The sequence below is a fragment of the Streptomyces sp. Ag82_O1-12 genome, assembly GCF_900182715.1.
Classification (GTDB): Bacteria; Actinomycetota; Actinomycetes; order Streptomycetales; family Streptomycetaceae; genus Streptomyces; species Streptomyces massasporeus.
The window spans coordinates 7,942,911-8,169,155 of the sequence record NZ_FXUW01000001.1; the positions used below are offsets into that span (position 1 = coordinate 7,942,911).

General features: G+C 72.0%; 201 protein-coding genes, 8 pseudogenes and 2 riboswitches (1 of these 211 cut by a window edge). Of the genes and pseudogenes, 97 read left to right on the forward strand and 112 right to left on the reverse strand.

Annotated features, from left to right (window positions below):
* A protein-coding gene (locus QOL88_RS36180) for a hypothetical protein (protein WP_257027987.1) crosses the window boundary here: on the reverse strand, positions 1-1,696 show its 5' portion. Its footprint begins 35 nt before the window's first position; the window shows 1,696 of its 1,731 coding nt (coding positions 1-1,696); the start codon lies at positions 1,694-1,696; its stop codon lies beyond the left edge, outside the window.
* A gap of 661 nt (positions 1,697-2,357) precedes the next feature.
* Between QOL88_RS36180 and QOL88_RS36185 the strand changes: the two genes are divergently transcribed.
* Positions 2,358-2,822, forward strand: coding sequence for a pyridoxamine 5'-phosphate oxidase family protein (locus QOL88_RS36185; RefSeq protein ID WP_097222431.1), 465 nt, complete (start codon positions 2,358-2,360; stop codon positions 2,820-2,822).
* Between the two features lie 79 nt (positions 2,823-2,901).
* On the forward strand, positions 2,902-3,294 hold the full coding sequence (locus tag QOL88_RS36190; protein ID WP_097222432.1) for a VOC family protein: 393 nt from the start codon (positions 2,902-2,904) through the stop codon (positions 3,292-3,294).
* Positions 3,295-3,436: 142 nt separating this feature from the next.
* On the opposite strand, the gene QOL88_RS36195 is transcribed toward QOL88_RS36190, so the two are convergent.
* Both QOL88_RS36195 and QOL88_RS36200 read right to left on the reverse strand, forming a co-directional pair.
* On the reverse strand, positions 3,437-3,733 hold the full coding sequence (locus tag QOL88_RS36195; RefSeq protein ID WP_097222433.1) for a DUF4235 domain-containing protein: 297 nt from the start codon (positions 3,731-3,733) through the stop codon (positions 3,437-3,439).
* A gap of 35 nt (positions 3,734-3,768) precedes the next feature.
* Complete coding sequence (locus QOL88_RS36200; RefSeq protein ID WP_097222434.1) at positions 3,769-4,794, reverse strand: glutathione S-transferase family protein; 1,026 nt, start codon at positions 4,792-4,794, stop codon at positions 3,769-3,771.
* 139 nt (positions 4,795-4,933) lie between these two features.
* Here QOL88_RS36200 and QOL88_RS36205 point away from each other — a divergent pair, with 139 nt between their 5' ends.
* Positions 4,934-5,854: a cation diffusion facilitator family transporter gene (locus tag QOL88_RS36205; RefSeq protein ID WP_097222435.1), complete on the forward strand. Its 921-nt coding sequence runs from the start codon at positions 4,934-4,936 to the stop codon at positions 5,852-5,854.
* Between the two features lie 90 nt (positions 5,855-5,944).
* Here QOL88_RS36205 and QOL88_RS36210 read toward each other — a convergent pair whose 3' ends face one another.
* Positions 5,945-6,394 carry a nitroreductase family deazaflavin-dependent oxidoreductase gene (locus QOL88_RS36210; protein WP_097222436.1) on the reverse strand — a complete coding sequence of 150 codons (450 nt, stop codon included), beginning with the start codon at positions 6,392-6,394 and terminating at the stop codon, positions 5,945-5,947.
* A 104-nt stretch (positions 6,395-6,498) separates the two neighbouring features.
* Positions 6,499-7,131 (reverse strand): LysE family transporter, encoded by a 633-nt coding sequence (locus QOL88_RS36215; protein WP_097222437.1) that lies wholly within the window; start codon positions 7,129-7,131, stop codon positions 6,499-6,501.
* 350 nt (positions 7,132-7,481) lie between these two features.
* Between QOL88_RS36215 and QOL88_RS36220 the strand changes: the two genes are divergently transcribed.
* From QOL88_RS36220 to QOL88_RS36235, 4 genes are all read left to right on the forward strand, one after another.
* Positions 7,482-8,678, forward strand: a complete 1,197-nt coding sequence (locus QOL88_RS36220) for a cytochrome P450 (RefSeq protein WP_097222438.1) — start codon at positions 7,482-7,484, stop codon at positions 8,676-8,678.
* A 14-nt stretch (positions 8,679-8,692) separates the two neighbouring features.
* Entirely contained in the window at positions 8,693-8,890 is a 198-nt protein-coding gene (locus QOL88_RS36225) for a ferredoxin (RefSeq protein WP_097222439.1), read from the forward strand.
* 125 nt (positions 8,891-9,015) lie between these two features.
* The gene (locus QOL88_RS36230; protein ID WP_097222440.1) at positions 9,016-9,552 is read left to right on the forward strand and encodes a flavoprotein; all 537 of its coding nucleotides are present in this window, start codon (positions 9,016-9,018) and stop codon (positions 9,550-9,552) included.
* A 119-nt stretch (positions 9,553-9,671) separates the two neighbouring features.
* Positions 9,672-10,640 carry an aldo/keto reductase gene (locus QOL88_RS36235; RefSeq protein ID WP_097222441.1) on the forward strand — a complete coding sequence of 323 codons (969 nt, stop codon included), beginning with the start codon at positions 9,672-9,674 and terminating at the stop codon, positions 10,638-10,640.
* 17 nt (positions 10,641-10,657) lie between these two features.
* Here QOL88_RS36235 and QOL88_RS36240 read toward each other — a convergent pair whose 3' ends face one another.
* Complete coding sequence (locus tag QOL88_RS36240; RefSeq protein WP_097222442.1) at positions 10,658-11,500, reverse strand: phytanoyl-CoA dioxygenase family protein; 843 nt, start codon at positions 11,498-11,500, stop codon at positions 10,658-10,660.
* Between the two features lie 258 nt (positions 11,501-11,758).
* Here QOL88_RS36240 and QOL88_RS36245 point away from each other — a divergent pair, with 258 nt between their 5' ends.
* Entirely contained in the window at positions 11,759-12,610 is an 852-nt protein-coding gene (locus tag QOL88_RS36245; protein ID WP_257028105.1) for a helix-turn-helix domain-containing protein, read from the forward strand.
* A 374-nt stretch (positions 12,611-12,984) separates the two neighbouring features.
* The gene (locus QOL88_RS36250) at positions 12,985-15,408 is read left to right on the forward strand and encodes a ricin-type beta-trefoil lectin domain protein (protein WP_179879053.1); all 2,424 of its coding nucleotides are present in this window, start codon (positions 12,985-12,987) and stop codon (positions 15,406-15,408) included.
* Between the two features lie 10 nt (positions 15,409-15,418).
* Here QOL88_RS36250 and QOL88_RS36255 read toward each other — a convergent pair whose 3' ends face one another.
* Together QOL88_RS36255 and QOL88_RS36260 are read right to left on the reverse strand one after the other, a co-directional pair.
* Positions 15,419-16,678: an arsenic transporter gene (locus QOL88_RS36255; protein ID WP_179879167.1), complete on the reverse strand. Its 1,260-nt coding sequence runs from the start codon at positions 16,676-16,678 to the stop codon at positions 15,419-15,421.
* 190 nt (positions 16,679-16,868) lie between these two features.
* The gene (locus tag QOL88_RS36260; protein ID WP_097222443.1) at positions 16,869-19,256 is read right to left on the reverse strand and encodes a SpoIIE family protein phosphatase; all 2,388 of its coding nucleotides are present in this window, start codon (positions 19,254-19,256) and stop codon (positions 16,869-16,871) included.
* A gap of 257 nt (positions 19,257-19,513) precedes the next feature.
* On the opposite strand from QOL88_RS36260, the gene QOL88_RS36265 reads away from it, so the two are divergent.
* The 3 genes from QOL88_RS36265 (at position 19,514) to QOL88_RS36275 (ending at position 25,877) form a co-directional block, all read left to right on the forward strand.
* Positions 19,514-22,609, forward strand: coding sequence for a glycoside hydrolase family 2 TIM barrel-domain containing protein (locus QOL88_RS36265; RefSeq protein WP_097222444.1), 3,096 nt, complete (start codon positions 19,514-19,516; stop codon positions 22,607-22,609).
* A gap of 152 nt (positions 22,610-22,761) precedes the next feature.
* Positions 22,762-25,005 (forward strand): glycoside hydrolase family 9 protein, encoded by a 2,244-nt coding sequence (locus tag QOL88_RS36270; RefSeq protein ID WP_097222445.1) that lies wholly within the window; start codon positions 22,762-22,764, stop codon positions 25,003-25,005.
* Between the two features lie 80 nt (positions 25,006-25,085).
* Complete coding sequence (locus QOL88_RS36275; protein WP_097222446.1) at positions 25,086-25,877, forward strand: alpha/beta fold hydrolase; 792 nt, start codon at positions 25,086-25,088, stop codon at positions 25,875-25,877.
* Here the strand turns inward: QOL88_RS36275 and QOL88_RS36280 are convergent.
* Positions 25,868-26,821, reverse strand: coding sequence for a sigma-70 family RNA polymerase sigma factor (locus tag QOL88_RS36280; protein ID WP_097222447.1), 954 nt, complete (start codon positions 26,819-26,821; stop codon positions 25,868-25,870). The two genes, QOL88_RS36275 and QOL88_RS36280, sit on opposite strands and share 10 nt — an antisense overlap.
* A gap of 175 nt (positions 26,822-26,996) precedes the next feature.
* Here QOL88_RS36280 and QOL88_RS36285 point away from each other — a divergent pair, with 175 nt between their 5' ends.
* The 3 genes from QOL88_RS36285 to QOL88_RS36295 all read left to right on the forward strand — a co-directional run bounded on the left by QOL88_RS36285 (position 26,997) and on the right by QOL88_RS36295 (position 29,576).
* On the forward strand, positions 26,997-27,242 hold the full coding sequence (locus QOL88_RS36285) for a hypothetical protein (RefSeq protein WP_030845137.1): 246 nt from the start codon (positions 26,997-26,999) through the stop codon (positions 27,240-27,242).
* A gap of 3 nt (positions 27,243-27,245) precedes the next feature.
* Entirely contained in the window at positions 27,246-27,623 is a 378-nt protein-coding gene (locus tag QOL88_RS36290) for a toxin Doc (protein WP_097222448.1), read from the forward strand.
* A gap of 330 nt (positions 27,624-27,953) precedes the next feature.
* Positions 27,954-29,576 (forward strand): RICIN domain-containing protein, encoded by a 1,623-nt coding sequence (locus tag QOL88_RS36295; protein WP_097222449.1) that lies wholly within the window; start codon positions 27,954-27,956, stop codon positions 29,574-29,576.
* A 59-nt stretch (positions 29,577-29,635) separates the two neighbouring features.
* Here the strand turns inward: QOL88_RS36295 and QOL88_RS36300 are convergent, their stop codons facing one another.
* From QOL88_RS36300 to abmR, 3 genes are all read right to left on the reverse strand, one after another.
* The gene (locus QOL88_RS36300) at positions 29,636-30,805 is read right to left on the reverse strand and encodes a lactate 2-monooxygenase (protein ID WP_097222450.1); all 1,170 of its coding nucleotides are present in this window, start codon (positions 30,803-30,805) and stop codon (positions 29,636-29,638) included.
* A 78-nt stretch (positions 30,806-30,883) separates the two neighbouring features.
* On the reverse strand, positions 30,884-31,579 hold the full coding sequence (locus tag QOL88_RS36305; RefSeq protein WP_097222451.1) for an alpha/beta fold hydrolase: 696 nt from the start codon (positions 31,577-31,579) through the stop codon (positions 30,884-30,886).
* Positions 31,580-31,612: 33 nt separating this feature from the next.
* Positions 31,613-32,167 (reverse strand): ATP-binding transcription factor AbmR, encoded by a 555-nt coding sequence (abmR, locus tag QOL88_RS36310; RefSeq protein WP_097222452.1) that lies wholly within the window; start codon positions 32,165-32,167, stop codon positions 31,613-31,615.
* Positions 32,168-32,493: 326 nt separating this feature from the next.
* Between abmR and QOL88_RS36315 the strand changes: the two genes are divergently transcribed.
* Positions 32,494-32,928 carry a protease inhibitor gene (locus tag QOL88_RS36315; protein WP_097222453.1) on the forward strand — a complete coding sequence of 145 codons (435 nt, stop codon included), beginning with the start codon at positions 32,494-32,496 and terminating at the stop codon, positions 32,926-32,928.
* A 164-nt stretch (positions 32,929-33,092) separates the two neighbouring features.
* On the opposite strand, the gene QOL88_RS36320 is transcribed toward QOL88_RS36315, so the two are convergent.
* From QOL88_RS36320 to QOL88_RS36340, 5 genes are all read right to left on the reverse strand, one after another.
* Positions 33,093-33,299 carry a CDGSH iron-sulfur domain-containing protein gene (locus tag QOL88_RS36320; protein ID WP_030845123.1) on the reverse strand — a complete coding sequence of 69 codons (207 nt, stop codon included), beginning with the start codon at positions 33,297-33,299 and terminating at the stop codon, positions 33,093-33,095.
* On the reverse strand, positions 33,280-33,936 hold the full coding sequence (locus QOL88_RS36325; RefSeq protein WP_257027989.1) for a HemK2/MTQ2 family protein methyltransferase: 657 nt from the start codon (positions 33,934-33,936) through the stop codon (positions 33,280-33,282). The genes QOL88_RS36320 and QOL88_RS36325 overlap by 20 nt, the downstream gene beginning before the upstream one ends.
* Positions 33,937-33,957: 21 nt before the next feature.
* Entirely contained in the window at positions 33,958-34,965 is a 1,008-nt protein-coding gene (locus QOL88_RS36330) for an iron-containing redox enzyme family protein (RefSeq protein WP_097222455.1), read from the reverse strand.
* A 287-nt stretch (positions 34,966-35,252) separates the two neighbouring features.
* Positions 35,253-35,447 carry a hypothetical protein gene (locus QOL88_RS36335; protein ID WP_097222456.1) on the reverse strand — a complete coding sequence of 65 codons (195 nt, stop codon included), beginning with the start codon at positions 35,445-35,447 and terminating at the stop codon, positions 35,253-35,255.
* Between the two features lie 54 nt (positions 35,448-35,501).
* A complete protein-coding gene (locus QOL88_RS36340) occupies positions 35,502-36,509 on the reverse strand; it encodes a Ppx/GppA family phosphatase (protein ID WP_097222457.1) in 1,008 nt (335 codons plus the stop codon).
* Between the two features lie 157 nt (positions 36,510-36,666).
* Here QOL88_RS36340 and QOL88_RS36345 point away from each other — a divergent pair, with 157 nt between their 5' ends.
* Entirely contained in the window at positions 36,667-37,017 is a 351-nt protein-coding gene (locus QOL88_RS36345; RefSeq protein WP_097222458.1) for an ArsR/SmtB family transcription factor, read from the forward strand.
* Positions 37,014-37,541, forward strand: a complete 528-nt coding sequence (locus QOL88_RS36350; RefSeq protein ID WP_097222459.1) for an SRPBCC family protein — start codon at positions 37,014-37,016, stop codon at positions 37,539-37,541. The genes QOL88_RS36345 and QOL88_RS36350 overlap by 4 nt, the downstream gene beginning before the upstream one ends.
* 4 nt (positions 37,542-37,545) lie before the next feature.
* Here the strand turns inward: QOL88_RS36350 and QOL88_RS36355 are convergent, their stop codons facing one another.
* The 4 genes from QOL88_RS36355 to QOL88_RS36370 form a co-directional block, all read right to left on the reverse strand.
* Entirely contained in the window at positions 37,546-40,371 is a 2,826-nt protein-coding gene (locus QOL88_RS36355; protein ID WP_097222460.1) for an NHLP bacteriocin export ABC transporter permease/ATPase subunit, read from the reverse strand.
* A gap of 1 nt (position 40,372) precedes the next feature.
* Entirely contained in the window at positions 40,373-42,598 is a 2,226-nt protein-coding gene (locus tag QOL88_RS36360) for an NHLP family bacteriocin export ABC transporter peptidase/permease/ATPase subunit (protein ID WP_097222461.1), read from the reverse strand.
* Positions 42,595-43,401, reverse strand: coding sequence for a biotin/lipoyl-containing protein (locus QOL88_RS36365; protein ID WP_097222462.1), 807 nt, complete (start codon positions 43,399-43,401; stop codon positions 42,595-42,597). Before QOL88_RS36365 ends, QOL88_RS36360 begins: the two co-directional genes overlap by 4 nt.
* A 137-nt stretch (positions 43,402-43,538) precedes the next feature.
* Positions 43,539-43,754, reverse strand: coding sequence for a type A2 lantipeptide (locus tag QOL88_RS36370; RefSeq protein WP_097222463.1), 216 nt, complete (start codon positions 43,752-43,754; stop codon positions 43,539-43,541).
* 740 nt (positions 43,755-44,494) lie between these two features.
* Between QOL88_RS36370 and QOL88_RS36375 the strand changes: the two genes are divergently transcribed.
* Entirely contained in the window at positions 44,495-45,898 is a 1,404-nt protein-coding gene (locus QOL88_RS36375) for a S1 family peptidase (protein ID WP_097222464.1), read from the forward strand.
* Positions 45,899-46,010: 112 nt separating this feature from the next.
* Here the strand turns inward: QOL88_RS36375 and QOL88_RS36380 are convergent, their stop codons facing one another.
* Entirely contained in the window at positions 46,011-48,167 is a 2,157-nt protein-coding gene (locus QOL88_RS36380; protein WP_097223346.1) for a SpoIIE family protein phosphatase, read from the reverse strand.
* Positions 48,168-48,481: 314 nt separating this feature from the next.
* Here QOL88_RS36380 and QOL88_RS36385 point away from each other — a divergent pair, with 314 nt between their 5' ends.
* Entirely contained in the window at positions 48,482-49,090 is a 609-nt protein-coding gene (locus QOL88_RS36385) for a response regulator transcription factor (protein ID WP_097222465.1), read from the forward strand.
* Between the two features lie 291 nt (positions 49,091-49,381).
* Here the strand turns inward: QOL88_RS36385 and QOL88_RS38700 are convergent.
* From QOL88_RS38700 to lanKC, 4 genes and pseudogenes are all read right to left on the reverse strand, one after another.
* A pseudogene (locus tag QOL88_RS38700) lies at positions 49,382-50,872 on the reverse strand (ATP-binding cassette domain-containing protein); the annotation flags it as partial.
* Positions 50,869-52,812 carry an ABC transporter ATP-binding protein gene (locus tag QOL88_RS36395; protein ID WP_257027990.1) on the reverse strand — a complete coding sequence of 648 codons (1,944 nt, stop codon included), beginning with the start codon at positions 52,810-52,812 and terminating at the stop codon, positions 50,869-50,871. The pseudogene QOL88_RS38700 and the gene QOL88_RS36395, both read right to left, overlap by 4 nt.
* 82 nt (positions 52,813-52,894) lie before the next feature.
* On the reverse strand, positions 52,895-53,011 hold the full coding sequence (locus tag QOL88_RS36400; protein WP_031113019.1) for a SapB/AmfS family lanthipeptide: 117 nt from the start codon (positions 53,009-53,011) through the stop codon (positions 52,895-52,897).
* Positions 53,012-53,095: 84 nt separating this feature from the next.
* The gene (gene lanKC, locus QOL88_RS36405) at positions 53,096-55,690 is read right to left on the reverse strand and encodes a class III lanthionine synthetase LanKC (RefSeq protein ID WP_097222467.1); all 2,595 of its coding nucleotides are present in this window, start codon (positions 55,688-55,690) and stop codon (positions 53,096-53,098) included.
* 185 nt (positions 55,691-55,875) lie between these two features.
* Between lanKC and QOL88_RS36410 the strand changes: the two genes are divergently transcribed.
* Positions 55,876-58,323 carry a SpoIIE family protein phosphatase gene (locus QOL88_RS36410; protein WP_101927794.1) on the forward strand — a complete coding sequence of 816 codons (2,448 nt, stop codon included), beginning with the start codon at positions 55,876-55,878 and terminating at the stop codon, positions 58,321-58,323.
* Between the two features lie 21 nt (positions 58,324-58,344).
* On the opposite strand, the gene QOL88_RS36415 is transcribed toward QOL88_RS36410, so the two are convergent.
* Positions 58,345-59,040 (reverse strand): type 1 glutamine amidotransferase domain-containing protein, encoded by a 696-nt coding sequence (locus QOL88_RS36415; RefSeq protein WP_097222468.1) that lies wholly within the window; start codon positions 59,038-59,040, stop codon positions 58,345-58,347.
* 156 nt (positions 59,041-59,196) lie between these two features.
* On the opposite strand from QOL88_RS36415, the gene QOL88_RS36420 reads away from it, so the two are divergent.
* The 7 genes from QOL88_RS36420 (at position 59,197) to QOL88_RS36450 (ending at position 64,787) form a co-directional block, all read left to right on the forward strand.
* Positions 59,197-60,132, forward strand: a complete 936-nt coding sequence (locus QOL88_RS36420) for a LysR family transcriptional regulator (RefSeq protein WP_179879054.1) — start codon at positions 59,197-59,199, stop codon at positions 60,130-60,132.
* A 73-nt stretch (positions 60,133-60,205) separates the two neighbouring features.
* Positions 60,206-60,625 (forward strand): CBS domain-containing protein, encoded by a 420-nt coding sequence (locus QOL88_RS36425; protein ID WP_097222469.1) that lies wholly within the window; start codon positions 60,206-60,208, stop codon positions 60,623-60,625.
* Positions 60,626-60,790: 165 nt separating this feature from the next.
* Positions 60,791-60,964 carry a hypothetical protein gene (locus QOL88_RS36430; protein WP_097223348.1) on the forward strand — a complete coding sequence of 58 codons (174 nt, stop codon included), beginning with the start codon at positions 60,791-60,793 and terminating at the stop codon, positions 60,962-60,964.
* 104 nt (positions 60,965-61,068) lie between these two features.
* Entirely contained in the window at positions 61,069-62,136 is a 1,068-nt protein-coding gene (locus tag QOL88_RS36435; protein ID WP_097222470.1) for a glucose-1-phosphate thymidylyltransferase, read from the forward strand.
* Positions 62,133-63,113 (forward strand): dTDP-glucose 4,6-dehydratase, encoded by a 981-nt coding sequence (gene rfbB / locus QOL88_RS36440; protein WP_097222471.1) that lies wholly within the window; start codon positions 62,133-62,135, stop codon positions 63,111-63,113. Before QOL88_RS36435 ends, rfbB begins: the two co-directional genes overlap by 4 nt.
* Entirely contained in the window at positions 63,110-63,997 is an 888-nt protein-coding gene (rfbD, locus tag QOL88_RS36445) for a dTDP-4-dehydrorhamnose reductase (protein WP_097222472.1), read from the forward strand. Before rfbB ends, rfbD begins: the two co-directional genes overlap by 4 nt.
* A complete protein-coding gene (locus QOL88_RS36450; protein ID WP_097222473.1) occupies positions 63,984-64,787 on the forward strand; it encodes a class I SAM-dependent methyltransferase in 804 nt (267 codons plus the stop codon). Before rfbD ends, QOL88_RS36450 begins: the two co-directional genes overlap by 14 nt.
* 124 nt (positions 64,788-64,911) lie before the next feature.
* Here QOL88_RS36450 and rfbC read toward each other — a convergent pair whose 3' ends face one another.
* Together rfbC and QOL88_RS36460 are read right to left on the reverse strand one after the other, a co-directional pair.
* Positions 64,912-65,517, reverse strand: a complete 606-nt coding sequence (rfbC, locus tag QOL88_RS36455) for a dTDP-4-dehydrorhamnose 3,5-epimerase (protein ID WP_097222474.1) — start codon at positions 65,515-65,517, stop codon at positions 64,912-64,914.
* Positions 65,518-65,521: 4 nt separating this feature from the next.
* The gene (locus QOL88_RS36460) at positions 65,522-67,462 is read right to left on the reverse strand and encodes a glycosyltransferase family 2 protein (RefSeq protein ID WP_097222475.1); all 1,941 of its coding nucleotides are present in this window, start codon (positions 67,460-67,462) and stop codon (positions 65,522-65,524) included.
* A gap of 209 nt (positions 67,463-67,671) precedes the next feature.
* Here QOL88_RS36460 and QOL88_RS36465 point away from each other — a divergent pair, with 209 nt between their 5' ends.
* Positions 67,672-68,181: a metallophosphoesterase family protein gene (locus tag QOL88_RS36465; RefSeq protein WP_097222476.1), complete on the forward strand. Its 510-nt coding sequence runs from the start codon at positions 67,672-67,674 to the stop codon at positions 68,179-68,181.
* Between the two features lie 33 nt (positions 68,182-68,214).
* Complete coding sequence (locus QOL88_RS36470) at positions 68,215-69,036, forward strand: class I SAM-dependent methyltransferase (RefSeq protein ID WP_097222477.1); 822 nt, start codon at positions 68,215-68,217, stop codon at positions 69,034-69,036.
* Here QOL88_RS36470 and QOL88_RS36475 read toward each other — a convergent pair.
* The 5 genes from QOL88_RS36475 to QOL88_RS36495 form a co-directional block, all read right to left on the reverse strand.
* Positions 69,033-69,635, reverse strand: a complete 603-nt coding sequence (locus tag QOL88_RS36475) for a carboxymuconolactone decarboxylase family protein (protein ID WP_097222478.1) — start codon at positions 69,633-69,635, stop codon at positions 69,033-69,035. The genes QOL88_RS36470 and QOL88_RS36475 overlap by 4 nt on opposite strands.
* A 73-nt stretch (positions 69,636-69,708) precedes the next feature.
* Positions 69,709-70,761 (reverse strand): alcohol dehydrogenase catalytic domain-containing protein, encoded by a 1,053-nt coding sequence (locus tag QOL88_RS36480; RefSeq protein ID WP_097222479.1) that lies wholly within the window; start codon positions 70,759-70,761, stop codon positions 69,709-69,711.
* A 26-nt stretch (positions 70,762-70,787) separates the two neighbouring features.
* Entirely contained in the window at positions 70,788-71,795 is a 1,008-nt protein-coding gene (locus QOL88_RS36485; RefSeq protein ID WP_179879055.1) for an NADP-dependent oxidoreductase, read from the reverse strand.
* A 132-nt stretch (positions 71,796-71,927) separates the two neighbouring features.
* Positions 71,928-72,260 carry a putative quinol monooxygenase gene (locus QOL88_RS36490; RefSeq protein WP_097222480.1) on the reverse strand — a complete coding sequence of 111 codons (333 nt, stop codon included), beginning with the start codon at positions 72,258-72,260 and terminating at the stop codon, positions 71,928-71,930.
* A 114-nt stretch (positions 72,261-72,374) separates the two neighbouring features.
* Positions 72,375-73,481, reverse strand: coding sequence for an XdhC family protein (locus tag QOL88_RS36495; protein WP_097222481.1), 1,107 nt, complete (start codon positions 73,479-73,481; stop codon positions 72,375-72,377).
* A gap of 191 nt (positions 73,482-73,672) precedes the next feature.
* Between QOL88_RS36495 and QOL88_RS36500 the strand changes: the two genes are divergently transcribed.
* From QOL88_RS36500 to narI, 8 genes are all read left to right on the forward strand, one after another.
* On the forward strand, positions 73,673-75,646 hold the full coding sequence (locus tag QOL88_RS36500; protein ID WP_097222482.1) for an elongation factor G: 1,974 nt from the start codon (positions 73,673-73,675) through the stop codon (positions 75,644-75,646).
* 81 nt (positions 75,647-75,727) lie between these two features.
* Positions 75,728-77,587, forward strand: coding sequence for a cellulase family glycosylhydrolase (locus QOL88_RS36505; RefSeq protein ID WP_097223350.1), 1,860 nt, complete (start codon positions 75,728-75,730; stop codon positions 77,585-77,587).
* A 410-nt stretch (positions 77,588-77,997) separates the two neighbouring features.
* Entirely contained in the window at positions 77,998-78,348 is a 351-nt protein-coding gene (locus QOL88_RS36515; protein ID WP_097222483.1) for a YciI family protein, read from the forward strand.
* On the forward strand, positions 78,348-79,580 hold the full coding sequence (locus QOL88_RS36520; RefSeq protein ID WP_097222484.1) for an RNA polymerase sigma factor: 1,233 nt from the start codon (positions 78,348-78,350) through the stop codon (positions 79,578-79,580). Before QOL88_RS36515 ends, QOL88_RS36520 begins: the two co-directional genes overlap by 1 nt.
* A gap of 248 nt (positions 79,581-79,828) precedes the next feature.
* The gene (locus tag QOL88_RS36525; protein ID WP_097222485.1) at positions 79,829-83,491 is read left to right on the forward strand and encodes a nitrate reductase subunit alpha; all 3,663 of its coding nucleotides are present in this window, start codon (positions 79,829-79,831) and stop codon (positions 83,489-83,491) included.
* The gene (gene narH, locus QOL88_RS36530; protein WP_257027991.1) at positions 83,491-85,122 is read left to right on the forward strand and encodes a nitrate reductase subunit beta; all 1,632 of its coding nucleotides are present in this window, start codon (positions 83,491-83,493) and stop codon (positions 85,120-85,122) included. The genes QOL88_RS36525 and narH overlap by 1 nt, the downstream gene beginning before the upstream one ends.
* Positions 85,119-85,736: a nitrate reductase molybdenum cofactor assembly chaperone gene (gene narJ / locus QOL88_RS36535; RefSeq protein ID WP_097222486.1), complete on the forward strand. Its 618-nt coding sequence runs from the start codon at positions 85,119-85,121 to the stop codon at positions 85,734-85,736. The genes narH and narJ overlap by 4 nt, the downstream gene beginning before the upstream one ends.
* Positions 85,733-86,476 carry a respiratory nitrate reductase subunit gamma gene (gene narI, locus QOL88_RS36540; RefSeq protein WP_097222487.1) on the forward strand — a complete coding sequence of 248 codons (744 nt, stop codon included), beginning with the start codon at positions 85,733-85,735 and terminating at the stop codon, positions 86,474-86,476. Before narJ ends, narI begins: the two co-directional genes overlap by 4 nt.
* 334 nt (positions 86,477-86,810) lie before the next feature.
* On the opposite strand, the gene QOL88_RS36550 is transcribed toward narI, so the two are convergent.
* Positions 86,811-88,112 (reverse strand): YncE family protein, encoded by a 1,302-nt coding sequence (locus QOL88_RS36550; RefSeq protein WP_097222488.1) that lies wholly within the window; start codon positions 88,110-88,112, stop codon positions 86,811-86,813.
* Between the two features lie 191 nt (positions 88,113-88,303).
* Between QOL88_RS36550 and QOL88_RS36555 the strand changes: the two genes are divergently transcribed.
* The gene (locus QOL88_RS36555; RefSeq protein ID WP_097222489.1) at positions 88,304-88,963 is read left to right on the forward strand and encodes a TetR/AcrR family transcriptional regulator; all 660 of its coding nucleotides are present in this window, start codon (positions 88,304-88,306) and stop codon (positions 88,961-88,963) included.
* A 217-nt stretch (positions 88,964-89,180) separates the two neighbouring features.
* Here QOL88_RS36555 and QOL88_RS36560 read toward each other — a convergent pair whose 3' ends face one another.
* Complete coding sequence (locus tag QOL88_RS36560; RefSeq protein ID WP_097223352.1) at positions 89,181-89,522, reverse strand: hypothetical protein; 342 nt, start codon at positions 89,520-89,522, stop codon at positions 89,181-89,183.
* A gap of 5 nt (positions 89,523-89,527) precedes the next feature.
* Positions 89,528-91,135 carry an aa3-type cytochrome oxidase subunit I gene (gene ctaD, locus QOL88_RS36565; protein ID WP_097223353.1) on the reverse strand — a complete coding sequence of 536 codons (1,608 nt, stop codon included), beginning with the start codon at positions 91,133-91,135 and terminating at the stop codon, positions 89,528-89,530.
* A gap of 105 nt (positions 91,136-91,240) precedes the next feature.
* On the opposite strand from ctaD, the gene QOL88_RS36570 reads away from it, so the two are divergent.
* The gene (locus tag QOL88_RS36570) at positions 91,241-91,801 is read left to right on the forward strand and encodes an RNA polymerase sigma factor (RefSeq protein ID WP_097222490.1); all 561 of its coding nucleotides are present in this window, start codon (positions 91,241-91,243) and stop codon (positions 91,799-91,801) included.
* A complete protein-coding gene (locus QOL88_RS36575; protein WP_097222491.1) occupies positions 91,794-92,867 on the forward strand; it encodes a CU044_5270 family protein in 1,074 nt (357 codons plus the stop codon). Before QOL88_RS36570 ends, QOL88_RS36575 begins: the two co-directional genes overlap by 8 nt.
* Here the strand turns inward: QOL88_RS36575 and QOL88_RS36580 are convergent, their stop codons facing one another.
* A complete protein-coding gene (locus tag QOL88_RS36580) occupies positions 92,868-93,725 on the reverse strand; it encodes a bifunctional 5,10-methylenetetrahydrofolate dehydrogenase/5,10-methenyltetrahydrofolate cyclohydrolase (protein ID WP_097222492.1) in 858 nt (285 codons plus the stop codon). It lies immediately after the preceding gene.
* A 22-nt stretch (positions 93,726-93,747) separates the two neighbouring features.
* Positions 93,748-93,832, reverse strand: a riboswitch (ZMP/ZTP riboswitch).
* A gap of 29 nt (positions 93,833-93,861) precedes the next feature.
* Positions 93,862-94,224 carry a nuclear transport factor 2 family protein gene (locus QOL88_RS36585; RefSeq protein ID WP_097222493.1) on the reverse strand — a complete coding sequence of 121 codons (363 nt, stop codon included), beginning with the start codon at positions 94,222-94,224 and terminating at the stop codon, positions 93,862-93,864.
* A gap of 173 nt (positions 94,225-94,397) precedes the next feature.
* On the opposite strand from QOL88_RS36585, the gene QOL88_RS36590 reads away from it, so the two are divergent.
* Complete coding sequence (locus tag QOL88_RS36590; RefSeq protein ID WP_097222494.1) at positions 94,398-94,685, forward strand: hypothetical protein; 288 nt, start codon at positions 94,398-94,400, stop codon at positions 94,683-94,685.
* 57 nt (positions 94,686-94,742) lie between these two features.
* On the opposite strand, the gene QOL88_RS36595 is transcribed toward QOL88_RS36590, so the two are convergent.
* Positions 94,743-96,497, reverse strand: a complete 1,755-nt coding sequence (locus tag QOL88_RS36595) for an ABC transporter ATP-binding protein (protein WP_097222495.1) — start codon at positions 96,495-96,497, stop codon at positions 94,743-94,745.
* A gap of 162 nt (positions 96,498-96,659) precedes the next feature.
* Between QOL88_RS36595 and QOL88_RS36600 the strand changes: the two genes are divergently transcribed.
* The 3 genes from QOL88_RS36600 to QOL88_RS36610 all read left to right on the forward strand — a co-directional run bounded on the left by QOL88_RS36600 (position 96,660) and on the right by QOL88_RS36610 (position 99,382).
* Positions 96,660-97,748 (forward strand): S-(hydroxymethyl)mycothiol dehydrogenase, encoded by a 1,089-nt coding sequence (locus tag QOL88_RS36600; protein ID WP_097222496.1) that lies wholly within the window; start codon positions 96,660-96,662, stop codon positions 97,746-97,748.
* Positions 97,748-98,377, forward strand: a complete 630-nt coding sequence (locus QOL88_RS36605; RefSeq protein ID WP_097222497.1) for an MBL fold metallo-hydrolase — start codon at positions 97,748-97,750, stop codon at positions 98,375-98,377. The genes QOL88_RS36600 and QOL88_RS36605 overlap by 1 nt, the downstream gene beginning before the upstream one ends.
* Positions 98,378-98,467: 90 nt before the next feature.
* Positions 98,468-99,382 (forward strand): SDR family oxidoreductase, encoded by a 915-nt coding sequence (locus QOL88_RS36610; RefSeq protein ID WP_097222498.1) that lies wholly within the window; start codon positions 98,468-98,470, stop codon positions 99,380-99,382.
* A gap of 85 nt (positions 99,383-99,467) precedes the next feature.
* Here QOL88_RS36610 and QOL88_RS36615 read toward each other — a convergent pair whose 3' ends face one another.
* The 4 genes from QOL88_RS36615 to QOL88_RS36630 form a co-directional block, all read right to left on the reverse strand.
* The gene (locus QOL88_RS36615) at positions 99,468-100,190 is read right to left on the reverse strand and encodes a TetR/AcrR family transcriptional regulator (protein ID WP_097222499.1); all 723 of its coding nucleotides are present in this window, start codon (positions 100,188-100,190) and stop codon (positions 99,468-99,470) included.
* A gap of 33 nt (positions 100,191-100,223) precedes the next feature.
* On the reverse strand, positions 100,224-100,838 hold the full coding sequence (locus QOL88_RS36620) for a class E sortase (protein WP_179879056.1): 615 nt from the start codon (positions 100,836-100,838) through the stop codon (positions 100,224-100,226).
* 66 nt (positions 100,839-100,904) lie between these two features.
* Positions 100,905-101,078, reverse strand: coding sequence for a hypothetical protein (locus QOL88_RS36625; protein ID WP_179879057.1), 174 nt, complete (start codon positions 101,076-101,078; stop codon positions 100,905-100,907).
* A gap of 58 nt (positions 101,079-101,136) precedes the next feature.
* Positions 101,137-102,186 carry a glycosyltransferase family 2 protein gene (locus QOL88_RS36630; protein ID WP_218892928.1) on the reverse strand — a complete coding sequence of 350 codons (1,050 nt, stop codon included), beginning with the start codon at positions 102,184-102,186 and terminating at the stop codon, positions 101,137-101,139.
* Positions 102,187-102,509: 323 nt separating this feature from the next.
* On the opposite strand from QOL88_RS36630, the gene QOL88_RS36635 reads away from it, so the two are divergent.
* Positions 102,510-103,205, forward strand: a complete 696-nt coding sequence (locus QOL88_RS36635; RefSeq protein WP_097222502.1) for a L,D-transpeptidase family protein — start codon at positions 102,510-102,512, stop codon at positions 103,203-103,205.
* A gap of 34 nt (positions 103,206-103,239) precedes the next feature.
* Here the strand turns inward: QOL88_RS36635 and QOL88_RS36640 are convergent, their stop codons facing one another.
* The 4 genes from QOL88_RS36640 to QOL88_RS36655 are packed head-to-tail and all read right to left on the reverse strand — an operon-like array spanning position 103,240 to position 107,741.
* A complete protein-coding gene (locus QOL88_RS36640; protein WP_097222503.1) occupies positions 103,240-104,439 on the reverse strand; it encodes a Gfo/Idh/MocA family protein in 1,200 nt (399 codons plus the stop codon).
* A 27-nt stretch (positions 104,440-104,466) separates the two neighbouring features.
* The gene (locus QOL88_RS36645; RefSeq protein ID WP_097222504.1) at positions 104,467-105,816 is read right to left on the reverse strand and encodes an ABC transporter substrate-binding protein; all 1,350 of its coding nucleotides are present in this window, start codon (positions 105,814-105,816) and stop codon (positions 104,467-104,469) included.
* A gap of 10 nt (positions 105,817-105,826) precedes the next feature.
* A complete protein-coding gene (locus tag QOL88_RS36650; RefSeq protein WP_097222505.1) occupies positions 105,827-106,759 on the reverse strand; it encodes a carbohydrate ABC transporter permease in 933 nt (310 codons plus the stop codon).
* Positions 106,760-106,775: 16 nt separating this feature from the next.
* Positions 106,776-107,741, reverse strand: a complete 966-nt coding sequence (locus QOL88_RS36655; RefSeq protein ID WP_097222506.1) for a carbohydrate ABC transporter permease — start codon at positions 107,739-107,741, stop codon at positions 106,776-106,778.
* A 171-nt stretch (positions 107,742-107,912) separates the two neighbouring features.
* On the opposite strand from QOL88_RS36655, the gene QOL88_RS36660 reads away from it, so the two are divergent.
* Both QOL88_RS36660 and QOL88_RS36665 read left to right on the forward strand, forming a co-directional pair.
* Complete coding sequence (locus tag QOL88_RS36660; protein ID WP_097222507.1) at positions 107,913-109,073, forward strand: ROK family transcriptional regulator; 1,161 nt, start codon at positions 107,913-107,915, stop codon at positions 109,071-109,073.
* A 151-nt stretch (positions 109,074-109,224) separates the two neighbouring features.
* Positions 109,225-109,410 carry a hypothetical protein gene (locus tag QOL88_RS36665; RefSeq protein WP_097222508.1) on the forward strand — a complete coding sequence of 62 codons (186 nt, stop codon included), beginning with the start codon at positions 109,225-109,227 and terminating at the stop codon, positions 109,408-109,410.
* Positions 109,411-109,674: 264 nt separating this feature from the next.
* On the opposite strand, the gene QOL88_RS36670 is transcribed toward QOL88_RS36665, so the two are convergent.
* Complete coding sequence (locus QOL88_RS36670; protein ID WP_097222509.1) at positions 109,675-111,021, reverse strand: S1 family peptidase; 1,347 nt, start codon at positions 111,019-111,021, stop codon at positions 109,675-109,677.
* A gap of 122 nt (positions 111,022-111,143) precedes the next feature.
* Positions 111,144-112,133 (reverse strand): hypothetical protein, encoded by a 990-nt coding sequence (locus tag QOL88_RS36675; protein WP_097222510.1) that lies wholly within the window; start codon positions 112,131-112,133, stop codon positions 111,144-111,146.
* Between the two features lie 24 nt (positions 112,134-112,157).
* On the opposite strand from QOL88_RS36675, the gene QOL88_RS36680 reads away from it, so the two are divergent.
* The 3 genes from QOL88_RS36680 to QOL88_RS36690 all read left to right on the forward strand — a co-directional run bounded on the left by QOL88_RS36680 (position 112,158) and on the right by QOL88_RS36690 (position 115,149).
* A complete protein-coding gene (locus QOL88_RS36680) occupies positions 112,158-113,336 on the forward strand; it encodes a MalY/PatB family protein (protein WP_097222511.1) in 1,179 nt (392 codons plus the stop codon).
* Between the two features lie 30 nt (positions 113,337-113,366).
* Positions 113,367-113,747: a PPOX class F420-dependent oxidoreductase gene (locus QOL88_RS36685; RefSeq protein ID WP_097222512.1), complete on the forward strand. Its 381-nt coding sequence runs from the start codon at positions 113,367-113,369 to the stop codon at positions 113,745-113,747.
* Between the two features lie 64 nt (positions 113,748-113,811).
* Complete coding sequence (locus QOL88_RS36690; RefSeq protein ID WP_097222513.1) at positions 113,812-115,149, forward strand: Gfo/Idh/MocA family protein; 1,338 nt, start codon at positions 113,812-113,814, stop codon at positions 115,147-115,149.
* Positions 115,150-115,156: 7 nt separating this feature from the next.
* Here QOL88_RS36690 and QOL88_RS36695 read toward each other — a convergent pair whose 3' ends face one another.
* The gene (locus QOL88_RS36695; protein WP_097222514.1) at positions 115,157-115,567 is read right to left on the reverse strand and encodes a Zn-ribbon domain-containing OB-fold protein; all 411 of its coding nucleotides are present in this window, start codon (positions 115,565-115,567) and stop codon (positions 115,157-115,159) included.
* Between the two features lie 152 nt (positions 115,568-115,719).
* A complete protein-coding gene (locus QOL88_RS36700) occupies positions 115,720-116,430 on the reverse strand; it encodes a TetR family transcriptional regulator (RefSeq protein ID WP_097222515.1) in 711 nt (236 codons plus the stop codon).
* A 179-nt stretch (positions 116,431-116,609) separates the two neighbouring features.
* Here QOL88_RS36700 and QOL88_RS36705 point away from each other — a divergent pair, with 179 nt between their 5' ends.
* Together QOL88_RS36705 and QOL88_RS36710 are read left to right on the forward strand one after the other, a co-directional pair.
* Positions 116,610-117,464 (forward strand): peptidoglycan-binding domain-containing protein, encoded by an 855-nt coding sequence (locus QOL88_RS36705; protein ID WP_257027992.1) that lies wholly within the window; start codon positions 116,610-116,612, stop codon positions 117,462-117,464.
* Between the two features lie 9 nt (positions 117,465-117,473).
* Positions 117,474-117,962, forward strand: coding sequence for a flavin reductase family protein (locus QOL88_RS36710; protein ID WP_097223355.1), 489 nt, complete (start codon positions 117,474-117,476; stop codon positions 117,960-117,962).
* A 244-nt stretch (positions 117,963-118,206) separates the two neighbouring features.
* On the opposite strand, the gene QOL88_RS36715 is transcribed toward QOL88_RS36710, so the two are convergent.
* From QOL88_RS36715 to QOL88_RS36730, 4 genes are all read right to left on the reverse strand, one after another.
* The gene (locus QOL88_RS36715) at positions 118,207-120,513 is read right to left on the reverse strand and encodes a SpoIIE family protein phosphatase (protein WP_257028106.1); all 2,307 of its coding nucleotides are present in this window, start codon (positions 120,511-120,513) and stop codon (positions 118,207-118,209) included.
* Between the two features lie 204 nt (positions 120,514-120,717).
* Positions 120,718-121,284 (reverse strand): antibiotic biosynthesis monooxygenase, encoded by a 567-nt coding sequence (locus QOL88_RS36720; protein WP_097222517.1) that lies wholly within the window; start codon positions 121,282-121,284, stop codon positions 120,718-120,720.
* 43 nt (positions 121,285-121,327) lie between these two features.
* The gene (locus tag QOL88_RS36725; RefSeq protein WP_179879058.1) at positions 121,328-121,708 is read right to left on the reverse strand and encodes a hypothetical protein; all 381 of its coding nucleotides are present in this window, start codon (positions 121,706-121,708) and stop codon (positions 121,328-121,330) included.
* A 314-nt stretch (positions 121,709-122,022) separates the two neighbouring features.
* Positions 122,023-122,940 carry a MurR/RpiR family transcriptional regulator gene (locus tag QOL88_RS36730; protein ID WP_179879059.1) on the reverse strand — a complete coding sequence of 306 codons (918 nt, stop codon included), beginning with the start codon at positions 122,938-122,940 and terminating at the stop codon, positions 122,023-122,025.
* Between the two features lie 155 nt (positions 122,941-123,095).
* On the opposite strand from QOL88_RS36730, the gene QOL88_RS36735 reads away from it, so the two are divergent.
* Complete coding sequence (locus tag QOL88_RS36735; protein WP_179879060.1) at positions 123,096-123,257, forward strand: hypothetical protein; 162 nt, start codon at positions 123,096-123,098, stop codon at positions 123,255-123,257.
* Between the two features lie 53 nt (positions 123,258-123,310).
* Positions 123,311-123,712, forward strand: a complete 402-nt coding sequence (locus QOL88_RS36740) for a DUF3662 domain-containing protein (RefSeq protein WP_097222519.1) — start codon at positions 123,311-123,313, stop codon at positions 123,710-123,712.
* A gap of 19 nt (positions 123,713-123,731) precedes the next feature.
* Here QOL88_RS36740 and QOL88_RS36745 read toward each other — a convergent pair.
* The 3 genes and pseudogenes from QOL88_RS36745 to QOL88_RS36755 all read right to left on the reverse strand — a co-directional run.
* Positions 123,732-124,055 (reverse strand): annotated as a pseudogene (locus tag QOL88_RS36745) (phospholipid carrier-dependent glycosyltransferase); the annotation flags it as partial.
* Between the two features lie 116 nt (positions 124,056-124,171).
* The gene (locus QOL88_RS36750; RefSeq protein WP_097222520.1) at positions 124,172-126,091 is read right to left on the reverse strand and encodes a phosphatase PAP2 family protein; all 1,920 of its coding nucleotides are present in this window, start codon (positions 126,089-126,091) and stop codon (positions 124,172-124,174) included.
* Positions 126,092-126,312: 221 nt separating this feature from the next.
* Positions 126,313-127,218, reverse strand: a complete 906-nt coding sequence (locus QOL88_RS36755; RefSeq protein ID WP_097223357.1) for an N-acetylglucosamine kinase — start codon at positions 127,216-127,218, stop codon at positions 126,313-126,315.
* Positions 127,219-127,470: 252 nt separating this feature from the next.
* On the opposite strand from QOL88_RS36755, the gene QOL88_RS36760 reads away from it, so the two are divergent.
* From QOL88_RS36760 to QOL88_RS36780, 5 genes are all read left to right on the forward strand, one after another.
* Entirely contained in the window at positions 127,471-128,592 is a 1,122-nt protein-coding gene (locus QOL88_RS36760) for an ROK family protein (protein WP_097222521.1), read from the forward strand.
* A 275-nt stretch (positions 128,593-128,867) separates the two neighbouring features.
* Complete coding sequence (locus QOL88_RS36765) at positions 128,868-130,190, forward strand: ABC transporter substrate-binding protein (RefSeq protein WP_097223358.1); 1,323 nt, start codon at positions 128,868-128,870, stop codon at positions 130,188-130,190.
* Positions 130,191-130,312: 122 nt separating this feature from the next.
* Positions 130,313-131,224: a carbohydrate ABC transporter permease gene (locus tag QOL88_RS36770; RefSeq protein ID WP_097222522.1), complete on the forward strand. Its 912-nt coding sequence runs from the start codon at positions 130,313-130,315 to the stop codon at positions 131,222-131,224.
* On the forward strand, positions 131,221-132,123 hold the full coding sequence (locus QOL88_RS36775) for a carbohydrate ABC transporter permease (protein ID WP_097222523.1): 903 nt from the start codon (positions 131,221-131,223) through the stop codon (positions 132,121-132,123). Before QOL88_RS36770 ends, QOL88_RS36775 begins: the two co-directional genes overlap by 4 nt.
* A gap of 2 nt (positions 132,124-132,125) precedes the next feature.
* The gene (locus QOL88_RS36780; RefSeq protein WP_097222524.1) at positions 132,126-133,844 is read left to right on the forward strand and encodes a hypothetical protein; all 1,719 of its coding nucleotides are present in this window, start codon (positions 132,126-132,128) and stop codon (positions 133,842-133,844) included.
* Between the two features lie 82 nt (positions 133,845-133,926).
* Here QOL88_RS36780 and QOL88_RS36785 read toward each other — a convergent pair whose 3' ends face one another.
* Positions 133,927-134,628, reverse strand: coding sequence for a maleylpyruvate isomerase family mycothiol-dependent enzyme (locus QOL88_RS36785; RefSeq protein ID WP_097222525.1), 702 nt, complete (start codon positions 134,626-134,628; stop codon positions 133,927-133,929).
* On the reverse strand, positions 134,613-135,149 hold the full coding sequence (locus QOL88_RS36790) for a GNAT family N-acetyltransferase (RefSeq protein WP_097222526.1): 537 nt from the start codon (positions 135,147-135,149) through the stop codon (positions 134,613-134,615). Before QOL88_RS36790 ends, QOL88_RS36785 begins: the two co-directional genes overlap by 16 nt.
* A gap of 75 nt (positions 135,150-135,224) precedes the next feature.
* Here QOL88_RS36790 and QOL88_RS36795 point away from each other — a divergent pair, with 75 nt between their 5' ends.
* Positions 135,225-135,848, forward strand: a complete 624-nt coding sequence (locus QOL88_RS36795; RefSeq protein WP_097222527.1) for a LysE family translocator — start codon at positions 135,225-135,227, stop codon at positions 135,846-135,848.
* 6 nt (positions 135,849-135,854) lie between these two features.
* On the opposite strand, the gene QOL88_RS36800 is transcribed toward QOL88_RS36795, so the two are convergent.
* The gene (locus QOL88_RS36800; RefSeq protein ID WP_097222528.1) at positions 135,855-136,511 is read right to left on the reverse strand and encodes a nucleoside/nucleotide kinase family protein; all 657 of its coding nucleotides are present in this window, start codon (positions 136,509-136,511) and stop codon (positions 135,855-135,857) included.
* Between the two features lie 118 nt (positions 136,512-136,629).
* Here QOL88_RS36800 and QOL88_RS36805 point away from each other — a divergent pair, with 118 nt between their 5' ends.
* The 5 genes and pseudogenes from QOL88_RS36805 (at position 136,630) to nicT (ending at position 143,002) form a co-directional block, all read left to right on the forward strand.
* On the forward strand, positions 136,630-137,367 hold the full coding sequence (locus tag QOL88_RS36805; RefSeq protein WP_097222529.1) for a beta-phosphoglucomutase family hydrolase: 738 nt from the start codon (positions 136,630-136,632) through the stop codon (positions 137,365-137,367).
* Positions 137,364-139,718 carry a glycoside hydrolase family 65 protein gene (locus QOL88_RS36810; protein ID WP_097222530.1) on the forward strand — a complete coding sequence of 785 codons (2,355 nt, stop codon included), beginning with the start codon at positions 137,364-137,366 and terminating at the stop codon, positions 139,716-139,718. Before QOL88_RS36805 ends, QOL88_RS36810 begins: the two co-directional genes overlap by 4 nt.
* A 101-nt stretch (positions 139,719-139,819) precedes the next feature.
* Positions 139,820-141,298 carry a hypothetical protein gene (locus QOL88_RS36815; protein ID WP_097222531.1) on the forward strand — a complete coding sequence of 493 codons (1,479 nt, stop codon included), beginning with the start codon at positions 139,820-139,822 and terminating at the stop codon, positions 141,296-141,298.
* Positions 141,299-141,449: 151 nt separating this feature from the next.
* A pseudogene (locus tag QOL88_RS36820) lies at positions 141,450-141,692 on the forward strand (proteasome subunit beta); the annotation flags it as partial.
* Positions 141,693-141,841: 149 nt separating this feature from the next.
* Complete coding sequence (nicT, locus tag QOL88_RS36825; RefSeq protein WP_097222532.1) at positions 141,842-143,002, forward strand: Nickel transporter NicT; 1,161 nt, start codon at positions 141,842-141,844, stop codon at positions 143,000-143,002.
* On the opposite strand, the gene QOL88_RS36830 is transcribed toward nicT, so the two are convergent.
* From QOL88_RS36830 to QOL88_RS36840, 3 genes are read right to left on the reverse strand one after another with little or no spacing between them, the layout of a single operon-like run.
* On the reverse strand, positions 142,992-143,162 hold the full coding sequence (locus QOL88_RS36830) for a hypothetical protein (RefSeq protein ID WP_179879061.1): 171 nt from the start codon (positions 143,160-143,162) through the stop codon (positions 142,992-142,994). The genes nicT and QOL88_RS36830 overlap by 11 nt on opposite strands.
* Before the next feature lie 35 nt (positions 143,163-143,197).
* A complete protein-coding gene (locus tag QOL88_RS36835) occupies positions 143,198-144,169 on the reverse strand; it encodes a hypothetical protein (protein WP_097222533.1) in 972 nt (323 codons plus the stop codon).
* An 11-nt stretch (positions 144,170-144,180) separates the two neighbouring features.
* Positions 144,181-145,650 (reverse strand): APC family permease, encoded by a 1,470-nt coding sequence (locus QOL88_RS36840; protein WP_097222534.1) that lies wholly within the window; start codon positions 145,648-145,650, stop codon positions 144,181-144,183.
* Positions 145,651-146,055: 405 nt separating this feature from the next.
* On the opposite strand from QOL88_RS36840, the gene QOL88_RS36845 reads away from it, so the two are divergent.
* Positions 146,056-146,547 (forward strand): DUF5709 domain-containing protein, encoded by a 492-nt coding sequence (locus tag QOL88_RS36845; RefSeq protein ID WP_097223359.1) that lies wholly within the window; start codon positions 146,056-146,058, stop codon positions 146,545-146,547.
* Positions 146,548-146,817: 270 nt separating this feature from the next.
* On the opposite strand, the gene QOL88_RS36850 is transcribed toward QOL88_RS36845, so the two are convergent.
* Positions 146,818-147,024 (reverse strand): hypothetical protein, encoded by a 207-nt coding sequence (locus QOL88_RS36850; protein ID WP_097222535.1) that lies wholly within the window; start codon positions 147,022-147,024, stop codon positions 146,818-146,820.
* 219 nt (positions 147,025-147,243) lie between these two features.
* Here QOL88_RS36850 and QOL88_RS36855 point away from each other — a divergent pair, with 219 nt between their 5' ends.
* Complete coding sequence (locus QOL88_RS36855; protein ID WP_078885345.1) at positions 147,244-147,480, forward strand: chaplin; 237 nt, start codon at positions 147,244-147,246, stop codon at positions 147,478-147,480.
* Positions 147,481-147,547: 67 nt separating this feature from the next.
* On the opposite strand, the gene QOL88_RS36860 is transcribed toward QOL88_RS36855, so the two are convergent.
* The gene (locus QOL88_RS36860; RefSeq protein WP_179879062.1) at positions 147,548-148,657 is read right to left on the reverse strand and encodes a PP2C family protein-serine/threonine phosphatase; all 1,110 of its coding nucleotides are present in this window, start codon (positions 148,655-148,657) and stop codon (positions 147,548-147,550) included.
* A 301-nt stretch (positions 148,658-148,958) separates the two neighbouring features.
* On the opposite strand from QOL88_RS36860, the gene QOL88_RS36865 reads away from it, so the two are divergent.
* Entirely contained in the window at positions 148,959-149,852 is an 894-nt protein-coding gene (locus tag QOL88_RS36865; protein WP_097222536.1) for a GNAT family N-acetyltransferase, read from the forward strand.
* A gap of 68 nt (positions 149,853-149,920) precedes the next feature.
* On the opposite strand, the gene QOL88_RS36870 is transcribed toward QOL88_RS36865, so the two are convergent.
* Positions 149,921-150,796: a Gfo/Idh/MocA family protein gene (locus tag QOL88_RS36870; protein ID WP_097222537.1), complete on the reverse strand. Its 876-nt coding sequence runs from the start codon at positions 150,794-150,796 to the stop codon at positions 149,921-149,923.
* Positions 150,797-151,001: 205 nt separating this feature from the next.
* On the opposite strand from QOL88_RS36870, the gene helR reads away from it, so the two are divergent.
* Entirely contained in the window at positions 151,002-153,170 is a 2,169-nt protein-coding gene (gene helR / locus QOL88_RS36875; RefSeq protein WP_097222538.1) for an RNA polymerase recycling motor ATPase HelR, read from the forward strand.
* Positions 153,171-153,192: 22 nt separating this feature from the next.
* Here helR and QOL88_RS36880 read toward each other — a convergent pair whose 3' ends face one another.
* From QOL88_RS36880 to QOL88_RS36895, 4 genes are read right to left on the reverse strand one after another with little or no spacing between them, the layout of a single operon-like run.
* Positions 153,193-154,062 carry a sugar phosphate isomerase/epimerase family protein gene (locus QOL88_RS36880; protein WP_097222539.1) on the reverse strand — a complete coding sequence of 290 codons (870 nt, stop codon included), beginning with the start codon at positions 154,060-154,062 and terminating at the stop codon, positions 153,193-153,195.
* Positions 154,059-155,078, reverse strand: a complete 1,020-nt coding sequence (locus QOL88_RS36885; protein WP_097222540.1) for a Gfo/Idh/MocA family protein — start codon at positions 155,076-155,078, stop codon at positions 154,059-154,061. The genes QOL88_RS36880 and QOL88_RS36885 overlap by 4 nt, the downstream gene beginning before the upstream one ends.
* Before the next feature lie 22 nt (positions 155,079-155,100).
* Positions 155,101-156,534 carry a sugar porter family MFS transporter gene (locus QOL88_RS36890; RefSeq protein WP_097222541.1) on the reverse strand — a complete coding sequence of 478 codons (1,434 nt, stop codon included), beginning with the start codon at positions 156,532-156,534 and terminating at the stop codon, positions 155,101-155,103.
* A 9-nt stretch (positions 156,535-156,543) separates the two neighbouring features.
* Positions 156,544-157,494 (reverse strand): TIM barrel protein, encoded by a 951-nt coding sequence (locus QOL88_RS36895; protein ID WP_097222542.1) that lies wholly within the window; start codon positions 157,492-157,494, stop codon positions 156,544-156,546.
* A 219-nt stretch (positions 157,495-157,713) separates the two neighbouring features.
* On the opposite strand from QOL88_RS36895, the gene QOL88_RS36900 reads away from it, so the two are divergent.
* A complete protein-coding gene (locus QOL88_RS36900; RefSeq protein WP_097222543.1) occupies positions 157,714-158,721 on the forward strand; it encodes a LacI family DNA-binding transcriptional regulator in 1,008 nt (335 codons plus the stop codon).
* 27 nt (positions 158,722-158,748) lie between these two features.
* Here the strand turns inward: QOL88_RS36900 and QOL88_RS36905 are convergent, their stop codons facing one another.
* The gene (locus tag QOL88_RS36905) at positions 158,749-159,753 is read right to left on the reverse strand and encodes a sugar ABC transporter substrate-binding protein (RefSeq protein WP_097222544.1); all 1,005 of its coding nucleotides are present in this window, start codon (positions 159,751-159,753) and stop codon (positions 158,749-158,751) included.
* Between the two features lie 309 nt (positions 159,754-160,062).
* On the reverse strand, positions 160,063-160,473 hold the full coding sequence (locus QOL88_RS36910; RefSeq protein ID WP_097222545.1) for a VOC family protein: 411 nt from the start codon (positions 160,471-160,473) through the stop codon (positions 160,063-160,065).
* Between QOL88_RS36910 and QOL88_RS36915 the strand changes: the two genes are divergently transcribed.
* The gene (locus QOL88_RS36915) at positions 160,472-161,284 is read left to right on the forward strand and encodes an aldo/keto reductase (protein WP_373559331.1); all 813 of its coding nucleotides are present in this window, start codon (positions 160,472-160,474) and stop codon (positions 161,282-161,284) included. The genes QOL88_RS36910 and QOL88_RS36915 overlap by 2 nt on opposite strands.
* A gap of 80 nt (positions 161,285-161,364) precedes the next feature.
* Here the strand turns inward: QOL88_RS36915 and QOL88_RS36920 are convergent, their stop codons facing one another.
* The gene (locus QOL88_RS36920; RefSeq protein WP_257028114.1) at positions 161,365-161,661 is read right to left on the reverse strand and encodes a hypothetical protein; all 297 of its coding nucleotides are present in this window, start codon (positions 161,659-161,661) and stop codon (positions 161,365-161,367) included.
* Between the two features lie 99 nt (positions 161,662-161,760).
* Positions 161,761-161,991: a hypothetical protein gene (locus QOL88_RS36925; protein ID WP_097222546.1), complete on the reverse strand. Its 231-nt coding sequence runs from the start codon at positions 161,989-161,991 to the stop codon at positions 161,761-161,763.
* A 180-nt stretch (positions 161,992-162,171) separates the two neighbouring features.
* Here QOL88_RS36925 and QOL88_RS36930 point away from each other — a divergent pair, with 180 nt between their 5' ends.
* Positions 162,172-163,893 carry a hypothetical protein gene (locus QOL88_RS36930; RefSeq protein ID WP_097222547.1) on the forward strand — a complete coding sequence of 574 codons (1,722 nt, stop codon included), beginning with the start codon at positions 162,172-162,174 and terminating at the stop codon, positions 163,891-163,893.
* A 67-nt stretch (positions 163,894-163,960) separates the two neighbouring features.
* On the opposite strand, the gene QOL88_RS36935 is transcribed toward QOL88_RS36930, so the two are convergent.
* The 6 genes from QOL88_RS36935 to QOL88_RS36960 all read right to left on the reverse strand — a co-directional run bounded on the left by QOL88_RS36935 (position 163,961) and on the right by QOL88_RS36960 (position 174,434).
* Entirely contained in the window at positions 163,961-164,602 is a 642-nt protein-coding gene (locus QOL88_RS36935; RefSeq protein WP_097222548.1) for a cutinase family protein, read from the reverse strand.
* Between the two features lie 150 nt (positions 164,603-164,752).
* Complete coding sequence (locus tag QOL88_RS36940; protein ID WP_097222549.1) at positions 164,753-165,973, reverse strand: PucR family transcriptional regulator; 1,221 nt, start codon at positions 165,971-165,973, stop codon at positions 164,753-164,755.
* 122 nt (positions 165,974-166,095) lie between these two features.
* Positions 166,096-167,043 (reverse strand): alpha/beta hydrolase, encoded by a 948-nt coding sequence (locus QOL88_RS36945; protein ID WP_097222550.1) that lies wholly within the window; start codon positions 167,041-167,043, stop codon positions 166,096-166,098.
* Positions 167,044-167,064: 21 nt separating this feature from the next.
* Positions 167,065-171,033 carry a type I polyketide synthase gene (locus QOL88_RS36950; RefSeq protein ID WP_097222551.1) on the reverse strand — a complete coding sequence of 1,323 codons (3,969 nt, stop codon included), beginning with the start codon at positions 171,031-171,033 and terminating at the stop codon, positions 167,065-167,067.
* The gene (locus tag QOL88_RS36955; protein WP_097222552.1) at positions 171,030-172,781 is read right to left on the reverse strand and encodes a fatty acyl-AMP ligase; all 1,752 of its coding nucleotides are present in this window, start codon (positions 172,779-172,781) and stop codon (positions 171,030-171,032) included. Before QOL88_RS36955 ends, QOL88_RS36950 begins: the two co-directional genes overlap by 4 nt.
* 72 nt (positions 172,782-172,853) lie before the next feature.
* Positions 172,854-174,434, reverse strand: a complete 1,581-nt coding sequence (locus tag QOL88_RS36960) for an acyl-CoA carboxylase subunit beta (protein WP_373559332.1) — start codon at positions 174,432-174,434, stop codon at positions 172,854-172,856.
* Positions 174,435-174,681: 247 nt separating this feature from the next.
* Between QOL88_RS36960 and QOL88_RS36965 the strand changes: the two genes are divergently transcribed.
* The 3 genes and pseudogenes from QOL88_RS36965 (at position 174,682) to QOL88_RS36975 (ending at position 176,424) form a co-directional block, all read left to right on the forward strand.
* Positions 174,682-175,539, forward strand: a complete 858-nt coding sequence (locus QOL88_RS36965) for an aldo/keto reductase (protein WP_097222554.1) — start codon at positions 174,682-174,684, stop codon at positions 175,537-175,539.
* 143 nt (positions 175,540-175,682) lie between these two features.
* Positions 175,683-176,061: pseudogene (locus QOL88_RS36970) on the forward strand (ATP-binding cassette domain-containing protein); the annotation flags it as partial.
* Between the two features lie 111 nt (positions 176,062-176,172).
* Positions 176,173-176,424, forward strand: coding sequence for a DUF5133 domain-containing protein (locus QOL88_RS36975; protein ID WP_097222555.1), 252 nt, complete (start codon positions 176,173-176,175; stop codon positions 176,422-176,424).
* A 48-nt stretch (positions 176,425-176,472) separates the two neighbouring features.
* Here QOL88_RS36975 and QOL88_RS36980 read toward each other — a convergent pair whose 3' ends face one another.
* A complete protein-coding gene (locus QOL88_RS36980) occupies positions 176,473-177,444 on the reverse strand; it encodes a GlxA family transcriptional regulator (protein WP_097223361.1) in 972 nt (323 codons plus the stop codon).
* Positions 177,445-177,630: 186 nt separating this feature from the next.
* On the opposite strand from QOL88_RS36980, the gene QOL88_RS36985 reads away from it, so the two are divergent.
* Both QOL88_RS36985 and QOL88_RS36990 read left to right on the forward strand, forming a co-directional pair.
* Positions 177,631-178,083 (forward strand): hypothetical protein, encoded by a 453-nt coding sequence (locus QOL88_RS36985; protein WP_097222556.1) that lies wholly within the window; start codon positions 177,631-177,633, stop codon positions 178,081-178,083.
* A gap of 141 nt (positions 178,084-178,224) precedes the next feature.
* On the forward strand, positions 178,225-178,428 hold the full coding sequence (locus QOL88_RS36990; protein WP_031111422.1) for a hypothetical protein: 204 nt from the start codon (positions 178,225-178,227) through the stop codon (positions 178,426-178,428).
* Positions 178,429-178,465: 37 nt separating this feature from the next.
* On the opposite strand, the gene tgmB is transcribed toward QOL88_RS36990, so the two are convergent.
* The 3 genes from tgmB to QOL88_RS37005 form a co-directional block, all read right to left on the reverse strand.
* A complete protein-coding gene (gene tgmB / locus QOL88_RS36995; protein WP_097222557.1) occupies positions 178,466-179,449 on the reverse strand; it encodes an ATP-grasp ribosomal peptide maturase in 984 nt (327 codons plus the stop codon).
* Between the two features lie 16 nt (positions 179,450-179,465).
* Positions 179,466-179,657, reverse strand: coding sequence for a putative ATP-grasp-modified RiPP (tgmA, locus tag QOL88_RS37000; RefSeq protein ID WP_033312495.1), 192 nt, complete (start codon positions 179,655-179,657; stop codon positions 179,466-179,468).
* Between the two features lie 119 nt (positions 179,658-179,776).
* Positions 179,777-180,100 (reverse strand): YkvA family protein, encoded by a 324-nt coding sequence (locus QOL88_RS37005; RefSeq protein WP_179879064.1) that lies wholly within the window; start codon positions 180,098-180,100, stop codon positions 179,777-179,779.
* Positions 180,101-180,346: 246 nt separating this feature from the next.
* Here QOL88_RS37005 and QOL88_RS37010 point away from each other — a divergent pair, with 246 nt between their 5' ends.
* Positions 180,347-182,044, forward strand: a complete 1,698-nt coding sequence (locus tag QOL88_RS37010) for a hypothetical protein (protein WP_097222559.1) — start codon at positions 180,347-180,349, stop codon at positions 182,042-182,044.
* Positions 182,045-182,226: 182 nt separating this feature from the next.
* Here the strand turns inward: QOL88_RS37010 and QOL88_RS37015 are convergent.
* Positions 182,227-182,385, reverse strand: a pseudogene (locus QOL88_RS37015) (alpha/beta hydrolase); the annotation flags it as partial.
* Between QOL88_RS37015 and QOL88_RS37020 the strand changes: the two are divergent.
* Positions 182,386-182,772: pseudogene (locus QOL88_RS37020) on the forward strand (helix-turn-helix domain-containing protein); the annotation flags it as partial. It abuts the pseudogene before it with no gap.
* Here the strand turns inward: QOL88_RS37020 and QOL88_RS37025 are convergent.
* The 4 genes from QOL88_RS37025 to QOL88_RS37040 form a co-directional block, all read right to left on the reverse strand.
* On the reverse strand, positions 182,726-184,825 hold the full coding sequence (locus QOL88_RS37025; RefSeq protein ID WP_097222560.1) for a xanthine dehydrogenase family protein molybdopterin-binding subunit: 2,100 nt from the start codon (positions 184,823-184,825) through the stop codon (positions 182,726-182,728). The pseudogene QOL88_RS37020 and the gene QOL88_RS37025 sit on opposite strands and share 47 nt — an antisense overlap.
* Positions 184,822-185,826 carry an FAD binding domain-containing protein gene (locus QOL88_RS37030; RefSeq protein WP_097222561.1) on the reverse strand — a complete coding sequence of 335 codons (1,005 nt, stop codon included), beginning with the start codon at positions 185,824-185,826 and terminating at the stop codon, positions 184,822-184,824. Before QOL88_RS37030 ends, QOL88_RS37025 begins: the two co-directional genes overlap by 4 nt.
* Positions 185,823-186,353, reverse strand: a complete 531-nt coding sequence (locus QOL88_RS37035) for a (2Fe-2S)-binding protein (protein ID WP_097222562.1) — start codon at positions 186,351-186,353, stop codon at positions 185,823-185,825. Before QOL88_RS37035 ends, QOL88_RS37030 begins: the two co-directional genes overlap by 4 nt.
* A gap of 91 nt (positions 186,354-186,444) precedes the next feature.
* Entirely contained in the window at positions 186,445-187,656 is a 1,212-nt protein-coding gene (locus QOL88_RS37040) for a hypothetical protein (protein ID WP_179879065.1), read from the reverse strand.
* A 793-nt stretch (positions 187,657-188,449) separates the two neighbouring features.
* On the opposite strand from QOL88_RS37040, the gene QOL88_RS37045 reads away from it, so the two are divergent.
* Positions 188,450-188,890: an ATP-binding protein gene (locus tag QOL88_RS37045; RefSeq protein WP_097223362.1), complete on the forward strand. Its 441-nt coding sequence runs from the start codon at positions 188,450-188,452 to the stop codon at positions 188,888-188,890.
* Between the two features lie 49 nt (positions 188,891-188,939).
* On the forward strand, positions 188,940-189,302 hold the full coding sequence (locus tag QOL88_RS37050) for a hypothetical protein (RefSeq protein WP_097222564.1): 363 nt from the start codon (positions 188,940-188,942) through the stop codon (positions 189,300-189,302).
* Positions 189,303-189,356: 54 nt separating this feature from the next.
* Here QOL88_RS37050 and ppk2 read toward each other — a convergent pair whose 3' ends face one another.
* The 3 genes from ppk2 to QOL88_RS37065 form a co-directional block, all read right to left on the reverse strand.
* Positions 189,357-190,313, reverse strand: a complete 957-nt coding sequence (gene ppk2 / locus QOL88_RS37055; protein ID WP_179879066.1) for a polyphosphate kinase 2 — start codon at positions 190,311-190,313, stop codon at positions 189,357-189,359.
* A gap of 111 nt (positions 190,314-190,424) precedes the next feature.
* Positions 190,425-191,153 (reverse strand): SDR family NAD(P)-dependent oxidoreductase, encoded by a 729-nt coding sequence (locus tag QOL88_RS37060; RefSeq protein WP_097223363.1) that lies wholly within the window; start codon positions 191,151-191,153, stop codon positions 190,425-190,427.
* Positions 191,154-191,212: 59 nt separating this feature from the next.
* Positions 191,213-191,596 (reverse strand): hypothetical protein, encoded by a 384-nt coding sequence (locus QOL88_RS37065; protein WP_097222566.1) that lies wholly within the window; start codon positions 191,594-191,596, stop codon positions 191,213-191,215.
* Positions 191,597-191,878: 282 nt separating this feature from the next.
* Between QOL88_RS37065 and QOL88_RS37070 the strand changes: the two genes are divergently transcribed.
* Positions 191,879-192,616, forward strand: coding sequence for a dienelactone hydrolase family protein (locus tag QOL88_RS37070; protein ID WP_097222567.1), 738 nt, complete (start codon positions 191,879-191,881; stop codon positions 192,614-192,616).
* A gap of 243 nt (positions 192,617-192,859) precedes the next feature.
* On the opposite strand, the gene QOL88_RS37075 is transcribed toward QOL88_RS37070, so the two are convergent.
* Positions 192,860-194,368: a SulP family inorganic anion transporter gene (locus QOL88_RS37075; RefSeq protein WP_097222568.1), complete on the reverse strand. Its 1,509-nt coding sequence runs from the start codon at positions 194,366-194,368 to the stop codon at positions 192,860-192,862.
* A 396-nt stretch (positions 194,369-194,764) separates the two neighbouring features.
* On the opposite strand from QOL88_RS37075, the gene QOL88_RS37080 reads away from it, so the two are divergent.
* The gene (locus QOL88_RS37080; protein ID WP_097222569.1) at positions 194,765-195,169 is read left to right on the forward strand and encodes a MerR family transcriptional regulator; all 405 of its coding nucleotides are present in this window, start codon (positions 194,765-194,767) and stop codon (positions 195,167-195,169) included.
* A 37-nt stretch (positions 195,170-195,206) separates the two neighbouring features.
* Here the strand turns inward: QOL88_RS37080 and QOL88_RS37085 are convergent, their stop codons facing one another.
* Positions 195,207-196,583 carry a glycoside hydrolase family 43 protein gene (locus QOL88_RS37085; protein WP_097222570.1) on the reverse strand — a complete coding sequence of 459 codons (1,377 nt, stop codon included), beginning with the start codon at positions 196,581-196,583 and terminating at the stop codon, positions 195,207-195,209.
* Positions 196,584-196,652: 69 nt separating this feature from the next.
* Positions 196,653-198,023, reverse strand: coding sequence for a glycoside hydrolase family 43 protein (locus QOL88_RS37090; RefSeq protein WP_097222571.1), 1,371 nt, complete (start codon positions 198,021-198,023; stop codon positions 196,653-196,655).
* 177 nt (positions 198,024-198,200) lie between these two features.
* Positions 198,201-198,346: riboswitch (cobalamin riboswitch) on the forward strand.
* Between the two features lie 37 nt (positions 198,347-198,383).
* Here QOL88_RS37090 and QOL88_RS37095 point away from each other — a divergent pair.
* Both QOL88_RS37095 and QOL88_RS37100 read left to right on the forward strand, forming a co-directional pair.
* Positions 198,384-198,605, forward strand: coding sequence for a CbtB domain-containing protein (locus tag QOL88_RS37095; protein ID WP_097222572.1), 222 nt, complete (start codon positions 198,384-198,386; stop codon positions 198,603-198,605).
* Between the two features lie 20 nt (positions 198,606-198,625).
* Positions 198,626-199,387 (forward strand): CbtA family protein, encoded by a 762-nt coding sequence (locus QOL88_RS37100; RefSeq protein WP_097222573.1) that lies wholly within the window; start codon positions 198,626-198,628, stop codon positions 199,385-199,387.
* 42 nt (positions 199,388-199,429) lie between these two features.
* Here QOL88_RS37100 and QOL88_RS37105 read toward each other — a convergent pair whose 3' ends face one another.
* The 3 genes from QOL88_RS37105 to QOL88_RS37115 all read right to left on the reverse strand — a co-directional run bounded on the left by QOL88_RS37105 (position 199,430) and on the right by QOL88_RS37115 (position 201,527).
* Positions 199,430-200,020, reverse strand: a complete 591-nt coding sequence (locus QOL88_RS37105) for a histidine phosphatase family protein (protein ID WP_097222574.1) — start codon at positions 200,018-200,020, stop codon at positions 199,430-199,432.
* 31 nt (positions 200,021-200,051) lie between these two features.
* Positions 200,052-200,450 carry a hypothetical protein gene (locus QOL88_RS37110; protein WP_179879067.1) on the reverse strand — a complete coding sequence of 133 codons (399 nt, stop codon included), beginning with the start codon at positions 200,448-200,450 and terminating at the stop codon, positions 200,052-200,054.
* A 132-nt stretch (positions 200,451-200,582) separates the two neighbouring features.
* Positions 200,583-201,527, reverse strand: coding sequence for an MIP/aquaporin family protein (locus QOL88_RS37115; RefSeq protein ID WP_097222576.1), 945 nt, complete (start codon positions 201,525-201,527; stop codon positions 200,583-200,585).
* A 288-nt stretch (positions 201,528-201,815) separates the two neighbouring features.
* Here QOL88_RS37115 and QOL88_RS37120 point away from each other — a divergent pair.
* Positions 201,816-202,019 (forward strand): annotated as a pseudogene (locus tag QOL88_RS37120) (GTP cyclohydrolase I); the annotation flags it as partial.
* 133 nt (positions 202,020-202,152) lie between these two features.
* Positions 202,153-202,464 (forward strand): MarR family winged helix-turn-helix transcriptional regulator, encoded by a 312-nt coding sequence (locus QOL88_RS37125; protein ID WP_257027993.1) that lies wholly within the window; start codon positions 202,153-202,155, stop codon positions 202,462-202,464.
* Positions 202,465-202,478: 14 nt separating this feature from the next.
* On the opposite strand, the gene QOL88_RS37130 is transcribed toward QOL88_RS37125, so the two are convergent.
* The 4 genes from QOL88_RS37130 to QOL88_RS37145 all read right to left on the reverse strand — a co-directional run bounded on the left by QOL88_RS37130 (position 202,479) and on the right by QOL88_RS37145 (position 208,687).
* Positions 202,479-203,156, reverse strand: coding sequence for a response regulator (locus QOL88_RS37130; RefSeq protein ID WP_097222578.1), 678 nt, complete (start codon positions 203,154-203,156; stop codon positions 202,479-202,481).
* Positions 203,157-203,178: 22 nt separating this feature from the next.
* Positions 203,179-204,363, reverse strand: coding sequence for a sensor histidine kinase (locus QOL88_RS37135; RefSeq protein WP_257027994.1), 1,185 nt, complete (start codon positions 204,361-204,363; stop codon positions 203,179-203,181).
* A gap of 83 nt (positions 204,364-204,446) precedes the next feature.
* Positions 204,447-206,639: an MMPL family transporter gene (locus QOL88_RS37140; RefSeq protein ID WP_097222580.1), complete on the reverse strand. Its 2,193-nt coding sequence runs from the start codon at positions 206,637-206,639 to the stop codon at positions 204,447-204,449.
* 146 nt (positions 206,640-206,785) lie between these two features.
* Positions 206,786-208,687 carry a rhamnogalacturonan lyase gene (locus tag QOL88_RS37145; protein WP_097222581.1) on the reverse strand — a complete coding sequence of 634 codons (1,902 nt, stop codon included), beginning with the start codon at positions 208,685-208,687 and terminating at the stop codon, positions 206,786-206,788.
* 466 nt (positions 208,688-209,153) lie between these two features.
* Here QOL88_RS37145 and QOL88_RS37150 point away from each other — a divergent pair, with 466 nt between their 5' ends.
* From QOL88_RS37150 to QOL88_RS39055, 4 genes and pseudogenes are all read left to right on the forward strand, one after another.
* On the forward strand, positions 209,154-210,230 hold the full coding sequence (locus QOL88_RS37150) for a rhamnogalacturonan acetylesterase (RefSeq protein ID WP_257027995.1): 1,077 nt from the start codon (positions 209,154-209,156) through the stop codon (positions 210,228-210,230).
* 41 nt (positions 210,231-210,271) lie between these two features.
* On the forward strand, positions 210,272-211,138 hold the full coding sequence (locus QOL88_RS37155) for a GDSL-type esterase/lipase family protein (protein ID WP_097222583.1): 867 nt from the start codon (positions 210,272-210,274) through the stop codon (positions 211,136-211,138).
* A gap of 110 nt (positions 211,139-211,248) precedes the next feature.
* Entirely contained in the window at positions 211,249-211,959 is a 711-nt protein-coding gene (locus QOL88_RS37160; RefSeq protein WP_097222584.1) for a GNAT family N-acetyltransferase, read from the forward strand.
* A 50-nt stretch (positions 211,960-212,009) separates the two neighbouring features.
* Positions 212,010-212,151, forward strand: a pseudogene (locus tag QOL88_RS39055) (AraC family transcriptional regulator); the annotation flags it as partial.
* Between the two features lie 36 nt (positions 212,152-212,187).
* Here the strand turns inward: QOL88_RS39055 and QOL88_RS37165 are convergent.
* A complete protein-coding gene (locus tag QOL88_RS37165) occupies positions 212,188-212,847 on the reverse strand; it encodes a maltokinase N-terminal cap-like domain-containing protein (protein WP_097222585.1) in 660 nt (219 codons plus the stop codon).
* Positions 212,848-213,002: 155 nt separating this feature from the next.
* On the opposite strand from QOL88_RS37165, the gene QOL88_RS37170 reads away from it, so the two are divergent.
* From QOL88_RS37170 to QOL88_RS37180, 3 genes are all read left to right on the forward strand, one after another.
* Positions 213,003-213,623, forward strand: coding sequence for a dihydrofolate reductase family protein (locus QOL88_RS37170; protein ID WP_097222586.1), 621 nt, complete (start codon positions 213,003-213,005; stop codon positions 213,621-213,623).
* Positions 213,624-213,884: 261 nt separating this feature from the next.
* The gene (locus tag QOL88_RS37175; RefSeq protein WP_257027996.1) at positions 213,885-215,225 is read left to right on the forward strand and encodes a radical SAM family protein; all 1,341 of its coding nucleotides are present in this window, start codon (positions 213,885-213,887) and stop codon (positions 215,223-215,225) included.
* Entirely contained in the window at positions 215,222-216,238 is a 1,017-nt protein-coding gene (locus QOL88_RS37180; RefSeq protein ID WP_097222588.1) for an aminotransferase class I/II-fold pyridoxal phosphate-dependent enzyme, read from the forward strand. The genes QOL88_RS37175 and QOL88_RS37180 overlap by 4 nt, the downstream gene beginning before the upstream one ends.
* A gap of 143 nt (positions 216,239-216,381) precedes the next feature.
* Here QOL88_RS37180 and QOL88_RS37185 read toward each other — a convergent pair whose 3' ends face one another.
* The 4 genes from QOL88_RS37185 to QOL88_RS37200 all read right to left on the reverse strand — a co-directional run bounded on the left by QOL88_RS37185 (position 216,382) and on the right by QOL88_RS37200 (position 220,141).
* A complete protein-coding gene (locus QOL88_RS37185) occupies positions 216,382-217,017 on the reverse strand; it encodes an acetoacetate decarboxylase family protein (RefSeq protein WP_143668916.1) in 636 nt (211 codons plus the stop codon).
* A 139-nt stretch (positions 217,018-217,156) separates the two neighbouring features.
* The gene (locus tag QOL88_RS37190) at positions 217,157-219,112 is read right to left on the reverse strand and encodes an SMI1/KNR4 family protein (RefSeq protein ID WP_257027997.1); all 1,956 of its coding nucleotides are present in this window, start codon (positions 219,110-219,112) and stop codon (positions 217,157-217,159) included.
* A 59-nt stretch (positions 219,113-219,171) separates the two neighbouring features.
* Entirely contained in the window at positions 219,172-219,720 is a 549-nt protein-coding gene (locus QOL88_RS37195; protein ID WP_097222590.1) for a GNAT family N-acetyltransferase, read from the reverse strand.
* Positions 219,721-219,772: 52 nt separating this feature from the next.
* Positions 219,773-220,141 (reverse strand): hypothetical protein, encoded by a 369-nt coding sequence (locus tag QOL88_RS37200; protein ID WP_097222591.1) that lies wholly within the window; start codon positions 220,139-220,141, stop codon positions 219,773-219,775.
* A gap of 101 nt (positions 220,142-220,242) precedes the next feature.
* Between QOL88_RS37200 and sigJ the strand changes: the two genes are divergently transcribed.
* Positions 220,243-221,169: an RNA polymerase sigma factor SigJ gene (gene sigJ / locus QOL88_RS37205; RefSeq protein WP_097222592.1), complete on the forward strand. Its 927-nt coding sequence runs from the start codon at positions 220,243-220,245 to the stop codon at positions 221,167-221,169.
* A gap of 72 nt (positions 221,170-221,241) precedes the next feature.
* On the opposite strand, the gene QOL88_RS37210 is transcribed toward sigJ, so the two are convergent.
* Positions 221,242-222,705: an aldehyde dehydrogenase family protein gene (locus QOL88_RS37210; protein WP_097222593.1), complete on the reverse strand. Its 1,464-nt coding sequence runs from the start codon at positions 222,703-222,705 to the stop codon at positions 221,242-221,244.
* Between the two features lie 151 nt (positions 222,706-222,856).
* Here QOL88_RS37210 and QOL88_RS37215 point away from each other — a divergent pair, with 151 nt between their 5' ends.
* Positions 222,857-225,280 (forward strand): SpoIIE family protein phosphatase, encoded by a 2,424-nt coding sequence (locus QOL88_RS37215; protein ID WP_097222594.1) that lies wholly within the window; start codon positions 222,857-222,859, stop codon positions 225,278-225,280.
* Positions 225,281-225,320: 40 nt separating this feature from the next.
* Here the strand turns inward: QOL88_RS37215 and QOL88_RS37220 are convergent, their stop codons facing one another.
* Both QOL88_RS37220 and QOL88_RS37225 read right to left on the reverse strand, forming a co-directional pair.
* Positions 225,321-225,647 carry a nuclear transport factor 2 family protein gene (locus QOL88_RS37220; protein ID WP_107426753.1) on the reverse strand — a complete coding sequence of 109 codons (327 nt, stop codon included), beginning with the start codon at positions 225,645-225,647 and terminating at the stop codon, positions 225,321-225,323.
* Complete coding sequence (locus tag QOL88_RS37225; protein WP_097222595.1) at positions 225,590-226,030, reverse strand: VOC family protein; 441 nt, start codon at positions 226,028-226,030, stop codon at positions 225,590-225,592. The genes QOL88_RS37220 and QOL88_RS37225 overlap by 58 nt, the downstream gene beginning before the upstream one ends.
* Between the last annotated feature and the right edge of the window lie 215 nt (positions 226,031-226,245).

Genomic DNA, 226,245 nt, shown 5'->3' on the forward strand with positions numbered 1-226,245 from the left:
GACGGTATCCCGTGGCGTTCCAGAGGAAATGCGGGTGGGCGCCGCCGAACATGTAGGCGAGCAGTGCGGTGTCTTCCCTCCCGGTCCGAGGGTCGTGCAGGGTGTGGAACCTCTCGGATCCGACTACGCCGGCGTCTTGCTGGACATGACGGGCGCGGTCCTGCGACGGTGCGGCGCTGGACGCCTCCACGGCGGCGATGTAGGTGCGGCGCAGGATCTCCCACGTGTTGTCCGTGTCGCCGTACCAGGGGCCGTGCAGTGCTTCGAAGGCATGGAGCTCTGCGTCGAACAGGGGCCATGTCCGGGGGAACTGGGCTCGGCAGCGTGCGGACAGCTCGGCGGTCCGGGTGCTCAGCGCCGGCGCGGTGGGCCGCGGGGCGATGGTGAGGGTGGTGCCGTGGGTGAGGATGCCGGTGCACGGGTTGGGCTGCAGGTCGCACAGCGGGCACTCCTCGGCCGGGGGGAGGCCCTGGGTGATGCCGTCGAACCACAGGGCGTGGCGGCCCGTGAGCCCCATCCAGACGATGGTGGTGGTCATCAGCCAGGTGTTCCACATCGCGCTGTGGGCCTCGGGCATGCAGCCGTACTTGACGAGGGCTATCGCGCAGGCGGCGTAGAGCGCCTTGGTGTGGGTGGGCATGTCGGCGAGCCAGAAGTTGCTGATCTCGCCGGTGAGGGCGTCGGCTCGGACATCGGCCATGTCGTCGATGACGCGGCACAGCAGCAGGGAGGCGAGGTTCTCCTCCTGCCAGAGTTCGGTGTCGGGGGCGACGTGCCAGAACAGGCAGTCCAGCATCTGCAGGGCTGAGTAGGCGCCCTGGTTGAGCGGGTTGGTCTGGGGGAGCGTGACGCTGCCCGCGTCGTGCTGCTGGAGCCAGTACTCGTCGACGGATCGCTTGTGGGCCGCGAAGAGTCCGGAGACCAGGGCCCGTGCGCTGTTGGTGCTGAAATTCTCGGCCAGACGGCCTTCGACGTGTTGGGTGAGGCGCGTTGTGTCGATGGTGTCGATCACGCGTTTGTATTCGTGGAAGACGAGGATGTCGTCCTCGAAGCGGTGGCGGTGGCCGAGGTCTCGTTCGAGGTCGTTCATCTGCCGGGTCCAGGACCATCCACCGGTCAGGACACTGTCGAGTTCCCGGCGGTGCGGCCAGGTCTTGACGGTGAGGGGACGACCCGCGCTCTGCCGCCAACGGTAGTCGTCCAGCGTGCGCGCGGGGGGCGTGGGCAGCCGACGACACAGAGGGCAGGCGCAGAGGCTTGCCCGCTCCTCCTCGCGCGGCGGGGTGAGCGCCCGGCTCCGCCAGGCCCCTTCCAGCATCGTGCAGGTCAGTCTGCAGACCTCGATGTCGGTGCTGACTTGGGGGAAGGCTGCTTCGATCATGCGCAGGCTGGTGTCGAGGTGCCTCAGCCTGGCGTAGCCCTCCTCGTCGGGCGGGAGGAGCGCGGGCCGCGCCAGATGGAGGGCTCCCTCCACCTCCAGCGTGGTGCTGGAGTGGGGGGAGCCGAATGCGGTCAGCCTCTGCCGAGCGGCGTTCTGGGACCTTCGGTGCTGCTCCGTGCTCCCCTTGATGTGTTTCACCAGGAGGCGGGCCAGGGTGTTCCCCGCCTCCGTGGGGTGGAGCTGGGCGGTTGGCTGCGCCAGGAGCGAGCTGTCGGCGGACGCCTTCGGAACAACACCTGCGACTCGAGATTTCACACCGGTCTCCCAATCATCTGTGGTCCTGGCAACGGAATCGATCGACCGTGGTCGTTGACCGGCCGGGTCCGGGAATCTGCTGTACTTTCCGCGACGGCCTCGTCGGACAGCCGGGCTCACGCGACCGGCTTCGCCTCCTGCTACGAACGGCCGCGGGGGCACGACCGCTGCGACGACGGCACTCCTGCCGCACGGCGAGCACCTGTATCGCCGCCTCAGCTGTGCTGATCAGGAAGCACTCGCGGCCCGTCAGACGTAGCGCGAACGACGGATCCGGGATGCCCTACGTCGCCCGAGGCGTGTGGGTGGCTGACAGGGGTGTCGAAGGGCAGGTCGAACCGGACGTCCTGAGCCATGCGTTTCCTTTCGGGAGACGGAAGGCAGAGCCCCCACCCCTGCGAGCGGAAGGTGCGGTGACCGCCCGCACCTTCGAACTGGTCTTCGCAGTCCGAAAGTTCAACCGAGAAGCGGTACGAGACTGCCCACGGCGTGAATGAGCCATTCCGTGACACGGCCGTGATCTCGGTTACGGCGGAAAGCGCTTGAGCTGCGTACACTCCCTCCTCCCTCGCCAGGCCCCGGCTTGTCCCCGAGCCTCCGGCGTCCCGGGACGCCACACTGGTCCGAGTCCGTCCGACGACTCGTCAGGAGGCCCACCGCGATGACGTCCGCACCCGTACGCAGCGCCGAGCAGCGCAAGAAGGACACCCTGCACCGGCTGGACCACGACGTGGACGCCTGGGTCGCCACGGCCGACGGCGCGTCGGGGACGCCGTACCTCGTCCCGCTGTCCTTCCTGTGGAACGGCTCGTACCTGCTGTTCGCCACCCCCGCCTCCAGCCCCACCGGACGGAACCTGGCCGCCTCCGGCCGGGCCCGGGTGGGCATCGGGCCGACCCGTGACGTCGTCCTCGTCGAGGGCACCGTCGAGACGGTCCAGCCCGGCGAGCTGACCGAGCAGGACGCCGAACTCTTCGCGGCCAAGACCGACTTCGACCCCCGCCGACTCGCCACGCCGTACCTCTACTTCCGAGTCGTGCCGCGGCGGATCCAGGCCTGGCGGGAGGCCGACGAGCTCGACGGGCGCGAACTCATGCGCGACGGACGGTGGTTGAAGACCGACTGAATCCGCCGCTCCGGGATATCCGCAAGGTACGGGTCCGCGGGGCACGACCGCCTCGCGACCGGAATCCTGCGGAGGAGACATGGCACTGGTGAAAGCGGGGGTTCTCGTGCTCGACTGCGCCGAGCCCGAGAAGCTCGCCGCGTTCTACAAGGAACTGCTGGAGGGAGAGGAGTCGGACGCCACCGCCAACCGGGTGGAGATCAGGAGCGCCGACGGCTTCCGGATCGCACTGCGCCGGGACGTCAACGCGACCCCGCCCAGCTGGCCGCGCCCCGAGAACTCCCTCCAGGCCCACCTGGAGTTCGTGGTCGACGACCTCGACGCGGTCGAACGCCGCGTCATCGGCCTCGGCGGCCGCCCCCTGGAGGCCAAGGACCCCTCGGGCCCCCTGGAGGAACGCGGCTACGCCGACCCGGCGGGCCACTCCTTCACCCTGCGCCGCACCGCCCCGACGGCACCCAAGCAGGGCTGAGCCCGGCGTACGCCCGGCGCCGGCAGGCCCTGGCCGTCGCCCCGCGCCCCGAGTCGCGCCCCCCACGAAGACGACCCAGAAGAACGGCCGCACGCACAGCGCGGCCCCGCCCGGAACGGTGCCGGGCGGGGCCGCGTTGCTGTCAGTCCCGGCCGCCCTTCTCGCCGGCCGGCCAGGTTCCGGTCGAACGCTCGATCGCCTTGGCGCCCGCACGGTCCACGGCGCTGCGCACCACCGCGAAGATGGCGCCCTGGACCGCCGCGGCCAGCAGCACTTCACCCCAGCCGCGGTCCTTGTCCAGCGCGTCGGGCGCGTCCTCCTCGTGCCGGATCGCCATCCACGTCTTGCGGAAGGCGAGCCCGGCCAGCCAACCGCCCGACCAGCCGAGCACGAACCCGAGGGGCTGGTACGCGAGGGACATCTTCTTCTTCTTTGCCACGGGGACTCCTTGGTAGCTGAAGGGGGTGACGGTGGTCAGGGGGTGTGGGCCGCCGGGATCCGTTCCTCGGGGCGGACCGGCCCGGGCGGTGTGCCGTCACCGAACGGACGGCCGGCCAGCTCCTCGCGGTGGTGCGGGGTCAACCAGCCGGACAGGTCCGGGCCGAGTGGCACGATGCCGGTCGGGTTGATGCCCGTGTGCACCTGGTGGTAGTGGCGCTTGATGTGGTCGAAGTCGACGGTGTCGCCGAACCCGGGCGTCTGGTAGAGGTCACGGACGTACGCCCACAGCACCTCGTTCTCCGTCAGCTTCCAGCGGTTGCACTTGAAGTGGCCGTGGTAGACCGCGTCGAAGCGCACCAGCGTGGTGAACAGCCGGATGTCCGCCTCGGTGATCGTGTCGCCGACGAGGTACCGCTGCCGTTCCAGCCGGCCCGCGAGCAGCTCCAGCCGGCGGAACACCCCGGCGCAGGCGGCCTCGTACTCCTCCTGCCCGGTGGCGAACCCCGCCTTGTAGACGCCGTTGTTGACGTCCTCGTAGACGCCCGCCATCACCTCGTCGATCTCGTCGCGCAGCTTGTCCGGGTACAGGTCGGGCGCGCCGTCCCGGTGCAGGGCCGTCCACTCGGTCGCGAGGTCGAGGGTGAGCTGCTGGTAGTCGTTGGTCACCAGCCGGCCGCTGGGCACGTCCACGATCGCCGGCACGCTGACCCCGCCGGGGTAGTCGCTCTCGCGCCGGTCGTAGGCCTCGGCGAGGAAGCGGATGCCGAGGACGGGGTCGCGGCCGTCCTCGTCGAGTGTGAAGCGCCAGCTGCGGTCGTCCTGGATCGGGTCGGCGACGGCCAGGGACAGGGCGTCCTCCAGGCCGAGCAGCCGCCGGGAGACCAGTGACCGGCTCGCCCACGGGCAGGCGCGGCTGACGACCAGACGGTAGCGGCCGGCCTCGACCGGCCAGCCGTCCCGCCCGTCCGCGGTGACGCGGTCCGCGAAATGCGCCTTGGACCGTTTGAACGTCCTCCTTCCATAGCCGGTGTTGCCGTCGTCGCCGTCGTCGCGGCTCATGGGGGTGACCTCCTTGCCGTACGTGGACCCTGGTGAACGCGTTCCCCGTTTTCCGCCGACGGCACGGTGTGAGCACCGCCGTCCGGGGCAATCGGCGTGGGTGACTGATGAAGGAAGTGATCGCAGGACACGCGTCACCGTGCTGGTGGCGCTCGCGGCCAATCTGGTGATCGCGGTGGCCAAGGCCATCGGCGGCCTGGCGGCGGGGTCGCCCGCCCTGCTGTCCGAGGCGGCCCACTCGGTGGCCGACAGCCTGAACGAGGTGTTCCTGCTCGCGGCACTGCGCCGCAGCCGCCGCCCCGCCGACCGGCGTCATCCTTTCGGCTACGGCAAGGAGCGGTTCTTCTGGTCCCTCCTCGCGGCCGTCGGGATCTTCGTCATGGGCGGCTGTTTCTCCTTCTTCCAGGGCTTCGAGGCCCTGGCGAGCGGTGCGGAGGAGGAACTCGGAGGCTATGTGGCCGGCCTGATCGTGCTCGGGATCGCCCTCCTCGCGGAGGGCGGTTCGCTGCTGCGGGCGCTCTACCAGGTGCGCAAGCAGGGCGGCGCCGGTGCCGGGATGCGCGACCCGGCCCTGCGTACGGTCGTGGCCGAGGACGGCACCGCGGTGCTAGGCGTCACCCTGGCCATCGTGGGCATGGCGCTGCACATGGTCACCGGCCAGGTGGTCTGGGAGGCGTCCGCCTCGCTCGCGATCGGCGCGCTCCTGGTCTACGTGGCCTTCCGACTGGGCCGCGACGCCCGCGATCAGCTGATCGGCGAGGCGGCCGACCCGGAGTCGAGCGGGCGGATCGAGTCACTGCTGCGGGCCCAGCCGGAGATCGACAGTGTGGAGGCGCTGTTCACGATGAAGACCGGACTGGACACGGCCCTTGTGGCCGCCCGCGTCGACCTCGTGCCCGGCCTGGACAGCGAACGCGTCGAGGAGGTCGCCGTCCGGATCAAGCGGTCCATCGCGCGGACCGTGCCCGAGGCGGACCAGATATTCCTCGACGTGACGGACCGACCCGCCCGCGAGGCAGCGGAAAGCCCCGCCGCGACGGGGGAACGCGGCGGGGCCTGAACCTCGCGTGCCCCCTCGGCGCGGGTTCACACATCCAGGGAGCAAGATTCTTTTTTGCCGGCTGCCCGCACGGGGCAGCCGGCCCCGTGCTCAGCCGCCCTCGGCCGGCTCCAGAACGAACACCGGGATCTCCCGGTCCGTCTTCTTCTGGTAGTCGGCGTACGCCGGGTAGGCCGCGACGGCCCGCTCCCACCAGGCCGCCTTCTCCTCACCCGTGACCTCACGGGCGGTCATGTCCTGCTTCACCGGCCCGTCCTGGAGCTCCACGTGCGGGTCGGCCAGGAGGTTGAAGTACCAGACCGGATGCTTGGGCGACCCGCCGAGCGAAGCCACCACGGCGTAGCGCCCCTCGTGCTCCACCCGCATCACCGGCGTCTTGCGCAGCTTCCCGCTCCGCGCCCCGCGTGAGGTCAGGACGACGACCGGCATCTTCGAGCCCTGGAGCGTCGTCCCCTCCTTCCCGCCGGAGCTCTCGTACAGCTCGACCTGTTCGCGCACCCACTGCGTCGGGCTGGGTTCGTACTCGCCTTCGAGAGGCATGGCATCCGTCCCATCGTCGCGTCCGCGGCTCATCGCCACCCGTCCTCAACACCCATGCCCCCGGGAATCATCCGCACCAGGGCGAATCGGGCCGGAAAACGTCCTCACCCCGGCGCGAGCGCCATCCGCACGGCCAGAGCCGTCATCACGCCGCTCGCGACCAGAGCCGTCGCCAGCCGCCCCCGGTGGCCGGTCAGCGCACGGCCCAGCAGGGCGCCGCTCCCGGCCAGCAGCACCTGCCAGCTCGCGGAGGCGGCGAACGCGGCCAGCACGAACACGCCCTGCTCCAGGCCACCGGCCGGGCCGGTGGCCCGGGAACCGAGCACGAGGGCCGCGAAGTAGACGACGGTGGTGGGGTTCAGCAGAGTGATGCCCAGCAGGCCCAGGTAGGCCCGGGCGGGGCCCGGGGGAGCGGGGGCGGTACGGGTCGCGAGCCGGTGGCCGCGATACTCGCGCAGCGCGGTGACGGCGCCCCATGCCGCCAGGGCCAGCAGCACCAGCACACACACCCAGCGCAGCGGACCGAGCCCCGGCCGCAGCGCGGACGCCACAGCGGTGCCCCCGAGGGTGGCCGCGAGGGCGTAGAGCCCGTCGGCGGTGGCGACGCCGAGCGCGGCGCAGACACCGGTGCGCAGAGTGGTGCGGGCGGTGAGGGAGACGAGGTAGGTCCCGACGGCGCCCACGGGGACGGCGATGCCGTACCCGGCGAGCAGCCCCGCGACGAGCGCGGCCGTCATGAGTGCGGCGGCGTCGGTCCTCCCCGGCGTCCGGACTGCTGCTGTCGGCCCGCGGCGGAAGCGGCGGCGGACAACGGCAGAAGAACGGCGAACGTAGACATGGCCGGATCCTGAGGCCTGCCCGGCCCCGCCGACAACCGGTTTTCGAATCGGCGCCACCGCGCACGCGCCCCGGCAAGGATGGTGAACCCGCAACACGCGCCTACGCCCCCCGGTGTTCGAACGGGAAGGCGGTGTTCCCCGGCCATGTTGCCGGCGTCGGCGATCTGGCCGAACTTCGCGTCGCCCCATAGGTGCCTGGGGCATCTAATGAAGATCGGTACGACGCACTACTCGTCTGCGAGGTCTTCATGACGGACACGACCGCACCCGTCGCCTTCCCTCAGAGCCGGACCTGCCCCTACCACCCGCCCGCCGCCTACGACACGCTGCGCACCGGACGCCCCCTGACCCGCATCACCCTCTTCGACGGACGCGAGGCGTGGCTCGTCAGCGGGCACGCCACCGCCCGCGCGCTGCTGGCCGACCCGCGCCTGTCGTCCAACCGCGACCGGCCCGGCTTCCCCGCCCCCACCAAGCGCTTCGCCGGGATCCGCAACCGCAGAACGGCCCTGCTCGGCGTCGACGACCCCGAGCACCGTGCTCAGCGGCGGATGGTCGTCGGGGACTTCACCCTCAAGCGGGCCGTCGAACTCCGGCCACGGATCCAGCAGATCGTGGACGAACGACTCGACGCGATGATCGCCGCGGGCCCGGTCGCCGACCTGGTCAGCGCCTTCGCGCTGCCGGTGCCGTCCATGGTGATCTGCGCCCTGCTCGGCGTCCCCTACACCGACCACGACTTCTTCGAGACCCAGTCGCGACGGCTGCTGCGCGGCCCCGAGGCCGCCGACGTGATCGACGCCCGCGACCGGCTGGAGACGTACTTCGGCGAGCTGATCGACCGCAAGCAGCAGGACCCCGGCACCGGCCTCCTGGACGACCTGGTCCACCGGCAGCTGCGCGAGGGCGACCTCGACCGCGAGGGCCTGATCGCCATGGCCCTCATCCTGCTGGTCGCGGGCCACGAGACGACCGCCAACATGATCTCGCTCGGCACCTTCACCCTGCTCCAGCATCCCGAGCGGCTCACCGAGCTGCGCGCGGACCCCCGGCTGCTGCCGGCCGCGGTCGAGGAACTGATGCGGATGCTGTCGATCGCGGACGGCATGCTGCGCCTGGCAGTCGAGGACATCGAGGTGGCCGGGACGACGATCCGCAAGGGCGAAGGAGTGGTTTTCGCGACCTCCGTCATCAACCGCGACGAGACGGTCTACCCCGACCCGGACACGCTCGACTGGAGCCGCTCCGCCCGGCACCACGTCGCGTTCGGCTTCGGCATCCACCAGTGCCTCGGCCAGAACCTCGCCCGGGCCGAGCTGGAGATCGCCCTGCACAGCCTCTTCGACCGGCTGCCCACCCTGCGCCTGGCCGCCCCGGCCGAGGAGATCCCCTTCAAGCCCGGCGACACCATCCAGGGGATGCTGGAACTCCCCGTGACCTGGTAAGAGGCTTTCCGCACATGCGCATCGACATCGACCAGGACGTCTGCATCGGCGCGGGCCAGTGCGCCCTGACCGCCCCGGACGTCTTCACCCAGGACGACGACGGCTACAGCACTCTGCTGCCCGGCGCCGAGGACAGCGGCAGCCCGCTGCTGCGGGAGGCGGCCCGCGCCTGCCCGGTCAGCGCCATCAGCGTGTCCGAGACGGTGGGCTGACCCCGGATCTCACCCGGCCTCCAGGAGCCGCCGGGCCGCCTCGCGCGCCTCGGCCGCGGGCTCGGCGTTCCTGGTGACGCCGGCTGTGACCATGGCTGTCCGGGGGAGTCGCTAGGGTTTCCCGGATGACCGAACAGGCCGCCCGCAAGCCCTTCCTCTACGTCGTCGTCTGCGCCGCAGGCATCGCCGCGGACGTCAGCAAGCTGATCACCGCCGCGCAGGAACGCAACTGGGAGGTGGGCGTCATCGCGACACCCGTCGCGATGAACGGCTTCTTCGACACCGCCGCCGTCGAGGCCCAGACGGGCCGGCCCATCCGCTCGGCCTGGCGCGCCCCGGGCGAGCCGCGCCCCTTTCCGGCACCCGACGCCGTGGTCGTCGCGCCCGCCACCTTCAACACCGTCAACAAGTGGGCGGCCGGCATCGCCGACACCCTCGCCCTGGGCACCCTGTGCGAGAGCGCGGGGCTCGGGGTGCCGATCGCCGTCCTGCCGTGCGTGGCCGGCGCGCTGGCCGCCCACCCCGCCTACCGGGACAGCGTCGAACGGCTACGGGGGATGGGCGTGCGGTTCGGCGAGCCGTACACGGGAGACCCGGGGGAGGACGGCGCCCGGCCGCGGTTCGAGTGGGAACGGGGGCTGGAGCTGGTCGGACGCGACTGACGGCCGGACGCCGTCAGTCGTGGTGACGGCCCGTCAGGCGCCCCATCCGGTCGCGACTTCGAGTGCGATCGAACACGTACGCTCCCCGTGGAAACCCTCCGAAGGCAGGAGCAGCATCGATGCAGTACGTGAAGCTCGGTTCGACGGGCCTGGACGTCTCGCGGATCTGTCTGGGGTGCATGACCTACGGTCTGCCCGACCGCGGCACGCACGAGTGGACCCTCGACGAGGAGGCCTCGCGGCCGCTGATCCGGCAGGCGGTCGAAGCGGGGATCACCTTCTTCGACACGGCGAACGTCTACTCCGACGGCACCAGCGAGGAGATCGTCGGCCGGGCCCTGCGCGACTTCGCCCGCCGCGACGAGATCGTCCTCGCGACGAAGGTGCACGGCCGGATGCGCCCCGGACCGAACGGCGGCGGACTGTCCCGCAAGGCGATCATGACCGAGCTCGACCAGAGCCTCACCCGCCTCGGCACCGACTACGTCGACCTCTACCAGATCCATCGTTTCGACCCACAGACCCCGGTCGAGGAGACCATGGAGGCCCTGCACGACGTCGTCAAGGCGGGCAAGGTCCGCTACATCGGGGCGAGTTCGATGTACGCGTGGCAGTTCTCCAAGATGCAGTACACCGCCCGGCTGAACGGCTGGACCCGCTTCGTCTCCATGCAGAACCACTACAACCTGATCTACCGCGAGGAGGAGCGCGAGATGCTGCCCCTGTGCGCGGACCAGGGCGTGGGCGTCCTGCCGTGGAGCCCGCTCGCCCGCGGCAGGCTCACCCGGGACTGGGACACCACCACCGAGCGCAGCGCCACCGACAGCTTCGGCAGCACCCTGTACCAGGAGGGGGACCGCGCCATCGTCGAGGCGGTCACCCGCATCGCCGGGGAGCGGGGCGTCCCCCGCGCGCAGATCGCCCTCGCCTGGCTCCTCCACCAGCCCACGGTGACCGCCCCGATCGTCGGCGCCTCCAAGCCCGGGCACCTGGAGGACGCGGTGGCCGCCGTGGAGATCGAGCTGAGCGAGAAGGAACTGGAGGAACTGCAGCGCCCGTACGGTCCCCACCCCGTCGCCGGGCACTGAACAGGTCACTCGAAGGCTCAGTGCGGACCCTGCGGTTCGAACTCGGTTCCGCAGGGCCCCGCCCCCTCGCTCTCCGCCAGCTCCACCCTCGCCCCGCTCATCGCCAGCGTCCGGTAGAACCGCCCGATCCGCTCCGCCGACCGCCCCACGTAGTGCCCGATGAACGACCGGCGGAACCGCTCGGGCGCCCGGTTCGGCTGTGAGCCGTGCACCAGGCTCCCGTTGAAGAACAGGACGTCCCCCGGCGCCATGTCCACCGGCACCGGCGCCAGCCCCGGCGGCGGCGGAACGTACTCCCGGGCGAAGGAGACGTCCGAGTCGGCCGGCTCCGGGCAGAACACGTCCATGCGGTGCGTGCCCGGTACGACCTCCAGTCCGCCGTTCTCCCGGTCGATCACGTCGCAGGCCACCCAGGCGGCCACACATGTGCCCGGCTCCACCCGCAGATAGAAGTTGTCCTGGTGCAGCGCCTGGCCCCGGGCCCCCGGCGGCTTGAAGTAGAACATGCTCTGCGCGGCCAGCACCTCCTCCCCGAGGAGCGCCTCCAGAACCGTCCGCAGCCGGGCGTCCAGCAGGACCTCGCGTGCGAGGCCGTTGATCTCGTGCGGGTGCATCACCCGCGGCCAGACGTGCAGCGGGTCCGCGCCCGGCCCGTCCTCGGCGCGCGGCTCGAAGTGCCCGGGCACCGGACCGGCCGCCCGCAGCGCCGTGAACTCGCCGCACAGCCGATCGATCTCGTCGGACCCGAAGAGCCCGCGCACCACAGTGAAACCGTCCTCCTCGAACCCTTCCCGGTACCGCCGGAGCCCGGCGGGGTCCAGGATGGAAGCGCCGGCGGCGCTGTTGCCCGTGACTGTCATGAACGCACTCCTCGGTCAGGTGTCCTCGGTTCGAAACGCTAGGCCGCCCGGCCGCGAAGGAGGATGCCTGTGCGTGCTGACGGATTGCCCGACACTGCTGCGCACCCGGACAGCCGGGACGCCGGGGACTCCGGGGACGGCGAGGACACCGGCAGATCCGGGAACACCGGGAACACCGGGGACACCGGGAGCACCGGAGACACCGGGAGCACCGGAAACACCGGGGACGGTGGGGATCCCGCCCCGCCCCCCGGGCTGGTGGTGCTCGGTCACTTCGACCAGCCGCCCGGCTACGGCGTCAACCGGCCGCACGGATCCGCGAGCTGGCTCTTCACCTGGACCATCGCGGGCCGGGGCCGGCTGTGGCTGGGCGGTGCGCGGACCACGGCCGGCGCTGGCGACCTGGTCGTGCTCGCCCCCGGCGTCCCGCACGGTTACGCCGTCGAGCCCGGTGCCCGGCACTGGCAATTCTGGTGGGTGCACTGCCAGGCCCGCCCGTCCTGGGTCACGTGGCTGCGGCCGTACGGCACCGGCGACGGGATGTACGCGGTCACCTCCGCCGCGGCCGGGGTGCGGGGCCGCGTCGGGGCGGCGTTCCGGCGGATGCACGCCGACGCCCGCTGGACCGGCACCGATGCCCCGCCCGCCGCGTCACCCCCGAATCCGCAGGTCGCCGTGGCGCACGGCAGCGCGGCCCGCGAACTGGCCCTGTGCGCGCTGGAGGAAATCGTCCTCCTCACCACCGCCGACGCCCGGCCGGCCGCGCCCCGGCCCGGCCTCGACGCACGGATCCGCCGTGCCCAGGAGCTGATCGACGCCGACCCGGGAGCCCCGCACACCGTCCGCTCGCTCGCCGGGGGCGTCGCGCTGTCACCGTCACGGTTCGCCCATCTGTTCAGCCGTCAGCTGGGCCAGTCGCCCATGCGCGCCCTGCGCGAGGCGCGGCTGCGCCATGCCGCCCGGCTGCTGGAGAGCACCGACCTGCCCGTGGAGCGCGTCGCCGCGGCCTCGGGATTCGTCAGCCCGTTCCACTTCAACCGCGCCTTTCGCGAGCGCTACGGGGAACCGCCCGGGGCGTACCGCACCACGCACGGCGATGTGTCCGGCTGAGCAGTGCCATTGGTTCCGCGGCCCGGCGGGAAAGGCCGGCGCGGAGAACGGGGACGACGGTGTGAGCTGCTGGTCAGGCGGTGTGTCAATGGTTTCCGGGACAGTGCTGGAGGGGGTCGAAAGGGAGCGGCTAAAGGGGGGAGGCGCCAGGGGAATGGCTTTCGCTCACTTGATTGACATTTTGTCAAAAGGTGCTGACCGCGCGCGCAATGGACGAAACCGCTGGATCACTTGTTCCCTGTCGCTGAGCTGTGCAAAGGTGTGCCCTGTCGGCGTGTCCACAACACGCCGTTCTTTCGTATGCGCGAGGCCGCCGGGCCGGCATACCCCTTGGTACGGACTTTATTGCGTATGTCCTTGAGAGGAATGCAGCCTTGAAAGACGCAGGCCCGTCGAATTCCCCGGCCTCGGCCCGCGGGTTCGGCGCGACGGACGAGCAACTGAGCGCGGAGCTCAGAAAGTGGACCGGGGCGACACCGGCGCTTCAGCCCGTCGGCGAACTGCTGGACCGGCACTGGGAGGCGGCCTTCGCCTACGCCCGGCTGTGCACCGACGGCCCGCGCTCCGCGGGAATGCTCACGACTGCGGCTTTCACGCGCCTCTTCGGCGAAACGCTCCGGCAGAACGGCCCGACCTCCGCATGGCGGCCCCACCTGCTCATCACGGTGCGGCGCATCGCGGCCGAGTGGGCCGGCGACCACCGGTGCGACACGCTCCACCCGGACCTGCTCGCCGGGACCGGCGACGGGGACCGGCCCGCCTCCCGGCTGCTGCCCTCGCCGCGCCGGCGTCTGCTGTCCGGGGCCTTCCAGCGGCTGCCCCAGTCCGCGCGCTGTCTGCTGTGGCACGTCGAGGTCGAGGCCGAACCGCTCACCTCCCCGGCCGGGTTGCTCGGCCTGGACGAAGAGGGCGCGCGGGTCGAACTGGGCCGGGCCCGGGACCGGCTGCGCGAGGAGTCCCTCCAGCTGCACCGAGAACTCGCCCCCGACGAGCAGTGCCGGCGCTATCTGCGGCTGCTCGACGTGACGTACCGGCGCGGGGGTCTCGACCTCGACCCGGATCTACGCGCGCATATCGAGGGCTGCGGGCACTGCAGCGCCGCCGCCGACCAGCTCGACCAGTTCAATCACGACCTCGGTGTCGCCCTCTCGGAGGCGGTGCTGGGCTGGGGCGGGCGGGACTACGCGGAGCGCCGGGCGCACGAGGCGGGGGAGAGTGCCGGGGGCGGGCGGCATGCCGGGAAGCCCGAGAGACCCGGGACTGCGGCCGGTGCGGCCGCCGCCGTGATGCCGGCCGGTGCGGCGCGTGAACTGTTCCCGGACCCGGTCGCCCTGGCGCGCGAGGTCTTCCCCGACCCGGTCGATCTGGCGTACGAGATCATTCCGGACCCGGTTCGCCCACCCCGCGGTACGTCCGGGTCGGCACGTGAGCGGCGTGCGGCTGCTCCGGATCCGGTCCGCGCACCCCGCGAGACATTCCCCGGGTGGACGGGCGAGGGGCGCGAGGCCTTCTCAGGCCCGGTCGGCAGGGCTCGTGAGGACTTCCCGGCCGACCCGGTTCGTGCACCGCGCGAGGCGGTCCCCGGTCCGGCACGTGAGGACTTCCCGGGTCCGGTTCACACGGCGCGTGAGGCTTTCCCCGGACCGGTACGTCAGGGGCGTGAGGCCTTCCCGGACCAGGTCGCCCTCGCCGGCGCGGTCGGGGAGTCGTTCACCGATCCGGGCGGCCCGGCGGCCGTGCCGCCGCCCCCTCCGAGGCCCGAGGGCGTGGCCCCGGCCGCGGGCCCCGCCCAGGCTCCGGCCCGCGCGGACGTCTCGGTACCGCCTGCCCCCGCACCCCGGGCCCCTCGCCCCGAAGGCTCCCGGGCCGCCGCACGAAGATCCGCCCAGAAGGCGGCCCGCCGTACCGCCCGGCGGCGCAACCTCACCGCGGGCGTGCTGACCGTCAGCGGTCTGGTCGTCCTGCCGCTGGTCCTGTGGTCCACCGGCAACTCCGGCGACGGCGCGCCGGCCGGTCCCGAGCGGCCCACCGGGGAGGCCCCCGACTCCGAGGCGGGCGAGGCGAGCCGCGACCCGTCCTGGGCCGGCGCGGGCGACGCCGAGAAGGGCGCCCTGCGCGGCCGGCTGCACAACGTCTCCTCGGGCCTGTGCGTGGGCATCGACGGAAAGAAGGCCGTGGAGGGCGCGGAGGCCGAGCTCGCGACCTGCTCGGCTGACGCAGCCCAGCAGTGGACGTACGAGACCGACGGGCTGCTGCGCAACGGCGCCGCTCCCGACCTGTGCCTGGACTCGCGGCTCGGATACTCGGTGCGGCTGGCCCCCTGCACGGGCGCGTCCCGGCCCGACCCGAAGGACATCCGCTACGACTTCACCCTGCAGGGCGCCCTGGTGCCCCGCTCGGACCAGGACCTGGCCCTCACCCCGGCCGCGACCGACGGCTCGGGAGCCCTGGTCCTCAAGGCCCGGGCGGACGACGAGGTCCAGCGCTGGGTGATCGACACCTCCAGGGCGAAACTCCAGATGGAGTCCGTCAACTGGAACGCCGCCGCTCCCGTCCCGCACCCCACGCCCACACCGACCCCCACCCCGTCGAAGACGCCCGAGCCCACCCCGAGGCCCTCCGCGACGTCCCCTGCCCCGCAGCCGACCACGAGCAGCCCGGCCGCCACCGAATCGCCCTGCCACAGCTACGGCTACTACTGCGACCCGGACGGCCGGTACGGCAACCCGGGCTACGGCTACCCCGGCTACGGCTACGGATACGGCGGTTACGGCTACGGCGGAGGCGGCCGCCGCTGACCGGGCCGGTTCAGGCCCCGACGACGGTCAGCGACAGCCACAGGGCCATCACGGCAGGCACCAGCGCCGCCGGTGTGGCGAGCAGCCCGAGCCGGGTGAACTCCCCGAGCCCGACCCGATGGCCGTGCTGCTGCACGATCCGCCGCCACAGCAGGGTCGCCAGTGATCCGGCGTAGGTCAGGTTGGGGCCGATGTTCACCCCGAGCAGCACTGCCAGCACGGGGCCCGGACCGGACCCGGCGGTCAGGGGCAGCAGCACCAGCACCGCGGGCAGGTTGTTGATGAGGTTGGCCAGGACGGCGGCCACCGCGGCCACACCCAGCAGCGTCAGCAGGCCCGACCCGCCGGGCAGCACGCGCCGCAGCGCGTCGGCGAGCCCGTGGTCGACGACCGCGCGCACGACCACGCCGAGCGCGAGCACGAACGCCAGGAAGGCCGGAGCCGCGGACCGCACCACCGTCAGGGGGGTGGCCCGCCGCCGCACCAGTGCCCGCCCGGCCAGCACCAGCGCACCGGCCAGCGCGGCCCACGCCGGCGCGATCCCCACCGCGGAGGCCACCACGAACCCGGCGAGCGTGCAGCCGACGGTGACGAGGGCGAACAGCGGGAGCGGCTCGGGACGCGGCTCGGCGTCGGGGGAGGGGAGGGGCGCCGCGAGTTCGTCGTCGAAGAACCGCCGGAACACCAGGTACTCGGCGGCGATCGCGACCAGCCACGGCAGCGCCATCAGCGCGGCGAAGCGGGTGAAGCTCAGCCCGCTCGCCGTGAAGGCCAGGAGATTGGTCAGGTTGGAGACCGGAAGCAGCAGCGAGGCGGTGTTCGACAGATGGGCGCACGCGTACAGATGCGGCCGTGCCCGCACGCCCATGCGGGTCGCGGTGGCCAGCACCACCGGAGTGAGCAGGACGACGGTGGCGTCCAGACTGAGCACGGCCGTGATGACGGACGCCAGGGCGAACACCGCGGTCAGCAGCCGTGTGGGGCGCCCCGCCGCCCAGCGGGCCATCCACGCCCCGCACGAGGTGAACAGCCCCTCGACGTCGCAGAAGTGGGCGAGCACCAGCACGGCCGCGAGGAAGCCGACGACGGGCCCCAGCCGCTGGATCTCCTCCCAGGCGTGATCCGGGGAGATGACTCCGAGGGCGACGGCGATCCCGGCGGCGGGCACCGCCAGCACGGCTTCCGGCAGGCCCTTCGGGCGGGCGACGGCCCAGACGAGCACGGCGGCCAGCAGCGTCACGGACACGACTTCGGCGAGCGGGGTGTTCAGGGCGGGGTCCTCCGGGGGGCGATCTGGCGGTGCCCGCCCAATGAAACCAGGCGTCGGTAAGAGACCCTCGGCGGCCCCGCGGTCCTGGTCGAGGGCGATGGGGCAGGTGTCGGTAAGAGACCCTCCGCGGCCCCGCGGCCCCGCGGCCCTTGTCCAGGACCATGGGCCGCGGCCGAGTGCCGTCGGTGACTCAGATCTCGTCGTCGAGCAGGGCCAGCTCCGCCCAGATCGTCTTGCCCTCGCCGGTGTGCCTGCTGCCCCACCGCTGGGTGAGCTGGGCGACCAGGAGCAGCCCGCGGCCCCCCTCGTCCCAGGTCTTGGCCCGGCGCAGGTGCGGCGCCGTGTGGTTGGTGTCGGACACCTCACAGATCAGGGTGGCCTCGTCATGGATCAGCCGCAGCCGGATGGGCGGGGCGCCGTAGCGGATGGCGTTGGTGACCAGTTCGCTCACGACCAGCTCGGCGGTGAACGTGGCCTCGATCAGCCCCCAGCGTTCGAGCTGGTCGACGACCTGCTTGCGGATGGGCGCCACCAGCGCCGGGTCGGCGGGGATGTCCCAGGTGGCGACCTGGGCGGACGGCAGGCCGCGGGTGCGGGCCAGCAGCAGGGCCACATCGTCGCTGGAGCCGCCCGGCGGGAGCAGCGTGTGCAGCACGCGGTCGCAGATCTCGTCCAGGGAGTCGGAGGGCGCCGACAGCGCCTCGCGGAGCATCCGGCCGCTCGCGTCGACGTCCCGCTCCCGGCTGACCAGCAACCCGTCCGTGTGGAACGCCAGGATGCTGCCCTCCCGCAGCTCCACCTCGGCGGACTCGAACGGCAGCCCCCCGACGCCCAGCGGCGGCCCCGAAGGCAGGTCGAGCTGCTGCGCGGGGCCGTCCGGCGGCACCAGCAGGGGCAGCGGATGCCCGGCCCGGGCCAGGGTGCAGCGCCGGGAGACCGGGTCGTAGACCGCGTACAGACAGGTCGCGCCCACCTCTCCGGTGCCGTCCTCCCCGCCGGATTCCTCCGACAGCCGGACGACCAGGTCGTCGAGGTGGGTGAGCAGTTCGTCGGGGGCCAGGTCGATGTCGGCGAGGGTGCGGACGGCGGTGCGCAGCCGGCCCATGGTGGCCGAGGCCTGGATGCCGTGGCCGACGACGTCGCCGACGATCATGGCGACCCGCATCCCGGACAGCGGGATCACGTCGAACCAGTCGCCGCCCACGCCGGAGCGGGTGGCCGGCAGATAGCGGGAGGCCGCCTCGACCGCCGCCGTGTGCGGCAGGGTGCGGGGCAGCAGACTGCGCTGCAGGGTGAGCGTCGTCTCGCGCTCGCGGGAGTAGCGGCGCGCGTTGTCGATGCAGACGGCGGCCCGGGCCGTGACCTCCTCGGCCAGCAGCACGTCGTCGACGGTGAACGCCTCGGGGCGCCGGAAGCGGGTGAAGACCGCCACTCCGAGAGTCGTGCCCCGGGCCTGCAGCGGAACGGACATCGTGGAGTGGATGCCGTACTCCTGGATCCGCTGGAAGCGCGCCGGGTCCCAGGCCAGCCAGCGGTCGAGGTCGCCGGAGGAGCCTGAGGCCACGACCGTGTGCCCCGCGACCAGCGAGGCGGACTGCGGGGAGTTCTCCGGGTAGACGTCCACCTGCCCGGGCTTGGCGACGGCCTCGGGACTGCCCTTGTGCACCGACTGGTGGGCGGACCGGCGCAGACTCAGTGGCGGGATGGGCGGTCCGGCGGACTCGCCGCCCTGCTCCTGCGGGTCGAGCAGGTCGACGCTGACGAAGTCGGCGAGCGCCGGGACGCACACGTCCGCCAGCTCCTGGGCGGTACGGGTGACGTCGAGAGTGGTGCCGATGCGCACGCTGGCCTCGTTGACCAGTTGCAACCGCTCGCGCGAGCGGTACTGGTCGGAGAAGTCGTGGGCGGTCACGCACACGCCCCGCACCCGGCCCGCCCCGTCGGTGAGCGGCGCCATCCGGGCCAGCCACGCGTGCGCGCCCCGGTCCTCGCCGGTCGCCTTCATGTACGTCTGCATTTCCTGCCGCCGTCCGGTGCTCAGCACCCGGCGCAGATGCTCCTCGAGCTCGGCGTTCGGCGGCCGGCTGCCGACGTCGGTGGGCCTGAGGCCCAGCATCCGCCCGGCGGGCAGTCCCAGCAGATCGGCCATGGCCTCGTTGACGCCGCGCAGCCGCAGCCGCTCGTCGAAGATCATCGTGGCGCAGGGCGACTGTGTCAGCGCCATACGCACCAGCGGGTCGTCCGCGAGTGCCTGGTCGGCGGCCTCCGGCGGGGACACCGCCAGCCAGTCGATCGCCTCCGCCGCGTCCGGCGGTCGGCGGTGGGCGAGCACCCAGACGGTGACGGGGTGGCCGTCACGATGGCGCAGGGTGACGGTGCCGCTCCAGCGCGAGTCGTCCGGCACGGTCGGCGGGTCCGCGCCGTCGGCCAGCAGGTCGGCGGCGGGACGGCCCACGACCTCGGCGGCCGTGTGGCCCAGCAGACGGCGGGCGCCCTCGCTCCACTCGGTGAGCGTGCCGTCGACGGCGATGACGGCACGGGCGGCCACGCCATCGTCCAACGCCTCGTCCGGACTCATCGTCGCGACTCCATACGGACACTCACAGTGAACAGGGAAGTCAGTTGAGTTCCAGCGTAGTCCGTGGGCGCCCGGCGTGGACCGGTAACCCCGCTGCCGCCTCCCCGGGCCGGGTCGAGGCACAAATCCGGCCGAAGCCGTCCGTGAGGCAGAAGGGAGCTTCCGCACCCTTGACGGCCGTGTGTGACACCTCGACAGAATCTGTTTGTTCACGATCAGTTGTGAGTACTTCTGGGCCCTGATGAGGGAGAGCTGTCATGTCGGTCAGTCGCAGATCGGTCCTGCTCGCCTCCGCCGCCGCACCCGCGGCCGGGACGCTGCTCGGCGCCCCGGAGGCGTGGGCCGCCGAGCAGGCGCGTGGCGCGTCCGGCCGCCGGACCGTCCCACTGCGCGACGGCTGGCGCTTCGCGCTGGTGAACCCGGGTGGCATCACCGACCCGACCGGCGCCTACGCCGACGCCCACCTTCCCGGTTACGACGACTCCGGATGGCGCGAGACCGCCGTTCCGCACGACTGGAGCATCGAGCAGACCCCCACCACCGAGCACGGCACCACCAGCGGCACCGGTTTCCTCCCCGGCGGCCTCGGCTGGTACCGCCTGGCCTTCACCCTGCCGGCCGCCCTCGCCGGCAAGCGTGTCTCGGTGGAGTTCGACGGCGTGTACATGGACTCCACCGTGTACTGCAACGGCAAGGAGGCCGGCCGCCACCCCTACGGCTACACCGGCTTCGCCCTCGACCTCACCGACCTGGTGCACACCGACGGCGCCACCGAGAACGTGATCGCCGTCGAGGTCCGCAACCGGCTCCCCAGCAGCCGCTGGTACTCCGGCAGCGGCATCTACCGCGAGGCCCGCCTGGTGATCACCGAGCAGGTGCACGTGGCCCGCTGGGGCACCCGCGTCACCACGCCCGAGATCTCCGCCGAGCGTGCCGTCGTACGGGTCGGCACCTCCGTCGTCAACGCCTCCGGCGCGGGCGCGGACGTCGAGGTCGTCTCCCGGATCGTCGACGGCACGGGCCGGACGGTCGCCCGCACCTCCTCCACCGCGGCCGTCACCGCCGAGCACACAGAGACCCATGAACTGACGGTACGGCGCCCGGAGTTGTGGGGCTTCGAGACACCGCACCGCTACACCCTGCACACCGAGCTGCGCGTCGGCGGCCGCACCACCGACACCCACCGCACCGTCTTCGGCTTTCGCACCTTCCGCTTCGACCCGGACGAGGGCTTCTTCCTGAACGGCACCCGCCACAAGATCAAGGGCGTCGACCTCCACCACGACCTGGGCGCGCTCGGCGCCGCCGTCAGCGTCGACGCCGTCCGCAGGCAGCTGGAGATCATGCGGTCCATGGGCGTCAACGCCCTGCGCACCTCCCACAACCCGCCCGCACCCGAGGTGATCCAGGTCTGCGAGGAGCTCGGCATCGTCATGCTGGTGGAGGCGTTCGACTGCTGGCGCACCGGCAAGAACCCGTACGACTACGGCCGCTTCTTCGACGAGTGGTGCGAGAAGGACGCCACCGAGATGGTGCTGGCGGCCCGCAACTCACCCGCCGTGCTGAGCTGGTCCATCGGCAACGAGGTCCCCGACTCCACCTCCACCGCCGGCCTTGCCATGGCCGACCGGATCATCGGGGCGATCAGAGCCGCCGACGACACCCGCCCGCTGGTCATCGGCTCCGACAAGTACCGCCGCCTGCCCGCCAAGGGCTCCGCTGCCGACCTGATGCTGGCCAAGCTGGACGGCCTCGGCCTCAACTACAACACCGCCAAGTCGGTCGACCAGCTGCACGCGGCCTACCCGCACCTGTTCCTCTTCGAGTCGGAGTCCTCCTCGGAGACCTCCACCCGCGGCGCCTACCAGGAGCCCGAGCACCTCAACACCGGCGAGAACCACACCCCGGGCAGACGCGCGACCTCCTCCTACGACAACAACCTCGCCTCCTGGACCATGAGCGGCGAGTACGGCCACAAGAAGGACCGGGACCGGAAGTGGTTCGCCGGGCAGTTCCTCTGGTCCGGCATCGACTACATCGGCGAACCCACCCCCTACGACGTCTTCCCGGTCAAGGCGTCCTTCTTCGGCGCGGTCGACACGGCCGGCTTCCCGAAGGACATGTACCACCTCTTCCGGAGCCAGTGGACCAGCGAACCGATGGTCCACCTGCTGCCGATGACCTGGAATCACGACAAGGGCGACACGGTCGAGGTCTGGGCGTACGCGAACGTCGACACCGTCGAGCTGTACCTCAACGGCACGTCCCTGGGCGTACGGCGGTTCGACACCAAGAAGACCGCCGACGGCCGCACCTACCTGGAGACCACCGAGGCGACCGGCGACGACAAGACCTTCACCGACGGCCCCTACCCCGGCAGCTACACCAGCCCGAACGGCAGCGCCGGCAAGCTCCACCTGACCTGGAAGGTGCCCTTCGAACCCGGAGAGCTGAAGGCCGTCGCCCGGCGGGGCGGCAAGGTGGTCGCCACCGACGTGCTGCGCACCGCCGGAGCACCCCACGCGATACGCCTGACCGCCGACCGCCCCTCCCTCGCCGCGGACGGCCGCTCCCTGGTCTTCGTGACCGCCGAGGTCGTCGACCGGCGCGGGGTGGTGGTGCCCGACGCGGAGCACCTGCTGTCCTTCGAGGTGGCGGGCGGCTCCCTCGCGGGGCTCGACAACGGCCGGCAGGAGAGCGCCGAGCGCTACCAGGCGAGCACCCGGACCGCCTTCCACGGCAAGGCCCTCGCCATCGTCCGGTCCGGCACGAAGGCGGGTGCGGTGAGGGTGACCGCCCGCGCCGAGGGGCTGCGCGCGGGCACGGCGACCGTACGGGCCACCCGCGCGCAGGACCGGGCCGAGACGGCCCCGACGGCCTTCGGGCCGGAGCACCCGGCCCCCGTCGACCACCCGCGCGCGGACGCGAGCTACTCCGGCCGTCCGGACACCCTGCCCGCCGCCATGCTCGACGGCGACCCGGCCACCGGCTGGTCCAACGGCTTCTTCAAGCAGGCCACGCCCCTGCTGCCGGCCTTCGACGGGGCGCGGACCGAGGACTGGGTCCGCGTCGACCACGGGCGCACCCGAGGCTACGACCGGGTGGAGGTCTCCTTCACCGTGGACGCCACGCACAGCCTGCCCGCGGCGATCGAGGTGGCGGTCTGGGACGGCCGCGCGTGGCAGACCGCGCGGGACACAGAGATCGGCTGGGCCACCGCCTCCGACGCCCCCACCGTGATCACCTTCAAGGCCCTGCGAGGCTCCCGGATCCGGCTCACCCTGACGAGCCGCCACCCCGGCGAGGCGCGTGGCGCGATCCGCATCAGCCGACTGGACGCCCCGGCAGCCTGAGTCCCGGGCACCACGGTCCGGACGGGTGGTGAACAGCCATTCCCGTCCGGACCGTTGACGGGGCGTCACATCAGCCACAACCATGGCCTGGATCCGCATCTGGGAGCGCTCCCACGCAGAGCGCCGCCCGCACCTCCCGGAGGAGCCCAGACGTGAAACGACGCAGAACCGCCCTGCTGTCCCTGACGGCCCTGCTGGCGACCGCGCTCACCGCGCTGCCGTCCTCGCCGGCCGGGGCCGACGAGGTCGAGCAGGTCAGGAACGGCACCTTCGACACCGCGACCGACCCCTGGTGGACGACCAGCAACGTCACCGCGGGCCTGTCCGACGGCCGGCTCTGTGCCGACGTCCCCGGCGGCACCGCCAACCGCTGGGACGCCGCCGTCGGGCAGAACGACATCACCCTCGTGAAGGGCGAGTCGTACCGCTTCTCGTTCAGCGCGACCGGGACACCCGCCGGGCACGTGGTGCGGGCGATCGTGGGTCTGTCGGTGTCGCCGTACGACACCTACCACGAGGTGACGCCGCAGCTCAGCGTCTCCGGTGACCGCTACTCCTACACCTTCACCTCGCCCGTCGACACCGCGCAGGGCCAGGTCGGCTTCCAGCTCGGCGGCAGCGCGGACGCCTGGCGCTTCTGCATGGACGACGTCTCGCTGCTCGGCGGAGTGGCGCCGGAGCCGTACGAACCCGACACCGGTCCCCGGGTGCGCGTCAATCAGGTCGGCTATCTCCCGGCCGGCCCGAAGAACGCCACCCTGGTCACCGACGCCACGGCCGGGCTGCCCTGGCAGCTGAAGAACTCCGGCGGGACGGTCGTCGCCAAGGGCACGACCCTGCCGCGCGGGGTCGACGCCTCCTCCGGACAGAACGTCCACTCGATCGACTTCGGCGCCTACCGCGCCAAGGGCACGGGTTTCACGCTCGTCGCCGACGGCGAGACCAGCAGGCCCTTCGACATCGGCGCGAGCGCCTACGAACGGCTCCGGCTGGACTCGGCGAAGTACTACTACACGCAGCGCAGCGGCCTCGCGATCCGCGACGACCTGCGGCCCGGCTACGGCCGCCCGGCCGGTCACGTGGGCGTGGCCCCCAACAAGGGCGACACCGCCGTGCCCTGTCAGCCCGGCGTGTGCGACTACACCCTCGACGTCAGCGGCGGCTGGTACGACGCCGGCGACCACGGCAAGTACGTCGTCAACGGCGGCATCTCCACCTGGGAACTGCTGAGCACCTACGAACGCGCCCGCACGGCCCGCACCGGACGGGCGGACAAGCTCGGTGACGGCACACTCGCCATCCCGGAGAGCGGCAACAAGGTGCCCGACATCCTCGACGAGGCCCGCTGGGAGCTGGAGTTCCTACTGAGGATGCAGGTGCCCGACGGCAAGCCGCTGGCCGGCATGGCCCACCACAAGATGCACGACGAGCAGTGGACCGGCCTGCCCCTGCTGCCCAGCGACGACCCGCAGAAGCGTGAGCTGCACCCGCCCTCCACCGCCGCCACTCTCAACCTGGCCGCCACGGCCGCACAGGCCGCCCGCCTGTACCGCTCCTACGACAAGCCGTTCGCCGCCAAGGCACTGGCCGCCGCACGCAAGGCCTGGTCGGCGGCGCTCGCCCACCCCGACCGTCTCGCCTCCGAGAGCGACGGCATCGGCGGCGGCGCCTACGCCGACAGCGACGTCACCGACGACTTCTACTGGGCGGCGGCCGAGCTGTACCTCTCCACCGGGGAGAAGCGGTTCGAGGAGTACGTCCTGAAGTCCCCGGTCCACACGGCCGACCTCTTCAAGCCCGTCGGATTCGACTGGGCCCGCACGGGCGCGGCGGGCCGGCTGGACCTCGCCACGGTGCCGAGCAGGCTGCCGGGCCGGGACAAGGTGCGCCAGTCCGTCGTCAAGGGCGCCGACCGCTACCTGGCCACCCTCAAGGCCCACCCCTACGGCATGCCGTACGCACCGGACGGCAACACCTACGACTGGGGCTCCAGCCACCAGGTCCTCAACAACGCGGTCGTCCTCGCCACCGCGTACGACCTCACCGGCGCCGCCAAGTACCGGGACGGCGCGCTGCAGAGCATGGACTACATCCTGGGCCGCAACGCGCTGAACATCTCCTACGTCACCGGCTACGGCGAGGTCAGCGCGCAGAACCAGCACAGCCGCTGGTACGCCCACCAGCTGGATCCGGCTCAGCCCAGCCCGCCGAAGGGCACCCTCGCGGGCGGGCCGAACTCGAGCATCCAGGACCCCTACGCACAGAGCAAACTGCAGGGCTGTGTCGGCCAGTTCTGCTACATCGACGACATCCAGTCCTGGTCGACCAACGAGCACACGATCAACTGGAACGCCGCCCTGACCCGTATGGCCTCCTTCGTGGCGGACCAGGGGTAGGAACCGGACAGCGCCGCCGCCCGCGTGCCGGGGGAGTCCGCCGACAGGACGCCCCCGGCACGCGCGCGTAGCCTGGTGACATGCCAGCGGTGCGGGTCGACGGCATCGAGGTCGCCTACGACCGGGTGGGCCAGGGCCCGCCCCTCGTGCTCGCGCACGGCGCCACGGCGGACGCCCGGCTGTTCCGCCCCCAGTCCGAGGACCTGGCCGACGAGTTCACCGTCGTCGCCTGGGACGAACCGGGCGCCGGTCGCTCCTCCGACGTACCGCCCTCCTTCACCCTGGCCGACTACGCCCGCTGCCTGGCGGCCGTCGTCGAGGACGTGGATCTGGGACCGGCCCATGTCCTCGGCGCCTCCTGGGGCGGGACCGTCGTGCTGGAGCTCTACCGGCACCACGCCGAGCTCGTGCGGACCCTGCTCCTGGTCGACACCTACGCGGGCTGGAAGGGCTCACTGCCCGCGGCGGAGGTGCGCTCCCGGGCCGAAGGGGCAGAGCGCATGCTCGCGGTCCCGTCCGAGGCGTTCGCGCCGACCATGCCGGGACTGTTCGCCGGGCGGCCCCCCGCCGAAGCCGTCCGGCTGCTGTCCCTGATGTCGGCCGACACCCGCGCCCAGAGCATGCGGACCGAGCTCGCCGTCATGGTCGAGGCCGACCTGCGGGATCTGCTGCCGAAGATCGAGGCGCCGACACTCCTGCTGTGGGGGGAGCTCGACGCCCGCTCACCCGTGGATCCCGTCGCCCACCAGTTCCTCGAAGCGATCCCGCGGGCCACGCTCGTCGTGCTCCCCGGCATCGGGCACCTCAGCAACATCGAGGCACCCGAGCCGTTCAACCGGACCGTCCGGGAGTTCTGCCGCGCTCACTCCTGACCGGCGCCCCACCGGTCGCCCTGCGCCGCGGGCAGGTGGGCGAGCTTGTCGGGGTTGGCGACCACGTAGATGCCGCGCACCCGGTCGCCCTCCGGGGTGAGGTCCAGGACCAGGACCGCGAACGGCGCGTCGCCGTCGAACAGCACCGCCGCCTCGTCGCCGTTGACGCGGCGGTAGCGCCAGACCGGGTGGTCCGGGCCGCCGCGCCCGGCGGTGAGCAGACGGGCCACCTTGTCCCGGCCGTGCACCGGGCGCAGGCTCGCCCGCCGGCGCTTGCCGCCCGCGTCCGTCCACGCCGTGACGTCCGGTGCGAGCACCTCCATCAGCTCGGCGATGTCGCCGCCGAGCGCGGCCCGCACGAACCGCTCGGTCGCCTCCCGCCGCACCCGCGGATGCGCCTCGTACCGCGGCCGCCGCGCGTGCACGTGCTCCCGGGCCCGGTGCGCCAACTGCCGTACGGCGGCGGGGGAGCGGTCGATGATCTCCGCGATCTCGGCATGCGGGTAGCCGAACACCTCACCCAGCACGAACACGGCCCGTTCCAGCGGTGTCAGCGACTCCAGGACCACCAGCATGGCCAGCGACACGGACTCGGAACGCAGGGCCGGGTCCTCGGCGGTCCCGGTGTCCGCGCCGACCAGGGGCTCGGGCAGCCACGGGCCGACGTACGTCTCCCGGCGGCGGCTGATCACGGCGCGGCGGCGCAGTGCGTGGTTGACCGCCACCCGGACGAGATAGGCGCGCGGGTTGTCGACGCCGGACAGGGGGGCGCCCCCGCCGCGTGCCGTCCAGGACAGCCATGTCTCCTGCAGCACGTCCTCGGTGTCGGCGACGCTGCCGAGCATGTTGTAGACCACGCCGAACAGCAGCTCGCGATGGTCGACGAACACCCCGGTCGCCGCGTCGAGCGGGGCGTCGGTGCCGGTTACGGAGATCTCGGTCATGGGTGTGCCTCCCGTGGATGCGCTCATCACTGCGAGCCGGACAGCCCGCCGATTTGTGACATCGCACGGCTCGATGTGACCCACGTCTCAGGCGGCTCTTCTCTCCGGTACCTTTGGGCACCCTCCCTGAGCTGGGGATATTTACCAGTCAGTACCCGAGCGGTACCGTGAAGGCATGCCAGCTCTCAACGTGGAGTTCAGCGACCGCGAACTTGAGGACCTGCGGCAGATCGCCAAGGAGCGCGGTACGTCCATGAAGGCCCTCGTGCGCGAGGCGGCCGCGGCCGACATAGCCCGCCACCGGGCATTGCAGGAGGGTGCGGAGGCCTTCCGCCGGTTCTTCGCCACGCACGCCGACGAGTTCGCCGCCGCGTTCCCCGACGACGAACCGCCCGCCAAGGGCGAAGGGCGGGCTGCCTGACCCATGGCACCCGTGATCCATATCGACGTGCCCTGGCTGCTTCAGCGCCATGAGGAGGTCCTGCCGGACCAGCCCACCGTCAACGACTTCTCCGCGCTGGTCGCCGCCGTCGCCCGGCACCGCGTCGACCCGCCGCGCCTCGGGGTGAACTCCGACCCGGCCTGGCGGGCCGCCGCGCTGCTGCACACCATCACGGTGCTCCGACCGCTGCCCTCGGCCAACGCCCGCTTCGCCTGCGCGACCGCCGTGGCGTACATGTTCGTCAGCGGTGTCGGTATCGACCCGCCCTACGGCGCCCTCGTCGACCTCGCCCGTGACCTGTTGTCCGGCGCCACCGACGTCTACGGCGCGGCGGACCGGTTGCGCTCCTGGCAGATCTGAGGGTCCGGAGCCGGCGCCCGATTCACACAGGCCGCAGGGAAATGTCGAAAACGGGTGCGATCTGCGCGTATCCGTTCCCCGTTTCTGACTTTCTGTCAATGGCGGGGATGTTGTCCGGGCGCCTTGTTGGCCGTGTAGGGGTTGTGCAAGAGTGAAACGCGCGTGCGGGGGGAATGGCCGGGTGTCGCACGTGATTTGCGGACCACGTCCGATTCGCCGTCGGTGAATTCGCACCTCCCGCGCCCCGCCAAAAAGGTACGCACCAACCGGGCCTCCTTTTCGGTGGCAGGACTTCTGTGTGTGTCACATGCGTGGGAAGGAACCATCTCAGTGCCCACCCCCCACCCCCCTCGTCCTCCGTATCCCCCGCCCGGCGGGGATCCCGGGGAATCCGATGAATCACTCGCCGCCCCGCTGAGAGGCAGACCGGAGGGCGAGGTCGCCGCCCATTCCGTCGCGCTGCTGATGGCACGGCACTACCAGCCGGTGCACGACTACGCGGTCATCTGCCTCGCCTCGTCGGCGCAGGTGGCCGCCATGGTGACCGGAACCGCCTTCCACCGGACCCTCAACCGCCTCGCCTTCGGCGAGACCGCCGTCGCGCTGCGGCCCGCCCTTCTGGTGACCGTGCGCGACACGATCCGCGAGTGGTCCGGCGACGATCGAATATCGGCCGTTCTGCCCGCGTTGCAGAAACCGGCCGGAGGACGCGGGCTGCGCGCCGCGACGTCCATGACGCCCGAAAATCGCATCCTCGCGGAGCGGGCATTCCAGGCACTTCCCGCGGCCTCGCGTTGTTTGCTGTGGCATGTCGAGGTCGAGGCAGATCCTTTTAGCGTCCCGGCCGGACTGCTGGGCTTGGACACCGACATCGCGTCGGCGGCCCTCGAACAGGCGCGGGACAAATTCCGTGAAGGCTGCGTACGTGCCCATCGCGAACTCGCGCCGACCCACGATTGCCGGTTCTACAACCGCCTCCTCGACGTCCCGATCCGCCGGGGCGGCGCACTGCTGCCGGACGTCCAGCAGCATCTGGACGAGTGCCGCTACTGCCGGGACGCGGCGGAGCAGCTGAGCCATTTCGAAGGCCCGCTGGGGCCGCTGGTCGCCGAGGCGGTGCTCGGCTGGGGCGCCCGCCGCTACCTCGACTCACGCCCGGGGCGCGCGTCGCACGGTACGCGGGGTGCCCGGGCGGGCCGGCGCGGCGGCGGACGGCGGGGCGGCGGGCGGCACGGGCTGCTGTCCCGGCTCCCCGTGCCCGCCCGGGTGCCGGAGGCGATGCGGTCGTCGCGGGCACTGCTCTCGGGCGTCGGCGCGGTCTCGGCCGGGGTGCTGGCGACGGTGCTGATCATCAGCGCGTCGTCTCACGGCGGCGGCGAGGCCGACCCGGCCGGCTCCAACAGCGCCACCGGCGGCAAGGGCTCCGCATCGGTGACGCCACCTGGCACCGCCGGGCTTCCCATGGCCCAGGGCGTGACCCGGCTGCGCAACACCGGTGCCGACCTGTGCCTCGACATCCGGGACCTGCCGAAGGAGGGCGCGGGCATCAAGCTGGCCCCGTGCTCGACGGTGTGGACCCAGCAGTGGACGTACGAGGACGACGGGCTCCTGCGCAGCGTCGCCGATCCCGGCCTGTGTCTGGACTCCCACAAGGACGCCGGTGTCGTCGTCCTCGGTACCTGCGCCGACGAGGATGCCGAGCGGGGCGACGACGTGCGCTACGACCTCACCGTGCAGGGGGAGTTGCTGCCCCGCTGGGACGAGCAGCTCGCCCTCGCCCCGGCCGACGACGACCCGGGCGCCGACGTCGTCGTCAAGGTCCGCGACCGCTCCTCCGAGGACCAGCGCTGGCAGTCGGAGTCCCTGCCGACGACGGAGGGCTCCCTGTCGATAGAGGAGCAGGACGACCCGGCGGCCCGCCAGGTGACGGACACCGACGGCCCGACCACGTGACGCGGGGCACCGGGGCCTGACCGGGGGTTGCGCGGCCGGCGCGCCGCGCGGCCCGCCCGTCAGGCCGGATGCTCGACGAGGTCGGCCGGGCCGACGGTGTCCGGTGTCGCATGCCCCGAGAGGGCCAGCGTGAGGTCGAGTTCGGCGAGCAGGCAGCGGATGACGTGTTCGACGCCGGACTGCCCGTCGAGGCCGAGGCCGTAGACGTACGGGCGGCCGACGAGGACCGCGCGGGCGCCGAGGGCGAGGGCCTTGACGATGTCGTCGCCGGTGCGGACGCCGCTGTCGAAGAGGACGGTGAGCCGGTCGCCCACCGCCTCCGCCACGCGGGCAAGCGCGTCGGCCGCAGCGACGGCGCCGGCCACCTGCCGGCCGCCGTGGTTGGAGACGACCACGCCGTCCATGCCGGCCTCGGCCGCCAGTCGGGCGTCGTCCGGGTGCAGGACACCCTTGAGGACGATCGGGCCGTCCCAGTTCTCCCGCAGGAACGCCAGGTCCGGCCAGCTCTTGGCCGGGTCGGAGAACATCCCGACGAAGTGCGTCACGGCCGCGTTCGGATCCTCGTGCACCGGCTTGGCCAGACCTGCCTGGAACGCCGGGTCCGAGAAGTAGTTGGCCGTGCCGACCCCGTGCAGGAACGGCAGGTACGCCTGGTCGAGATCGCGCGGCCGCCACGACAGCAGCGGCGTGTCCAGGGTGACCACCAGGGCCGTGAACCCGGCCGCCTTCGCCCGGTTCAGGAAACTGCGGGCCACCTCCGGGTCCTTCGGCCAGTACAGCTGGAACCAGCGCTCGGCGTCACCCATCGCCTCGGCGACCTGCTCCATGGGCGTGCTGGACGCGGACGACAGGATGTACGGCACGCCCTGTGCGGCGGCGGCCCGGGCCGCGGCGGACTCGGCGTCCGGGTGCATGATCGACAGCACGCCGACCGGGGCCAGCGCGAGGGGGGCCGCAAGGGTGCGGCCCAGGACCTCGACGGACAGATCCCGGTCGTGCACGTCGCGCAGCATGCGCGGCACGATCCTGCGGCGCTCCAGGGCCGCCCGGTTGGCGCGGGCCTCACTGCCGTCGCCCGCGCTGCCCGCCACGTACCCGACCGGGCCGGGTCCCAGCCGCTGCTCGGTGAGCTCCTCCAGCCGGGTCAGATCGGTGGGCAGCCGCGGAACGGCACCCGTCATCCCGTTCAGATAGATCTCGTACTGGAAGTCCGCCCAGTGCCTGCCCACGTGCGCCCCGCCTCTCGTCGTCTCCTCGTCGAGACCGTGCCGTGGGCGACGATACCGAGCGGTATGCGCTCCGGTGGATCAGGGGCGGGCCGCCGCCTCCCGCAGCACACGGGCCAGTGCGCTCGGCTGCGAGAACATCGGCCAGTGGCCGGTGTTCAGCTCCACCAGCTCCCAGCTGTCGCTCCCGAGCAGCGCGGCCACCGCCGGCATCGGCTCGTCCCCGTCGAGGAGGCACTTCACATACGTCGCCGGCAGCTCGCCCAGAGGGCGCTCGAGGACGGCCGGTTCGGTGAGCGTGACACCCGGGTGCGGGGTCGCTCCCACGATCCGGGCGATCTGCTCGTCCGTCAGCCCCTGCCCCGCGTAGTCCTCGGGGCCGAGCGGAGGCCAGTACCCGCCCCGCGCGTCGATCGTCCGCCGGACGTGCTCGCTGGGCCAGCCCGACAGGAACGACTCCCCGTCCACGGGCACGTTCGCGTCGACGAACACCACGCGCCGCAGCCGGTCGCCGATCCGCTCGGCGGCCTGCCCGGCCGGGACGCCCGCGTAGCTGTGCCCGACCAGGACGACGTCCCGCAGACCGAGCCGCTCCACCTCCTCCACGATGTCCCGGACATGCGTCTGCTGCCCGGCCGGAAGTGTGTCCCGTCTTTCGGCGAGGCCCGACAGCGTCAGCGCATGGACGTCATGCCCGGCGCCGCGCAGCTCCGCGGCCACCTCGTCCCATGCCCACGCCCCGAGCCATGCCCCCGCCACCAGTACGAAGTCGGTCATGCGGGCAACGTAGCCGAGGGGTCCGACAACGGGTCACTCCTCGTCCGCGTGCGGGGCGGGGTCCGGCTCGGAGTCCGGGCCCTGGGCCCGGACGCGCTGCACGTGTTCCAGGGACTCGCGCAACTCGGCGAGCCAGTCGTCCGTATGACGCTGGACCAGGCGCACGCACCAGGCCAGCGCGTCGCTGCGGCTGCGCGCGACGCCGCCGGCGATCAGGGTGTCGAGCACCTGGCGCTCCGGCTGGCGCAGCCGCGTCATGACCGGCGCGGCCACGTGCGTGAAGAGGGTGCGCCGCCCGCCGCACTCCACGCCCCAGGACACCTTCCGCCCGAACCGGTGCTCGGCATCCCGGGCCACGGCCACGCGGTCCTCGCGGGTGCGCTCCCGGAATTCCTGCACCCGGCTCTCCAGGGCCGCCTCCCGTTCGGTGGCCGGGGCGTCCTCGGCCAGTCTGGGGGCGGGGACGCGGCCGATGACGGTGATCTCCTCGCGGTCGACCGTGATCTCGGTCAGCTCCTCGAAGAGGTCGTCGGGCAGGCGACCGGCGAACCAGCCGCGGAGCTTCTCTCTCTGCTCATTCGTAATCATGTAATGACGATTACGCGGCCAGCCCATGAACACAAGGGGTCGCAAAGCAGTCGGCCGAGAGCGGAATCGGAATGTTTCAGGCCTATTAACGAACGCACGGGAATCGGCCATCTGGCCGCTTCATGACCCCGGAGACCGCGCAGTTACGGGCTTCACCGGCGCGCGTTCCGTAACTTCGCGCCACTGATTCAATACGCAAGGTTACTGAAACCCGTGGGGTCGATGTGTGTTTCCGCGGCGGACTCGGCAGACTCGCGCTCGCCGCTCCGGGCACCGACCGAGCACGGACCGGCACACCCCGTAATCGAAGCGGAAGGATGCACACAATGCGGAACACCGCGCGCTGGGCCATGATCCTCGGCATGACGGCCACCGCCGTCTGCGGACCCCTCACCGGGGCCGCGCTCGCCTCCCCGGGTCAGGCCCCCACCGCGCTCTACGCCCCGTCGGCCCTCGTTCTCACGGTGGGCCACGGCGAGAGCGCGATCGCAGCGACTCCGGAACGCGCGGTCACCCTGACCTGTGCCCCGACGGCGGCCGGCACGCACCCGGCGGCCGGCTCGGCCTGCGCGGAACTGCGCGGCGTCGGCGGGGACTTCGACGCCCTGACCGCGAGAGACGGAGTGATGTGCACCAAGCAGTACGACCCGGTGGTCGTCACCGTGGACGGCGTCTGGCAGGGCAAGCGCGTCTCCTACGAGCGCACCTTCTCCAACGACTGCATGAAGAACGCCTACGGGACGGGAGTCTTCTCCTTCTGAGAGGGCTGGACCCACAGACCGGGATCGCGCTGAATCCGTGAAGCGCAGCGGGCCGTGGCTGGGGAGCCGGGCCGTTGTCACCGGAAGTCGCGATCTCGTGCGAGGGGGCCGGCGGGCGGAGTGGGGCCGCCCGCCGGCCTCTGGGCGTTACCGCGTCCGGGGCCTCACGCCCGGTCGCGGTGGCTCGTGTCGCACCACGGGTAGCGCCGGCTGCGGCGGCAGGTGCACAGGGCGACGCGGAACCGGTCGGAGCTGACGACGGAACCGTCCTCGAGCTCCACTTCCACCGGGCCCTCCATCAGCAGTGGGCCCTTGCGCTGGACGGTGACGCGGCGCGGTGCGGCGGGCCGGTCAGACGGGGAGTTCGGCACGGACGACCACCAGCTCTTCCTTGTCCTCGGCGGCGGGCAGCAGCCCCCGCTCCCGCAGCCAGCGTTCCCGGCCGCGCAGCACGGGCCCGAGCGCGATCCGGCGCCGACGGGTCACCGCGGCCTTCAGGCCGGCCGCGCGCAACTGTCCGACGGTCAGGTCCGGGCCGCTGAGCGCCGACTGGACGAGCAGCAGCACCCCGCCGGGCCGCAGCAGACCGGGCGCCTCCCGGCAGATGCGGTCGACGACCATCCGCCCGTCGCCGCCCGCGTCCCAGGCCCGGGCCGCACCCCGAGGCGGCCTGCGATGACCGTCCGGCGCCGGCACGTACGGCGGGTTGGCCAGGATCAGATCGAACGTTTCTCCGTGTACCGGTTCGAAAAGATTTCCGTGCCGGATGTGGACCGGGAGCCTCGCGAGCCGGGCGTTCAGCCGCGCGGCCCACACGGCGCTCCAGGACACGTCCACGGCGGTCACACGGCTGCCCCGGCGCGCGGCCTCCAGGGCCAGGGCGCCGCTGCCGGTGCCCACGTCGAGGACTTCCGCGCCCGGGGGCAGGTGCTCGTCGTACAGGGCACCGGCCAGCAGCTCGGTGTCCTCCTGCGGGGCGTACACGCCCGGGGGTACCAGTGCAATCACGGACGCCGAGTACCCCGGCAATCAGGAGATATGAGCTGTTTCCCGGTCGAGCGGTGTACACAGGGACGAACGTGACGAACGCCAGTCGGTGAGCAGCCGGGCGCCGAAGCGCTCCTCGACGAACTCGGTGGCGTCGATGCCGAAGGCGACGTCCGGGGCGAGCTGCGGCTCCTGCTCCAGCAGTCCGCCGATGACGTCGCGGCGCACCACCTGCTCGTGGACCGCGTCGGCTTCGACGTGCTCGTCGTAGAAGTGCTCGGCCGCGGGCCCGGCACCCGTGCGGCGCATCGCCTCGGCGAGCCGCCGCGACCCCGGCGACGAGGTGATCTCGACCGTCGCGAAGTGCCCGACCAGGGCGCCCCTGAGGGCCCGGTGCAGGCCGAACAGGGACATCATGTTCACGGTGACCAGGGCCTCGGCGGACGCGGCGTCGAGATAGCGGCCGTAGGCGGTGTCCAGGCCCAGATCCGTCATCAGGTCGGCGAACAGGGCCGCGTGCACGCGTTCCGCCCGGCCGCCGCCCCACTCGTCGAACTCCACCGCGGCCATCCCCGCCTTCGCCCGGCCCCACAGCCGGGGCAGCACCCAGGCGTGCGGATCCGCCTCCTTGAGGTGGTACAGGGAGCGCTGGGCCGCGTACTCGCGCACCTGCCACAGTTCGCCCTCGGCGCGCAGGAAGTGGGTCACGCCGGTGCCCTCGACGGGCTCGACCAGCAGGCCGGCCAGTGCCTCGTCCACGCTCTCGTGGACGTGCGCGTCGGTGCGCAGCGCGGACAGGAAGCGCTCCTCCATGGCCGCGCGGGTGCGCAACAGGTCGGGATCCCACTCACGCTCGGGAGGGACCTCCGCGAAGCCGCGGTAGTGCAGCTCATAGCACAGGTACAGGGCGAGCTGGAGGTCGTCGCCGTACACCTCGGCGCGGGCGACCTCCTCGAGGCGGGGCAGGCGGCCCGCGCCTCGCAGATACGCGTCGACACCCCTGCTCAGCGGGCCGCGCGGGGTCGGCAGTCGTGGTCCTTCGTGCTCCATGCGCGCCGGGTACCCGCCCGGCGACCGGGCACCCCTCGCGTGCCACCATCACGTGATCACTGAGATCACGGGCGGCCTGGAGGACATCGGCCGCACGATCCCCGGCCGGGCGTGGACGTACGGGACCAGGGGCCCAGGCCCGGGCCGGGCTTCCTCGACGCCGGGCAGGGCCGCGACTGGTCCCGCTCGACCGGCCGGACCATGGCGGCGGATCTGCCGGGTGTGGCGCGGGCCCTGGCGGCGCGACCGCCCGGGTCGCCGCCCCCAGTAGCCCGGCCCGGTCCTCCTCAGTCCCCCTCGGACTCCTCCTGCGCACGCGGGTTGGGGGTGATGGCCTCCCCGGCCTCGCCCCGGTGGCGGCGCTGCTCCGCGGAGTCGCGGGTGCGGTTCTCGGCGTCCTCGACCTCGCGCAGCACCTCCTCGAGCGCCGTCTCGGGCGGCTTGCCGTGCTGGTCGTTGCCGTGATCCTTGTGCTGGGACACGGGGCTCTCCTTCCTGTTCCTGTGTTCGGTACGGCCCGTCACGGGCACGGGTGGTCAGCCGGAGGTGGCGGCGATCCGCAGCGGCACCGGGTCGGGAGGAGCGGCCTCCTCGCTGCGGCGGGCGACCTCCCCCCACCAGGAGGGGCCGTCCTCGATGTGGCGCAGCAGCACACCCTCGCGGATCGCCCAGGGGCAGACCGTGACGGCCTTGATGCCGGTCAGCTTCAGCGCGGTGTGCCCGACCACCGCTCCCGCCAGGCTCTGTGCGGCGCGCGGGGCGGAGATGCCGGGCAGGTGCGCGCGTTCGGCCGCGGGCAGGGCGGCCAGCCGGGTGATCGCCTCCCGCAGTTCGGAGCGGTGCATCTGCCGGTCCACGAAGGGGCCGTGGCGTCCGGGTGCGGCGCCGCACAGCCGCCCCAGCTGCTGGAAGGTCCGGGAGGTGGCGACCGCGGTGCGCGGGCCCTCCCAGCGGATCCGCGCCGCGACGTCCCGCAGCTGATGGCGGACCTGGCGGCGCAGCGCCCGCATCCGCTCCGGCGACGGCGGGTCCTCGTCCTCGAAGAACTCGTGCGTCAACCGCCGCGCGCCCAGCGGCAGCGACGCCACGAAGTCGGGCAACCGGCCGCGCCCGAAGGCGACTTCGAGGGTGCCGCCGCCGATGTCGAGCAGGGCGAGCGGACCCGACCGCCAGCCCATCCAACGCCGCGCCCCGAGAAACGTCAGTTCGGCCTCGACCTCTCCCGGCAGGGTGCACAGGTCGACGCCCGTCCGGGCACGGACGGTGCGCAGCACCTCGTGCCGGTTCGGCGCGTTGCGCACCACGGCGGTCGCGAACGCCAGCGGACCGGCCGCACCCCACCGGGCGGCGGTCCTGCTCGCCTCGGCCACCGCGTCGACGAGTTGCCCCACGGCCTGCTCCGGGACGAGTCCCCCCGGTGTGATCTGCTCGGACAGCCTCAGCCGCCACTTGGCGGTGTGCACGGGCAGCGGCACTCCGTCCGCCGCGTCCGCGACCACAAGTCTGACCGCGTTCGATCCCACATCCACCACGCTGATACGCATGGGCGGTGGGTACCCACTTACGGGGCCGGCCAACAGGCCACACGCGCGGCAGCGGCGAGGACGCGCCGCCGTCGGGCCATGAGCGGGGGAGTGGCGGCCCGGCACCGGCTTCCTATATTCCTTGACGCGCATATAACGACCGAGGCATATTGGGGTCATGTCCGACGCCGCCCTCTGGACCGCGCTCGCCGATCCCCACCGGCGGGCCATCGTCGCGCTGCTCCTGGAGCGGCCCCGGTCCGTCGGTGAGATCGTCGAGGCGTGCGGACTGAGCCAGCCGAGCACCTCCAAGCACCTCAAGGTGCTGCGCGAGGCGGGCCTGGTCCGGGTGCGGCAGGACGCGCAACGCCGTGTCCACTCCCTCGACCCCACCCCGATCGCCGCCCTGGACGCCTGGCTCGCCCCCTACCGCGCGCTCTGGAACAAGAGCCTCGACACGCTGGGCCGCCGCCTCGACGAGACGCCGCACGCCCCCGAACCACCCCACCGAAGGACTGATCCGCCATGACCGCCGACCTCACCGGCACCTATCTGACCCTGGACGACGGCCGCCCCGCCGTCCGTTTCAGCCGCGTCTACGCCCACCCCGTGGACCGCGTCTGGCAGTTCGTCACCGACGCGGACGAACTGGAGCGCTGGTTCCCCTCCCGCGCCGAGATCGAACTGCGCCCCGGCGGCACCGTCAGGTTCAGCGGCGACCCGCACATGGAGAACTCCACCGGCCGGGTCCTCACCGTCGACCCGCCCCGGCACCTGGCGTTCGAGTGGGGCGGGGACGAACTCCGCTTCGACCTGGAGGAAACCGGCGAGAAGAGCACCCGCTTCACGCTCACCAACGTCCTCGACGCCCAGGACAGCGCCGCCCGCAACGGCGCCGGCTGGGAGGTGTGCCTGGCCGCCCTGGACGCCAGGGCGCGCGGCGAGGAGACCGCCGGTCCGCACGCCGGGGCCGACGCGCCCTGGAAGGAGCTCTACGCCGCCTACGTCGCGGCGGGGATGCCCTCCGGCGCGCCGGTGCCCGGACTGGACTGACCGCTCACGCCATCTGACGCCGCACCAGCTCGTGCAGCCGGCCTCCGGTGTCGGCGAGCAGCTGGGCCGGCGGTCCCTGCTGGATGACCTTGCCCTCCTCCATCACCACGACCCGGTCGGCGTCCAGCACGGTCGACAGCCGGTGCGCGATGACGATCCGGGTGGCGTTGAGGGCCTTGGTGCTCTCGATGACCGTGCGCTGCGTCTCGTTGTCGAGCGCGCTGGTCGCCTCGTCGAAGAAGAGGATGCGCGGCCGCCGGATGAGCGCCTGGGCGATCATCAGCCGCTGGCGCTGGCCGCCGGAGACGGCTCCGCTGCCCGCGACGATGGTGTGCAGCCCCATCGGCATCCGCTTGATGTCCTCGGCGAGACCGGCCATCTCGGCCGCCGCCATCGCCTCCTCCGGCGTGTACGGCTCGGTGCCGCAGATGACGTCCAGGATCGAACCGGTGAACGGCTGCGCGTTCTGGAGCACCACACCGCACTGGCGGCGCACCGCCGACTGGTCGAGGGCCGCCAGGTCCTGCCCGTCGTAGAGCACGCTGCCCGACACGGGCCGGTCGAAGCCGATCAGCAGCCGCAGCAGCGTCGACTTTCCGCAGCCGCTCGGCCCGACGACCGCGACGAACTCGCCCGGCCGCACATCGAACGACACGTCGTCCAGGACCAGCGGACCGTCGTCCGAGTAGCGGAAGGACACCCGCCGCGCTTCGATCGCCCCGGTCAGCGGACCCGGCCGGGTGCTCGCCGTGCGCACCTCCGGCGTCGCGTCGAGCACCGGCTTGATCTCCTCGAACAGCGGCAGGGCGGCCACCGCCGAGACGAAGGAGCCCGTCAGCTGCGTGACGGAGGTCAGCACCATCGTCACCGAGGTGTTGAAGGTGAGGAACGCCGCCGCCGACATCGACCCCCGGGCCGGGCCGGCCAGCAGCATGAACATCAGCAGCGTGCACAGCGGCAGGTACACCGCGCCCAGCACCGTCGTGAGGTTCTTGATGCGCCCGACCTTTTGCTGGAGCTCCCGGCTGCGCGCGAACTCCGACGCCCACGCGGCGTACGCGTAGTTCTCGGCGGCGGCCACCCGCAGCTTGGGCAGACCCCGCAGCGTCTGGAACGCCTGGTTGTTCAGCTTGTTGGAGAGCACCACGAGACGCCGCTGCCAGCGCACCTGCCACAAACCGAGCCCCAGGAACACGGCGGCGATGACGACGAGCATGCCGATCGCGGCCATCGCCATCGGCACGCTGTACCAGAGCAGCAGCCCCAGGTTCATCGCGCCGACCGTCACCGACTGGGCGACCGTCGGCCCGACCCCCGCCAGCAGCCGGCGGATCGAGCTGATGCCCATGGCCGCACTGGCCAGTTCGCCCGTGGAGCGCTCGGTGAAGAACTTCGTCGGCAGTCTCAGCAGCCGGTCCCACACCGCCGGCTGGAGCGTCGCCTCGATCCGGCCCTCCAGCCGCAGGATCGTGAGGTTCTGCAACAGCATGAAGGCCGCCGCCACCACACTGCTCAGCATCACCGCGAGGCACACCTGCACGATCAGCCCGGTCTGCGCCTTCGGCACGAACTCGCCCAGCACCTTGCCGGTCGCGATGGGCACGAGCGCGCCGATCGCCACCGTCACCAGACCGCTGAGCAGCAGACCCGTCAGGTCGCCGCGCATGCCCTGCACGCAGAACCGCAGCAGCCTCAGCGGACTGAGCCCCCGCTCCGGCAGCGGACGGTAGAACATCACCGCGCGCGGCTCGAACTCCTCGGCGTTGGCCTTCTCGATCGGCGTCTCACGGCCGGTCGACGGATGCACCGCGACATAGCCGCCGCGCCGCCACAGCAGCGCCACCGGCGCACCCGACAGGGCCCGCTGACCGACCAGCGGCCCCACGTTGTCCCGCCACCAGCGGCCGTCGAGCCGTACGGCCCGGGTGCGCACCCGGGAGGCCAGGGCGACCTGCTCGACCGGGTCGAGACGGTCGCCGCCGGTGCCCTTCTGGGTCGGCTCGGTGATACGGATCCCGGCCGCCTGCCCGACCAGCTTGCAGGCCGCGTACGTGGCGTCCGCGTCGGCCGCGGTCGTGCGCTTCGAGGAGCGCTTGCCGATGGAGGCGAGCAGCGTCTGGTCGGCCTGGGCGCGCACCGCCTCACCGGCCTTGATGCCCTCGGCGGTGCGCGTCTCGTGGGTGCGCTCCAGCTGCTCGATCCAGCGGTCCAGCGTGGTCAGCAGCCGGTACTGCTGGTCGACCATGGACTGCCACAGCGCGGGGTCCATCAGCAGGTCGGCCGCGGCCTCCGCGCCGTACAGCGAGCCGTACTGCACGCTGCCCGGCGGCACCTGCATCCAGAACACGTCGTCGTCCGTGGGCGCCGCGGCCCGCTCGGTGGCCATCGGCGCCTGGAAGAGGATCGACAGGCTGCGGCCGACCCCGAGGGCCAGCGCGTACTCCAGCGGACTCGTCGTCGGCGGCACGTACTGCGGGTTGCCGTACTCGTCGTACGACCAGGTCGCCGTGTTGGCGGGCTGGTACAGCTCGCGCAGGCCGATGCGGTGCACCACGCAGTCCCGCAGCGGCCGGGCCACCAGGGTGTGCTGCGGGCCCGGCACCGGGCCGAGCACCAGCGAGCCCGCCTCCAGCCGGCCCAGATGGTGCCAGTGGCCCTGCTGCCCGGCGTCGACCGCGAACAGATCCACGGCGCCGGAGGCGACCAGCCACAGCACCTGCGGGCCCTCGAGGTCGAGGCGGTTGAACCCGGCGCAGTCGATGCGCGAACCCATCTGCCCGAAGGCGCCCAGCACCAGGTCGCCGTCGTGCCCTTCGTGAACGGCCGTCATCTCACCGCTCCCTGACCAGTGCCGCGTACGCGCCGCCGCGGGCCACCAGGTCCTCGTGCCGTCCCCGCTCCACGATCGTGCCGTGCTGCAGGACGACGATCTCGTCGCTGTCGCGCACCGTGCTCAGCCGGTGTGCGATCACCACACAGGCGCAGCCGCGCCGGCGCAGGTTGTCCATCACGACCTGCTCGGTCTCCGCGTCCAGCGCGCTCGTCACCTCGTCGAGCACCAGGATGCTCGGCCGGCGCACCAGCGCCCGGGCGATCTCCAGGCGCTGGCGCTGCCCGCCGGAGAAGTTGCGGCCGTCCTGCTCCACCTTGCTGTGGATGCCGCCCGGGCGGCGCGTGATCACGTCGTACAGGGCGGCGTCGCGCAGCGCGTCCTCCACCGCCTCGTCGGGGATCGACGGGTCCCACAGCGCCACGTTGTCGCGGACGGTGCCCTCGAAGAGGAACACGTCCTGGTCGACGAAGGAGACCGAGGCGGCCAGCGCCCCCCGCGGGATGTCGTCGATGCGCTGCCCGTCGATGCGGATCACGCCCTCCCACGGCGCGTACAGCCCGGAGATCATCCGGGACACCGTGGACTTGCCGCTGCCCGAGCCGCCGACCAGCGCGACCTGCTGCCCCGGTCCGACCGTCAGGTCGAAGCCGGTGAGCAGGGGCTTGTCGAGCGGGCTGTAGCCGAACGTGATGTTCTCCAGTTCGACATGGCCCTGGAGGCGGCGGGTGGACTCGCCGGAGCCGGGGCGGCCGTAGAGCGGGTCGGCCTTGAAGTTCTCCACGTCCTTCAGCCGGGCCACGTCCGCCGCGAAGTCCTGGATGCGGCCGGCGACGCCGTTCAGCCGGGTCAGCGGGGCCGTGAACCGGGTGACCAGGGCCTGGAAGGCGACCAGCAGACCGACCGAGATGTGCCCCTCGACCGCCCGCATGCCGCCGATCCACAGGATCAGCGCGCTGTTGAGGGTGGCGAGCGTCGGCGCGACCACCCCCAGCCAGGCACTCGGCACGCCGAGCCGCTGCTGCTCCTCCAGGGTCGTGGCATGCTGCCCGGCCCACTTGCGGAAGTAGCCGTCCTCGCCGCCGGTCGCCTTCATCGTCTCGATGAGCTGGAGGCCGGTGTAGGCGGTGTTGGTCAGGCGTGCCGTGTCCGCGCGCAGCTTCGCCGTGCGGGTCGCCCGCAGCCGGATGACGACCCGCATGGCGACGATGTTCAGCAGGGCCACGCCGATGCCGACGAACGTCAGCTGCGGGTCGTAGGTGTAGAGCAGCACCGCGTACAGGACGACCACGATCGCGTCCACGCCCGCCGCGGCGAGGTCGCGGGACAGGGTCTCGGACACCGCGTCGTTGGACTGCAGGCGCTGCACCAGGTCGGCCGGGCTGCGCTGGGAGAAGAACGTCACCGGCAGCCGCAGCAGATGCCGCAGGAAGCGGGCGCTGGAGAGCGTGGAGGAGATGATGCGGCCGCGCAGCAGGTTGGCCTGCTGGAGCCAGGTCAGGACCACGGTGAGCAGCACGCACGCCGCCATCGACGTGAACAGCACGCCGAGCAGCGAGGTCTGGTTGCCGATCAGGAACTCGTCGATGTAGGTGCGGCTCAGCGCGGGAACCGCGGCGCCGACCGCCACCAGCAGCAGGCTCGCCAGAACGGCGGCGGGCATCGTGCCCGCCGTGCCGCGCAGCCGGGCGGGCATCGCGCCCAGGACACCGGGCTTGCGGCCGCCCCGGGCGAAGTCCTCGCCGGGTTCCATCACGAGGACGACACCGGTGAAGCTGCCGTCGAAGTCCTCCATGGGGACGAACCGGCGGCCCTTGCCGGGGTCGTTGATGTAGACGCCGCGGCGGCCGAAACGCCGGCCCATGCCGTCGTAGACGACGTAGTGGTTGAACTCCCAGAACAGGATGGCCGGTGACTTCACCTCGGTGAGGGCGGCCAGGTCCATCTGCATGCCCTTGGCCGTCAGACCGTAGGAGCGGGCCGCCTTCAGGAGGTTGCTGGCGCGCGAGCCGTCGCGGGAGACCCCGCAGGCGATGCGCAGTTCCTCCAGCGGGACGTGCTTGCCGTAGTGGCCGAGCACCATGGCCAGGGATGCGGCGCCGCACTCGACGGCTTCCATCTGGAGCACGGTGGGTGTGCGGACGGTCTTGGCCCGGGCCTTGGGCACCTTGCGCTTCGGCGGGGCGGCGCGGCGCCTGCTCCGGGGCTCCTGTGCGGTCGCGCTCATGGCAGCAGCCAGTCGACGGGGTGCTGGTCGGCCAGCCGGATCGAACCGGAGGCCAGCGTCATGGAGGTCAGCTTGAACGGGGGCCCGTCCGCGGACGACCACCGGTAGCCGCTCTTCGTGGCGGAGGACGTGTCCAGCCGGACCGTCACGGCCACCGGCCTGCCCTTCTTCGTGAACTGCTCGCCCAGCTGGCTGTCCCCGAGGAACGCGGCGATCTGCTGCGGGGACTGGGCCGAGCGGTCCACCGACTTCACATGGCCGCGCAGGACGCCGTACTCCTGCGTCGGCACCGACTGCACGGTCAGGTCCACGGCGGCGTCGTCGGGGATCGAGGCGGCGTTCTCGGCGGGGACGTACACGGTCGCGTAGAGCGGGTCCTTCGTGCGGGCGACCTTCTCGACGGCGGCGACGTTCGCGCCGGTCTGGATGATCTGCCCGACGGTCGCGGCGAGCGCGGAGACGCGGCCCGCGTCGAGGGTGCGGACGACCGCGTCGCCCTTGGCCGTGCGGACCTTGAGGACGGGGGAGCCCGCGGGCACCTGCTGGCCCTGCTTGGCCAGCACCGCCGTGACCTGGCCCGCGACGGGGCTCTGCAGGAGGTAGCTGCCCTGCCCGTGCGTGATGATGGCGGGTGCGCTGACGGTGGAGGTCACCGAGCCGGTCACCGCCCACACCGAGGCGGCGGCCATCGCGACCACCGTCACCGAGAGCACGAGCCAGCCCTGCGGCCGGGCGAAGCGCACCGGGAGGTCGAGTTCCTCCGGTGACTGGAGCTTGGCGAGGGCCTGTTGGCGGAACTGCAAGGAACTTCCCTCACCCGTAGAAGAGGTACTCACGGCCGTGGCGAAGGTGTCGGCGACCGTGCAAGAGGTGCATGCGGAACCCGAAGAACCCGGAACCGCCGGCTGCGGTTCCGGGTCTCAACGGCACAAGGGCTCGATCAGAGACCGGCGACCAGGTTGGTGACCGGGGCCGTGTTCAGGCCGGTGGCGCCCTCGACGGTGCCGACGACCGTGTTCACCAGGCCGGAGACCGGAGCGATGCTGTCGACCGTGTCGGTGACGGTGTTCACGGCGTTCACGGCGAGGCCACCGGAGACGGCGTCGAGCTCGGCGTCGGCGATCTCGACGGTCTCAACCTGGGGGGTGGAGTTCATGATGGAACTTCCCTTCATATGGATATCTCACAAGGGGGGAGCGGCCCCCTCTGGGGACAGATGACGGCCGCGACCGCGAGCACCGGGCATCCGTTTCCGAATGCCCTGAGCGGCCCCCGCGGTGCGATGGATCAAAGCACGCTGCGGGTCCGCGCTTCCAATCAACCGCCCTCTCACCAGGGAACTTGCGCCCCAGTGGCACCGATCCGTGCAGGTCTGCGCACCGCTTGGCGGCGAGTTCTTCACATGTCGCACGGCTTCGGCGCATCCGGGCCCTTGCTCGGCGGGGCGGCGAATCCGGCACTCCCGCCCCAAAGGCGTGACCGACGCGGCCAGGGTGTGGATAACCCTCCTTTCGGTGACCGGGTTGAGCATTCGATGTGCAGATTCGCTGAAGCCGGGATTCCACTCCGTGATTGCGACAGACCGTTCCCGACCGGATACGGAGCGTTGCGTTCCGCCAGGCCGGAGCGGCGCCCGTTGCTGAAACGCCGTCATCCGGCCATGGCTCTCCGTCGTCCGCCCGGGTCGGGCCTGCCGGAGCGGGCCATGTGAACAGGGCGGTCGGGACCGAGCGGTCGCCGTGCGGTCGGCGGGAGTTGGCTGATTCCGCGATGCGAACGGATCACTTGCAATCGGAATTGAACGCCCCGTGCGGCCCGTGCGTACCAACAGCCATCCAGGCGCCCCCCAAGCTGCCGAACGGCGGCACCTACTCCGTTCCCCAGGAGGAGAGAAGTTTGAGTCACAAGCGAATTCCGAAGCGCAAGGCCGCGATAGCGGCGGGCAGCGTGGTGGCGCTCGGCGCGGCCGCGATCCTGCTCCCCAACGCCAATGCCTCGCAGGACGGTTCGTCCGGCGACGCGGCGGCCGCGCCGAAGACCCTGAAGGCGGGCGACGCCTCGGATCTCGCCTCGCAGCTCTCCGGGCTCCTCGGTGAGGCGTTCGGCGGCTCCTACTACGACGGCGACAGCCAGCAACTCGTCGTCAACGTCGTACCGGGCGACGACAACAACGTGATCGTGCGGGCGAAGGCGGCCGGCGCGAAGGTCCGCGAGGTGGAGAACAGTTGGTCGGAGCTTCAGGACGGGGCGTCGACGCTCAAGTCCGAGGCGACCATCGCGGGCACCTCGTGGTCGATCGACCCGCGCACCAACAAGCTCCTGGTGACCGCGGACAGCACCGTGACCGGTGCCAAGTGGGACAGACTGGAGAGCACCGTGAAGGAGCTCGGCTCCGACATGGCCACCGTCAAGAAGTCCTCCGGCACCTTCAAGCCGTTCGTCTCCGGAGGCGACGCCATCTTCGCCGGCGGCTCACGCTGCTCCCTCGGGTTCAACGTCACCGCGGGCGACGGCTCCCCGGCCTTCCTGACCGCCGGTCACTGCACCCTCGGCGGCAACGAGTGGTCCGACAGCCAGGGCGGCCAGCCGATCGCCACGGTCGACCAGGCGACCTTCCCCGGCAACGGCGACTTCGCACTCGTGAAGTACGACGACCCGGCGACCGAGGCGCCCAGCGAGGTCAACACCGGCAACCAGACCGTCCCGATCACCGAGGCCGCCGAGGCGACCGTCGGCCAGCAGGTCTTCCGGATGGGCAGCACCACCGGGCTCAACGACGGCCAGGTCCTCGGCCTCGACGCCACGGTGAACTACCCCGAGGGCACGGTCACCGGCCTCATCCAGACCGACGTCTGCGCCGAACCCGGCGACAGCGGCGGATCGCTGTTCACCCAGGACGGTCTCGCCATCGGCCTGACCTCCGGCGGCAGCGGCGACTGCACGGCCGGCGGTGAGACGTTCTTCCAGCCGGTGACCACCGCCCTGGAGGCGGTCGGCGCGACCCTCGGCGCGGGCGGTGCCGCGGGCGGCGGTGCCGGTGCCGGTGACGAGGCCGGTGCGGGCGCGGGCGAGGAAGCCGGTGCGGGCGACGAGGCCGGTGCCGGTGCGGGCGAGGAGGCCGGGGCCGGCGACGAGGCCGGTGCCGGCCAGGGAGCCGGGGCCGGTGAAGAAGCCGGCGCGGGTGCCGATGAGCAGGCCGGTGGTGACGAAGCGGGTGCCGGAGCCGGTGCGGGTGCCGGCGCCGGTCAGGACGCGGGTCAGGGCGTCGAGGACAACTCCGGTCTGACCGAGTCCCGCTGACCCCTCCTCAAGCCGTCGGTAGCCGGTCCGACGCCGCCGGCCCGGTCCCGCCCCCTTCCTGGCGGGACCGGGCCGGCCATCGGCGTGTCCGCGGCGCTGTGCCCGGGGCGGGCTATCCGAGCGCCCTGATCAGCAACAGGGCGATGTCGTCGAGCCGTTCCTCCCCGTCCGTGTGGTGCCGCCCCTGGTGGACGAGGCTGTCGGCCAGTTCGTCCAGCGGCAGGTCCCCGGCGTCGGCCAGGCGCCGGCCCAGATCCGCGAGGGCCTCCTCGAAGTCCGTGCCGGGCGACTCGACCAGCCCGTCGGTGTAGAGGACGAGCAGCGAACCAGGAGGCAGGGCGACCTCCGTCGTCGGATACACCGCCGAGGCGTCGATGCCCAGCAGCGGACCGCCCGCCAGGTCGAGGACGCGCACCTTGCCGTCCGGCCGTCTCAGCAGCGGCGGGGGGTGCCCGGCCCGGGACATCACGGCCCGCCCGTGCTCCGGGTCGAGCCGCAGGTACAGGCAGCTGGCGAAGAGATCGGCCCCCAGGTCGAGCAGCAGCCGGTTGGTGCTGCGCATGACTTCCTCGGGCGCCTGCCCCACGGTCGTGTACGCGCGTACCGCGGTGCGGACCTGCCCCATCAGCCCGGCCGCCGTCACATTGTGGCCCTGGACGTCCCCGATCACCGCCGCCGCGGTCCCCTGGGCGCCGACCAGGTCGTAGAAGTCGCCGCCGATGTCCATGCCCTGAGTGGCCGGCACATAGCGGCCGACCGCCTCGATGCCGGGCAGCGACGGCAGGGAGTGCGGCAGCAGCGCCTCCTGGAGGCCGTGCGCGAGCCGGTGCTTGGCGTCGTAGAGCAGGGCCCGCTCCAGCGCCTGGGCGATCAGGCTGGCCATGCTGGTCATCACCGCCCGCTCCTCCGTCGGGAAGGGGTGGGGCTCGGCGTAGGAGAGCACACAGGTCCCCACCGGACGGCCCTGGGCGATCAACGGCAGGAAGGCCCAGGCCGCGAACCCGTCGGGGGTCGCGAGCCGCGCCGGGTACAGGCGCTCCAGCTGCTCCTGCGACTCGAAGAACGCGGGCACGCCCGTGCGGAGCACCTGGGTGCCGGGTGTCGGCTCGGTCAGGGGCATACCGTCGAACCGTTCCACCACGTGCGGGTCCCGGTACCCGCGATGTCCCAGCACCTGGAGCCGGTTCGCCCGCGAGCCCAGCACGACGAGGGCCTGGCTGCCCACCGCCGGGGCGATCTCGTCCGCGACCAGCTGCACCACGTCCTGCACCCCCACGGCCTCGGTCAGCGCTCCGGCCAGGTCCAGCACCTGCGAGATGGTGACCAGGCGGGACGGCGTCCCGTCGGGCGGCGGTGCCGTGCGATTCATCCGGGACACGGCCCGGGATCTGGTGATGCGGACACTGAGGCCCGTCGTGCTCGGGTACAGCCGGAACGACAGCCATTCACCGGGCGGGCGCAGCGCCACGAAGGAGGTGACGTGCTGGCTCAGCAGCGCGGCCCGGTAACGGTCTTCGTACACCGGGTCGTTGAGCCAGGGCACCGACGCCCACAGCTGGGTGCCGAGCAGCCGGCTGACGGGGACGTTCAGCAGCTCACCCGCCGCAGCGTTGACGAAGCCGACGCGTCCGTGCAGGTCCAGTGAGACCAGTCCGTACGGCAGCCGGCTCACCATCCGGGCCGCCTCGACCGTGCCCAGCGTGCCGGCCATCCCGCCGACCAGGGGGGAGGCGAGCAGATCCGTCTCGGGGTGCGGCGGGATGCTGTGCTCGGCGGCCCGCTCCAGCCGGACCGCCAGCCGGCCGCAGGCCGCGGTCAGGTGCTCGCGTTCGTGGTCGGACATCTGCGCCGGATGCGCTCCCGGCCAGGTCACGAAGACCGCGCCGTACACGGTGGACTCGGTGGCGACCGGCACCGCGGCCAGGGCGAACGGGTAGGGCAGCACCACGGCGATCCGCGGATAGTGGCGGGCCATCTCCTCCTCGCCGCCGATCCACACCAGCCGCCGCTCGCGCGCCGCGTCGGCGACCGGGATCGGGGCGCTCAGGCCCACCCGCTCCCAGGGCGCCGCGAACGCCCGGGGCAGACCGGCCATCACGGCCATCTCCAGCACCGGCTGGTCCGGTGCCATCAGGTACACCGCGCCGGAGTGGGCGTGCACCTCGTCCATCATCGAGGCCAGCGCCAGGGAGAGCAGGGGACGGCCGACCGGCGTCCTGGCGGCGGCCGGCGCCTGCGCGGACGACTGTCCGTCGGACACGCCGACCACCTCCTCGCACGGCCGCGCGACCGGGTCCAGGAACAAATCTCCCCCCTGACGGCCGGTCCCGCACGACGAGCGGTTTCGCCACGGACCCGGTTACCGTCGGTTACACGCGCTTCGGCCCCGGCGGGAGCGCCTGCTTACCCCGACTGCCCCGACCCATGCGCCGGTAGTCGAAGCGTGGCCGGGCGTACGGGCGCTGGGCGTGCGCCCCCGCGCACCCTGATGGCCGGTTCTCCGCGCCCACGCTGGGTCACGGTCACGAACAATGGGGCACGCGCTCAACAGACGAGGGGGCGTAGGTCGAGCGGGGGGTGGCAGTGATTCGGGTGCTTCTGGTGCACGACGAGTGTCTGGTGCGGTCGGTGCTGGCGGAGTGGCTGCGGCGGGAGACCGACCTGGCGGTGCACGACACGTCGTGGCGCGGCGCGCCGGGTGCGGTGCGGTCGGTTCGGCCGGACGTGTGCGCGGCGGACCTGGAGTGCGCGGACTCCTACGGCATCCCACCGCTGGGCGAACTGTGCCGGCCGGGCCCGGATCGCGTGCGCCCCCGATTACTCGTGCTCGCCAGCGCGAACCGGCCGGGCCTGCTGAAGCGGGCGGCCGAGGCGGGGGTGCTCGGCTACGTGGACAAGGAGGGATCCCCGCAGAATCTGCTGCGCGGGATCCGTCGCGTTGCCGAGGGGGAACGTTTCGTCAACGACTCGCTGGGCTTCGGGTTCCTCCAGGCGGCGGAGATGCCGCTGACCCGCAGAGAACTGAGCGTGTTATCCCTCGCGGCCGAGGGAGCCTCCATCGCGGAGATCGCCGGGAGCCTGCACCTGTCCCACGGGACGGTGCGCAACTACATGGCGGCCATCACCCGCAAGACCGGGGCCCGCAACCGCATCGACGCGATACGCATCTCCCAGGGCCAGGGCTGGCTCTGACCCGCGCCGGGCCGGTGCGGGAGTCCAGCTCCCCACGAGGTCCCGGTACAGCGCGGAGGACCGCATCAGCTCCTCATGACCGCCGTACGCCGTGCTCCGGCCGTCCATCACCAGGACCCGGCCGGCGCGGCGGGCCGAGCTGATGCGGTGAGCCACGACCACCAGGGTCCCGCCCGGCCGCGCGGCGAACGCCCGCTCCGCCCGCTCCTCCGTCCCTGGGTCCAGATGGCAGGTCGCCTCGTCCAGCAGGGCGAGCGGGGCGTACGACAGATAGGCCCGGGTCAGTGCGACCAGCTGCCGTTCGCCGGCCGACAGCGTCGCCGGATCGACCCGGGCGTCCAGCCCCCCGAGCCGCTCGGCCAGCGGGGTGAGCCCGACCGCCTCGGCCGCGGCCAGCAACTCCTGCGCGGGCACCGGATCGGGCCGCAGATACGCGAGGTTCTCGGCCAGGGTGCCGCTGAACACGTACGCCTCCTGCGGGATGAGCACCCGCTCGGCGGCGGCCTCCGGACCGGGCACGGGGTGTCCACCGACCCGGATCGTGCCGTGCGAGGGAGTGAGCAGCCCCGCCACGAGCGCGGTGAGCGTGGACTTGCCGGCGCCGCTGGGACCCACGACGGCCAGGTGCGCGCCGGGCGGGAGGGTGAGATCCAGATCCCGGACGACGGGCGCGCTGGCGGGCCCGTAGGCGAACGTGACGGAGGAGAGGGAGAAGGCTGGGGGCGGAGTGCCGTGGTCCGCGTCGGTGCCCGAAGGCCCGGGCCGGCTCTCCGGCGGGCGGGGTGTGCCGGTGTCCGTCCCGGCCAGCCTGCGCAGCACCACCGTCAGGCGGGAGCCGCTCGTGCCCAGGCCGTGGATCAGGTTGCGCAGGGCCGGGAGCAGGGACTGGGTGACGTAGGCGAGGGCGCCGACCAGGGCACCGGCCGTGACGCCGTGGGACAGGAGCCAGGGTCCGGCGGCGAGCAGCAGCACGATCGGCAGCTGGCCGCCGATCGTCAGGGACGCCACGCGCAGCACGCCCCAATGGGCCAGGGCGCGCGCCGCCCGCAGTTCCGCCTCGACCCGTTCCCCGGTGCCGGCGGCGATCTCCGCCTCCGCGCCGGTCGCCGTGATGTCCCGCAGGCCCGGTCCGACGGCGCCGAGATCACCGGCGAGGGCCTCGTCGGCGACCAGGAACGTCTCCTGCCGCCGGGCGAGCGGACGCAGCGTCGCGGCGAACAGCGCCATGCCGACGGCCAGGGGCGGCCCCACGACCAGCAGCAGCGGCGGGGCGAGCGTGAACAGGCCGGCCAGGGCACCGGCGGCGGTGAACACGAAGGAGCGGGAGACCATGACCAGTCCGGCGAAGGTGTCCCGGGCGATCTCCACCTGCTGGGTGAGCCCGGACAGGGAACCCGCGTCACCGGTGCGCACCCCGCGCGTGACCACCCGTTCCACGAGCCGGTCCCGGAGCGGTTCGACCAGCGCGGCGACGGCGGCGTAGACCCGGGCGGTCCCGTACGCGCCGAGCAGGACGCCCAGTCCGGTCACGGCCAGCCAGACCAGTCCGACATCCGCCCGCCCCCGCAGGAACCCCTCGTCCAGGGCGCGGGCTGGCCCGTACCCGATGAGGAAGGTCTGCCCGGTCTCCAGCACGGACCAGGCGGTGAGCCGCAGCAGGACCCGTCGGCGGGCCAGCAGGAAACGCAGGCCCCGGGTGGGGAGGGCGGCTCCCGCCGCGGTCTCGGCGGTCCTGTCCGCGTCCCGCCCGCTCCGTTCGCGGGTACGGATCCGGGCCGTCATGTCAGCGCCCCGCCCCCGGCGTCCGCACCGCTCCGGCCGTTCGTACCCGTCACGTCGCTCTCTCCGCTCGTCCCGTCCCGGGTGTCCGGGACCGGCCGCGAGCCGCCGTCGTCATCCGTGCTGTCGGGGTTCGCGTCCTTTCCGAACACCGCCCCGTCGTCGGCGTCCGTGCCGTCGGGGTCCGCGCCGTCCCCGAACACCGCCCCGTCTTCCGTGTCCGTGCCGTCGGGGCCCGCGCCGTCCCCGAACACCGCCCGGTACTCCGCCAGCCGCCACAACTCCTCGTGTCGCCCCACCGCCCGCACCCGTCCCCCGTCCAACCACGCCACGGCGTCGGCGCACGCGGCCGTCGCGCCGCGGTGGGCGACCAGCAGCCGGGTGGCGCCCGGCCCGTCGCCGAACAGGGCGTCGGTGATGCGGCGTTCCGTCACCGTGTCGAGGCTGGAGAGGGCGTCGTCGAGGATCAGCAGCCGGCCACCGTGCGCGAACGCCCGGGCGAGACCGAGCCGTTGGGTCTCGCCGCCGGAGCGCGGGGCGTCGGCGACGGGTGTGTCGTATCCGTCGGGGAGGCGGCGGACGAAGTCGTCGGCGAGGGCCGTGCGGGCCGCCTCCCGGACCAGGGCGGGGGAGGGGGACGGCAGGCCGAGGCCGATCGCCTGTCGGACCGTGCCGCCGAGGAGGGCGGGGCGGGCGAAGGCGTGACCGACGGCGCCGCGCAGGACGTCGTGCGGCAGCTCGCGCAGCGGCACCCCGTCGAGGAGCACCTCGCCCGCGTCCGGATCGGCCAGCCGTCCGGCGAGCGCGGCCAGCAGCGACTTGCCCACGCCGGACCGGCCCACGACGGCCAGGGTCGTGCCGCCCGGCACGTCGAGATCCACCCCGTCCAGCACGGTGCGTCCGCCGCGCCGGGCCGTCACCCCGCGCAGCTCCAGCCGCCCGGGGCCGTCGGGCAGTCCGCGGGTGCCGTACACGGTGGCGGGCTCGGTGCCGACCTCGCCGAGGCGCCGGGCCGCGGCCCGGGCCCGCGCCAGGCCCGCGAGCCGGCCGACCAGCACACCGACACCCGTCGCGAGCACCGCGTACCGGGAGGCCGCGAGCACCTCGCCGACCGAGAGCCGGTCCCGGGTGAGCAGCACCCCGGCCACGGCGACGACCACGAGTTGCAACAGCGGTGCCACGGCGACCGCCCGGGCCGCGGCCCGCCCCTGCACCCGCCACATACGGTGCCCGGCCCGGGACAGATCGGGCAGCGGCCGCAGCACCCGGGCCGTCTCGCGGCCTTCGGTGCCGGCCGCCCGGACGGTGCGCACGCCCTCGACGGCCTCCGCGAGCGCGGCCGCGATCCGGCCCTGGGCCCGCTGGTAGCGCGACGCGCTCTCGGAGGTGTCACGGGAGACGGCGCGCAGGAGAAGGGCCAGCACGGGGGCCCCGGCGAGGAACACGGCCGCGAGCCACCAGTCGATCAGTCCCAGCGCGACCACCCCGCCGAGGGGCCCGGCGAGCGCGGCCACGAGCGCCGCCCGGGCCGCCGGCGTGGTGCCCGCCTCGGCGGCGTTGCCGACCAGGCGGGCGACGAGGTCACCGGAGCCGAAGCGGTCCGCGGCGCGCGGCCCGACGCCCAGGACGTGCCCGGTCAGCCGGCGCCGCAGCCATGCGGTGGTACGGGCGTCGACGGTGCCGGTGAGGACGGTCTGGACCGCGTCGAGCAGACCGAGCAGCAGCACGAGGCCGGCGCAGCAGAGCACCCAGCGGGTGGCGGGGGCGTGCGCCAGCAGAAGATCGAGGGCCCGGCCCAGCGCGGCCGGCAGCAGCAGCCCGGCACCCGTAGCGGCGATGGACACCAGGCACAGCGCCAGGCAGCGCGCCCCGCTGTACCGGGTGGCCGCGCGCAGCAGGGTGCGCGCGTGTCCGGCCGCCGGGTCGTCGTCGCGCGAGGTCATACGGGCCTTTCCTGGGCCGGGAAGGACCCCGGGCGGCCCCTCCCCGAAGGGAAGGAGCCGCCCGGAGCGAGCAGACCGCAGGTCAGAGACAGAGCAGAACGCTCGCGGCGCTGATGCAGGAGAGCAGGCTCACCGTGCTGTTGCCGCCGCCGTCCGTGCGCTCTTCGGTCTCGATGGTCTGCAGGTCGAGAAGTGCCATGGTGTGTCCTTCCATTGGGTGTCCGTCCGTGGTCATCCGTGGGGACGGGGTGGTGTCACGACTCCGCGGGATCGCGCAGCCGCGTCAGTGGGGCCGCCTGCTCGGCGGCGGGAGGAACGGCAGGTGGGCGTCGCTCGCCGGGTCGAGGGCCGCGCCGAGCGCCAGCAGGCACCCTGCCGTTCCGGTGGCGAGGTCCATGGAGAGCCGCATCATCTGGTGCCCGGGGAAGGCCAGTTGGCCCTGGTAGGCCATCGCGAACCACCCGAGCCCGGCGATCTGCGCCGCCAGCCGGTCCTCGGTCGCGCCCGGCGCGGTCGTGCGGCTGAGGTGCAGGATCATTCCGGCGCGGCCCTGGAAGAGGCCGGGCTGCGCGTAGAACCGTGAGGTCGCGGCGGTGATCACCCCTGAGCGGGCCGTCCCGAACTCCCCGGCCAGGCCGGGGGAGTGGGCCACGAGGTCGTCGAGGACCATGCCGAGGCCCGCGCTGCCGTCGCCGAGGTAGGGCAGCGTCCGCCAGCCCTCGTCGACTTCCAGCGACCCGTTCTCGCGGGTCACGCAGGACGCCAGGTCCCGGCGCAGGGCCACGGCCGCCGCCTCCAGCCAGGCCTCCTCGCCGGTCCACTCGTACTGCCGCAGCATGAGCAGCGCGGGGCCGCTCGCGCCGCGCAGCAGTCCGGCGCGCTGCCGGGACGTGGCCGGCACCGGCTCGGTGAGCCGCTGGACGAGGATCCGCGCGGCCTCGTGGGCCCGCTCGCCCAGCTCCGCCTCGCCGGTCGTACGGGCCAGGTGCCCGAGGACGAGGCCGAGCCCGGCCAGTCCGCCGTGCAGGTCGGACGAGAGGTTCTGCCACCGCTCGGCGAGGATGCCCTCGACCAGGTCCAGAGCCCGCTGCCGGTGCCCGAGCCGGTCGAGGACCAGGGCGACGCCCGCGAGCCCGTCGTACAGCCCGAGCGGGGTACCGACGGGGGCCGGTGCCGTCCGGTCCAGCAGCCAGCGCTCGCCCTCCTCGTACCGTTCGGCGCCGGCCGCGTCCAGCGCGAACAGAACCCCCGCGGCGCCGTGGGCGAGCCCGAGCCCGCCGCCGTCGGAGAACTGCGCGACGTCGCCCGGGAAGAGCCGGTCGTCGCGCTCCGGGGTGGCCGAGGCGAGGATGGCCTTGACCATCGAGTCGCGGCTGTAGGGCCAGTCGCCCGGATCCACCGGCGCGGAGGGAGCGGCCACCGTACGGCCTGACACCTCCCGGGTGATCTCCGTGACCGCCTCGTCGAGGAACTCCCGCGGCACGTCCGGGAACTGCTCCGCGATCACCTCGGCCAGGTGTGCCGCCTTGCCGCGGTCGACCACGAACAGCGTGGTCACCGGCAGGAACAGGGCCAGCCGCAGACAGGCCAGCGCATAGCGGTCGATGTCGGCGCCCCGGCGGTCCGGCGGCGCGAAGAACCCGGGGTGGGCGACGACCTGACGGCCGTTCTCCCCGACCGGGGCCGCGGCCTCGAAGTCGAGGAGGAACACCGTCTCCTCGTCCGGGGCGACCATGATGTTGAAGACGTGCAGGTCGTTGAAGACGATGCCCCGGGCGTGCACCGCCGCCACGGCCTCCTCCACCCTGCGGTGGATGCGCAGCGCCCATGCCGTGTAGGAGGCGACGGCCTGCGCGTCGGGGTCCTGGGTGAGCAGCGGATGCCGCTCCGCGAAGAAGGCGTTGAGCGGACGGCCCTCCAGGAAGTCCATCACCAGGAAGCGGTGCCCACCGAGCTCGAACCAGTCGCGCACCTCCGGGACCACGCCCGTGCCCGCGACCTGCTCCAGCGCCTGCTTCTCCCGCTCCAGCCGGGCGATCGCGTCGGCCCCGTCCGAGGCCAGCCCCGCGTGCGGCCGCCCCTCCTTGAGGACGATCTTGCGCCCGTCGCGGGTGTCGGTGCCCGCGTACACCCCGCCACCGTTGGAGAAGTGCAGCGCCTTCTCGATGCGGTAGGGCAGCTCACCCGTCGTCGTGTCGTTCCGCGCGTCCAGATGCGGCTGGAGGAACGCCGGCAGCGTCACCCACTCGGGCACCTGGAAGGACGGCGCCCGCCGGTCCGGCACCAGCCGTCCCTCGCCGTCGCGCACCGCCGGCACCAGCGAGCCCCGCTCGTCCACGACGAACGCCCGCGCGAAGGCGCCGTAGCGCACGTACAGCGGGCCCTCGCCCCAGCGCAGGTCGGTGAGGACGTACGGCCCCTCGAAACCCTCCAGCAGCGCGCCCAGCTCGCGCAGCACGTGGTGCAGCTGCTCCTCGTCGGCCGGGTAGACGGTGACGAACTTGCCGCTGCCGTCACGCGGCGCGTACTTGGTGTTGCGCAGGTGGAGCAGGTGCGGGCCCGGCACGAACTTGAAGGGGACGCGCCGCTCGACGCAGTAGTCCCACACGATCCGGGCGATCTCCTCGGCGTTCGCCCGGGTCGCCGAGGCGTGGATCTTCCACCCCTGGGCCGGGCCCCGCACCGGTTCGCCGTTCGGGCCGAGCGGCGTCATGGTCTGCCAGTCGCCGATCCGGGCCGACTCCCAGCCCTCCGGCAGCGGCCGGCGGGCCGTCTCGTAGAGGTGGTCGGCCGTCCCCTGGCCGCCCCGCGCAAGCCGGTCCGGCGTCTCGTAGAAATGCCGGTCGGCCAGCGCGTACACCTCGTACCGCTTGTCCATGCGTCCCCCTCCTGACGAGCACTGAGCCTTCCAGTCACCGGCCGGGCACGGACAGTCACGGTTGTCACGAGAACACCGTGCGGAACGCATGCGTCAAGACATGTTCGGATTCTTTCGAGCACCCGCGTCCCCGCTGGTCCACGGAACGCCCACAGGGGCTGCGCAGGTGTCTCATTAGCGCTGTAATGGCCAACGTGGTCAGTCAGGGCGCCCAGGAGAGCGGAACGCGAACGCTGCGTGCCGAAGGTGCCCTCAAGGCGATCGCGGTCGATCACGAGTCGCCCGAACGGTTGCGCCGCGTCCTCGAACAGGCGCTCGTCTTCGCCGGTGCGGCGCTCGCCGCCGTCTACGCGCCCAGCGAGGACGGCGAGCTGCTCTGCCTGATGGAGTCGGCCGGCGTCCCGAGGACGCTGTACGGGCTGCGCGACAGCTACCCGCGCGCCGGACGGTCCCCGGCCGCCGAGGCCCACCGCCTGGGGGAGCCGGTGTCACTGAGCCCGGCGGAACTCGCCGAGCACGCCCAGGCGCGGCGCGTGCCGTCGAGGGACTTCTTCCTGACGGCCCTGCCCGTGCAGGGCGACGCCGGCTGCCTGCTGGCCGTGACCGAACGGCCCGGGGGATTCGGCGCCGACGACCTCCGCTGCCTGGACCTCATCGCGGACGCGGTCGCCTTCACCGTCCCGGCCGCGCCCGCCGAGGCCGGTGAACTGCCGCCGAGCGCCTTCAGCCTCGCCATGGACACCGGCCGCGTCCGGGTCGGCGACGACCTGCTGGACCTGTTCGGCCTGGACCCGGTGGAGTTCGACGGCCGGGTCGAGACACTGCTCGGCCTGACCGTCCCCGAGGACCTGCCGTCGCTGATGTCCGTGGTGGAGGCCGACCACATGTCCATCGGCGACCGGGAACTGGAGTTCCGCGTGCTCCAGCCCACCGGGCCGCCGAAGTGGCTCCGGCTGCGCGGCCGCCTCCTGCCCGGCGGCGAGGGCCACCCGGCCCGCCTCGTGGGCACGGTCGTCGACGTCTCCACACTGCGCTCCGACGTCACCGACGTCGCCCGCGTCCAGCGCCTGGCCGCCGCGCTGGCCACCGCCGTCACCGTCCGCGACGTCGGACGGGCCGTGGTCGCCGCGCTGCGCCGGCCGCTGCGGGCCGACCGGATCGCCCTCGCCGAGCTGGAGAGCGACCGGCTCGTCGTCACCGTCCTCGACCCGCCCGAACCCGAGGCCTGGCCCGAGCTGTGGCGGTCGGAGTGGCGCACCGAGTGGCCCGACGCACCCGTGCGCGCCATGCCCACCCTCGCCGCCGCGCTGCGCGAGGGCCGGGCCCGGATCTGGCCCGCCGGCAGCCCCCTGGAACGCGCCCTGGCCGAGGTCGGCCCCGGCGGCCTCGCCGTCCTGCCGCTGCCCGCCGGGAACCGCATGGCCGGAGCCTGTCTGATCGGCTGGGACACCCCGCACGACTTCGGCACCGACGAACGCGCTCTGCTCACCGCCTGCGCCGGCCTCGCCGGACAGGCCCTGGTGCGGGCGAGGGCCTTCGACGCCGAGCACGAACTCGTCGGCATGCTCCAGCGCCAGCTGCTGCCGCGCAGCCTGCCCCGGCTGCCGGGCGCGGTGGCCGTGGCCCGCTACCTGCCCAGCACGGCGGGGCTCGAACTCGGCGGCGACTGGTACGACGTCATCCCGTTGCCCGACAACCACGTCGCCCTCGTCATCGGCGACGTCCAGGGCCACAGCGCCGGCGCCGCCACCCTCATGGGCCAGATGCGCACCGCCCTGCGCGCCTACGCCGTCGAGGGGCACCCGCCGGACGTGGTGGTCGCGCACGCCAACCGGCTCCTCGTCGACATGGAGAGCGACCTCTTCGCCACCTGCTGCTACGTCGACGTCGACCTGGAGGAGGGCGCCGCCTGGTGTGTGCGCGCCGGGCACCTGCCGCCGGTGCTGCGCTACCCGGACGGCCGGACCGACATCGCGGAGGCGGAGGGCGGCCCGCCCCTCGGGGTGGTCGCCCGGGCCGACTTCCCCATGAGCCCGCTGCGGCTCCCGCCCGGCACCGTCATCGCGCTGGCCACGGACGGTCTCGTCGAGACGCCCGACTCCGACATCGACGAAGGCATGGAGCACCTGGCCGAGCGGCTCGCCGAAGCCGCCCCCACCGACCTGGGGCTCGTCGCCGACGCGCTCCTGGGCAACGCCCCGCGCAGCGACGACGTGGCCCTGCTCCTCCTGCGCTACGACGGCATGGAACTGCGCCCGCTGAGGGAGAGCTGGACGGTCTGGCGGGTGCCGCAGGCCGTCGGGCACGCCCGCCGCTTCGCCCGGCGGACCCTGCGTTCCTGGGGCGTCACCGTGGACTACGACGCCGCGCTCCTCGTCGTCTCCGAACTCGTCACCAACGCCCTGGTCCACACCGACGGCAAGGTCCGGATGGACCTCACCCTCGTCAACAACCGGCTGCGCGTCGCCATCGCCGACGCCTCACCCCGCTCACCGGTCCGACCGACCAGCATCGGCTGGGAGGCCACCGGCGGCCGGGGCATCCTCCTCGTCGAGGCCCTCGCCGCGACCTGGGGCACCCTGCCGGTCAGCGGCGGCAAGCAGGTCTGGGCGGAACTGCTGCTGGGACGCTGACCCGCCCGGCCGTGCTCCCGCTCAGCCCAGCCGCTTCAGCAGTTCCTGTGCCAGCGGGGCCGACGACGCCGGGTTCTGGCCCGTGACCAGATTGCGGTCGGTGACCACGTGCGGGGCCCACGGCTCACCGGCCCGCACGGTCACACCGGCCTCGGTGAGGCGGTCCTGGAGCAGCCACTTCGCGCGGTCGGCGAGGCCGCCCTGGATCTCCTCGGCGTTGGTGAACGCCGCGACCTCGTAGCCGGCGAAGACGTTGGTGCCGTCGGCCCCGACAGCGGCCAGCAGCGCGGCCGGCCCGTGGCAGACGACCCCGAGCGGCCTGCCCGACTCCAGGGCCCGGGCGAGCAGCCGGCCGGAGTCGGCGTTCACGGCGAGGTCCTCCATCGGGCCGTGGCCGCCGGGGTAGAAGACGGCCGCGTAGTCGTCCGGCCGGACGTCCTCGAGACGGACGGGGTGGCGCAGCTCGGTGAAGGACTCCAGCGCCTTGGCGATCCGGTCGGCGTTCTCCTGGCCCCCGTTCACCTCGGCGGCGAGGGAGGCCCGGTCGACGGTGGGCTCGACCCCGCCGGGCGTGGCCACGACGACCTCGTGGCCGGCGGCCCGGAACGCCTCGTACGGGGCGACGGCCTCCTCGGCCCAGAAGCCGGTGGGGTGTGCGGCGCCGTCGGCCAGGGTCCAGGTGTCGGCGCCGGTGACGACGAAGAGGATCTTCGACATGGTGGATGCATCTCCGTGAGGACGGGCCGCGGTCGGACAGCGCGGCGATGACTCGGACGATGACGACCGTAGGCCCCCGGACCGCCGGTTTTCCAATGGCAGAGCCAATGGCAGCCATAGGGATTCCAATGGCGCAGCGCAGTAGGGTCGGATCGTGTGAGGCCCATCGATCCCCTGAGCGCGTCCGGTACGCCCGCGCAGCCCGACCTCAACCTGCTGCGCACCTTCCTGGCCGTCTACCGGTCCGGCTCCTTCACGGCGGCCGCGCAGCTGCTGGGCCTGTCCCAGCCGACCGTCACCACGCAGATCCGCTCCCTGGAGCGGCAGACCCGCCGGGAGCTGTTCGAACGGCTGCCGCGCGGCGTGGCCCCGACCGCCGTGGCCGACGACCTCGCCGCCCGCGTCGCGGCCCCCCTCGACGCGCTCGCGGAGGCCACGGGGCACGGGCCCCGGGAGCGCTCGCGCGCCGAGCCCGTCCACCTGGCCGGGCCCGCCGAGCTGCTGTCCACCCGGGCCCTGCCCGCCCTCGCCCCGCTCGTCACCGAGGGCGTACGGCTGCGCGTGACCATGGGGCTGACCGAGCCCCTGCTCGACGAACTGCGCGCCGGCCGCCACGACCTGGTGATCGCCACCACCCGGCCCCGCGGCCGCACCCTGTCCGCGGTGCCGCTGACCGACGAGGAGTTCGTCCTGGTCGCCGCCCCCGCCTGGGCCGAGCGCGTCGCGCGGCGCCCGGCCGCCGACGGACCCGCCGCGCTGCACGACATCCCGCTGATCACGTACGCCGAGGACCTGCCCATCGTGCGCCGCTACTGGCGGCACGTCTTCGGCCGGCGCCTGAACTGCCGTGCCGCCGTCTCGGTCCCGGACCTGAGGGCCGTCCTCGCGCTGGTCACGGCCGGTGCCGGCTACAGCGTGCTGCCGCGCTACCTGTGCGCCCGGGAACTGGCGTCCGGCGCCCTGGTCCTCCTCGACGCCCCCGAGGACGCGCCGATCAACACCGGCTTCCTCGTCCAGCGGCCGGGCACCTCGGACAACCCGCACGTGACCCTCGTCCGCGACCGTCTGCTGGAGGCCGGCCGCACCTGGTGACGCCACGGGCCGACCGGGTACCCGCCGCGGCGCAGGACGGAGAAACACCACGAGCCGAAGGAAGAGGAACGTCATGGCTCAGCATGTCCGCGACATCATGACCAGCGACCCGGTCACCGTCGAACCGCACACCTCCGTCGCCGAGGTCGCGCGCATCATGCGCGACGAGGACCTCGGAGCCGTACTGGTGACGGACGGCGACCGGCTGCGAGGGGTGGTCACCGACCGTGACATCGTGGTGCGGACGGTCAGCCGGGGCGGCGACCCGGAGCGGATCACCGTCGCCGGCGCGTGCAGCGACGAGCTGGTCACCGTCGGCCCCGACGAGGACCTGGCCCAGGCGGTGGAGCTGATGCGCGAGCACTCCGTGCGCCGCGTCCCGGTCGTCGACCACGGGCATCCCGTGGGCATCGTCTCCCTGGGCGACATGGCCATGGAGCGTGACCCGGAATCGGCGCTCGGTGACATCAGCGCCGCGCGCCCCAACGCCTGACGGGCGCCTTTCGAACGCGTCTTCCGAACACACCCTCCGAACCCCGGGTCGGGCCACCGCAGTTCGGCACCACGACACAGGTGCTCCGGCCCGGGTTTGTTCGGTTTTTCACTGGGGACTCGAACAGCAGTGGAAGCAGAAGGAAGATGATGAGTCGTGGAGTCCATGGACACCAGTGAGAAGCCCGTCGTCCGTCAGCACGAGACCGGCTGGTCGAAGGCACGCCGTCTGCGCGGAAAGGCCGCGCTGCGCACCTGCCTCCCCGCCGTCGAGGACCGGGGCACGCCCGGAGTGACGCACTCCGGGGCGGAGTGGAACATCGTCCGGGGTGAGGACTGATACCTCCCTCGTGGACCGCGCGGTGTCGATCCGAGTAACTCCGCGCATCGACAACTAAAAGAAGTGATGTTCACATCCGCCGGATCACGACTAAGGTGAACCGAATGAAGGCTCTCGTGCTGTCCGGCGGCGCAGGAACAAGACTGAGGCCGATCACGCACACGTCGGCCAAGCAACTGGTGCCCGTAGCCAACAAGGCCGTGCTGTTCTACGGGTTGGAGTCGATCGCCGAGGCCGGCATCACCGACGTCGGCATGATCGTCGGGGAGACCGCCGAGGAGATCGAGGAAGCGGTCGGGGACGGGTCGAAGTTCGGCCTCAAGGTCACCTACATCCCCCAGGAGCGGCCCCTCGGGCTGGCCCACGCGGTGCTGATCGCCCGCGACTACCTCGGTGACGACGACTTCGTGATGTACCTCGGCGACAACTTCATCGTCGGCGGCATCACCGGCCTCGTCGAGGAGTTCCGCGGCAACCGGCCCGACGCCCAGATCCTGCTCACGCGCGTGGCCGACCCGCGCGCCTTCGGTGTCGCCGAACTCGACCCGTCCGGCCAGGTGATCGGCCTGGAGGAGAAGCCCGACCAGCCCAAGAGCGATCTCGCGCTGGTCGGCGTCTACATGTTCACGCCCCTCATCCACGAGGCGGTCCGCGCCATCGAACCCTCCTGGCGCGGCGAACTGGAGATCACCCACGCCATCCAGCACCTGATCGACACCCGCGCCGACGTGCGCTCCACGGTCATCAAGGGCTACTGGAAGGACACCGGCAACGTCGGCGACATGCTCGAGGTGAACCGCACGGTCCTCGAAGCCATGGAGCGCCGCATCGACGGCGACGTGGACGACGCGTCCGAGACCATCGGGCGCGTCGTGCTCGAAGAGGGCGCGCGGATCGTCAACTCCCGTGTCGTCGGACCCGTCGTCATCGGCTCGGGCACCGTCGTCAGCAACTCCTACGTCGGCCCCTTCACCTCCGTCGCCGAGAACTGCCGGATCACCGACAGCGAGCTGGAGTTCTCCATCGTGCTGCGGGACTCCTCGATCCAGGGCGTCGGCCGCATCGAGGCCTCGCTGATCGGCCGGCACGTCGAGGTGACCCCCGCCCCCAGCGTCCCCAGCGCCCACCGCTTCGTCCTCGGAGATCACAGCAAGGTGCAGATCACTTCATGAACCTCCTCGTCACCGGCGCCGCCGGGTTCATCGGCTCCCGCTACGTCCGGGCCCTGCTCGCCTCGGACGCGCCCGACGCGCCCCGCATCACCGTGCTGGACAAGCTCACCTACGCCGGCACCCTCGACAACCTCGAACTGACCCACCCGCGGCTGGAGTTCGTGCAGGGCGACATCTGCGACGCCGAACTGGTCGACAAGCTGATGGCCGACGCGGACCAGGTCGTGCACTTCGCCGCCGAGTCCCACGTCGACCGCTCGATCAGCGGCGCCGCCGACTTCGTCCGCACCAACGTCCTCGGCACCCAGACCCTGCTGGACGCCGCCCTGCGCCACGGCACGGGCCCCTTCGTGCACGTCTCCACCGACGAGGTCTACGGCTCCATCGAGACCGGCTCGTGGCCGGAGGATCACCCGCTCCAGCCGAACTCGCCGTACTCGGCCTCCAAGGCATCCTCCGACCTGCTCGCGCTGGCCTACCACCGCACCCACGGCCTGGACGTGCGCGTCACGCGCTGTTCCAACAACTACGGCCCGCACCAGTTCCCCGAGAAGGTCATCCCGCTGTTCGTCACCAACCTCCTCGACGGCCACACGGTGCCGCTGTACGGCGAGGGCCGCAACATCCGCGACTGGCTGCACGTCGACGACCACTGCCAGGGCGTCGACCTCGCCCGCACCAAGGGCCGGCCCGGCGAGGTCTACAACATCGGCGGCGGCACCGAACTCACCAACAAGGAACTCACCGGCCTGCTCCTGGACGCCTGCGGAGCGGACTGGGACCGGGTGGAGTACGTCGAGGACCGCAAGGGCCACGACCTGCGCTACTCCGTCGACTGCTCCAAGGCCCGCGACGAACTCGGCTACCGCCCCCGCCACGACTTCACCACCGGCCTCGCCGAGACCGTCGCCTGGTACCGCGACAACCGGGCCTGGTGGGAGCCCCTGAAGCAGCGCGTCGCCCAGGAGCGGGCATGAGGTGGCTGATCACCGGCGCGGGCGGCATGCTCGGCCGTGACGTCGTCGAGGAACTCACGCGCCGCGGCGAGACCGTCATGGGCCTCGACCGCGCGGCCCTGGACATCACCAGCCCCCCGGCCGTGGACTCCGCCGTGCGGGAGCACCGCCCCGACGTGGTCGTGAACTGCGCCGCCTACACGGCCGTCGACGACGCCGAGACCGACGAGGCCCGCGCCCTTCAGATCAACGGCGACGGCCCGCGCCTGCTGGCCCGGGCCTGCGCCGCGCACGACGCCCGCCTCATCCACGTCTCCACGGACTACGTCTTCTCGGGTGAGGCCCGCACCACCCCCTACCCGGAGGACCACCCGACCGGCCCGCGCACCGCCTACGGCCGCACCAAGCTGGCCGGGGAGCGGGCCGTACTGGACGAACTCCCCGGGGCGAGCGCGGTGCTGCGCACGGCGTGGCTCTACGGCGTCCACGGCTCCAACTTCGTCCGGACCATGATCGGACTGGAAGCCCGCCGGGACACCCTCGACGTCGTCGACGACCAGCGCGGGCAGCCCACCTGGAGCGCCGACGTCGCCGAGCGGATCGCCGACCTCGGCCCCCGGCTGGGCCCCGAGGCGCACGGCGTCTTCCACGCGACCAACTCCGGCGAGGCCACCTGGTGCGACCTCGCACGCGAGGTGTTCTCCCTCATCGGCGCCGACCCGGACCGGGTGCGCCCCACCAGCAGCGCGGCCTTCCCCCGGCCCGCGCCCCGCCCGGCGTACAGTGCCCTCGCGCACCGCCGTTGGCAGGAGATCGGCCTGCCGCTGCCGCGCGACTGGCGCTCCGCCCTGCACGAAGCACTGCCCCGCATCCGCAAGGAAGGTCTTCCTCGTGAAACGCCATGAGTTCCTCCGGGAACTGCACAAGGTCAGCGCCAATCGCAACTACCTGGAGATCGGCGTCAACGACGGGCGCAGCCTGACGCTGTCCCGCGCCCCCAGCATCGCGATCGACCCCGCCTTCAAGGTGGTCTCGGAGCTGAGGTGCGACGTCCACCTGGTGAAGGCCACCAGCGACGACTTCTTCGCGCGTGACAATCCCCTCCAGCACCTCAAGGGCGGCCGTCACCCGCTGCGCAACCTGCGCCGTGGCCGCAGCCCGATCGGCTACTGGCGCAAGGCGACACTGGACCTGTCGTTCATCGACGGCATGCACCTGTTCGAGTTCGCGCTGCGCGACTTCATGAACGTCGAGAAGTACTCGGACTGGGGCAGTGTGATCGTCCTCGACGACATGCTGCCGCGCAGCGTGGACGAGGCGGCCCGGGACCGGCACACCAACGCCTGGACCGGCGACGTCTACAAGGTCACCGAGGTGCTGGCCCGCTACCGCCCGGACCTGGTCACGGTGCAGGTGGACACCGCCCCGACCGGCCAGCTGGTCGTCTTCGGCGCCGACCCGGACAACCGGGTCCTGCACGACAAGTACGACGAGATCATGGCCGAGTACAAGATCCCCGACCCGCAGAAGGTCCCCGAGGCGATCCTGGAGCGGGCCGGGGCGGTCCGCCCCGAGACCCTCCTGGAAGCCGGCTTCTGGCGTCCCCTCGCCCAGGCCCGCAACCGCGGCCTGCCCCGCTCCATCGGCTGGGAGCCCCTGCGCAAGGCCCTGCAGCAGGTCGGCGTGAGCCGCTGAACGACGGCGCCGGCCACCGCCCTGGGGTGGTGGCCGGCGCCGACGCCCTTCCCGGGCTGCACGGAGCGCGGGCCCGGACGCCGATCGCGTCCGGGCCCGCGGTGTGTCCGAGGTTGGGCCGGGGCTACGCCCCCTGCCCGCTCCGCAGTTCCTCGTAGTACGCCAGACAGGCCTCGTACGAGGGCAGGAGCCCCTGGCGTTCCGCCTCGGCCAGTGTCGGGGCCTGCTCGTCCTTGGGGGAGAGGAGCGGGGTGATGCTCTCGGGCCACTCGATGCCCAGAGCCGGGTCCAAGGGGTGGATGCCGTGCTCACGGCCCGGGGCATAGCCCTCCGAGCACAGATAGACCACCGTCGCGTCGTCCGTGAGGGCCATGAAGGCGTGACCGAGGCCCTCCGCGAGGAACACCGCGTGCCGCGTGTCGTCGTCGAGCCGTACGGCCTCCCACGTCCCGAAGGTGGGGGAGCCCACGCGGATGTCGACCACCACGTCCAGGACGGCACCGCGGACGCACGTGACGTACTTGGCCTGGCTGGGCGGCACGTCGGCGAAGTGCACACCCCGCAGCACGCCCCGCCGCGAGACCGAGCAGTTGGCCTGGGCCAGGGACAGGTCGTGTCCCGTCGCCTCGCGGAACTCCGCACCGCGGTACCACTCGTGGAAGCTGCCCCGGTCGTCCGGGAAGATCTTGGGCTCCAGTACCCAGGCGCCCTCTATCCCCAGTGGTCGCATGCCGTCACCGCCCTCCGGTCCTGATACGGGAATTCACCTTCCGGCGTGCGGTACCGAGCACGCGTCGGGCGCGCCGGGCCAGCCGCAGCGCGACACCGGGCCCCGGCACCGGCGTCACCAGCACGCTTCCGCCCCCGGCCCGCAACGCGAACGGCAGACCGGCGAACCGGGCCTGGTCGGAGCCCGGGTTCGGGCACACGGCCACCCGCCAGACGTCGTCCGAGAGATCCTGGGACAGGACCGCCTCCAGCACCGAGCCCGGCCGGTCCGCGTCGGGGGAGAGGATGCCCGGTGTCTCCAGGATCCGGCGGGAGGAGACGAACCTCAGCCGCACCTCCGCTTCGCCCGGGACGTGCACCGGGAGCAGGACCCGGAACCGGTCGTCGGAGACGGAGACGTCCCCCAGTTGCACGCGGCCCAGCCCGAGCCGCTTGCCGTGCGCGCCGAGCTCCAGGGAGAGATTGCCGTGCGGTGTGGTCCAGTACGGCAGGACCGGGCGGTCGCCGACGATCCCCGCCCGGGGCGTGGGCCGGTCCTCGCGCGGCGCCGGTCCCAGCCGGCACTCCTTGGTCCAGCCGCCCGACTTCACCCGGACGAGTGCGTCCCAGGCGCCGTCACGTGGCAGGACGGACGGGTCGACCGTGGCCGTCCCCCGCAGCACCAGCCGGACCTCCTCGCCGTCCCCGACCGGCACGGTCTCGCGGGTGAACTCCACCGGCTGGAAGTACTGGGCGGCGCTGGTGCGCTCCCGCAGCAGCAGATCGGCCGTGGCCTGCCCGAACCGAGCGGCGGTCTCCGAGGCCACCCAGCGCACCGCCTCGGTCACGTCCTTCGGTACGTCGGTCAGCGGCGCGGCCTCGGCGTCGGCGGGGAACAGCATCGGCTCGCCGCCGGACAGGTACTCGGCCGTGAATCCGATACGGAGCGAACCCTCACTCCACTCGATGTCCACGGGCGCCGCCGTGGGGGCGACACCCGCCTCCCACTCGGCGAAGGCCACCACGTCGTCGTACCGGTCGGCCGCCGTCAGCGCGGCGATGACCTGCTGCGTCGGCTGCAGACCGGCCGCGACACCGGGCCCGAAGCGCTCGACGACGACCTCGTGGATCTCCCCGAACAACTCGCGGCGGTAGTCGTCCGGCAGGTTCAGCAGGCGCCGGGCCCGCAGCCGCTCGACCATCTCCACGCGCAGCCACCGCCGGAACAGCCGGTCGCGTACCGGACCGGGCTCCGTGTACTGCTCGACGACGTCGAGGGCCTCGCGCAGGTTCCTGAAGTAGCCGACGGGGTCGAAGCGTTCGAAGCCGGCGTTGGAGCCGTCGTCCCGCCGGATGTGGTAGTAGCAGACGTAGTCGCTGAGCACCGAGACGTTCTCCGCGCGCAGATACGCCTCCGCGATGAAGACGTGGTCCTCCAGGCGCCGTCTGCCCTCGGGGAAGCGCAGGCCGATCCGGTCCAGGAAGGCCCGGCGGACCATCTTGTGCGGGGTGAGGCTGTCGATGAGCGGGGCGTTCTCGACGGTGGCACGCGGGTGGTTGCGGCGGAACAGCTCCACCGGCACCCCGCGGTTCTTGCCGGCCATCTTGCCCACGACGACATCGGCGCCGTTGGCCGTGCCGTAGTCGTACATCCGCTCCAGGGCCTCGTCGCCCAGGTAGTCGTCGTTGTCGACGAACATCACGAACTCGCCCCGGGAGGCCTCGATGCCGACGTTGCGGGGCTTGCCCGACCAGCCGGAGTTCTCCTGGTGGATGACCTTCATCCGGGGGTCCTCGGCGGCGAGCGCGTCGAGCCGGGCCGGGGTCTCGTCGGTCGAGCCGTCGTCGACGAAGATCACCTCGAACTCGTCGGGAGGCAGCGACTGCCGCTGCAGCGAGGAGATGCAGTCCTCGATGTAGATCCCCGGGTTGTACACGGGGACGATGACGCTGACCTTGACCGGCATCGGGTTTCCGGGCCCCTTCGGGTCGCTTGCCGTAGACGTCCTGTTGTACTGCGTGTTGCCCGATGCTAACCCGCTGGGCGAGGTCGCCTCACCTTTCGAGACCTCGCCGTGATCATCTCCATGGGCAGGGCAACTGAGCTGCGGCGTCTGTCTGTTCGCGGTCAAGCGGGTCGCGGGCGGGAGCGGCTCGCAGCCCCTAGGCTGACGAGGTGCGCCTGCTCCTGATGTCCGACACCCACCTGCCCAAGCGGGCCAGGGAACTGCCCGCCCCCCTGCTCGCCGAACTCCCGATGGCCGACGTCGTGTTCCACGCCGGGGACTGGGTCGACGTGGACACCCTCGATCTGCTGGAGGCCCGCTGTCGCAGGCTCGTCGGGGTGTACGGCAACAACGACGGGCCCGATCTGCGCGCCCGGCTGCCCGAGGTGGCGTACGTGGCACTGGGCGGGGTGCGGTTCGGCGTGATCCACGAGACGGGTGCCAAGCAGGGCCGGGAGCAGCGGTGTGCCGCCCGCTTCCCCGAGCTGGACGTGCTGGTCTTCGGCCACAGCCACATCCCCTGGGACACCACGGCCTCCTCCGGCCTGCGGCTGCTGAACCCGGGCTCCCCGACGGACCGGCGCCGCCAGCCCCACTGCACGTACATGACCGCCACGATCGCCGAGGGGCGGCTCACGGACGTGGAACTGCACCGGCTGCCGCCCCGCCCACCGCGCTGAACCGCCCCGGCCGCGTCGTGGCATGATCGGCGCATGGGTCGGGACGAGGGATATCTCCTGGACAACCGGCAGGCCGAGGCCGGGACGCGCTTCGACGCGCTGGCGGCCCTCTTCGACGCCTCGACGTTCCGGCACGTCGAGGCGGCCGGGATCGCCGAGGGGTGGCGGTGCTGGGAGGTCGGGGCCGGCGGGCCGAGCGTGGCGGCGTGGCTGCGCGAGCGGGTCGGGCCCACCGGGCGCGTGCTCGCCACCGACATCGACGTCTCCTGGACCGGGACGACCGCCACCGAAGGCGTCGAGGTGCTCCGGCACGACGTCGGCCGCGACGATCCGCCGCCCGGCCCCTTCGACCTGGTGCACGCCCGTCTCGTCCTGGTCCACGTCACCGAGCGCGACGCCGCGCTGCGCGCCATGATCGGAGCGCTGCGCCCCGGCGGGCTGCTGCTGGTCGAGGACGCCGATCCCGCGCTGCAGCCGCTGATCTGCCCCGACGAGCACGGCCCCGAGCAGGAGCGGTCCAACCGGCTCCGCGCCGGTTTCCGGGAACTGCTGCGGCAGCGCGGTGCCGATCTCTCCTACGGACGCAGACTGCCGCGGCTGCTGCGCGAGGCGGGCCTCGTGGACGTCGAGGCCGACGCCTACTTCCCGGTCACCTCGCCCGCCTGCGACGTCCTGGAGGCGGCCACCGTCCGGCAGGTGCGGGACCGGCTCATCGCCGCGGGCCTCGCCACGGACGAGGAGATCGACGCGCATCTCGCCGCTGTCGAGGGGGGACGCCTGGACCTCGCCACCTCGCCGATGGTCTCCGCCTGGGGCCGCAGACCGGCAGACGACGGGGCGCAGCGACTCGTCTAGGTCTCCACCCGTCCCTCCGCGAAACCGGTGCTGTCGAAGCCGGGCTCCAGTTCCACACCGGTGGCGTTCAGGAAGAAGGCCACCATGTGGTACTGCCCCACCAGCATGGCGATCTCGATCAGTCCGGCCTCGTCGAAGTGCTCGGCCAGACCCTCCCAGGTCGCGTCGGACATCGTGGCATCACGGTGCAGCTCGTCCGCCGCGCGGATCAAGTGCCTCTGGAGGTCCGTCCAGCCGGGTCCCTCCGGCCCTTCGCCGATGCGGTCGATCTCCGCGTCGGTGACGCCCTCGGCTCTGGCCAGGGGAAGGTGCCGCCCCCACTCGTACCGGGAGCCGGTGTTCCACGCGGTGCACAGGATCAGCAGTTCGCGCACGTCACCCGGCAGCCGGCCGCTGCCGAGCAACTGGCCGCCGAACGGCAGGAACTGCTCGTAGAGATCGGGATGGCGCACGAGCGTGGTGAAGATGTTGGGGACCCCGCCCCCGGGATCGTGGGGAGCGACGGCCAGCAGTTCCCGGGTGCGGGGGTCCCACTGTTCTTCGGTGAGCGGCTTCAGCCGCGGTCGGGTCGGTCGGGCGTCTTCGTCGCGCTGTGGCATGGCGGCCTCCGGTTTCCGAGGGAATCACCCTAGGAGACCGGCTGAACACTCGACAGTGAAGAGGCGGGAGCAGTCAGCCCGTCGGGTCGAGAACGATCTTGCGGACGCCGTCGGAGCGGCCGGCGAACAGTTCGTACGCCGCCGGCCCGTCGGAGAGGGCGAAGCGGTGCGAGACCACGACCTCGGGCTTGATCCGTCCGGCACGGGTGAGGGCGAGCAGGGGAGGGAGCTCGTAGTGCACCGAGCACAGCCCGATCGCGAACTCCAGTTCCTTGACCTGCGCCAGGTACATGTGGAACGGGAACGCCTTGTTCTGGCTGACTCCGATGACGCTGACCCGGCCGGCCTGCCGGACCGCCTTGACGGCGAGTTGGATGGTGGCGTCGGAACCCACCGCCTCCACCACGGCGTCCGGTCCGCGGCCGGCGGTCATGTCCCGGATGGCCGCCCGCACGTCGTCACCCTCGACCGGCTCGACGCCCAGGCCGGCCGCGAAGGCGCGGCGCTCCGCGACCAGGTCCACGCCCAGCACCCGGGCCGCGCCCATCGCGAAGGCGGACTGGGCGGCCATGAGGCCGACCGGGCCGAGGCCGACGACCAGGACGGTCTCACCGGGCTGGATACGGGCACGGCGGCAGCCGTACCAGGCGGTGGGTGCGTTGTCCGTCAGGACGACGGCGGCCTCGTCGGAGATGTCCTCGGGCAGGTGCACCAGATTGACGTCGGCGCAGGGCACTGCCAGAGCCTGGGCCTGGCTGCCCTGGAGCTTCGGACCGACTCCGTAGCAGAGCTCCGTCGCCGACGCGGCTCGCTCGCACCGGGCGGTGAACCCGGCCGCGCACTGCCGGCACTGCGCACAGCCGACAGAGGCGGGCACCAGGACCCGGTCGCCGGGCTTGAAGCGGGTGACCTGGCCGCCGGTCTCGACGACCACGCCGACGCATTCGTGTCCCGGTGTGTAGCCCAGGTCCGGGCTGAACCCGTTGCCGCCGTAGATGTGCAGGTCGCTGCCGCAGATGCCGGCCGCGGTCACCCGCACCACGGCGTCCCCGGGGCCGGCGACGGCCGGGTCGGGGACGTCCCCGAAGCGGATGTCGTGACGGCCGTGGTAGGTCAGTGCCTTCATCGGATCTCTCCCTCCCCTCGGCCCGGTCAGTCGGCGATCTTCAGCACCAGCTTGCCGCGGTTGTCACCACGGAACAGGCGCATCAGGGTGTCGGGGAACTCCGCGACCGAGCCGGACACCACGTCCTCCAGGGACTTCAGCCGGCCCTGCGCCCGCCACGTGGCCATCTGCGCGATGCCCTCCGCGTACCGATCGGCGTAGTCGAAGACCACGATGCCCGTCATGGAGGCGCGGTTCACCAGCAGCGACAGGTAGTTGGCGGGGCCTTGCGGCTTGGTGCTGTTGTACTGGGAGATCGCGCCGCAGACCACGACACGGGCGCCCCGCGCCAGCCGCAGCAGCACCGCGTCCAGAACGTCGCCGCCGACGTTGTCGAAGTACACGTCGACGCCGTCGGGTGCGTGCTCGCGCAGGGCCTTGCGGACGTCCTCGCTCTGGTAGTCGATCGCGGCGTCGAATCCGAACTCGTCCACCACCAGGCGGCACTTGGCCTCGCCGCCGGCGATGCCGATGACCCGGCATCCGAGGATCTTGGCGATCTGCCCGACGACGCTGCCGACGGCCCCGGCAGCTCCGGAGACCACGACGGTCTGCCCCGGCTCGGGACGTCCGACCTCGATCAGGCCGAAGTAGGCCGTCAGGCCCGACATGCCGAGCGTGCCGAGAAAGGTCGGCAAGGGCGCGGCCGAGGGATCGACCTTGGTCACGCCGCGCCCGTCCGACACGGAGTACTCCTGCACGCCGAACGTGCCCGACACATGGTCGCCGACCGCGAATCCGGAGTGCCGGGAGGCGACCACCCTGCCCACCGCGCCGGCGCGCATCACCTCGCCGATCTCCACCGGCCGGATGTAGGACCTGCCCGCGTTCATCCAGCCGCGCATCGCCGGGTCGATCGACAGACAGAGCACCTGTACCAGGAACTCCCCGTCGCCCGGCTGCGCCGCCGGCTCCTCGACATGCTCCCAGTCGGTGGGTTGCGGCTCTCCCACGGGACGTGCGGCCAGGCGTATCTGGCGGTTGATCGTGCTCATCTGCGGCGACTCTCCTCAGCTACATACCGCCCAGTCGGTACGGCCGTGAGCGTACGGGTGCCCGCCGTCCGAGGCAAGAGCCGGAGCGCCACGACTCACGGCTCAGGCGGCCGGCCGGTCCCGGGCGGTGAGCTACTCCTGTCCGGGAACCGCCATCTCCCCGAGGAGCGACCAGTCGTCCTGCGGGACGTTCGCGTTCACGATGCGCGGCGTCTCGGCCAGATGCGGAGGCAGCGTCTGCTGGGCGGCCTTGAAGTGCGCGGACTGAACGTGTGCGGCTCCGGCCTCGTCGTCGCGGAAGGCCTCGACGAGGACGTACTCGGACGGCTCGTCCACGCTGCGCGACCAGTCGAACCACAGGCAGCCGGGCTCGGCGCGCGTCGCCCGGGTGAAATCGGCTGCGATCTCGGGCCAGCGGTCGGCGTGCTCGGGGCGGACGCGGAACTTCGCGGTGATGAAGATCATGGGATTCCCTTCGGTGAAGTGCGGAAGTGCGGAAGTGCTGATTGCTGCAGTGCAGTCGGCGACTCGATCGTACGAACCCGGATCGATGGCTACGTGACGGAAGGGCACTGGTGATCAGGAGGACCGGTACGGATGCACCGCCCCCTCCGTCGAGGTCAGCGGCGCGCCGCTGCCGCCCCACCGCAGCGCCACGATCTCGGCGGCGACGGACACCGCCACCTCCTCGGGCGTACGCGCCCCGAGGTCGAGGCCGACCGGTGAGCGCAGCCGGGACAGCTCGCGCTCCGTGAGCCCGGCCTCGGCCAGCCGTTCCGCCCGGTCGGCGTGGGTACGGCGGCTGCCCATCGCCCCGATGTAGGCGGCCGGGCGGCGCAGCGCCTCCGTCAGCAGCGGTACGTCGAACTTCGGGTCGTGGGTGAGGACGCAGATCACCGTGCGCTCGTCCGTGGTGGTGTTGCGCAGATAGCGGTGCGGCCACTCGGCGACCACCTCGACGCCCTCGGGGAAGCGCCGGGGCGTGGCGAAGACGGGGCGGGCGTCGCAGACGGTGACCCGGTAGCCGAGGAAGTCCCCGATGCGGGCCACGGCCGCGGCGTAGTCGATCGCGCCGAAGACCAGCATCCGCGGCGGCGGCGCGAAGGACTGCAGGAACACGCTCACGGAGTCCTCACGGCGCTGCCCCTCGGGCCCGTAGTGCCGCAGGCCGGTGGCGCCGAGAGCGAGTTCGCCGCGGGCGTCGGCGGTCACGGCCGCGTCCAGGCCGCTCGCGCCGAGCGTGCCGAGGGTCCGGTCCGCCCAGACGGCGAGGGCCGCCCCGCGCGGGGCCGGGCCGTCGGCCACGGTCGCCACGGTGACCGGCTCGCCCGCCGCGACCGAGTCCGCGACGGCGCCGAAGCCGGGATCCCGCTCGGCCGTGACCGCGCGCACGAGCAGAGTGATCTCGCCGCCGCAGGTCAGGCCGACCGCGAAGGCGTCCTCGTCGCTGTAGCCGAAGGTCTCCAGCCGGGCCTCGCCGCCCGCGGCGACCTCCTGCGCCAGCTCGAACACCGCGCCCTCGACACAGCCCCCGGAGACGCTGCCCACGACCTCCTCGTCCGGGCCCACCGCCATCGCCGCGCCCGGGTCGCGCGGCGCGCTGCGGCTGACCTGGACGACCGTCGCGAGTCCGAACGGCACCCCGGCCGCGTACCAGCGGCCGAGCACCGGGAGAACGTCACGCACGAGCCGCTCCCTTCCTTGCGCGCACCCCGCCGGGTACCCCGGCAGCGGTTAATTCCGTTGTGGCCCTCCGTGCCGGTCTGCTGCACTGCTCGGGACAGCGACGTCACCGAGTCCGAAGGAGCGCCAGATGCGCACTGCGTGCATGTCCCCCCAGTCAGGAAAGGACCTCTCTCCAAAGGACATGACGCTTCGTGCACATGCTCAACCTGGGAATTCTCGCCCATGTCGACGCCGGTAAGACCAGCCTGACCGAGCGGCTGCTCCATTCGGCCGGGGTGATCGACGAGATCGGCAGCGTCGACGACGGGAACACCCGCACCGACACCCTCGCTCTGGAGCGCCGGCGCGGCATCACCATCAAGTCCGCCGTGGTCTCCTTCCCGCTCGACGGCGTGACCGTCAACCTCATCGACACCCCCGGCCACCCGGACTTCATCGCCGAGGTCGAGCGCGTCCTCGGCGTGCTGGACGGCGTCGTTGTGGTGATCTCCGCCGTCGAAGGGGTGCAGGCGCAGACGCGGGTGCTGATGCGGACGCTGCGGCGGCTGCGCATCCCGACCCTGCTCTTCGTCAACAAGATCGACCGTAGCGGGGCGCGCCACGAGGCGGTGCTGCGGGAGATCTCGGCCCGGCTGACCCCCGCGATCGTGCCGATGGGGACCGCCGCCGGCCTCGGCACCCGAGCGGCCCGCTTCACCCCCGGGTTCGCACCGGCCGCCGCCCTCGACGTCCTGACCGGGCACGACGACGCCCTGCTGGCCGCGTACGTCGAGAACACCGTCACGGACGCGTCGCTGCACGGCTCCCTCGCCGCGCAGACCCGGGAGGCGCTCGTCCACCCCGTCTACTTCGGCTCCGCCGCCACGGGCGCGGGCGTGGAGGCGCTCCTGTCCGGCATCGAATCGCTGCTTCCGGCTGCCGACGGCGACCCGGACGGGCCGGTGTCCGCCACCGTGTTCAAGGTCGACCGGGGCCCGGCGGGGGAGAAGGTCGCCTACGCGCGGATGTTCTCCGGGACCCTGCGCACCCGCGACCGGGTCCCCTTCGGTACGGACGGCGCCGAGGGCCGGATCACCGGCATCAGCGTCTTCGGCCACGGCACGGACACGCGTGAGGACTCCGTCGCCGCCGGCCGGATCGCCCGCCTCACCGGGCTCGGCGACATTCGGATCGGCGACGCGATCGGCGAACCCCGCAAGGCGTACGAGCACTTCTTCGCCCCGCCCACCCTGGAGACGGTCGTCGTCCCCGGCCCGGGCGTGAACCGGGGAGCGCTGCACCTCGCGCTCACCCAACTCGCCGAACAGGACCCGCTGATCGGCCTGCGCCGCGACGAACGCCGCCAGGAGACCTCGGTCTCGCTGTACGGCGAGGTGCAGAAGGAGGTCATCCAGGCCACCCTCGCCGAGGAGTACGGCCTCGACGTCACCTTCCGCGAGACGACTCCGCTCTGCGTCGAACGGCCCGTCGGCACCGGGCAGGCCGTGGAGTTCAACAAGAAGGACCCCAATCCGTTCCTCGCGACGGTCGGCCTGCGCGTCGACCCCGCGCCGGTCGGCTCGGGCGTCGGCTTCCGGCTGGAGGTGGAGCTCGGGTCGATGCCGTACGCCTTCTTCAAGGCCGTCGAGGACACCGTGCGCGAGACCCTCGACCAGGGCCTGCACGGCTGGCAGGTCACCGACTGCGTGGTCACCATGACCCACAGCGGCTACTCGCCCCGGCAGAGCCACGCCCACCAGGGCTTCGACAAGAGCATGTCCAGCACGGGGGCCGACTTCCGCGGCGTGACCCCGCTGGTGCTGATCGAGGCGCTGCGGCGGGCCGGGACGCGGGTCCACGAGCCGCTGCACCGCTTCCGTGTCGAGGCGCCCGCCGACACCCTCGGCGCCCTGCTGCCGGTCCTCGCCGGGCTCGGGGCCGTGCCCGAGACGACACGGAACCGGGAGGACGTCTGCGTCCTCGAAGGCACCGTGCCGGCCGCCCGGGTGCACGCCCTCGAACAGAAGCTGCCGGGGCTGACCCGGGGCGAGGGCGAGCTGGAGAGCTCCTTCGCTCACTATGCGCCGGTCACACACGGCACGATCCCCGAGCGTCCGCGCACCGACCACAACCCGCTGAACAGGAAGGAGTACGTGTTGAACGTGACACGGAGGGTGAGTGGCTGAAGTGTGAGGGTCGGCCGAGCGGAACTTACTCCGGAGTCAGAGGTGTTGACGGTGTCCTGATATCGCCGGACTGTAGTGGACATGCCGACTATCCGAGCGCGTCTGCTGGTTGTCCTGGTCGTCCTGTTCGGCTCCGTGTCGGTGGCGGGCGTCCCGCCGGCCACCGCCGCTCCCCCTCCCGGCTCCCTCTGGTTCGACGACCCGGCCGTCACCGTCCAGGACGGCCGCTTCACCGACGCCCACGGCCGCGAGATCGTGCTGCGCGGCTACAACGTCTCCGGTGAGACCAAACTCGCGGAGAACAAGGGCCTGCCTTTCGCCTCGGTCGCCGACGCCCGTAAGTCGGCGACCGCATTGCGCGCCCTCGGCGGCGGCAGCACCGTCCGCTTCCTGCTCTCCTGGGCGTACGCCGAGCCCGAGCGCGGCCAGGTCGACACGGCCTACCTGGCCGCCGCGACCGACCAGATGAAGGCCTTCCTCGACGCCGGCATCCGCGTCTACCCCGACTTCCACCAGGACCTCTACTCCCGGCACCTCTTCGACACCGACAGCTGGTACACCGGCGACGGCGCGCCCAAGTGGGCGGTGGACGCCGGGAACTACCCGGACGAGTCCTGCGGGATCTGCCTCTTCTGGGGGCAGAACATCACCCAGAATCAAGCGGTGACACGTGCCACGTACGACTTCTGGCACAACGCGCACGGCGTGCAGGACGCCTTCCTCACCACCGCCCAGACGACCATGGCCTACGTCCAACAGCACCTGAGCGCCGCTCAGTTCAAGGGCGTCGTCGGATTCGACCCGTACAACGAGCCGCACGCGGGCGTGTACGACTCGGGGCAGACCAGCCGCGCCTGGGAGAAGGACGTGCTCTGGCCGTTCTACGAGAAGTTCCGGGCCCGCATGGACACGGCCGGCTGGCGCGACAAGCCCGCCTTCGTCGAGCCGAACCTCTTCTGGAACGCCAACATCGACTTCCAGAAGCAGGAGGGCGGCCTGCTCGACGCCGGCGAACTCGGGCCGCGCTACGTCTTCAACACCCACTTCTACGACCAGAAGGCCATCTCAGGCGTCTTCATGTGGGGCAAGGCTGCCGACGGCCAGTACGCGGGTGACTTCCGCACCGTCCGGGACCGTGCCGCCGCCGCGCAGACGGCCGCCGTGGTCAGCGAGTTCGGACACCCCCTGGCCGGCAACGTCTCCGACAAGGCGCCGACCGTCCTCAAGGCGATGTACCAGGCCCTCGACTCACGCCTCAAGGGCGCCGACTGGTGGACCGACCCGGCCGCCTCGGGACCCGTGCTCTCCGGCTCCCAGTGGCAGTGGGACATCTACAACGGCCGCCATCACGAGCTGATGAACGGCAACCCCGACAAGGTGCTCACCACCGGCGACGCCTGGAACGACGAGGACCTGTCCGCCGTACGCCTGGACGACGCGGGCAAGCCGGTACTGCGCCAGGACGCCCGGCTCCTGGACCGCGTCTACCCCAGCGCCACGGCCGGCCGGACCGTCGGCTTCACCTACGAGGACCGCTCCCGGGACGGGTCGACGACCCTGACCTGGAACCCGGTGCCCAGTTCCCTGCCGAACGTGCAACGACTCGTGGGGGCAGGACAGTACGGGCTGCTGCTGTGGCGCTCCGACGGCGGCACGGCGCCCACCGAACTGCACCTGCCGGCGAGCTTCCCGACCGCGTCCACCACGGTCGTCTCCGACCTGGGCGCGGTCCACGCCCCGCCGGCGTACACCTCGACGACGCCGGTCGGCGTGGCGCAGGAGCCCGGCGGCACGGGAAGCCGCCGTCTGCTGCTCACCGCGCCGGACTCGGGCGTCCTGCACTACGCGCTGGTGACCAACGGGGCGACGGCTCCCTCGGCGGATCTGCTCACCGCGGCCCGCTCCGAACTGGCGGCGTGGGCGGCGAGGGCGGTCACTTAGGTGTGCTGTCCGGAGGGGCGTTCGGTGTCCGAGGCGCAGGGCTGCTGGTAGGCCCGTTCGGCGAGCAGGTGCGGTGGGCGGGTTCGACCTTGCCGATGGTCTGCGGCCGCGCGGGGCGGGTCCGGCAGGGGCTGATGCCCACGCCGCGGCAGTGCTGACGCCATGTGTTCTTGGTGCGGGCCCAGGCGGTTTCGGCCGGCACGCGTTCGACGGTGACGCCCTGGCCGGCGTGCCCAACGTGCCCGGCGTGCCCGCCGAGCCCGGCGGTGGCCCGGCGCGGGAAGCCGGCGCAGGTGGCGGCCTTCTCGGGATTATCGCGGTCGCTCGGCGCGGGTTGTCGATCCGGGCGTGTGTCGTTCGTGTAAGAGGTGCAAGGACACGCGGATGACCAGAGGCCGAGGAGGCCCGTCATGAAGTACTACCTGCTCAGCGTGATGCAGCCGGTCGGCGACCCGCCCGCCCCCGACGTCCTCAAGGAGATCGGAGACAACCTGGAGGCCTTCCACCGGGAGCTGCGGGAGGCGGGCGCGTGGGTCTTCGCCGGAGGGCTGCACGGTCCGGAGTCCGCCACCGTGCTGCGGCCCGGCGACGGCGAAGTCCTGATCACCGACGGCCCCTACGCCGAGGGCAAGGAGATGCTCGGAGGCGTCTGCCTGGTCAAGGCGCCCGACCTGGACGCCGCTCTGGAGTGGGGGCGCAAGGCGGCCCTGGCCACCACCCTGCCGATCGAGGTGCGCCCCTTCCTGGGAGACGCCGACTGATGGTTGTGGATGTCGAGGCGGTCTTTCGCGCGGAGTACGGCCGCGCGGTCGCCGTCCTCGTCCGCTTCCTCGGCGACATCGACCTCGCCGAGGAGGCGGTCCAGGACGCCTTCACCACGGCGGTCCGGCGCTGGCCGGAGACCGGCCTCCCGCCGAGCCCGGCCGGGTGGATCATCACCACCGCCCGCAACCGGGCCGTCGACCGCCTGCGCCGGGAGTCGTCCCGGCCCGCCCGGCACGCCGAGGCGGCCCTGCTGCACGCCGCCGGCGCACCGTCCGAGGAGGGCCCCGTGCGCGACGACCGTCTCCGCCTGATCTTCACCTGCTGCCACCCCGCGCTCGCCCTCCGGACCCGGGTCGCCCTGACCCTCAGACTCCTCGGCGGCCTCACCACGGAGCAGATCGCCCGTGCCTTCCTGGTGCCGGAACCGACGATGGCGCAGCGGCTGGTCCGGGCGAAGGCGAAGATCCGCGACGCCGGCATTCCCTACCGGGTGCCCCGCGACGCCGACCTGCCCGACCGGCTCGACGGAGTTCTGGCCGTCGTCTACCTGATCTTCAACCAGGGGTACGAGGGCTCGCCCGAGCTGCGCGCGGAGGCACTGCGGCTCGGCCGGCTGCTGGCCGAACTCATGCCGGACGAGCCCGAGGTCATCGGCCTGCTCGCGCTGATGCTTCTGGTCGAGTCACGCCGCGCCGCCCGCGAGAGCGACCGGGGCGCGCTGGTGCCGCTGCCCGAGCAGGACCGGACCCGCTGGGACCGCGACCTGATCGCCGAGGGACAGGCACTCGTCCGCCGCTGCCTGCGCCGGAACCGGCCCGGGCCCTACCAGTGCCAGGCCGCCATCCAGGCCGTGCACAGCGACGCGCCCGGCGCGGAAGGTACCGACTGGGCCCAGATCCGGCAGCTGTACGACCAGCTCATGGCGATCGCCCCCAGCCCGGTCGTGGCGTTGAACCGGGCTGTCGCCGTGGCCGAGACCGACGGTCCGGGACCGGCCCTCGCCCTGGTGGACGCCCTCGGCCTGGACGGCTACCACGTCTTCCACGCGGTCCGCGCCGACCTGCTGCGCCGCCTGGGCCGAGACGCCGAGGCCGTTGAGGCCTACGAGAAGGCTGCCGCGCTCGCCGGGAATCCGGCGGAACGCGCGTTCCTGGCCGACCGCGTGAGGGCGCTCACCCGCCGACGCGGACCGGACGATCCGTTCAGCGGCGCGGATTTTGCTCCGTGAACACGTCGAAGTCGAGCCCGGCACGGCCGCCACCGGGAATTCGGACAATCCTTCCCGGTGCATTCAGTTGTCCGAATCCACACAGTGATCTCGGTAAAGCACCGGGAAAGTAACTTCTAGATGCAATCAACTGGCCAAAAAGTGATCCCCATTGCAAATGAACTTGGTGCAGCATCGCCCTCGTCAGCCGACGGTGCGCAACCGGACGACCATTCCCGCGCGCCGGTTCACGAGGGGAGTCCGAAGGCGTGGGGCGTGGCAGGGACAGGGCGGAGCGGGTCGCGTCGGACGCGGCCGAACGGCTCCTCGCGGCCGGACGGCTGCTTCAGAAGGCACCGGCCACCCCGGACGGCCGGGCGGTGTTCCGGACCGACCAACCGGTCAACGACCAGCCGTACAGGGACCGTTGGGCACATGATCGGGTCGTGCGCTCCACCCACGGAGTCAACTGCACCGGATCGTGTTCATGGCAGGTATACGTCAAGGACGGTCTGATCACCTGGGAGACGCAGGCGACGGACTACCCCTCGGCGGGCCCGGACCGGCCGGACTACGAGCCACGCGGCTGTCCGCGCGGTGCCTCGTTCTCCTGGTACACCTACTCGCCCACGCGGGTGCGCTACCCACACGCACGGGGTGTGCTCGTGGAAATGTTCCGGGACGCCAAACGCCGGCTCGGCGGAGACCCGGTCCTGGCATGGGCGGATATCACCGGAGATCCGGAAAAGCGGCACCGCTACCAGGCGGCGCGCGGCAGGGGCGGCCTGGTGCGGATCGACTGGGGCGAGGCACTGGAAATCGCCGCCGCGGCGCACGTGCACACGCTGCGGGAGTACGGGCCGGACCGGATCGCCGGCTTCTCGCCCATCCCGGCCATGTCGATGGCCTCGCACGCGGTGGGGGCACGCTTCCACTCACTGATCGGCGCGCCGATGCTGTCGTTCTACGACTGGTACGCGGACCTGCCGGTCGCCTCGCCGCAGGTGTTCGGCGACCAGACGGACGTGCCCGAGTCGGGCGACTGGTGGGACGCGGCCTACCTGATGCTGTGGGGCTCCAACGTTCCGGTCACCCGGACCCCCGACGCGCACTGGATGACCGAGGCCCGCTACCGGGGTCAGAAGGTCGTGGTGGTCTCCCCGGACTACGCGGACGCGACCAAGTTCGCCGACGAGTGGCTGCACCCCCATCCGGGCACCGACGGGGCGCTCGCCATGGCCATGGGCCACGTGATCCTGCGCGAGTGCTTCGTCGAACGGCAGGTGCCGTACTTCACCGACTACGTCAAGCGCTTCACCGACCTGCCGTTCCTGGTGGCCCTGGACGACCGCGGGAGGGGCTCGTGCACGCCGGGCGCCTTCGTGACGGCCAGGGACCTGGATCTCGCCCGAGACGCCGAAACCGAGGCGCGACGCTGGATGCCGGTCCTGTACGACACGGTCTCCGACGCCCCGGTGGTGCCGAACGGAACACTGGGCGACCGCTGGGGCAAGGCGAGCGAGGGCCGCTGGAATCTGGACCTGGGCGACGTCTCCCCCCTGCTCACCTTTCTCGGCCACCCCGGCGCGACCCGGGCCGAGGTGGACCTGCCCCGGTTCGACGCGGAAGGCGAGGTGGTTCGCCGCTCCGTACCGGCGTACCGACTCGGTGACCGGCTGGTGACGACCGTCTTCGACCTGATGCTCACCCAGTACGGGGTGCGGCGCGAAGGCCTCGGCGGTACCTGGCCGCAGTCCTACGAGGACGCCGCCACACCGTGCACGCCCGCCTGGCAGGAGGCGATCACGTCGGTGCCCGCGGGCGCGGTGGTGCGGGCGGCGCGGGAGTTCGCGAGGACCGCGGAGCAGACCCGGGGCCGCTGCATGATCGTGATGGGCGCGGGCACCAACCACTGGTTCCACTCCGACACGATCTACCGGTCCTTTTTGTCCCTGCTGCTCCTCACCGGCTGTCAGGGCGTCAACGGGGGCGGCTGGGCACACTACGTGGGGCAGGAGAAGGTCCGTCCCTACGCGGGCTGGCAGCAGCTGGCGACGGCCGCGGACTGGGTGCGCCCGTCACGGCAGATGGCGGGGACGCCGTACTGGTACCTGCACACCGACCAGTGGCGCTACGAGCGGTTCAGCGCGGACGACCTGGCGGCACCGACCGCCTCCGGCGCTCTGAGCGGGCTGCACACCGCGGACCTCGTCGCCCGCTCCGCCCGGCAGGGGTGGATGCCGTCGTGTCCCACGTTCGCCGCCAACCCCCTCGACCTCGGGCGCCGGGTGCACGAGTCGGGCGCGGACCCGGCGCGCTGGGTGGCCGGGGAGAGGGACGCGGGCCGTCTGGGCTACGCCTGCGAGGACCCGGACGATCCGGTCAACTGGCCTCGTGTGCTCACCGTGTGGCGGGCCAACCTGATCGGCTCCTCCGCCAAGGGCAACGAGTTCTTCCTACGGCATCTGCTGGGCGCCTCGGACAACGCGAGCGCCGAGGAGGCCCCGCCGGACGCCCGGCCCAGGGACGTGCTCTGGCGGGACGAGGCGCCACGCGGCAAGCTCGACCTGCTGCTGGCGCTGGACTTCCGTATGACGTCCACGACCCTGTTCGCCGATCTCGTGCTGCCCGCGGCGACCTGGTACGAGAAGCACGACCTGTCCAGCACGGACATGCACCCCTACGTGCATGCCTTCTCCCCGGCGATCGACCCCCCGTGGCAGGCGCGCACGGACTTCGAGATCTTCCACTCCCTCGCCGCCGAGGTCAGCCGCCTGGCCGAGGGACGCCTGGACACGGCGTACGACCTGGTCGCCACGGCACTCCAGCACGACACCCCCGGCGAGGCTCCGCCCGACGGCCCCACCGAGCCGCGGTTCACCGTCGTGGAGCGGGACTACACCGCGATCGGCGCGAAGATCGCCGCACTCGGGCCGTTGGCGGAGGAACAGGGCATGACGGTCAAGGGCGTCACCGTCGTGCCGGAACGGGAGTCCGGCTGGCTCGCCGCACGCTGCGGCACCGCCACCGACGCGCCGGTGCGCGGACGGCCCCTGCTGGACACGGACGTCAAACTGTGCGAGGCGATCCTGGCCCTGTCGGGCACGACCAACGGCCGGCTCGCCGCCGAGGGCTTCGAACGTCTCGCCGAGCGCTGCGGCCCCGACTCGGGCCTGGCGGAACTGGCCGCCTCGGTGGCCGAGCGGCGCGTGGTGTTCTCCGACACGCAGGCACGGCCGGTGCAGGTGTCGGCGAGTTTCGAGTGGTCGGGCAAGGAGGCCCCGGACCGCCGCTACGCCCCCTTCACCATCAACACCGAGCATTTCAAGCCCTGGCACACCCTCACCGGCCGTCAGCACTTCTACCTCGACCACCCGTGGATCGCCGAGTTCGGCGAACAACTCCCGGTGTATCGGCCGCCGCTGGACCTGACCGCGCTCGGAGAACGGGGCGTGGACGGCGAAGCGGGCGGACGTTCGGTGACCGTGCGGTACCTGACGCCGCACTCGAAGTGGTCCATCCACTCCGAGTACCAGGAGAACCTCCTGATGCAGACCCTGGCCCGCGGCGGCCCGGTCGTGTGGATCAGCGTCGCCGACGCCGACGCGATCGGCGTGGCCGACAACGACTGGATCGAGGCGGTCAACGCCAACGGCGTCGTCGTGGCCCGGGCGGTGGTGTCGCACCGCATGCCGCCCGGCACCGTGTTCATGTACCACGTCCAGGAACGCCTGGTGAACGTCCCCAAGTCCGAGACCACCGGGCGGCGCGGCGGCGTCCACAACGCCCTCACCCGGCTGCTGATCAAACCGACCCACCTGATCGGCGGACACGCGCAGCTGTCCTTCGCCCCCAACTACTACGGACCCACCGGCAACCAGCGCGACGCGGTCACCGTCATCCGCCGCCGCTCCCAGGAGGTCGACTACTGATGACCCGCGGCGAAGCCCCCGTCGGACGCGTGATGGCCCAGGTGGCCATGGTGATGAACCTCGACAAGTGCATCGGCTGCCACACCTGCTCGGTCACCTGCAAACAGACCTGGACGAACCGGTCGGGCGCCGAGTACATGTGGTTCAACAACGTCGAGACCCGGCCCGGCCAGGGCTACCCCCGCGGCCACGAGGACCAGGACCGGTGGCAGGGCGGCTGGCAGCTCAAGCACGGCCGCCTGGTACCGCGCAGCGGCGGCCGGGCCCGGCGTCTGGCCCGCCTGTTCGCCAACCCGCACCTGCCCTCGCTCGCCGACTACTACGAGCCGTGGACGTACGACTACGAGAACCTGACCAGCGCACCGCTCGGCGACGACGTGCCCACCGCCGCCCCCCGCTCCCTGGTCGACGGCCGCCCCACCGAGGTGACATGGGGACCGAACTGGGACGACGACCTGGGCGGCGGGCCCGCGCACCTGGCGGACGACCCGGTGCTGAAGAAGATGAACGAGCGGGTCCGCCTGGAGTACGAAGAGGCGTTCATGTTCCACCTGCCGAGGATCTGCGAGCACTGCCTCAACCCGTCGTGCGTGGCCGTGTGCCCCTCGGGCGCGCTGTACAAGCGGATCGAGGACGGCATCGTCCTGGTCGACCAGGACCGCTGCCGGGGCTGGCGGATGTGCGTGACCGGATGCCCGTACAAGAAGGTCTACTTCAACCACCGGACCGGCAAGGCCGAGAAGTGCACCCTGTGCTACCCGCGCATCGAGGCCGGTCAGCCCACCGTGTGCTCCGAGACCTGCGTCGGGCGCCTGCGCTACCTGGGCGTCGTCCTCTACGACGCCGACAAGGTCGGCGAGGCGGCCGCCACCCCCGACGAACAGGACCTGTACGAGGCACAGCTGGGATGCTTCCTCGATCCGGAGGACCCCCGGGTGCGGCGCGCCGCCGAGGAGGCCGGCATCCCGCACGACTGGATCACCGCGGCCCGCAACTCGCCCGTGTACGCGCTCATCAGCCGCTACAAGGTGGCGCTTCCCCTGCATCCCGAGTACCGGACCATGCCCATGGTCTGGTACATCCCGCCGCTGTCACCGGTCGTCGAGTCCCTGACCGCCACCGGTCACGACGGCGAGGACCCCGCCAAGCTCTTCGCCGCCATCGACTCCCTGCGCATCCCTCTGGCCTACCTCGCCGGGCTGTTCACCGCCGGCGACCCCGCCCCCGTCGAGGCGGCCCTGTGCAGACTGGCCGCGATGCGCAGCCACATGCGCCGGATCAACCTCGGGGAGGAGCAGGACCCGGCCATCGCCCGCGCGGTCGGGATGGACGACGACGGCATCCAGGCCCTGTACCGCCTGCTCGCCCTGGCCAAGTACGACGAGCGGTACGTCATCCCCACCAGCTACACCGCCGACCCCGCCGCGGTCTCCGAGCCGGCGGGGTGCAGCCTCGACGGCCAGGGCGGCCCAGGCATGTACGCACCCGACATGTTCCACGCACCGCTGTCCGGCGAGCCGGAACCGGAGCACGCGGGCCAGTCCCTGCGGGGCCGGGTGAACCTGCTGAACTGGAACGGCCGCGGGCGTCCCGACGGCCTGTTCCCCAGGGGCGAGGAGCGGCAGGCGTGACCACGGCCCTGATCCACCAGGCGGCCTCGCTGCTCCTGCAGCACCCCGGCCCCGACTGGCCCGAGCGCCTGCACCTGGTCACCGACGCCCTCCACACCGCGACCGGCCCGGCCGCCGAGTGCCTGACACGGTTCCGTGCCGCCGTCGAAGGCATCCCCGCCCTGGAGCTGTCGGCCCGTTACGTCACCACGTTCGACCGCAGCCGGCGCCGCACACTGCACCTGACCTACTACACCGACGGCGACACCCGCCGCCGCGGACAGTCGCTGCTGACGTGGCGGCGGCTGTACCAGGCACACGGCTGGCAGCCGCCCGCGGACGAACTGCCCGACTTCCTGCCGCTGGCCCTGGAGTTCGCCGCCCGCTGCCCCGAACCCGGCCGCCGGGCCCTGCACGAGCACCGCGCCGCCCTGGAACTCCTGCGCCTGGCGCTGCGCGACCACCACAGCCCGTACGCCGACGTCCTGGAAGCGGTCTGCCACACCCTGCCCGGCGCCTCACCCGCCGACCGCGCCGCCGCCCTGCGCCTGGCACGGACCGGCCCGCCCGCCGAGACCGTCGGACTGCTCCCCTTCCCGCACCGCCCGCCCCACGTGGAGGAGACCCACCGGTGACCCATCTGCACATCACGCTGTGGGGAGTCCTGCCCTACGTCGTCGCCGTCACTCTGATCGCGGGCACCGCCTGGCGCTACCGCTACGACCGGTTCGGCTTCACCACCCGCTCCAGTCAGCTGCACGAACACCGTCTGCTGAGCATCGGGGGCCCGCTGTTCCACTACGGGCTCCTCTTCGTGGCGGCCGGGCACGTCATCGGTCTCCTCGTCCCCGAGTCGTTCACCGAGCGCGCCCATGTCCACGAATGGCTCTACCACGCCAACGCGCTCACCGTCGGCGGCCTTTCGGGCCTGGCCACCCTGACCGGCCTGGCCCTGTTGTTGTACCGGCGGCTGCGCGTCCCCGCCGTCCGGGCCGCGACCAGCCGCAGTGACCGAGCCGTCTATCCGGTCCTGACCTGTGTGCTGCTGGCCGGACTCGTCGCGACGGCCACCACGGTGCGACCCCATTCCTACGACTACCGGCTCGGCGTCTCGGTGTGGTTCCGTTCCCTGTTCACCCTCGACCCGAACGTGCCGGCCATGGCCCACGCACCGGTCGCATACCAGATCCACGCGTTGCTCGCCATGGCCCTGTTCGCCCTCTGGCCCTTCAGCCGCCTCGTCCACGCGTTCACCGCACCGCTCGGCTACCTGGTCCGCCCCTACGTCGTCTACCGCTCCCGCGGCGCACGCCGCGCTCCGGAGCCACCGTGGCCAGGCGCCCGGCCCTCACCGCGCGCGGGCGTCCGCCGGTAAGGCACGCACCTGCCGCCCCCGGCGTCGTGGCACTCCGGCACGTACCCCGACGCCGCCGCCGGCCACGCACCAGGCCGGACGTGGTCCTGGCGGAAAAGGCCACCCGTCCCGTGCGATCCGCGACCACTCGCGCGGGCGTGGCATCCGCGCGGTGATCCCCGTCCCGGCGGACCGCCACCGGCTGCGACGCGGCAGTCGGGGCGGCAGGCCACCAGCCTTCGGCCACGAGATACAAGCGGCGCGACACGGTCGAGCGGTGCGTCGACCGTCTCGAGCAGCGGCGCGGCATCGCCACTCGCCACGAGAAGGCCGCCGCCGTCCACCTAGCCGGACTTCACATCGCGGGAGTCTTCCTCTGGTCCGCCCGATCCGAACGAACGCCCTCAGCAGCCGGGCTCGTCCAGTCGGCCGCCACATGGCCGAGCCGGACGCGCTGCGGGTGGTCGCCGACCGGCACGGACACGACCTTCTTGCCGGTGGCGAAGTCGATGGCCGTGACCTGGTCGGTGCCGCTCTCGGAGACCACACAGGACTTGCCGTCACCGCTGACCGTGGCCCAGTAGGGCTTGGAGGCGGTGACGAGCGGGCCCTCCTGGAGAGTGGCGCGGTCGACGACGGTGGCGTAGTCGTCCATCGTGCCCGCGACGCACAGCTTGCGGCCGTCCGGGCTCATCGAGATGCCGTGGTGGCGCGAGTCGTTGACGAAGGTGGTGCGGTCGTCGCTGGTCGCCGGGTTCTTCGGCAGGGTCTTGGTGCGGGTGATCTTGTCGGTGGCGATGTCGTACTCGAAGAAGCCGTTGAAGAAGGAGACCTGGAAGTACAGCTTCGACTCGTCCGGCGAGAAGACGGCCGGGCGAACGGCGTCGGAGTAGTCCTTGAGGCCGAGCGCGTCCAGTTGCGGGCGCATGTCGATGACCTTGACCTGCTTGTACGTCGTGGCGTCGACGACCGTGATGCGCCGGTCGCCCTTCGTCCAGTCCAGCCACGGGGCGTCGGTCTGCGTGTTCACGTCGCCGATCGCCATGTTGTAGATGTACTTGCCGTCCTGGGTGAAGATGTTCTCGTGCGGCTTGTCGCCGGTGCCGAACTTGCCCAGTTCCCTGCCGGAGACGATGTCCAGCACATGGACGGTGTTGGCGGTCGACGCCGACACCGCGACCCGCTTGCCGTCGGGGGAGACGGCCATGTGGTCGGAGCGGTAACCGGACACGGGGAAGCGCCAGTTGAGCTTCCCGGAGGCGAGGTCGATCGAGACGACGTCGGCGAAGCTCGGCCGGGAGACGACCACCGAGGTCCCGTCCGGCGTGGAGTACATGTCGTCGACGAACTGGTCGTGGCCCTCGCCGACGCTGTTGCGGATCGCCATGAAGTAGATCCACTTGATCGGATCGGCGTTGATCGCCGCCATCCGCTCGTCCTTGTCGGGGATGACGTTGATGCGGCCGACCTTCGCGAAGTCACCGGAGGACCGGATGACATCGGCGGTGCCCTCCCAGTTGTTGCCCACGAACAGCACCTCGCGCAGCGCGGCGGAGGAGCCCGGGGCGGCCGCGGTGGCGGCGGTCGCGGGAGCTGTGGCGGTCAGGGCGAGGGCTGCGGCTACGGAGCACAGGTGCCTGCGTCGGAAGACGGGCATGACTGCTCCCCTCTCTGCTGTGGGGTCTTGGCCGGGGGTGCGCGTCGTGAGTGGGACATGCCAAAGCTGGGCGTGGAATCTGAACACACGCGCTTTCAGAGTCAACTTACTGCAAAGTAAGGAAGGGGCGGCCTTCTCCACAAGACCACGTGCACGACAAAATCAGTGTTCGAACGACGAAGGGAGAGCCGGTGCCGGGCAGACTCAGAGCGCCGACCGGCCGCTACGGCGGCAAGACCGCAGAGGAGAGGCAGGCCGAGCGGCGTCGGCGGTTCCTCGACGCAGCTCTCCAACTGTTCGGTGACGCCCCCGGTTTCCGCTCCACCACGGTCGCGGCCCTCAGCGAGACGGCGGGGCTGTCCACGCGTCAGTTCTACGAGGAGTTCCGCACCCTCGAGGACGTGCTCGCCGCGTTGCACCTCCAGGTCAACGGCTGGGCCGAGGCCGCGGTGCTGGAGGCGGCAGCGGGCGCGGCGGACCTGCCCCTCGCGGAGCGCGCCACGGCCATCTTCCGCTCCTACGCCGCGAACGTCACCGCCGATCCCCGCCGGATCCGCATCACCTTCGTGGAAATCATCGGCGTCAGCCCGCGCCTGGAGGAGCAGCGGCTCGCACGCCGGGCCGGCTGGGTGGACCTCATCTGCGCCGAGGCCGACGCGGCCGTCTCGCGGGGCGAGGCCGCCCCCCGCGACTACCGCCTCCCCGCGACGGCCTTCATCGGCAGCGTCAACGGCCTGCTGCACGACTGGAGCGCCGGCTGGGTCGACGCGACCCTCGACGAGGTCGTCGACGAACTGGTCCGGCAGTTGCTGGGGATCTTGTGGCCGCCGGGATGGAAGCCGGAAGGGTGAGGGCGGTACGGGATGCCGAGTGTGGGACGCCGGGCGCGGGGTGCTGGGCGGGGGGGAAAGCGTCCTGCCTGGCGCCACACGCCGCCCGGGTCCTCACCGGTCCAGGCGGGGTGGCGCCTGCCAGGTGGGACCCGCGTCGGCCCGCCCGCAGCCGACCGAGGCCACCGTCCCAGCGAGGCACCGAGGAGCCTCCCCCCGGAGACCAGGACATGACCGGCTAGACCGACACCAGCACCACGAGATCCACCGCCACCAGCAGCGCGACGCCCAGCAGCAGTCCGGCCAGCAGCCGTGCGCGCAGCGCGCGGTACACCGTCTCGTACTCGCCCCGCAGTTCCTCTCCGCGCCGGACCGTGCGCTGCCACGACGCCCGGGCGAGGGCCAGATGCTCCGCCGCGAACTGCCGTTCCGCCTCCGCCCGTTGCGCCTCCGGCAGCCAGTCGAGCCCGGCGGCGAAGCGGGCGGCGGCCGTCCGGGACTCCTCGTGTGCGGCGGCGGCCAGCAGATGGCCCTCGACCTCGTTGTGGAACGCCCGCAGGTCCACGGGGAGCCCTTCCATGGCGGTCACCGGAGCGTCAACTCCCGCTCCGCCGCCGCGATGGCGTCGTGGTGCAGGTCGAACGCCGGGGACTCGCTGCGGATCCTCGGCAGGGCGACGAAGTTGTGGCGCGGCGGCGGGCAGGAGGTCGCCCACTCCAGGGAGCGGCCGTAGCCCCAGGGGTCGTCGGCCGTGACCTTCGCGCCGTACTTCGCCGTCTTCCACACGTTGTAGAAGAACGGCAGCATCGACATGCCGAGCAGGAACGAGAAGACGCTCGACACCGTGTTGAGCGTGGTCAGGCCCTCCACCGCCAGGTAGTCCGGGATCCGCCGCTGCATGCCCTGGGCGCCGAGCCAGTGCTGGACCAGGAACGTGCCGTGGAAGCCGATGAACAGCGTCCAGAAGGTGATCTTGCCGAGGCGCTCGTCCAGCATCTTGCCGGTGAACTTGGGCCACCAGAAGTGGAAGCCGGAGAACATCGCGAACACGACCGTCCCGAAGATCACGTAGTGGAAGTGCGCCACCACGAAGTACGAGTCGGAGACGTGGAAGTCGATGGGCGGCGAGGCCAGCAGCACACCCGTGAGGCCGCCGAAGACGAACGTGATCAGGAAGCCGGTCGCCCACAGCATCGGCGTCTCGAACGAGAGGCTTCCACGCCACATGGTGCCGAGCCAGTTGAAGAACTTCACACCGGTCGGTACGGCGATGAGGAACGTCATGAAGGAGAAGAACGGCAACAGCACGCCGCCGGTGACGTACATGTGGTGCGCCCACACCGTCACGGACAGACCCGCGATCGCGATGGTCGCGCCGATCAGACCCGTGTAACCGAACATCGGCTTACGGGAGAAGACCGGGATGACCTCGGAGATGATGCCGAAGAACGGCAACGCGATGATGTACACCTCCGGATGCCCGAAGAACCAGAACAGGTGCTGCCACAGCAACGCCCCGCCGTTGGCCGAGTCGAAGATCTGCGCCCCGAACTTGCGGTCCGCCTCCAGCGCGAACAGGGCCGCGGCCAGGACCGGGAAGGCGAGCAGGACCAGGACACCGGTCAGCAGCACGTTCCACACGAAGATCGGCATGCGGAACATCGTCATACCGGGAGCGCGCATGCAGATGATCGTGGTGATGAAGTTGACCGAGCCGAGGATGGTGCCGAAGCCGGAGAAGGCCAGACCCATGATCCACATGTCGGCGCCGATGCCCGGGGAGCGGACGGCGTCGGAGAGCGGGCTGTAGGCGAACCAGCCGAAGTCGGCCGCGCCCTGCGGGGTGAGGAAGCCACCGACCGCGATGAGCGAGCCGAACAGGTACAGCCAGTAGGCGAACATGTTCAGCCGCGGGAACGCCACGTCCGGCGCGCCGATCTGCAGCGGCATGATCCAGTTCGCGAAGCCGGCGAACAGCGGCGTCGCGAACATCAGCAGCATGATCGTGCCGTGCATCGTGAACGCCTGGTTGAACTGCTCGTTCGACATGATCTGAAGACCCGGCCGGGCCAGCTCGGCGCGCATGAGCAGCGCCATCACACCGCCGATGACGAAGAACGCGAACGACGTCACCAGGTACATCGTGCCGATCGTCTTGTGATCAGTGGTCGTCAGCCACTTGAGGTGCCTCATGCCCCGCCTGTGTCCGCGCCCCGCCCGCACGTCACACTTCACCGACGCGACGAGCATCACGAAAACGGGTGTGACGATCGGGAAGGTGCCGGACAAGAACGGGACATGAGCAACGACGAGACCTTCGCCGCTGCCTACCGCGAGCACTACTGGGCGGTCAGCCGTTATGTCGCCCGGCGACTGGACGGGCGGGCCGACGATGTGGAGGAAGTGGTGGCGGAGGTGTTCACGGTCGCCTGGCGACGCCGGGCCGACCTCCCGGCCGCCGCGCTGCCCTGGCTGTACGGCGTGGCACGCAACTGCCTGGCCAACGCGGTACGCGGCCACGGCCGCCGCCGCAGGCTCGTCGACCGGCTCGGCAACGACGCCACCGCGCACGGACGGCACATCGCGGCGGGCCCCGAGGCCGACACGCCCGGCGGCTGGGTGCACGAGGCACTCGCCCGGCTCTCCGCGGCCGACCAGGAGGTGCTCCGGCTGACGGCGTGGGAGCAGCTCGGCGTCGACGAGGTGGCCGTCGCCCTCGGCTGCGGCAGCCGGGCCGCGTCCATGCGGCTGCACCGGGCGCGGCGCCGCCTCAGAGCCGAGATCGACCGCATGCGTCCCGAGCTCCCGATCGCCGAGCACTCCTGCATGACCGCCCCGAAGGAACACGGCCATGGCTGACGAACTCGAACTGCTGCGCAGCGCCGATCCCGTGCCGCCCGGCGGCCCCCATTTCGGCGACGGCCCTTTGGACCACAACGCCGAGCGCCGGCTCGAACAACTGCTGCGCGACCGGGGGAACGGGCTCCCCGGTCGGTCACGCGACCGACGAGGCCCGCTCTCCGACCGTCGAGACCCCGAGGGACGGCGCCCCGGCCACGTGCGGGACCTGCTGCTCCCGGGACCCCGCCGGCTCCGGCTGGCCTGGGGTCTGCTCGCCACCGCCGTCGTCGCCGCCCTGACCCTCACCCTCGTGCTGAGCGGACCGAGCACCCCGCCGGCGGTCGCCGCGCCCCGACCGCTGGTGATCGACACCGGCTCCACACCCGTGCCCCTGCACCGCATGGCCGAGCTGGCGTCAGCCGTGGCCGGGACCGACGGCGCGCCCCGCCTGCGCAAGGGCACACACGTGCAGTCCTGGAGTCTCGGCATGTCCGACGACAAGCCCCCGATCACCCTGCCCGAAGAGCGCATCGTGCGCTGGCGGGCCGACGACAGCCACACCCAACTCGTCGTGGCCACGGACCCCAGGCATCCCGGCCGCCCGGTCCTCTCGGACGCGGGCGGCGAGCCGCACCTCGTCGACGACGGCCACGTCCTCCTCGACCAGACCTACCCGCCGAGCTGGAGCGACGCCCCGCCCAATTCACCCCCGCCCCGCGACCCGGCCCGGCTGCGCGCCTACCTGATGGCGGCTCAGTCCACCGACACCCCGCTGACCACGCCCGAGCTGCTGGACGCCACGGCGACGCTGCTGGACAACTGGACCCTCGGGGCACGGGAGAGCGCGGCGCTGGCACGACTCCTGGCCGGTGCCGAGGGGCTGCGGCCGGTCGGCCAGGTGACCGACCGGCTGGGCCGACGCGGCCAGGCCTACGTGAACGACTCCCGCGGCCTCCGCCGCATGCTCATCATGGACCGGGCCACCGGCACCGTCCTCGGCCTGGAGAGCACCCTCACGCGGCCGGATCCCGAGTACGGAGTCGAAGAAGGCGACGTCATGTCGTACAGCGCCTGGATGCGCTGATCACACCTCGGCGACACCGAGGTGCCGGGCGGCGGCTTCCACAGTCTGCTCCAGCAGCGTGGCGATGGTCATCGGGCCGACACCGCCCGGCACCGGTGTGATCAGCGAGGCCCGCTCCACGGCGGAGTCGAAGTCGACGTCGCCGACGTTCCCGGCGTTGTACCCGGCGTCGATCACCACCGCGCCGGGCTTGACGTCCTGGCCGCGGATGAGCCGGGGCCGCCCCACCGCGGCCACCACGATGTCGGCCTCGCGCACGGCCGCCGACAGGTCCCGGGTGCGCGAGTGGCAGTAGGTGACCGTCGCGTCCCGGGCGAGCAGCAGCATGCCGACGGGCTTGCCGAGGATCGCGCTGCGGCCCACGACCACGGCCCGCTTCCCGGCCGGGTCGACGCCGTACGCGTCGAGCAGCCGCATGATCCCGCCGGGCGTGCACGACACGAAGCCGGGCAGGCCGAAGCTCATGGTGGCGAAGGAGGCGAAGGTGACGCCGTCGACGTCCTTCCCGGGCGCTATCGCCTCGAACGCGGCCCGCTCGTCGATGTGCTCGCCCACCGGGTGCTGGAGCAGGATGCCGTGCACCCCGGGGTCGGCGGAGAGCGCCTCGATCGTGCCGACGAGTTCCTTTGTGGTCGTGGCGGCGGGCAGGGCCACGTGCCGCGAGGTGATGCCGGCCTTGCGGCAGCGGTTCTGCTTCATCCGGACGTAGGTGACGGACGCGGGGTCCTCACCGACGAGCACCGTCGCGAGACAGGGCGCGGTGCCCGTCCGTTCGGTGAGGACGGCCGCGCGCTCGCCGGTCTCCTCGATGATCCGCCGGGCGAGTGCGGTGCCGTCCATGAGCCGTGCCTGCGACATGATCCACTCCTGGGCCTGTGTGCTGCTTCGCCCAGGCGCACGGCATCGACTTCCGCGGGGCCGCTCCCCGGTGGTGCTCCACCTCAGCGCCAGTCACGGCCCGGCCCCACCCTAACGGAGCCCGGTGACGCTCGCGCTACTCGTCCCAGGCCTGGACCAGGGTCTGCTCGGCGATCTTGCCGTCGCGCAGCCCGATCATGGACTCGGACAGTACGCGCACCCCGTCCGCGTACTGGCAGCTCTCGCTGTAGGCGGCTTCGTCGCCCTGGATGACGCACCGTTCCAGCGTGTGCGACATGTCGCGGCTGTAGACGTCCTCCAGCATCCGGCCGATCTCGTCCCGGCCGTGCAGGACCTTGGGGTGGCTGGGCTGGGCCGTGTGGTCCACGATCCGCAGCTCCGCGTCGTCGGCGTACAGGGAGAGCAGGATGTCCGGATCCCCTTCCACGCCCTGGCGCAGGGTGTCCCGGTCGAAGGCGGGGTCTGCCGCGGTTCCCATGATGACCTCCTTCGAAGGGCCGCGGCCCGGCGGACGCGGGCCGCGAAAGGCCTCTCCTGTCGAGCGTCCTCCCGCCGGGCGGGCTCGGCAAGCGCAACCGGAACACTGGGCCTGACGGGTGAGCGGCACCGCCCGCCCGTGTCCGCCGGGGACCCGTTCGCGTTGCGCCAGGCATGATCTCAACACGACGTATCGTCGCCGCCGTTGGTCTCGCCGCTGGCGTCACCGGCCTCGTCGCGCCGATGGCGAACGCGGCCGACGCGGAAGCGAAGAGCCCGCTCAGCCCGATGACGACGCTCGACTCGCTGGCCGTGAGCGACATCCCCGCCGAGCACAAGGCCGAGATCCCGCGGCCCTCCTCGCAGGTGGCAGGGCTCAACCGCCTCAACGACCTCGACCAGCTGAACCAGGTCGTCGGTCTGGTCTCCCCGGTCTTCGGCCTCCTGCCGAACGTCCACTGACCGCGGCGTGTGCGTGAGGGCCGCCCGGACCCGGGCGGCCCTCCCGCACGCCCGGTCTCAGTCCGCGGTGGCCAGGAACTGCGTCGCCGCCAGCTCCGCGTAGAGCGGATCGGCCGTCACGAGCTCACGGTGCGTGCCGACGGCCCGGACCCGGCCCGCGTCCATCACCACGATCCGGTCGGCCATCGTCACCGTCGACAGCCGGTGCGCCACGACGAGGACCGTGGTCGTGCGTGCCACGTCCGCGACGGTGTCGCGCAGCGCCGCCTCGTTCACCGCGTCCAGCTGCGAGGTCGCCTCGTCCAGGAGCAGCAGCCGGGGGCGGCGCAGCAGCGCGCGGGCGATGGCCACGCGCTGCCGCTCACCGCCGGACAGCTTGGTGCCGCGGTGCCCCACGAGCGTGTCGAGGCCGCCGGGCAGCCGGGAGACCAGACCGTCGAGCCGGGTCGTCTTGAGCACCCGCGCGAGGGCGTCCTCGTCCGCCTCCGGATTGCCCAGCAGCAGGTTGTCCCGCAGGGAGCCCGACAGGACAGGCGCATCCTGCTCCACATAGCCGATCGAGGCGCGCAGCCGGGGCAGCTCCCAGTCGTTCAGGTCCCGCCCGTCCAGCGTGATCACACCGGACTCGGGGTCGTAGAACCGCTCGATCAGCGAGAAGACGGTGGTCTTGCCGGCGCCGGACGGACCGACGAAGGCCGTCATGCCCTGCGCGGGCACGCTGAAGGTCACTCCGTGGTGGACGTGGGGCAGGTCGTCGGCGTAGCGGAAGCGGACGTCGTGGAAGGCGAGGGCGGCGGGCTCGGCGCCGGGGGAGGGCAGCGGGGCGGCCCCGGCGGCCGGTTCGGCGGGCAGGCGCAGGGCCTCCTCGATGCGGGTGAGGGCCGCGGCGCCCGTCTGGTACTGGGTGATGGCGCCGACGACCTGCTGTATCGGAGACATCAGGTAGAAGACGAACAGCAGGAACGCGACCAGCGTGCCCACGTCGATCGCGCCGGTCGCCACCCGTGCGCCGCCCACGGCCAGCACCGTGATGAAGGCGATCTGCATGGCGAGCCCCGCCGTGTTGCCCGCGGCGGCCGACCACTTGGCGGCCCGCACGCTCTGCCGCCACGACTCCTGAGCCGCCTCGTGCAGCGTCCGCTCCTCCCGGTGCTCCGCGCCGGACGCCTTCACCGTGCGCAGGGCGCCGAGGATCCGCTCCAGCGAGGCACCCATGACCCCGACCGCGTTCTGCGCCTGCCGGCTGGCCTGGTTGATGCGCGGCACGATCACCCCGAGGATCACGCCCGCGCCCAGGATCACGGCCAGGGTGACGCCCAGCAGCACGGCGTCCACCCAGCCCATCATCACCACCGTGGCGACGAGGGTGAGCCCGCCCGTGCCCAGTCCGACCAGCGAGTCGGTGGTGACCGCGCGCAGCAGCGTGGTGTCGGAGGTGATGCGGGCCATCAGGTCCCCGGGTTCGCTGCGGTCCACGGCCGTGATCCGCAGCCGCAGCAGATACGACGACAGAGTCCGCCGCGCGCCGAGCACCACCGACTCGGCGGTGCGCGTCAGCACGTACGAACCCAGCGCGCCCACCGCCGCGTTGGCCACGACCAGGACCGACATCGCCAGCACGGCGCCGGTGATGGCCCGGTCGTGCGACAGGTCGTCGATCAGGCCTCGCGCCACCAGCGGCAGCAGCAGCCCGGTCGCCCCGGTGACCAGGGAGAGCAGCGCACCGGTGAACAGGGACCAGCGGTGCGGCCGTACGTATCCGAGGAGCTGCCGCCACGGGGGTGTGGCGGTCTCGGTCTCTGCGATGCTCACGGCGCTCCCTCGGCGTCGGCGGAGCGTTCAGGCTACGTCGCCGCCGACCCGCGCGGCCTGCCCTTTTCGAGCAGAACGGGCCGGCCGATCCGCGCCCCTTACCGATCAGTCGCGCGTAGGGTCGGAGGGGAACGGACCCCGGCCGACGAAGGAGTCAGCAGCATGGCCCAGGAAGTACGCGGCGTGATCGCCCCCGGCAAGGACGAGCCGGTGCGGATCGAGACGGTCGTGGTGCCCGACCCCGGCCCGGGCGAAGCGGTGGTGCAGGTGCAGGCCTGCGGGGTGTGCCACACCGACCTGCACTACAAGCAGGGCGGCATCAACGACGAGTTCCCGTTCCTGCTCGGCCACGAGGCGGCGGGCGTGGTCGAGGCGGTCGGCCCCGGCGTCACCGATGTCGAGCCCGGTGACTTCGTCATCCTCAACTGGCGTGCGGTGTGCGGGAAGTGCCGTGCCTGTCTGCGCGGGCGCCCCTGGTACTGCTTCGACACCCACAACGCGCAGCAGAAGATGACCCTCGCCTCCACCGGCCAGGAGCTGTCCCCGGCCCTCGGCATCGGCGCCTTCGCGGAGAAGACGCTGGTCGCGGCCGGGCAGTGCACCAAGGTCGACCCGCGCGTGGCCCCGCAGGTGGCCGGGCTGCTGGGTTGCGGTGTGATGGCCGGCATCGGCGCCGCGATCAACACCGGGAACGTCGGCCGTGGCGACTCGGTCGCCGTCATCGGCTGCGGCGGAGTCGGCGACGCGGCCATCGCCGGATCGCGGCTGGCCGGAGCGGCGACGATCATCGCCGTCGACATCGACGACCGCAAGCTGGCGACCGCCCGCTCCATGGGCGCCACCCACACCGTCAACTCGCGCGAGAACGACCCGGTCGAGGCGATCCGCGAACTCACCGGCGGCTTCGGCGCCGACGTCGTCATCGAGGCCGTCGGCCGTCCCGAGACGTACCAGCAGGCCTTCTACGCCCGTGACCTCGCGGGCACGGTCGTCCTCGTCGGTGTCCCCACGCCCGAGATGAAGCTCGAACTGCCGCTGCTCGACGTCTTCGGCCGCGGCGGAGCCCTGAAGTCCAGCTGGTACGGCGACTGCCTGCCCTCCCGCGACTTCCCCATGCTGATCGACCTGCATCTGCAGGGGCGTCTGGACCTCGGCGCGTTCGTCACGGAGACGATCCAGCTCGACGAGGTGGAGAAGGCGTTCGAGCGGATGCACCACGGTGACGTGCTGCGCTCGGTGGTGGTGCTGTGATGACGACCCGCATCGAACACCTCGTCACCTCCGGCCGGTTCAGCCTCGACGGCGGCACCTGGGACGTCGACAACAACGTGTGGATCGTCGGCGACGACCACGAGGCGATCGTCATCGACGCCGCCCACGACGCCGACGCCATCGCCGAGGCCGTCGGGGACCGCCGGCTCACCGCCATCGTGTGCACGCACGCCCACAACGACCACATCGACGCCGCCCCCGCGCTCGCCGAGCGCACCGGTGCCACCATCTGGCTGCACCGCGACGACCTGCCGCTGTGGAAGCAGACCCACCCGGACCGCGAGCCGGACGCCTGGCTCGTCGACGGCCAGACGATCGAGGCCGGCGGCGCCGACCTCAGGGTCCTGCACACTCCGGGGCACGCGCCCGGTGCCGTCTGCCTCTACGACCCGGGGCTGGGCACCGTCTTCACCGGCGACACCCTCTTCCAGGGCGGCCCCGGCGCCACCGGCCGGTCCTTCTCGCACTTCCCGACGATCATCGACTCGATCCGCGACCGGCTGCTGAGCCTGCCGCCGGAGACGACGGTCCGCACCGGCCACGGCGACTCCACGACCATCGGCGCTGAGGCCCCGCAGCTTCAGGAATGGATCGCCCGGGGCCACTGACCGCGTGTCGCCGGTAAAAGGCGACAGAAGATGTCCGGCTTACCCGTGACCCTGGAGGCGACAAGCAGCCACGGTCACGGGAGGTCGGACATGTCAGCTCCGTTGCAGGACAAGGTCGCACTGGTCGCCGGGGCGACCCGGGGCGCGGGACGGGGGATCGCCGTGGAACTCGGCGCGGCCGGCGCCACCGTCTACGTCACCGGCCGCAGCACCCGCGCCCGCCGTTCGGAGTACGACCGGCCCGAGACCATCGAGGACACCGCCGACCTGGTCACCGCCGCCGGCGGCACGGGCATCGCCGTCCCCACCGACCATCTCGACCGGGCGCAGGTCACGGCTCTCGTGGACCGGATCGCGGACGAGCAGGGCCGCCTCGACGTCCTGGTCAACGACATCTGGGGCGGCGAGACGCTCTTCGAGTGGGACACCCCCCTCTGGGAGCACGACCTCGACAACGGCCTGCGTCTGCTGCGGCTCGCCGTCGAGACGCACGCCGTCACGAGCCACCACGCCCTGCCCCTGCTGCTGCGCAACCCCGGCGGCCTGGTCGTCGAGGTCACCGACGGCACCGCCGACTACAACGCCGAGAACTACCGCGTGAGCTTCTTCTACGACCTCGCCAAGGCCTCCGTGCTGCGCATGGCCTTCGCCCTCGGCCACGAACTCGCCCCGCGCGGCGCCACCGCCGTCGCCCTCACCCCCGGCTGGCTGCGCTCGGAGCTGATGCTGGACGGCTTCGGGGTACGGGAGGAGAACTGGCGCGACGCCCTGGAGCGCGTTCCCCACTTCGCCATCTCGGAGACCCCGCACTACGTGGGCCGGGCCGTGACCGCACTCGCCGCCGACCCGGACGTGTCCCGCTTCAACGGCACATCCCTCTCCAGCGGCGGACTCGCCCAGGTGTACGGCTTCACCGACCTCGACGGCAGCCGCCCGGACGCCTGGCGTTACCTCGTGGAGGTGCAGGACGCGGGGAAGCCCGCGGACGTCACCGGATATCGGTGAGGCCCGCCCGCCGAACCGGTTGTCCGGTGAGGCGGACGGGCTCCGGGGGCCGCACAGGCCTCTCTCGCTCACAGGCCTCGCTCGCTCACAGGCCTCTCTCGACGAAGCGGTCCAGCAGCGCGTCCAGCCCCGCCGCCAGCCCTTCCGGCCCGCCCCGGCCGGCGAGGGTGGGTGCGGTCGCACGCAACCGCGGGAGCTCGTCCGACGGCATGCGGTACAGACCGAGCCGGAACGCGGGGTCCGGCTCCTTGGGGTTGTCCACCATGGCCCGCAGTTCCACGGACACGTACCCGAGGACCCAGGCGGTGAAGGCGCGCAGCACCGGGGCGGAACGGGTCTCGTCGAAACCGGCGTCCCACAGGACGCCGAGCACGCGTTCATGATCCCTGAGCACCGCCGGCGCCCTGCGCGCCAGCGGTACCTCGGTGAAGCGCGTGAAGATCAGCGGTGCCCCCTCCGGGTGGTCGAGGCAGACCTGGTAGGTGATCTGAGCGATGCGGTGCAGTTCCGCCCGCCACTCGGGGCCGCCGGCCGCAACGGCCGTTTCCGGGGCGGGTGCCCGGGCGAGCCGCTCCTCCACTTCCAGGAACAGAGCCTCGACCACGCCGTCCAGCAGCGCGGTCTTCCCCGGCGCGTAGCGGTACAGGGACATGGCCTCCACACCGAGCTCGGCGCCCAGGCGACGCATGGTCAGGGCCGCGAGGCCTTCGCGGTCGACCAGGACCAGGGCCGCGGCGAGGACCCGCTCGCGACTGAGCCTGCCGTGGCGTCCGTCCTCGTCGGCCCCCGGCCCCGCGCCGTGCACCATCACCTGCCTCCTCCGCAAAGATGCCTCTCGCCGTCACGGCCTGTCGAGTTCGCCCCACACGACGAACCGGTGGACGTACGTGCCGTCCCAGCCGCGGTCCGTGCACGTGATGAGGGTGATCCGGGCCTTGTCGGGCCGAGCCCCCGGCTTGCCGGGAACGGGAAGGAGGACACCGACGTCGGAGGGCTCCACGACCTTGCTGTGGGTGACCCGGTAGGTGTAGGTGGTCCGCTTCCACTCGATGTCGATCGTGTCGCCCTTCCTCAGCTCCGGGAGCCTGTTGAAGGGCTGTCCCCACCCCGTGCGATGACCCGCCACGGCGAAATTGCCCGGCTGGCCCGGCAGTGCCGTCTCCGGGAAGTGCCCGGGGCCCTTCGCGAGGGCCGCCTGCGCCACGCCCTCGACGATCACCGGGGCGAAGTCCCGGCCGAATCGGGGAACGCGCAGCACGGCGAAGGCGTCTCCGGTGCGCGGATCAGCCTTCTCCTGCCGGGCCGTCTGCGGTGGTGCGGCCGACTGCCGGAGGTCTTTGCGCAGCGACTGCTGCGTCTGGGCGTAGGCGTCGCCGGCGTGCCCGTCGTGGAAGAGCTTGAGGCCGCCCAAGGTCAGGCCGGCGAGAATCAGGCCGACGCTCAGAAGCTGGATCACCCTTCTCATTTCGGACCTCCCGCATTGCGGTGGGACCACTTCCGTGGCCCCGCCTCGGCGACCTTGTCAGGCGTCGTCCCTGACCTTGCGCGGGATCAGTCGCAGTGCGGCTGATCCCGCCGAGATCAGAACGAAGACGATGATCCAGAACCAGACACTTCCAGGGCCCCCGGTGACCGGCAGCAGTCCTGCTCCGGTGGTTCCAGCGGCTGTGGTGCCGGCACCTACATAGTTCGCCATGATCTTTTCCTTTCTTCGGACGATTCCTCGTCTGTGTCTTTGTGTGAGTGTTCGTGTGTCACCAATTGCGGTTCCTCCGCAGGGCCGTGTCCGCGAGCGCGCGGAGGTGGACGCCCTGGAGAAACAGGTCGAAGCACCACTCGGGCAGGACCAGCATCGAGGCGATCGACGCACGCCAGCCGCGTGATTTCACGGTGATGGCCCGCTCAATGGCGTAGAACGCCGTGAAGGCGATCCAGAAGGGAGCGATCCGCAGCCCCTGGCCGAAGGCGAGGAACCATATGACGGAACCTATGTAGGCGGTCGACACGGATACTCCGAGAAAGGCCACGAGCTGTCTGGCCCAGCCCTCCGTCGTGTAGCGGGTGAGGCCGTAGTCGATCAGGTTCTCCAGCGCGCCGCGCTTCCAGCGGAGCCGCTGCTTGGCAAGAGCCGGCCAGGTCTCCATGACTTCCGTGGTCATGGTGGCCCGCGGCGGGGCGACGATGCGGTGGTGCAGGTGCTTGAGGGCCAGGGTGAGTTCGTTGTCCTCCGTCAGCGCCTTCGTGTCGTAGACACCGTCAGCCGCGGGAAGCCGGCCCGATGACCGCGCCGTGAGGACGTCTTTCAGCGCTCCGGCCCGGAAGAGGCACGCGGTGCCGGTCAAGCACAGCACCTTGCCCCTTTTCCGCGCGGTGTCCCGCGCGTAGCGGGCGAATTCGTTGCGCTGGAACGTTCCGCACAGCCTGCCGCCGGAGCGACCACGGAAATTGCCGCCCACCGCGCCGTACCCCTGGCCCATCTTCCTGAGGGTCACCTCGATGAAGTGGGGATCCAGATAGGTGTCGGCGTCCTGGACGAGGATCGCGTCCTGATCGGAGAGGTACGGCAGCAGTCTGCCCAGCGCCCCGTTCAGGTTGCCGGCCTTCTTGTGCCGGTTGCCGACCGAATGCCAGGCCTCGGCCCCGGCCGCGTGGGCGATCCGCTCCAGCTCCGCGGTCCGACCGCTGTCCTGGTGCGGATCGAGCGTGACGACCACCCGGTCCGCGGGACGCGTCTGCCCCCGCAGGGCCTCCAGCACGTGGGGGAGGGAGTCCACCTCCCGGTAGGCGGGCACGAGCACGATCACCCGAGGCGACTGAAGCGCCGCGACGGCCGCCGGGTCACACCGCGGACGGAGATCCGATGCTGTCGGTGAGAGCGTCTCGATCATCACGTGCTCCGTGTGACTGGATGAATTGCTACCTGATATCTGTAACCTTACGTTGTAAACCTATATGTGCAACTTACGGCATAGGTTTCGCCTGTCCACTGCTTCGCCCGGTCTCGGGACGCTCATGAGGAATGTCACTGTTCCGTCCCAGCGCGTCCGACCGCACAACCGGAAGCGGTCTCCGTCCGTCTAGCTGGCAGACATCACCGAACCGCTTTCGCGAAAGGGCAGGACCAGCCATGGGGGACGTACGCAGACGGAGCGCCGTCGCACTGGGGATCACCGGTCTGGTGGCACCGCTCACGCTCGCGCTCGGGGCCGCACCGGCCCAGGCGGCGAGCTGCACCACGCAGGCCGGCCCGTACCAGAAGAAGGTGGAGAAGTTCCTCGGCCGTCCGGTCGACGGCAAGCAGTCCGCCGCCGACTGCAAGGCCATCAAGGCCTTCCAGACCACGCACGGCATCACCCCGAACATCGGCTACGCCGGCTCCGTCACCTGGGGCGTGATGGACCTGATGCAGAAGCAGAAGGCCGTCGGGAAGACCCCCAACAAGGACGGCAAGTGCCCGGTGAACAAGGGCCGGATCGCCTGCGTGAACCTGACGCTCCAGCTCAGCTGGATCCAGGACGGCAAGAAGCTCGTCTACGGCCCCGTCCCGGTCCGCACCGGCCGCGACGGGTACGAGACCCGCACCGGCCTGAAGAAGATCTACTGGCGCCACATCGATCACGTGTCGTCCATCTACGACGTGCCGATGCCCTACGCCCAGTTCTTCGACGGCGGCCAGGCCTTCCATTCGGTCGGCGTCAGCATGTGGAACCCGCCGGGCTCGCACGGCTGCACCAACATGACGAAGACCGACGCCAAGAAGTACTGGTCGCTGCTGAAGAACGGCGACGACGTCTTCGTCTACGGCCGCAAGCCGGGCACCTGATACCGGGCACCCGGCTCGCGTCCGGTGGTTTCCCCTACTGGGGCGCGTCCCCGAAGTCCGGGATCTCCAGCCTGGCCCCGCCCTGCCGCGCCGACTCGTGCGCGATGATGCCCGGCAGGGTGTAGCGGGCGGCCACCCACGCGTTCACCGACGGCAGCGTGCGGGCGTTGACGGCGGTCACGAAGTCGTCCACCAGGAAGTGGTGGCTGCCCTCATGGCCGTTGTGGAGGTGGTCGAACTCCCTCGGCAGCCGCGCTCGGTCGTGCACGGGCGCCGACCCGGAGGTGAAGGCCGCCCGCAGCTCCGGCGCGATGTGCTGGAGCGACGGGTCGTCGGGCGCCATGGTGGGCTTGGGCTCCAGCAGTTCGCTGATGTCCTTCACCCCCTTCTTGTCCTGCCACAGGGCGACCGTGGCGAGTTGCTCCATGCTCGCCTCGGTGCCGAAGAAGCGGAACCGCGACTCCCGTATGTGCGAGGGGTAGCCGACCCGCCGGAACTCGTTCGTACGGAACGAGCCGCCGCCCGCCACCTCGAACAGCGCGGTGGCGTTGGAGACGTCGTTGCCGAACTGGCTGACGTCCTTGTCGAAGACGCCGTCGCCCCGGTCATCGACGACACCGATCGCCGACACGCTCACCGCGTGGGTCTTCCAGGCGCCCAGCACCCCGCCGACCGCGTGCGTCGGGTACAACAGCGGCGGATAGCTGGCGGTCGCCTTCCAGTTCTCGCCGCCGCTGTACTGGTAGGCCTCGTAGAACCCCAGGTCCATGTCGTGGACGTAGTCGCCCTCGGCGTAGAAGAGCCGCCCGAAGGCGCCTTCGGCGATCTGGTTGCGGGCGTGGACCGTGGCCGGGTTGTACTCGCTGGTCTCGCCCATCATGTAGGTCAGCCCGGTGGCCTTGACCGCGTCGATGATCGCCGCGATCTCCTCCGTGCTGATGGCCATCGGGACGGCGGAGTACACGTGCTTGCCGGCGTTCAGGCCCTGGAGCACCAGCGGCCCGTGCGTCCAGCGCTGGGTGAAGATCGCGACGGCGTCGACGTCCTCCGACTCCAGCATGGCCTGGTAGGACGGGAAGGTGCCCGCCAGCCCCTGGGCGGAGGCGAGTTGTGCGGCCCGCTCGGGCAGCAGGTCGGTGACGTAGACGTCGCCGACACCGGGGTGGGCCTGGAACAGGGTGGCGAACTGGCCCGAGAACTGTCCGGCGCCGACGATGCCGAGGGAGAACGTCATGGGAGGCTGCCCTTCACTGGTGGGTGATCACTGCGAGAGGATCAGGTTGATCTGTTCATTGGTCCGGTCGAGGCTGCTCACGGGCTTGCCGTTGCCGTAGATGTCCTCCATCGCGGGTGCCATCAAGGCCGTCATGTCCGCCGAGTAGCTGGCGATCGGATAGGAGAAGGTCCGGAAGCGCTTCTTGTCGGCCACGGGCTCGGTGAAGGCCGAGACGTCGATGCCCTTCTTCCGGTACGCGGCGACGGCCGCCTCGGTCCCGGCCGGGGTGGCGGGGAAGACGACCCCGGACCTGCCGACCACGGTCTGGCAGCGGTCCGAGGCCAGGTAGGCCACCCACTTGCGGGCGCCCGCCTTGTTCTCGGAGGCCTTGGTGATGGAGTCGGCGAGGCCGTTCATCATCGTGGCGCGCTTGCCGGTCGGGCCGGCCGGCGTCACGGCGGTCCTGATGTCCTTGCCCTTGAAGCCGGCGTAGGTGGAGATCATCCAGGCCCCGTCGAACGCGGTGGCCGCCTTGCCCGCGGCGACCTGGGTGTTCGCCTGGTTGGACTGGACGTTGTAGTCGGACAGGGGCGGCATGTAGCCCTTCTTCGCCAGCCCGAAGTACCACTGGACGACGGACTGGAAGGTCTTGCTGTCGTACTGGTACTTCGTGCCCCAGCGCGGCTTGTCGAGGTAGCTCCACCCGGCGGAGGCGGCGAAGTTGCTCCACTGGGTCTGGCCGTCGCCGAACCCGCCGCCGCCTGAGGCCATGCCGTAGACCTTGACGTTGTTCTTGTCGAAGCCCGCCTCGTCGCCGCGCTTGCCGTTCCTGTCGACGGTGAGGTGGGCGATGGCCTTCTCGAAGGTGCCGCCGTCCTTCGGGTTCCAGGAGAGGTCGTTCAGCTGCTCGGCGCTGAGGCCGGCGTCCTCGGTCAGCTTCCGGTTGTAGAACAGCGCGACGGTGTCCCAGTCCTTCGGAGCGCCGTAGCGGTGGCCGTCCTGGCCGACCCAGTTGGCGGCGAGGCCCGGCTGGTAGTCGGAGTCCTCGATGCCGAGGTCGTCGAGCGGTTCGAGGACCTTCAGGTCGGCGAACTGGCCGAAGTTCTGGATGTGGTCGGTGAACACGTCCGGCGCGGTGCCCGCGATGAACCCGGCGGTGAGCTTGGTCCAGTAGTCGCTCCAGCCCAACTGCGTGATCTTCACCTTCAGTCCGGGGTTCTCCTTCTCGAACCCCTTCGCGCACGCCTGGTAGGCGGGCAGCTGGTTGGCGTCCCACAGCCAGTACGTGACCGTGTGGGCGGAGGACCCGGTGGCATCTCCCTGCGCGCACCCGCTGACCAGGGACAGCGCCAGCGCTCCGGTCGCCGCGACGAGCGGACGAAGTCGAATTCGCATCACAGTCCCCTTACTTGATCCCGGTGAAGCCGATGGAGCTGACGATGCGGCGGGCGAAGCAGGCGAACAGCACCAGCATCGGCAGCGCGGCGATCAGCGTCGCGGCCATGAGCCCGGACCAGTCGACGCCGGTCGCCGGGGTCTGTGCCCGGAAGACCGCGAGCGCCACGGTCAGCACCCGCGAGCTGTCGCTGTAGGAGACCATCAGCGGCCAGAAGTAGTCGTTCCAGGAGGTGATGTACGTCAGCACGCCCAGCGTGATGATCGGCGTGGACGCCATCGGCAGGACCACCCGGAAGAAGATCTTGACCTTCCCGGCGCCGTCGAGCAGCGCGGCCTCCTCGACCTCCTTGGGGATGTTCATGAAGAACTGCCGGAGGAAGAACACCGCGAACGGCGTCATGAACATGGTGGGCAGCGCGATGCCGAGGAGCGTGTCGATCAGGTGCAGTTGCTTGATGAGCACGAAGTTCGGCAGCAGGGTGAAGATGGCCGGCACCATCATCCCGGCCAGGAACAGCCCGAACACCTTGTCCCGGCCCCGCCAGCGCAGCCGCGAGAAGGCGTAGGCGGCCATCGCGCTGAAGAAGATCTGACAGCCGGTGATCAGGGTGGAGACCAGTACCGAGTTGAGCAGGTAGCGCCAGAAGTCCAGGCCGCCGCCCGCGCCGCCCTGCGCGACGGCCTCCTCGGCCGACTGCAGCCCCAGGGCGCGTTGGAAGCCGCTGGTGGTCAGGTCGACCGGCAGCGGATTGGTCGGGTCGGCGCTCAGGCCCGCGTTCGTGGAGAGCGCGGTGCGCAGGATCCAGTAGAACGGCAGCAGGGTGATGAGGATGATCAGTCCCATCACGGTCCAGGCGGCGGCCCGCCCGAAGGGGAACCTGCGCCGGACCGGCCGCAGGGTTGTCGGCGATGTTGTCGGCGGTGTCGTCACGGCAGCCATGGCGGTGTCTCCCTTCTCAGCCGAGGTCGGTCCGGCCGGCCCGGGTGAGCCGGTACTGGAGGACGGTGATAGCGCTCAGCACGACCAGCAGGGCCACGGACATGGCCGAGGCGTAGCCGAACTGGAAGCGGCCGAACGCCGAGCCGTAGATGTAGTACTGCAGCACGTTGGTCGCGTTCGCCGGGCCGCCCGCGGTGGTCACGGCGACGGTGTCGAAGACCTGGAACGACCCGATCACCGTCATGATCAGCACAACCGCGAGCACCGGCCGCAGCAGCGGCATGGTGATCCGCCAGAACATCCGCCACTCGCTCGCACCGTCCACCCGGGCCGCCTCGTACATGTCGTTCGGGATGGCCTGCAGACCGGCGAACAGCAGCAGGGCGGTGTACCCCACGTGCCGCCACACGTTGATGAGCGCGATCGTCGGGATCGCCCAGGTCTCGTCGGCCAGGAACGGGATGCGGTCCATGCCGAGGCCGCTGATGATCTCGTTGCCGATGCCGAGCTGGGTGTCGAGGATCCACAGCCAGACCAGACCGGCGACGACGTTCGACATCAGATACGGCGTCAGCACGATCCCGCGCAGCATCGCCGACTGGGTCAGTCGCTGGAGCAGGACGGCGATGGCGAGCGCCGCGACCGTCTGGACGCCGATGTTGATGAAGACGTATTCGACGGTGACCCACAGGGAGTCCCAGAAGATGGGGTCGTTGACCATGCGGACGTAGTTGTCCAGGCCGACCCACTCCGCCGGTGTCAGCAGGTTGAAGCGGGTGAAGCTCAGGTAGACACCCCGGAGCGTCGGCCAGAGCAGGAAGACCAGGAAACCGAGCAGGGCCGGCGCGATGAAGAGCGCGGCCAGCCGGCCGTCCCCCCGGTCCTCGCCGGACACCCCCTGTCGTGTCCCGGTCCTGCTGCGGGCCTCCGCCGCGCCGCCCGTGGGCAGACGTGAAGGAGGGCTGCTGGAGGCGATGGTCATCGGGAGACTCCCTCGCTGCGGCGGCTCGTCCTCTGGCGGGACTTACTTTTGGTGCGAAACAATTGCTGCGTCAAGAGGCAGGCAAACATCTTTTCCCGCGAACCTTCATCGGCCTAGAGTGGTCATGTTGGTTTCAGTGCGAAAAAAATGGGTGAGGGGAGTCGGACCGCCATGACCGACGGCACCGCCGGCTGGCTGCCGCTGAGCGCGGGCGAGCGCTCCGTGGCGATCGAAGTGCTCGTTCACGGCCCGCTGTCGCGCACGGAGCTCGCCCGCAGGCTGGGCCTGTCGGCCGGCAGCCTCACCCGGCTGACCAAGCCCCTGATCGAGTCGGGCCTGCTGGTCGAGGTGCCCGAGGCGGGAGCGCCCGCGGAGACGCGCCAGGGCCGCCCCTCCCAGCCGCTGGACGTCGTCGCCGACTCCGGCTTCTTCCTCGGCTTCAAGATCACCGAGGACACGGTCTACGGCGTCGTCACCACGCTGCGCAGCCATATCGTCGCCCGCCACGACCGCCCGCTCACCACCCACGACCCCGCCGAAGTCGCCGACGTGCTGGCCGAGATGACCGCCGAACTGGCCAAGGGCCACCCCCGCCTCGCCGGGATCGGCATCGGGGTCGGCGGGTTCGTCCAGGACCGCGCCGTGGTCGGCGAGTCCCCCTTCCTGCTGTGGCGGGACGTTCCCCTGGCCGACCTGGTCGAGGAGCGCACCGGGCTGCCGGTCGTCGTCGAGAACGACGTCGCCGCCCTGGTGGAGGCCGAGACGTGGTTCGGCGCCGGACGGGGCCTGGACCGCTTCGTCGTCCTCACCATCGGCGCCGGTCTCGGCTACGGGCTCGTCCTGGGCGGCAAGCGGGTGCCCTTCGCGGAGGAGGACCGCGGTTTCGGCAGGCACTGGATCGTCGACTCCAGCGGGCCGCTCACCCCGGACGGCAGGCGCGGCAGCGCCGTCTCGCTGCTGACGATCCCCAGCATCCGCTACCAGATCCGGGCCGCCACCGGCACCGACCGCGGCTACGAGGAGATCCTCGCCCTGGCCGCCGCCGGGGACCCGATGCCCGCCCGGGTCGTCGACGAGGCCGCGCGTGCCCTGGGGACGCTCGTCGCGCAGATCTCCAACTTCGTGATGCCGCAGAAGATCCTGCTCGCGGGGGAGGGGGTCGGGCTGATGGACGTGGCCGGGAAGACGGTCGAGGAGACGGTCCGTGACCTGCGGCACCCGCTGGCCGCCCCGGTCGGCCTGGAGACGAAGGTGTCCGACTTCCACGACTGGGCCCGTGGCGCGGCCGTGTTGGCCATCAAGGTGCTGGTGCTGGGGTCGGCCGAAGCGTGAACGACGGCGAACGTCCGGGCGGCGAAAGGTACTCGCAGGTGGCTGATGTGAACAGCCTCACGTTTACCGGGAGATGGACGTGATCAGCAACACTGTCCGAAATGACCGTTTAGGTCGTCATTACTCACATCGCCTTCACGTGCGGCGACGTATGCTTCACAGCATGTCCACCACTGTTGAATCATCATCCGAGCGATCGGCTGACGAGGTCAACGAGGAGATCCGCGCGCTGTGGCGCCGGTCGGGCGGGACACTGAGCGTCGAGCAGCGAGAGGTATACCAGCGGCTCGTCCTGGAGTGGGCCGCCGCGGCCCCGCAGTCGGTGCCCGCGGCCTGACCTTCGTCCCAACCCGCTGAGGCATCGGGCCCTCGTTGCCGATGCGTCGCACCCTCGTCGAAGGGCACCCCTGATCCCATGGGTGCCCTTCTCGCACCTTCCTCGGCCGTCGTCCCCCAAGCTCTCGGCTTCGCTCGAGCAGGGAGGTGCCCCCACCACCGGCGCTCTGCCGTCCCGGGGTGGGGCTGCCGGGGCGGGCATCGTGACCGTGCTCCTCACTTTGGGCTGACGGACACGCCCCGCCGGAGCGGTCCGGCCGCGGCATCATCCCCAAGTGGCCGAGTAGTACTGCCGATACGCCTTGCGGTCCTGCTCCGCGCGGATCCACCGGGTCGCCACCAGGGCGACGAGGCTGCCCCCGATGACGAGCATGCCGGGTCCGACGTTGCGCGGATCGGTGAGTCGGCTCAGCAGCGTCGACACGTCCGTGCCCGTGATGGGCGCCGACGAACCCGGCGAGGCCGCGCCCTGCGACGCCGACGGCGCGGGAGCGGCACCCGTGCCACCGGACGACTTCGCCACGATCAGCTTGACCCCGAGCTCCGTCAGCGCCTTCGTCACCGGCTGGAAGAACGTCGTACCACCCGCCGTGCAGTCCCCGCTGCCGCCCGACGTCACTCCGAGCGCGACGCCGTCGGCGAACATCGGGCCGCCGCTGTCGCCCGGTTCGGCGCACACGTTCGTCTCGATGAGACCGGTGACCGTGCCCTCGGGGTAGTTGACCGTCGCGTTGAGCGCGGTCACCTCGCCCTCGCGCAGCCCGCTGGTGCTGCCGCTGCGGAAGATCTTCTGCCCGACCTCCGCGTCGGCGACGCCGGTGATCCGCACGCCCTTGCCGTCGCCGACCGCGACCACGTCAGCGCCCTTGCCCGCACGGCCGCCGTCGTACTTCACCAGGGAGTAGTCGTCGCCGGGAAAGCTCCCCTTGAGCGACGTGCCGACCTGCTCCCGGCCGCGGTCGTCGGCGAACCAGACGGAACCGTCGGGCCCGCAGTGCCCGGCCGTGAGGATGAAGTCGCTCTTCCCGTCGGTCACGTTGAACCCCGCCGAACAGCGCCCGGCGGTCGACAGGATGGGCTGCGCGCCGTTGACCCGCGTCGTGAACGTGCCCTCGGAGCGCTCCATGCGCACGAAGGAGCCGATGCCCTCGGCGACCTTCGTCATCCGGGACCAGTCGGAGGAGGAGACGGTGCTGTCACCCCGCACCACCACCTGGTTGCTCTTGTAGTCCATGGCCCACGAGGTTCCGGAGACCCGGGGCGCCGAACGCAGCGTCGCCGCCGCGGACTTGAGGTCGCTCATGCTGTGCTCGACCATCCTGGCCTGCGCGCCGGCCCGCTTCACCTCGGCCGCCGCCCTGTCGTCGGTGACCGCGACGACCGGCCGCCCGGCCTTGTCGACCCAGCTGCCGGCGGTGCGGGAGTTCCCCAGCCGGGACACGAGGTCGGTGCCCTCACCGGTCGCCGGCGGCGCGGTGAACGGGACGCCGATGGACGGGGCCGGGGGCTCGCTCGCCACGGCGTTGGTGACCATCGCTCCTCCGAGGAGGAGTCCGCCGACGGCCGCCAGCCGTGTCACTCGCCGGACGACCCGTCGTCGTGCGTGCCTCATGCATGGCTCCCGAACCCGAACATCACGATGCGAACACCGCGGGGCCCTCCTTGAGTTGAGTGCCCTTCATCCATACGGAGCGGAGCCGTGCCGCGTTCAGCGCACCGGTGATCTCTTCGGTCTCACCCCGCGACCGGGGCCGCGAGCAGGGCCCCGCTGCGCGCGTCACCCCACACCGAGTCGGGATCGACGTAGGGCCGCAGCAGGGCGGTGAGCGCCGGGTCACCGCGGCCGTTCAGCTCGTCGGAGGCGATCTTGCGGGCGATCCCGGCGAGGAAGTCCGCCACCTGCACCCGCGCGTCGTCCCGCGCGACGACGAGCCGCACCCCTACCAGCTGGACCCCGGCCCGCCGGGCCGTCCCCTCGATCCACGCGATGCGGTCCGGCGTCAGCATGTTCTGCCGGTCGTGCACGAGATGGACCGGCCGCCCGTCACGGCCCCAGAGCGCCGCCGTCCGCACGATCGCCGGAAGCAGCGGGTTGAGCAACGGGATCAGCGGCGGCCCGGCCAGGAACCCCTCCCGGTAGGAGACCGCGCGGGGCCGGGTCCCGGCGAGCCGCTCCAGGATCCCGGCCGCGTCCGTCCGGGAGTGCGTCCGGCGCAGGGCGCCGACCGTGCCGTAGAAGGCGTCCACCGGGTCGCCTTCGTGGCGGACCCGCAGCAGCTGGTTGGCCGCCTCCAGGAACGCCCGCCAGCCGTCGTCCCCGAAGGCGGGGCGCCCCGCGCGGAACAGGACGGCCGCCTCCGCCGTGTCGTCCAGCAGCAGACCGAGGGTCCGCTCCACCACGAAGAACGTCTTCTCCATGAGGTGCACCCGGGCCCGCCCGTGGATCGGCCCCCGCGGCGCGAGCAGCCACTCCAGCACCGCGCGGTGCTTCTCCCGCAGCAGGTGGTTCGCCTTGTACTCCTCGGCGGGCGACCGGATCCGGTCCCGGATCTCCCGTACCGTCGCCGCGGCCGCCGCCTCCGACAGCGACACACCGGCGTGCGCGAACACGTCCGTGTTCCCGCCGGTGAGGTTCTCGCCGTCCGACCCCGACTCGTCGCAGGCGATCTCCAGGAACGCGCCCGCCGCCCCGCCCCGCTCCCCGTCCACAAGATTCCCGGTCACCGCACAGCCCCCTATCGTGTGCCCATGACCAGGATCCCGCACGAGACGTCCGGTGAACCGAATCCCCTGCAAGCCCTCACCCTCGGCCGGCTCCGGCAGCGCACCAGCATGAAGTGGCGCACCTACCCGGAGGACGTGCTGCCGCTGTGGGTGGCCGAGATGGACGTGCCGCTCGCCGATCCCGTCGTGCGCGCCGTCACCGACGCACTCCACCTCGGCGACACCGGTTACCCGGCCGGCACCGCCTACGCGGAGGCCCTGGCCGCCTTCGCCGGGAAGCGGTGGGGATGGAGCGGACTCGCGGTGGAACGCACCGCGATCGTGCCCGACGTCATGCTGGGCGTCGTCGAGATGATCAAGCTGGTCACCGGCCCCGGCGACACGGTGGTCGTGAACGCGCCCGTGTACCCGCCGTTCCACATGTTCCTCGAGCACATGGACCGGCGGGTGGCCGAGGCTCCGCTCGGGGCGGACGGCCGCCTCGACCTCGCTGTCCTGGAGGAGACCTTCCGGCAGGCCGTGGCCGACGGGCGGCGGGCCGCCCACCTGCTGTGCAGCCCCCACAACCCGACCGGGACCGTGCACACAGCCGAGGAGCTGTCCGCCGTCGCCGGGCTCGCCGAGCGGTACGGCGTGCGCGTCGTCGCCGACGAGATCCACGCCCCGCTCGTGCTCGGAGGTGCCGGTTTCGTGCCGTATCTGAGCGTGCCGGGCGCCGAGCGCGGCCTGTCGCTGATGTCGGCCTCGAAGGGCTGGAACCTGCCCGGGCTCAAGGCCGCCCTCGCGATCGCCGGGCCGGGGGCCGCCGCCGACCTGGAGCGGATGCCCGAGGAGGTGGGGCACGGTGCGAGCCATGTCGCGGTCATCGCCCACACCGCCGCCCTGCGCGACGGCGTCACCTGGCTGGACGCCCTCCTGGCCGGTCTTGACGGCAACCGGCGGCTGCTCGCGGACCTGCTGGCCGAGCATCTGCCCGCGATCCGCTACCGGCCGGGCGACGCCACCTACCTGGCCTGGCTCGACTGCCGCGCCCTCGATCTCGGTGACGACCCGGCCGAGGTCTTCCTGCGTCGCGGCCGGGTCGCCCTCAGCTCCGGCCTTCCGTTCGGCACCGGAGGTGACGGCCACGTCCGCCTCAACCTGGGGACCTCACAGGAGGTGCTCACGGAGGGCGTACGGAGAATGGCGGCGGCGCTGCGTTGAGCCCGCGGGCACGCTCGTAGACTTCCCGCCATGGACGACAGGACGCTGGACGAACTCGGCGCGGGCACATACCTGCTGGTCACCAGCTACCGCAAGAACGGCACGCCGGTAGCCACTCCCGTCTGGGTGGTGCGCGACGGGGACGCGCTCGGCGTGTGGACGCCCGCCGACTCCTGGAAGGTGAAGCGGATCCGCAACCGCGCCGATGTGCTGATCGGCCCCTGCGACCTGCGCGGCAACCCCACCGGCGGCCAGGTGCCCGCGACGGCGGAGATCTGCGACGCGGCCACCACCGCCCGCTACCGGCAGCTGATCGGCCGCAAGTACGGCCTGACGGGCCGGCTGACCCTGCTCGGCAGCCGGCTGCGCCGGGGCGTGGACGGCACGGTGGGCATCCGCATCACCCCCTGAGCCTCGGCAAGCGCTTTCAGCCGTGGGGGAGTGGGGACCCCGTCCACGGGAAAGGGCACCTGCCATGAGCCGAACTCCCGTCCTGCGCGCAGCCGTCGTCGGCACCGGCCACCGGGCCCAGCTGTTCACCCGCGGCCTCGCCGAACGCCCCGGCCATGTCGTGGCCGCGCTGTGCGACCCCAGTCCGACCCGGATGGCCTTCCACAACCGGCTGCTGGCCGAGACCGGCGCACCGGCCGCCACCCCGTGGGAGCCCGACCGCTTCACCGACCTGCTCGCCGCGGAGGGCATCGACGAGGTCGTCGTCACCACCGTCGACGCCGAGCACGACCGCTACATCGTCCCCGCGCTGAAGGCGGGCTGCCGGGTGGTCACCGAGAAGCCGATGACCGTGGACGCCGGGCGCTGCGCCCGCATCCTCGACACCGTCCGCGAGACCGGCAACTCCCTGACCGTCGCCTTCAACTACCGCTTCAACCCCGTGCACGAGAAGGTCCGGGCCCTGCTCGCCGACGGTGCGATCGGCGAGGTGCTGTCGGTCCACTTCGAGTGGCTGCTCGACGTACGGCACGGCGCCGACTACTTCCGCCGCTGGCACCGCGAGAAGCGGCACAGCGGCGGCCTGATGGTGCACAAGTCCTCGCACCACTTCGACCTGGTGAACTGGTGGCTCGCCGACGAGCCCCGGGAGGCCTTCGGCTTCGGGCGGCTCGGCTTCTACGGCCGTGAGGCGGGGGAGCGGCACGGACTGCGCCGGGACTACGACCGCGCCCACGGCGCCGAACGGGCGGCCGACGACCCCTTCGCCCTGGACCTCGCGTCCGACGCCACCCTGCGCGCCCTCTACCTGGACGCCGAACGCGACGACGGCTACCTGCGCGACCGCAACGTCTTCGACGGGCCGGTCACCATTGAGGACGACATGTCCGTCCTGGTGCGCTATGCGCGCGGCGCGACGATGACGTACCACCTGACCGCCTACTCCCCCTGGGAGGGCTATCGGGTGATGTTCAACGGCAGCGCGGGCCGGTTGGAACTTGAGGTCGAGGAGAGCCGCTGGCAGCCGCCGCTGAGCCGGATCACCTCGTCGGTGGGCGCGGTGCACGGCGACACGGCGGCCGAGCACGCGGGCGGCGCCCGCCTCACCCTGCGCCCGCTGTGGCAGCCCCCGGTGGACGTGCCGCTCGCGGTCGCCCACGAGGCCCACGGCGGCGGCGATCCGCGCATGCTCGACGCGCTGTTCGGTCCCGTCGGCCCCACCGCCCCGGCGGACACCGGTGCCGCGACCCATCCCACGGCCACCGAACGCGACGGGGCGCTCGCCCTCGCGGTGGGCCTCGCGGCGAACCGGAGCTTCGAGACCGGACGTCCCGTGCGCACCGAGGAGCTGATCGCGGGCTGAGGGCGCGTCAGCGCCAGGCCCGGTACGGCTCGTCCAGCAGTTGGAAGACCGGCTCCCCCCGTACCGGGTCCTTGGCCGTGGACAGCCGCACCCGGTCCCCGCTGTGGATGCCGATCGGCGGGCCCATCACCCGGCCGCGCACCACGAACCCCTCGGACATCTCTATCTGCGACACGTTGCGCGCCGCGGGGGTGTTGCGGTGCACGACGGTGGAGTGGCGCACCGTACCCGTGCCCTCGGCGCGCTCCGTGCGCAGTTCGCTGCCCCGGCAGACCGGACACAGCAACCGGTGGTACATGGCGGTGCCGCACCAGGTGCAGCGCTGGAAGAGGATGGCCTCCGAGTTCTGGCCCCTCGGGTCCAGCAGACCCGTCGCGGAGCCGGCGGCCTGCTGAGTGACGCTTCCTGAGTGGTACACGCTGGTCAACTCCCTGCACTCGGCCGGAATCCGCGCACGCGATCACCCGCGCACACGTGTGCGCGGTTCGCCGTGCCACCGTGCACGCAGCACAGAGTATGGCACTCAGTGCCACTCGTAAAGGCACTCCGTACCCTCGATGTGCGGAGCCCTCAGCCCCGGCCCAGCGTCGTCTCGATCTCCTGCACGACCCGCCACAGCGGTGCCCCACGCCGCGACACGACGACCACCACGTCCTCCGGCTGCTCCACGGCGGGCGGCAGCGGCACCCCGCCGAACGCCGACTGCACGTAGTCCAGCGCGTGGCCCACCGCCGCGCTCGCCTCGCCCTGCCCGTCCGAACGCAGCCAGCAACGCAGCGCGTTGTTGTGCGCCGCGACCACCGCCGCCGCGATCACGTCGGCCTGCAGCGTGCCGTCCCGGCGGGCGGCGAAACGCCGGCGCAGGTACTCCGCGAGGGCCCGCTCGTAGCGCCACACCACCGACAGCTCGTAGGCCCGCAGCCCCGGCACCTGCTTGGTGAGGCGGTAGCGCTGCACCGAGAACGCCGGGTTCTCGGCGTACATGCGCAGCACGAGGCGGGCCGCGTCGCAGACCCGCCGCACGGGTTCGTCGTCGTCGGAGCTGTCCGCCAGGAACGCCGTCATGTCGGCGAGACACCGCTCGTGGTCCGGGAAGACCACGTCCTCCTTGGAGGGGAAGTAGCGGAAGAACGAGCGCCGTCCGACACCGGCGAGCGCCACGATGTCATCGACGGTGGTCTGCTCGTACCCCCGCTCCGGGAACAGCTGGAAGGCCGCGGCCACCAGGGCGTCCCGGATGGGCGGCTTCCCGGTGCCGGCCTCGGCCTTCTCGGAGCTCATGAGCGCGAACGTAGCACCCGTGGGACCACTGATGGCACTCAGTGCACTCGCCGGGAGGTACTGACTGCTCTGCCCGCCCGGCCGACCGGGCTCTGAACCCCGGACGCGCCCGCCGCGTATCTAGCGGCAGGACGATCCTCGAAGGACGGGCACCCCGGGCCCGGACGAAGGAGAGCAGCGTGTCGACACCGTCCGAGCCCCGGCCGCCGCACGACGGCCCGGCCCTCGAACCCATCCGCGTCCTGCGGCCCCGCCGCACCGACGCGCTCGCGGAACTGATGCGGGAGTTCCAGCAGGAGACCGGCCGCGACCCAGGCCGGCAGGAGACCGGCCGCGACCCAGGCCGGCAGGAGACCGGCGGCGACTCCGGCCGCCAGGAGACCGGCGGCGGCCCGGGCCGGCAGGAGACCGACCGTGCATCCGGCGGCCACGCGTCCGGCCGCGGCCTCGGCGGCTGCGAGTCCGGCCGCGGCCCCGGCGGCTACGAGTCCGCCGCGCTGCCGGGGCCGCCGGCCGGCTCCGAGGCCCTGACGCAGGAGCTCCCGCCCGTAGCCCGCGAGACCCGCCGGCCCACCCGCGCCGTCCCCCCGGGGGCCGGGCTGCGCCGCGCCGCCGTCGCGGTTGCCGTCCTGGCCGCCGCGGTGATCGGCTTCGGCGGTGCGCTCCTGCTGCGCGGCGAGCACAAGGACGACAGTGCCGCGCCCGCGCCCGGCCCGTCCCGGGCCGCCCCCTCGACCCCCGACCCCACACCCACCCCGCCCGGCCCGGCCGCCCCCGCACCCGCGGACCCCGACGGCGCCGGCACGCTGCGCGAGGGGGCCACCGGCCCTGAGGTGACCGAGCTCCAGCAACGTCTCCTGGACGTTCCTGACGTCTACCGGGACGGCTCCACGAGCGGCAGCTACGACCCCACCCTCACGGCCGCGGTCGCCCGCTTCCAGCTCTGGTACGGCATCCGCGGCGACGAGACCGGCGTCTACGGCAACGACACCCGGGCCGCCCTGGAGTCCCGGACAGCGGCGGGCACGAGCTGATGTGTGACCATGGCCGGCATGGACGAGTTCATCGACCGGCTGAACCCCGAGATGTACGTGGTCACGGCCGTCGCGGGCGGTGAACGGGCGGGTTGTCTGGTCGGGTTCGCCTCGCAGTGCTCGCTGCGGCCCGTGCGGTTCGTCGTGTGGCTGTCCGAGCTCAACCACACCTTCCGGGTGGCGCGCGACGCGGACGTCCTCGCCGTGCACCTGCTCGGCCGCGAACAGCGCGCCCTCGCCGAGCTGTTCGGGGGGCGGACCGGCGACCGGACCGACAAGTTCCAGGACGTCCGGCTACGGGAGGCGTACGGCGGGGCCCTCGTCCTGGAGGAGGCGCCGGCCTGGTTCGTCGGCCGGATCGTGGCGCGCGCCGGCGGGGGCGACCACATCGGTTTCGTCCTCGACCCGGTCGAGTGGGGCGGACACGGGGCGCACGACGGGCCGTTGCTGCGCATGTCCGACGCCGTCACCATCCACCCGGGCCACCCGGTCGACTGACGTCCCACCCTCTCCGTCGAACGCCGGGCAACGGCTGGGAAAAGCGGCGGAACGGCGGGGCCGATCGGCGTCACCCTGGGCGTGGGCGACGCACGAGGCGCCCGAACCGCCACGAACCGAAGGCCACGCCCATGAACGGCTCCCGCATCCCCGGCCTGGTGCTGCCCACCCTGTTCCTGCTCGCCTCGCTCGTGGGGCTGTGGTGGTACTGGCGTCACCGCGGTGACACGTGAGCCGGTGCCCCCTACCGGTCCCGAACCCCGGGAACCCGGACGTCGACCACGCACACGTCGTCCCGCCGCACGTCCGGCAGCATCCGCGCGAGCAACGGCCCCAGCGACCCCGGCCCGTCGCCGTGCGGGGCCGCCACCGCCTCGGCGAGCTGCTCCAGCCCCCGGTCGATGCTGTCCGGGGGGTGCTCCACCAGGCCGTCGGTGTAGAGGATGAGCCGGTCGCCCGGGTCCAGACGGCACTCCGCCTCCTGGTAGACCGGCGTGGTGGACGCCCCGAGCAGCATGCCGCCGGGGCGGCGCAGGTACCGCGCCTCGCCGTCGCGCAGCAGCAGCGGCGGGGGATGCCCCGCCTGGGCCCAGACCAGGCGCCGGCGGCGGGGGTTGTAGCGGGCCAGCACCATCGTGGCGGTCGCGTGGGAGTCGCGCGAGTGCAGCAGCAGCGTGTTCAGCCGGGCGAGCGCCCCGGTCAGCGACGAGCCCGTGATGACCATGCCCTTCGCGGTGAACCGGAGCTGGGCCATGGTGGCCACCGCGTCGACCCCGTGCCCTGCGACGTCGCCGACCACCAGCAGCGCGTCCCCGTCGGGCAGTTCGATGGCACTGAACCAGTCACCGCCGACGTGCACACCCGACTGGGCCGGCAGATAGGCGACCTCGACGCGCAGCCCGGCCAGGTGCACCGGCCGGTTGGCCAGCGGCAGCAGCGCGTGCTGGAGCCGGGTGGCCAGGGTCCGCTCGGCCTGGAGCACGTCGTGCTGCGTCAGGATCGCCCGCTCGCTCTCGATCAGGGCCAGCTCCGCGCGCCGCCGGGCGGTCATGTCCTGCACGAAGCCGTGCACCTCGACGGGCGTACCGTGCCGGTCGGCCACCGCCTCGGCCGCCAGCCGCAGGTGCCGGATGCCGCCGCTGGTCCGGATCCGGAACGGCACGTCGAACGGCCGCCCGCCGTGGACGAGTTCGTCGACGGCGCGCGTCAGCGCGGGAGCGTCCTCGGGGAGCGCGAGCTCCGGGACCTCGGGCAGGCGCACCGGGCCGTGCGCCGGGTCCCGGCCGACCAGGGAGAACACCTGGGTCGACCAGGATGCCTCCTGCGTGGCCAGGTTCCAGTTCGCCCAGCCGAGACTGCCCAGCCGCTGCAGGTCCGCCAGCCGCTGCTCCTGCCGGTCGGAGGAGCCGTGCCGGATCCACGAGACGACGAGGGCGTCGCCCAGCGGCGCGACCCGAGCCGTGTAGAGGGACAGCTCGGCGACGCCCGCCACGACCTCCTCGTGCGCGAACGGTTCGCCCTCGTACGTCGTGCCGGTGGCCAGCGACCGCAGACAGCCTTGCCACAGCGGTTCGACGGCCAGGGCCGGGCGCAGCTCCAGCAGTCGCCGCCCGGCCGGTTCCTCACCGGTCCGGCCCAGCAGGTCGCCCACCTGGGCGGTCGCGGCCTCCACCCGGAAGTCCTCGGCCTCGCCCGTCGCGGCCCGCAACGGTGTGAGCAGCATCGCCGCGATCGGCAGGGCCTCGAACAGTGCCTGCACCGCGTCCGTGGCGGCGTCGACGTGCCGCTCGGGCGGGGCGTCGAAGGCGCGCAGCCGGCCGGCGCACAGCCCGGTGACGCCCCGCAGGTGGGCGCGGTCGCGCGGGGTGAACTCCCCGGCGCGGCCACGCAGTACACCGATGCAGACCTCGGCCGAGCCCCCTGCGAGGACGGGCAGCCAGGCACGCGAGCGCCACCGGTCGGGAGGATCCCCGATGAGCAGGTACTGACGCTCGTCCGCGGCGAAGTCCTCCAGCCAGCGCGGCTCGCCCGACCGCAGCGCGTCCAGCGCCGCCACCCCGCTCAGTGGCGGTACCTGGCACCACTGGGTCGCCAGCTTGTCGTCGATGCCCGCGTGCCCGATCAGTTCGAGGCCGCCGTCGGGCCTGCGGGCGTAGATCAGGACCGCGTCCGCCGACATGTCGGGGCCCAGGTGCTCCAGCAGGCACCGGGCGAGGTCGTGCGGTGTCATCACCCGAACGAGGGCCTGTCCGAGGCGGCCCAAGGCGGCGGTGACGTCGTCCGGCGTGGCCGACTGCTCCAGGGCCGCCACCCCGGAGCCGGGTGCGTCGACGCCGGGGACCCCACCGATCCTGCCGGGTCCGGGCGGCGCGGGCGCGAGGGCGCCCAGGGTGATCCAGCACTCCTCCAGCAGGGTGCGACGTGCGGCTTTGGCCTGCTGGAGCAGCTGCTCGCCGGCCGCGTCGGCGGTACACCCGCGCAGCGCCATCACCGCGCCCTTGGCCCGTTCCACGACAGCCGAGGTGGCCGCCTGGTCGCGCAGCCGGTCCATCTCGGCGCGTTGCCGGGCGACGATCTTGGCCAGTTCGACCAGGTCCGGTGCGGCACCGGGCTGCGCCGGCGTCACGGGCTCGCTCGTCACGCGTTGAGCATTGCACACCTGGCCCGATTCGAAGAACGCCTTGTGCGCACGGACCGATCACCCGCCCCGGGCGCCTCACCGGCCACACGGCCACACCGGCCTCGTGGGGACGGTTCAGCCGCCGTCGCGCGGATACAGCCACAGCCGCAGCAGCCGGCTCAGCCGCGGCATCACCAGATAGGTCAGCACCGGCAGCAGGACCAGCGGGAAGACGGCGGCCCGCAGGGGCAGCGGCCAGCCGGTGGTGTGGGGCGTCACCAGCCACTGGATGAGCAGGGTGAAGGGGTAGGCGCCGAGGAAGGTCGTGAGGACCATCTTCCACCGGGGCGGGGCCTGCACGGTGGTGCCGGGCAGGCTGAACCAGGTCTCCATGCCGGTCGTCGACTGGCGTTCACTGCTGACCTCGGTGGCGATGTCCTCGATCCGCCGGTGCCAGTGCGCCCGCTCCTCGGACTCCAGCCACGCGGCGAGCCGGTGCCGGTCGGACCAGCGCAGCACGGCGTGGTAGCGGTGGCCGTCCTCGGGCGTCAGCCAGGAGACGCCCTCGTTGCCGGGGAACTGCCGGGCGCAGCGGGTGATGCCGTGCGTCCACTCCTCGAACCGCTCCTCGCGGCCGGGGCGCACCTGCCAGGTCAGGACCGTGGTCACGGGCTCGTCGCGCCGGGATTCGGTGGTGCTCATTCCTCCACGTGTGCCACGCGCGGCGCGAGTCATACCCGCCGGGTCACGGCTGTCGGTTCGCCTCGACCAGGGCCTGGGTGACCGCCCGGACGCTGCGGGCGATGTGCTGGAGCTGCATGACCTCGGCCGCGTACAGCTTGATCGAGTGCTCGATGACTCCCTCGTGCAGGCCGAGTCCGGGCAGGTCGGCGCGGGCGGTCTGCAGGGCGGTGCGGGCGACCCGGATCTCGTTCTGGACCTGGATCTGGGCGTGCCGGGCGAGCAGGACGGGGTGGCGGATGAACACGGGGTATCCGGCGTAGCGCGTGGGCACCAGCTCGCGCAGCCACTTGGCCGCCGAGCGTTCCCAGTCGTAGCTCCCGGGGGTCTTGACCTGGCAGGGCCAGTCCGGGCTGATGCGCGTAGTCGTCAGGGGCATGATCATCGCTTCCGGGTGTGCGGCGTCGCGTGGGTGGACGACGGGTCGGGGCGGCCCCGGCCTAGGGGATGGCCGGGGCCGCCACGAACACCCGGGACCCGGAGTGGGTAGGACCCGGCTCCACGGGTGCGGAACGGATCCGGAAACCACCGGGTCGCGATCCGTGAGCAGTATTTATATATGCCATCTGGTTTGCAAGGAGCATGAAAACATTCATGCGCGCTTTGTTGCGGATGATCCCCATGTGAGGTCCCCGCGCGAGGTCCGCACGTGGGGTCCGCGCACGTGGGCGCCCCTCGCGTGCGGTCCGGATGTGCCGCTCAGTCCCTGAGGAAGAACTGGTGCTGGTCGGCGACCTGCTCGTACTCCTCCAGCCGCGCCTGCGTCCGCTCCGGATCCGCGTCCGTCATGGCCTGCAGCAGCGCCGAGCACATCACGCCCGGGGCCGCGTAGGAGTCGAAGACCAGGCGCGACCCGGTCCCGAGGGCGAAGACGACGTCGGCCTCGTCCGCGAGCGGCCCGAGCGCCAGGTCGGTGATCAGGGCGACCTTGAGCCCGGCGCCCCGCGCCACCCGCACGGCCGTCAGGGTCTCCTGGGCGTGCCGGGGCATGGAGAACGCCAGCACCCATGTACCTCCCGCCTCACGCGACTGCAGCAGCGCGTCGTAGGCGACGCTGCCGCCCCGGGTCACCAGCCGTACGTCCGGATGGATCCGGCGGGCGGCGTAGGCGAAGTACTCGGCGAGTGAGACGGAGATGCGCAGCCCGAGGACCGTCAGTGGGGCGGACGAGGAGAACTCGCGGCCGACGTCGATGACCACGTTCGGGTCGGCCAGGTCCCGCCGCAGGTTCTCCAGGTTCTCGATCTCGGCGTCGACCGCCGCCTGCAGTTCGTTGCCGTGCGTCTCCTCGGCCGGGCCGACGGCGAGGGTGCCCAGCGCGATCGACTGGAGCTTCTCCCGCAGCGCCGGGTAACCGCTGAAGCCCACCGCCGAGGCGAACCGCGTCACCGACGGCTGGCTCACCCCGACCCGGTCCGCGAGATCCGTGATCGACAAGAACGCCGCCTCGGTGATGTGCTCGATCAGGTATTGCGCGATGCGCCGCTGCCCCGGGGACAGCCGGGGCCGGTCGAAGAGCGACCTGAGCTGGGCGGACGGGGAGACCTCCGCTTCGGGTGCGGCCTTCCCCGAGGTGATCGCGGATGCCTGTGCGCGTGCCTGCTGCGGCGATGGCACCGGTGCGCCTCCTTCGTCTCCCACGGACGTTCAACATAGCTCACGCACCGTAGTGACCAGGGCTTCCTCGGGCAGCATGAGCTGCCCCGCGGGGGGATACCCGTACGCCGGGCGGGAACCCGCCGCCGCACACCACCCCGAGAGGAGCCCCTGTCATGACCGTCCCGGAGGAGAGCCGGCCCAAGACGGAGACCACCGACGACCTGCTGGACCACAGGGACGACAACCGCCCCCGCCCGCCGGGCGGGACCGGCCGCACGATGCGCGAGGCACTGGAGGAGGCCGAGGTGCGCCCCGACGACTACGACGACCGGTAGGGCACCCCCGGCACCCCGACCGAACCGACGACGCTTCCGGCAGGAGAGACGGCATGAGCGCGCTGAGTGCGCTGGAACAGACCCTGGAGAACCGATGGGACGCGCTGTGGGCGCGGCTGCGCGACAAGGAACCGGTCGAGATCCTCGACGCCCTGCAACGCGAGTGCGACGACAACGCCGTGGTGTGCCGTGAAGGACGCGTCATGGTTCCCAACGCCTACGACGTCGAACTGCCCGAAGACGTGCACGAGCATCTGACCCGCACCGGCACCGACGTGGGACAGGCCCTCACCGACAGTCTGTCCCGCCACGCGGAACGCCGCGGCTACGAGTTCGCCGGCCTGCTGGCGGTCCACGTGGCGCGGTGCCCCGACGTGCCCAACGGCCGCTACCGGGTGGCCTCCCGGGTCATGCGGCACGTGAGCGCGGACGGGTTCTTCCGCGCGACGCACTGACGTACGCGCACCGCCGCACTCAACGGCGGTACACCGTGATCGAGTGCCCGACGTCATCGACGGGGCGGCTGCCGCAGATCAGTTCGGCCGGCCGCCCCGAGGCCTTCGCGGCCGCCGAGTCCGACACGACCAGCAGCCCCCGCACCGCGTGGACCGGCACCCGTCGGGGATCCGAGGCCTCGACGCCGTAGAAGGACGGCACCCCACCGCCCTTGTAGACGAGCCACACCCGCTCACCCGGGTACCGATCGCGGAGTCGGTCCGCGCGCCGTCCGAGGTCCTGCCCCCAGTCGACGTTCGAGTCGTGCGGCCCCTGCCGGGTCCGCCCCGGCCCCCCGAAGGCCACCGAGCGGGTTCGGCCGGTGCCGGGGGCGAGAGCGACACGGCCCGGGGAACGGCGGGAGCCATCCAGAGGTCCCTCATGGGCCCACTCTGCGACAGCCCCCGCCGTGGAAAGCGCTACCGCCGCACGAGTCGCACCGACAGACCGTCAGCCGTGTGGACGGGCACCGCCCGCAGCGTCCCGGAGTCCAGCTCGACGCGGTCGAATTGGCCGCGCAGCTGCCCGGCGGACAGGACGGGAACCGTCGTGCCCGCGACCGGCGGCCGCTCGGCGTCGAGCCGCAGCGACAGCACGCTGCCCCGGCCCAGCAGAACCCGACGGCCCACCGTGAGGGCCGGGCCGTGGTTCCGGCGCAGCGGCAGCTCCAGCGTCGACTCGCGCTCCTGGACGTAGGAGCCGCGCACCCGCAGGACCTCGGCCGCGCGGAGCGTGCCGCCCGCGACCCGGACGTCGCCCTCGCCCAGGGCGTTCGGCGACGCGGCGACCAGAGTGCCGGCCTCCAGGACGGTCCCGCCGCGGTAGCGGTTGTGGCCCGCCAGGGTGAGCGTGCCCGAGCCGCGCTTGGTCAGACCGCCGTCGCCCTCGATGTCGTTGCGCCAGCTGTCGGCCGCGTGAAAGCCCCCGGCCGCCGCGTCCAGCGTCACGGTGACGTCCCGGTCGAAGGCGCCGTAGCCGTCCGCCGCGGCGAACAGGTTCAGCCGGCCCCACTGCTCGAAGCCGTCCAGCAGGACGTAGCCGGAGGGCAGCGCGGTCGTCCGCAGCACTTCGCGACGCTGGGCCGCGCTCAGGTACGGCAGCCGCGTCTCCAGCAGCACCTCCGCGCCCTTCGGTACGGTCAGCGGGTCCTTGCGGCCGCGGCGGGGCAGGATGTACGTCAGCCGGGGCCGGACCGCACGAGCATTGGCGTCCCGGTCGGCGTAGGGGTCGGTGCCGGTGTCCGCGGAGTGCGCGTACGCGTACAGGGTGTCGGCCGTCGTACCGGTCTTCTTCGTGAAGTAGGCCAGGGCCTGGGCGCGGGCCGCCGCCTTGATCCCTGCGTTGGCCGGGTCCGCCAGGGTGGCTGCGGCCAGCGCGGTGGCCATGATCCGGCCGCCGAGCACATCGACGGGCGAGTGCATGCCGGCGACGATCCGGGTGTGGGCGAGTTCAAGGGCGCGCGTCACCAACTCCTGGAAACGCTCGGGGACCGCGTACGCGTAGGCCAGCGAGGCCAGGTGCAGGGCGTTGGTGTGCCCGCTGGGGAAACCACCGTCCTCGGCCGGCTTGTCGCTGCGCTGACGCAGCAGCTGCGGGGCGACGACGACCTTCGAGTCGTACACCGGGAAGCCGAACTCGTCCTTCCGGCCGGTGTCGACGACCTCGCTGTCCTCGTTCATCCGCCACGGCCGCGGATACAGATAGGCGAACTTGGACGGGTTGCCGGAAGCCCAGTTGCCGCGCAGGGTGTCCACCAGCCGGGCCACCTGGCCGAGTTCGGAGTCGTACGAGCCGGCGCCCAGCGCGGAGCCCGCCGGGGCGTCGGCGGGCACGGCGTCGTCGATCTTGGCGGGTGGTGTGCCGTCCGGGGCACTGGTGATCGAGGTGACCGCCTTGGCCCCCGTCTTGTAGAGCACGGCGAGCGGGCCGAGTCCGTCGATCATCGCGTAGCTCTGGTGCTGGCGGTCGATGACGAAGGCCTTCTTCGCCTCGGCGTCGGTGCGCTCGGTGGTGATCCGCTCGCAGTAGCGCACGTTGGCGCGCAGTATCTCCGGCATGAGCGGTGTGCCGGTGTTCCAGGCGCCGCCGGTCTTCCACACCTTCGACATGCCGCCCAGGATCCGGACGACGGCGTTGGTCTCCGGGGTGAGGTTCGCGGCGATGTTCGACTTGTAGTCGTCGACGAACGCGGCGAAGCCGGTGGCGGCCTGCGCGTCCGCGGCGCCAAGCCAGGACGCGAAGGTCGGCGCGGCGAGCAGGCCCGCCGAGGCGCCGAGGGAGGTCTTGAGAAAGCCCCGCCTGTCGACGGTGGCGGGGGAGCGGTGCCCGGCTGAAGACATGGGTGCGCCTCTCTGGAGTTCTGCGAAGAAGGTGTCGTGGCGTTGCGCGACGGTGCGTCGGCCGTGTGGCCGGGAAGGTGGTGCGGGCTGTGCGACTTCTGGTGCCTGTGGCGACTTCTGTGGCACCTGTTGCGTACGAGCGAAGATCTACGGCCGTGCTGTGACCCTTCGGAGAGGGGCCGGTCACCGGCCGGTGTCCGAAGGGTGAACGGCGGCCCGGCTCACAGAAGCGAACGGGCCAGGGCCAGCGCGCCCTCGACCGGCGGCACCCGCAGCGGCTGCGTCCGGGCCCCGGGCAGGGACTCGGCGAGCGCGGCGGTGAACGCCTCGTACAGCGCGGGCTGGGCGAGCACCGTGCCGCCGGCCACCACCACGTCGTCCACCGCGACCCCGCGTGCGGCCAGCCGTACGACGAGCCCGGCGAGCGCCCGGCCGCCCTCGGCGATCACGTCCCGGGCGAGCGGTGAGCCCGCCTCGGCGGCGGCGAACACGGCCGGGGAGTGGCGGCCCCACTCCGCCGAGACGTCCGTGGCGGCCTCCATGGCGGCGCCGAGCGCGGGCACCTCGGCCACCCCGAACGCGGCGATCAGCCCGGTCGCCAGTGCGTCGGGCTCCTCGCCCCGGTCGTGCGCGGCCCAGACGGCCCGTGCCGCCTCCCGGACGAGACCGGCCGCGCCGCCCTCGTCGCCGAGCACCGCGCCCCAGCCGCCGACCTGGACCGCCTCGCCGCCGGGCAGCCGCCCCACCGCGACCGAACCGGTGCCGGCGACCAGACCCACACCCTTGTCCAGCCCCGCGGCGGGAACGAGCAGCTCGGCATCGCCCACGACGAGCGCGGGCACCCCCAGCCGCTCCTGAAGGGCGGCGCGGATGCCCGCGCACTGGCGTGGCGTCTCGCAGGCGTGACCGCCCACGGCGAGGGCGGACGGTCGTGGCGAGGAGGGCAGGGCGACGGCGATCAGATCTGCCAGCCAGTCGGCGGCGGCCCGGGCGTCGTGCGGGCGCCAGCCCGTACTGCCGCGGACATGATCGACGACGCCCGCGCCGTCCGCGAAGGCGCGCAGATGCGTCTTGGTGCCGCCCACGTCGATACCGACCGCGTAAGGCGTACCGACCGCGTAAGGCATGGAGTCCTGCACGGGTCCTCTTTCGTCGTTGCGCGGCACGGCGACGGCAGGCGAACCACCCGTCGTACCACGGCAGTTGAAGAGGTAGGGAAGCCCCGGGACGGGCTTCTTCCGAACACGGCAGGCGAGTACCGTGAAGTTCGTTAGGAAGTTAACTAACGAAGTAGGGTGCGCGTCAAGAGGCACGGAATTCCCGATGCCGCGCGACCCTCGCGGCCGTCCTGCTCGGCCGCCGCACGACCTGGGGAGACCATGCACCTGAGTGAGAGTGCCCGTGTGGTGTTCGACGTACTGGCCGGGGCGGGAACGGCCACCCGTCCCCAGCTGGCGGCCGGTGCGGGCCTTTCCAAGCCGACCGTCTCCACCGCGGTCGCCGAACTGGAGGCCGTGGAACTCGCCGCCCACTCCGGGCGGGCCTCCGGCGGCACCGGCCGCAGCGCCGCCGTCTACCGGCTCGGCCCGGCCGCCGGTGCCGTACTCGCCGTCGACCTCGGGCCCGCCAGGACGCGGGTGCGCGGTTGCGCCCTGGACGGGACGCTGCTCGCCGAGGGCACCGGCTCCAGGCCGGAGGCCGCCGACACCGTCCGCAAGGTCCTCGACGGGCTGCCCGCCGGAGCCCCGCTGCGGGCCGTCGTCGTCGCCGTCGGCGATGTCACCACCCGGGACGGCGAAGGCGCGGGGGAGCGCCCGGCGACCGCCAAGGCCGGTCCCGTCTTCGACGCCATGGCCGTCGCACTGCCCGAGGGAGTGCCCGTCCACCTGGAGAACAACGTCAACTGCGCCGCGCTCGCCGAACTGGACGAAGGGGCCGCCGTCGGCCGCGAGACCTTCGGCTACCTGCGCATCGGCGTCGGCATCGGACTCGCCGTCGTCATCGGCGGCCGGGTGCTGCGCGGCGCGAACGGCGCCGCCGGTGAGGTGGCCCGGCTGCCCTACCCCTGGGACGAGAGCCGCGCCCCGCGCTACGAGGGCCTGGAGCAGCGCATGGGGTCGCGCACGCTGCTGCGCCGGGCGGCCGAGGCCTGGCAGCAGACCGACGGCCCCCGTCCGCGCACCGCCGAGCGGCTCCTCGCCCTGGCCGGGCAGGGGCATGCCACGGCCCGGTCCGTGATCGACGCGCACGCCGCCGACGTGGGCCGGCTCGCCGCCGCCGTGGCCGCCGTGCTGGACCCCGGCCTGATCGTGCTCGGCGGCGGTACCGGCGCGGACCCGCAGCTCCTGCCCGGGGTGCGGGCCGAGCTGGCCCGGCTGAGCTGGCCCACCGAGGTGGTCAGCAGCGTGGTGGGCGACACCGGCACCGTGGCGGGCGCCAGCAGGCTCGCGGTCGCCCATGGAATTCAAACCGTGACCGGAGCTGTGCGGGCGAAGCATTGACGGCTGCGCCATCGGTCTGCCAATGTCCGGACAAGCGCTTTCTGAGTCGGCCGGGACGCCGACTCCGGGTGAGCCTCCCGCCCGTACGCGAAGTACGGGAGCCGCACGAGGGCGTGCTTGTGCGACGACGGCCGTCATGGCCGGGGACCCCATCCGTCAGGGCGATGCGGTCGGGCGAGGCCGTGCCCCCCGGAAAGCGAAATTTCCTGCAAAATGCACCCGTGCCGCCTCGGCTGGCGCCGTGCTTCTTCCGCTACGACGAAAAGGGATTGAAGATGACCAGTCTGGGTGTGCGGCGCTCCCGCCGTCTCGGCCGCGGCGGCATACGTCGCGTAGTTCCCCTCGCTGCCGTGGCCACGGCAGGTGCCCTTCTGCTCTCCGCCTGCGGGTCGGGGTCCGACTCGGGCGGGAACGCCAAGTCGCTGACGTTCTGGATCTCCACGGTCCCGGGTCAGGACGCGGGCTGGAAGAAGATGGTGGCGCAGTACAAGAAGGAAACCGGCGTCAAGGTCAAGCTCGTCAACATCCCCTACGACGGCTACCCGGCCAAGCTGCACAACGCCGCGCAGGCGAACTCGCTGCCCGACGTCGCGGCCGTGCCGGCGCTGGACCCGATCTGGGCGAACAAGCTGATCGACCTCAAGTCCATCGCCAACAAGAAGAGCAACAAGATCAACGCCAACTTCCTGGCCAAGGACTCGTCCGGGAAGGTGCTGTCCATCCCCTCGGACGTCACCGCCTCCGGTCTGTTCATCAACAAGACGCTGTTCAAGAAGGCCGGCGTCTCCTTCCCGGCCTCGCCCCAGAAGACCTGGACCTGGACCGACTTCATCAAGGCGGCGGACAAGGTCCGCGAGAAGACCGGCGCCAAGTACTCCCTCACGTTCGACCAGTCGCCGTCCCGGCTGCGCGCCATGGTGTACGAGAAGGGCGGGAAGTACGTCCACGCGGACTCCTCCGGCAAGTTCTCGGTCGACGCGGCGACCAAGAAGGCCGTGAAGACCTTCGTCGGATGGAACGACGACAAGACCATGCCGAAGTCGGTGTGGACCAGCGGCGCCGACCCGTCGGCCATGTTCCAGAGCGGTGACGTGGTCGCCTACTGGTCCGGCGTGTGGCAGGTCCCCGCCTTCGCGGAGAGCATCAAGAAGTTCGAGTGGGCGAGCGTCCCGACCCCCGCCCAGCCGGTGCAGGCCAGTGACGTCAACAGCGGCGGCATGACGGTGGGCTTCAACAACAACGCCGCCGCGGCCGACGCCGCGACGAAGTTCCTCAGCTGGCTGTACGAGCCGGCCCACTACCAGGTGCTGTGCGAGACGTCCGGCTTCCTGCCGGTCGAGAGCGGTCTGAACCCGAAGTACCCCTTCAAGTCCGAGGCGGCGCAGGCGGCGTTCAAGCTGTACAACGAGTCGATCCCGCTCTACGCCCCCATCTCCGGCTACTTCAACACCGCGCAGACGAAGTGGGTGCTGAAGGGCAAGAGCCTCCCCGAGGACCCGACCAAGACGGAGCTCGGCAAGGCGATCAACGGACAGCAGTCGTCCGACAAGGCCCTGCAGAACATCGTGGACGTCTACAACCAGCAGGTCGGCGGCTGAGCGCAGGCCGGCGGGTACGGGCGGCGGATCGAGACACCGCCGCCCGGCCCCGGCCCTCACGTGATGCCGGGCTCATGGCCTGAGCCCACAGGAACCCATTCCACCAGCACGGAGTCAGGAAGATGACCAAACGCGCCTCGGACGTGTCCGTGAGCCCGCCCAGGAGACGCAGTAAGTACACCCTTGCGCCGCTCGTCCTCATCGCGGCCAACGTCGTGCTCTTCGCGCTCTTCTTCGTCTGGCCGGCGGTGATCGGGCTCGTCTACTCCTTCACGAACTACACGGGCGTAGGGGTCTTCCAGTTCGTGGGGCTGGACAACTACCAGAACCTGTTCGGGGACTCCACCTTCTACGACGCGCTGAGCCGGACGCTGCTGTACACCGTGCTCTTCGTCCCGCTGAACTTCGTGTTCTCCCTGCTCATCGCGAACGTGGTGGTGAGCAAGCACGCCAAGGGCGCCTCGGTCGCCCGCGTCATCTTCTTCATCCCGTGGCTGCTGTCGCCCATCGTGGTGGGCGTGCTGTGGCGGTGGCTGTTCGGTGAGAACTTCGGACTGGTCAACTACCTCATCCACGAGCTCGGCGGGGACGCCGTTCCGTGGCAGTCGAACGCGGACCTGTCGCTGCTGGTGGTGGTCATGGCGGCGTCCTGGGCCTGGACGGGCTTCTCGATGCTGCTGTTCATCGCGGCGATCAAGAACGTACCCGTGTCGTACTACGAGGCGGCCTCGCTCGACGGCGCCGGCCCCTGGCGCCAGTTCTTCCACATCACGCTGCCGAGCATCGCGCCCACCTCGTTCATCGTCATCCTGCTCAACACGATCAACGCGATGAAGGAGTATCCGGTGTTCGTCGCCCTCAACAACGGCGGACCCGGAACGTCGAACAACCTGCTCGTCCAGTACATCTACGAGACCGGCTTCAAACGGGGCCAGATCGGCTACGCGAGCGCCGCGTCGTTCGTGCTCATGCTCATCCTGATGGCCGTCGCGATCATCCAGCTGATCGTCAACCGACGGGTGGAGAACCGATGACAACCACAGACACGCCACGCCCGGTCGACGCCGGTTCCGCACGGGCCGTCTCCAAGAAGCGTCCCCGTCGGGCAGCCACCGGTGGGATCCGGCAGGCGGTGTCCGCGACGACACTGCTGTGGATCCTGGCCTGCCTCTACGGACTGCCGGTGCTGTGGTTCGTCCTCAGCTCCTTCAAGCCGGCCAGCGACCTGTTCTCGTATCCGCTGACGCTGTTTCCGCACAACCCCACCCTGTCCGGTTTCAAGGCGGCGTGGGACAGCGCCAACTTCTCCCAGTACTTCATCAACACGACCATCGTGTGCGTGATCACGACGATCCTCACGGTGGGAGTCAGCTGCTGCACCGGTTATGCGCTGGCCAAGTACGACAACAGGTGGCTCAAGGTCTTCTTCGTCTGCATCCTGGCCACCACGATGCTGCCGTCCGAGGTCATGCTGGCCCCGGAGTTCCTGGTCGTCCGCGACCTCGGTCTCTACAACTCGTTCGCCGGCATCATCCTCCCGGCCGTGCTCACCGCGACCGGATGCTTCATGTTCCGTCAGTTCTTCCTGACAGTCCCCGACGAACTCGTGGAAGCCGCCCGCATCGACGGCGCCCGCGAACTGTCGATCTTCTTGCGGATCATGGTGCCGCTGTCCCGGCCCATCATGCTGACCCTCGCGATCCTGTCCTTCCAGTGGCGGTGGAACGACTACATCTGGCCGCTGCTGATGCTCAACGACCCCGACAAGTTCACCGTGCAGATCGGCATCCAGAGCATCGTCGGCGCGCAGAACATCAACTGGTCGGTCCTGCTCGGCGCGTCGGTCATCTCCATGATCCCGCTGATCGCCGTCTTCCTGGTCTTCCAGCGCTACGTCATGGGCGCCGACATCAACGCCGGACTGAAGGACTGACCGTGCCCACTGCGCTCGACCACGAGTTCGTCCGCGCGGTGGCCGGCGCCGCCGACCGGCTGGCCGCCCCGCTGGTGGCCGGCCCCGGCGAGGAACCGGCCGGTGTGCCCCACCGCGCTCTGGCGCGCCGGGTGAAGACGCTGATCGCCGCGTACCGGTCCCCGGACTCGGTACTGCACGGCAGCGGGCGGGCCGTCGCCGCCGCGACGACCCACCTCCGTGCGCTGCGCGCCGCGCAGACGGCCACCGGCCTCTTCGCCGACGGCGACAACGTGCAGTCACCGCCGGACTCCGGGTTCACCGTCAACGACGTGTGCGACGCGCATGTCCTCGCCGCCGGCGCGGGGCCGGAACTGCGCGGCGTCACGGACGCCCTCGCCGAGATCGCCGGCGCCGCCTCCGGCAGTCTCCTGACCGGTGGGGTGCACACCCCGAACCACCGCTGGGAGCTGTGCGCGGCGCTGGCCCGGCTGCACAGGTCGTTCCCCGACGACCGGCTCCTCGACCGCGTCGGGGAGTGGCTCGCCGAGGGCGTGGACATCGACGCGGAGGGCCTGTACTCGGAACGGAGCGCCAACTACGCGGCCCACGTGTCCAACCCGTCGCTGCTGCTGCTGGCCGACGTGCTCGACCGCGCCGACCTGCGGGACGCCGTCGAACGCAATCTCGCCGCGACCTTGGACCTCATCAGGCCGGACGGCACCGTGGAGACCGTCCTGTCCCGACGGCAGGACCAGAACCACCCGTTCCCGCTGGCGCCCTACCTGCCGCACTACCGGCTGCTCGCGATCCGCACCGGCCGGGGCGACTTCAGCCGGGCGGCGCGGCTGGCGGCCTCCGGCGGCATCGAGGACCCCGACCTGCTCGCCGAGACCCTCCTCACCCCCGACCTGTGCCGCGTCCTGCCGGAACCGGCCGCGGAGCCGCTTCCGCGTGGCCGGTACATCACGACGGCGCGTCTCGCCGCACGCGCGTCGGCCACCGCGCACACGGTGGTGTACGGCGGCTCGGACGTGCCCGAGCACCGGCGCATCCGCTCGGGCCTCGCCTGCAATCCCACCTTCATGCGCCTGTTCGCCGGCGAAGCAGTCCTCGACGCGGTCCGGCTCTCCCGGGGCTTCTTCGACCTGGGCCCGTTCCGCGCCGCCGACGTGGAGCGGCCCGCCGACCACCGGTACCGGCTCACCGAGAGTCTCACGGCCGCCTACTACCAGCCGCTGCCGCCGGACCTGCGGCGGGACGACGCCGCCTACCGGATGGCGGACGAGGGACGCTTCTCGGCCGCGATGTCCTTCGCGGACCGGCCCCGGGACGAGGTCTCCCACACGACCCGTGTCGAGGTGGACCTGCGTGAGGACGGCGCCGACCTGCGGATCGACATCAGCGGACCGCGGGTGCCCTGGGCCCTCGAGCTGACCTTCCGGTCCGGTGGCGTGCCGGAGGGTGCCGTACCGATCGGCGACGGGCGCTGGTGCCTGACGACCGGCTCGATGACCTACCGGGTCGGTGACGACGAGATCCGGGTCGAGGCCGACGTGGCGTCAGGCGAACCGACGGCCGGGCCGGACCGGAGCGACGTACTGCGCTACGACCCGGGGCAGGACTACAGCGTGGTGGGCGGCACCGACGCGACGACCGGGAACCGCGTCTACATCGGTGGACTCGGCCCGCACACACTGACCGTCGCACTGCGCGCCCACCGGTCCGCACCCGCCGGATGACACGGACGGCCCACGCCGCGACCACCCCGGGCACGAAGGGCTGACCTCGCGGCGCACCTCCCCTGCCGGCCCGGTGCACGGCTCAACGGCGGCTCCGGGGAGGGTGGGGCGGCCACGGCCCGAGGACGGGCAGCCCCTCCGCCGCGACGGGCAGGGCGGCGGGCACGCGCCCGGCCATCCAGGCGGCCAGGTCGCGCACCCGCCCGGTGACGACCGGGCCGGTCCGGCCGGCGCGGGCCCATTCCCGACGCAGATCATCGGCGTGCACCCGGGTGCCCGCAGGCAGCCGGCACAGCAGGAAGTCGATGGCATGGCAGGCCAGTTCCTCCGGCCAGTCCCGCGGCCGTACGCCGAGGTCCAGGTCCACCATGTGCATCCACGCCTCGCGCCACCGGGCGTGGACCGTCGCCGAGACGTCCGCGTCACGGAAGGTCACGGGCCGGCTCCAGTCGACCTCGGTGAAGCGCGCCCACACCGCCTCCAGCTCCGCCGAGCGGGCGGCGAGTTCGGCACGATGTCCGGCGGCACTTCGGCCCGCGTCGGCCTCGATGATCGCGTTCCGCTCCTCGGTGCCGCCCCCGTAGGCCGGCACGAGTTGCCCGCGCAGGGCGTGTTCCGCGAGACGGGTGAACATCCGGGCGTTGTCGGTGAGATGGGCCAGCACGTGTCCCCGCGTCCAGCCCGGCAGCGCGGAAGCGGCCCGGACCTGCTCGTCGTCCAGCGGTGTGACGAGTCGAGCCAGCACGGCATGAGCGGCGATCACCTCGGTCACCGGGGGCCGCACGAGCGCCTCTCCTGGGCGTCGGCGGCCGGGTGGCGGACGGGCGGTGCCTGAGCCGCGAGCTCCCTGAGGGGATCACCGCTCAGCCGGCACACCTTCCACTCGTCCAGGAGCTCGACCCCGAGCGACTTGTAGAAGTCGATCGCCGGCGTGTTCCAGGCCAGGACCCACCACTCGAAGCGGTCGTACCCGTTGCGCCGGCAGGTCGCCGCGAGGGCGGCGAGCAGCGCCTTGCCGTACCCCACCCCCCGGGCGTGCGTACGCACGTAGAGGTCCTCCAAGTGCATACCGCGCGTGCCCGTCCAGGTGGAGAAGCGCGGGAACCACAGGGCGTAGCCCATGACCTCACCCGTGCCGTCGTCCTCGGCGATCAGCGCGAACGCGGCGGGGTGCTCCCCGAACAGCGCTTCACGAAGTTGTTCCTCGGTGGCCCGGGCCTGTTCCACGGCCCGTTCGTACGCGGCGAGTTCGCGGATCATCGCGCGGATCTCGGGGATGTCGTTCACGGTGGCGGACCTGATCATGGGCAGATCATGCCCCGTCGGCGGGCGGCCGGGAAACGGCTTGCCCGGGCGGACCGACTCGGTGATTCTGGCGCGATGTTGACCTCCCTCGTCGCGTTCGTCGGCGCCGCCTTCCTGATCGCCGTCACTCCGGGCCCGAGTACGGTCGTGATCCTGCGCCGGTCGGTGGCCGACGGTCGCAGAACCGGAACGGCCGCCGTCCTGGGCAACGAGTGCGGTGTGCTGCTGTGGGGTCTGGCCGCCGCCTTCGGCCTGTCGGCGCTGCTGCTGGCCTCGCAGATCGCCTACGACGTCATTCGGATCGCGGGTGCCGTGGTGCTGGTGTGGATGGGAGCCCGTGCGCTGTGGCGGGCCCGGCGTCCCGGCGGCGGGGAAGCGGAGCCGGCCGCGTGGGCGCCGGTCTCACTGCGGCGGGCCTACTGGCAGGGGCTGGTCACCAACGCCGCGAACCCCAAAGCGGGGCTGTTCGCGGTCTCCTTCCTGCCTCAGTTCGTGCCCGAGGGGGCCGCCGTGCTGCCCACCCTGCTCGCCCTCTCGGTGGTCTGGGCCGTGGTGGACCTGGTCTGGTACCTGCCCGTGGTGTGGCTGGCAGGGCGGGTCGGGGGCGTGCTCAGGAGGCAGTCCGTGCGGCGTCGCATGGAGCAGGTTTCGGGTGCTGTCCTGGTGGGGCTGGGCGTGCGGCTGGCCGTGGACGCCTGAAGGGGGTCACGCCTCCGGGCGCGGCAGTGCCGGCTCCGTAACCACCAGGTCCGCCCGCCCCCGGCTCGTCGCGACCAGTTCGGCGTTGCGCTCGTCCGAGCGCGACACCCAGGCCACCGCCTCCTCGTGTGTCTTGCCGAACCGCTCGTGGCGGGCGACCAGCCGGCGGACGCGCTCGGGCTCGGGCAGCTCGCAGAACCACACCTCGTCGAGGAGGGGGCGGACGCGTGGCCAGGCGCCGGTGGTCAGGAGCAGGTAGTTGCCCTCGGTGATGACCAGGCGGGCCGTCGGCGGCACCGGGATCGCGCCGGCGAGCGGCTGCTCCAGGACGCGTTCAAAACCGGGCGCGTAGACCACGTCGTCGCCGGGCTCGTCGCGCAGCCGCCGCAGCAGGGCCGCGTACCCGGCCGCGTCGAACGTGTCGGGCGCGCCCTTGCGGTCCCGGCGACCGAGACGCTCCAGTTCGGCGTCGGCGAGGTGGAAGCCGTCCATGGGGACGTGTGCGACCCAGGGGTCGCCGGTGCCGTTCAACTCCCGCACCAGGTGCTCGGCGAGCGTCGACTTGCCCGCGCCGGGGCTGCCCGCGATGCCGAGGATCGCGCGCCGGCCGCCCCGGGGGAGGGTCCGGGCGCGGTGGACGAGGTCGTCGAAGGTGAGCGGCACAGAGAGAGTCTGCCACCCGGGGCGGGCGCGAACGCCGGGGGGCGTCACACCCCTCGCGCCCCCGGCGTGTGGCGTGCGCCACTCACTGGAACATCTCCGGGTGGGGAACCGGTCCTGTATGACGCAGCTCGGTCTCCCCGAAGACATCCACGCCTGCCTGTTCGACCTCGACGGAGTCGTCACCAAGACGGCCGTCGTGCACGCGGCCGCCTGGAAGGAGATGTTCGACGCCTTCCTGCGTGAGCGGGACGGTGCGGAGTACCGGCCGTTCGCATCGGCGGACTACGACGAGTACGTCGACGGGCGGCCACGCGCCGACGGGGTGCGTTCCTTCCTCGCCTCCCGCGGCATCGACCTGCCGGACGGCGACCCGGACGACCCACCGGGCGCCGAGACCGTGCACGGACTCGGCAACCGCAAGAACGAGCTGGTCCTCGAGAAGATCCGCACCGACGGCGTCGAGGCCTACGACGGCACCCTGCGCTACCTGGAGGCCGTCCGGGCCCATGGACTGAGCACCGCGATCGTCTCCTCCAGCGCCAACTGCCGAGACGTGCTCCGCTCGATCGGCGCCGAGCACTTCTTCGACGTCCGCATCGACGGCGTCGTCGCCGCCGAGCGCGAACTGCCCGGCAAGCCGCACCCCGACACGTTCCTGGCCGCCGCCGAGGACCTCGGCGTCGACGCCTCCCAAGCGGCCGTCTTCGAGGACGCCCTGGCCGGCATGGACGCCGGCCGCGCCGGCCGTTTCGGATACGTCGTCGGAGTCGACCGGGTCGGGCAGAGCGACGCGCTGTACCGGCACGGCGCCGACGTCGTGGTGAAGGACCTCGCCGAACTGGGGGAGACCGAGTGATCACACAGCGGGCGTACAACGTCGAGCCCTGGACCGTGCGCGAGACGGAACTCAACCTCGACGTCCTGGCGCAGAGCGAGTCCGTGTTCGCCCTGTCCAACGGGCACGTCGGCTGGCGCGGCAACCTCGACGAGGGCGAACCCCACGGCCTGCCCGGCTCCTACCTCAACGGCGTTCACGAACTGCACCCGCTGCCGTACGCCGAGGCCGGCTACGGCTACCCGGAGTCGGGTCAGACCTCCATCAACGTCACCAACGGCAAGGTGCTGCGGCTCCTGGTCGACGACGAGCCGTTCGACCTGCGCTACGGGCGGCTCGTCACCCACGAGCGGACCCTCGACCTGCGGCGGGGCGTCCTGGAGCGGGTCTGCGAATGGGCCTCCCCGGCCGGCTCGACCGTCCGGGTCCGCTCCACGCGCCTGGTGTCCCTCACCCAGCGCGCGATAGCCGCCGTCGCCTACGAGGTGGAACCCGTCGACAGCCGGACCCGCGTGGTCGTCCAGTCGGAGCTCGTCACCAACGAGAGCCTGCCCGAGCCGGACGGCGACCCGCGCGCCGCCAAGGCGCTGAAGTCGCCGCTGGAACCGGAGGAGGACCTCGCCACGGGCAGCCGGCTGCGCCTGGTCCACCGCACCCGCCGCAGCGGCCTGCGGGTCGCCGTGGCCGCCGACCACACCGTCACCGGCCCCGAACGGACCACGACGAGCAGCGAGTCCAACGTGGACGTGGCCCGGCTGACCGTCACCTCCGTCCTGGAACCGGGGGAGCGGCTGCGCGTGGAGAAGCTGGTCGCGCACGGCTGGTCCGGCGTCCGCTCCCGGCCCGCGATGAGCGACCAGGTCGAGGCAGCCCTGGCGGCGGCCGGACACAGCGGCTGGCAGGGGCTCCTGGAGGACCAGCGGGCCTACCTCGACGACTTCTGGGCGCGCGCCGATGTCGAGATCGACGGCGACGAGGAGATCCAGCAGGCCGTCCGCTTCGCCCTCTTCCACGTTCTCCAGGCCGGGGCCCGCGCCGAACAGCGCGCCATCCCCGCCAAGGGACTCACCGGCTCCGGCTACGACGGCCACGCCTTCTGGGACACCGAGGCGTTCGTGCTGCCGCTGCTGACGTACACCGCGCCGAAGTCCGCCGCCGAGGCCCTGCGCTGGCGCCTGGAGACCCTGCCCGCCGCCCGCGAGCGCGCCGTCCAACTCGGTCTGCGGGGCGCCGCGTTCCCCTGGCGGACCATCGAGGGCTCGGAGGGCTCCGCGTACTGGCCGGCCGGCACGGCGGCCTTCCACGTGGGCGCCGACATCGCCGACGCCGTCGTGCGGTACGTCGCCGTCACCGGTGACGAGACCTTCGAACGCGAGGTCGGCGTGGAGCTGCTGGTGGAGACCGCCCGCCTGTGGCGCTCCCTCGGCCACCACGACGACCGGGGCGCCTTCCACATCGACGGTGTCACCGGACCGGACGAGTACAGCGCCATCGCCGACGACAACACGTACACCAACCTCATGGCCCGGGCGAACCTGCTGGCCGCCGCCGACGCCTGCAAACGCCACCCCGACGAGGCCGCGCGGCTGGGCGCCGACGAGGAGGAGCGGGCCGCCTGGCGGGCCGCCGCCGAGGCCATGAACGTCCCGTACAACGAGGAACTCGGCGTGCACGAGCAGCACTCCGGCTTCACCCGCTACCAGCGCTGGGACTTCGCCCGCACCGGCCCGGACCAGTACCCCCTGATGCTCCACTTCCCCTACTTCGACCTGTACCGCAAACAGGTCGTCAAGCAGGCGGACCTGGTGCTGGCCATGTACACCTGCGGCGCGTTCTTCGAGGAGTTCTTCGACGAGGAGCAGATCGCCCGCAACTTCGCCTACTACGAGCCGCTGACCGTCCGCGACTCCTCCCTGTCCGCCTGCGTCCAGGCCGTCATGGCAGCCCGGGCCGGCCACCTCGACCTGGCGAGCGACTACACGGCCGAGGCCGCGCTGATGGACCTCGGCGACCTGGAGCACAACACCCGCGACGGCCTGCACATCGCCTCGCTGGCCGGTACCTGGATGGCCCTGGTCGCCGGGTTCGGCGGCATGCGGTGCAGCGACGGCACCCTGCGGTTCGCGCCCCGCCTGCCCGAGCGCTACAGCCGGCTCGCCTTCACCGTGGGCTTCCTCGACCGGTGCCTGCGCGTCGAACTGACCGCAGACCGGGCCACCTACACCCTCAACTCCGGCTTGCCCCTGACCATCCGCCACCACGGCACCGAGCTCACGGTGAGCGAGGACGCCCCCGTCTCCCACCCCATCCCAGACCTGCCCCACCGCCCGGCCCCGGCCCAGCCCCCGCACCGCGCCCCGAACGCCCGCTGACCCACTCGCGGGTCAGGCACTTGGCCGAGTTCCGCCCTGCGCCCCCACGTCCCCCGGGTTAGCTTGATCGTGTTTTCGATCAACGGGGTAAGGGGCGGAACATGGCCGATGGCGCGAACGCCATCCTGGTACGGCGGCGAAGACGCGAAGAGACGGCCGGCCCGCGCACCACCCCCTGGACGCGCGGCAACCGCCCCTTGGCCGTCCTGGCCGCCGTCTTCACGCTCGCGCAGCTCGCCCTCGTCCGGCCCGTCCTGGGCCTGGGCTGGGACGAGATCGTCTACGTCAGCCAGGTCACCTCGCACCACCCCGCGGCATTCTTCAGCGCCCCCCGTTCCCGCGGCGTCTCGCTGCTGGTCGCGCCCGTCGCGTCCTGGTCGTCGTCCGTCCCCCTGCTGCGCGTCTACCTCGCCCTGCTGTCCGGACTCGCCCTCTACCTGGCCCTGCGCGCCTGGCGCGGCCTGTTCCCGACCCGCGTCCTGCTCGGCGGCGGGGCCCTCTTCGCCTCCCTGTGGATGACCCTCTTCTACGGTCCGCAGGCCATGCCCAACTACTGGGTCGCGATCGGTGCCCTGATCAGCGTCGGCTGCTTCCTGAGGACGCGGGCGCAACGCTCCTCCTCCAGGACGCTGTGGGGCCTCGCGGCGGGCGGCGCGCTGATGGCCTGGATGCGTCCCACCGACGCGGTCTACGTGGCTTTGCCGCTGCTCGTCCTCGCCCTGGTGCGCCGCCACTGGCGCCTCCTGCTCGTGCTCGCGGCGGGCCTCGCGGCGGGCGCCGTGCCCTGGGTGATCGAGGCGTACCTGAGCCACGGCGGCCTCGGGGCGCGGCTGGCGGAGGCCTCCCGGATCCAGGGCGGGCTGGGCTGGCAGATCGCCGTCGACGACCAGCTGCGCAGCCTGGGCGGACGGGTCCTGTGCCGGCCGTGCACCGGGTCGATGCCCACCCCGCTGGTCACCTTCTGGTGGTTCACTCTGCCCGTCCTGGCCGGCCTCGCGCTGGTGGTCGCGGCCCGTGCCCGGCGCCCGGAACGGACCCTGGTCCCGCTGGTCTGCGCCACCACGGCCGCGCTGCCGTACCTGTTCATGATCGGCTACGCGGCCCCGCGCTTCCTCCAGCCGGCCTACGCCCTGCTCGCGATCCCGGTCGCCGATGCCCTGCGGCACCTGGTCGGAGGCCCGGGCGGATCATGGCGCCCGGTGGCCGCCCCCCTCGTCGCGTTCGTCCTGGCCGGGCATCTCGCGGCGCAGCTCGCCGTTCTGGACGGCGCCGTGTCGCGCAACACCGAGAGCCGCCGCGACTGGGGCCGCACCGCCGACGCCCTGCACCGGCTCGGCGTCCGCCCACCCTGCCTGCTCACCGGCCACGAGGCCATCCCGATCGGCTACTACACCGGCTGCTCCTCGGGGGCGACGTCCGGAAACAACGAGAACATCACCGTGGCCGGGGTCCTGCGCACCGCGGACCGCCTCCCGGTCGCCCACCTCGCACCGGCCGGCGCCACCCCGCCCCGCTACGCCCGCTCCTGGCCCGCCCACCGGATCGCGGACCTGGACGTCCGTGTCGCGCCGGGGCCCTGACACAGCGCGGCGCGCTTCCCGTCCGTCCCGGTCAGGTAGGAGTCGGTCGACGTGCCGGCCCTCACCTACCGCGACGGCGTGCTCATCGCGGGCGACCGGCGGGCGACGCTGGGCAACCTCGTCGCCCGGCGTGACCTGGGGAAGGTGCGCGTTGTACCGCCCAGGCACGCCCCGGCGCGAGGCGGCCCTGGCCGCCTCGCAGGCGCTGTACGACGCGGCGGACGACGACTGCGCGACCGGCGGACCCGACCTCACCCGCCGCATCTACCCGGTCGTCTCGGTCATCACCGAGGACGGCTTCGAGCGACTGGCCGAGACGGAGACGGAGGAGCTCAGCCGCGCGATGGTCGAGCAGCGGCACACCCGGCCGGACGGACCGAACGCCGACGTCTGACACCGGACGGCTCCCCGTCGCCCGGCGGAGTTTTCGGTTCCATGGACAAGACCTGTCACGGGCTTTACTGCACATCACTTGCAGGTGCCGGAGGATGGCACGAGGCTGTTCACCGCAGCCGTCCGTCCGACAGAAAGACCTTCCCCCCGATGACGGCCGCCCCTGAGTCCACTCCGCGCCTCCCCGCCCCGGCCCCCGCCCAGCGCACGGCCTGGCACCGCGTCCGCACCTCCATGACGCGGCGGGAGTGGACCAGGGTCGGGGGGATGGCGGTCTTCATCCTGGCCCTGCACGTGATCGGCTGGTTCACCCTCGTCGCGATCGTCGCCCCGCAGCACCACGCCATCGGCACCCAGACCTTCGGCGTCGGCATCGGCGTCACCGCCTACACGCTGGGCATGCGGCACGCCTTCGACGCCGACCACATCGCCGCCATCGACAACACCACCCGCAAGCTGATGGGGGAGGGGCAGCGTCCGCTGTCGGTCGGCTTCTGGTTCTCCCTCGGCCACTCCAGCGTCGTCTTCGTCCTGGCGTTCCTGCTCACCCTCGGCGTGAAGACCCTGGCCGGGCCGGTCCGCGACGACGGCTCCTCCCTGCACGACGTCACCGGCCTGATCGGCACGACGGTCTCCGGGACGTTCCTCTACCTCATCGCGGGCGTCAACCTCGTCATCCTGGCCGGCATCTGGAAAGTGTTCCGCGCGATGCGCTCCGGCCGCTACGACGAGGCCGCCCTGGAGGAGCAGCTGAACAACCGCGGCCTCATGAACCGTCTGCTGGGCCGTGTCATGAAGTCGGTGTCCAGGCCCTGGCACATGTACCCGCTGGGCCTGCTGTTCGGGCTCGGCTTCGACACCGCCACCGAGATCGCCCTGCTGGTCCTGGCCGGCTCCGGCGCCGCCTCCGGACTGCCCTGGTACGCGATCCTGTGCCTGCCCGTCCTGTTCGCCGCGGGCATGTGTCTCCTGGACACTGTCGACGGCTCGTTCATGAACTTCGCCTACGGCTGGGCCTTCTCCAAGCCGGTCCGCAAGGTCTACTACAACCTCACCATCACCGGCCTGTCCGTCGCCGTGGCCCTCCTCATCGGCACGGCCGAACTCCTCGGCCTCCTCGCCGAGCGGCTCGGCCTGCACGGCCCGTTCTGGGACTGGATCTCCGGCCTGGACCTCAACATCCTCGGCTACGCGGTCGTCGCCCTGTTCTTCGCCACCTGGGTGGTGGCCCTGGTGGTGTGGAGGGTCGGACGCATCGAGGAGAAGTGGTCGGGGGGCCTGGCCGGGCCGGGGCACGGAGTCAGTCCATGACCGTCAGGGCGAGGGCGAAGAACAGGACGAGGGCGGCCACCGCGAGCACGACCGCACCGAACAGGCACGTCACCAGGGACATTCCGAGCCAGGCGACCCGACGCGCGCGTGCGGCCTCCCGGACCATGTCGCCGTCCTCGTACCAGCCGTCATCAGCCATGTCACCCTCCCCGCGGGGAGACTACGGCCAGGCGCTCAGGCCCCCGGCCGCAGCTCCTTGCGCCACTTGGTGATCTGCTTCTCCGCATCACCCGTGTACGACCACGGCGTGCGGGTCGCGCGGGATCCCAGCATGCCCAGCAGGATGCCCGCGATGTCCCTGGCACCCGCTGTGCAGGCCGCGTGGGCCAGGTAGTTGAAGTCGCGGAGTTCGGCGGGCGGGATCCCGGTCTCCGTCCGGCCCATGACCCAGCGCTGCCAGGTCCGCCGCAGATCACTCGCCGCACCGTCGTGGTTCCAGTGCTGCGACAGGCCCACGGCGGAGTGCCTGCCCTGAGCCGCGTCCAGGGCGAAGCGGTACTCCTCGACCCGGGCGTACTGCACCAGCACCGGCAGCGGACAGCCGGGTGGTGCCACCCCGGCCGCGTCCCGGGCGAAGTCGTACATCAGGCCGTGCGTGCCGTGCCAGCGCGCCGAGTAGTAGTGCAGCACTTGCAGGTGCCCCTCGATGCTGTACGGGTCGCGCCCGTGCAACTCGTCCCACCAGCGCCCCAGTTCCTGCCGTCGGACCCCCGAGGGGTACAGCCGCGCCACGGAGATCAGCGACACCCAGGGCGTCGGATCCTCCGGGTGCGCCTGCGCCGCCGTCAGGCAGGCCAGCACCGCGGCGTCCACGCGATGTTGGTCGATCGGCACGCCACGGCCCGCCGCGATGGCCACGTTGAAGGTCCGGGCCGTCTCCGTCGCCGCCCGCAGCACCAGCGCGTCGGCGCTGTGGGCGTCCGCGGAGAGCCAGGACTCCACCGTCGAACTGCCCGCGCACACCTGCGCGAGCTGCCGTATCCGGTGTCCTCGGGACGCCCAGTCGCGGCCGGTGGCGCCCAGCAGGTCCCGCAGCCCCTGCCAGCGGCCGATCACGACGTCCTGGCGGGCGGAGGTCAGGTCGGTGTCCCCGCAGTCGGGGTCGAAGTCGGGGGTGAAACCACGTCTGAGACTGCCTCGCGCCATCGGGGTCCTCCTCAGAAGTCGGTGGAGAGACCCTCGTGGACGCGGGCGTGCGCGTCCTGTTCGTCGGGTACGTAGTCCGTCTCGACCGCGCGGGAGGCGTCCAGTTTCGCGGGCCGGTAGTAGTCGCTGCCCTGCCTCCAGTACCAGAGCATCGGGATCAGCCCGACCGCCAGCCCGCCGATGCCGATCGAGATCGCGGCGCTGCTCAGCTCGCCCTGCGACTCCACGAACACCCAGAACATGAACAGGGCGCCGCACAGCGGCCACAGGCCGCCGAAGAGGAAGTTGGCGGGGGACTTCAGCAGCGTCTTCCGGTACGCGACGACCACCGCGAGCCCCGCGAGTCCGTAGTAGACCGCGATCTGCAGGCCGATCGCCGAGATGGCGTCGGAGAGGATGTCGCCCACCGAGCCCAGGGCGTTGGAGGCGATGAACATCACCAGCGCCACCGACCCGACCACCACGATCGCCACCCAGGGCGTGTTCCACCGGCGGTGCACCCGGCCCAGCGCCGACGGCATCGTACGGTCCCGGCCCATCGCGAACAGCGAGCGCGTGACCTGGATCAGCGTCGTCTCCAGGGTGGCGATGGTGGACAGCATCACGGCCACGATCAGCAGCTTGCCGCCCCAGCCCGGCCAGACCTCCTCGCCGAGCACCGCCAGCACGTTCGCGTCGTTCTCCTCGATCTGCTTCGAGGACAGGATCACGTTCACCGCGATGGTGAACACCTCGAACAGCAGGAAGACGATGCCCACCCCGATCAGGCCCGCGAGTCCCGTCGTACGGCGGCTGTTGCGGGTCTCCTCGCTGAGGTTGCTGGTGACGTCCCAGCCCCAGTAGTAGAACGCGGCGATGAGCGCGCCCGAGGCGAAACCGGCCATGCCGTCGAAGTGGGAGAAGCCGAGCCAGGACCAGTCGAAGGCGCGGGCGTTGTCCGTGTGGAAGAAGGCGAGCACCGCGAAGAGCGCCAGGATGACCAGTTCGACGCCGGACATGATCAGCTGGGCCCGCACCGTGAGCCGGGCGCCGCCCAGCACCACGCACAGCATGATGACGAACCAGGCCGCGCCGACCACGGTGGACAGCGCGGTGTTGTCCGCGAGGGTGTCGTCGAAGAGCGCGAGCGTCATCGACCCCGCGGGCAGCGAACCGGCCACCATGAAGATCGTCGCCGAGATCACCAGCGCCCAGCCGCTGATGAAGCCCAGGAACGGGTGGAGCGTGCGCCCCACCCACGAGTAGCTGGCGCCCGCGTTGACGTCGATCCGGCCGAGGTAGCTGAACGCCAGCGCGATGCCCAGCATGGGTATCGCGCAATACAGCAGGGCGGCCGGACTGGCCGGCCCCACCGCGCCCACCAGGACGGCGGTGGTCGCGGCCAGCGAATACGCCGGTGCGCTGCCGGCGACCGCCATCACCACGGTGTCGAACGTGCTGAGGACGTTGGCCTGCAGCCCTCTGCCCCTGCTGTAGCTCATGGATGCGCCGCTTTCACTTGTGCACGACCGGGGGCGGGCAGGCCGTCCCGGCGTTGGGGGGTGGGGTGGAACTCGCCGCCGGACGGAGGGAGGTGGTCTCGGGCCCGATGACGATGGAAAAGGGGGTGGTGGATACCGTGCTGCCGCCGCGTCGGCAGCCGGTCACACCGTGTGTGCGAGTGATGATAGTCCCACTCCTTGAGCTTTCAAGATTGACCGGTGGGTAACGTGCGGCTCGGCCCAGAGTTTCAACTCCCTCCGGCCCGCGAGACGTTCGGTGATTCGACCCGGCCGGGGAACATCCGCCGAGGTTAGAGACCGCGTAACGGGAAACGCGGAACGCACAGCACGACGAACGAGTCGACGCAGTGCGACAGGGAGGCAGGAGTGATGGGCACGGAACCGATGCGCCCCGAACCGATGGCGGACGACGCGTACCAGCCCACCGGGACCAACGAGGAGCAGGCGGACGCCGCGCCGCTGGACCTGCAGGACGCCGTCGACGAGCGGACGTACGACGACACCCTGGACGAGGGCTACTCCCCGCCGGAGAAGCCCCTCGGCGTCACCAAGCGCGGCACCACCGCCGCGGAGCAGCACGAGGGCGAGACCCTCGACGAACGGCTGGCGCAGGAGGTCCCCGACGTGTCCGCGGAGCCGGGCGGGGACGGCGTGGGGGACACCCCGGACAGCGACGGCGAACCGGTGGACCCCGAGGCGGGCACCGCCCGCGCCGGCCGCCTGGTCGCCCCGGACGAGGGCGCGCACGCGGACACCACGAAGGAGAACGTCGCGTCCGACGTCGGCATCGACGGCGGAGCGGCCGGCGCGGAGGAGGCCGCCGTACACGTGGTGGAGGACGAGACAGCCCTGCCCGAGGACGACGGCGGGGTGTGACCCGCCCGCCGGGCACACGGAGGGCCACCGGCCCCGGACGCGACGGCGCCGGGCCGGTGGCCCTCCGTGTGCCGAGGGGTGCGGCTAGGGCCTGTCGTTTGGATCAGGTCGCAGGAAATCGGCGGTGCTTCTCGATGCCGGTGAGCGGGGCTTGGTGCGTGTAGCTGCAAGGCGGAGGAGGGAGTCGACGCGGAGCGTCGGCGACTGACGACAACGCGGCAGATGCGCGTGCCAAGCCCCGCGTCTGCGACCTGATCCAAACGACAGGCCCTAGGGCAGCAGCTTCTCCAGGGCGCTGGGTCCCTCCGCTGCCAGCTTGCGCTTGGCCCACTCGATGTTGTGCGGGGTGAGGTCCTTGCCCGAGGCGAGGACGAGGTCCTCCGGCGACACGTCGGTGCCGGTGCGGGCGTGGAGCAGGCGGTCCGGGGTGGCGTGGTCCTCGGGCGGCCGGGATGCGGCGGGCTCTGACGTCGACATGTTCTCTGCTCCTAGGGTCCGGATCGCTGGTGCGGCCCCGGTGCTGAAAAACGGGTCCGATATCACCATTCCCCGCGGGAGCGCGGCGTGCATCCGGAGAGCGTGACGGCGGCCCGGCCGGACCCCGCGCACCCCGTTCGGACGCTCACCGATGTCGCGTCGGCTCACCCCGGGTGACGGTGGGGACACGTGTCCCTGCGACTGACAGGAGCTTTACCCATGCGCACACGTGTGACTGCCGCGGCCGGCCTGGCCTGTGCCGCCCTGCTGGCCTTCGCCGGTACGGCGAGCGCGAACGACGGCCCCGTCGGTGTCGCCACCGACAGCCCCGGCTTCCTCTCCGGCAACGTCATCCAGATCCCGATCGACATCAACGCCAACGTCTGCGGCAACTCGATCAACGTGATCGGACTGCTCAACCCCGCGTTCGGCAACGAGTGCGAGATCAAGGACTGACGTATCGGTCGCACGACCCCGCCGGCGGCGGCTCGCGAACATCGCGGGCCGCCGCCGGCCGCCGTTGTCAGGGCTCGTCCTGCGGACGCGGCGCCAGCACCAGCATCGTGACGTCGTCCTGCACGTCCGGGCAGTGCCGGACGAGGTCGCTCCAAACCCGCTCGGCCAGCGCGACCGGGTCCTCGGCGGCGAGGCCCGGCAGCCGATCGGCCAGCGGGTAGAAGACCCCGTCCGCGTCCCTGGCCTCGGTCACCCCGTCGGAGGCGAGGAAGAGCCGGTCACCGGCCCTCAGCGGCACCGAGACGACCTGGGGCGGTGTGGCCCCGGCGAGGCCGAGACCCAGCGGCGTGCACGGTTCGACGTCCAGCTCGACGGCCCTGCCGTCACGCAGCAGCAGCGGTCCGGCCTGCCCGCACGCCACGATCCGTACGACCCGGGCGTCGGCGGAGAAGTCGAGGAGCACCGCCGTCGCGAAGAGTTCGGCGTGCGGGTCGCCCGCCGAGTCCACCGCCAGCCTCCGGTCGAGCCGGGCCGCCACCGCCTGAGGGTCGGGCTCGTCCAGCACCGCCTCCCGGAACGCCCCCAGCAGCGACGCGACCGTGGCCACGGCCGACAGCCCGTGCCCCTGTACATCGCCCATCACCGCCCGCACGCCGTAGGGGCCCGCCCGTACGTCGAAGAAGTCGCCGCCGACCAGCGTCCCGCGCTGCGCGGCCCGGTACAGCCCCGCGCACCGCACCGGCCCGACCCGCTCCGGCAGCAGCGGTACGACCGCCCGCTGCGCGACCTCGGCGACGGTGCGCTCGGTGACCAGCTGCGCGTCCCGCCGGGAGCGTACGTACGACAGCAGCACGCTCAGCACCGAGACGAAGCACACGGTCAGCAGGTCGGTGCTGCCCGGATCGTTGAGGCTGAAGACCGGCACGGTCAGCACGACCACCACCAGCGCGCCGAGTACCGCCGTCGCCACCGGGCCGTGTGCCAGCACGGCCAGTGGCGGGATGGCGCCCAGCAGGAAACCGATGTCGAGCGGCTCGGGGCTGACCAGCTCCGCCAGGCAGACGCCCGCCAGCAGCGCCGACGGCAGCACCCGGGCCCAGAGGGGCGGCGGTGCGCCGCGCAGCCAGCCCCGCCGGTACGGGTCCCGGCGCGCCGGCCGGCCGCGCACACTGCTCACACCACCACGCTGCTACGCCCGACCGCCCGCCGCACTCCGGGCCCGCCCCACCGCGGGGTCCTCGGACGCGTCCGGAAGGGCGTCGGCGTCAGCCGGATGCCCGTGGGAGCCGTGCCCGAAAACCGATGGACGGCCCGTCGGAAGATCCCGTAGCGTGTCGCGCGCCACGCCCTGAGACCAGCGGAAGGAGGGCAGAGCCGTGCCGTTCACACCGATCCCGCGCTCCCTCCCCGTTGTCCCGGCGTGCCTCGACTGACCCACCGGGAGCGCTCCGAGCAGCATGCGTCCCGGAGGACATCCCATGACCGATGTGGTCATTCGCGCGCTCGACCCGAGCGACGCCGAACTCTTCGACACCCTGCCCGACCCGCTGGGCGCCCGTGAGGGCCACCGAACGACCCGGCACCGCCCCGAGTGGAAGCGGGTGGCCCTGCGCGACGGCCGTGTCGTCGCCCGCGGTGCCTGGTGGGGCGGCCCCGACGACACCGAGCCCCTCAACCTCAACTGGTTCGACGTGGCCGAGGGCGAGGAGGAAGCGGGCGCCGCACTCCTGCGCTCCGCCCCCTGGCAAGTCGAACTGGAGCTGAACCTGCCCGCAGGCTGGCGCGACGACCCGGCCCTGCGCGGCGCCGCGGAAACCTGCGTCACGGCCGCCCGCAAGGCCGGTTACGACCTCCTGGTCGAACGTTTCCTGTACCGCTGGACCCCCGAGCACGGCCTGCCCGAGCGGCCCGGGCGCCTCGAGTTCCGCGCCGAACCGGACGACGCCGTGTTCTTCGACGCGCTGCGCCGCATCCACTCCGTCACCCTGGACGCCCACGCGCTCAAGGCCATCGAGCAGGGCGGCACCGACCAGGCGGCCCAGGAGGAACTCGACTTCTTCCACTGGTGCCCGTCGCCGCGCGAGTGGTGGCAGGTCGCGTACACGACGCAGGGCGACCTGGCCGGTATCCACATCCCGGCCCACAACCCGTCGGGCCCCTGCGTCGGCTTCATCGGCGTCCTGCCCGAACACCGCGGCCACGGCTACGCCTACGACCTCCTGGCCGAGTGCACCCACTTCCTCGTCGAGCAGGGGGCGCAGTTCGTCGCCGCGGCCACGGACCGGGGCAACGTCCCCATGGCGGCGAACTTCGCCAAGGCCGGCTACCCGGTGGTGAAGGAGCGGCTCAACTTCGACCCGGCGTCGGCGTAGGAACCGGTCCGCCCGCGAACTCGCCCCGGCCGGACGGGACTACGCGGGCCGGGGCCGTCACGTCGCCCTCAGTCGTTCAACAGCTCCTGGGCCGCCGTGAGGATCTCCGTCACCCGGAGGCCGAACGCCGCGTCGCAGGCGTGCGGGCGGCCGGTGCGGGCGGCGGCGAGCAGCGCGTCCGCCGCCCGCTTCAGCGCGGGCACCGCGCCGTCGGAGCTGTCCGGCAGCGTCGCGACCCCGGCCTCTCCCCGCAGTTCCACGGCGGCACCGGCCGCGGCGGGCGGTGCCGTCAGGCTCAGGGTGAGCGTGCTCGACGCGCCACCGGTGTGGTCGAGGACGACATGCGCCGTGTCGCCGGGGCCGTACGCCGCCGCCGTCACGCGCCGGACGTCGCCGAGGACCGGCAGCAGCACGGACAGGGCGTGCGGGCCGACGTCCCACAGGGCGCCCTTCTCCCGCCGCCACGGCGTCGCGAAAGGACTCTCGCTGGTGAACACCGCCCCGAGCCATTCGGCCCGCCCCGTGAACCAGCCCGGCACCACCGCCTGTTCGGCGATCCACGCCGCCGGTTCGGGCTGGAAGCGGGTCGTGAAGAACACGACCGAGGCGACCCCGGCCTCCGCGGCGGCCTCGACCACGGCCCGCCCCTGCGCAGGCGTCGGCGCGAGGGGTTTGTCGAGCAGCAGATGGCACCCGGCGCGGGCCGCCCGGGCGGCGAGTGAGGCCTGCACCTCGGGCGGCAGCGCCACCGCGACGGCGTCCACGTCGGCGAACAGCTCGTCGGCGTCGTCGTAGGCGCGGACGCCGTGCCGCTCTGCCAGCTCCTTGGCGGCCTCGGGGCGACGGCCCCACACCCCCGCGAAGTCCAGCTCCTCATGCCCGCTCAACGCGGGTGCGTGGGCCAGCTGCGCCCAGGGTCCGGTGCCGAGCAGTCCTATGCGCATGCCGCCGCCTCTCCACGCTGTCGGGACGACGAGCGTGCCACACGGAAACGGCGGGCCGGCAACAAGGGGCGGGCAACAGAAAAGGCAAGGAGTGTTCTCCTCGCCTGTCTCAAGTTATAGCCCATGGGGGGCCTTGCGGCAAGGCCCCCCGGCTCCCGCACAATGTCCGGCCTAAGCCCAGGACCTGCGGAAACGGGAGCATGACGTGACCCCTGCGACCACGAGCGCGTTCGACCTTCCCGACCGCCTCGCACACAAGGCCGCCCCGGCGTCGATCGCCGGGGACGAACGGCACTTCGCCGCCGTCGCCGACTGCCTGGAGCAGTCGATCGCCGAACTGTCCGGCCGTCTGGAGGCCGAGCGCAGGGCACCCGGCGGCAAAGGCCGGCAGGCCATGGACCGGGACGCCGAGATCCACCGACTGACCACCCGCCTGCGCGCGCTGCGCCGCTTCGGACTGGACCTGTGCCTCGGGCACATGGTCGCCGCGGACGGCTCCGAGCCCGTCTACGTGGGACGGCTCGGCCTCACGGACAGCGAGGGGCGCAGGCTGCTGGTCGACTGGCGCTCCCCGGCCGCGGAGCCGTTCTTCGGCGCCACCCACGCCAATCCGATGGGCCTGGCGAGCAGGCGCAGGTATCGCTGGACCGGTGGCCGGGTCGTGGACTACTGGGACGAGGTGTTCACCGCCGACGGGTTCGACGGGCACGCCGCGCTCGACGACCAGTCCGCCTTCATCGCGAGCCTCGGCACCAACCGCTCGCCCCGCATGCGGGACGTGCTCGGCACCATCCAGGCCGACCAGGACGCCATCATCCGCGCCGGGTCCCGCGGCGCCCTCGTGGTCGACGGCGGCCCGGGAACCGGCAAGACGGTCGTCGCCCTGCACCGCTCCGCCTACCTCCTCTACTCCGACCCGCGCCTCGGGCAGCACCGCCGTGGCGGGGTGCTCTTCGTCGGCCCGCACCGGCCGTACCTGTCCTACGTCTCCGACGTCCTGCCGAGCCTCGGCGAGGAGGGCGTGCAGACCTGCATCCTGCGTGACCTCGTCGACGAGGGCGCCACCGCCGAGGCCGAGGCCGACCCGGAGGTGTCCCGCCTGAAGTCCTCCGCGGACATGGTGCGGGCCATCGAGAAGGCGGTCGGGTTCTACGAGGAACCGCCCACCGAGACGATGACCGTCACGACCCACTGGTCCGACATCCGCCTCGGCGCCCGCGACTGGGCCGCGGCGTTCCAGGCGGCGGAACCCGGCACACCGCACAACGAGGCACGCGACCAGGTCTGGGAGGAGCTCCTGACGATCTGCGTCGACAAGCACGAGGGCGACGCCCCGGAAGACCTGCTCCGCAAGGCCTTGGCGCGGGACCGGGAGCTGCTCACGGTCTTCAACCGCGCCTGGCCGCTGCTCGAGGCGACCGACCTCGTCGGGGACCTCTGGTCCGTGCCCGCCTATCTGCGGATGTGCGCGCCCTGGCTCGACCGCGACGAGGTGCGCACCCTGCAACGCGACCGGCCGCAGGCCTGGACGGTCTCCGACCTGCCGCTGCTGGACGCGGCACGCCAGCGGCTCGGCGACCCGGAGGCCGCACGGCGCAGGCGCCGGCAGGAGGCCGCCGTGGCCGCACAGCAGGACCGCATGGCCGACGTCATCGACGACCTGCTGGAGGCCCACACGTACGACGACGGCGAAGGCGTGCTGGTCATGCTGCACGGGCAGGACATGCGCAACTCCCTCGTCGACGACAGCGCCGTGCCCACCGCCGACCCGGACCGGCTCGCCGGGCCGTTCGTGCACATCGTCGTGGACGAGGCGCAGGAACTGACCGACGCGGAATGGCAGATGCTGCTGCTGCGCTGCCCTTCCCGGAGCTTCACCATCGTCGGGGACCGTGCCCAGGCGCGGCACGGGTTCACGGAGTCGTGGCCCGAACGGCTGGAGCGGATCGGTCTGGACCGGGTCGAGATGGCCGCCCTGAGCATCAACTACCGTACGCCCGCCGAGATCATGGCGGAGGCCGAGCCGGTCATCCGGGCCGCGCTGCCGGACGCCAACGTGCCGACGTCCGTCCGCAGCAGCGGCGTCCCGGTCCGCCACGGGTCCGCCGCGGAGCTGACGTCGGTCCTGGACACCTGGCTGGCCGGACACTCCGAGGGGATCGCCTGTGTGATCGGCGCCCCCGGTTTTCGCCCGGCCTCGCCCCGCGTCCGGTCGCTCACCCCCGAGCTGTCGAAGGGGCTGGAGTTCGACCTGGTCGTGCTCGTCGACCCGGAGAACTTCGGCGAGGGTGCCGACGGCGTCGAAGGCGCCGTCGACCACTACGTGGCGATGACCCGGGCCACGCAGGAGCTCGTGATCCTCACGAGCTCCTGACGCTCCGGCCCGGGCGGCGTTCCTAGGAGGCCAGTTCCTTGCGGATGCGGTCCAGCATGAACGCCGACGATTCCCGGGCCCGCTCCTCCCATGCGAAGACACAGGCCGTGGCGACCCCGTCGAAGCCCAGCTCGCGCAGGGTGCCGAAGAAGACGTCCCAGTCGACCTCGCCCTGGCCGATGTCGAGGTGCTGGTGGATCCGGGCCGGGGTGCCCGGCGGGTTGAGGATGTAGCGCAGGCCGCTGGAACCCTTGTGGTTGAAGGAGTCCGCGATGTGCACGTGCTGGAGCTTGTCGCCGGCGTAGCGCATCATCCGCGCGATGTCCGCGCCGGCCTCCGAGGCACCCGAGAGGTGGAACGTGTGCGGCGCGCAGTACAGGTAGTTCACCCAGGGCTTGTTGATCGCGCGGACGAGATCGACGGCCGGGGTGTTCTCCTCGCAGAAGTCGTCCGGGTGGGCCTCCAGGTTCAGAGCGATGCCTTCGCGCTCGAACACCGGCAGCAGTTCCTCCAGCGAGCGCCAGAAGGCCGCCTCGCTCTCGGCGGCGCGCTCGGGGCGCCCGTTGAACTCCGAGTTCATCAGCGGGCATTCGAGGTCGGCGGTGATCTCGATCATCCGCTTCCAGTTGCGCACGGCGGCCTGCCGCTCGGTCTCGTCCGGGGAGGACCACTTGTACAGCGGGAGCACGGAGGACAGCTGAACACCGTGCGTGCGCAGCGCGTTCTTCAGCTCCGCCACCCGCGCGTCGTCCGCACGCGGGTGCAGGAAGAACGGCATGAATTCCGCACGCGGCGACAACTCGATGTACTCGTAGCCGAGGTCGGCGACCGTGCGCACCATCTCGTCGATGGGCAGGGCGCGGAACATGTACGGGTCGAGGGCGATCTTCACGCGGTGCCTCCGTAGAACGCGGGCCGGGGTTTCATGTCGGTGGTGACGGTCTCGCCGCCGGCCTCCAGGGACCGGACAGCGGCGTCGGTGATGACGGTGGCGGCGTAGCCGTCCCAGGAGGACGGGCCGATGGGCTCCGTGCCGTTCGCGACGGAGGCGACCCACGCGCGGAACTCGGTGTCGAAGGCCTCCGCGAACCGGTCCTTCCAGTCCTGCAGCACGCTCCTGCCGTGCCGGGCCGCGGTGCGGACCCCGACGGCCGCCGGGTCCGGCAGCCGGACCAGTCCGTCCTCGCCGACGACCTCGCACTGGATGTCGTAGCCGTACTGGCAGTTGACGAAGACCTCCAGGTCGATCCGGACGCCCGAGGCCGTCTCGAAGATCATGATCTGAGGGTCCTTGAGGTGCGCGAACCGCCTGCTCGTGGCGCGCGGGGTGACCACCTGGGCGGAGACGATCTCGTCGTCGAGCAGCCAGCGCAGCACGTCGATCTCGTGTACGGCCGTGTCCTGGGCGGCCATCGCGGAGTGGTACGACTCCGGCACGGTGGGGTTGCGGTGCGCGCAGTGCACGATCAGCGGAGCCCCGAGCGAACCGGTCGACAGGACCTCCTTCATCTGCCGGTAGCCGGCGTCGAAGCGGCGCATGAAGCCGACCTGCACCAGCCGGCGGCCGTGCGCCCGTTCGGCCTCGACGATCCGCAGACAGTCCTCGGCGGTCGTGGCCAGCGGCTTCTCGCAGAACACCGGCTTGCCGGCGGCGATCGCGGCGAGGACGTGCTCGGCGTGGGTGGGCCCCCAGGAGGTGACGAGGACGGCGTCCACGTCGGGGGAGGCGACCAGGTCCGCGCCGGTGGGCAGCGCGGCGGCACCGACCCGGGCCGCCACCTCTGCGGCACGCTCGGCGTCCACGTCGGCCACGGCGGTGACAGCGGCACCGGTGACGACCTCGGTGAGCCGCCGGATGTGGTCCTGGCCGATCATTCCGGCGCCGATGACGCCTACTCGTACGGTCATGGTGAAACTCCTCGGAGGATGGTCAGGACAAGCGCGCCCGCAGCTCGGCCTCGAGGGTCTCGAGCGTGCGGCCCTTGGTCTCGGGGACGTACCGCTTCACGAAGGTGAGGGACAGCACGCCCGCCGCCACGAACAGGAAGAAGGTGTTGGAGATCCCGATCCCGGAGACCAGCGACGGGAAGACCAGACCGATCACGAAGTTGGTCAGCCACAGCACCACGGCCGCCACCCCCATGCCGAAGCCGCGCATCCGCATCGGGAAGATCTCCGACAGCATCAGCCAGGTCACCGGAGAGATCGCGCCCTGCTGGAAGGCGAGGAAGGTGACCGTCATCGCGAGCACCGCGAACGCCCTCGGGTCCCCGGCGGGCAGGACCAGCGAGAAGACGCCGATCAGCAACAGGGCGAGTGTCGTGCCGACCTGACCGGTCATCAGCATCGGGCGGCGCGGCACCCGGCCCAGCAGCCAGATGCCGACGAAGGTGGCCAGCACCGAGATCACGCCGTTGGCGATGTTCGCCGTGAGCGCGCTGTCGGCGGCGAAACCGGCGTCGGTGAGGATCTGCGTGCCGTAGTACATGATCGTGTTCACGCCGGTGATCTGCTGCACGACGGCGATGCCGAAGCCGACGAACATCAGCTTGCGCACCCACGGCGTGCTCTTGATGTCCTGCCAGCCGCCGAGCTTGGCCTGCTCGTCCTTCACCGCGAGCGCGGAGACCTCCTTCAGCTCGGCCTCGGCCCGGGCGCGCGAGCGCACCTGCGTGAGCACGTCGAGCGCCTCGCCGAAACGGCTCTGCGAGGCGAGCCAGCGCGGGCTCTCCGGCATCACCAGCATGCCGAACCACAGCACGACGGCCGGCAGGGTGGCGATGACCAGCATCCAGCGCCACACGCCGCCGGACTCGCCGCCGACCTGCGCGATGATCGCGTTGGAGGTGAAGGCCAGCAGCTGACCGCTGACGATCATCAGCTCGTTGCGGGTGACGAGGGCACCGCGCCGCTCGGCGGGTGACACCTCCGCGAGGTACACCGGCACGGTCACCGAGGCGCCGCCGACCGCGAGACCGAGCACGAACCGCGCCACGATCATCACGGCGGTCGTCGGCGCGAGCGTGCAGCCCAGAGCGCCGATGAAGAACAGCACGGCCAGCAGCAGGATGGCGCGCCGCCTGCCGCGCGCGTCCGACAGCCGGCCGCCGGTCACCGCGCCCAGCGCGGCGCCCAGCAGCAGCGAGCTGGTGACCATGCCCTCGGTGACCGGGGTCAGGCCGAGGTCCTCGGTCATGTAGGGCAGCGCGCCGTTGATGACGCCCGTGTCGTAGCCGAAGAGCAGGCCCCCGAACGTGGCGATGATCGTGATGATCCGCAGCCGCCGGGAGACCGCCGCAGGGGCGTCGTCCGCCCCGGTTGTGGTGGGGGTGGGGGCCGGTGTCGCGTCGTCCCTGACGTCCATGGCCGCTCCTTACCTGTCGACGTTGGGGCGCCGGGTACCCGAAAGGCCGCAGCCGGCCAGGTGCTCACGGGTGCCGACCGCGATGGGCAGCGGAACCTCGGGAGCGCACGGGTACAGGTCCTGCTCGACGATCACGAACAACTCGGCGTCCAGCCGGGCCAGTTCGGCGACCACGTCGGCCGGCTTCGGCACCCCGGCGGGCGGCGACACGCACACCCCGCGCTGCACGGCCTCACCGAACGGCAGGTTCTCGGCGGCGACTTGGGCGAGGATCTCCGGATCCATCTGCTTGATGTGGACGTAGCCGATCCGCTCGCCGAACCGGCGGATCAGATCGAGGTTGTCCCCGCCGCCGTACGCCACATGCCCGGTGTCGAGGCACAGGTTGGTGTAGCGGCTGTCGGACTCGTTCAGCAGCCGCTCGATCTCGGCCTGCGTCTGGATGTGGCTGTCGGCGTGCGGATGGATCACCAGCCGCACGTCGTACTCGTCCAGCAGCAGTCTGCCCAGACGGTCCGCGGCCCGGCCGAACCCGGCCCACTGCCCGGCGGTGAGTTCGGGCGACTCGGTGAAGGCGCCCGTCTTCTCGTCCCGGTACATCGGCGGGATGAAGACCAGGTGGTGCGCCCCCGCGGCGGCTGTCAGCGCGGCGACCTGCCGGACATGGGCGAGCATCTCGTCCCACGCCTCGGGCCGGTGGAGTGCGCCGAAGGCGGTGCCGCCGCAGACCTTGAGCCCTCGTGCGTCCAGCTCGGCCTTCAGCCGCTGCGGGTCGGTGGGCAGGTAGCCGTACGGGCCGAGCTCCAGCCACGCGTAGCCGGCCCGGACCAGCTCGTCGAGGAAACGGGTGTACGGCACCTGGTGCTCGTCCTCGGGGAACCAGACGCCCCAGGAGTCGGGGGCGGACCCGAGGCACAGATTGCCGACGGTGGTACGGAGAGGGGGAGGCGCCGTTGCCATGGAGAGGTGTCCTTCGCGCTTCGGTTTCCGCGGGCTGTCGCGCTCTACTAGCGCGCTCTAGTTCGAGTACGATGACCCCTGTCCAAATGTCATGTCAATAGCCGGTCGCCAAGAGATCGCAGGATCCTCGTGCGAGGTCGGGTTCGGGGCACCCCGTAAGGTGTGCGGCGTCGGAGGGTGGGTTCACAGGTGGATGCATCGGGCAGGCAGCGGCCCACGATGGCGGACGTCGCCGCGAAGGCGGGCGTCTCCCGCGCGCTCGTCTCGATCGTCTTCCGCAACCAGGCCGGAGCCGGCCAGGAGACCCGGGAACGGGTCCTGCGCGTGGCCGACGAGATCGGCTACCGGCCCGACAGCGCGGCCCGCCTGCTGGCCCGCGGCCGCAGCCGCACGCTCGGCGTCATGTTCACCGTGCAGCAGACGTTCCACACGGACCTCATCACCGGCATCTACCCCGAGGCCGAACGGCTCGGCTACGACGTGCTGCTCTCCGGGGCGACCCGGGGCCGCAGCGAGGCCAAGGCGGTCGAGGCGCTGCTCAGTCACCGCTGCGAGGCGGTGATCCTGCTCGGCCCGGACGCCGAGTCCGCCTACCTGGACGAACTCGGGCAGCGTACGGTCGCCGTATCGGTCAGCCGCCGGGTGCCCCGGGCCCGGGTGGACTTCGTGCACACGGCCGAGGGCAAAGGCGTCCGGCAGGCCATGGACCACCTGGTGGAGCTGGGGCACCGCCGGATCGTGCACATCGACGGCGGACGCGGCCCCGGCTCGGCGGAACGCCGGCGCGCCTACCGTGCCGCGATGCGCCGCCACGGGCTGGAGGCCGAGGCGCGGGTGATCCCCGGTCATCACACCGAAGAGTCCGGTATCGAGACCGGCCGCCTGCTGCTGGCCGAACGGGACGGCGGGCAGCCGTTGCCGACCGCGGTCCTCGCGGGCAACGACCGCTGCGCGATGGGGCTGCTGATGGCCCTGACCCGGGCGGGCGTGGACGTCCCGCGCGACCTCTCCGTCGTCGGCTACGACGACAGCCACCTCTCTCACCTGATGCCGATCGGCCTGACCACCGTCCGCCAGGACGCCGTCCTGATGGCCGAGCACGCCGTCCGTTTCGCCGTCGAACGGCTGGAGAAGGGGGAACTGGAGCCGCGGGAGGCGGTGCTGGACCCCAAGCTCGTGGTGCGGGGGACGAGCGGGCCGGTCCCGAAGGAGCCGGGGCCGGCCTGACACGGGTGCCCCCGCCGCCCGGTTCCGTCAGCGTGTGCCCTTCTTCGCGAACTCGGCGACGCTGTCGACGTTGTCCTTCGTGACGAACGCCGGTCCGGTGAGCACGGGCGCGGTGCCGCCGCCGCTGACGTTGCCATTGGTCCTGTACAGCCACAGTGCGTCCACGGCCAGGTAGCCCTGGAGGTAGGGCTGCTGATCGACGGCGAACTCGATGTCGCCGCCCTGGACGGCGCCGACGAGCTCCTTGTTGAGGTCGAACGTGGCGACCTTCGCCTTGCTGCCCGCGTCCTTCACCGACTGCACGGCGGTCAGGGCGATCGGGGCGCCGAGCGTGACCACCTGGTCGATGGAGGAGTCCTTCTGGAGCTTGGCGGTCAGCGTCGACTTCACCGAGGGCATGTCCGTGCCGTTGACGTACAGGTTCTCCGTCGTGCCCTCGAAGCCCTTCTTCAGTCCGGCGCAGCGGGCCTCCAGGGCGACCTGGCCCTGCTCCTGTATGACACAGACGGCGTGCTTGGCGCCCAGCTGGTTGAGGCGCTCGCCGAACGCCTGCCCCGCGATGTTCTCGTCCTGGCCGAAGTACTCGAGCATGCCGAGCTCCTTCCAGTTGTCCAGGCCGGAGTTGAAGCCGACGACGGGGATGCCGGCCGCCTTGGCCTTCGCCACGACGCCCTTCATGGCGTCGGGCTTGGCAGCGGTGAGGGCGATGCCGTCGACCTTCTGGTCGATGGCGTTCTGCACGAGGTTGGCCTGGTTCCCGGCGACGGGGTCACTGGAGTAGACGAGTTTGATGTTGTCCTTCGCCGCGGCGGCCTGGGCGCCCTTGCGGATCAGGTCCCAAAAGGTGTCGCCCGGCGCCGCGTGGGTGACCAGGGCGACGGTCATCCGCGGGGTGGTGGCCTTCCCCACGGCGGTGTCGGTGCCGCCGGCCTCGGACTTCTTCCCGCCGGAGCCGCTGGAGCAGCCCGCGGCGAGCAGGGCGCCCACGGCGACGGCGGTGGTCAGGGCGGCGGCTCTGTGGTGTCTGCGCATGTCGGGTGCACCTCACTGTGCTGGGACGAGAGGGCCGCGCCCGGTCCGGGAGGCGGGCGGTGGGTGGGCGCCCGGGGCGGCGGCGGTCATGGGTGGTGCGGCGGTCCAGGGTGCGGACCCCGTGTACTCGGCGACTGGAGCGCGTCACTAGCGCGCTCTAGTGGCAGGTACTATGCGGCGGCCCCGAGGGGATGTCAACAGGTTTGTCAGGACGTACCAACAAAAGAGGGCCGCCCGTACGCACCGGTGGGGAGCGGTGCGTACGGGCGGCCTCGGGGCGGACGGTCGGGGACCGCCGGGCTCGGTCGCTCAGCTCTGTGCGCCGATGTTGACCATCCAGGGGACGCCGAAACGATCCGTGCACATGCCGAACACGTCGCCCCACATCTGCTTCTCCAGCGGCACCGACACCGAGCCGCCCTCGGACAGCTTCTCCCAGTAGCCCCGCAGCTCGGCGTCGTCGTCACCGCTCAGGCTCACGGAGTAGGAGCCGCCCTGCTCGGACTCCATGCCCGGGGGGTTGTCGGCGCCCATCAGGGTGAAGCCGCTGGTGGTCTCCAGCATGCCGTGCATGATCTTGTCCGCGTTCGGGGCGTCCGCCTGCCCGAAGTCTCCGTAGCTGTTGAGGTCGAGCGTGCCGCCGAAGACCTCCTTGTAGAACTCCATCGCCTGCCGGGCGTCGCCGTTGAAGTTGAGGTACGGGTTGAGGCGCGAGGCCATGAGAACCTCCCAGAAGGGGGCAAAGGGTAGTTTTCGCGCAGCGTATCGCCAGGCGCTGACAACGGCTCGTCGAGCATGCCGGCGCCCGGGCGGGGCCACGTGCCGCAGCGGCCGGTGTCATCGTCAACTTCCCTGTCGGCGTGGCCGCTTGAGTGGAGGGGGAGGCGGCGGCTCATGGCATCGACGTTCCGCGTCGGCGGGGGCCTGGACGTACGGCGGCTCGGTTTCGGAGCCATGCATCTGCCCACCGGGCCCGGCCCCGAACGGGAGAACGCCCTGGCGGTGGCCCGGCGGCGAGTGGAAGTCCGACGGACGGCCGCAGTTCCTGCGCGACCAGGTCCGGCAGGCCCTGCGACGGCCGCGAATGGAGCGGATCGACCTGCTCCAGCTGCACCGCATCGACCCCGGGACGCCGCTCGCCGACCAGCTCGGCACGCCGCGCGAGGTCCAGACCGAGGGCCTGGTCGGCCGGATCGGGCTGTCGGAGGTCACCGTCGACGAGCTGGAGCCGGTCCGGGAGCTCGTCGACGTCGTGAGAGTGCAGAACCGCTGCCACCTGCTCGACCGGGAGCACGAGGCGGTGCCGGACGCGTGCGCGGCGGCCGGGGGCGCATTCCTGCCGTGGCGGCCGGTGACCTGCGGGAACCCGGAGGGCCGAAGTCGGGAACGCCGCCGTCGCGGCCGAGCTCGGGGCCGCGCCCACGCAGGTCGCGCCGGCCCGACTCCTCGACCGCGCTCCGGTCGTCCCGCCCATCCCGGGCACGGCCCGGATCGAGCACCTGGAGGAAGAACCTCGCCGCGGCCGACCTGAAACTGACGCCCGCCCCGCGTGACCGCCACGACGGGTCGGCACCACGCCGAGCTCGTGCGGACCCTGCTCCTGGCCGACACCTACGCGGGCTGGAAGGGCTCACTGCCCGCGGCGGAGGTGCGCTCCCGGGCCGAAGGGGCGGAGCGCATGCTCGCGGTCCCGGCCGAGGCGTTCGCGCCGACCATGCCGGGACTGTTCGCCGGGCGGCCCCCCGCCGAAGCCGCCCGGCTGCCGTCCGTGACGAGGGAGCACGGGCCGAATCGGGCTGAGGAGCCGGGAAGGGCGATTTCCGCGCCGCCCCGCACGCACAGCCGCTCGTCGGCCAGGACGAGCGGTGACCCGCCCGCGCCCGGAGCGGGGACGATCCGGTCGAGCACCGGCCGTTCGGCGCCGGGCAGTGCCGACGGCGAGAGAGCGTGCGGACACGCGCCGGCCCCGCCACGCCCTGCGGCCTGCTTCGGCCGGCGTACGCGGGCTCACGCCTCGTCGGGCGCCCCGTTGTTCCAGTCGTACGGCCCGCCGCCCTGCCACTCGATCAGCTCGGTGTCGTCGACGGCCGTGTCGGCCGTGGGCAGGCCCTCGCGGTGCAGCAGGTCCAGTACGTCGAAGAGGCTGTAGGCGACGCCCATGCGCTCGCCGTGGATGGTCACCAGCCGTCCGCCGTCCGTCGCGGGCGGCTGCACGACCACAGGGGGTTGACCGTCCATAGCCCCACCATGCTCCCGAAACGACCGGACCGCAGCTCGGTGGCGTCCAGAAGCGGTACGGACCCCCTCTCGCGCCCGAGCCCGGGCGCACTGTGCGCCGGTGACAAGGCGCGATCCGGAAGCTGAGTTCTCATCAGCATTCCCTGAGAGCGGCCATGCCACGGCCCTAGCGTCCGTGGCATGGACATGAATCGTACGCACAGAGGGAAGTGGCGCGGTGCCGTGCTCGCGGTACTGCTGACCGCCGGGACACTCACGGCCGCCGCCCCGGGCGCCCGCGCCGAGGGAGCGCGCACCGAGACGTCGGTGACGTCGACCTCGCCGGTGACCGGGGTGACGGAGTCGATGGTGCGGGTGAAGGTGCCGCTGCCCGAATCGGCCGGGCCCCGGCCCGCGGCGTGCGACTGGCTGTCGTACCTGCGCTACCGCTCCGCCGACGGTCCGGCCGCGTCGGCCGACGCGGACCGGATCCTCATCGCCCAGCCCGGCATCCTGGAAGGGGCGGGGGCGTTCGACAGCGTCGCCCGCAACACCGTCACCAAGGCAGCCGAGCAGGGGCTGCACATCGAGTTCTGGGCGCTGGACCGGCGCTCCAACTGCCTGGAGGACCGCACCGGCATCGCCTCCGGCGACCAGCACACCGCCGTCGACTACTACTACCGCGGCAAGCAGGTCGACGGCCGCACCTTCGGCGGCTACACCGGCAACGCACAGCTCGGCTGGACGGCGAAGCTCGGGATCGAGCAGACCGTACGCGACCAGTACGACCTGCTCACCGCCGAGTTGCCCTCCCCGGCACTGCGCAAGCGGAAGGTGCTGTGCGGCGGGCACTCCCTGGGCGGTGTCATCACCGGCTACTTCGCCGCGGCCGACTTCGACGGCAACCGCGCCACCACGGCGGACGCCGGGTACAACCAGTGCGCCGGCTACTTCGCCCTCGACACGACCGTCTCCACCTCACTGGGCGACCTCAGCGGCAGCATCCCGGGCGACACCAACCTGCCCGACATCGGCCTCGGTTACGGTGTCGTGCAGGCCGGGCTGGACAGCGGGGTGCTGCCGCGCACCCTGTCCGCGCCGGTGCTGCTCAACCCCGAGACCATGACGCTGCTCGGCATCGCGGGCCTGGGCGCCCTGAAGGACCTGGACGGTGAGTCGGACCTGCTGGGCTATCTGCCCCGCAACCTCAACATCGAGGCCACCAACCGGTTCCTGTTCGCCAAGGACACCGCCGCCTTCCTCAGCGGCTCGCCGACGGTGAGGGACTTCCGGCTCACCAACGGCGCGGTGCTCGGGGCGCTGCTGGACGACAACTCCGTCCCGCTGGCCTTCCTCCAGACCAGCGTGGGCTTCTTCGACGGCGGACCGATCGCCGACAAGAGCTTCCCCGCCGCCAACGGGGGCGACGCCCAACAGGGGCTGTACGGGACCGCGTACAAGGCCATCCCGGACCGTCCGAAGGGGCCGCTCTACACCTGGCGCAACTACGACCGTGTCGGCGACGCGGACGACCCCGGCTACCGGTCGGCCGACGGCACCCCGTTCACCGACGCCGGCGAAGAGGTCACCGACGTGCGGCAACTGGCCCGCAGCCTGGCCGAGCAGCCGCTGGACTTCACCGAGCAGTACTTCCCGACCAAGCTGGTCACGGACATCGAGCTGGCCACCTCACCGCAGGTGAAGAAGCTCGTCGTCCACCCCGAGGGGCTCAAGGCCAACCCGGTGCTCACCGTCCTCGCCGGGGAGGGCCTGCTGGCCGGCCGGGTCCCGGCCGACCTGCACCCGGTGGTCGCGGACGGCTACCAGCACCTCGACGTCCTGACCGCCGCGCCGGTGCAGAACAACGGCCGGCCGGAGCCCGTCTCCACCAGCCTCGCCGGCTTCGCGAAAACACCGCGCTAGCCCCGTCCGGTACGCACGCCCAGGGCCCGGGAGGACATCCTCCCGGGCCCCTTCGTGTCGGACGGGATCAGAGCCGGCCCGCGGCGAACGTGGCCGCCTCCTCGGCGTCGTCCCGGTAGCTCAGGTGCGCCCCGACGTCGCCCCCGCCGTTCTCGCAGACGGGGTCGCCCTTGGCACAGAGGTCGAGGGTGCGGCTCTGGTAGGTGCCGGTGACGCTCTTGCCGAGCGCCCGGATCGGGTTGCCGAACAACAGCACCGCGGCGACCTTCGGCTCGACCGCGGCGGGCAGGGTGGCCACGATGGGGCTGCCGACCACCGCACCGGCGCTGCTGATGCCGATGGAGTTGTCGACGACGTTCGCGCCTTGCGAATAGCCGACGAGGACGAACTTCTGATTCGGGCAGGCGGCGGCCTGGCTCTTCACGTGGTTCACCAGATCCAGATTGCCCTGCGCCGCGGACGTGGGGGAGAGGTCGGCGGGGTAGTTCACCTTGTAGCTGGTGACATTCTTGCCCGCCGCCTTCTTCTGCAGGGCGGAATACACCGGGTCGCCGACGATAAGGCCGAGCGTGCCCGGCTCGAAGGTGCCGCGGGCCGTGACGACCTCGACGTCCGAGCAGGCCGCGGCCATGGCCGGGGGAGCCGAGAGGGTGGCGAGCCCGGCCCCGCCGGCCAGTGAGAGCGCCGCGAGACACATACGGATACGCATGGGGGATCCTCCGCGTGGAAAGGCGCGTGAAACGCCTGCGAAAAAGGACGCCCCGAACGTATGGGCTTTCTCTCGCCTGCTGTTATGAACGGGATTACGGAAAACCCGCGGATTTTTGTCGCCGATTGAGCAAGCGCCTGATTACGGACGTCAGTTCTGCCGTGTGTCCAGTGATTCCGCGCGCAACGCGAGAATGAGGTCGAGGCGGGTCGCCGGTTCGTGCAGGGCGTCGCCGAACAGCTTCTCCAGTTGGCGCAGGCGGTAGCGGACCGTCTGCGGGTGGATGTGCAGCCGCACGGCGACGTCCGGCACATTGCTGCCGCTGAGCAGCCAGGCCAGCAGTGTCTCGGCGAGCCGGTCGCGCTGCCCCGCCGAGACCGTGTCCAAGGGCGCCAGGACCCGGGCCTGGAGCCGCTCCAGCAGTGGCTCGTCGCCGTACAGCAGCAGCGTCGACAGATGCTCGTTGCAGCGCACCACGCCCTGGCGGGGCAGCACCCCACGGCCCATCAGCCCGAGCGCCCGGGTGGCCAGGCGCAGCGACTGCGCGGCCTCGGTGACCGCCACCGTCGGGCCGATCGCGGCGGGCCGCCCGCGCAGCGCGAGCGTGAACGCCCGGCCGCCGATGCCACCGGAGCCGTCCGGGTCGGGCACCAGCATGCGCGGCGGTCGGCACCCCATGTCCACCAGCGCGCCCGCCGCCGCCAGCGGACGGTCCTCCTCCCGCCGGTCCGGCGCCGCCGCCAGCGCCACGACGGCGACCGTCCGCGGCACCGGCCAGCGCGCGCTGTGCGCCAGGTCCTGCACGGCCTCCAGCGCCACCGGCCCGTCCTCCAGGAGCAGGTCCAGCAGCCGCTTGCGGCGCCGTTCCAGCTCGTCGGAGCTGCGCAGCTGGGCCTCGGCGTACCCGGACGCGGCCGCCTGCGCGACCTCGTGCACGGTCCGGAACGCCAGCTCCCCGAGCCCGGCGACGACCGTGGAGTCCAGCCCCAGTTCCTCCGCCGTGCGGCCCATCTGCCGCCAGGCGCGCATACCGCCGATCCGCAGCGCGGACTGCAAGGCGTCCAGGCTGCGGCCCTCCAGGGCCTCACCCCGGCCGAGTTCGTAGTACGTCGCCGCGATCGCGCCCCCGTCGTCGCGCGGGTCGGCGATGTGATCGACGAACAGGGTCAGCGCCTGCACCACCCCGGACCGCAGGGCCTTGCGGTAGGTACCGTCGGCGGGTCGGGCGTACTCGGGGACCTGGCGGCGGACCTCCTCCTCCACCTCGTCGGCGACGGCCGCCAGATTGGCGCGCAGCAGCTCCGCAAGCTCGGGCGGGACCTGCGGCGCGGCGGGACGGTCCGGCACGCCGTGCGGGGCGGGCACAGCCATCACGGACACTCCTTTCGACCGGAAGCGGCTCACCCGCGGGCTGTCACCCGCGGGACGAGTGGGGAGTCCCGTGTTGGACGGACGACCCCTGCGCTCCGTTCCGTGCCCCGACGGCACCCCCGTCACTCGGGCACACCCAGTGCACGGGCGAGGATAGGCCACGAGGCTGTGAACTCCGGCTTCCAGTGTGCCCAGTCGTGCCCGCCGCCCCCGTAGAAGTGCGTGGTGGCCGGGACACCCATGAGGGCCAGCGTGCGGGCGAAGCCCTGGGCCGAGGGCCACAGGGCGCTCTCCAGGATCCCGGGCAGCGGATCACCGCCGCCGCCCACCCCGCTGCCCTGCGACACGTACAGGGCCGTGCCGCGCAGCCCGGTGGCGCGGGCACGCGGGTTGAAGTCCCGCCAGGTCAGGAGGTTGAACACCGGATTTCCCCAGAGGGACGCGGCCGGCAGGTTCTCGCGGGCCACGATCGCGTCCATGATGGCGGGAACACCGGGGGCCGTGGTGTCGAGGACGCCGCTGTAGGAGGCCGCCGCGGTGAACGCCCCGGGGTGGCGGGCCGCGTGGGCCATGGCCCCGTAGCCGCCGGTGGACACCCCGGCGACCGCCCGGACGCCGGAGGCCCGGTAGTCCCGGGCGAGCAGCGCCGGCACCTCCTTCACCTGGAACGTCTCGTAGTCGGGGCCGCCGCGCCAGACGCTCGGGATGCCGGTGGGGCCCGCGTCCGGCATCGCCACGATCAGGTCGCGGCCGGCGGTGAACGCCTCGATGTCCGTCTCACGGGTCCACGAGGTGTAGTCGTCGTGCGCGCCGTGCAGCAGGTACAGCACCGGGTACTTCTTCTCCGGGCGCGTACCGAAGTCCGACGGCAGGATCAGCCGGACCGGCGCGCTGCGGCCGAGCGCCGCGGAGGGCACGGACACGTCCAGCGTGCGCGGCCCGAGCCGGGTGGCCGCCCGGGCCGTGCCGGTCGCGGCCCCGAACAGGGCGGCGAGACCGGCGGCGGCCGTAGCTCTGGCGACGGTGCGCCGGGACACTCCGGCGGCGGGCTTCTGCGGCAGGTGGGACATGACGGCTCCTCGGGTTCCATGTCAGGGGGCCGGCTCGGCGAGTGTCCGGCTCAGATGGGCGGCGATCTCGCCGACGTGCGGCGGATCGAGCAGCGACAGATGGTGACCGGCCACCGGCACCACCCGCAGACGTGGGCACACCTCGTCCCAGCCCAGCGCCGGGTCGTCCCGCTCGTAGGCGGGGTCACGCACGGTGTGCGGCGCGCGTTCGGTGGCGCGGTAGAGGACCACCGGCCCGTCGTGGGGGGCGGGGCTGTGCGACTCGCCGATGCCCATGTCCAGGTAGGAGGACCGCTGGTGCTCCAGCGCCGCGGGCGGCACGTCGGCGGCCTCGCGCAGGGCCCGCAGCACGACGTCGATACGGGCCGCGTCGTCGTCCATCGCCACGAGCTCGTCGTACGGCAACTCCAGTCGCACCCCGTAGGCGTCGGCGACATGGCGGGAGAAGCCCTCGAAGTGCGCCCGGATCCGCTCGGACCGCGTCGACCCCGGGCGGGGGAGGGGCCGTACGGAGTCGATGAGCACGACCAGCCGCACCTCCCGCCCGGCGGCGGTCAGGTGCCGGGCGGTCTCCTGGGCGACGAAGCCGCCGAAGGACCAGCCGCCCAGCAGCACGGGGCCGTCGGGGTGGACGGTGTTGATCGCCTCGGCGTAGCGCCGCGCCTTCTCGGGCACGGTCCCGGCTTCCTCGATCCGCTCCAGCCCGTACACCGGCTGGTCGTCGCCGAGGAGTTCGGTCAGCGTCCGGTAGACGCTGACCGGGCCGCCGGCGGCGTGGACGAGGAACAGCGGGGGTCGCGAGCCGGTGGCGCGCAGGGGCCGCACCGGGGTGTCGTCCCGGGGGAGGGCGCGTTCGACCCGGGTGGCGGCGTCCTCGACGGTGACGGCGGTGAACAGCTCGCGCAGGGGCAGTTCGATGCCGAACTCGCGCTCCACGGCCGTGCGGATTCGGACCGCCATCAGCGAGTCCAGGCCGAGGTCGGCCCACGCGGTGCCCGGGGTGATACGGGCGGGGGAGTGGCCGGTGACGGCGGCGATGTGGTGGGTCAAACGGGCCAGGACCGAAGAAGGCTCGGTCACCGCGGCAGGAGGTTCCTCCGGCAGCGGCTCCACGCGGCCGGCCCGGCCGTCCGTCCACCAGTGCCGTACGTGCCGCCACCGGGGCAGCGGCAGGTCGATGACCCGCCCCTGCGGCACCGGCAGCCGCTGCCCCGCGGCGTACAGGGCGCCCAGTTGCCCGGCGAACGCCTCCGACCCGTCGGCGTCCCGGCGCAGCGTGGCCAGGGCGAGGGCGCCGGGCACGGTGTCCGCGACGGCCCCCGTCAGCACGGGGTGGGGGGAGATCTCGACGAAGGCCGTGTGGCCGTCGGCGGCGGCCGACGCGAGCGCCCGGTCCAGCCGCACGGGCCTGCGCAGGTTGGCCGCCCAGTGCGCGGCGTCGAAGAGACAGTCTCCGCGCGGGTCGTCGAGGACCGTGGAGTGGACAGGGACGCGCGGCCGCCGCCCCCGTATCCCGGACAGCGCGTCCACCAGCTCCGGCAACAGCCCGTCCACCTGCGGCGAGTGCCCGGCGCCGACGACCCGCATGACCCTCGCCGCCCGGCCCTGCCCCTCCAGCCGGCGCACGAGCCCGGCCACCGCCGCCTCCTCACCCGTGACGACCTTCTGCCGCGGGGAGGAATGCACGGCGACATGCACCTCCGGGAAGTCCCGTCCCAGCGCGTCCAGTTCGGCGTCGTCCAGGTCCACCACGGCCATCGCGCCGCCCCGCAGCCCGCTCAGCAGCCGGGCCCGTACGGCGATGACACGCGCCCCGTCCGCCACGTCCAGCGCGCCCGCGCACACGGCCGCCGCCACCTCGCCCATGGAATGGCCGATCACACCGGCGGGCTCGACACCGTGGGAACGCCACAGCTCGGCGAGCGCCAGCTGAAGGCCGAACAGCACCGGCTGGGCGACCTCCAGGCGGTCCAGTCCGTCGCCCGAGGACAGATGGTCGTACAGGGACAGGCCGCACTCGGGGGCGAGCTGCGGGTCGAGCTTCTCGACGGCGGCGGCGAACGCGGGTTCCTCGGCCAGCAGCCGGCGCCCCATGCCCGGCCACTGGCTGCCGTACCCGGAGAAGACCCACACGGGGCCCCGCCCCACGCGGTCGCGGTCCCCGGTCGTCACCCGTGGATCCGGGCGCCCGGACGCCAACGCGTCCAGCGCGTCGGCCAGTTCGGCCCGGTCACGGGCGACCACGGCGGCACGCACAGGCCCTCGGCCCGTACGGCCCGCCAGGGTCCGGGCCACGTCGGCGGGGTGCGCGGCGCCGTCCCGCAGCCGGCCGGCGAGCCTGCCCGCCGTGTCGCGCACGCGCTCGGTGTCGAGGTCGGACAGCAGGTGCACCCGGGCGGCGGGTTCCTCGGCCGGTCGTACCGGGACCAGGCCGGGCGGTCCCTCCTCCAGCACCACATGGGCGTTGGTGCCGCCGAAGCCGAACCCGGAGACGCCCGCGACGGCCGTGCCGCCGTAGCGCGGCCAGGGCTCGGATTCGGTCACCACCCGCAGTCGGGGATCGGTGAGGGAACTGCCCCGTTCGCAGTGCAGGGACGGCGGGATGCCGTCGTGGTGCAGGGCCAGCACGGTCTTCACCAGGCCCGCGACGCCCGCCGCGGACTCCAGATGACCGAGATTGCCCTTGGCGGACCCCAGCAGCAGCGGCTGGTCGGGGTCCCGGCCCGCGCCGAGCACCGCGCCGAGCGCACCCGCCTCGATCGGGTCGCCCAGCGGTGTGCCCGTGCCGTGCGCCTCCACGTAGTCGACGTGTTCCGCGGCGAGCCCGGCCTGCGCGTACGCCCTTTCCAGCAGCGCCAGTTGGGCGGCCGGGTTGGGTGCCATCAGGCCGTTCGAGCGGCCGTCGGAGTTGACGGCGGAGGCGCGGATGACGGCCAGCACACGATCGCCGTCCCGCTCGGCGTCGGACAGCCGCTTGAGGATGACCGCCGCGCAGCCCTCGCCGCGCCCGATGCCGTCGGCCACCGCGGAGAACGGCTTGCAGCGCCCGTCCGGTGCCAGGGCGCCCGCCCGCTGGAAGGCGACCGTGACGGCCGGCGACAGCAGCAGGTTGACCCCGGCCGCGATCGCCGTGTCGCTCTCGCCGGTGCGCAGGCTGACGCAGGCGTGGTGGACGGCGACCAGCGAGGAGGAGCAGGCGGTGTCGACGGCCAGACTCGGTCCCCGGGTGTCCAGTACGTAGGCGAGCCGTCCGGCGGCGACGCTGAGCGCGCCCCCCGCCGGGGCCCAGGGGTCGATGGCGGCCGGGTCGGCGCCCGTCAACTGCCCGTACTCGGGTGCGGAGATGCCGACGAACACGCCGGTGGCCGTCCCCGCCAGGGACCCGGCCGGCACGGCGGCATGGTCGAGCGCCTCGTGGACGACCTCCAGCAGAATCCGCTGCTGGGGGTCCGCCACCGCGGCCTCGCGCGGGGTGATGCGGAAGAAGTCCGCGTCGAACCCGGCGATGTCATCCAGATAGCCGCCGTACGGATGGGCGTCGGCCGGCGGGAACGCCGTGAAGTCGCGCCAGCGGTCCTCCGGGACACGCCGGATCGCGTCGACGCCCTCGCTGAGCAGCCGCCAGTAGTCGTCCGGGCCGTGCACGCCGCCGGGCAGGCGGCAGCCGACCCCGACGACCGCGACCGGCTCGGCCGTCCCGCCCGGCACGGCGGGACGCGACACCGGCGCCACCTCGGCTCCCGGGGCAGGTGTCTCGCACAGCCGCGCCAGCAGGGCCTCCCCGGTGGGCGCCTCCCACAGCAGCGTCGTCGGCAGCTCCCGGCCGGTGGCGCGGGACAGCTCGCCCGCCAGGGCGACGGCGTCCCGCGAGGCCATGCCGAGGTCGGCGAGCGGCCGGTCCATCGGGACGTCGTCCGCGGACGTCCCGTTCCAGGCGGCCACCCGCTCGGCGATCAGCCGGCGCAGCGCGGCCTCGTCGGGGGACCTCATACCGCGGCACCCGTCCGGGCCTGCCCGCCGTAGGCACCCTCCAGATACCGGGCGCGGGTCAGCGCCCGCGACACCTTGCCGCTGGACGTGCGCGGCACGGTGCCCGGCGGCACCACGACGACGTCGGCCAGCCGCAGTCCGTGCCGGGCGGAGACGGCGCCGCGCACGGCACGCACCAGGGCGGCCACGTCCAGCTCGGCGAGGTGGGCGGTCCGCGCGTGCTCGGCCACGACGACCGCACACTCCCCACCGGCACCGCCCGGCACGGCGAAGGCGGCGAGCCGGTCCCGGCGCACCGCCTCGTGCGCCTCCTGCGCCGACGCCTCGACGTCCTGGGGGTAGTGGTTGCGCCCGTCGACGATGATCAGGTCCTTCAGCCGTCCCGTGACGATCAGCTGCCCCTCCAGCACCGTCCCCAGATCACCCGTGCGCAGCCAGCGGCCCGGACCGGCCGCGGTGTCCGCGAACTCCGCGCCGAAGACCTCCTCCGAGTCCCGGTTCCAGTAGCCGCGGCCCACGTTCGGCCCCTGCACCCAGATCTCCCCGACCTCACCCTCCGACAGCGGCACCCGCGTCACCGGGTCGGCGACCCGCACCCGCTGCCCCGCCGGCGTGCCACAGCCCGTCAGCAGCACCGCCCGGGGCTCGTCGGGCCGGGCGGGCAGGGCCTTTCCGGCCGCCAGGGCGTCGCGGTCGAGCGCGAACCGGCTGAGCGGCTCACCCGGCCGGGCCGCGCACACGAACACCGTGGCCTCGGCCAGCCCGTACGACGGGCAGTGCGTCCCGGGCGCCAGGCCCTGGTTCGCGAACGCCGCGTGGAACCGGTCGGCCGTGCCGGGGCGTACCGGTTCACTGCCGTTGATCAACGCGGTCACCCCGTCCAGTCGCAGCCCCTCCTTCTGGTCGGCGGTGACGGTCGCGACGCAGTAGTCGTAGGCGAAGTTGGGCGCGGCGCTCACGGCGTTCGGATGCGCGGCGAGCAGCCGCAGCCAGCGCACCGGTTCGTGCAGGAAGGCGGCCGGGTCCATCAGCACCGACAGCGCCCCGCGCGCCACCGGGGCCGCGACGCTGAGCACCAGCCCCATGTCGTGGTAGAGCGGCAGCCAGCCCACACTGGTCATCGGGCGGGTGTCGAGGCCGTAGGCGGCCAGGGCCTGGCGGGCGTTGGCGACGACGTTGCCGTGGCTGATCTCCACGCCGGCCGGGGCGCGGGTCGAACCGGACGTGTACTGGAGGTAGGCGGGTGCCGCGGGGTCCAGGGGGACCGGTTGCCAGTCCGGGCCGCCGTCGGGCACCTCGTCCGCCACGACGATCCGCGGGCCGCCGGCCCCGAGAAAGTCCCGCACCTCGTCATGGGCCCGGCTCGTGGTCACCACCACCGAGGGCCGCGCGTCGGCCAGGACGCCCGCGAGCCGGTCGGCGTGCCCGGGCAGGCCCGGCGTGTACAGCGGCACGGCGACCAGCCCGGCGGACAGGGCCGCGAGGAAGGCGGCCACGTACTCCGTGCCCTGCGGGCACAGCAGGGCGACCCGGTCCCCGGGCCCGGCCTCGGCGGCGAGGCGCGCGGCGAGCGCCCGCACCCGCACGTCCAGGCGGCGCCAGGTCAGGGTGCGGTGGACGCCGCGCGAGTGCGGCGCCGGGTGCTCGACGAAGGTGAAGGCCCGGCGGTCGGGTGTGGTCTCGGCCCAGTGCCGCACGTACTCCGGCAGGGTGGGGCACGCGGGCGCGAGCGGGGGGCGGCTGTCCATCGGGCGGGGCTCCTCACGGCGCGGATCGGCCTACGGGTCGCAAGAACGGGGGAGGGGGAGAGAAGTGGGCGGTCAGAGGGGGATGTTGCCGTGCCGGCGCTCCGGCATCGGGGCGCGTTTGCCACGCAGCGCGCGCAGGGCGCGGCAGACCTGCTCGCGCGTCTCGCGCGGCGCGATGACGGCGTCGACATAGCCGCGCTCGGCGGCGAGATACGGGGTGCCGTGGGTGCGTTCGTAGGCGGCGAGGAGGTCGGCGCGCAGCGCCTCCGGGTCGTCGGACGCGGCGAGTTCACGCCGGTGCAGGACGCCCACGGCCCCTTCGGCGCCCATGACGGCGATCCGGGCGGTGGGCCAGGCGAGGTTGACGTCCGCACCCAGGTGCTTGGAGCCCATCACCGCGTAGCCGCCGCCGTACGCCTTGCGCACCACGACCGTGACCTTGGGGACGGTGGCCTCGGCGTAGGCGTAGAGCAGTTTCGCGCCGCGCCGGATGATCCCGGCCTGCTCCTGCCGCACCCCGGAGAGATACCCGGGCACGTCGGCGAAGGTCAGCAGCGGGATGCCGAACGCGTCGCAGAACCGGACGAATCGTGCGGCCTTCTCGGACGCGTCGATGTCGAGGACCCCGGCGGCGTGCAGCGGCTGGTTGGCCACGACGCCCACCGAGCGGCCCTCGATCCGGGCCAGGGCGCAGATGATGTTCGGCGCGAACAGCTCCTGCACCGGCAGCAGTTCACCGTCATCGACGACCGCGTGCAGGACGTCCCGCATGTCGTAGGCCTCGCCGAGCCGGTCCGGGACGATCGTGTCGAGCCCGACACCGGCCGGAGCGGACCCGGGGGCGTACTCCGGGGGACGTTCCAGATTGTTGGCCGGCAGGTACGACAGCAGGTCGCGCACGGTGTCGAGGGCGTCGCCCTCGTCGGCGGCCAGGAAGTGGGCGTTGCCGTTGACGGTGTTGCTGGTGCGGGCGCCGCCCAGCTCCTCGGCGGTGGTGCGCTCGCCCGTGACCGTCTCGATGACGTCGGGGCCGGTGACGAACATGTGCGAGGCGCCGTCCACCATCACCGTGAAGTCGGTGATCGCCGGCGAGTACGCGGCACCGCCCGCGCACGGGCCCAGGACGACCGAGATCTGCGGGATCACCCCGGACGCCTTCACGTTGCGCCGGACCAGCTCGGCGTAGAGGGCGAGGGCGGCGACACCCTCCTGGATCCGGGCCCCGCCGGAGTCGTTCAGGCCGATCACCGGGCAGCCCGTCTTCAGGGCCAGCTCCATGAGGGCGACGGTCTTCTCCCCGAAGGCCTCGCCCATGCTGCCGCCGAACACCGTGGAGTCCTGGGCGAACACGCAGACCGGGCGGCCGTCGACCGTGCCGTACCCGGTGACCACGCCGTCGCCGTAGGGGCGGCGGGCGTCGTGCTCCGCGGGCCGGGCGCGGACGAACAGACCGGTCTCGGTGAAGGAGTCCTTGTCCACGAGCCGCTCGATCCGCTCCCGGGCCGAGAACTCCCCGCGTCTGCGCGGACCGCCCTGAGTCACCGCCCGCTCCCGGCGGTGCTCCAGGGCGTCGACGCGCTCCGCGGTGCCCCCGGGCGTGCGCGTCGCGGTCTCCCCCGGACCGGATGCCGTCACCTCAATGCTCACAACCACCTCCGAAGTGGTCCTCGAATATGGCAGTGAGGCGGAGGAATGCCCTACGGATCGCCGGTCTGTGTGGGGGAGATGAGTCCTCGGGCGCGGGGTTTCATCCGTGTGTGACAAGGGGGCCGGCGAGGGTCGGGGCGCGATTCAGCGGTCCCGCTGCTGAATGCGTTCTCCTTCTTCTATTGGACCCCCGGCCGCGCGGCGTCCAGGCTGGAGTGCACCATCGCCCGACAGCCGGAAGAGGTCACGAACCATGCACACCCGCCGCATCGGTGACGTCGAGGTCAGCGCGATCGGCCTGGGCGCGATGCCCATGTCCATCGAGGGACGACCGGACGAGGACCGCTCCCTCGCCACCCTGCACGCCGCGCTCGACGCCGGCGTGACCCTGATCGACACCGCGGACGCCTACCACCGCGACGCCGACGAGGTCGGTCACAACGAGACCCTGATCGCCAAGGCCCTCGCCTCCCACGACCGCGGCGGCGACGTCCTCGTCGCGACCAAGGGCGGCCACCTCCGCCCCGGCGACGGGAGCTGGACGCTCGACGGCAGCCCCCGCCACCTCAAGGCCGCCTGCGAGGACTCCCTGCGCCGGCTCGGCGTCGAGGCCATCGGCCTCTACCAGTTCCACCGCCCCGACCCGCGCGTCCCCTACGCCGAGTCCGTCGGCGCGATCCGCGACCTGCTGGACGAGGGCAAGATCCGCATGGCCGGCATCTCGAACGCGAACCCCGAACAGATCAGGCAGGCCGGCGAGATCCTCGGCGGACGTCTGGTCTCCGTGCAGAACCAGTTCTCCCCGGCCTTCCGCTCCAGCGAGCCGGAACTGCGCCTGTGCGACGAACTCGGGATCGCGTTCCTGCCCTGGAGCCCCCTCGGCGGGATCTCCAAGGCCGGTGAACTCGGCTCGGGCCACGCGGCCTTCGCCCGCATCGCCGAAGCGCACGGTGTCAGCCCGCAGCGCGTGTGCCTGGCCTGGATGCTCGCCAAGTCGCCGGTCGTCGTCCCGATCCCGGGCGCGAGCCGGCCCGAGACGATCCGCGACTCGCTCGCCGCCACCGACCTCGTCCTGACGGCGGACGAACTGGCGGAGCTGGACGCCGCCTGAGAAGACCACGAGACCCGGGGACGGCCGCGCGCCGCCCCGGGTCTCGCGCTGCACACGAGCCGGCCCGCGCACGCGCCACGCACCGGCACCCCGGAGGAACTCCACCGATGACATCGCCGTGGGAAAGACCGCTCGACCACCGCTACCGGGGCGAGCACCCGGTCGTGCCGCAGGAGTCGGTCCTCTTCGACGGCACGATCCGCGAGAACGTCGCCCACGGCATGGACGGTGCAGACGAGGAGACGGTACGGGCGGCCCTGCGCGACGCCAACGCGCTGGTGTTCGTCGACCGGCTCCCCAGGGGCCTCGACACACCCTGGTCGGCGAACACGGCGCCCGGCTGGCCGGCGGTCAGCGGCAGCGCCTGGCCATCGCCCGGGCCTGATCCGCGTCTCCAAGGTGCTGGGCGCCGACCGGATCGTCGTGATGGGCGACGGTCGCATCGAGGAGATCGGCCCACACGAGGAGCTCCTGCGCCGGGTTGGGGCCTACACGGCCCTGCACAGCGGCCAGATCGTCTGAGACCGGTCGCATGCGATCACTTCTCGTCAAATCTGACCCAGGTGAGAAAAACGTGTGAATGTTTCCGCGTGGTTCGGGCATACGCAGCGAAAACAGAGAGAGGGGCGCTACGTGCTTGTACCGGACCGGAAGATCGTCAGGGAGTTGCTGACGCGGTACGCGTCGCTGAGGATCGCTCAGTCGGAGAGGCACGTGCCGACGGTGGCACGCGAACTGGAGGACGTCAGCTACACGCTGTGCGTGATGATGGGGACGTCCGACATCAGCGACGCCATCGCGAAGGCCGATGTCCTGCTGCTCACCGAGGGGCGGCCCGATGCCGTCGGCGCGGGCGGCGAGAACGGCCTGACGCTGGTCGGCTGACAGCTGTGAGGCCCGGCACGGACCGGGCGGCGTGCGCCTCGGCGGTCCCTAAGCAGGGGCCGCCGAGGCGTTCGTCCTTCCGTGGAACGCCGCCCGGTAGGCGTACGGCGTGGTGCCCACCACCTTGCGGAACCGCTCCCGGAACGCCGTCGGCGAGCCGAACCCGGCCTGGCGCGCGATCCGTTCGACGGAGTGGTCGGTACTCTCCAGCAGGAACTGGGCGCGCCGCACCCGCGCCCGCAGCAGCCACTGCAACGGCGTGGTGCCGGTCTGCTCGCGGAAGCGCCGGCTGAAGGTCCGTTCGCTCATTCCCGCCCGAGCGGCCAGCGCGCCCAGCGTCACCTCGTGCGCCAGGTTGTCCTCGATCCACTCCAGCAGCGGTTCCAGAACCGAGCCCCGGGGCACCGGCGGATGCTCGTGCACGATGAACTGGGCCTGTCCGCCCTCGCGTTCCAGTGGCATGACCGACATCCGCGCGATGTTCGCGGCGACGGCCGATCCCAGATCCCGGCGGATCATGTGCAGGCACAGATCCAGCGCGGCGGCGGCCCCGGCCGAGGTGAGGATCTGCCCGTTGTCGACGTACAGCACGTCCGGCGCCACCTCGACCCGCGGGAAGCGGCGGGCGAGTTCACCGGCGGCCACCCAGTGCGTGGTGGCACGCAGCCCGTCCAGCAGCCCCGCCTCCGCCAGCACGAAGGCGCCGACGCACACCGACGCGATCCGGGTCCCGGCCTCGGCCGCCTCCCGCAGGGCCGCCAGCACCCGGGCGGACGGCGGTGCGGCGTCGGGGGAGCAGCCGGGCACGATGATCGTGTCCGCTTCGGCCAGCGCTTCCAGCCCCCGCTCGATGCGCAGGGTGAAGCCGCCGTCCGCGCGCACCTCGGGCGTCTCGGCGCACAACCGGACCCGGTAGGCGGGCCGTCCGTCCGGCAGATGGGTCCAGGCGAACGTCTGCTGGGGTGCCGCCATGTCGAACGGCACCACGTGATCGAGAACCAGGATCGCCACGGAGTGCATGTCCGCCACCCTAGGCGACTTCCCGCCACCCCCCTGAAGTGCGGGCAATGGCGGTCTCGGAGAGGGGAGCACAGGTCGGGCGAGGTGGCGAGAACCCGTTGCAAGCTGTCGTTCCAGCCCATGGGCGCACCCGCGGGGGGCGTCCTAGCGTGGGCGGCGTCGACCGCATTCACGGAAAGAGCCCCGGTGACCAAGATCCTGTTGTCCCTCCATGTCCTGGCCGCCATCGTCGCCATCGGTCCCGTGACCGTCGCGGCCAGCATGTTCCCGCCCGCCGCGCGCCGTGCGACCCCCTCGGGCGGCATCGGCACGCCGGCGCTCCTGCACCGCATCTGCCGTGTCTACGCCGGTGTCGGGCTGACCGTCCCGGCCCTCGGGTTCGCCACCGCGGCCGCGATGGGCGTCCTCGGCAGCGGATGGCTCATCACCTCCATCGCCCTGACCGCCGCGGCCGCCGGCATCCTGGTGGCCTTCGTCCTGCCCCGCCAGGAGGAACTCCTCGACCGGCTGAAGGACGAGCAGGCTCCCGACCACCGGGACACCGTGCAACTCGCCATGTTCACCGGCATCTTCAACCTGCTCTGGGTCACGGTCACCGTCCTGATGATCGTCCGGCCGGGTTCCACGACGGGAGCCTGAACAAGTCCCGCCCTCGCCTGTCACGGATGTCCGGTCTGCGTCAAGTCATCCCAAGGAATTCACACTCCGGGACACCGCGCCGCCTACACTCGCAGTCTCGCCCCCATCACGGGGCCGACGAGCAGAAAGGCACGTTGACGGGTGTTCCAGGATTCCCCCATCTACGACCGACTCATCGCGGAGCGCGGTGACGTACCCGCACAGGTGCGCCGCGAGGCCGAACGTGTGAGCAGGGAACTGGAGCTGGTCATGCGGCCCTCACAGTCCCTCGGCTACGACCGGCCGCACTCCCCGGGCGCGGGTTGGCAGCGCGCGGGCATGCTCCCCGGCCCGCGCCCGCAGTGAACGACAGGCCGGGCCCGGGACCGCCGGGCCCGGTCACTCAACGGACCTTTGTGTGGGAACCGTTGACATGGGACGGCTGGACCGGCACCGGCCGGACCAGCCACTCGGCGATGGTCCGGGCGATCGGCTGACCCGTCTCCACCTCGACGAACCCGAACTGCCCCGACTGGTTGCACTCCAGGAACCACCAGGTCCCGTCGGCGTCCTCCACGAAGTCGAAAGCCCCGTAGGCCAGTCCGGCCTCCCGCAGATAGGACAGCACGCCCGGCGCGATGCGGGACGGCACGTCGACCGGGAGCCAGGGCGAGCCGGGCGCGGCGAAGCGCACGTCGACCTCGTCCGGGTCCGCGTCGTCCGCGGTCGCCTTGCGGGCGGCCAGCATCCGCTCGCCCACGACGGTGAGCCGGATGTCGGCCCGCTTGGTGATCCGCCGTTGCAGCAGCGTCGGCCCGAACGCGACGGCCGAGAAGTCCGTGTCCGGCGCGACCCGGCTGGTCGGCACGGCCCGGGGCGGGTCCTGCGGATGCGCGCCCGACACCGGCTTGACCACCAGCTCCGGGTAACGCTCCGCGAACTCGCGGGCGGCGCGCGGGAAGGTCGTGATCAGCGTCGCGGGCACGGGCAGGCCGCATCTCTGGGCGAGGCGCAGCTGCCACGGCTTGTGCCGGGCCCGGCGCGCCGCGTCGGGGTCGTTCATCCAGCGCGCGTCCGAGCCGCGCAGCATGCCGTAGAGCGCCTGGGCGGCTTCCTCGGTCAGCCACGCGGACGGCTGGGCCGCCCGTGCGGCCGGGACGCCGGGCCGGCGTACCCACACGGACCGGAGCCCCCCGATGCTCACCAGCCGCCCCCCGGCGGACAGATGGCCGCGGAACCGGCCGTGCACGTACTCCCCCGAGAGCGCGACTCCACCGGTCAGATCCGCGGGATCGACCCGGACCACGGGAACCCCCGTCGCGTTCAGGTGGACGACCACCATGTCCGCGGTGACGTCCTCCTCGCAGGTGAGGATCAGTACGGTCATCGTCGACGGCCCGCGGTCAGTCGTCGAAGTGCGTCTTGGAGCCGGCGGTGGACGTCGTGGTGCCGAACTCTCTCAACAGGGCGAAGTCAGAGGCCGCGACCCGTCCGTCGCGGAGTACGTTCAACTGCAGTCCGGCGTCGTACACGTACGGAATGGCAGCTTCCAACTCCACTGCCGGGCGCGCGTAGTTGAGCGCGAACGGTTGCATCGTCTCTCCCTCGTCGGTACTGCGCCGAGCAGGCCTGGGCCTGGGGGCGCGGCCGCCCGGGCCGCCGGCCTGTTTCGGCTTCCAGAGACTTATACGAATCGAACGGGTGGTTGGTTTCCTTACTTTCCGTAGTCATCGGCCAGTTGCCGGTCCGACCGGTGTGCCGTACTGCGCTCCCGTTCGCCGAGGGAGCCGCGGACAGTGCGCAGAGCGAGCAGCAGAACGCCGATGTCGTCCAGGTACACCGGGTCGGGCAGAAGGTCGACGGGCAGCACGAGATAGAGCACCGCGCCCCAGAAGACCCAGCGCGGCCCCGTGGGCAGTCCCGCACGCCGCAGATCGCGGCGGGTCCGGACCAGCCGCACCAGGACGACGACGGCGAAGACGAGGACGAAGGCCGCGAGAACCGCGGCCAGCATGATCACCTTGGTGGTCGTATCCACGGGTTGCCCTCCTCCTGGCGTGCCGCGACACGGGGTGTCCTTAGCTGGATTCCCTTTTCCGGCGGCTGTATTGCGGCCCGGGCCCGATAGGTCGGCGAGTCGGCGCATTTTCCGTACGGGTGGTCATCCCGCTGGCTCACCCGAGTGGCACGGGGTGACGGGGGCGCCTAGTAATGGTCAGCGTAACGTCGCTCGTCACACGACGGGGGGCGCAGGAGCGGCCGCACTCTTCCCACGGAGGCGAGGATGACCACCTGCTCTTCATCACCCCGCTCGAACGAACCTGCCATACCGAACGAGCCGAGCGGGTCCGCCCAGCCGTCCGCCGAGACGACCGTCGCCACCGGCACGCACCAGGTGGAGCAGACGACCGTCGCCACCCGCACGCACCAGGTGGAGCAGACGAGCGCACAGCCGGCCGCCGGGCCGTACGAGGCATACGAGGCGGACCCGGCGGGGCGCGCCGAGCCCGCCGTCGCCGGTTCCCACCAGGCCGACCGGGCGGACGCCGGGCCCGTGGCCCTCGGCTCCCACCCGGCGGCCGGGGCGGCAACGCGGCCGGCCGCCCCCGAGCCGGACCCGGCCGCCGCGCGGCCCGTACCGCCCGCCGAGGACTGGCTGGATCCCGCGGAGGCGCGGCCCGCCGCCCCCGCCATGAACCGGCCGGACCCCGCGGAGGAGCCTGCCGGGCCCGCACACGTGACCACCACCGGCCCGGATGATGCCGATCCGTCCGCCGGGCCCGCCCATGTGGCCAACGCCACTCCGGCCAACGCCACTCCGGCCAACGCCGCTCCGGAGGACGCCGCTCCGGAGGATGCCGTTCCGTCCGCCGGGCCCGGCCCGGACGACGCCGGCCGGCCGGGCGCACGGCCGTTCGTCATCCGGTCGCTCGACGACAACCCGGTGGAGCTGAGGCCCGGTAGCGGCCCCGCCTCCGGCGCACCGTACGGCGACGCCGTCAGCGACCTGGTGCACGCCGCCGTGGCCGATCGGCCGCTGGAGGAGGTCGTCGACCTCATCGTCTCGCTGGAGGAGTCGCCCGATCACGCGCAGGCGAGGGTCGACGCGCTCCGCACCGCAGGGGTGTCCCGGTCCGTGGAGGACGTGTCCCGGATGATCGCCCTGCTGACGAAGCCCCCGCGCGACGCCGACCGCGCTGACGACGCGATCCGGGCCGCGGCCGCCCACCGGCCGGTGGAAGAAGTGACCCGGCTGGTGACCCTGCTGCACAAGGAGCCGCAGGAGCCCCACGTCCGCGAGGAGGCGCTGCGCGCGGCCGCCACCGGCCGTTCCGTCGGGGAACTGGTCGAGCTGATCGACCGCCTCGGCCTGGAGCGGCTGGACCGCAACGGCCGTCGCCCGAACGGCACGTCGCGCCCCGAGGGCGAGACCGCGAAGGCCGAGGCGCCCGGCCGCACCGGCAAGCGCCGTGCGGCACGCGCGGGTTCGGTCCGCGAGACCCACCGCGCCCTCGACGACTCACCTCCGGAGCGCGAGCCGGCGACGGACCGGTACGCCCGGTCCGTGTCCTGGTCGGGATGGCTCGCCGCCCTGGCCCTCGCCGTGTGCGCGGTGGTCCACTTCCCGCTGCAGCGCGGCGACGCGTCCCTTCGGCTGCACGCGTTCGCCCTCGGCCTGTCGGTGCTGTGCACGGTGCTTGCGGTGCTGCTGGCGCTGCGTCCCGTGGCGTTGGTGCTGGCCGGCGCGGTGCTGGTGCCCACGGTGCTGGCCGGGGCCCAGGCGTACGGCAGTTCCTTCCCGTCGGCGTCCCTGTCCCGGGCCGTCGACCTGGCGCTCGCCCCGCCGTGGCTGGCCGCCGGAGTCGCCGGGTGCGCGGCTCTGCTGGCCCTCGTCGCCCTGGTCTTCCGGGTGCTGGCGCCCATCGCCGCCAGGCAGTGGGAGGCCGCGCCGGTGTCCGAGGCACACGGCATGGCGGAGTGAGGCCCGGAAGGTTCCCTTGGGTTGGACCGGATCGCGGCGCCGTCGCCTGCGGATCCGGTCCACTCATGCGGCCCGACGTCCTGATGGGATGGGCGACGGAGGGTCGTTCATCGCGGGCCGAAACAGGTTGACGGCATGGCCCGGTGACGGAGAAGCCGTGCCGGGCCGGCCACCCCTGCTCTTCACTCATCCGCCCGTTCGGGGTGGAGCGCGGTAAAGGCCAGCAGGGGGGTCGCGGTCCGCGGTGGATCCTCCAGCAGGGGCGAGTGCCCGAGACCGGGCAGCAACTCGACCTTCGCGCCCGGAACGGCTCGGTAGTCGGAGGCGGATGAGGACCGCCAGTCGACGGACTCGCAGCCGAGGTCGGGTGGAGCCGTAAGAGGCTGTGGTCCCGGTTCCGGTCGCAGCTCGGCCTGCCGCCCAAGCGCGCCGTGAAGCTGGTCCGCTTCGACCATGCCGCCCACCGCCTGGTCCGCTTCGACCATGCCGCCCACCGCCTGGTCGCGGGTGACGCCGCGGCCCACGTCGAGGCCGAGACCGGCTACGCCGACCAGTCCCACCTGCATCGGGACGTCAAGGCGTTCACCGGGGCAACCCCCGCGACCGTGGCCGACGAGCCGTTTCTCGCCGTTGACGACCTCGCATGGCCCGGCCGCGGAACGGCCCCCGCCATGCCGCGTTTCAGGCCCGGTGGTCGAGCAGCCCGGTCAGCACCCGGTCCGGTGTGAGCGGGAGTTCACGGAAACGGACGCCTGTGGCGTGGTGCACGGCGTTGCCGATCGCCGCGGCCGTCCCGACGATGCCGATCTCCCCGATCCCCTTGCTGCCCATGGGGTTGAGGCGGGAGTCCTCCTCGTCGACCCAGTGCGCCTCGATCTCGGCGACGTCGGCGTGCGCGGGCACGTGGTACGAGGCCAGATCCGACTCCGTGAAGTCACCGAACGCGGCGTCCATGGTGCTGCCCTCGGTCAGTGCCATGCCCAGGCCCATCGTCATGCCGCCCACGAACTGGGAGCGCGCCGTACGGGCGTTGAGGATGCGGCCCGCCGCGTACACCCCCAGGAGCCGGCCGACCCGGACCTCGCCGGTGACCGTGTCCACCGCGACCTCGGCGAAGTGCGCCCCGAAGGCGTGCCGCGCGAAGTCGCTCTCGGCGTCCGCGGTCCCCTCGGTGTCGGCGCGGGCGTCGAGGCCCTGCTCGGGCAGCGGCCCGGCGTGCTCGGCCAGGCGCCGGGCCAGCCGGGCGCAGGCCTCGTGCACCGCCCAGCCCCAGGAGGCGGTGCCCGACGAGCCGCCGGCCAGCGGCGCCGACGGGAGTTCGGTGCTGCCGACCTCGATCCGCACCCGCTCCAGTGGCACCCCGAGAGCGTCGGCGCCGACCTGCGCGAGCACGGTCCGGGCACCCGTCCCGATGTCGGTGGCGTTGATCCGCACCAGGAACGTCCCGTCGGGCCGGGCGCGGGCCGCCGCGGTGGACGGGCCCACGATGACGGGGTAGGTCGCCGCCGCCACTCCGGTTCCCAGCAGCAGGGGCCCGTCCCGGCGGGCGCCCGGGCGGGGATCGCGCCCGTCCCACCCGAAGCGCCGGGAGCCCTCGCGCAGACACTCGATCAGATGCCTGCTGCTGAACGGCTTGCCGCTGTCGGGCTCGACGTCCGGCTCGTTGCGGACGCGCAGCTCGATCGGGTCCATGCCCAGTTCGGTGGCCAGCTCGTCCATGGCGGACTCCAGCGCGTACATGCCGGGTGCCTCGCCCGGAGCCCGCATCCAGGACGGTGAGGGAACGTCCAGCGCCGCGACCCGGTGCACCGTACGGCTGTGCGGCGCGGCGTACATCACCCGTGCGGGCACCGCCGCCTGCTCCACGAACTCTTTGATGCGGGAGGTGTGCGTCGTGACCTCGTGCGCCAGGGACGTGAGCCGGCCGTCCGCGTCGGCCCCGAGCCGCAGCCGGTGGAGGGTCGGGGCCCGGTGCCCGACGACGGCGGGCAGGTACCGGCGCGGCAGCGCCACCGTCACCGGCCGCCCGGTGTGACGTGCCGCCATGACGGCGAGCACCACGTCGGGCCGTGGCGTGCCCTTGGACCCGAAGCCGCCGCCGACGTGCTCGGCGGTGACGACGATCCGCTCCTTCGGCAGCCCGAACAACCCGGAGAGCACGGACCGCACGGCACCGGTGCCCTGGCTGGAGGTGTGCACGCTGAGCCGGCCGTCCTCCCACCGGGCCGTGCTGGTGTGCGGCTCCATGGGGTGGTTGTGCAGCGGCGGCACCCGGTACGCGACGTCCACCCGGGTCGCCGAGGAACCGAACGCCCCGTCGGCGTCCCCCTGTTCACGGACGGCCGGGTGACCGCCGTTGGCCTCCTCGGGCACATGGACACCCGGGTGCTCGGCGGTGAGGGTCACGTCGTGCTCCTCGGCGGCGTAGGAGACGCGGACGGCCGCCGCACCGGCGCGGGCCGCCTCCAGGGTCTCGGCCACCACCAGGGCCACGAACCAGCCGCGGTGCGGTACCCGGGGATCTTGTAGCAGGGCGAGCGTGGGATCGTCCGGTTCCGACAGCCGCGGCGCGTTCTCGTGGGTGAGGACGCCGAGGACACCGGGCACGTCCAGCGCGGCCGCCGTGTCGATGCCGGTCACCCGGCCCCGGGCCACACTCGCCGGCACCGGCCAGGCCTGGGCCCGGCCGGGGAAGTGGAACTCCGCGGCGTAGCGGGCCGTGCCGCCGACCTTCTCCAGCCCCTCGCGGCGCTCGGCGGGGGCACCCACACTGCCGGTCATGAGGCCCTCCCGGCGAGCGCGGTGTCCGTGAGCCGGGACAGCACGTCCACGGCGAGATTGCGGGCGAGCGGCACCTTGTAGGCGTTGTCCCGCAACGGCTGCGCGGCGGACAGCTCCCGCTCGACGGCGTGCTCGAAAGCCGCCCGGGTCGGGGCCGCGCCCAGCAGCGCCTCCTCCGCCCGCCGGGCCCGCCAGGGCCGGTGCGCCAGCGCCCCGAAGGCGATCCCCGCATGGCCGACGACCCCGTCCTCCAGGCGCAGCACGACCGCGACGGACGCGAGCGCGAAGGCGTACGAGGCCCGGTCGCGGGCCTTGCGGTAGGCCGACGGCAGCCCGGCCGTGACGGCCGGCAGCACCACACCGGTGATCAGTTCGCCGGGACGGATCTCGGTGTCCTGCTCGGGCCGGTCCCCGGGCAGCCGGTGGAAGTCCGCCGCCGCGACACTCCGGGCTCCCTCGGGCCCGTCCAGCTCGACACGCCCGTCGAGGGCGGCGAGTGCCACCGCCATGTCCGACGGGTGGGTGGCGATGCAGTGCGCGGAGTGCCCGAGCACCGCGTGATCACGGTGGACACCCTCCCGTGCGCCGCAGCCGCTGCCCGGCTCGCGCTTGTTGCACGGCTTCGACAGGTCCTGGAAGTACGGGCACCGGGTGCGCTGGAGCAGGTTCCCGCCGGTCGTCGCAGCGTTGCGCAACTGTCCGGAAGCGCCCGCGAGCACCGCCTGCGACAGCGCCGGGTACCGGTCGCGCACGAGGGGGTGCGCGGCGAGGTCGCTGTTGCGGACCATCGCCCCGACGCGCAGCGCGCCGTCGGGCAGTTCCTCGACCCTGTCCAGGGGCAGCCGGGTGACGTCGATGAGGGCGCTCGGCGCCTCGACGCCGAGCTTCATGAGGTCGACGAGGTTGGTGCCGCCGCCGAGGTAGCGGGCGCCGGCGTGGGAGGCGTACGCGGAGGTCGCCTCCTCGACGCTGCCGGCGCGGACGTAGGCGAACTCCTTCACGGGATCACGTCCTCCACGGCCTCGGCGATCCGCGGATACGCACCGCACCGGCACAGGTTGCCGCTCAGCCGCTCCCGGATCTCCGCACGGTCCAGTGGCACCGGCTCGCCCGAGGGCGCCGCCGGGTCGGTGACGTGCGAGGGGTGACCGGCCGCGGCCTCGGCGAGCGCGCCTGCCGCGGAGCAGATCTGGCCCGGGGTGCAGTAGCCGCACTGGAACGCGTCGCGCTCCAGGAAGGCCCGCTGCAGCGGATGCGGCTCCTCACCGTCGCCGGACAGGCCCTCGACGGTGGTGACCTCACGGCCGTCGAGGGCGACCGCGAACAGCAGGCAGCTGTTGACGCGCCGCCCGTCCACCAGGACGGTGCAGGCGCCGCACTGACCGTGGTCGCAGCCCTTCTTGGCACCCGTGAGCTCGAGATCCTCCCGCAGGAGGTCCAGCAGGACCCGCCGGTGGTCGACGGTGAGCGTGTGCGGTTTGCCGTTGACGCGGAGCGTGGTCCGCGAGTGGTGCCGATGGTTGCCCATGTCGTGGAGGACCTTCCCGGGCGGGCCGTGATGCCGTACGGACCGCGTATCCAGGACGGCACGACTGACACGTGCGACCCACGAGGAGGTGCTACCGCTCCGACGTCACGCGCTGGTCGGCGGTGCTCTCGACGTCGCTCGTCTTGTCGCTAGTCGCGTCGTTCGGCGCGTCGCTCTTCTCGTCACTCTTCTTCTGGTCACCGGCCGGAGTGGCGGGACGCTTGACCTTGAAGCGTTCGAACGTCCGTGTGAGCTGCTGCAGCGGGGACGCGGCGGGCGGACCCGACGGCTGGGGTCCGGCGGGAGCGGCCCGGGCGGCCTCCTGGTAGACGGCCAGGGCCTCGTGGGCGCTCTCGGCGGCCTCCCGGTACAGGTCACGGGACTTCGTCATGGCCTCCAGCGCCTCGGCGTACATCGCCACCAGACCGCGCTGGCGGTCCAGCTCCTCCCTGAGCGTCAGCAGGTGCCAGTCCTCCCGCAGCGCGGTGAGGGCGTCCTCGGCACCGTCGGGCAGGGGCCGGGGGAGTGCGGCGAACCGCGTCACCGCGTCGACGAGGTCGGCCGGCTCGGAGCCGTCGAGGAAGACGGCGCGGACCGAGAAGTCCCGGGCGTCGTAGCCCTCCGGTGCCGGAACGCCCGGCAGGACCACCGCGCCACCGCGCGGCACCTCGACCCCGGAGTCCCGCAGGGCCCAGTTCAGGCCGCGCAGCTGCTGCGGGGCTGCGTGGTGCTCCACCACACGGTGGCGCAGGCCCGGCGGCAGCCACCGGGCCACCGGCGTACGTCCCCGGTCGTCCGTGCTCATCGCCTCGTGGACGACCACGTGGATGTGCCACCCCCCGCGCACGGCGCTCCTGAGCAGGCGGCGGATCTCCCGGTCGTCCTGGGGCAGGGGGTTGATCTCTCCCAGGGCCAGACGCGTGGCGGGATCCTGGTCCCAGGCGAAGTCGGGGTCCTCCGGCCAGAACAGGCCGGCGGGGGAGGGCCATGCGAGGTCCCACGGCTGCTCGGCCTCCGCGACCAGCAGCCACTCCTGCCCGCCCCCCTCGCCCGGGCCGGGCTTCAGGCTCAGCCGGGCGCGTACGGTCACGTCGTCACCGACCCGCCAACGGGCCTCGAAGACCCGTTCCGCCGGGGCGGTTTCGTCTTCGGGCAGCTCCAGGAAGTCGTCGATGGCCCGGCTGTCCTTGCGCTGCTGCAGGGAGCGCCGGAGAACGTCTTCCGCGGATCCCGGGGCGTGGCGGCCGCGCGCCGGCCACACCGTGGCGGGAGTCATGGGGCGAACGGTGGGGGAGGTCAGCATGGGTCCATCTGTAAGCGGGGGTAGGTGTGCTTGCCAGTATCGTCGCCGCAGGCCGACGGGTGCTAGCCGGGGTCGCACCCGGCTCCGGTCGCCGGTGACGCAGGTGTCTACGCCCCTTCACCACCCCGGCCGGCCCGCGGCGCGCTCCGGTCACCCTGATTGTCGCTCCTCGTGTCGAGCACGCCCGTCCCCTCTTCCGTCCCGCCGTCGCTCATGCCCACCGCCTACCCGTGCCGGGCTGCGTCATGTGGCGCGAGGGGGGTGGTGTGTGACGACGGGGTGGCGTGCTGCGACACCCGGTAGTGCCCGGGGTCGTGCCAGGCGTGAGGTGCGGGATGTGCGCCACGCACGCGGGGTGTGCGCGCCGCGCACACATCCGCGGATCTCACCCGTGGCCCGCCCGCCGCCCGGTCCCGACAATGGTGCGCACGAGCAGGGCCCGCCCACCATCCGCATCGGGGCGGGTCCTGCTCGCTTCGCCAGGCGGGGGGCGCCGTTCAGCCGTCCCCGTCAAGGGCGTGGTTCGCCGCCTCCAGCCCCGTCGAGGAGCTTCAGCCGGTCCTCGTACGCGGTGCCGGGCTCGGCCCGCGGGTCACGAACGGCGTCCGCACCGACGGTTCCCCGCCGTCCGGGTGGCCCGGCCGGTTCTCCAGGCCCTGACGATCGCGCCGGGGCGGTTCCGCGCTGTTCGGCGGCGACGACGGTGCCGTGCGGCCCATGCCTGTCGAGGCCGCGGCGGGGTACCCGGCTGAGCACGAGTTCGTGCGTGGCCGAGAAGAGGGGGCCGGGGGCAGTGGCGGTGAAGGCGATGGGGTGGGCGCACTCCTTTCGTATGTCCGAAGGAGTGCGAGCAGGGCGGGAGTGGACACGCGGGCGTCTCCAGACCCTGCCCTGGGCGGCTGCCGAGCCGGACACGGTGGACGCCGTCGTGCTGGCGGTGTCCGAGTTGATCACCAACGCGCACATCCATGCGCACAGTGACGCGCACCTGGTCCTCACCTGGGACGGCGACTGCCTTCACGTCAGCGTCCACGACGAGGACCCGACGCTGCCGCGCCAGCGCGATCCGGAGCCGGGCGAGGTCTCCGGCCGCGGAGTGGCGATCGTGCGCCAGCTCGCCGACGACTGGGCGATGAGGTGCCAGCGGCACGGCAAGACGGTGACGGCATGCTTCCGTCCCGCCGACCCCGCGGCAGATGCCGAAGCGGACACGGGCCGCCGGGGCGGCAGGTAGCAGTTGAGTTCCGCTCACCGTCGAGGCCCGCTCCCGAAGGAGAAGTGTCGTGTACCTGGCAAGAGGATCGAGTGACGACGACCCCTACGTCTGGCTCTGGGTCCTGGGCGCCCTCGCCCTGTACGCACTGATCAGCTACGGACTGCAGTACCGCGTCCGCGCCCGTCGCGGGTCCGCGCACCCGGCTCACGACGCCCTGCACGACCTCAAGGACCGGGAGGACCCCCAGCCGTCCGAGAACCGCTTCGTCAGCCGCCTGATCATGCTGTGCGGAGCGGGGCTCACCGGTCTGGTCGCCTACCTGACCAGTGGCCCCGTGCGGGTCCTGACCGTCGGGCTCACCGCCGTCGTGGCCGTGACCCTCTGGGCGTATTACGACCACCGTACGGAGACGCGCGCTTCGGCCCGGTGATGAGGCGGACCCGGGTCCCCTTCCTCGTAGGGCGAGAGGGGACCCGGGTCCGTGTCAGTGGCTCTCGGGGTGCTTGCCGGGACCGCCGGCGCCGGGGGACAACGGAGTGGGGGACAGCGTGGTGTCCTCCTCACCCGGCTCCAGGAGGGTGTCGGCGGCACCCACGATGAGGGGATCGGGTGTGCCGACCGCTTCCCGGTCCTTGCTGGCGTAGTCGATGCGCGACAGCAGACTGCGCATGGTCTCCAGCCGGGCGCGCCGCTTGTCGTTGCTCTTGACGACCGTCCAGGGGGCGTGGGCGGCGTCGGTGGCGCGGAACATGTCCACCTTCGCCTCGGTGTAGTCGTCCCAGAGGTCCAGCGAGGCCAGGTCGGTGGGGGAGAGTTTCCACTGGCGCACCGGGTCGACCTGCCGGATCGCGAAGCGGGTGCGCTGCTCCGAGCGGGACACGGAGAACCAGAACTTCACCAGCAGGATCCCGTCGTCCACCAGCATCCGCTCGAAGGCCGGGCACTGGCCGAGGAACAGCTCGTACTCGTCCTTGGAGCAGTAGCCCATCACGCGTTCCACACCGGCCCGGTTGTACCAGGAGCGGTCGAAGAAGACGATCTCCCCGGCCGTCGGCAGGTGCGCGATGTACCGCTGGAAGTACCACTGGCCCACCTCGCGCTCGGTGGGCTTGTCCAGGGCGACCACGCGAGCGCCGCGCGGGTTGAGCCGCTCGGTCAGCCGCTGGATCGTGCCGCCCTTGCCCGCCGCGTCACGCCCCTCGCACACGACGACCAGGCGTGCGCCGGTGTCCTTGACCCACCGCTGGAGCTTGAGCAGCTCGATCTGCAGGATGCGCTTGGACCGCTCGTACTCCTTGCGGCCCACCTTGCGGTCGTAGGGATGGTTCTCCCGCCATGTCCGGATGGGGCGCCCGTCCCCGTCCAGCACGATCGGCTGCTCCCGTCGGCTGGTGTCCACGGTCAGCCCGTCCAGCAGCCTGTCCGCGTCTTCGGCGCTCATCACTCGACTCCCCGTCCCTCGCCCGGTGAACGGAGACACGGGTGCCCCGCCCGGACCCACCCATGTGAAGTGCGAGGACTCCGGCCGGGCACGGGCGCCCCGGCCGGCCGCTCAGAGCGCGGTGCCGGTCTCCTCGGCCAGAGCCCGCACCAGACGGTCCTGGAACGCCTCGTCGTGGACCGCGCGATGCGGCTCCAACCGCCGGCCGTGGTACCAGTAGCCGCCCGCCGTCAGAGCCTCCGGGTCGTCGCTCACCGCCAGCCACTCCTGCGTCTGGTGGCCGAGCTCCAGGTCGTCCGGCGCGCCCGGCCCGCCCATCCTCGTCGGCACCCAGCCGGGATCCACGGCGTTGCTCAGCACCCCCGGGCGCAGCCGGGCCACCGCGGCCGCCAGCGTCGTCACGAACAGCTTGCTGTCGGCGTACGACCCCGCGCTCCGGCCCTGCCAGTCGACCCCGTCCAGCGACGCCGGCCGCCCGCCGGCATGGGAATTGCTGCTCAGGTACACCAGCCGGCGAGGCCCGCGCAGCAGCGCGGTCAGCAGATAGGGCGCGACGATGTTGACCGGCATGACCGCCGGTCCGCTCCACACCCCGGCATTGTGGATGACGGCGTCGAGGGGCCGCGAGGCGTTCAGCTCGTCGGCGACCCGCCGCACGGCGTCACGCTCGGCGAAGTCGCCCACCACGAGGTGAGCCCCACGGTCGGCCAGCTCGCCGAGCACCGCCGCCCGCTCCTCGGACCGGGCGTGCACCACCACGTCGTGCCCCGCCGCCAGCAGCGCCTCCGCAACGGCCCGCCCGAGCCCTTCGGCGGACCCCGTCACCAGGATCCGGCTCACCGCACCTCCCATGGACCTGCCTCCTTCCCCAGGATGCGCGTCCCGCGACGGGACCCGCCCTAGATCACACAGCCGTTCAGCCCGGGTACCCCGTCGATCCAGTTGGTGCTGTTCTCGACGTAGTAGCTGGAAATGATCCCGTACTTGGTCCAGCCCCGGGGCTGGACCATCAGCCAGTAGGGATTGCCGCCCACCGACTGGCCCGGGATCTGGCAGTACACCAGCACCTCGTCCCAGGAGTTGATCTGTCCGAGCACCGTGGGGCAGTTCGAGGTGCTCGGTGCGTGGATGCAGTTGCCCTCGTTGATGTCGCGGACGTTGACGCCGTCCGCCCACACGCCGTACCAGCCCTTGCCGTGCCCGTCGGCCGCGGCGCTCTGGGAGGTGGTGACCACGAGGGTGAGTGCTCCGGCGACGGCGAGTGCCGCGGTCGTCCTGCGCATGACGATTCCTTTCGGTGCCGTGGCGGTCCGGCTCACGCGACGGTGGCCGTCTCAACGCTCCGCACCCTAGGCAGGCCCAGGGCATAGCGGTGCCTGACATCTGTCAGGACCGCAGCCACGCGAGAAGCGCCATGCTGGGCCGGGTGCCGTCCGGGCGGTCCGGCGAGGACGGACGACAAGGGGGGCATGGGCGGGCGCACCGCCGACGTGAGCACCAACGCTGTTCTGCCAGCGGCAGAACAGCGGCCGGACCGGGTTCGACGATCACTACAGTCCAGTCTCATGACGACGATCACGACGCGCACGGTCGAGTACCCGGCCGACGGTTTGACGATGATCGGGCACCTCGCGCTCCCGGCCGGTGTCGACCGCCGGCCCGCAGTGCTGCTCGGACCAGAGGGCATGGGGCTCAGCGACGTCGAGCGCCGCCGGGCCGATGCTCTCGCCGAGCTGGGATATGTAGCGCTGGCCTTCGACCTTCACGGCGGGTGCTATTTGGGTGACCCCGAGGAGATGCTGGCCCGTTGCATGCCACTGCTCGCTGATCCCGACCGGATGCGGCGCATCGGCCACGCGGCACTCGACGAGTTGCGCACCGAGCCCCGGACCGACCCCGACCGGATCGCCGCCATCGGCTACGGCACCGGGGGCGCCATCGCGCTGGAACTCGGGCGAGCCGGCGTCAACCTGCGTGCGATCGGGACAGTCAACGCAACTACCACGGGCCGACCGGGCGAGGCAGCGCGCATCCGCTGCCCGGTGTGGGCCGGGGTCGGATCGGAAGACCCGATCATGCCGCCCGCGCGACGAAACGCGTTCACCGCTGAGATGCAGGCCGCGGGCATCGACTGGCGCCTCACGGTCTACGGCGGCGCCTTGCACGCCTTCCACCACCCGCCGGTCGACCACCCCGTGGTCCCCGGCGTCGGCTACCACCCACAGCACGCGCAGCGAGCCTGGCGCGACGTCGTCGACCTGCTCGCCGAGTGCCTGCCAGTGACGGAGGACCGGGGGGACTGACCCAGACGAACACGCCGGCGCCAGGACTGGTCAGCGTCGCGCGCTGACAGTCTCCTCCCCTCAAGCCCTCATAGCAGAAGGCCATGTCGACCGGATCAAGACACTCAGGCGCCGGATGTTCGGCCGCGCGGGCTTCGCCCTCCTGCAACAGGTCCGGACCGTCATGACTGGCGACCCTCGTCCAGCGCGTCCGGGTGCTCTGCCCGGCCGGGCCTGACGCCGCGAACACCGTGGGTGCCGGGGTCAGTGGCCGCCGGTGAGTTCGCCGCTGAGCGTCCGGTGCATCCGGGCGCTCGGCTCGTTCAGGCCGATGATCTCGACGCTCTTGCCGCGCTGCGCGTACTTGGCCTCGACGGTGTCCAGCGCGGCCACGGAGGAGGCGTCCCAGATGTGCGCGGCGGACAGGTCGATGACGACCTGCGCAGGGTCGGTGGCGTACCGGAACCGACCGACGAGGTCGTTGGACGAGGCGAAGAACAGCTCACCGGTGACGCGGTAGACGACCGAGGCGCCGTCGGGGTCCGTGATCGCGGTGACCTCGGCGCGGTGGGCGACCCGCTTGGCGAAGATGACCACCGCGGTGAGGGAGCCGACGACGACACCGATGGCGAGGTTGTGCGTGGCGACCACACAGGCCACGGTGACCACCATGACGGTGATCTCCCCGGCCGGCATCCGCTTCAGCGTCTTCGGCGCGACGGAGTGCCAGTCGAAGGTCCCCACCGACACCATCACCATCACCGCGACCAGAGCGGCCATGGGGATGTCGGAGACGACCGGCCCGAAGACGACGCACAGCACCATGAGGAAGGCACCGGCCAGGAACGTCGACAACCGGGTGCGCGCACCCGACACCCGTACGTTGATCATCGTCTGGCCGATCATCGCGCAGCCGCCCATGCCGCCGAAGAACCCGGTGACGATGTTGGCGACGCCCTGCCCGACCGACTCACGGGTCTTGGAGGAGTGCGTGTCGGTGATGTCGTCCACCAGCTTGGCCGTCATCAGCGACTCCATCAGCCCGACCAGCGCCATGGCCAGCGCGTACGGTGCGACGGTCGTCAGGGTGTCCAGGGTGAACGGCACGTCCGGCAGCCCGGGCACCGGCAGGGACGACGGCAGCTCGCCCTTGGCACCCACGGTCGGCACGGCGATCCCCGCCGCGACCGTGACGACCGTGAGGATGACGATCGACACCAGCGGCGCCGGAACCACGGACGTCACCTTCGGGAAGAACACCATCAGTGCCAGCCCGGCCGCCAGCAGCGGATAGACGGGCCACGGCACGCCCGTCATCTCCGGCACCTGCGCCATGAAGATGAGGATGGCGAGGGAGTTGACGAACCCGACCATCACGCTGCGCGGCACGAACCGCATCAGCTTCGCGACGCCGAGCGCGCCGAGGACGATCTGGAACACGCCGGCGAGGATGACCGCCGCGACGAGGTGACCGAAGCCGTGCTCGCGGTTGAGCGGGGCGATGACCAGGGCCACGGCACCGGTGGCCGCGGAGATCATCGCCGGCCGGCCCCCGACGACCGCGATGGTCACGGCCATGGTGAACGAGGCGAACAGACCGATCGCCGGATCGACCCCGGCGATGATCGAGAACGAGATCGCCTCCGGGATCAGTGCCAGGGCCACCACGAGCCCGGCCAGCACCTCGGTGCGCAGCACCTTCGGGTCGGACAGCCGGACCGGACGTCGCAGGCCACGCGGCCGGGCGGCCGGGGACGGTACGGAGGAAGACAAGACGAGAGGAACCTGTCGGGCTCGGGCGCGCTCGCCTCAGGGCGGGCGCGCGGGAAGGCGGGGGAGGCGTGGAAGACCGGGACGGCCGGCCGAGGGATCAGCGGGCAGCGCCGCGACGACCTGCGCGAGAGAAGGCCGCAGCCCGGGGGCGAAGGGTCACGGCGGGCAGGCGGCGGGCATCACACACACGCGCACGCTCGCTCCTGCGGGATCGGTCTTCGCCGGGAGCTTCGTCGGCCCCGGCACGGCGGACGGACCGGGGGCCCGCGTCCCGCACCACGGGAACGGGCGCGGCAGTCGGCCGGGCCGGTACCACGGCGACTCTACCCTAACGTTAGGGTAGAGATCGGCGTCGGCCGTCCGCGAGCGGCGGCGAGTGACGAGGAAGGCACCGGCGTGAGCACCGAGCACATGCAGATCGGCGAGGTCGCCGCCCGGACCGAGCTGTCGCTGCGCACGATCCGGCACTACGAGGAGACCGGGCTCGTCGTCCCCTCGGCCCGCTCCCGGGGCGGCTTCCGCCTCTACACGGAAGCCGACGTCGCCCGACTCATGGTCATCCGCCGCATGAAGCCGCTCGGCTTCACCCTCGACGAGATGCGCGCCCTCCTTCAGGCCACCGACCGCCTCGACTCGGGCGAGGAACTGACGCCCGGGGACCGCGAGGGGTTGGTGGACCGGGTGCGTGATTTCGAGCGGGCCGCGCAGCAGCGGGTCGAGGAGCTGCGCACCCGGTTGTCCCGGGCGGAGGAGTTCGCGGCCACCCTGGCGCAGCGCCTCGCCCGCTCTCCCCGTCTCTGACGCCCCACAAGGGGCCGGCCCACCGGCCCGGGCGGGCTCAGTAGCCGACGCGGAAGGTCGCGTCCTGCCGCTCGGTCGTCGTGGAGACCGGGTCGATGCGCAGGGCGTAGTCGGCGTGGCGGATGTAGCGGGTCGGGTTGTTGTGCGAGCGGAACGAGGACCAGTTCGCGTCCGCCAGGCCCGCCGTGCGGTGGAAGGTCGCGTCCGCGGCGAACGTCGACGTGCCGTCGTTGGCGTCGAGGCGCAGCTCGTAGTTGTAGTGCCGCAGGTAGTGGGTCGGGTGGCTGACGGACCGGAAGGAGACCCCGGAGCTGTCCGCGAGCCCCGGTACCAGGGTCCACAGGGAGTCCTTGTACGGCTCGATCGGGTACGTGTCGATACGGCCCAGATAGTTGGAGTGGCGGACGTATCGGGACGGGTAGTTGTAGGACTTGAGCCGGTTCCAGGCCGGTGCGCCCCACTTGGTGAGCAGGTTGCCGTACTCGGCCGAGGTGATCGCCGCGACGCCGCAGTGCTTGGAGTTGAGCGGCTGGGTGTAGGTCCTCTGGTCGAGGGCGGTCCAGGTGCCGGAGGCGAGGTCGGTGGTCTGCCAGGCGTAGAAGACGCCGTTGGGGGTGTAGGTGTCGCCCCACAGCCACCAGGTGCCGGATGTCAGCGACTTGACCAGGGTCGGTGCCTCGGTGCCGCCGTGCGCCACGCCGGTGCTGAACTCGGTGAAGCTGCCCGGGTTCAGGGTGGTGGATCTGGCGCCCACCAGCGTCTGGTTCTTCTTGAAGTAGAGGTAGTTGTAGCCGTTCACGCCGACGGCCATGTCGCCGTCGATGACGTCGTAGCCCGGGTCGAAGAACACCTGTGGGGCGGAGGCGGTCACGAAGTCGGTCGTGTAGTTCACCATGATCACGTTGTGGCCGCTGGAGTTGACCGAGGAGTAGATCACGGCGTACTGCCGCCGGCCCGCGTCCCAGAACGCCTCGGGGGCCCAGCTGTGGGTGGCCATGTCGTGCAGCTTCAGCCGCCGGTAGCCGGTGAAGGTGCGCAGGTCGGCCGAGTCCCAGACGTGGATGTACTGACTGTTGTAGTTCCAGTCGGTGCCCTTGAGGTCGGTGGCGAGCACCACGAAGGTGCCGTCCTGCTTGCGCATCAGGAACGGGTCGCGCAGCCCGAGCGCGCCCGCGGTCGGGGTGACCAGGGGGTTGTTCTGGTTGAGCGGTGTCCAGTTGAGCCCGTCGGGGCTGACGGCGAGGTGCAGGCCGTAGTCGGTGCCGTCGCCGAGCTTGGTCGACTCGGTGAAGTAGACCATGGCGTACGCCGAGTCGGCGGCGTGCGCGGTGCCGCCGCCGAGGGTCAGGGCGAGCGGCACGGCGGCGGTCATGCCGAGGAGACCGCGGCGGGAGAGGTGGGGGTTCGCGCTCATCTTGTTCTCCAAGGGGCGTATGGGGGGACACCGGACTGCCGCTCTGGCGGGCGGAGTTCGGAAGACCGTTCAGGAGGGGTCGGGATATGCGGCGCGCACCCGCGCCAGTTCCTCGGCGGTGACGGGCAGCACCGTTCCGTGCCGGGGCCGAGACGGAAGCGCGTGGTCGCCGGGCAGTGACCAGTGGGGTTCGGCGAGGCTGTCGGTGTGGAAGGGCAGGTAGCCGCGTCCGCCGGCCTCGTCCATGAAGACCCACCAGCCGTCACCGGTGTTGTCCTTGAAGACGGTGGGCCCCTCGACCCAGTCGGTTCCGACGCCGGTGCGGATGCAGTCGTCGACCGTTTCCCACCTGCGGGGTGTCGTACCGGGGGAGTCGACGGCGGTCAGACTGCGGGAGCGTTCCAGGACGACGTCGCGGGAGCACGATCCGACGACCTTGTCGTCCGTGGTGATGCGGTAGTACCAGTCGCCGTCCTTGGCCACGGTGGAGTCGATGACGCCGCCGCCCGGGTCGTTCCACACCTTCGGCTCGCTGAAGGTGCGGAAGTCCCTGGTGGTGGCGTACATCATGCGCGGGTAGGTGCTGCCGGTGTGCTCGGTGTCGTCCGCCGCGTAGAGGTTGGACGCCCAGTAGACGACGTACGCGCCCAGCTTCGGGTCCCAGGTGGCCTCCGGCGCCCAGGTCATGCCGGCGCGGTCGCCGGAGACCTTCACGTGGCGCTGTCCGGACCAGTGCACGAGGTCGGTGGACTCCCAGATCTCCAGGTACTTGCTGCCGAAGCGCATCGCCTGGCTCCAGCCCTTGCCGCCGTTGATCTTCAGGTCGGTTGCGATCAGGTAAAACTTGTCGCCCTCGGGGGAGCGGACGATGAACGGGTCGCGCACGCCCTTCTCGCCGAGGTCCGAGGTGAGCACCGGCTTGTTGCCGTTCAGGTCGTCCCAGTGGAGGGGGTCGTTGCCGCGGGAGGCGCCGAAGTACACCTGCTCCCCGTCGGAGTAGCGCTCGCCCGCGAAGTAGGCGAAGAAGTAGCCCTCCAGGGGCTTTCGCTCCGGCAGAGCGCGGACCGTGACGTCGAAACGCCGCTTGACCTGCTGGTGATCGAGCCGGACCGTGGCCGTCAGCGTGACGTGAGCGGGAGGCCGGCCGTGGGCGGGGCGGTTGACCTCGCCGGTCGGTGTGACGGTCCGGGGGCGGTCGGACGCCCACCGCACCTTCGCACCGTACAGGGATGTGGTGGGCAGACTGAGGTGGCCGCGTACGTCGTCGGCGTCCCACACGGTCAACGCGGCGGCGGCTTCCGTGAGTTGGGGTCCGGCGGTCGGCGCGGGCACTGCCCGGGCGGGCAGCAGGGAGCAGGCCGACGCGGCGACGGCGAGCGGGATCACCAGGTGTCGGGGCAGGCGCGGGGCGGGGCGGGGCGAAGCAGGCAGGAAAGGCATGGGCGGCTCGTCCTTCTGGGCTTCGGGAGTGAGCTGTCCTTCACCGCACTCGATCGATATGTCGAACGACGTTCGTGGTGCCGGATGGGAACGTAGGGGCCGCGCAGCATCACCGTCAATACTCGTGCGCGGGTAAGCGTTCGGTGAGAGCACGCCCCGCCCCACCGCCGGGCATTGGCCATGTACGGGTCGACGGGTACCGTCAGGGCGAATCGACGACGCCAGAACGGAAGCCGGTGGGAATCCGGCACGGTCGCGCCACTGTGTGCCCCCTCGACACGAGAGGGAGCGAGTCAGACCCGTAGCCGTCGTCCAGTGCACCACCGACAGGGGACGCGAGCTCCCCGAGGAGGACCTGCCATGGCGCAGCATGTCGCCCAGCCGTCCGCTTCCACCCCCGCCCTCCCCGCCAAGCTGCCGATCGGCGCGATCGCTCCCTGGGCGTTCTTCTTCGGCATCCTGATGCTGGTCCTGCTCTACTTCGTCGGCGCCGAGCAGGGCGCCACCTCCGTCACCTCCGGCGAGGACGTCCACGAGTGGGTGCACGACGCCCGCCACCTGCTCGGCTTCCCCTGCCACTGACGCCGGGGAGCCACACCCTCATGAACTCCACCACCGTGAGAAACCTGCTCGTGCGGGGCATGCTCGCCGGTCTCGCCGCCGGTGTACTCGCCCTGGCCGCCGCCTACTTCCTCGGCGAACCGGATGTCGACAAGGCGATCGGCTTCGAGGAGGCCCACGCCCCCGCCCACGGGCACGAGGTCGAACTCGTCTCCCGTGGCCTGCAGTCCACCGCCGGCCTGGCCACCGGCGTCCTCGTCTACGGCGTCGCCTTCGGCGGCATCGCCGCTCTGGCCTACTGTTTCGCGCTCGGCCGCGTGGGCCGCTTCAGCCCCCGGGCCACCGCGCTGCTGCTGTCCGGCAGCGCCCTGCTCGCCGTCTACGTCGTGCCGTTCCTGAAGTACCCCGCCAACCCCCCGGCCGTCGGCAACCCCGACACCATCGGCAAGCGGACCACCCTGTACTTCCTCATGATGCTGCTCGGCGTCCTCCTGGCGATCGCCGCCACCGTCCTCGGCCGGCGCCTCGCGCCGGGCCTGGGCACCTGGTGGGCCACGGTCGTCGCGCTGGCCGCGTTCGCCCTCGCGGTCGGGACCGCCTACGCGTTCCTGCCGGCCGTCAACGAGGTACCGGCCGACTTCCCGGCCGCCGTGCTGTGGCGGTTCCGCCTCTCCGCGCTGGCCGTACAGACCACTCTCTGGGCCGGATTCGGCCTGCTCTTCGGCGAGTTGGCCGAGCGGCTGCTGAACCCCGGACCCGAGACGGCCGCCGCCACGGCCCGGCCGGTCGCCGCTCCCCACTGACCCGCCCGAACCGCCTCGCCCCGGTGATCCAAACGACAGGCCCTACAACCCGGCGCCGGCTCCCGGCGCGTCCAGCGGCCGCCCGAGCCGCACATTCCAGCGCCCGGCCCGCCCGCTGAGCTCCGTCGCGGTCAGCGGTGCCACGTCCAGCCGCCAGAAACCCGACGCCGACAGGCCCACCGCATGGACCACGGCCGCCCGCACGACGTCCGGCTCGACCACGGCGAGCGTGCGTCCGTCCGTCTCGCGCAGGGCGTCCAGCCAGTGGCCGACGCGCGCGCACGCGTCCCGCACCGACTCCCCGCCGTGGGGTGCGCAGGAGGGATCGGTCAGCCACCGCCCCACGGCCTCCGGTTCCGCGACGGCCACCTCGTCGAGGGTCCGGCCGCGCCAGCGCCCCACCTCCAGACCCGCGAGCTCCGCCGCCTCGGTCCCCTCAAGCCCGAGCGCTCCGGCGGTCTCCCGGCAGCGCATGCCGGGGGAGACGACCATCCGGGTGGCCGGGGGCAGCGACCCGGCCACCGCCGAGGCACGTGCCCGTCCGTCCGCGTCGAGGGTGCCCCCGTCGTCGAAGCGTGCCTGCCGCAGCGACTGGTTCATCGCCGGCGAGATGAGGACGACGCGGCTGGTCACCTGACCGCGCGCCTCCTGCCCGACACCTCAGTCACGCGCCGGGCCGGCTCTGGATCCGCATGCCGGGGCGGCGGCGGTGAACCGTCACGTACGACAGGCCGCTCTCGCCGGCCCGCACGCTGCGGACGCTGCCGTGCGGCAGCCAGACGAGGCTGCCGGACTCCACCGCGCACGGCCCGGCGGCCGAGCCGAGCACGCCGTCGCCGTCGACGACGAGCAGGAGGACGTCCAGGTCGGGTTCGGCGTGGGCGTCGATGGACCCCTGGGGCGGGACGCGGACGAGATTGGCGTCCAGTTGCCGTCCGGGCTCGGCCAGTCGCCACAGGGCGCCGGTCGATTCCGCGCCGGCCGCGACGAGTGAGCCGGTGTTGCCCAGGATCCGCGGAAGGGGAGCGTCGGCCGCGCCGGGGATCTCCTCCGGGTCAGTCATGGATCGCGCCACCATCCGATACGGGCCTGCCCTGGGCCGGTTCACCTGTCCGGCAGGCGATCCGCACCGCTCACGGCCGGACGCCCAGAGGAATCTAGCATCGGCCCGGGTCCCGCCCGTGGCCGATACCGTTCACTCCTCGTCGGACGTGGTGGGCCGAGTCCGGCCGGGCTCGGGCGCCTCGCCCTGCAGCGCACGGGCGTGCAGCACGTCGCCGATGAACAGGTCGTAGATCAGCACGCCGATCACACCGCCGACGAGCGGCCCGACGATCGGGATCCACCAGTAGTCGCTGAACGCGTCGGCCAGGCTGCCGGGAAACGCCAGTCCGTCCCATCCCGCCATCCAGGTGAACAGGCGCGGGCCGAGGTCGCGGGCCGGGTTGATGGCGTATCCCGCGTTCGCGCCGTAGGACATGCCGATGGCCGCCACGACGAAGCCGATCACCAGCGGGCCGAGGTTCGCCTTCACGGCCGTGTTGCGCAGGTCGATGATCGCCACCACCAGCATGACCAGGAAGGCGGTGCCGACGATCTGGTCGAGCAGCGGGCCCCAGACGCCGCCGTTGAAGTACGGCGCCGGGAAGGTGGCGAAGATCGAGAACGAGGCGAGGGTCTTCCCGTTGGTCTTCGGCCCCTTGAAGGCGTCGTCGAAGGCGTTGATGGCGTCGTGGTACACGGCGTAGACCAGCGCGGCGCCGGCCAGGGCGCCGAGCACCTGGGAGACCCAGTAGGGCACGACCTTGACCCAGGGGAACTTGCGGCGGACGGCGAAGGCCAGGGTGACCGCCGGGTTGATGTGCGCTCCGCTGACGCCACCGGCCACGTAGATGCCGAGGATCACGGCCATGCACCAGCCCCAGGTGATCAGGAGCCAGTCCCCGGCGCCGAGGAAGAAGATGGTGGGTCCCTCGGTGCGGCCCGAGCCGGGCAGCGCCGCCACCGTCATGGCCACGACGCCGCATCCGAAGGAGATGAGGACGAAGGTCCCGAGGAACTCCGCCAGGCACTCGCCCGCCAGGCCTGCGCGACGTCTGAGCCTCGAGGGTTTCACCAGAGGCTTGATCTCCACTGCCATGTGATTTCTCCCTGGGTTCGTTGATGTGCCGCCTGACGCGCGGTAATCACGTGGTAACCCGGCGCGTGGGGCGCGGCAACCGCAGGAGAATCTCGGGTGGCTCGCTCACCTGCCCCGCCGGACGAGCGGGCGGCGGGGTGGGCGGCTCGTCGAAGAGGTCAGCGGCCCCGGGGTGTGTCGTCGGCGGACTCGCTGTCGCCGGAGCCCAGCCGGACGCAGCATTCCCCGGGCTCCGGGGCCAGCGCCGCGCGGACACCGTTGACCTCCAGGCCGTCGAGGTAACCGCGGACCAAGCAGGTCGCCGACTGGTTGCAGGACCACCTGGATCCCAAGGGCGTCGGCGTGGTCATCGAGGCCGAGCACTCCTGCATGACGTTGCGCGGTGTCCAGGCCACCGGCTCCGACACCCTGACCTCCACCCTGCTCGGCCTGCTGCGCTCCGACGCACGCTCCCGCGGTGAGTTCCTCGCCCTGACGGGCGTGACCCGGTAGCGGTCATGACCGGGCGAGACGCGTGACCCGCTCGTGCAGGCGGTGGACGTGGTCCTCGGACTCCGGCTTCATCAGGACGCTGCGCAGGACGCGGGCACCGTCGGCGTCGGCGGTGACCTTCGGGTGGCGTGCGGTGCAGGCGCACCCGGACGAGGAGATCTCACAGCGCCGGCTCGCCGACGACCTCACGCTCACCAGCAGCGGCATCACTCGCCTGATCGACCGCATGGAGGGGGCCTGCCTGGTGCGGCGCGTACCGGCCCCCGGGGACCGCAGAAGCGTGCTGGTCGAGTCGACCGATCACGGTCGTGCGGTGTTCCTCCGGGCCGCCGCCGCCCACGCGCAGGTCGTGGAGCGGTACTTCGTGGCGCCGCTGGCCTCCGCGGACTACGGGCGGCTGACCCATTCGCTGGGCCAGATCGAGAAGGCGCTGCGCGACGGCTGACGCCTCAGTGACGGTCAGGTCCGCGTCTGTCCGGCGCGGACCAGCCCGCTCTCGTAGGCCATGACCACGAGTTGGGCCCGGTCCCGGGCGCCGAGCTTGGCCATGGCCCGGTTGGCGTGGGTCTTGACGGTGACCGGGGTGACGAAGAGCCGTTCGGCGATCTCGTCGTTGGACAGGCCCGTGGCCACCAGTGTCATGACCTGGCGCTCCCGGGGTGTCAGCGTGGCCAGCCGCTCGGGGTCGGCGAGGGCGCCGGGCGAGGGCTGGGAGAGGAACCGGGCGATCAGTCCCTTGGTCGCGGTGGGCGAGAGCAACGCCTCGTCCGCCGCGACCAGCCGGATCGCGTGCAGGAGTTCGGCCGGCTCGACACCCTTGCCGAGGAAGCCGCTCGCACCGGCCCGCAGCGCCTCGACGACGAACTCGTCCACCTCGAACGTGGTGAGCACCAGCACCTTCACCCCGGCCAGATCCTCGTCCCGGCCGATGAGCCGGGTGGCCTCGATACCGTCGACCTCCGGCATCCGGATGTCCATCACCACGACATCGGCGCGTGCGGAGCGGGCCAGTTCCGCGGCCTCCCGCCCGTTGGACGCCTCCGCGACGACCTCCATGTCCTGCTGAGCGTCGATGAGCAGCCGGAAGGTGCCCCGCAGCAGGGCCTGGTCGTCGGCGAGCAGGACACGGATCGTCATGGGTGACTCTTACCTCGTGGGGTCAGGTGGACGCGGGGGCGAGGGCCAGCGGGAGTTCGGCGACGACCTGGAAGCCGCCGCCGGGAAGCGGCCCGGCGGTGACCGTCCCGCCGATGGCGGTCGCCCGCTCGTACATGCCGATCAGACCGTGCCCGGAACCGGGTCCGGGACAGGCTCCGGGGCGGCCGTCGTCCGTCACCGTGATCCGCAGCCGGTCCGGGCCGAAGTCCAGCACCACCTCCGCCCGCGTCGCCGACGCGTGCTTGTGGGTGTTGGTGAGTGCTTCCTGGACGATCCGGTAGGCCGTCAGTTCCGTGGTGGGCGCGACGGGCCGGGGTGTGCCGGCGGGCGTCACCACCCGCACGGACAACCCGCCCGCCCGTACACCGCCGACCAGGGCGTCGAGATCGGCCAGCCCCGGGATGGGTGCGCGGGAGTCGGGCCCGTCGTCGGGCTGGCGCAACAGGCCCACGGTGGCGCGCAGTTCGTCGAGCGCGGCGCGACTGTTGTCCTTGATGTGGGCCAGCGCCTCGTACGCGCGGTCGGGATCGTTGCGCAGGAGGTGGTGGGCCACGCCCGCCTGGGCGTTGACCAGGGTGATGTGGTGGGCGACGACGTCGTGCAGTTCGCGGGCGATGCGGACGCGCTCCTCGGTGACCCGGCGCCGGGCCTCCTCCTCGCGGGTGTGCTCGGCGCGTTCGGCTCGCGCCTCGACTTCGGCGAGGTGCCGGCGGCGGGTGCGGACGGCGTCGCCCAGCGCGGTGGCGGCGATCGCGAGGTCGAACCTGAGCAGACTGGTACCCGCGAGGGGCGGCTCGGAGTCGGCGACCGCGTAGACGGCCGTGACCAGGGCCGACGCGGTGATGCCGACGATCCAGGCGGTACGCCGGCTGCTGCGGGTGGCGAGGCTGTACAGCGCTACCAGGCTCGCGGCCGGCGTCACGGAGAAGTCCGGCGCGACGGACAGGTGGGCCAGATCGACGGCCAGCGAGGCGAAGACGACCGGAAGGGGCCATCGGCTGCGGAAGACCAGCGGAACGCACGCCAGCGCCATCCAGGCCGTGCCGCCCGGGCGGGGCGCGTGCCAGCCGGAACCGTTCTCGCCCGCCGCTGTCGCCGCCGCGCCCACCAGAACGAGCACCACCGCCGGAAGCGCGTCCCGGATCCGCTCGTGACGGGCCAGCAACCGCCGACTCAACGCAACCACCTGCACTCCCTCACTCTACGCAGCACGGACCGGCCGGCGGTGCGTCAGCCCGCCACCCGGTCCGCGCCCTACACCGATGTCCGTCAGCCGTGGAAACCGGCTGTCTCCGGTTCCCGGACCGCCCGGGGCGGTTGCACCGGCTCCTCCGCGGGGCCCTCGACCGAGACGCGGGGCAGCGCCCGGTCCAGTCGGCGGGGCAGCCACCAGTTGGCCCGTCCGCACAGGTGCATCAGCGCCGGCACCACGACCATGCGGACCAGCAGGGCGTCCAGGGCCACGGCCACGGCGAGGCTCACGCCGAACTCGGAGATGACCCGCATGCCGCCGAACACGAAGGAGCCGAAGACACACACCATGATGGTCGCGGCGACGGCGATCACCTTCCCCGTCTCCGCCTGCCCGACCCGGACCGCACGACCGCTGTCACCGGTGTGCGCCCACTCCTCGCGCATCCGGCTGACCAGGAAGACCTGGTAGTCCATGGACAGGCCGAACATGATGCCGACGACCAGGATCGGCACGAACGACTCGATCGGCCCGGCCGCGCCCAGCCCGAGCAGTCCGGCACCGAAGCCGTACTGGAAGACCACCACGATCGCGCCGAAGGCCACCCCGATGCTGAGGATGTTCAGCAGCGCGCCGACCGCCGGAATGAGCAGACTGCGGAAGGCGACCGTCAGCAGCAGGAAACCGAGAGCCGCGATCACCAGCACGAACACCGGAAGCTTGCCCATCAGGACCGACGCGAAGTCGTCGTTGCTCGCGGTGACGCCACCCACATAGACCTTCATCGACGTCCCCTGCTCCACCCCGGGGATCACGTCGTCACGCAGGTGGTGGATCAGGTCGGAGGTGGCCTCTGACTGCGGGGACGTCGTCGGGACGACGGATATCACCCCGACCTTCTGCCCCTCCTTCATCGGCTGGGCGCCCACACCGGCGACACCGTCGACCTGCTCGAGAGCGGTGACGAGCTTCGCCACGGCGGCTTTGCCCGCGGTGTCGGGCGCCTGGACCGCGAGGACGAGCGGGCCGTTGACGCCCGGTCCGAACCCGTCGGCGATCATGTCGTACGCCTGACGGTTCGTCGATGTCGTGGGCAGGTTGCCGTCGTCGGACGCACCCAGCCGCAGGGAGAGCGCCGGCAGCGCGAGCGCCGCGAGCACCACGAGACCGACCAGACCCAGCGCCTTGGGCCGCGCCTGGACGCGCTCGGCCAGGCGGCCCCACAGCCCGGTGCCGGTCGACGGGACCGCTCCGAGTCCGGCGAGGGCTCGGCGCTCGGCACGGCCGAGGATCCTCGGCCCGATCATGCCGAGCAGCGCGGGCAGCAGGGTGATGGCGGCCAGCACCGTCAGGACGACGGTGATCGCCGCGCCGATCGCCATGCCGTTGATGATGCCGACGTTCAGGGTGAGCATGCCCAGCAGCGCGACCACGACGGTCAGCCCGGCGAACACCACGGCCCGGCCGGAGGTGTTGAGGGACTTGGCGACCGACTCCGCCACGCCCATGCCCGCCAGCAGGTTGCCGCGGTGCCGGTTGACGATGAACAGCGCGTAGTCGATGCCCACGCCCAGACCGATCAGCGAACCCAGGGTCAGCGTGGTGTCGGAGAGGGTGACGGCATGGCTGAGCAGCATCACCGCGACCGCGGAGGTGCCGACGCCGGCGATGGCCGTGATGATCGGCAGCGCCGCCACCCAGACCGCCCGGAACACGAACAGCAGCACGATGAAGGCCAGGACGATGCCCATGGCGTCGGCGACCGCGTTCGGCTCCGGGTTGACGGTGAACGCCTGCCCGTTGAGCGCGATGTGCAGACGCTTCGACTCGGGAGCCGTCGCGAGGTCCTTCACCTGGTCGATCCGGGCGTCCTCGACACCGTCGTCGAACGCGACCGTGGCGTAGGCGGTCCTGCCGTCCTCGCTGACCTGGGCCTTGCCGGCGGGGGTATAGGGGCCCGTCACCGAGGCCACGCCCGGGGCGTCGGCGATGCGCTCCAGCGCTCCCGTCATCGCCCGCTCGGCCGCGCCGTCGGTGACCTTGCCGTCGCTCACCTGCCAGACGACCCGGCCGCTCTTGCCCGCCGCGCTGCTCGCGCCCTTCTGCAGCAGAGCCGTCGCCCTCGCCGAGTCGGTGTCCTGGGAGAGCGGGCTGTTGCCGAAGCTGCTGCCGGCCGCGCCGACCGCCCCGCCCAGGGCGATCAGCAGGCCCACCCAGGCCAGGACGACGGCGAGCCGGTGCCGGTGGCACCAGCGGGCGAGAGGGGACATCGACGAGCCTTTCCAGAGGAAACACGGGCCGGAACTCCGGCACACCGCAACGCTCGCAGTCCACTGGTCTCTCGTCGTCGGCCGAGCGCAGACTCTTGCCCCTGCTGCGATCGCAGTAGGGGCAAGAGCCCGAGGCTCAGCGTGGGTCAGGGTGTGTAGACCGTCGGCCGGGGAGCCGTCGGCATCGCGTTGCCGATGAAGAAGCTCGGGTGCGGGGGCTGGTTGTAGGCGGTGTTCTGCCAGGCCAGGGCCGTGCGGTACTGCGTGTCGTGGAGCAGGGTGGTGATCTTGGTGCTGGTCTGGTGCGGAGTCGAGTAGATCCGCAGCGCCCGGTTGTCGCTGGTACGCCAGACGACCTCCTCGCGCCAGTCGCCGAGGATGTCACCGGACAGGACCGGGGTGGACTTGGTGCCGTTGTTGGAGGCGACGCCGGAGCCGGTGAGCAGCCGGGTGTCACCGGAGGTGCCGTACTTGTCGATGCGCGTGCCGTCGAGGAGCTCGCGGACGGGGTCGCCGTCCCACCAGGACAGGAAGTTGATGCTGGAGGGCTCCCGGCCAAGGGAGGCGCCGGTGGCGGAGCGCAGGGTGGTGTCGGAGGCGGACCAGGCTTCGGCGCCCGCGCTGCCGGCGTAGATGTCGGCGGCGACGCCGCGGCCGTTGTCGGAGCCCGACGCCGTCTGCCACAGCCGCGCACCCGTGCGGGCGTCGGCCATCCAGGAGCCGGGCTTGCCGGCGTCCTCCGAGACCTTGAAGTATTCAAGGCCCGGACGGGAGGGGTTCAGGTCGCCGACGTGGCCGGCGTCGCCGTGGCCGAGCCTGGTGGTCCACAGGCCGCTGCCGTTGTCGTCGACGGTCATCGCGCCGTAGACGATCTCGTCCTTGCCGTCGGCGTCGACGTCGGCGACGGACAGGCTGTGGTTGCCCTGGCCGTCGTAGCCCTTGCCGCTGTTGGTGGAGGACGTGGTGTCGAAGGTCCAGCGGCGGGTGAAGGCGCCGTTGCGCCAGTCCCAGGCGGCTATCACCGTGCGGGTGTAGTAGCCGCGCGCCATGATCAGGGAGGGCCGGGCGCCGTCCAGGTAGGCGGTGCCGGCGAGGAAGCGGTCGACGCGATTGCCGTAGTTGTCGCCCCAGGAGGAGACGGTGCCACGGGCCGGGACGTAGTCGACGCTCTGCATCGCCTTGCCCGTCTGGCCGTTGAACATCGTCAGGTACTCGGGCCCGGACAGGACGTAGCCGCTGGAGTTGCGGTGGTCGGCGGAGGAGCTGCCGATGATCGCGCCGGTGCCGTCGCGGGTGCCGTCGGCGGTCTTCATGGCGACCTCGGCCTTGCCGTCGCCGTCGTAGTCGTAGACCTGGAACTGCGTGTAGTGGGCGCCGGAGCGGATGTTGCGGCCCAGGTCGATGCGCCACAGGCGGGTGCCGTCGAGCTTGATGCCGTCGACGATGGTGTTGCCGGTGTAGCCGGACTGGGAGTTGTCCTTGGCGTTGGTGGGCTGCCACTTCAGGACGAGGTCCAGAGCGCCGTCGCCGTCGAGGTCGCCGACCGAGGCGTCGTTGGCGTCGTAGGTGTAGGCCGAGTTGCCCGGAGCGGTGCCGCCGGCGGGCGGGGAGATCGGCACGTCCTTGTAGCCCGTGCGGAACTGGACCGCGGGCGCGGACGCCGCCTGCTCGCTGCCGTTGACGACCGCGCGCACCGTGTAGTCGGCCGAGTCGGCGCCGCCCGGGTCGAAGTAGTTCGTCGAGGCGGTGACGGGTGAGGAGTTGAGCCTCGTGCCGCCGCGGTAGACGTTGAACGACACATCGTTCGGGTCGGTCGCCAGCCACCGCCAGGACACCAGGTTTCCGCTGCTGGTGTGCACGCTGGTCAGTCCGCGGTCGAGCTTCTCGACCTGCCGGGCGGTCGCCGCGTGCGCGCTCTGCGGCAGTGCGACGAGCGCGGAGACGGCCAGTGCGGCGGCGGAGAGGCAGCCGACGAAACGGCTGCCCGTCCGGTGGGACGATCGTCGCGGTCGTGGCGTGGTGCGGGGGCGCCGGTGCGAGTCGGTCACGGTGGCCTCCGGGACGTGGGGGGAATGGGAACGCTCCCATGGGGAGGGAGCGTAAGAACGAGCTGATGCCTCGTCAAGGATTCTGTCCAGTCGGCTGTTCGTCCCTGTTGGGATCCGTGAGTTTCTCGGCTCCTATGGATTGACAGTGAGGTGGAGACGCTTGAACACTGCGTGATGCGCCTCGCGGGTCAACTGTGGTCGAAGGCAGTCGAACTGGTCGACCGGACGTGAACTCAGGCGCTGAGCACGGCAGTTCGTGGATCTCCGCACACGCACCCTTCCCCTTTCGAGGATGGAGCGTCCTCTCGTGCCCCTCACGTTGTGAACGCTCCCAGCATGTGCGGGCGGATCACCCCCAGTCCCGGACGGCTTCACTCAGGCCTGAGCCGCGAACCGAGCCCCGCGGCCCGTACACCTCGACCCGTACATCTACGTGGTGAAGGACGGACTCATGATTGTAATGAGCATGGCATTGAGACGCCGTGGCGGGCGTGGCGCCCGGCTGGGAATGGCAGGCCTGCTGGCCCTGGCGGCTCTGGCCGGCACGGGCGCGACCCACCGCGCCGCCGCCGCGCCGCAGGCGCTGCCGGCCGGCTGCTCCGGCACCTCGTCGATCACGTGCCGCTACGCCGTCGCGCCGGGCAACTACGACGTGACGGTCTCCATCGGCGGTGCCTCGGCCGGGCAGACCGAGATGTGGGCGGAGGCCCGGCGCCTGTTGCTCCCGGCGACGAGAACGGCGGCCGGAGCCGTGGCCACCTACTCGTTCACCCTCAACGTGCGCCAACCGGAAGGGCAGCCGACCGGGCAGGGCGGCAACGGGAACCCCGGCCTGGACCTCCGCTTCACAGGTGCCGGCCCGCAGGTCTCGGCCGTCTCGGTGAAGCCGGCGGCGCAACCCCTGGTCGCCTACCTGGCCGGTGATTCCACCGTGTGCGACCAGCCGGCCGCTCCGTACACCGGCTGGGGGCAGATGATCACGACAGCGGTCCGTCCTGGCGCGGCCATCGCCAACTACGGTGATTCCGGGGAGAGTTCGGCAAGCTTTCTGAGCAACTCGGCGCTCCTTCCCGCGCTGCTGTCGAAGCTGAGGGCGAACGACCCCGTGTTCATCCAGTTCGGACACAACGACAAGCAGACCAGCGCGTCCGCCTACCGGAACAACCTCACCACCATGATCTCGCGGATCCGCGCCAAGGGTGGCGTCCCGGTCCTGGTGACGCCACCGGTCCGCCGGCTGTTCGACGGCAACCGGCTCACGCCCACGGCACTCCACGTCAACGGCGTCGGCGTGAACCTGCCCGCCGAAATGCGTGCGGTGGGCGTGGCCCAGCGGGTCCCGGTGATCGACCTGACCGCCCGGAGCAAGGCTCTGGTCGAGTCCCTCGGCCCGTCCGCCTCCGCACAGCTCTTCCTCCGCTCCTCCGTCGACGGCGTCACGGACAACACCCACTTCTCGCAGTACGGCGCGACCCAGATGGGCGGCCTGCTGCTCCAGAGCATCCGGGAGCAGAACCTCCCCCTCGCCGCCCACCTGCGCTGACCGCGCACGAGGGCGCCCATCCCCGTCCCGGGAGATAACACATGAAGGACTTACGGACCGTCATCACCGCCGCGCTGGTGATCGCCCTGTCGAGCCTCGGACTCGGCGCCGCCTCAGCGGCCGACAGCGCCGCGAAGCACTGCACCGGCACATCCGGCGCCGCGGCACCCGCGACGCGAGCCGCCCAGCCGGTCACCGTGTGGCTGGCCGGCGACTCCACCATGGCCAACCCGAGTTCCGCCCGCTGCCCCGTCGGCTGGGGAAGCCAGTTCGACGCCCTGTTCACCTCCGACGTCACCGTCAAAAACCAGGCCGTGGGCGGCCGCAGCATCCAGACCTGGCTGTACGAAGGGAACGTCAGCAGCACCAAGGGCTCGGACGGCGAATGCCGCCTCACCTCCACCACGTACTCGTCCCGCTGGCAGGCGATGCTGAACGCGAGCACCGGAATGAAGGCCGGTGACTACCTCTTCATCCAGTTCGGCATCAACGACTCCTCCTCGACCTGCCCCCGGCATGTCGGCCCCGCCCGCTACCGGCAGCTGATGACCACGATGGTGCAGGCCGCCCTGGCCCGGGGAGCGCACCCGGTGCTGCTCACCCCGGTGGCGGCCATCACCTGTTCCGGCGGCACCGCGACGAAGAACCGCGGCTTCGTGAACGAGACCTTCGCCGTCGGATCCGCCACCAGGGCGCCGGTCGTCGACCTGCAGTCGCTGAGCGTCTCGCTCTACAACAGCCTGCGCTTCTGCCCGAACAACGGCGACTACGGGGGCAGCGGTCCCCTGGGCACCTTCTTCTGCAACGACCACACCCACTTCGAGACGTACGGCGCCCAGCGGATCGCCGGGCTCGTCGCCGGAGACGTGCGCAGGCAGAACCTCCCGCTCGCCGGCTATCTCGGGTAGCGCCGCGATCCGGTCGGAGGGGCTGACTAGCATGGCTGTCGGCATCCGAAGACGCCGCGCCGGCCTCCTGGCCGGCCGGCACCGGCAGTGGGCAGGAAAGGCGCAGCACGATGACGGGGCTCAGCGACGCCGTCGCACTCGACGACCCGGTGGGCGAGTCGCTCCGCGGGCATCACGCACATCTCGCCCGGCGGCTCGGCGCCGCCGTCACCTACGTACCCTCCGTCGCGACCTTCTCCGCGGTGCCGGCCGAACCGGACGCGGAGGCATGGGCCGACCTGGCGAAGCTCCTGGGCCCGGGCGAGTTCGCGGACATGTTCAGCTGCCCGGCGACGCCGCCGTCCGACTGGGAGCCGGTCTTCGTGATGGAGGGCCGCCAGCTGATCTGGGCCGGTGACGGCGACCCGGACCCGTCTCGCGCCGCGTCCGACTCCGGCGTGGTCGAACTCGGGGCGGAGAGCGTGCCCGAGATGCTCGACCTCGTCGAGCGGACCCGGCCGGGACCCTTCTGGCCCCGGACGCACGAACTCGGCACCTATCTCGGCATCCGCGACAGCGGCGGTGCACTGGTGGCGATGGTGGGGGAGCGGCTGAGGCCTCCCGGGTGGACCGAGATCAGCGCCGTCTGCACCGCACCCGAGGCGCGCGGGCAGGGCCACGCGGTCCGCCTGATGCGCGCACTCATCGCACGCGTCGTCGCCCGCGGCGAGCGCCCCTTCCTGCACGTGGCCGAGGCCAACACCGGCGCCCTCGCGCTCTACGAACGGCTCGGCTTCGAGACCCGGAAGCACGTGACGTTCCGCGGATTCCGCACGCCGTGAGGGGCCGGCGCACAGAGCGCCAGTCGCTTCCGGCCAGCGTCGGCCGACGCCCCTGGATCATCGAAAGGCTCGACCAGCCGCTGACCGTGGGGGACCTGGCCCGCCGAGCGGGGGCCAGCTCCCGTCACCTGGACCGCCACGACGCTGCGTCGCCACTTCAACCGCACGCTCGGGGTGCCCCCGGACGCCTGGGCCGTTCCGCTCACGGACTCGCTGACTCCGGGGAAGCTACGCCCGTCCGGCGCCGTACAGGACGGCGAACACCCCTGCGGCGTGGGTGCCCTCCGGCGTCTCCCAGGAGCCGCTGACGTGGCCGACGGCTCCCTGCGGAGGGAGGGTTTGGCCGTCCGGAGCCGGCTGAAGGGCACGGTGCAGACGAAGGGTCGTGCCCTGCGGCGTGGTCAGCGCGGTGCCTTCCCTGTCGTCGGTCGCGGTGAAGTCCCTGGAGAGGAGTCCTTCACCGGTGTAAGAGGCGACGACCTCGCGCGCGGGGGTGTCACTGACGTTCTGGTCCTGGGCCCGCGCCCGCCCCTCGATCAGGGCCGCCAACCGGTCGGCCAGCACCGGGTCATGGCAACCGTCGTAGGCCCAGCGCTGCCCCAGCACACCGTGCTCCATCGTGCCGACGAGAGCGTGCTCCGACCCGTCGAGCGGCGCACCGTGATAGGTGAGGGGCACCAGGTACGTCACCAGTTGAGGGCCGGAGGTGTCGGTGACCACCATGAACTCGATCCCCACCTCGCCCCGCGGATCGTCGAGCCGGAAACCGCCCGCCTTCGCCAACGTCGGTTCGCCGGCGCCACCCCGGTACCACGGACGGGAAGGCAGCCAGGACGTGAGCAGTTCCAGCTTGGTCGGCTTCAGGGTGGTGCGGTGGATGACGGCCATGCCGATGGGTCCCTTCCCACGAGTCGTACGGGCGATCACACTTTCGCATCCGCGTGGCGTCGGCACAGCTGTGGAAGGCGGCGGTCCGTGCGCGTAGTTTCCGAAACCTGACGCCGTAGTTTCCGATACCCGAACGCCACGAGGAGGAGAACATCATGACCACGCCGACGGGCAGGGTGATCTGCGACATCACGATCTCGGCCGACGGGTACTCGGCGGGGCTCGACCAGACCGAGGAGCGCCCCTTCGGAGACGACGGCGGCGACGGCTCGGGCGCCGGGCTGCACGCCTGGATGTTCGACACACCCGACGAGAACCGGGCCGAGATCGACCGGCTGAACACGGCCGGGGCGTTCATCATGGGGCGCAACATGTTCGGCCCCGTACGGGGCGCATGGGATCGCCGGTGGAACGGCTGGTGGGGTGGTGATCCGCCGTTCCACGCGCCGGTGTTCGTGCTGACCCACCACGCGCGCGAGCCGCAGCCGATGGACGGCGGCACCACGTACCACTTCGTCACCGACGGCATCGTGTCCGCCCTGGACATGGCGCGCAATGCCGCCGGCGGCGGCGATGTCACCGTCCTCGGCGGCGCGACCACGATCAACCAGTACCTCGCCGCCGGCCTGATCCACGAGCTGCGGCTGCACATCGCGCCCCTCACCCTCGGCGCCGGTACGCGACTGTTCGAGGGCGTCCCGCCGCTGGAACTGGAGCAGCTGACGTCACGGGCGGCGAGCCGGGTCACGCACGTGACCTACCGCGTGTCGACCTGAGCGCTCGGGTGGCCGGAGAAGATCACCCCCGGATGGGACGGCGCCTCGCTCAGCACCCACAGCCGGGATCAGCGCGGGCGGCGCCGTCCCTGAGACTCCGGGGATCGTCGACGCGACGCGAGCGGTCGTGGAGGTGCTGGAGATCCCCGCGCGAGACCGTTCGTCCCTTTCCGGCATCCCTGCCCGCCGCCGTGCGTAGTGGCAGGTTCCACCCGCATCCAAGCCCATGGCGGGCCGGGCCCGTTCATGCATGATGACGGGATGAATCAGAGCGGCCAGCGCTTCCACGTCATCGTGCTGTCGAACTTCGCCAGAGGCTTCGACAAGTACGCGTTCGCTTACGGCAAGGCGGGGATTCCGGAGAGCACCTTTCCCGACCGGTTCCACCTGCTGACGCGTGCGGAGCTGGGAATAGGCATCGGCAAGGCGCGACGCCTGCTGGACCGGCTGGCCATCCCGGGCGACCGGCTGCTGGTGCTGGAAACCATGGTGGACCCCGACACGCTGGTGCCCAACGTGTCGACCGGCCTCGGCATGGAACTGCACGAGGCCCGCATCCGGTTGTCGGCGGTCCACGAGCTCGACCAGGCGGGCGACGAGTTCACTCTGCGCCCGACGACCATCGAGGATGCGATGGCGGCCTCCCTGCGCCTGCACGGATCGGCACTGCGTCGCTACGCCGACACACGACCGCGCTCGGTTTCGCTTCTGCCGGTCGCCTCCGCCTGCCAGGCCCGCTGTTCGTTCTGCTTCTCCTCGGCCTCGATCTCCAGCGACCAGGCGCCGGCCCGGGTCCCGTGGGACGCGGTGACCCGCTGGCTGGAGCGGGCCCGTGCGGCGGGCGCCGAGCGTGCGGTGATCACCGGCGGCGGGGAGCCCACGCTCATACCGTTCGATCAGCAGCTGCGCCTGGTGTCCGCGTGCTCGGCGGCCTTCCCGAAGGTCGTCCTGATCACCAACGCGCACACCCTGGCGAAAGGCCCGCACGCTGACCGGGCCGACCGCCTCGCAGCCCTGAGCGCCGCGGGTCTGAGCGTGCTCGCGGTCTCCCGGCACCACCATGACGACGCCGTCAACGAGCGGCTGATGATGCTGCGCACGCCGGTCAGCTCCGTGATCGACAGCTGGCGCAACGAACGTGACCGCCTGCCGGGGCTGCGGATGAGGCTGATCTGCGTGCTCCAGCACGGCGGCGTCACCGACGCTGCCGAGGTCGCCGACTACCTTTCGTGGGCCGCGGCTCAAGGCGTCGAGGAAGTCTGCTTCAAGGAGCTCTACGTATCCACCAGCACCGAGTCGCTCTACTTCGACCGCGCCGCCAACGTCTGGAGCCGAGAACACCAGGTATCGCTGTCCATCGTCACCGGGTTCGCCGAGCAGCACGGCTTCGAACTCGCGAGCCGCCTGCCCTGGGGCGCGCCGGTCTACGACGGCAGTTGGGACGGACGACCGATGCGGATCGCCGCCTACACCGAACCCAGCCTGCTGTGGGAACGCACCAACGGGATCGCCCGCAGCTGGAACGTCATGGCCGACGGACGCTGCTACGCCTCCCTGGAAGACCGCGCCAGCGAGATCGTGCCGGAAGGTGCGACGGCATGAGGTTCGGCGAGTTCCAGGAATTCCGGCAGCGCCGACTCAGTGGCTCCGCGTCGCTCCTGGACGCCGCCGAGACCAACGTGTACCGGGCCCTTGCTCCGATGCGACCGGAACCGCCGACCGACATGACCACGGTGCACCGGTGCGATCTCGCCCGTGCCTGGCTGCGGCGCTACGAGCTGCCGGAAGAGTGGTCCGGCCACGCCATGGTCGGTCGAGGGGTCCGGCACGGGCTCGGCGCGGTGTTCCACTGGCTGCGCTCCGTGCAGGCGCGGTTGTGGCTGCCCGGCGACGTATACCCGGTCTACTTCGAGCTGGCCCGCGCCGCCGGCCTGACGCCCGCCTCCTACCCGACGCTGCCGGTGCCTGCCCTGCCGGGGTCGCCGACGGACCACCGGCCCGAATACCTGCTGCTCGCCAACCCCAGCAAGCCACTCGGCCGATACCTGTCCGATGCCGAGTGCGCATCGGTGATCTCGTGGTTGCGGCAATCACCACACCGCCGCCTGCTGATCGACAGCGTCTACGACCTGGGCACCCCGTTCGCCGCCGGTACCCGGCGCTTGCTGGACACCGGTCGTGCGGTCCTGCTGCATTCGGTCACCAAGGGATGGCTGTGGCCACGCACGTTCGGCGTCGTCCTGCTGGGTCCGGCGCACACCGGCTTGGCCGAAGCGCTCCGGGCGGATCCGCCGACCTCGGCACAGCTGAGGCTCGCCGACCGGCTGCTGACCGAGCACGGCGACGTGCCCCGGCAGGTCGCCGACGAACTGGCCGCACGGGCCGAGCGGCTTTTCGAACGGTTGCCGGACGAAGTGCGCGCAGCGATTCCCACGGCGAGCCGGACGTGTCCCGGCAACTACTTCTTCCCGGTTGAGATCCCGGCGGAGACGCTCCGGCGCGAGTACGGCGTGCTCGCCATGCCGGTCGGCGTGTTCGGGGAGAGCAGTTGGCCCGGCTCCATCCTGACCAGCCTCGCCGACGCTTTCGGCCCCACGCCGGCGGTGACACGCTGAAACCCCCGGAGGCGGACCCGAGGGGAGCCTCCGGGGGCATTTCCCCGCCGGATCACGAAAGCCTTTGAAGGTCCAGCTCTGGACAGCCCTCGGCAACGCCACGCCGAGCTGGAGACGCTGAGCAGCCCCCACGGGGTTGCCGCTCAGCTTCCCACGATGCTGCGGAACTCGCGGACGGCGAGGGACAGCACCGGCTGACGCCGGGCGAGCACGGCCACCGGCCCTTCCGACCCGGTCCATACGCGGCCGCGGCCGAGCGCCGGCCGGCCGTTGATCCGCATGGGCACACGGCACACCGCACCGTCGGCCAGCTGCTGGATCAGGTGGGCGCGTGCGGACAGCCGGAAGGGCAGCCGCAGTACGTCCCGGTACGTGAAGCGGACAGCCGGAATGCCGTCGGCGGTCAGTTCCGCCCGGGTGCTCCGGCTGTCCGCGTGGAGCGTGAACACGCCCTGCTCCTTCGGGATGCCCCACAGCGCGCGTCCCCCGGCCAGGGCCCCGTCGTCGTCGACCCAGGCGGTGACGGTGCTGCCGGCGAGACGGTGCCCGTGGCGCACGGCCAGGGCGATGAGGAACTCGCGGTAGGCGAGGACGCCGCCGGGCCGGTAGTCGACCCAGAAGGTGACCAGAGTGGCGCGGCGCCGCACGACCCAGGGGCGGACGCCGGCCGGCAGGGGCCAGGACGGCAGGTCGTCCACCGGGACGCGCCACAGCGAGACGACCATGTCGCCGGTGAGGCGCCACGGGGAGGGAGGAAAGGGGACGGCTGGTCGTTTCACGGCGTGATGACCGACTTCCTCAGCTCGGGCTCGTACGGCCGATTGTTCCACCCGGAACGGCGGGGGCGGGCCTGCGACGCGGTGCCACGGGCGCGTCCCGGTCGGCTCGACGAGAACGGGCCGTGTCCCCAACCGTCGTCTACCCGCCCTCCGGGCCTTCCTCCGGCGCCGGTTCGATGCCCGCCGGCATCGGGGCCGTTCTGTGGAAGCGGATCACCGCGTACGTCTCCCCGTCCCTGGGCGGCCGTGTCCAGGAGCGGGTCACGAACGTGTGCAGCCGCCCGTTCACGATCGCGTGGCGCGGCAGACGGACACCGAACTCGCCCGCCACCGCTTCCAGCAGCGACCGCTCTGTCTCGGCACCGTCGGCCCGCTCACCGAAGAACAGGCCCGGGTCCAGCGTCCGCGGTATCTCCCCGCTCTGCCCGATCTCCCCGTCCGCGTAGGTGAACGCGTACTGCTCGACACCGTCGCGCGCCACCGAAAGGTGGAAGCACCGTTCCCGGTGCCCTGCTCTCAGGTCGCTCCACACCACCACCGCGCGGGTGTCCGCACTGGCGCCCGCGGCAGGGGAGACGAACCGCCGCCGGTCGAACGAGTCCGGACGGCCGTCGAACGCGAAACTCCAGCCGGTGCCCGCCCGGCCGACCACCATGAGAGCCCTGTCGTCGTAGGACGAGAAGTCCCTCTTGTCGCGCAGCGAGTTGCGGTGCGCGTCCCAGGAGGTCATGGGGGCGTTCAGCACGGTGTCGTCCCCGTCCGAGAGGCGCCCTGGCAGCTCTTCCGGCTCGACTCCCTCCACCAGGACGAACCGGTAGGACGTGCGGTTGTTGCCCGAGTCGGGTTCGGCGAGCCACGCCAGGCCGCCCGGGTCGAGCCCGGCCGTCGGATCCGGTCTCTCACCGGTCTGCCCGCCCCGCGGGGTGGACAGCAGCTCGCGGCCCCGCTCCGGGGTCAGCAGCGGCCCGAGCACCGGATCGGCCACCCACCCCAGCGGCGCCAGGTGGTCCCGCCCCAGCGGCTCCCACAGAGGCACGGCACCGATCAGTGTCCGCCAAGCCGCGTCCGTGTCTCCCCACCGCGCCAGCTCCCGGGCCCTGGCGACCGCCTCCCCGAACGGTCCGGCCGCCGTGTACCGGTACGTGCCGTTCCTCATCTGATCCAGCAGCGCGTAAGCCATGGACACCAGCTCGTCGTCAGCGCCCCGCAGATCGAACGTCAGCGTGGAGTCGTCCCGGTACGAGTGCGCCGCGTGCTCGGCGACCAGGAGGGGCAGCAGCTCGCTCGCGTACCGCGGGTCCGTCGCCACACCCTCGAAGGACACCAGGTAGGTCTCTCCGAGCAGGCGCCGTATCTGATCGCCCAGCCCGGCGGCCCGCGGCCGGCCGTATTCCTTGGCCTCGTCCAGCGCCTTCCCGGCCTGCTCCCAGCCGCCGCGCAGCGCCTCCAGCCGGGCCTCCTCCACCTGGGCGTCCAGCCGGCGCGTCGTGTCGTTGACGAACGCCGGCTCCCCGTCGCCCGGGTTCGCCCGCAGGCAGTGGAACTCCCGGTGCATGTCCCTCATGAACGTACGGAAGTTCGCGTGCCGCTCGGGCGGCGCGGCGCGCCAGCTCGCCCACGTGTAGACGGCCCACTCGCCGTCCTCGTCCACGTCGTCGGGATCCAGGAGGACGTAGGTGGCGTCGGATTCGACGTTCAGTTGCAGCCCGCGTCGCCAGAGGTCCGCCTCCTGCCGCTCCTCGGGCCCGGCTTCCTCGTCCAGGTACTCGTCGAACATGTCGCCGAGCCCCGACTCGTCGTTGTGCCAGCGCGCGTCCTCGGTCCCCGCCAACAGCCACACGAAGCCGCCCGCGTGCCGCCACCCGTCACTGACCCCCAGGAACTCCCGGTACGACGGGGGCATCCGCCGGCCGAGGCGCTGCTCCATGGCGGCGATCCGCCCCTCCGGCGCGGGTGGGAACCCCAGCCGGCGTGCCTGCCGCGCGGCCTCGTCGTCCTCGCTCCGCGTGTCATCGTCGGCAGCCAGGGAATCCGCCCACTCCTCGCTCCATCCGCGCAGAAACGACCGCCAGTCGAATGCCGTGGTGTCCGTCATGGGCCCGATGCTGTCACCCACCACTGACAGCGCTTCACTGCTCGGCGCAGCCGCCGGAATCAGCCGGACGCGGTGACCGGGGACCACACGCCGAACCACTGCTCGGCGCCGTACTCCTCGAACCGCTCCACCTCCGCGAACCCCAGCTTCGCCGCGAGGCGCATCGCACGGTCGTTGGTGCTCTGCGTGCAGAGCACCACCGGCTCGCCGGGGGACGTGGCGGCGAACCAGTCGAGGACGGCGGCGCACGCCTCGGCGGCATACCCGTGCCCCCACGCCTCCGGCAGGAACATGTAGCCGAGCTCGGCCTCCTGGGCATCCGGACCGAGGTGACCCGGACGCTCGGCGTCGCGCCGATCGAGCGTGACCATGCCGATCATCGTCCCGTCGAGTTCGGCCACGAAGACCCCGGGGCGCCGCCCGGGCACCTCGGGCACCACGCGCTCGAGCTCCTCACGCGGCCGGGAGCCGCCGACGTAGGTGCCCACCTCCGGCGATGCGAACAGCTCGATGAACGCGGCGCGGTCCCGGGCCTCGGACGCGCGAAGCACGAGCCGTTCGGTCCTCGACGTGGCAGGTGGCCAGGTGCCGCTTCCGAGTTCAGCCATGGCGGGCAAACTATCGCAACCCCCGACTCGCGCCGGCAGGTGTGGCCGGACCTCAGCGCCGCGCCAACGCCAGCACGCTCAGGCCGAACATCAGGACGCCCAGGGGGAGATGGAGCGACGGAACGTGCGCGATGCCCAGGACCACCTGGACCGAGGCGAGTACGAGGAAACCCGACGCGTGCCGGACCGGCCGGGGCGAGCCGCCGCCCGGCTTCCACGCCAGCACCGCGGCGAGCAGGTACAGCATCGACGCCCCGTACATCACCCGGGCTCCGACACTGTGCAGCACCTCTCCGTAGGACGAGGTCAGCAACAGGCCGGCGGAGGCCGCCTGGAGGAAGATGGTCAACGTCTGCAGGGCGATCGCGATCTGAAGGAACGTGGAGCCGCGCCGCGCCGTCGCTGTCACCTGAGTGGCCATGTCACAGTCCTCTCTTCCGCCGTCGGGCGGTAGATCGATAAGGTCTCACCAGCCCGACGACGCGAGGCTGCCAAAGGTAAGGCGAGGGGGTCGCCGCAAGCATGGGGACGGTCGGGACCAGTACGGATGACATAGCGGGCGAACAGCGCCAACTGATCAACGTGGCATACCGGTTGCTCGGTTCGGTGACCGAGGCCGAGGACGCCGTGCAGGACGCCTACGCACGCTGGTACGCGCTGCCACGAAGCCGGCAGGAGGAGATCCTGTCGCCCGGGGCCTGGCTGACGACGGTGACCAGCCGCATCTGCCTGGACCTGCTCGGCTCGGCCCGATCCCGCCGCGAACGCTATGTCGGAGCGTGGCTGCCCGAGCCGCTGCCCGACCGCACCGAGTGGGACCACACGGGCGGCCCCGGCGTCGCCGGTCCTGCGGACCCCGCCGACCAGGTCGTCCTGGACGAGTCGGTGTCCGTGGCGTTCCTCGTCGTCCTGGAGTCGATGACGCCCGCCGAGCGGGTGGCGTTCGTCCTGCACGACGTCTTCCGTTACCCGTTCGCCGAGATCGCGGACGTTCTCGGCCGTACCCCCGCCGCCTGCAAGCAGCTTGCGGCCTCGGCCCGGCGGCGGGTGGGCGGCGCGCACCCCCGGGCGACGGCGATCGGCCAGGCCGACGTGGTGCGGCACGTCAAAGAGGCGTGGGAGAGCAAGGACATCGCGGCCCTCGTCCGCCTCCTCAACCCGGCCGCCGTGATGACCGCCGACGGCGGCGGCAACGTCGGTGCCGTCCTGCGCCCGGTCGAGGGCGGCGCGCGCATCGCCCAGTACATGGTGGCCATCGCCGACAAGGCCCCGGGGCTCGAACTCCTGGAGCGGTCGGTCAACGGCGTGCCGGGCCTGGTGGCACAGCGTGCCGGCGTCGTCATGACCGTGGCCGCGTTCGAGGTCACCGACGGTCGCGTCACACGCATCTGGGCGGTCCGCAACCCGGCGAAACTTCGGGCCTGGGCTCGGCAGTCCAGAAACCTGTAAGGCCCTGACGAGCCGTCAGCTCATGCCGCAACACCCAATGTTGGGCTCGAAATGTTCGCCGAGACCGAGCGGCTACCACCGCCCCGGCGCCGTCATCCAGCGCCACTGAGTGAACTGCTCCAGGCTCGCGGTGCCGCCGATGCGGGAGGTGTTGCCCGAGACACCCATGCCGCCGAAGGGCGCGTTCGCGGCGTCCTTCGCGGACACGTCGTTGATGTGGATCATGCCCGTGCGCAACCGCTGCGCCAGCGCGGTCGCCCGGGGCACGGACCGCGAGTGAACGGCGGCGGTCAGGCCGTACGCCGTGTCATTGGCGATCTCCACGGCCTCGTCCTCGCCGCGGAACGGGACGACGGGAGCGACAGGTCCGAATATCTCCTCGTGGAAGACCGGCATGGACCGGTCGACACGGTCCAGCACGGTGGGCGGGTAGAAGAGCCCCTCGCGGCTGCCGCCGGTCAGCGCGCGTGCTCCGGCGGCCACGCTCTCGTCCACGATCCGTTCGATCCGGGCCGCCTGCCGCTCGCTGATCACCGGACCCAGCGCCATGCCTTCGACGCGGGGATCGCCGACCGGCAGCGCCTGGGCCTGCCGGACGAGCGCCTCGGTGTACGCCTCGACGACATTCGCGTGGACCACATGGCGTCCCGCGGCGACGCAGGCCTGACCCTGGTAGCCGAACGAACTCATGGCACCCGCCGCGGCGGCCGCCTCCACGTCCGCGTCCTCCAGCACGACGATCGAGTTCTTGCCGCCGAGCTCCAGCGACACGCGTTTGAGTCCTTCGCCGGCGATCCGGGCCACCTCACGCCCCACCGCGGTGGAGCCGGTGAACGAGACCATCGCGACATGCCGGTCGGCGGCGACCGCCCGCCCGGTCGCCGCGTCACCGGGAAGGACGTGCAGCACGCCCTCGGGCAGCCCGGCCTCCCGGAACAACTGGGCGACCAGGACACCGCCGGACACCGGAGTCAGCGGGTCGGGCTTGAGCAGCACCGCGTTGCCGAGGGCCAGCGCAGGCGCCAGGACCCGCATCGCGAACAGCAGCGGCGCGTTCCACGGGGTGATCACCCCGACGACGCCCAGCGGTACCCGCCACGCCAGACTCGTCCCGCCGGGCGTCAGCGGCGCGAGGACCTCGCCCAGGGGCTGCGAGGCGAGCCCGATCGCGTGCTGGAGCTGGCCGAGACCGGCCGTGATCTCGTAGTCGCCCTTGGCCGGGACGCCCCCCGACTCCCGGACGATCCATTCGCGGACCACCTCGCTGTGCTCCCGCAGGGCGTGACCGGCACGCGTCAGAACGTCGACCCGTTCGGACGCGGGGGTGGCCGCCCATTCCGGCGCGGCCCGGCCGGCGCGGGCGCCCGCCCGTTCGACATCGGCGGGAGAGGCCACGCCCACCCGCGCCAGAGGCTCACCGGTGGCCGGTTCGATCACCGGGCTGGTGCCGCCCCCGGCGGTCCGCCAGCCCTCGCTGTAGATCTTCCCCGTCCACTCGGCCGCGTCCGGCCAGTTCCGTTCGCCGTCGACAGGCATGGTCACGACCTCCGCCCTGGCCGTCGGATGCTCCCACGCGGCCCATCAGCGTCCCTGGCCATTCAACCCGGGGCGGGGCTATCTGTCATTCTTGGGACATATCTGAGCGAAGCAGTAAGAATGCCGAGCGGGTGAGGCGGGTTGAGGCTCCATGGCGAGATCTGCGTCCGTCCCGGGCGAGGGCAGTGGGCCACCGCCCGAGGACCTCGTCGACGAGACCGTCACCGCGACCACCGCGAAGGCCGTGGTGGACGGGCACGGCACCGTCACAGGATGGAGTGAGGGGGCCCGCCGACTGCTCGGCTACCGGGCCTCGGAGGTGCTCGGCCGGCCCGCTTCGGTACTGCTCGCCGACGGGCCCCCGCAGCAGGCCCTGAGCTCCCTGCCCACGCTCCCCAGGTGGTGCGGACGGGTGACGCTGCTGCACCGCGAGGGACACGTCATCACCGTGAACCTCCTGGCTCACCTCCGGCAGGACGGAGACGGTCACGGAGAGTGGCTCCTGCTCACGGCGGTCGGCCGCCCCGGGGTGAGCCCCGACGACGACGCGTTCCTCAGGCGGAGCTTCACCCAGTCCACCTGCACGACGGCGCTGTACGACACCGGCTTGCGGCTGGTCAGGGCCAACGCGGACATGGAACGGGTGATCGGCCTGTCCGAGGAGGCGATGAGCGGACTGCGGGTCTCGGAGATCGTGCACCACCCGCAGGCCGACCGCACCGAAGAGGCCATGCGGCGTGCCCTGGACACCGGTGAGCGGCAGGATCTCCTGCTCTCGCTGCAGCTCGCGGGCCAGGAACGCCCCAGCGTGTGGAACGTGTCCCTCGCCCCGGTACGAGCCGGCGACGGCCGGACGCAAGGGGTGCTGCTCTCGGCGCACGACATGACCGAGCAGCACGTGGCCCGGCAGCGGCTGGCCCTGCTGAACGAGGCCAGCCTGCGCATCGGCAGCACACTCGACCTGGACCGCACCGCGCAGGAGCTCGCCGACGTGGCCGTACCGTGGCTCGCCGACTTCGTCACCGTCGACCTGCTGCCCTCCATCGACGACGGCGACGACCCGCCCGCGGGCTCCCCGCACGGCCCCGTGCGGCTGCGCCGTGTCGCCCACCAGTCGGTTCTCGAAGGCTGTCCCGAGGCCGTCGTCCCGAACGGGACCGTGGCCGTCTACCCGGACAAGTCGGCGGCGGCCGAGTGCCTGGCCGCCGGCCGGCCACTGATCCAGCGGGTCACCGGCGAGGCCATGGCGGACGTCCTGCGCCAGACCCCCGAGCGGGGGGAACGGATGCGGCGGTTCGGGTTCCACTCGGTCCTGGCCGTGCCCATGCGAGCGCGCGGCCTCACCCTCGGAGTGGCCACGTTCTCCCGCCACCGGAACCCGGAACCCTTCGAACAGGACGACCTGCTGCTCGGCCAGGAGATCACCGACAGAGCCGGCCTCTGCATCGACAACGCCCGCAGGTTCACCCGGGAGCGCGCCACCTCACTCACCCTGCAGAGCAGCCTCCTGCCACAACGCCTGCCCGAACAGTCGGCCCTCGACGTGGCCTCCCGCTACCTGCCCGCCACCACACAAGCCGGGGTGGGCGGTGACTGGTTCGACGTCATCCCGCTGTCCGGGGCCCGCGTCGCGCTGGTCGTCGGCGATGTCGTCGGCCACGGCATCCAGGCCTCGGCGACCATGGGGCGGCTGCGGACCGCCGTGCGGACCCTCGCCGACGTCGACCTCCCTCCCGACGAGCTGCTCACCCACCTGGACGACCTCGTCAGCCACCTGGCCGCGGGTGCCGACAGCACCGGCGACATCGGCGCCACCTGCCTGTACGCCGTCTACGACCCGGTCTCCCGCCGCTGCTCCCTGGCACGAGCCGGGCATCCCGTCCCGGCGCTGCTGACACCGGACGGGCGGGCGGAGTTCCTCGACGTACCCTCGGGACTTCCCCTGGGGCTCGGCGGTCTGCCCTTCGAGGCCCTCGAACGCGAGCTGCCCGTGGGGAGCGTCCTCGCGCTGTACACCGACGGTCTCCTCGAGGCCGGGGCCCGCGACATCGACGAGGGCATGGACATGCTCCTCCGGATCCTGCGGACCTCCGACGCCTCACTCGAGGGCACCTGCGACGCGGCCCTGCGAGCCATGCTTCCGGAACGGCCGGCCGACGACGTGGCCCTGCTCGTGGCCCGCACCCGCGCCCTCGACACCTTCCACGTGGCGTCCTGGGACGTACCGGCCGACACCGCCGCCGTCGCCGTGGCACGCAAGAACGCGTGCCGGCAACTGTCCGAGTGGGGCCTCGACGACTGCGTGTTCGTCACCGAGCTGGTGGTCAGCGAACTGATCACCAACGCCATCCGGCACGCCGAGCCCCCCATCGAGCTGAGGCTGATCTACGACCGGACCCTCATCTGCGAGGTGTCGGACGGCAGTACCACCGCCCCGCACATGCGACGGGCCCGCACCTACGACGAGGGCGGACGGGGGCTGCTCCTGGTGGCCCAGACGTGCCAGGGCTGGGGCGCCAGGCACACGACCAACGGCAAGGTCATCTGGGCGGAGCAGACGCTCCCCGATGTCTGAGCGACTGCGGGTCCGGGAAGCTTAAGCCGCTCCGGGACGGTCAGTCACCCAAGTAGGCCTCGGCGACGGCGTAGCTGTCCTCGTAGAGGTGGTAGCGGGTGATCCGCCCGTCCCGGACCGTGGTGTGCAGGGCGAACGCGGTGTCGGTGCCCCGGCCCGTCATCCTGACCTCGGAGACCATGCGCCCGATGAGCACTACGTCGTCGCCCTCGGCGAAGATCTGCCGGAGTTCGAATTCACGGTCCGCGCCGGTGATTCCGCTGTCATGCGCGTCGGCCCTACCGGTGTGACATGTCGCGACACCGCAGGTCAGCCGAGTTGCTCGGCGAGCCCTACGACGATCCCCTCGGGCCCGCGGACGTAGCAGAGCCGATAGATGTTCTCGAACTGCACGATCTCGCCGACCACTTCGGCACCATGGGCTCGCAGGCGGGTGACGACGTCCTCGACGTCGTCGACGGCGAACATGACGCGACGGAGGCCGAGGGTGTTCGCCGGAGCGTCCTTCGGCTCGGGTGCGATGGCCGCCGGCCTGTGGAACTTCGCCAGCTCCACCCGCCCGGGGCCGTCCGGAACCCGCAGCATGGCGACATCCTGCCGAATGTCGTCGAGCCCGATGACACGCTCCGCCCCGCGCCATTCGAGTGGCCCCTTGCCCTCGAGCTCCAAGCCGAGTTCGACGAAGAACGCGATGACGGCCTCCAGGTCGTCGACGACGATGAGAACGTTGTCCATCCGCTGGACCGCCATGCAGGGCCTCTTCCGTAGGGACTGCCACGGTAGCCGCTCCGCGTGCCGAAGCCCCGGGAAACGGCTGGTCGAGGCGGGCGGTCAACGTCACCAGGGGTGTGCGCGACCCATCCTGCCCGGTTGGGTCCGGCCCCGCTCACCCCTCGATCGCTTCTCTGCACATTCCTTTGGAAAATGCCAAAGCGTTCACCTGCGCCGAGCACACACCGTAGTGT

Excerpts from the sequence above, each read along its gene's own strand:
- QOL88_RS36185 (WP_097222431.1), top strand. The coding sequence starts at position 2,358 with ATGACGTCCGCACCCGTACGCAGCGCCGAGCAGCGCAAGAAGGACACC.
- QOL88_RS36190 (WP_097222432.1), top strand. The coding sequence starts at position 2,902 with ATGGCACTGGTGAAAGCGGGGGTTCTCGTGCTCGACTGCGCCGAGCCC.
- QOL88_RS36200 (WP_097222434.1), bottom strand. The coding sequence starts at position 4,794 with ATGAGCCGCGACGACGGCGACGACGGCAACACCGGCTATGGAAGGAGG.
- QOL88_RS36210 (WP_097222436.1), bottom strand. The coding sequence starts at position 6,394 with ATGCCTCTCGAAGGCGAGTACGAACCCAGCCCGACGCAGTGGGTGCGC.
- QOL88_RS36215 (WP_097222437.1), bottom strand. The coding sequence starts at position 7,131 with ATGACGGCCGCGCTCGTCGCGGGGCTGCTCGCCGGGTACGGCATCGCC.
- QOL88_RS36220 (WP_097222438.1), top strand. The coding sequence starts at position 7,482 with ATGACGGACACGACCGCACCCGTCGCCTTCCCTCAGAGCCGGACCTGC.
- QOL88_RS36225 (WP_097222439.1), top strand. The coding sequence starts at position 8,693 with ATGCGCATCGACATCGACCAGGACGTCTGCATCGGCGCGGGCCAGTGC.
- QOL88_RS36230 (WP_097222440.1), top strand. The coding sequence starts at position 9,016 with ATGACCGAACAGGCCGCCCGCAAGCCCTTCCTCTACGTCGTCGTCTGC.
- QOL88_RS36235 (WP_097222441.1), top strand. The coding sequence starts at position 9,672 with ATGCAGTACGTGAAGCTCGGTTCGACGGGCCTGGACGTCTCGCGGATC.
- QOL88_RS36240 (WP_097222442.1), bottom strand. The coding sequence starts at position 11,500 with ATGACAGTCACGGGCAACAGCGCCGCCGGCGCTTCCATCCTGGACCCC.
- QOL88_RS36260 (WP_097222443.1), bottom strand. The coding sequence starts at position 19,256 with ATGAGTCCGGACGAGGCGTTGGACGATGGCGTGGCCGCCCGTGCCGTC.
- QOL88_RS36265 (WP_097222444.1), top strand. The coding sequence starts at position 19,514 with ATGTCGGTCAGTCGCAGATCGGTCCTGCTCGCCTCCGCCGCCGCACCC.
- QOL88_RS36275 (WP_097222446.1), top strand. The coding sequence starts at position 25,086 with ATGCCAGCGGTGCGGGTCGACGGCATCGAGGTCGCCTACGACCGGGTG.
- QOL88_RS36280 (WP_097222447.1), bottom strand. The coding sequence starts at position 26,821 with ATGACCGAGATCTCCGTAACCGGCACCGACGCCCCGCTCGACGCGGCG.
- QOL88_RS36285 (WP_030845137.1), top strand. The coding sequence starts at position 26,997 with ATGCCAGCTCTCAACGTGGAGTTCAGCGACCGCGAACTTGAGGACCTG.
- QOL88_RS36290 (WP_097222448.1), top strand. The coding sequence starts at position 27,246 with ATGGCACCCGTGATCCATATCGACGTGCCCTGGCTGCTTCAGCGCCAT.
- QOL88_RS36305 (WP_097222451.1), bottom strand. The coding sequence starts at position 31,579 with ATGACCGACTTCGTACTGGTGGCGGGGGCATGGCTCGGGGCGTGGGCA.
- abmR (WP_097222452.1), bottom strand. The coding sequence starts at position 32,167 with ATGATTACGAATGAGCAGAGAGAGAAGCTCCGCGGCTGGTTCGCCGGT.
- QOL88_RS36315 (WP_097222453.1), top strand. The coding sequence starts at position 32,494 with ATGCGGAACACCGCGCGCTGGGCCATGATCCTCGGCATGACGGCCACC.
- QOL88_RS36330 (WP_097222455.1), bottom strand. The coding sequence starts at position 34,965 with ATGGAGCACGAAGGACCACGACTGCCGACCCCGCGCGGCCCGCTGAGC.
- QOL88_RS36340 (WP_097222457.1), bottom strand. The coding sequence starts at position 36,509 with ATGCGTATCAGCGTGGTGGATGTGGGATCGAACGCGGTCAGACTTGTG.
- QOL88_RS36345 (WP_097222458.1), top strand. The coding sequence starts at position 36,667 with ATGTCCGACGCCGCCCTCTGGACCGCGCTCGCCGATCCCCACCGGCGG.
- QOL88_RS36350 (WP_097222459.1), top strand. The coding sequence starts at position 37,014 with ATGACCGCCGACCTCACCGGCACCTATCTGACCCTGGACGACGGCCGC.
- QOL88_RS36355 (WP_097222460.1), bottom strand. The coding sequence starts at position 40,371 with ATGACGGCCGTTCACGAAGGGCACGACGGCGACCTGGTGCTGGGCGCC.
- QOL88_RS36360 (WP_097222461.1), bottom strand. The coding sequence starts at position 42,598 with ATGAGCGCGACCGCACAGGAGCCCCGGAGCAGGCGCCGCGCCGCCCCG.
- QOL88_RS36370 (WP_097222463.1), bottom strand. The coding sequence starts at position 43,754 with ATGAACTCCACCCCCCAGGTTGAGACCGTCGAGATCGCCGACGCCGAG.
- QOL88_RS36395 (WP_257027990.1), bottom strand. The coding sequence starts at position 52,812 with ATGACCTCGCGCGACGACGACCCGGCGGCCGGACACGCGCGCACCCTG.
- QOL88_RS36400 (WP_031113019.1), bottom strand. The coding sequence starts at position 53,011 with ATGGCACTTCTCGACCTGCAGACCATCGAGACCGAAGAGCGCACGGAC.
- lanKC (WP_097222467.1), bottom strand. The coding sequence starts at position 55,690 with ATGGACAAGCGGTACGAGGTGTACGCGCTGGCCGACCGGCATTTCTAC.
- QOL88_RS36410 (WP_101927794.1), top strand. The coding sequence starts at position 55,876 with ATGGCCAACGTGGTCAGTCAGGGCGCCCAGGAGAGCGGAACGCGAACG.
- QOL88_RS36415 (WP_097222468.1), bottom strand. The coding sequence starts at position 59,040 with ATGTCGAAGATCCTCTTCGTCGTCACCGGCGCCGACACCTGGACCCTG.
- QOL88_RS36425 (WP_097222469.1), top strand. The coding sequence starts at position 60,206 with ATGGCTCAGCATGTCCGCGACATCATGACCAGCGACCCGGTCACCGTC.
- QOL88_RS36430 (WP_097223348.1), top strand. The coding sequence starts at position 60,791 with ATGGACACCAGTGAGAAGCCCGTCGTCCGTCAGCACGAGACCGGCTGG.
- QOL88_RS36435 (WP_097222470.1), top strand. The coding sequence starts at position 61,069 with ATGAAGGCTCTCGTGCTGTCCGGCGGCGCAGGAACAAGACTGAGGCCG.
- rfbB (WP_097222471.1), top strand. The coding sequence starts at position 62,133 with ATGAACCTCCTCGTCACCGGCGCCGCCGGGTTCATCGGCTCCCGCTAC.
- rfbD (WP_097222472.1), top strand. The coding sequence starts at position 63,110 with ATGAGGTGGCTGATCACCGGCGCGGGCGGCATGCTCGGCCGTGACGTC.
- rfbC (WP_097222474.1), bottom strand. The coding sequence starts at position 65,517 with ATGCGACCACTGGGGATAGAGGGCGCCTGGGTACTGGAGCCCAAGATC.
- QOL88_RS36460 (WP_097222475.1), bottom strand. The coding sequence starts at position 67,462 with ATGCCGGTCAAGGTCAGCGTCATCGTCCCCGTGTACAACCCGGGGATC.
- QOL88_RS36470 (WP_097222477.1), top strand. The coding sequence starts at position 68,215 with ATGGGTCGGGACGAGGGATATCTCCTGGACAACCGGCAGGCCGAGGCC.
- QOL88_RS36475 (WP_097222478.1), bottom strand. The coding sequence starts at position 69,635 with ATGCCACAGCGCGACGAAGACGCCCGACCGACCCGACCGCGGCTGAAG.
- QOL88_RS36480 (WP_097222479.1), bottom strand. The coding sequence starts at position 70,761 with ATGAAGGCACTGACCTACCACGGCCGTCACGACATCCGCTTCGGGGAC.
- QOL88_RS36485 (WP_179879055.1), bottom strand. The coding sequence starts at position 71,795 with ATGAGCACGATCAACCGCCAGATACGCCTGGCCGCACGTCCCGTGGGA.
- QOL88_RS36490 (WP_097222480.1), bottom strand. The coding sequence starts at position 72,260 with ATGATCTTCATCACCGCGAAGTTCCGCGTCCGCCCCGAGCACGCCGAC.
- QOL88_RS36505 (WP_097223350.1), top strand. The coding sequence starts at position 75,728 with ATGCCGACTATCCGAGCGCGTCTGCTGGTTGTCCTGGTCGTCCTGTTC.
- QOL88_RS36515 (WP_097222483.1), top strand. The coding sequence starts at position 77,998 with ATGAAGTACTACCTGCTCAGCGTGATGCAGCCGGTCGGCGACCCGCCC.
- QOL88_RS36520 (WP_097222484.1), top strand. The coding sequence starts at position 78,348 with ATGGTTGTGGATGTCGAGGCGGTCTTTCGCGCGGAGTACGGCCGCGCG.
- narH (WP_257027991.1), top strand. The coding sequence starts at position 83,491 with ATGACCCGCGGCGAAGCCCCCGTCGGACGCGTGATGGCCCAGGTGGCC.
- QOL88_RS36550 (WP_097222488.1), bottom strand. The coding sequence starts at position 88,112 with ATGCCCGTCTTCCGACGCAGGCACCTGTGCTCCGTAGCCGCAGCCCTC.
- QOL88_RS36560 (WP_097223352.1), bottom strand. The coding sequence starts at position 89,522 with ATGGAAGGGCTCCCCGTGGACCTGCGGGCGTTCCACAACGAGGTCGAG.
- ctaD (WP_097223353.1), bottom strand. The coding sequence starts at position 91,135 with ATGAGGCACCTCAAGTGGCTGACGACCACTGATCACAAGACGATCGGC.
- QOL88_RS36570 (WP_097222490.1), top strand. The coding sequence starts at position 91,241 with ATGAGCAACGACGAGACCTTCGCCGCTGCCTACCGCGAGCACTACTGG.
- QOL88_RS36575 (WP_097222491.1), top strand. The coding sequence starts at position 91,794 with ATGGCTGACGAACTCGAACTGCTGCGCAGCGCCGATCCCGTGCCGCCC.
- QOL88_RS36580 (WP_097222492.1), bottom strand. The coding sequence starts at position 93,725 with ATGTCGCAGGCACGGCTCATGGACGGCACCGCACTCGCCCGGCGGATC.
- QOL88_RS36585 (WP_097222493.1), bottom strand. The coding sequence starts at position 94,224 with ATGGGAACCGCGGCAGACCCCGCCTTCGACCGGGACACCCTGCGCCAG.
- QOL88_RS36590 (WP_097222494.1), top strand. The coding sequence starts at position 94,398 with ATGATCTCAACACGACGTATCGTCGCCGCCGTTGGTCTCGCCGCTGGC.
- QOL88_RS36600 (WP_097222496.1), top strand. The coding sequence starts at position 96,660 with ATGGCCCAGGAAGTACGCGGCGTGATCGCCCCCGGCAAGGACGAGCCG.
- QOL88_RS36605 (WP_097222497.1), top strand. The coding sequence starts at position 97,748 with ATGACGACCCGCATCGAACACCTCGTCACCTCCGGCCGGTTCAGCCTC.
- QOL88_RS36610 (WP_097222498.1), top strand. The coding sequence starts at position 98,468 with ATGTCAGCTCCGTTGCAGGACAAGGTCGCACTGGTCGCCGGGGCGACC.
- QOL88_RS36615 (WP_097222499.1), bottom strand. The coding sequence starts at position 100,190 with ATGGTGCACGGCGCGGGGCCGGGGGCCGACGAGGACGGACGCCACGGC.
- QOL88_RS36625 (WP_179879057.1), bottom strand. The coding sequence starts at position 101,078 with ATGGCGAACTATGTAGGTGCCGGCACCACAGCCGCTGGAACCACCGGA.
- QOL88_RS36635 (WP_097222502.1), top strand. The coding sequence starts at position 102,510 with ATGGGGGACGTACGCAGACGGAGCGCCGTCGCACTGGGGATCACCGGT.
- QOL88_RS36640 (WP_097222503.1), bottom strand. The coding sequence starts at position 104,439 with ATGACGTTCTCCCTCGGCATCGTCGGCGCCGGACAGTTCTCGGGCCAG.
- QOL88_RS36645 (WP_097222504.1), bottom strand. The coding sequence starts at position 105,816 with ATGCGAATTCGACTTCGTCCGCTCGTCGCGGCGACCGGAGCGCTGGCG.
- QOL88_RS36650 (WP_097222505.1), bottom strand. The coding sequence starts at position 106,759 with ATGGCTGCCGTGACGACACCGCCGACAACATCGCCGACAACCCTGCGG.
- QOL88_RS36655 (WP_097222506.1), bottom strand. The coding sequence starts at position 107,741 with ATGACCATCGCCTCCAGCAGCCCTCCTTCACGTCTGCCCACGGGCGGC.
- QOL88_RS36660 (WP_097222507.1), top strand. The coding sequence starts at position 107,913 with ATGACCGACGGCACCGCCGGCTGGCTGCCGCTGAGCGCGGGCGAGCGC.
- QOL88_RS36665 (WP_097222508.1), top strand. The coding sequence starts at position 109,225 with ATGCTTCACAGCATGTCCACCACTGTTGAATCATCATCCGAGCGATCG.
- QOL88_RS36670 (WP_097222509.1), bottom strand. The coding sequence starts at position 111,021 with ATGAGGCACGCACGACGACGGGTCGTCCGGCGAGTGACACGGCTGGCG.
- QOL88_RS36680 (WP_097222511.1), top strand. The coding sequence starts at position 112,158 with ATGACCAGGATCCCGCACGAGACGTCCGGTGAACCGAATCCCCTGCAA.
- QOL88_RS36685 (WP_097222512.1), top strand. The coding sequence starts at position 113,367 with ATGGACGACAGGACGCTGGACGAACTCGGCGCGGGCACATACCTGCTG.
- QOL88_RS36690 (WP_097222513.1), top strand. The coding sequence starts at position 113,812 with ATGAGCCGAACTCCCGTCCTGCGCGCAGCCGTCGTCGGCACCGGCCAC.
- QOL88_RS36700 (WP_097222515.1), bottom strand. The coding sequence starts at position 116,430 with ATGAGCTCCGAGAAGGCCGAGGCCGGCACCGGGAAGCCGCCCATCCGG.
- QOL88_RS36710 (WP_097223355.1), top strand. The coding sequence starts at position 117,474 with ATGGCCGGCATGGACGAGTTCATCGACCGGCTGAACCCCGAGATGTAC.
- QOL88_RS36715 (WP_257028106.1), bottom strand. The coding sequence starts at position 120,513 with ATGGACCGGCTGCGCGACCAGGCGGCCACCTCGGCTGTCGTGGAACGG.
- QOL88_RS36720 (WP_097222517.1), bottom strand. The coding sequence starts at position 121,284 with ATGAGCACCACCGAATCCCGGCGCGACGAGCCCGTGACCACGGTCCTG.
- QOL88_RS36725 (WP_179879058.1), bottom strand. The coding sequence starts at position 121,708 with ATGATCATGCCCCTGACGACTACGCGCATCAGCCCGGACTGGCCCTGC.
- QOL88_RS36735 (WP_179879060.1), top strand. The coding sequence starts at position 123,096 with ATGACCGTCCCGGAGGAGAGCCGGCCCAAGACGGAGACCACCGACGAC.
- QOL88_RS36740 (WP_097222519.1), top strand. The coding sequence starts at position 123,311 with ATGAGCGCGCTGAGTGCGCTGGAACAGACCCTGGAGAACCGATGGGAC.
- QOL88_RS36750 (WP_097222520.1), bottom strand. The coding sequence starts at position 126,091 with ATGTCTTCAGCCGGGCACCGCTCCCCCGCCACCGTCGACAGGCGGGGC.
- QOL88_RS36755 (WP_097223357.1), bottom strand. The coding sequence starts at position 127,218 with ATGCCTTACGCGGTCGGTACGCCTTACGCGGTCGGTATCGACGTGGGC.
- QOL88_RS36760 (WP_097222521.1), top strand. The coding sequence starts at position 127,471 with ATGCACCTGAGTGAGAGTGCCCGTGTGGTGTTCGACGTACTGGCCGGG.
- QOL88_RS36765 (WP_097223358.1), top strand. The coding sequence starts at position 128,868 with ATGACCAGTCTGGGTGTGCGGCGCTCCCGCCGTCTCGGCCGCGGCGGC.
- QOL88_RS36770 (WP_097222522.1), top strand. The coding sequence starts at position 130,313 with ATGACCAAACGCGCCTCGGACGTGTCCGTGAGCCCGCCCAGGAGACGC.
- QOL88_RS36775 (WP_097222523.1), top strand. The coding sequence starts at position 131,221 with ATGACAACCACAGACACGCCACGCCCGGTCGACGCCGGTTCCGCACGG.
- QOL88_RS36790 (WP_097222526.1), bottom strand. The coding sequence starts at position 135,149 with ATGATCAGGTCCGCCACCGTGAACGACATCCCCGAGATCCGCGCGATG.
- QOL88_RS36795 (WP_097222527.1), top strand. The coding sequence starts at position 135,225 with ATGTTGACCTCCCTCGTCGCGTTCGTCGGCGCCGCCTTCCTGATCGCC.
- QOL88_RS36805 (WP_097222529.1), top strand. The coding sequence starts at position 136,630 with ATGACGCAGCTCGGTCTCCCCGAAGACATCCACGCCTGCCTGTTCGAC.
- QOL88_RS36815 (WP_097222531.1), top strand. The coding sequence starts at position 139,820 with ATGGCCGATGGCGCGAACGCCATCCTGGTACGGCGGCGAAGACGCGAA.
- nicT (WP_097222532.1), top strand. The coding sequence starts at position 141,842 with ATGACGGCCGCCCCTGAGTCCACTCCGCGCCTCCCCGCCCCGGCCCCC.
- QOL88_RS36830 (WP_179879061.1), bottom strand. The coding sequence starts at position 143,162 with ATGGCTGATGACGGCTGGTACGAGGACGGCGACATGGTCCGGGAGGCC.
- QOL88_RS36835 (WP_097222533.1), bottom strand. The coding sequence starts at position 144,169 with ATGGCGCGAGGCAGTCTCAGACGTGGTTTCACCCCCGACTTCGACCCC.
- QOL88_RS36840 (WP_097222534.1), bottom strand. The coding sequence starts at position 145,650 with ATGAGCTACAGCAGGGGCAGAGGGCTGCAGGCCAACGTCCTCAGCACG.
- QOL88_RS36845 (WP_097223359.1), top strand. The coding sequence starts at position 146,056 with ATGCGCCCCGAACCGATGGCGGACGACGCGTACCAGCCCACCGGGACC.
- QOL88_RS36850 (WP_097222535.1), bottom strand. The coding sequence starts at position 147,024 with ATGTCGACGTCAGAGCCCGCCGCATCCCGGCCGCCCGAGGACCACGCC.
- QOL88_RS36855 (WP_078885345.1), top strand. The coding sequence starts at position 147,244 with ATGCGCACACGTGTGACTGCCGCGGCCGGCCTGGCCTGTGCCGCCCTG.
- QOL88_RS36865 (WP_097222536.1), top strand. The coding sequence starts at position 148,959 with ATGACCGATGTGGTCATTCGCGCGCTCGACCCGAGCGACGCCGAACTC.
- QOL88_RS36870 (WP_097222537.1), bottom strand. The coding sequence starts at position 150,796 with ATGCGCATAGGACTGCTCGGCACCGGACCCTGGGCGCAGCTGGCCCAC.
- QOL88_RS36885 (WP_097222540.1), bottom strand. The coding sequence starts at position 155,078 with ATGACCGTACGAGTAGGCGTCATCGGCGCCGGAATGATCGGCCAGGAC.
- QOL88_RS36890 (WP_097222541.1), bottom strand. The coding sequence starts at position 156,534 with ATGGACGTCAGGGACGACGCGACACCGGCCCCCACCCCCACCACAACC.
- QOL88_RS36895 (WP_097222542.1), bottom strand. The coding sequence starts at position 157,494 with ATGGCAACGGCGCCTCCCCCTCTCCGTACCACCGTCGGCAATCTGTGC.
- QOL88_RS36900 (WP_097222543.1), top strand. The coding sequence starts at position 157,714 with ATGGCGGACGTCGCCGCGAAGGCGGGCGTCTCCCGCGCGCTCGTCTCG.
- QOL88_RS36905 (WP_097222544.1), bottom strand. The coding sequence starts at position 159,753 with ATGCGCAGACACCACAGAGCCGCCGCCCTGACCACCGCCGTCGCCGTG.
- QOL88_RS36915 (WP_373559331.1), top strand. The coding sequence starts at position 160,472 with ATGAGAACCTCCCAGAAGGGGGCAAAGGGTAGTTTTCGCGCAGCGTAT.
- QOL88_RS36910 (WP_097222545.1), bottom strand. The coding sequence starts at position 160,473 with ATGGCCTCGCGCCTCAACCCGTACCTCAACTTCAACGGCGACGCCCGG.
- QOL88_RS36925 (WP_097222546.1), bottom strand. The coding sequence starts at position 161,991 with ATGGACGGTCAACCCCCTGTGGTCGTGCAGCCGCCCGCGACGGACGGC.
- QOL88_RS36930 (WP_097222547.1), top strand. The coding sequence starts at position 162,172 with ATGGACATGAATCGTACGCACAGAGGGAAGTGGCGCGGTGCCGTGCTC.
- QOL88_RS36935 (WP_097222548.1), bottom strand. The coding sequence starts at position 164,602 with ATGCGTATCCGTATGTGTCTCGCGGCGCTCTCACTGGCCGGCGGGGCC.
- QOL88_RS36940 (WP_097222549.1), bottom strand. The coding sequence starts at position 165,973 with ATGGCTGTGCCCGCCCCGCACGGCGTGCCGGACCGTCCCGCCGCGCCG.
- QOL88_RS36945 (WP_097222550.1), bottom strand. The coding sequence starts at position 167,043 with ATGTCCCACCTGCCGCAGAAGCCCGCCGCCGGAGTGTCCCGGCGCACC.
- QOL88_RS36950 (WP_097222551.1), bottom strand. The coding sequence starts at position 171,033 with ATGAGGTCCCCCGACGAGGCCGCGCTGCGCCGGCTGATCGCCGAGCGG.
- QOL88_RS36955 (WP_097222552.1), bottom strand. The coding sequence starts at position 172,781 with ATGGACAGCCGCCCCCCGCTCGCGCCCGCGTGCCCCACCCTGCCGGAG.
- QOL88_RS36965 (WP_097222554.1), top strand. The coding sequence starts at position 174,682 with ATGCACACCCGCCGCATCGGTGACGTCGAGGTCAGCGCGATCGGCCTG.
- QOL88_RS36980 (WP_097223361.1), bottom strand. The coding sequence starts at position 177,444 with ATGCACTCCGTGGCGATCCTGGTTCTCGATCACGTGGTGCCGTTCGAC.
- tgmB (WP_097222557.1), bottom strand. The coding sequence starts at position 179,449 with ATGACCGTACTGATCCTCACCTGCGAGGAGGACGTCACCGCGGACATG.
- tgmA (WP_033312495.1), bottom strand. The coding sequence starts at position 179,657 with ATGCAACCGTTCGCGCTCAACTACGCGCGCCCGGCAGTGGAGTTGGAA.
- QOL88_RS37010 (WP_097222559.1), top strand. The coding sequence starts at position 180,347 with ATGACCACCTGCTCTTCATCACCCCGCTCGAACGAACCTGCCATACCG.
- QOL88_RS37025 (WP_097222560.1), bottom strand. The coding sequence starts at position 184,825 with ATGACCGGCAGTGTGGGTGCCCCCGCCGAGCGCCGCGAGGGGCTGGAG.
- QOL88_RS37035 (WP_097222562.1), bottom strand. The coding sequence starts at position 186,353 with ATGGGCAACCATCGGCACCACTCGCGGACCACGCTCCGCGTCAACGGC.
- QOL88_RS37040 (WP_179879065.1), bottom strand. The coding sequence starts at position 187,656 with ATGCTGACCTCCCCCACCGTTCGCCCCATGACTCCCGCCACGGTGTGG.
- ppk2 (WP_179879066.1), bottom strand. The coding sequence starts at position 190,313 with ATGAGCGCCGAAGACGCGGACAGGCTGCTGGACGGGCTGACCGTGGAC.
- QOL88_RS37065 (WP_097222566.1), bottom strand. The coding sequence starts at position 191,596 with ATGCGCAGGACGACCGCGGCACTCGCCGTCGCCGGAGCACTCACCCTC.
- QOL88_RS37070 (WP_097222567.1), top strand. The coding sequence starts at position 191,879 with ATGACGACGATCACGACGCGCACGGTCGAGTACCCGGCCGACGGTTTG.
- QOL88_RS37085 (WP_097222570.1), bottom strand. The coding sequence starts at position 196,583 with ATGAGCGCGAACCCCCACCTCTCCCGCCGCGGTCTCCTCGGCATGACC.
- QOL88_RS37090 (WP_097222571.1), bottom strand. The coding sequence starts at position 198,023 with ATGCCTTTCCTGCCTGCTTCGCCCCGCCCCGCCCCGCGCCTGCCCCGA.
- QOL88_RS37095 (WP_097222572.1), top strand. The coding sequence starts at position 198,384 with ATGGCGCAGCATGTCGCCCAGCCGTCCGCTTCCACCCCCGCCCTCCCC.
- QOL88_RS37100 (WP_097222573.1), top strand. The coding sequence starts at position 198,626 with ATGAACTCCACCACCGTGAGAAACCTGCTCGTGCGGGGCATGCTCGCC.
- QOL88_RS37110 (WP_179879067.1), bottom strand. The coding sequence starts at position 200,450 with ATGACTGACCCGGAGGAGATCCCCGGCGCGGCCGACGCTCCCCTTCCG.
- QOL88_RS37115 (WP_097222576.1), bottom strand. The coding sequence starts at position 201,527 with ATGGCAGTGGAGATCAAGCCTCTGGTGAAACCCTCGAGGCTCAGACGT.
- QOL88_RS37130 (WP_097222578.1), bottom strand. The coding sequence starts at position 203,156 with ATGACGATCCGTGTCCTGCTCGCCGACGACCAGGCCCTGCTGCGGGGC.
- QOL88_RS37140 (WP_097222580.1), bottom strand. The coding sequence starts at position 206,639 with ATGTCCCCTCTCGCCCGCTGGTGCCACCGGCACCGGCTCGCCGTCGTC.
- QOL88_RS37150 (WP_257027995.1), top strand. The coding sequence starts at position 209,154 with ATGGCATTGAGACGCCGTGGCGGGCGTGGCGCCCGGCTGGGAATGGCA.
- QOL88_RS37155 (WP_097222583.1), top strand. The coding sequence starts at position 210,272 with ATGAAGGACTTACGGACCGTCATCACCGCCGCGCTGGTGATCGCCCTG.
- QOL88_RS37160 (WP_097222584.1), top strand. The coding sequence starts at position 211,249 with ATGACGGGGCTCAGCGACGCCGTCGCACTCGACGACCCGGTGGGCGAG.
- QOL88_RS37165 (WP_097222585.1), bottom strand. The coding sequence starts at position 212,847 with ATGGCCGTCATCCACCGCACCACCCTGAAGCCGACCAAGCTGGAACTG.
- QOL88_RS37170 (WP_097222586.1), top strand. The coding sequence starts at position 213,003 with ATGACCACGCCGACGGGCAGGGTGATCTGCGACATCACGATCTCGGCC.
- QOL88_RS37175 (WP_257027996.1), top strand. The coding sequence starts at position 213,885 with ATGAATCAGAGCGGCCAGCGCTTCCACGTCATCGTGCTGTCGAACTTC.
- QOL88_RS37180 (WP_097222588.1), top strand. The coding sequence starts at position 215,222 with ATGAGGTTCGGCGAGTTCCAGGAATTCCGGCAGCGCCGACTCAGTGGC.
- QOL88_RS37190 (WP_257027997.1), bottom strand. The coding sequence starts at position 219,112 with ATGACGGACACCACGGCATTCGACTGGCGGTCGTTTCTGCGCGGATGG.
- QOL88_RS37195 (WP_097222590.1), bottom strand. The coding sequence starts at position 219,720 with ATGGCTGAACTCGGAAGCGGCACCTGGCCACCTGCCACGTCGAGGACC.
- QOL88_RS37200 (WP_097222591.1), bottom strand. The coding sequence starts at position 220,141 with ATGGCCACTCAGGTGACAGCGACGGCGCGGCGCGGCTCCACGTTCCTT.
- sigJ (WP_097222592.1), top strand. The coding sequence starts at position 220,243 with ATGGGGACGGTCGGGACCAGTACGGATGACATAGCGGGCGAACAGCGC.
- QOL88_RS37210 (WP_097222593.1), bottom strand. The coding sequence starts at position 222,705 with ATGCCTGTCGACGGCGAACGGAACTGGCCGGACGCGGCCGAGTGGACG.
- QOL88_RS37215 (WP_097222594.1), top strand. The coding sequence starts at position 222,857 with ATGGCGAGATCTGCGTCCGTCCCGGGCGAGGGCAGTGGGCCACCGCCC.
- QOL88_RS37225 (WP_097222595.1), bottom strand. The coding sequence starts at position 226,030 with ATGGCGGTCCAGCGGATGGACAACGTTCTCATCGTCGTCGACGACCTG.